This is a genomic window from Acidimicrobiales bacterium, assembly GCA_034521975.1.
Classification (GTDB): domain Bacteria; phylum Actinomycetota; class Acidimicrobiia; order Acidimicrobiales; family SKKL01; genus SKKL01.
The window spans coordinates 455,816-679,732 of record JAXHLR010000006.1; the positions used below are offsets into that span (position 1 = coordinate 455,816).

Annotated in this window: 238 protein-coding genes, 7 tRNA genes, 4 pseudogenes and 1 riboswitch (2 of these 250 only partly in view); of the genes and pseudogenes, 46 read left to right on the plus strand and 203 right to left on the minus strand. The window is 69.5% G+C overall.

Going from position 1 to position 223,917, the window contains the following annotated elements; genetic code table 11:
• The 3 genes in view from ald to U5K29_11600 are tightly spaced (each overlapping or abutting the next) and all read right to left on the minus strand, a layout consistent with a single transcriptional unit that may run on beyond the window.
• Positions 1–511, minus strand: the beginning of a protein-coding gene (gene ald / locus U5K29_11590) for an alanine dehydrogenase (GenBank protein ID MDZ7679183.1). It extends 617 nt beyond the left edge of the window; the window shows 511 of its 1,128 coding nt (coding positions 1–511); its start codon is at positions 509–511; its stop codon lies off the left edge, out of view.
• A complete protein-coding gene (locus U5K29_11595; protein MDZ7679184.1) occupies positions 508–1,437 on the minus strand; it encodes an HTTM domain-containing protein in 930 nt (309 codons plus the stop codon). The genes ald and U5K29_11595 overlap by 4 nt, the downstream gene beginning before the upstream one ends.
• A complete protein-coding gene (locus tag U5K29_11600; GenBank protein MDZ7679185.1) occupies positions 1,434–1,886 on the minus strand; it encodes a hypothetical protein in 453 nt (150 codons plus the stop codon). Before U5K29_11600 ends, U5K29_11595 begins: the two co-directional genes overlap by 4 nt.
• Before the next feature lie 35 nt (positions 1,887–1,921).
• Here U5K29_11600 and U5K29_11605 point away from each other — a divergent pair, with 35 nt between their 5' ends.
• On the plus strand, positions 1,922–3,136 hold the full coding sequence (locus U5K29_11605) for a hypothetical protein (GenBank protein MDZ7679186.1): 1,215 nt from the start codon (positions 1,922–1,924) through the stop codon (positions 3,134–3,136).
• Positions 3,133–3,708: a hypothetical protein gene (locus U5K29_11610; GenBank protein MDZ7679187.1), complete on the plus strand. Its 576-nt coding sequence runs from the start codon at positions 3,133–3,135 to the stop codon at positions 3,706–3,708. The genes U5K29_11605 and U5K29_11610 overlap by 4 nt, the downstream gene beginning before the upstream one ends.
• 13 nt (positions 3,709–3,721) lie before the next feature.
• Here the strand turns inward: U5K29_11610 and U5K29_11615 are convergent, their stop codons facing one another.
• The 16 genes from U5K29_11615 to U5K29_11690 form a co-directional block, all read right to left on the minus strand.
• The gene (locus U5K29_11615; protein ID MDZ7679188.1) at positions 3,722–4,000 is read right to left on the minus strand and encodes a DUF3499 family protein; all 279 of its coding nucleotides are present in this window, start codon (positions 3,998–4,000) and stop codon (positions 3,722–3,724) included.
• A 9-nt stretch (positions 4,001–4,009) separates the two neighbouring features.
• On the minus strand, positions 4,010–4,978 hold the full coding sequence (locus U5K29_11620; GenBank protein ID MDZ7679189.1) for a nucleoside hydrolase: 969 nt from the start codon (positions 4,976–4,978) through the stop codon (positions 4,010–4,012).
• Positions 4,975–5,352: a hypothetical protein gene (locus U5K29_11625; GenBank protein MDZ7679190.1), complete on the minus strand. Its 378-nt coding sequence runs from the start codon at positions 5,350–5,352 to the stop codon at positions 4,975–4,977. The genes U5K29_11620 and U5K29_11625 overlap by 4 nt, the downstream gene beginning before the upstream one ends.
• Positions 5,353–5,539: 187 nt before the next feature.
• Positions 5,540–6,241, minus strand: a complete 702-nt coding sequence (locus U5K29_11630; GenBank protein ID MDZ7679191.1) for a hypothetical protein — start codon at positions 6,239–6,241, stop codon at positions 5,540–5,542.
• A gap of 66 nt (positions 6,242–6,307) precedes the next feature.
• Positions 6,308–9,169 carry an aminomethyl-transferring glycine dehydrogenase gene (gene gcvP / locus U5K29_11635; GenBank protein ID MDZ7679192.1) on the minus strand — a complete coding sequence of 954 codons (2,862 nt, stop codon included), beginning with the start codon at positions 9,167–9,169 and terminating at the stop codon, positions 6,308–6,310.
• Positions 9,166–10,326: a glycine cleavage system aminomethyltransferase GcvT gene (gcvT, locus tag U5K29_11640; GenBank protein ID MDZ7679193.1), complete on the minus strand. Its 1,161-nt coding sequence runs from the start codon at positions 10,324–10,326 to the stop codon at positions 9,166–9,168. The genes gcvP and gcvT overlap by 4 nt, the downstream gene beginning before the upstream one ends.
• Positions 10,327–10,484: 158 nt before the next feature.
• A riboswitch (glycine riboswitch) is annotated at positions 10,485–10,579 on the minus strand.
• 62 nt (positions 10,580–10,641) lie between these two features.
• The gene (locus U5K29_11645; GenBank protein MDZ7679194.1) at positions 10,642–11,841 is read right to left on the minus strand and encodes a D-alanyl-D-alanine carboxypeptidase family protein; all 1,200 of its coding nucleotides are present in this window, start codon (positions 11,839–11,841) and stop codon (positions 10,642–10,644) included.
• 102 nt (positions 11,842–11,943) lie between these two features.
• On the minus strand, positions 11,944–12,594 hold the full coding sequence (msrA, locus tag U5K29_11650; protein ID MDZ7679195.1) for a peptide-methionine (S)-S-oxide reductase MsrA: 651 nt from the start codon (positions 12,592–12,594) through the stop codon (positions 11,944–11,946).
• Between the two features lie 200 nt (positions 12,595–12,794).
• Complete coding sequence (locus U5K29_11655; GenBank protein ID MDZ7679196.1) at positions 12,795–12,944, minus strand: hypothetical protein; 150 nt, start codon at positions 12,942–12,944, stop codon at positions 12,795–12,797.
• A 50-nt stretch (positions 12,945–12,994) separates the two neighbouring features.
• Positions 12,995–13,906 (minus strand): SDR family oxidoreductase, encoded by a 912-nt coding sequence (locus U5K29_11660; GenBank protein MDZ7679197.1) that lies wholly within the window; start codon positions 13,904–13,906, stop codon positions 12,995–12,997.
• The gene (locus U5K29_11665; protein MDZ7679198.1) at positions 13,903–15,504 is read right to left on the minus strand and encodes an AMP-binding protein; all 1,602 of its coding nucleotides are present in this window, start codon (positions 15,502–15,504) and stop codon (positions 13,903–13,905) included. Before U5K29_11665 ends, U5K29_11660 begins: the two co-directional genes overlap by 4 nt.
• A 3-nt stretch (positions 15,505–15,507) precedes the next feature.
• Entirely contained in the window at positions 15,508–15,909 is a 402-nt protein-coding gene (locus U5K29_11670; protein MDZ7679199.1) for an OB-fold domain-containing protein, read from the minus strand.
• A 5-nt stretch (positions 15,910–15,914) separates the two neighbouring features.
• Positions 15,915–17,132: an acetyl-CoA acetyltransferase gene (locus tag U5K29_11675; GenBank protein ID MDZ7679200.1), complete on the minus strand. Its 1,218-nt coding sequence runs from the start codon at positions 17,130–17,132 to the stop codon at positions 15,915–15,917.
• Positions 17,133–17,301: 169 nt separating this feature from the next.
• Positions 17,302–18,588 carry a LemA family protein gene (locus U5K29_11680; protein MDZ7679201.1) on the minus strand — a complete coding sequence of 429 codons (1,287 nt, stop codon included), beginning with the start codon at positions 18,586–18,588 and terminating at the stop codon, positions 17,302–17,304.
• Positions 18,588–20,303: an enoyl-CoA hydratase gene (locus U5K29_11685; protein ID MDZ7679202.1), complete on the minus strand. Its 1,716-nt coding sequence runs from the start codon at positions 20,301–20,303 to the stop codon at positions 18,588–18,590. Before U5K29_11685 ends, U5K29_11680 begins: the two co-directional genes overlap by 1 nt.
• A 47-nt stretch (positions 20,304–20,350) precedes the next feature.
• On the minus strand, positions 20,351–21,181 hold the full coding sequence (locus U5K29_11690; protein MDZ7679203.1) for an SDR family oxidoreductase: 831 nt from the start codon (positions 21,179–21,181) through the stop codon (positions 20,351–20,353).
• A gap of 91 nt (positions 21,182–21,272) precedes the next feature.
• Between U5K29_11690 and U5K29_11695 the strand changes: the two genes are divergently transcribed.
• Both U5K29_11695 and U5K29_11700 read left to right on the plus strand, forming a co-directional pair.
• On the plus strand, positions 21,273–22,772 hold the full coding sequence (locus U5K29_11695; GenBank protein MDZ7679204.1) for an AMP-binding protein: 1,500 nt from the start codon (positions 21,273–21,275) through the stop codon (positions 22,770–22,772).
• A 180-nt stretch (positions 22,773–22,952) separates the two neighbouring features.
• A complete protein-coding gene (locus tag U5K29_11700; protein ID MDZ7679205.1) occupies positions 22,953–23,573 on the plus strand; it encodes a class I SAM-dependent methyltransferase in 621 nt (206 codons plus the stop codon).
• A gap of 43 nt (positions 23,574–23,616) precedes the next feature.
• Here the strand turns inward: U5K29_11700 and U5K29_11705 are convergent, their stop codons facing one another.
• A complete protein-coding gene (locus U5K29_11705) occupies positions 23,617–23,955 on the minus strand; it encodes a type II toxin-antitoxin system PemK/MazF family toxin (protein ID MDZ7679206.1) in 339 nt (112 codons plus the stop codon).
• Positions 23,942–24,178: a hypothetical protein gene (locus U5K29_11710; GenBank protein MDZ7679207.1), complete on the minus strand. Its 237-nt coding sequence runs from the start codon at positions 24,176–24,178 to the stop codon at positions 23,942–23,944. Before U5K29_11710 ends, U5K29_11705 begins: the two co-directional genes overlap by 14 nt.
• A gap of 406 nt (positions 24,179–24,584) precedes the next feature.
• On the opposite strand from U5K29_11710, the gene U5K29_11715 reads away from it, so the two are divergent.
• Entirely contained in the window at positions 24,585–24,956 is a 372-nt protein-coding gene (locus U5K29_11715) for a GNAT family N-acetyltransferase (GenBank protein MDZ7679208.1), read from the plus strand.
• Positions 24,957–24,966: 10 nt separating this feature from the next.
• Here the strand turns inward: U5K29_11715 and U5K29_11720 are convergent, their stop codons facing one another.
• Complete coding sequence (locus U5K29_11720; GenBank protein ID MDZ7679209.1) at positions 24,967–26,550, minus strand: sensor domain-containing diguanylate cyclase; 1,584 nt, start codon at positions 26,548–26,550, stop codon at positions 24,967–24,969.
• 130 nt (positions 26,551–26,680) lie between these two features.
• Here U5K29_11720 and U5K29_11725 point away from each other — a divergent pair, with 130 nt between their 5' ends.
• The 3 genes from U5K29_11725 to U5K29_11735 all read left to right on the plus strand — a co-directional run bounded on the left by U5K29_11725 (position 26,681) and on the right by U5K29_11735 (position 28,778).
• Complete coding sequence (locus tag U5K29_11725; protein MDZ7679210.1) at positions 26,681–27,322, plus strand: lysoplasmalogenase; 642 nt, start codon at positions 26,681–26,683, stop codon at positions 27,320–27,322.
• Between the two features lie 74 nt (positions 27,323–27,396).
• Positions 27,397–28,359 carry a carboxylesterase family protein gene (locus U5K29_11730; protein MDZ7679211.1) on the plus strand — a complete coding sequence of 321 codons (963 nt, stop codon included), beginning with the start codon at positions 27,397–27,399 and terminating at the stop codon, positions 28,357–28,359.
• Complete coding sequence (locus U5K29_11735; GenBank protein MDZ7679212.1) at positions 28,290–28,778, plus strand: carboxylesterase family protein; 489 nt, start codon at positions 28,290–28,292, stop codon at positions 28,776–28,778. The genes U5K29_11730 and U5K29_11735 overlap by 70 nt, the downstream gene beginning before the upstream one ends.
• 36 nt (positions 28,779–28,814) lie before the next feature.
• Here the strand turns inward: U5K29_11735 and tsaD are convergent, their stop codons facing one another.
• The 46 genes and pseudogenes from tsaD to U5K29_11965 all read right to left on the minus strand — a co-directional run bounded on the left by tsaD (position 28,815) and on the right by U5K29_11965 (position 59,320).
• Positions 28,815–29,822: a tRNA (adenosine(37)-N6)-threonylcarbamoyltransferase complex transferase subunit TsaD gene (tsaD, locus tag U5K29_11740; GenBank protein MDZ7679213.1), complete on the minus strand. Its 1,008-nt coding sequence runs from the start codon at positions 29,820–29,822 to the stop codon at positions 28,815–28,817.
• Positions 29,819–30,427: a ribosomal protein S18-alanine N-acetyltransferase gene (gene rimI / locus U5K29_11745; protein MDZ7679214.1), complete on the minus strand. Its 609-nt coding sequence runs from the start codon at positions 30,425–30,427 to the stop codon at positions 29,819–29,821. Before rimI ends, tsaD begins: the two co-directional genes overlap by 4 nt.
• On the minus strand, positions 30,424–31,122 hold the full coding sequence (tsaB, locus tag U5K29_11750) for a tRNA (adenosine(37)-N6)-threonylcarbamoyltransferase complex dimerization subunit type 1 TsaB (GenBank protein ID MDZ7679215.1): 699 nt from the start codon (positions 31,120–31,122) through the stop codon (positions 30,424–30,426). The genes rimI and tsaB overlap by 4 nt, the downstream gene beginning before the upstream one ends.
• The gene (gene tsaE, locus U5K29_11755) at positions 31,122–31,631 is read right to left on the minus strand and encodes a tRNA (adenosine(37)-N6)-threonylcarbamoyltransferase complex ATPase subunit type 1 TsaE (GenBank protein ID MDZ7679216.1); all 510 of its coding nucleotides are present in this window, start codon (positions 31,629–31,631) and stop codon (positions 31,122–31,124) included. The genes tsaB and tsaE overlap by 1 nt, the downstream gene beginning before the upstream one ends.
• Before the next feature lie 92 nt (positions 31,632–31,723).
• Positions 31,724–32,605, minus strand: a complete 882-nt coding sequence (locus U5K29_11760) for a P1 family peptidase (GenBank protein MDZ7679217.1) — start codon at positions 32,603–32,605, stop codon at positions 31,724–31,726.
• 5 nt (positions 32,606–32,610) lie between these two features.
• Positions 32,611–33,720, minus strand: coding sequence for an alanine racemase (alr, locus tag U5K29_11765; GenBank protein ID MDZ7679218.1), 1,110 nt, complete (start codon positions 33,718–33,720; stop codon positions 32,611–32,613).
• 2 nt (positions 33,721–33,722) lie between these two features.
• Complete coding sequence (locus tag U5K29_11770) at positions 33,723–34,184, minus strand: CBS domain-containing protein (protein MDZ7679219.1); 462 nt, start codon at positions 34,182–34,184, stop codon at positions 33,723–33,725.
• Between the two features lies 1 nt (position 34,185).
• Entirely contained in the window at positions 34,186–35,547 is a 1,362-nt protein-coding gene (locus U5K29_11775) for an NAD(P)H-hydrate dehydratase (protein ID MDZ7679220.1), read from the minus strand.
• A complete protein-coding gene (locus U5K29_11780; GenBank protein MDZ7679221.1) occupies positions 35,544–35,939 on the minus strand; it encodes a CbiX/SirB N-terminal domain-containing protein in 396 nt (131 codons plus the stop codon). The genes U5K29_11775 and U5K29_11780 overlap by 4 nt, the downstream gene beginning before the upstream one ends.
• Before the next feature lie 10 nt (positions 35,940–35,949).
• Positions 35,950–36,318: a holo-ACP synthase gene (locus U5K29_11785; protein MDZ7679222.1), complete on the minus strand. Its 369-nt coding sequence runs from the start codon at positions 36,316–36,318 to the stop codon at positions 35,950–35,952.
• Positions 36,319–36,328: 10 nt separating this feature from the next.
• Positions 36,329–39,712, minus strand: coding sequence for an SIS domain-containing protein (locus U5K29_11790; GenBank protein ID MDZ7679223.1), 3,384 nt, complete (start codon positions 39,710–39,712; stop codon positions 36,329–36,331).
• A gap of 105 nt (positions 39,713–39,817) precedes the next feature.
• Positions 39,818–41,188 (minus strand): phosphoglucosamine mutase, encoded by a 1,371-nt coding sequence (glmM, locus tag U5K29_11795; protein MDZ7679224.1) that lies wholly within the window; start codon positions 41,186–41,188, stop codon positions 39,818–39,820.
• 64 nt (positions 41,189–41,252) lie between these two features.
• Positions 41,253–41,645, minus strand: a complete 393-nt coding sequence (gene rpsI, locus U5K29_11800; GenBank protein ID MDZ7679225.1) for a 30S ribosomal protein S9 — start codon at positions 41,643–41,645, stop codon at positions 41,253–41,255.
• A gap of 25 nt (positions 41,646–41,670) precedes the next feature.
• The gene (gene rplM, locus U5K29_11805; protein MDZ7679226.1) at positions 41,671–42,120 is read right to left on the minus strand and encodes a 50S ribosomal protein L13; all 450 of its coding nucleotides are present in this window, start codon (positions 42,118–42,120) and stop codon (positions 41,671–41,673) included.
• A 103-nt stretch (positions 42,121–42,223) separates the two neighbouring features.
• The gene (gene truA / locus U5K29_11810) at positions 42,224–43,087 is read right to left on the minus strand and encodes a tRNA pseudouridine(38-40) synthase TruA (GenBank protein MDZ7679227.1); all 864 of its coding nucleotides are present in this window, start codon (positions 43,085–43,087) and stop codon (positions 42,224–42,226) included.
• Positions 43,088–43,102: 15 nt separating this feature from the next.
• Positions 43,103–43,456: a 50S ribosomal protein L17 gene (gene rplQ, locus U5K29_11815; GenBank protein MDZ7679228.1), complete on the minus strand. Its 354-nt coding sequence runs from the start codon at positions 43,454–43,456 to the stop codon at positions 43,103–43,105.
• Positions 43,457–43,461: 5 nt separating this feature from the next.
• A complete protein-coding gene (locus tag U5K29_11820) occupies positions 43,462–44,400 on the minus strand; it encodes a DNA-directed RNA polymerase subunit alpha (GenBank protein MDZ7679229.1) in 939 nt (312 codons plus the stop codon).
• A gap of 42 nt (positions 44,401–44,442) precedes the next feature.
• A complete protein-coding gene (gene rpsD, locus U5K29_11825) occupies positions 44,443–45,060 on the minus strand; it encodes a 30S ribosomal protein S4 (GenBank protein ID MDZ7679230.1) in 618 nt (205 codons plus the stop codon).
• Between the two features lies 1 nt (position 45,061).
• On the minus strand, positions 45,062–45,460 hold the full coding sequence (gene rpsK / locus U5K29_11830; protein MDZ7679231.1) for a 30S ribosomal protein S11: 399 nt from the start codon (positions 45,458–45,460) through the stop codon (positions 45,062–45,064).
• Between the two features lie 41 nt (positions 45,461–45,501).
• The gene (gene rpsM / locus U5K29_11835) at positions 45,502–45,879 is read right to left on the minus strand and encodes a 30S ribosomal protein S13 (GenBank protein ID MDZ7679232.1); all 378 of its coding nucleotides are present in this window, start codon (positions 45,877–45,879) and stop codon (positions 45,502–45,504) included.
• Between the two features lie 4 nt (positions 45,880–45,883).
• A complete protein-coding gene (rpmJ, locus tag U5K29_11840) occupies positions 45,884–45,997 on the minus strand; it encodes a 50S ribosomal protein L36 (protein MDZ7679233.1) in 114 nt (37 codons plus the stop codon).
• A 61-nt stretch (positions 45,998–46,058) separates the two neighbouring features.
• Positions 46,059–46,283 carry a translation initiation factor IF-1 gene (gene infA / locus U5K29_11845; protein ID MDZ7679234.1) on the minus strand — a complete coding sequence of 75 codons (225 nt, stop codon included), beginning with the start codon at positions 46,281–46,283 and terminating at the stop codon, positions 46,059–46,061.
• Between the two features lie 177 nt (positions 46,284–46,460).
• Entirely contained in the window at positions 46,461–47,234 is a 774-nt protein-coding gene (gene map, locus U5K29_11850; protein ID MDZ7679235.1) for a type I methionyl aminopeptidase, read from the minus strand.
• On the minus strand, positions 47,231–47,803 hold the full coding sequence (locus U5K29_11855) for an adenylate kinase (GenBank protein MDZ7679236.1): 573 nt from the start codon (positions 47,801–47,803) through the stop codon (positions 47,231–47,233). The genes map and U5K29_11855 overlap by 4 nt, the downstream gene beginning before the upstream one ends.
• Entirely contained in the window at positions 47,800–49,095 is a 1,296-nt protein-coding gene (secY, locus tag U5K29_11860; GenBank protein ID MDZ7679237.1) for a preprotein translocase subunit SecY, read from the minus strand. The genes U5K29_11855 and secY overlap by 4 nt, the downstream gene beginning before the upstream one ends.
• An 81-nt stretch (positions 49,096–49,176) precedes the next feature.
• On the minus strand, positions 49,177–49,665 hold the full coding sequence (gene rplO / locus U5K29_11865) for a 50S ribosomal protein L15 (protein MDZ7679238.1): 489 nt from the start codon (positions 49,663–49,665) through the stop codon (positions 49,177–49,179).
• A 4-nt stretch (positions 49,666–49,669) separates the two neighbouring features.
• Positions 49,670–49,852, minus strand: a complete 183-nt coding sequence (rpmD, locus tag U5K29_11870; protein MDZ7679239.1) for a 50S ribosomal protein L30 — start codon at positions 49,850–49,852, stop codon at positions 49,670–49,672.
• Positions 49,852–50,427: a 30S ribosomal protein S5 gene (gene rpsE, locus U5K29_11875; protein ID MDZ7679240.1), complete on the minus strand. Its 576-nt coding sequence runs from the start codon at positions 50,425–50,427 to the stop codon at positions 49,852–49,854. The genes rpmD and rpsE overlap by 1 nt, the downstream gene beginning before the upstream one ends.
• Positions 50,427–50,792, minus strand: coding sequence for a 50S ribosomal protein L18 (gene rplR, locus U5K29_11880; protein ID MDZ7679241.1), 366 nt, complete (start codon positions 50,790–50,792; stop codon positions 50,427–50,429). The genes rpsE and rplR overlap by 1 nt, the downstream gene beginning before the upstream one ends.
• A 27-nt stretch (positions 50,793–50,819) precedes the next feature.
• Positions 50,820–51,359: a 50S ribosomal protein L6 gene (rplF, locus tag U5K29_11885; GenBank protein MDZ7679242.1), complete on the minus strand. Its 540-nt coding sequence runs from the start codon at positions 51,357–51,359 to the stop codon at positions 50,820–50,822.
• Between the two features lie 11 nt (positions 51,360–51,370).
• The gene (gene rpsH / locus U5K29_11890) at positions 51,371–51,775 is read right to left on the minus strand and encodes a 30S ribosomal protein S8 (protein MDZ7679243.1); all 405 of its coding nucleotides are present in this window, start codon (positions 51,773–51,775) and stop codon (positions 51,371–51,373) included.
• 13 nt (positions 51,776–51,788) lie between these two features.
• Entirely contained in the window at positions 51,789–51,974 is a 186-nt protein-coding gene (locus tag U5K29_11895) for a type Z 30S ribosomal protein S14 (GenBank protein ID MDZ7679244.1), read from the minus strand.
• Positions 51,974–52,525: a 50S ribosomal protein L5 gene (rplE, locus tag U5K29_11900; protein MDZ7679245.1), complete on the minus strand. Its 552-nt coding sequence runs from the start codon at positions 52,523–52,525 to the stop codon at positions 51,974–51,976. The genes U5K29_11895 and rplE overlap by 1 nt, the downstream gene beginning before the upstream one ends.
• A gap of 20 nt (positions 52,526–52,545) precedes the next feature.
• On the minus strand, positions 52,546–52,854 hold the full coding sequence (gene rplX, locus U5K29_11905) for a 50S ribosomal protein L24 (GenBank protein MDZ7679246.1): 309 nt from the start codon (positions 52,852–52,854) through the stop codon (positions 52,546–52,548).
• A gap of 11 nt (positions 52,855–52,865) precedes the next feature.
• Positions 52,866–53,234 (minus strand): 50S ribosomal protein L14, encoded by a 369-nt coding sequence (rplN, locus tag U5K29_11910; protein ID MDZ7679247.1) that lies wholly within the window; start codon positions 53,232–53,234, stop codon positions 52,866–52,868.
• Positions 53,231–53,518, minus strand: a complete 288-nt coding sequence (rpsQ, locus tag U5K29_11915) for a 30S ribosomal protein S17 (protein MDZ7679248.1) — start codon at positions 53,516–53,518, stop codon at positions 53,231–53,233. Before rpsQ ends, rplN begins: the two co-directional genes overlap by 4 nt.
• The gene (gene rpmC / locus U5K29_11920) at positions 53,518–53,745 is read right to left on the minus strand and encodes a 50S ribosomal protein L29 (GenBank protein ID MDZ7679249.1); all 228 of its coding nucleotides are present in this window, start codon (positions 53,743–53,745) and stop codon (positions 53,518–53,520) included. Before rpmC ends, rpsQ begins: the two co-directional genes overlap by 1 nt.
• Entirely contained in the window at positions 53,745–54,161 is a 417-nt protein-coding gene (gene rplP / locus U5K29_11925) for a 50S ribosomal protein L16 (GenBank protein ID MDZ7679250.1), read from the minus strand. Before rplP ends, rpmC begins: the two co-directional genes overlap by 1 nt.
• Before the next feature lie 292 nt (positions 54,162–54,453).
• Positions 54,454–55,083 (minus strand): annotated as a pseudogene (gene rpsC / locus U5K29_11930) (30S ribosomal protein S3).
• Positions 55,084–55,376: 293 nt separating this feature from the next.
• Positions 55,377–55,751 (minus strand): annotated as a pseudogene (gene rplV, locus U5K29_11935) (50S ribosomal protein L22).
• Positions 55,748–56,026, minus strand: coding sequence for a 30S ribosomal protein S19 (gene rpsS, locus U5K29_11940; protein ID MDZ7679251.1), 279 nt, complete (start codon positions 56,024–56,026; stop codon positions 55,748–55,750). The pseudogene rplV and the gene rpsS overlap by 4 nt, the downstream one beginning before the upstream one ends.
• 6 nt (positions 56,027–56,032) lie before the next feature.
• Entirely contained in the window at positions 56,033–56,869 is an 837-nt protein-coding gene (rplB, locus tag U5K29_11945; protein ID MDZ7679252.1) for a 50S ribosomal protein L2, read from the minus strand.
• 11 nt (positions 56,870–56,880) lie between these two features.
• A complete protein-coding gene (rplW, locus tag U5K29_11950; protein MDZ7679253.1) occupies positions 56,881–57,171 on the minus strand; it encodes a 50S ribosomal protein L23 in 291 nt (96 codons plus the stop codon).
• Entirely contained in the window at positions 57,168–57,809 is a 642-nt protein-coding gene (rplD, locus tag U5K29_11955; GenBank protein MDZ7679254.1) for a 50S ribosomal protein L4, read from the minus strand. The genes rplW and rplD overlap by 4 nt, the downstream gene beginning before the upstream one ends.
• Positions 57,809–58,450 (minus strand): 50S ribosomal protein L3, encoded by a 642-nt coding sequence (gene rplC, locus U5K29_11960; GenBank protein MDZ7679255.1) that lies wholly within the window; start codon positions 58,448–58,450, stop codon positions 57,809–57,811. Before rplC ends, rplD begins: the two co-directional genes overlap by 1 nt.
• A gap of 270 nt (positions 58,451–58,720) precedes the next feature.
• On the minus strand, positions 58,721–59,320 hold the full coding sequence (locus U5K29_11965; GenBank protein ID MDZ7679256.1) for a pentapeptide repeat-containing protein: 600 nt from the start codon (positions 59,318–59,320) through the stop codon (positions 58,721–58,723).
• 57 nt (positions 59,321–59,377) lie between these two features.
• On the opposite strand from U5K29_11965, the gene U5K29_11970 reads away from it, so the two are divergent.
• Positions 59,378–59,641, plus strand: a complete 264-nt coding sequence (locus tag U5K29_11970; protein ID MDZ7679257.1) for a hypothetical protein — start codon at positions 59,378–59,380, stop codon at positions 59,639–59,641.
• Here the strand turns inward: U5K29_11970 and rpsJ are convergent.
• From rpsJ to U5K29_12070, 20 genes are all read right to left on the minus strand, one after another.
• Complete coding sequence (gene rpsJ, locus U5K29_11975) at positions 59,622–59,942, minus strand: 30S ribosomal protein S10 (protein MDZ7679258.1); 321 nt, start codon at positions 59,940–59,942, stop codon at positions 59,622–59,624. The genes U5K29_11970 and rpsJ overlap by 20 nt on opposite strands.
• 9 nt (positions 59,943–59,951) lie before the next feature.
• Complete coding sequence (tuf, locus tag U5K29_11980) at positions 59,952–61,142, minus strand: elongation factor Tu (GenBank protein ID MDZ7679259.1); 1,191 nt, start codon at positions 61,140–61,142, stop codon at positions 59,952–59,954.
• Between the two features lie 65 nt (positions 61,143–61,207).
• Positions 61,208–63,292, minus strand: coding sequence for an elongation factor G (gene fusA / locus U5K29_11985; GenBank protein ID MDZ7679260.1), 2,085 nt, complete (start codon positions 63,290–63,292; stop codon positions 61,208–61,210).
• A gap of 123 nt (positions 63,293–63,415) precedes the next feature.
• Positions 63,416–63,886, minus strand: a complete 471-nt coding sequence (gene rpsG / locus U5K29_11990) for a 30S ribosomal protein S7 (protein ID MDZ7679261.1) — start codon at positions 63,884–63,886, stop codon at positions 63,416–63,418.
• Between the two features lies 1 nt (position 63,887).
• Positions 63,888–64,259, minus strand: coding sequence for a 30S ribosomal protein S12 (gene rpsL / locus U5K29_11995; protein MDZ7679262.1), 372 nt, complete (start codon positions 64,257–64,259; stop codon positions 63,888–63,890).
• A 136-nt stretch (positions 64,260–64,395) separates the two neighbouring features.
• The gene (locus tag U5K29_12000; GenBank protein MDZ7679263.1) at positions 64,396–68,331 is read right to left on the minus strand and encodes a DNA-directed RNA polymerase subunit beta'; all 3,936 of its coding nucleotides are present in this window, start codon (positions 68,329–68,331) and stop codon (positions 64,396–64,398) included.
• 10 nt (positions 68,332–68,341) lie between these two features.
• Entirely contained in the window at positions 68,342–71,944 is a 3,603-nt protein-coding gene (locus tag U5K29_12005) for a DNA-directed RNA polymerase subunit beta (GenBank protein MDZ7679264.1), read from the minus strand.
• Positions 71,945–72,310: 366 nt separating this feature from the next.
• Entirely contained in the window at positions 72,311–72,694 is a 384-nt protein-coding gene (rplL, locus tag U5K29_12010; GenBank protein ID MDZ7679265.1) for a 50S ribosomal protein L7/L12, read from the minus strand.
• Between the two features lies 1 nt (position 72,695).
• The gene (rplJ, locus tag U5K29_12015) at positions 72,696–73,418 is read right to left on the minus strand and encodes a 50S ribosomal protein L10 (GenBank protein MDZ7679266.1); all 723 of its coding nucleotides are present in this window, start codon (positions 73,416–73,418) and stop codon (positions 72,696–72,698) included.
• A gap of 293 nt (positions 73,419–73,711) precedes the next feature.
• Entirely contained in the window at positions 73,712–74,419 is a 708-nt protein-coding gene (gene rplA, locus U5K29_12020; GenBank protein ID MDZ7679267.1) for a 50S ribosomal protein L1, read from the minus strand.
• A gap of 71 nt (positions 74,420–74,490) precedes the next feature.
• Positions 74,491–74,919 (minus strand): 50S ribosomal protein L11, encoded by a 429-nt coding sequence (gene rplK / locus U5K29_12025; protein ID MDZ7679268.1) that lies wholly within the window; start codon positions 74,917–74,919, stop codon positions 74,491–74,493.
• A gap of 139 nt (positions 74,920–75,058) precedes the next feature.
• The gene (gene nusG / locus U5K29_12030; protein ID MDZ7679269.1) at positions 75,059–75,646 is read right to left on the minus strand and encodes a transcription termination/antitermination protein NusG; all 588 of its coding nucleotides are present in this window, start codon (positions 75,644–75,646) and stop codon (positions 75,059–75,061) included.
• A 197-nt stretch (positions 75,647–75,843) separates the two neighbouring features.
• Positions 75,844–76,149 (minus strand): preprotein translocase subunit SecE, encoded by a 306-nt coding sequence (secE, locus tag U5K29_12035; GenBank protein ID MDZ7679270.1) that lies wholly within the window; start codon positions 76,147–76,149, stop codon positions 75,844–75,846.
• 67 nt (positions 76,150–76,216) lie between these two features.
• Positions 76,217–76,289, minus strand: a tRNA-Trp gene (locus tag U5K29_12040).
• A gap of 94 nt (positions 76,290–76,383) precedes the next feature.
• Positions 76,384–76,719 carry a hypothetical protein gene (locus U5K29_12045; GenBank protein ID MDZ7679271.1) on the minus strand — a complete coding sequence of 112 codons (336 nt, stop codon included), beginning with the start codon at positions 76,717–76,719 and terminating at the stop codon, positions 76,384–76,386.
• Between the two features lie 4 nt (positions 76,720–76,723).
• Positions 76,724–77,257 (minus strand): RNA polymerase sigma factor, encoded by a 534-nt coding sequence (locus U5K29_12050; protein MDZ7679272.1) that lies wholly within the window; start codon positions 77,255–77,257, stop codon positions 76,724–76,726.
• A 217-nt stretch (positions 77,258–77,474) separates the two neighbouring features.
• The gene (gene rpmG / locus U5K29_12055; GenBank protein ID MDZ7679273.1) at positions 77,475–77,639 is read right to left on the minus strand and encodes a 50S ribosomal protein L33; all 165 of its coding nucleotides are present in this window, start codon (positions 77,637–77,639) and stop codon (positions 77,475–77,477) included.
• Between the two features lie 38 nt (positions 77,640–77,677).
• Complete coding sequence (gene tuf / locus U5K29_12060; GenBank protein MDZ7679274.1) at positions 77,678–78,868, minus strand: elongation factor Tu; 1,191 nt, start codon at positions 78,866–78,868, stop codon at positions 77,678–77,680.
• A gap of 79 nt (positions 78,869–78,947) precedes the next feature.
• Positions 78,948–79,024: transfer RNA gene (locus U5K29_12065), tRNA-Met, on the minus strand.
• Positions 79,025–79,063: 39 nt separating this feature from the next.
• Positions 79,064–79,139 (minus strand) — tRNA-Thr (locus tag U5K29_12070).
• 184 nt (positions 79,140–79,323) lie between these two features.
• Between U5K29_12070 and U5K29_12075 the strand changes: the two genes are divergently transcribed.
• The 3 genes from U5K29_12075 to U5K29_12085 all read left to right on the plus strand — a co-directional run bounded on the left by U5K29_12075 (position 79,324) and on the right by U5K29_12085 (position 82,335).
• On the plus strand, positions 79,324–80,673 hold the full coding sequence (locus U5K29_12075) for a hypothetical protein (GenBank protein ID MDZ7679275.1): 1,350 nt from the start codon (positions 79,324–79,326) through the stop codon (positions 80,671–80,673).
• A gap of 32 nt (positions 80,674–80,705) precedes the next feature.
• Positions 80,706–81,194 (plus strand): N-acetyltransferase family protein, encoded by a 489-nt coding sequence (locus tag U5K29_12080; protein ID MDZ7679276.1) that lies wholly within the window; start codon positions 80,706–80,708, stop codon positions 81,192–81,194.
• A 193-nt stretch (positions 81,195–81,387) separates the two neighbouring features.
• Positions 81,388–82,335, plus strand: a complete 948-nt coding sequence (locus tag U5K29_12085; GenBank protein MDZ7679277.1) for a type IV toxin-antitoxin system AbiEi family antitoxin domain-containing protein — start codon at positions 81,388–81,390, stop codon at positions 82,333–82,335.
• Positions 82,336–82,501: 166 nt separating this feature from the next.
• Here the strand turns inward: U5K29_12085 and U5K29_12090 are convergent.
• Positions 82,502–82,586 (minus strand) — tRNA-Tyr (locus tag U5K29_12090).
• Between the two features lie 97 nt (positions 82,587–82,683).
• Between U5K29_12090 and U5K29_12095 the strand changes: the two genes are divergently transcribed.
• Together U5K29_12095 and U5K29_12100 are read left to right on the plus strand one after the other, a co-directional pair.
• Complete coding sequence (locus U5K29_12095; GenBank protein MDZ7679278.1) at positions 82,684–83,172, plus strand: YajQ family cyclic di-GMP-binding protein; 489 nt, start codon at positions 82,684–82,686, stop codon at positions 83,170–83,172.
• Positions 83,173–83,179: 7 nt separating this feature from the next.
• Entirely contained in the window at positions 83,180–83,818 is a 639-nt protein-coding gene (locus tag U5K29_12100) for a methyltransferase domain-containing protein (GenBank protein MDZ7679279.1), read from the plus strand.
• Here U5K29_12100 and U5K29_12105 read toward each other — a convergent pair.
• From U5K29_12105 to ndhC (U5K29_12170), 14 genes are all read right to left on the minus strand, one after another.
• Complete coding sequence (locus U5K29_12105) at positions 83,809–84,291, minus strand: hypothetical protein (protein MDZ7679280.1); 483 nt, start codon at positions 84,289–84,291, stop codon at positions 83,809–83,811. The two genes, U5K29_12100 and U5K29_12105, sit on opposite strands and share 10 nt — an antisense overlap.
• 50 nt (positions 84,292–84,341) lie before the next feature.
• The gene (gene acs / locus U5K29_12110) at positions 84,342–86,300 is read right to left on the minus strand and encodes an acetate--CoA ligase (protein MDZ7679281.1); all 1,959 of its coding nucleotides are present in this window, start codon (positions 86,298–86,300) and stop codon (positions 84,342–84,344) included.
• An 87-nt stretch (positions 86,301–86,387) separates the two neighbouring features.
• A complete protein-coding gene (locus U5K29_12115; GenBank protein MDZ7679282.1) occupies positions 86,388–87,527 on the minus strand; it encodes an SAM-dependent methyltransferase in 1,140 nt (379 codons plus the stop codon).
• Between the two features lie 14 nt (positions 87,528–87,541).
• On the minus strand, positions 87,542–89,056 hold the full coding sequence (locus tag U5K29_12120) for an NADH-quinone oxidoreductase subunit N (GenBank protein ID MDZ7679283.1): 1,515 nt from the start codon (positions 89,054–89,056) through the stop codon (positions 87,542–87,544).
• A 4-nt stretch (positions 89,057–89,060) separates the two neighbouring features.
• Positions 89,061–90,620, minus strand: a complete 1,560-nt coding sequence (locus U5K29_12125) for an NADH-quinone oxidoreductase subunit M (GenBank protein ID MDZ7679284.1) — start codon at positions 90,618–90,620, stop codon at positions 89,061–89,063.
• A gap of 30 nt (positions 90,621–90,650) precedes the next feature.
• On the minus strand, positions 90,651–92,684 hold the full coding sequence (gene nuoL / locus U5K29_12130) for an NADH-quinone oxidoreductase subunit L (GenBank protein ID MDZ7679285.1): 2,034 nt from the start codon (positions 92,682–92,684) through the stop codon (positions 90,651–90,653).
• Complete coding sequence (gene nuoK / locus U5K29_12135) at positions 92,684–92,983, minus strand: NADH-quinone oxidoreductase subunit NuoK (GenBank protein ID MDZ7679286.1); 300 nt, start codon at positions 92,981–92,983, stop codon at positions 92,684–92,686. Before nuoK (U5K29_12135) ends, nuoL (U5K29_12130) begins: the two co-directional genes overlap by 1 nt.
• 4 nt (positions 92,984–92,987) lie before the next feature.
• The gene (locus U5K29_12140; protein MDZ7679287.1) at positions 92,988–93,506 is read right to left on the minus strand and encodes an NADH-quinone oxidoreductase subunit J; all 519 of its coding nucleotides are present in this window, start codon (positions 93,504–93,506) and stop codon (positions 92,988–92,990) included.
• Positions 93,507–94,034 carry an NADH-quinone oxidoreductase subunit I gene (locus tag U5K29_12145; GenBank protein ID MDZ7679288.1) on the minus strand — a complete coding sequence of 176 codons (528 nt, stop codon included), beginning with the start codon at positions 94,032–94,034 and terminating at the stop codon, positions 93,507–93,509. It lies immediately after the preceding gene.
• On the minus strand, positions 94,035–95,081 hold the full coding sequence (locus U5K29_12150) for a complex I subunit 1 family protein (GenBank protein ID MDZ7679289.1): 1,047 nt from the start codon (positions 95,079–95,081) through the stop codon (positions 94,035–94,037).
• Complete coding sequence (locus U5K29_12155; protein ID MDZ7679290.1) at positions 95,078–96,250, minus strand: NADH-quinone oxidoreductase subunit D 1; 1,173 nt, start codon at positions 96,248–96,250, stop codon at positions 95,078–95,080. The genes U5K29_12150 and U5K29_12155 overlap by 4 nt, the downstream gene beginning before the upstream one ends.
• A gap of 2 nt (positions 96,251–96,252) precedes the next feature.
• Complete coding sequence (locus U5K29_12160; protein MDZ7679291.1) at positions 96,253–96,990, minus strand: NADH-quinone oxidoreductase subunit C; 738 nt, start codon at positions 96,988–96,990, stop codon at positions 96,253–96,255.
• Positions 96,968–97,468 (minus strand): NADH-quinone oxidoreductase subunit B family protein, encoded by a 501-nt coding sequence (locus tag U5K29_12165; GenBank protein ID MDZ7679292.1) that lies wholly within the window; start codon positions 97,466–97,468, stop codon positions 96,968–96,970. The genes U5K29_12160 and U5K29_12165 overlap by 23 nt, the downstream gene beginning before the upstream one ends.
• Complete coding sequence (gene ndhC / locus U5K29_12170) at positions 97,459–97,824, minus strand: NADH-quinone oxidoreductase subunit A (GenBank protein ID MDZ7679293.1); 366 nt, start codon at positions 97,822–97,824, stop codon at positions 97,459–97,461. Before ndhC (U5K29_12170) ends, U5K29_12165 begins: the two co-directional genes overlap by 10 nt.
• Positions 97,825–97,938: 114 nt before the next feature.
• Here ndhC (U5K29_12170) and U5K29_12175 point away from each other — a divergent pair, with 114 nt between their 5' ends.
• The 4 genes from U5K29_12175 to U5K29_12190 all read left to right on the plus strand — a co-directional run bounded on the left by U5K29_12175 (position 97,939) and on the right by U5K29_12190 (position 102,852).
• A complete protein-coding gene (locus tag U5K29_12175; GenBank protein MDZ7679294.1) occupies positions 97,939–98,583 on the plus strand; it encodes a hypothetical protein in 645 nt (214 codons plus the stop codon).
• Between the two features lie 242 nt (positions 98,584–98,825).
• Positions 98,826–99,719 carry a hypothetical protein gene (locus U5K29_12180; GenBank protein ID MDZ7679295.1) on the plus strand — a complete coding sequence of 298 codons (894 nt, stop codon included), beginning with the start codon at positions 98,826–98,828 and terminating at the stop codon, positions 99,717–99,719.
• Positions 99,677–102,550, plus strand: coding sequence for an RHS repeat-associated core domain-containing protein (locus tag U5K29_12185; GenBank protein ID MDZ7679296.1), 2,874 nt, complete (start codon positions 99,677–99,679; stop codon positions 102,548–102,550). The genes U5K29_12180 and U5K29_12185 overlap by 43 nt, the downstream gene beginning before the upstream one ends.
• A complete protein-coding gene (locus U5K29_12190) occupies positions 102,550–102,852 on the plus strand; it encodes a hypothetical protein (protein MDZ7679297.1) in 303 nt (100 codons plus the stop codon). Before U5K29_12185 ends, U5K29_12190 begins: the two co-directional genes overlap by 1 nt.
• Positions 102,853–103,471: 619 nt before the next feature.
• Here the strand turns inward: U5K29_12190 and U5K29_12195 are convergent.
• From U5K29_12195 to U5K29_12300, 22 genes are read right to left on the minus strand one after another with little or no spacing between them, the layout of a single operon-like run.
• On the minus strand, positions 103,472–104,266 hold the full coding sequence (locus U5K29_12195) for an alpha/beta hydrolase (protein ID MDZ7679298.1): 795 nt from the start codon (positions 104,264–104,266) through the stop codon (positions 103,472–103,474).
• Positions 104,267–104,303: 37 nt separating this feature from the next.
• Positions 104,304–105,869 carry an NADH-quinone oxidoreductase subunit N gene (locus tag U5K29_12200; protein MDZ7679299.1) on the minus strand — a complete coding sequence of 522 codons (1,566 nt, stop codon included), beginning with the start codon at positions 105,867–105,869 and terminating at the stop codon, positions 104,304–104,306.
• Entirely contained in the window at positions 105,866–107,476 is a 1,611-nt protein-coding gene (locus U5K29_12205) for an NADH-quinone oxidoreductase subunit M (protein MDZ7679300.1), read from the minus strand. The genes U5K29_12200 and U5K29_12205 overlap by 4 nt, the downstream gene beginning before the upstream one ends.
• A 9-nt stretch (positions 107,477–107,485) precedes the next feature.
• A complete protein-coding gene (gene nuoL / locus U5K29_12210) occupies positions 107,486–109,471 on the minus strand; it encodes an NADH-quinone oxidoreductase subunit L (protein ID MDZ7679301.1) in 1,986 nt (661 codons plus the stop codon).
• A gap of 9 nt (positions 109,472–109,480) precedes the next feature.
• Positions 109,481–109,786 carry an NADH-quinone oxidoreductase subunit NuoK gene (gene nuoK / locus U5K29_12215; protein MDZ7679302.1) on the minus strand — a complete coding sequence of 102 codons (306 nt, stop codon included), beginning with the start codon at positions 109,784–109,786 and terminating at the stop codon, positions 109,481–109,483.
• The gene (locus U5K29_12220; GenBank protein ID MDZ7679303.1) at positions 109,786–110,355 is read right to left on the minus strand and encodes an NADH-quinone oxidoreductase subunit J; all 570 of its coding nucleotides are present in this window, start codon (positions 110,353–110,355) and stop codon (positions 109,786–109,788) included. The genes nuoK (U5K29_12215) and U5K29_12220 overlap by 1 nt, the downstream gene beginning before the upstream one ends.
• On the minus strand, positions 110,355–111,035 hold the full coding sequence (nuoI, locus tag U5K29_12225; GenBank protein ID MDZ7679304.1) for an NADH-quinone oxidoreductase subunit NuoI: 681 nt from the start codon (positions 111,033–111,035) through the stop codon (positions 110,355–110,357). The genes U5K29_12220 and nuoI overlap by 1 nt, the downstream gene beginning before the upstream one ends.
• A 1-nt stretch (position 111,036) precedes the next feature.
• Positions 111,037–112,245, minus strand: a complete 1,209-nt coding sequence (gene nuoH, locus U5K29_12230) for an NADH-quinone oxidoreductase subunit NuoH (protein ID MDZ7679305.1) — start codon at positions 112,243–112,245, stop codon at positions 111,037–111,039.
• On the minus strand, positions 112,245–115,028 hold the full coding sequence (gene nuoG, locus U5K29_12235) for an NADH-quinone oxidoreductase subunit NuoG (protein MDZ7679306.1): 2,784 nt from the start codon (positions 115,026–115,028) through the stop codon (positions 112,245–112,247). The genes nuoH and nuoG overlap by 1 nt, the downstream gene beginning before the upstream one ends.
• Positions 115,025–116,458: an NADH-ubiquinone oxidoreductase-F iron-sulfur binding region domain-containing protein gene (locus tag U5K29_12240; protein ID MDZ7679307.1), complete on the minus strand. Its 1,434-nt coding sequence runs from the start codon at positions 116,456–116,458 to the stop codon at positions 115,025–115,027. The genes nuoG and U5K29_12240 overlap by 4 nt, the downstream gene beginning before the upstream one ends.
• On the minus strand, positions 116,455–117,075 hold the full coding sequence (locus U5K29_12245) for an NAD(P)H-dependent oxidoreductase subunit E (GenBank protein MDZ7679308.1): 621 nt from the start codon (positions 117,073–117,075) through the stop codon (positions 116,455–116,457). Before U5K29_12245 ends, U5K29_12240 begins: the two co-directional genes overlap by 4 nt.
• Positions 117,075–118,418 carry an NADH-quinone oxidoreductase subunit D gene (locus U5K29_12250; GenBank protein ID MDZ7679309.1) on the minus strand — a complete coding sequence of 448 codons (1,344 nt, stop codon included), beginning with the start codon at positions 118,416–118,418 and terminating at the stop codon, positions 117,075–117,077. The genes U5K29_12245 and U5K29_12250 overlap by 1 nt, the downstream gene beginning before the upstream one ends.
• Before the next feature lie 14 nt (positions 118,419–118,432).
• Positions 118,433–118,987 (minus strand): NADH-quinone oxidoreductase subunit C, encoded by a 555-nt coding sequence (locus U5K29_12255; protein ID MDZ7679310.1) that lies wholly within the window; start codon positions 118,985–118,987, stop codon positions 118,433–118,435.
• Between the two features lie 3 nt (positions 118,988–118,990).
• Complete coding sequence (locus U5K29_12260; GenBank protein ID MDZ7679311.1) at positions 118,991–119,593, minus strand: NADH-quinone oxidoreductase subunit B family protein; 603 nt, start codon at positions 119,591–119,593, stop codon at positions 118,991–118,993.
• Entirely contained in the window at positions 119,593–120,048 is a 456-nt protein-coding gene (gene ndhC / locus U5K29_12265; GenBank protein ID MDZ7679312.1) for an NADH-quinone oxidoreductase subunit A, read from the minus strand. The genes U5K29_12260 and ndhC (U5K29_12265) overlap by 1 nt, the downstream gene beginning before the upstream one ends.
• The gene (locus U5K29_12270) at positions 120,048–120,857 is read right to left on the minus strand and encodes a hypothetical protein (GenBank protein MDZ7679313.1); all 810 of its coding nucleotides are present in this window, start codon (positions 120,855–120,857) and stop codon (positions 120,048–120,050) included. Before U5K29_12270 ends, ndhC (U5K29_12265) begins: the two co-directional genes overlap by 1 nt.
• Positions 120,858–121,922 carry a c-type cytochrome gene (locus U5K29_12275; GenBank protein ID MDZ7679314.1) on the minus strand — a complete coding sequence of 355 codons (1,065 nt, stop codon included), beginning with the start codon at positions 121,920–121,922 and terminating at the stop codon, positions 120,858–120,860.
• Between the two features lie 18 nt (positions 121,923–121,940).
• Positions 121,941–122,798, minus strand: a complete 858-nt coding sequence (locus tag U5K29_12280; protein MDZ7679315.1) for a Rieske 2Fe-2S domain-containing protein — start codon at positions 122,796–122,798, stop codon at positions 121,941–121,943.
• A gap of 55 nt (positions 122,799–122,853) precedes the next feature.
• Positions 122,854–123,660, minus strand: a complete 807-nt coding sequence (locus U5K29_12285) for a menaquinol-cytochrome c reductase cytochrome b subunit (protein MDZ7679316.1) — start codon at positions 123,658–123,660, stop codon at positions 122,854–122,856.
• Positions 123,661–123,676: 16 nt separating this feature from the next.
• Positions 123,677–124,426: a selenite/tellurite reduction operon b-type cytochrome ExtP gene (extP, locus tag U5K29_12290; protein ID MDZ7679317.1), complete on the minus strand. Its 750-nt coding sequence runs from the start codon at positions 124,424–124,426 to the stop codon at positions 123,677–123,679.
• Positions 124,427–124,475: 49 nt separating this feature from the next.
• Positions 124,476–124,892: a 4Fe-4S binding protein gene (locus tag U5K29_12295; protein MDZ7679318.1), complete on the minus strand. Its 417-nt coding sequence runs from the start codon at positions 124,890–124,892 to the stop codon at positions 124,476–124,478.
• Between the two features lie 2 nt (positions 124,893–124,894).
• A complete protein-coding gene (locus U5K29_12300) occupies positions 124,895–125,317 on the minus strand; it encodes a hypothetical protein (protein MDZ7679319.1) in 423 nt (140 codons plus the stop codon).
• A 231-nt stretch (positions 125,318–125,548) separates the two neighbouring features.
• On the opposite strand from U5K29_12300, the gene U5K29_12305 reads away from it, so the two are divergent.
• Positions 125,549–126,280, plus strand: coding sequence for a cytochrome c (locus tag U5K29_12305; protein ID MDZ7679320.1), 732 nt, complete (start codon positions 125,549–125,551; stop codon positions 126,278–126,280).
• 6 nt (positions 126,281–126,286) lie between these two features.
• Here U5K29_12305 and hemL read toward each other — a convergent pair whose 3' ends face one another.
• The 8 genes from hemL to U5K29_12345 form a co-directional block, all read right to left on the minus strand.
• Positions 126,287–127,555 (minus strand): glutamate-1-semialdehyde 2,1-aminomutase, encoded by a 1,269-nt coding sequence (hemL, locus tag U5K29_12310; GenBank protein ID MDZ7679321.1) that lies wholly within the window; start codon positions 127,553–127,555, stop codon positions 126,287–126,289.
• Between the two features lie 28 nt (positions 127,556–127,583).
• Entirely contained in the window at positions 127,584–128,564 is a 981-nt protein-coding gene (gene hemB, locus U5K29_12315) for a porphobilinogen synthase (protein ID MDZ7679322.1), read from the minus strand.
• A 141-nt stretch (positions 128,565–128,705) separates the two neighbouring features.
• A complete protein-coding gene (locus U5K29_12320; GenBank protein MDZ7679323.1) occupies positions 128,706–129,365 on the minus strand; it encodes an HAD-IA family hydrolase in 660 nt (219 codons plus the stop codon).
• A gap of 2 nt (positions 129,366–129,367) precedes the next feature.
• On the minus strand, positions 129,368–130,129 hold the full coding sequence (locus U5K29_12325) for a uroporphyrinogen-III synthase (GenBank protein MDZ7679324.1): 762 nt from the start codon (positions 130,127–130,129) through the stop codon (positions 129,368–129,370).
• 10 nt (positions 130,130–130,139) lie between these two features.
• A complete protein-coding gene (gene hemC, locus U5K29_12330) occupies positions 130,140–131,039 on the minus strand; it encodes a hydroxymethylbilane synthase (GenBank protein MDZ7679325.1) in 900 nt (299 codons plus the stop codon).
• Positions 131,040–131,050: 11 nt separating this feature from the next.
• On the minus strand, positions 131,051–132,310 hold the full coding sequence (locus tag U5K29_12335) for a glutamyl-tRNA reductase (GenBank protein MDZ7679326.1): 1,260 nt from the start codon (positions 132,308–132,310) through the stop codon (positions 131,051–131,053).
• Positions 132,311–132,436: 126 nt separating this feature from the next.
• Positions 132,437–133,111, minus strand: coding sequence for a redox-sensing transcriptional repressor Rex (locus tag U5K29_12340; GenBank protein ID MDZ7679327.1), 675 nt, complete (start codon positions 133,109–133,111; stop codon positions 132,437–132,439).
• An 86-nt stretch (positions 133,112–133,197) separates the two neighbouring features.
• Entirely contained in the window at positions 133,198–134,691 is a 1,494-nt protein-coding gene (locus U5K29_12345) for a long-chain fatty acid--CoA ligase (protein MDZ7679328.1), read from the minus strand.
• Positions 134,692–134,760: 69 nt separating this feature from the next.
• Between U5K29_12345 and U5K29_12350 the strand changes: the two genes are divergently transcribed.
• Complete coding sequence (locus U5K29_12350; GenBank protein ID MDZ7679329.1) at positions 134,761–135,756, plus strand: ABC transporter ATP-binding protein; 996 nt, start codon at positions 134,761–134,763, stop codon at positions 135,754–135,756.
• Positions 135,753–136,625 (plus strand): ABC transporter permease subunit, encoded by an 873-nt coding sequence (locus U5K29_12355; GenBank protein ID MDZ7679330.1) that lies wholly within the window; start codon positions 135,753–135,755, stop codon positions 136,623–136,625. The genes U5K29_12350 and U5K29_12355 overlap by 4 nt, the downstream gene beginning before the upstream one ends.
• A 99-nt stretch (positions 136,626–136,724) precedes the next feature.
• On the opposite strand, the gene U5K29_12360 is transcribed toward U5K29_12355, so the two are convergent.
• The 10 genes from U5K29_12360 to U5K29_12405 form a co-directional block, all read right to left on the minus strand.
• A complete protein-coding gene (locus U5K29_12360; GenBank protein MDZ7679331.1) occupies positions 136,725–137,603 on the minus strand; it encodes an SAM-dependent chlorinase/fluorinase in 879 nt (292 codons plus the stop codon).
• Positions 137,604–137,657: 54 nt separating this feature from the next.
• A complete protein-coding gene (gene proC, locus U5K29_12365; GenBank protein MDZ7679332.1) occupies positions 137,658–138,452 on the minus strand; it encodes a pyrroline-5-carboxylate reductase in 795 nt (264 codons plus the stop codon).
• A gap of 10 nt (positions 138,453–138,462) precedes the next feature.
• Positions 138,463–139,629 carry an MFS transporter gene (locus tag U5K29_12370; GenBank protein MDZ7679333.1) on the minus strand — a complete coding sequence of 389 codons (1,167 nt, stop codon included), beginning with the start codon at positions 139,627–139,629 and terminating at the stop codon, positions 138,463–138,465.
• Positions 139,630–139,778: 149 nt separating this feature from the next.
• Positions 139,779–140,261, minus strand: coding sequence for a YbjN domain-containing protein (locus tag U5K29_12375; GenBank protein ID MDZ7679334.1), 483 nt, complete (start codon positions 140,259–140,261; stop codon positions 139,779–139,781).
• Between the two features lie 27 nt (positions 140,262–140,288).
• Positions 140,289–141,503, minus strand: a complete 1,215-nt coding sequence (locus tag U5K29_12380) for a glycosyltransferase (protein ID MDZ7679335.1) — start codon at positions 141,501–141,503, stop codon at positions 140,289–140,291.
• A 14-nt stretch (positions 141,504–141,517) separates the two neighbouring features.
• Positions 141,518–141,955, minus strand: coding sequence for a helix-turn-helix transcriptional regulator (locus U5K29_12385; protein ID MDZ7679336.1), 438 nt, complete (start codon positions 141,953–141,955; stop codon positions 141,518–141,520).
• A 55-nt stretch (positions 141,956–142,010) separates the two neighbouring features.
• A complete protein-coding gene (locus U5K29_12390) occupies positions 142,011–142,544 on the minus strand; it encodes a hypothetical protein (GenBank protein ID MDZ7679337.1) in 534 nt (177 codons plus the stop codon).
• Positions 142,545–142,600: 56 nt separating this feature from the next.
• Positions 142,601–143,317, minus strand: a complete 717-nt coding sequence (locus tag U5K29_12395) for a hypothetical protein (protein MDZ7679338.1) — start codon at positions 143,315–143,317, stop codon at positions 142,601–142,603.
• Between the two features lie 329 nt (positions 143,318–143,646).
• Positions 143,647–143,883: a MoaD/ThiS family protein gene (locus tag U5K29_12400; GenBank protein MDZ7679339.1), complete on the minus strand. Its 237-nt coding sequence runs from the start codon at positions 143,881–143,883 to the stop codon at positions 143,647–143,649.
• Positions 143,884–143,925: 42 nt separating this feature from the next.
• On the minus strand, positions 143,926–144,456 hold the full coding sequence (locus U5K29_12405; GenBank protein MDZ7679340.1) for a GNAT family protein: 531 nt from the start codon (positions 144,454–144,456) through the stop codon (positions 143,926–143,928).
• Positions 144,457–144,504: 48 nt separating this feature from the next.
• Between U5K29_12405 and U5K29_12410 the strand changes: the two genes are divergently transcribed.
• The 4 genes from U5K29_12410 (at position 144,505) to U5K29_12425 (ending at position 149,553) form a co-directional block, all read left to right on the plus strand.
• The gene (locus U5K29_12410) at positions 144,505–145,095 is read left to right on the plus strand and encodes a histidine phosphatase family protein (protein MDZ7679341.1); all 591 of its coding nucleotides are present in this window, start codon (positions 144,505–144,507) and stop codon (positions 145,093–145,095) included.
• A 47-nt stretch (positions 145,096–145,142) separates the two neighbouring features.
• The gene (locus tag U5K29_12415) at positions 145,143–146,432 is read left to right on the plus strand and encodes an alkyl sulfatase dimerization domain-containing protein (GenBank protein ID MDZ7679342.1); all 1,290 of its coding nucleotides are present in this window, start codon (positions 145,143–145,145) and stop codon (positions 146,430–146,432) included.
• Between the two features lie 28 nt (positions 146,433–146,460).
• Positions 146,461–149,004, plus strand: coding sequence for a DUF3516 domain-containing protein (locus tag U5K29_12420; GenBank protein MDZ7679343.1), 2,544 nt, complete (start codon positions 146,461–146,463; stop codon positions 149,002–149,004).
• A gap of 156 nt (positions 149,005–149,160) precedes the next feature.
• Positions 149,161–149,553 (plus strand): DUF2237 domain-containing protein, encoded by a 393-nt coding sequence (locus tag U5K29_12425; GenBank protein ID MDZ7679344.1) that lies wholly within the window; start codon positions 149,161–149,163, stop codon positions 149,551–149,553.
• Between the two features lie 39 nt (positions 149,554–149,592).
• Here the strand turns inward: U5K29_12425 and U5K29_12430 are convergent, their stop codons facing one another.
• The 3 genes from U5K29_12430 to U5K29_12440 all read right to left on the minus strand — a co-directional run bounded on the left by U5K29_12430 (position 149,593) and on the right by U5K29_12440 (position 153,470).
• On the minus strand, positions 149,593–151,500 hold the full coding sequence (locus U5K29_12430; GenBank protein ID MDZ7679345.1) for an alkyl sulfatase dimerization domain-containing protein: 1,908 nt from the start codon (positions 151,498–151,500) through the stop codon (positions 149,593–149,595).
• Positions 151,497–152,435 (minus strand): TIGR03621 family F420-dependent LLM class oxidoreductase, encoded by a 939-nt coding sequence (locus U5K29_12435; GenBank protein MDZ7679346.1) that lies wholly within the window; start codon positions 152,433–152,435, stop codon positions 151,497–151,499. Before U5K29_12435 ends, U5K29_12430 begins: the two co-directional genes overlap by 4 nt.
• A gap of 126 nt (positions 152,436–152,561) precedes the next feature.
• Positions 152,562–153,470, minus strand: coding sequence for a Gmad2 immunoglobulin-like domain-containing protein (locus U5K29_12440; protein ID MDZ7679347.1), 909 nt, complete (start codon positions 153,468–153,470; stop codon positions 152,562–152,564).
• 62 nt (positions 153,471–153,532) lie between these two features.
• Here U5K29_12440 and U5K29_12445 point away from each other — a divergent pair, with 62 nt between their 5' ends.
• On the plus strand, positions 153,533–154,318 hold the full coding sequence (locus U5K29_12445) for an SDR family NAD(P)-dependent oxidoreductase (protein MDZ7679348.1): 786 nt from the start codon (positions 153,533–153,535) through the stop codon (positions 154,316–154,318).
• 19 nt (positions 154,319–154,337) lie between these two features.
• Here U5K29_12445 and U5K29_12450 read toward each other — a convergent pair whose 3' ends face one another.
• A complete protein-coding gene (locus tag U5K29_12450; protein MDZ7679349.1) occupies positions 154,338–154,805 on the minus strand; it encodes a PPOX class F420-dependent oxidoreductase in 468 nt (155 codons plus the stop codon).
• Positions 154,806–154,957: 152 nt separating this feature from the next.
• Between U5K29_12450 and U5K29_12455 the strand changes: the two are divergent.
• Positions 154,958–155,377: pseudogene (locus U5K29_12455) on the plus strand (HupE/UreJ family protein).
• A gap of 25 nt (positions 155,378–155,402) precedes the next feature.
• On the opposite strand, the gene U5K29_12460 reads toward U5K29_12455, so the two are convergent.
• On the minus strand, positions 155,403–156,776 hold the full coding sequence (locus U5K29_12460; GenBank protein ID MDZ7679350.1) for a WS/DGAT domain-containing protein: 1,374 nt from the start codon (positions 156,774–156,776) through the stop codon (positions 155,403–155,405).
• 140 nt (positions 156,777–156,916) lie between these two features.
• Here U5K29_12460 and U5K29_12465 point away from each other — a divergent pair, with 140 nt between their 5' ends.
• The 3 genes from U5K29_12465 to U5K29_12475 all read left to right on the plus strand — a co-directional run bounded on the left by U5K29_12465 (position 156,917) and on the right by U5K29_12475 (position 158,548).
• Positions 156,917–157,120, plus strand: coding sequence for a hypothetical protein (locus U5K29_12465; GenBank protein ID MDZ7679351.1), 204 nt, complete (start codon positions 156,917–156,919; stop codon positions 157,118–157,120).
• 95 nt (positions 157,121–157,215) lie between these two features.
• Entirely contained in the window at positions 157,216–158,463 is a 1,248-nt protein-coding gene (locus U5K29_12470; protein ID MDZ7679352.1) for an alpha-hydroxy acid oxidase, read from the plus strand.
• A 9-nt stretch (positions 158,464–158,472) separates the two neighbouring features.
• Positions 158,473–158,548 (plus strand) — tRNA-Lys (locus U5K29_12475).
• A 5-nt stretch (positions 158,549–158,553) separates the two neighbouring features.
• On the opposite strand, the gene U5K29_12480 is transcribed toward U5K29_12475, so the two are convergent.
• The 3 genes from U5K29_12480 to U5K29_12490 all read right to left on the minus strand — a co-directional run bounded on the left by U5K29_12480 (position 158,554) and on the right by U5K29_12490 (position 162,364).
• The gene (locus tag U5K29_12480; protein MDZ7679353.1) at positions 158,554–159,798 is read right to left on the minus strand and encodes an aminotransferase class V-fold PLP-dependent enzyme; all 1,245 of its coding nucleotides are present in this window, start codon (positions 159,796–159,798) and stop codon (positions 158,554–158,556) included.
• Positions 159,799–159,822: 24 nt separating this feature from the next.
• Positions 159,823–161,277, minus strand: coding sequence for an aconitase family protein (locus U5K29_12485; GenBank protein MDZ7679354.1), 1,455 nt, complete (start codon positions 161,275–161,277; stop codon positions 159,823–159,825).
• A 76-nt stretch (positions 161,278–161,353) separates the two neighbouring features.
• Positions 161,354–162,364, minus strand: a complete 1,011-nt coding sequence (locus U5K29_12490; protein ID MDZ7679355.1) for a PHB depolymerase family esterase — start codon at positions 162,362–162,364, stop codon at positions 161,354–161,356.
• A gap of 101 nt (positions 162,365–162,465) precedes the next feature.
• On the opposite strand from U5K29_12490, the gene U5K29_12495 reads away from it, so the two are divergent.
• Entirely contained in the window at positions 162,466–163,383 is a 918-nt protein-coding gene (locus U5K29_12495) for a septum formation family protein (protein MDZ7679356.1), read from the plus strand.
• A 67-nt stretch (positions 163,384–163,450) separates the two neighbouring features.
• Positions 163,451–163,759, plus strand: a complete 309-nt coding sequence (locus U5K29_12500; protein ID MDZ7679357.1) for an isoamylase early set domain-containing protein — start codon at positions 163,451–163,453, stop codon at positions 163,757–163,759.
• A 6-nt stretch (positions 163,760–163,765) separates the two neighbouring features.
• Here U5K29_12500 and U5K29_12505 read toward each other — a convergent pair whose 3' ends face one another.
• Complete coding sequence (locus tag U5K29_12505; GenBank protein MDZ7679358.1) at positions 163,766–164,956, minus strand: M20 family metallopeptidase; 1,191 nt, start codon at positions 164,954–164,956, stop codon at positions 163,766–163,768.
• Between the two features lie 41 nt (positions 164,957–164,997).
• A complete protein-coding gene (locus U5K29_12510; GenBank protein ID MDZ7679359.1) occupies positions 164,998–165,768 on the minus strand; it encodes a DUF4097 family beta strand repeat-containing protein in 771 nt (256 codons plus the stop codon).
• Positions 165,769–165,866: 98 nt separating this feature from the next.
• Between U5K29_12510 and U5K29_12515 the strand changes: the two genes are divergently transcribed.
• Positions 165,867–166,115 carry a hypothetical protein gene (locus U5K29_12515; protein MDZ7679360.1) on the plus strand — a complete coding sequence of 83 codons (249 nt, stop codon included), beginning with the start codon at positions 165,867–165,869 and terminating at the stop codon, positions 166,113–166,115.
• On the opposite strand, the gene cysC is transcribed toward U5K29_12515, so the two are convergent.
• On the minus strand, positions 166,112–166,777 hold the full coding sequence (gene cysC / locus U5K29_12520) for an adenylyl-sulfate kinase (GenBank protein MDZ7679361.1): 666 nt from the start codon (positions 166,775–166,777) through the stop codon (positions 166,112–166,114). The genes U5K29_12515 and cysC overlap by 4 nt on opposite strands.
• Before the next feature lie 2 nt (positions 166,778–166,779).
• Positions 166,780–167,718 (minus strand): alpha/beta hydrolase, encoded by a 939-nt coding sequence (locus U5K29_12525; GenBank protein ID MDZ7679362.1) that lies wholly within the window; start codon positions 167,716–167,718, stop codon positions 166,780–166,782.
• 115 nt (positions 167,719–167,833) lie between these two features.
• On the opposite strand from U5K29_12525, the gene U5K29_12530 reads away from it, so the two are divergent.
• Positions 167,834–168,541 carry a helix-turn-helix domain-containing protein gene (locus U5K29_12530; GenBank protein ID MDZ7679363.1) on the plus strand — a complete coding sequence of 236 codons (708 nt, stop codon included), beginning with the start codon at positions 167,834–167,836 and terminating at the stop codon, positions 168,539–168,541.
• On the opposite strand, the gene U5K29_12535 is transcribed toward U5K29_12530, so the two are convergent.
• The 4 genes from U5K29_12535 to U5K29_12550 all read right to left on the minus strand — a co-directional run bounded on the left by U5K29_12535 (position 168,530) and on the right by U5K29_12550 (position 172,371).
• The gene (locus tag U5K29_12535; GenBank protein MDZ7679364.1) at positions 168,530–169,072 is read right to left on the minus strand and encodes a DUF4031 domain-containing protein; all 543 of its coding nucleotides are present in this window, start codon (positions 169,070–169,072) and stop codon (positions 168,530–168,532) included. The genes U5K29_12530 and U5K29_12535 overlap by 12 nt on opposite strands.
• A gap of 6 nt (positions 169,073–169,078) precedes the next feature.
• Positions 169,079–169,279 carry a hypothetical protein gene (locus U5K29_12540; protein ID MDZ7679365.1) on the minus strand — a complete coding sequence of 67 codons (201 nt, stop codon included), beginning with the start codon at positions 169,277–169,279 and terminating at the stop codon, positions 169,079–169,081.
• Positions 169,280–169,288: 9 nt separating this feature from the next.
• Positions 169,289–170,293, minus strand: a complete 1,005-nt coding sequence (locus U5K29_12545; GenBank protein ID MDZ7679366.1) for a serine protease — start codon at positions 170,291–170,293, stop codon at positions 169,289–169,291.
• Between the two features lie 302 nt (positions 170,294–170,595).
• Positions 170,596–172,371: an SLC13 family permease gene (locus U5K29_12550; GenBank protein MDZ7679367.1), complete on the minus strand. Its 1,776-nt coding sequence runs from the start codon at positions 172,369–172,371 to the stop codon at positions 170,596–170,598.
• Between the two features lie 147 nt (positions 172,372–172,518).
• Here U5K29_12550 and U5K29_12555 point away from each other — a divergent pair, with 147 nt between their 5' ends.
• Positions 172,519–174,237: an amidohydrolase family protein gene (locus tag U5K29_12555; GenBank protein ID MDZ7679368.1), complete on the plus strand. Its 1,719-nt coding sequence runs from the start codon at positions 172,519–172,521 to the stop codon at positions 174,235–174,237.
• A gap of 8 nt (positions 174,238–174,245) precedes the next feature.
• Here the strand turns inward: U5K29_12555 and U5K29_12560 are convergent, their stop codons facing one another.
• The 8 genes from U5K29_12560 to thrC form a co-directional block, all read right to left on the minus strand.
• The gene (locus U5K29_12560; GenBank protein ID MDZ7679369.1) at positions 174,246–175,415 is read right to left on the minus strand and encodes a hypothetical protein; all 1,170 of its coding nucleotides are present in this window, start codon (positions 175,413–175,415) and stop codon (positions 174,246–174,248) included.
• The gene (locus U5K29_12565) at positions 175,408–175,773 is read right to left on the minus strand and encodes a hypothetical protein (protein ID MDZ7679370.1); all 366 of its coding nucleotides are present in this window, start codon (positions 175,771–175,773) and stop codon (positions 175,408–175,410) included. The genes U5K29_12560 and U5K29_12565 overlap by 8 nt, the downstream gene beginning before the upstream one ends.
• 44 nt (positions 175,774–175,817) lie before the next feature.
• Positions 175,818–176,171 (minus strand): arsenate reductase (glutaredoxin), encoded by a 354-nt coding sequence (gene arsC / locus U5K29_12570; protein ID MDZ7679371.1) that lies wholly within the window; start codon positions 176,169–176,171, stop codon positions 175,818–175,820.
• A gap of 26 nt (positions 176,172–176,197) precedes the next feature.
• The gene (locus tag U5K29_12575) at positions 176,198–177,199 is read right to left on the minus strand and encodes a hypothetical protein (protein ID MDZ7679372.1); all 1,002 of its coding nucleotides are present in this window, start codon (positions 177,197–177,199) and stop codon (positions 176,198–176,200) included.
• Positions 177,196–177,723 carry a sigma-70 family RNA polymerase sigma factor gene (locus U5K29_12580; protein MDZ7679373.1) on the minus strand — a complete coding sequence of 176 codons (528 nt, stop codon included), beginning with the start codon at positions 177,721–177,723 and terminating at the stop codon, positions 177,196–177,198. The genes U5K29_12575 and U5K29_12580 overlap by 4 nt, the downstream gene beginning before the upstream one ends.
• Before the next feature lie 68 nt (positions 177,724–177,791).
• Positions 177,792–179,402 carry a chaperonin GroEL gene (gene groL / locus U5K29_12585; GenBank protein ID MDZ7679374.1) on the minus strand — a complete coding sequence of 537 codons (1,611 nt, stop codon included), beginning with the start codon at positions 179,400–179,402 and terminating at the stop codon, positions 177,792–177,794.
• Between the two features lie 159 nt (positions 179,403–179,561).
• On the minus strand, positions 179,562–179,837 hold the full coding sequence (locus U5K29_12590; protein MDZ7679375.1) for a ubiquitin-like small modifier protein 1: 276 nt from the start codon (positions 179,835–179,837) through the stop codon (positions 179,562–179,564).
• A gap of 28 nt (positions 179,838–179,865) precedes the next feature.
• Positions 179,866–181,143, minus strand: coding sequence for a threonine synthase (gene thrC, locus U5K29_12595; GenBank protein ID MDZ7679376.1), 1,278 nt, complete (start codon positions 181,141–181,143; stop codon positions 179,866–179,868).
• Positions 181,144–181,236: 93 nt separating this feature from the next.
• Between thrC and U5K29_12600 the strand changes: the two genes are divergently transcribed.
• The 3 genes from U5K29_12600 (at position 181,237) to U5K29_12610 (ending at position 182,770) form a co-directional block, all read left to right on the plus strand.
• A complete protein-coding gene (locus U5K29_12600; GenBank protein ID MDZ7679377.1) occupies positions 181,237–182,181 on the plus strand; it encodes a glucosyl-3-phosphoglycerate synthase in 945 nt (314 codons plus the stop codon).
• Positions 182,182–182,265: 84 nt separating this feature from the next.
• On the plus strand, positions 182,266–182,460 hold the full coding sequence (locus U5K29_12605) for a hypothetical protein (protein ID MDZ7679378.1): 195 nt from the start codon (positions 182,266–182,268) through the stop codon (positions 182,458–182,460).
• 106 nt (positions 182,461–182,566) lie between these two features.
• Positions 182,567–182,770, plus strand: a complete 204-nt coding sequence (locus U5K29_12610; protein ID MDZ7679379.1) for a hypothetical protein — start codon at positions 182,567–182,569, stop codon at positions 182,768–182,770.
• 1 nt (position 182,771) lies between these two features.
• Here U5K29_12610 and U5K29_12615 read toward each other — a convergent pair whose 3' ends face one another.
• The 3 genes from U5K29_12615 to U5K29_12625 are packed head-to-tail and all read right to left on the minus strand — an operon-like array spanning position 182,772 to position 184,686.
• Positions 182,772–183,764 (minus strand): glycerate kinase, encoded by a 993-nt coding sequence (locus tag U5K29_12615; GenBank protein ID MDZ7679380.1) that lies wholly within the window; start codon positions 183,762–183,764, stop codon positions 182,772–182,774.
• Between the two features lie 44 nt (positions 183,765–183,808).
• Positions 183,809–184,429: a LytR C-terminal domain-containing protein gene (locus U5K29_12620; protein MDZ7679381.1), complete on the minus strand. Its 621-nt coding sequence runs from the start codon at positions 184,427–184,429 to the stop codon at positions 183,809–183,811.
• Positions 184,429–184,686: a DUF3263 domain-containing protein gene (locus U5K29_12625; GenBank protein ID MDZ7679382.1), complete on the minus strand. Its 258-nt coding sequence runs from the start codon at positions 184,684–184,686 to the stop codon at positions 184,429–184,431. Before U5K29_12625 ends, U5K29_12620 begins: the two co-directional genes overlap by 1 nt.
• A gap of 105 nt (positions 184,687–184,791) precedes the next feature.
• Between U5K29_12625 and U5K29_12630 the strand changes: the two genes are divergently transcribed.
• The 3 genes from U5K29_12630 (at position 184,792) to U5K29_12640 (ending at position 186,587) form a co-directional block, all read left to right on the plus strand.
• Positions 184,792–184,865, plus strand: a tRNA-Thr gene (locus tag U5K29_12630).
• A 58-nt stretch (positions 184,866–184,923) separates the two neighbouring features.
• Positions 184,924–185,640 (plus strand): hypothetical protein, encoded by a 717-nt coding sequence (locus U5K29_12635; GenBank protein MDZ7679383.1) that lies wholly within the window; start codon positions 184,924–184,926, stop codon positions 185,638–185,640.
• Complete coding sequence (locus tag U5K29_12640) at positions 185,637–186,587, plus strand: hypothetical protein (protein MDZ7679384.1); 951 nt, start codon at positions 185,637–185,639, stop codon at positions 186,585–186,587. The genes U5K29_12635 and U5K29_12640 overlap by 4 nt, the downstream gene beginning before the upstream one ends.
• Before the next feature lie 79 nt (positions 186,588–186,666).
• On the opposite strand, the gene U5K29_12645 is transcribed toward U5K29_12640, so the two are convergent.
• Complete coding sequence (locus U5K29_12645; protein MDZ7679385.1) at positions 186,667–188,073, minus strand: multicopper oxidase domain-containing protein; 1,407 nt, start codon at positions 188,071–188,073, stop codon at positions 186,667–186,669.
• Between the two features lie 227 nt (positions 188,074–188,300).
• On the opposite strand from U5K29_12645, the gene U5K29_12650 reads away from it, so the two are divergent.
• Positions 188,301–188,939 (plus strand): hypothetical protein, encoded by a 639-nt coding sequence (locus U5K29_12650; protein MDZ7679386.1) that lies wholly within the window; start codon positions 188,301–188,303, stop codon positions 188,937–188,939.
• A gap of 135 nt (positions 188,940–189,074) precedes the next feature.
• Positions 189,075–191,345 carry a xanthine dehydrogenase family protein molybdopterin-binding subunit gene (locus U5K29_12655; protein MDZ7679387.1) on the plus strand — a complete coding sequence of 757 codons (2,271 nt, stop codon included), beginning with the start codon at positions 189,075–189,077 and terminating at the stop codon, positions 191,343–191,345.
• Positions 191,346–191,352: 7 nt separating this feature from the next.
• On the opposite strand, the gene rlmB is transcribed toward U5K29_12655, so the two are convergent.
• Positions 191,353–192,288 carry a 23S rRNA (guanosine(2251)-2'-O)-methyltransferase RlmB gene (rlmB, locus tag U5K29_12660; GenBank protein ID MDZ7679388.1) on the minus strand — a complete coding sequence of 312 codons (936 nt, stop codon included), beginning with the start codon at positions 192,286–192,288 and terminating at the stop codon, positions 191,353–191,355.
• The gene (gene ispF / locus U5K29_12665; GenBank protein MDZ7679389.1) at positions 192,289–192,774 is read right to left on the minus strand and encodes a 2-C-methyl-D-erythritol 2,4-cyclodiphosphate synthase; all 486 of its coding nucleotides are present in this window, start codon (positions 192,772–192,774) and stop codon (positions 192,289–192,291) included.
• A gap of 76 nt (positions 192,775–192,850) precedes the next feature.
• Here ispF and U5K29_12670 point away from each other — a divergent pair, with 76 nt between their 5' ends.
• Positions 192,851–193,510, plus strand: a complete 660-nt coding sequence (locus U5K29_12670; GenBank protein MDZ7679390.1) for a Crp/Fnr family transcriptional regulator — start codon at positions 192,851–192,853, stop codon at positions 193,508–193,510.
• Positions 193,511–193,565: 55 nt separating this feature from the next.
• Positions 193,566–194,045, plus strand: a complete 480-nt coding sequence (locus tag U5K29_12675; GenBank protein ID MDZ7679391.1) for a MarR family transcriptional regulator — start codon at positions 193,566–193,568, stop codon at positions 194,043–194,045.
• Positions 194,046–194,050: 5 nt separating this feature from the next.
• Here the strand turns inward: U5K29_12675 and disA are convergent, their stop codons facing one another.
• The 5 genes from disA to U5K29_12700 all read right to left on the minus strand — a co-directional run bounded on the left by disA (position 194,051) and on the right by U5K29_12700 (position 201,265).
• A complete protein-coding gene (disA, locus tag U5K29_12680; protein MDZ7679392.1) occupies positions 194,051–195,124 on the minus strand; it encodes a DNA integrity scanning diadenylate cyclase DisA in 1,074 nt (357 codons plus the stop codon).
• A gap of 9 nt (positions 195,125–195,133) precedes the next feature.
• Positions 195,134–196,513 (minus strand): DNA repair protein RadA, encoded by a 1,380-nt coding sequence (gene radA, locus U5K29_12685; protein MDZ7679393.1) that lies wholly within the window; start codon positions 196,511–196,513, stop codon positions 195,134–195,136.
• 60 nt (positions 196,514–196,573) lie between these two features.
• Positions 196,574–196,942: a hypothetical protein gene (locus U5K29_12690; GenBank protein ID MDZ7679394.1), complete on the minus strand. Its 369-nt coding sequence runs from the start codon at positions 196,940–196,942 to the stop codon at positions 196,574–196,576.
• A 109-nt stretch (positions 196,943–197,051) separates the two neighbouring features.
• Positions 197,052–198,626, minus strand: coding sequence for a hypothetical protein (locus U5K29_12695; GenBank protein ID MDZ7679395.1), 1,575 nt, complete (start codon positions 198,624–198,626; stop codon positions 197,052–197,054).
• Between the two features lie 107 nt (positions 198,627–198,733).
• Positions 198,734–201,265, minus strand: a complete 2,532-nt coding sequence (locus U5K29_12700) for an ATP-dependent Clp protease ATP-binding subunit (protein MDZ7679396.1) — start codon at positions 201,263–201,265, stop codon at positions 198,734–198,736.
• 137 nt (positions 201,266–201,402) lie between these two features.
• Here U5K29_12700 and U5K29_12705 point away from each other — a divergent pair, with 137 nt between their 5' ends.
• Positions 201,403–202,491 carry a polyprenyl synthetase family protein gene (locus U5K29_12705; protein ID MDZ7679397.1) on the plus strand — a complete coding sequence of 363 codons (1,089 nt, stop codon included), beginning with the start codon at positions 201,403–201,405 and terminating at the stop codon, positions 202,489–202,491.
• A gap of 557 nt (positions 202,492–203,048) precedes the next feature.
• Here U5K29_12705 and lysS read toward each other — a convergent pair.
• From lysS to topA, 25 genes and pseudogenes are all read right to left on the minus strand, one after another.
• Positions 203,049–204,479, minus strand: coding sequence for a lysine--tRNA ligase (lysS, locus tag U5K29_12710; GenBank protein ID MDZ7679398.1), 1,431 nt, complete (start codon positions 204,477–204,479; stop codon positions 203,049–203,051).
• Positions 204,479–205,276 carry a type III pantothenate kinase gene (locus U5K29_12715; protein MDZ7679399.1) on the minus strand — a complete coding sequence of 266 codons (798 nt, stop codon included), beginning with the start codon at positions 205,274–205,276 and terminating at the stop codon, positions 204,479–204,481. The genes lysS and U5K29_12715 overlap by 1 nt, the downstream gene beginning before the upstream one ends.
• Positions 205,276–206,148: a carboxylating nicotinate-nucleotide diphosphorylase gene (gene nadC / locus U5K29_12720; protein ID MDZ7679400.1), complete on the minus strand. Its 873-nt coding sequence runs from the start codon at positions 206,146–206,148 to the stop codon at positions 205,276–205,278. The genes U5K29_12715 and nadC overlap by 1 nt, the downstream gene beginning before the upstream one ends.
• A gap of 52 nt (positions 206,149–206,200) precedes the next feature.
• The gene (nadB, locus tag U5K29_12725) at positions 206,201–207,793 is read right to left on the minus strand and encodes an L-aspartate oxidase (GenBank protein MDZ7679401.1); all 1,593 of its coding nucleotides are present in this window, start codon (positions 207,791–207,793) and stop codon (positions 206,201–206,203) included.
• On the minus strand, positions 207,790–208,662 hold the full coding sequence (gene panC, locus U5K29_12730; protein ID MDZ7679402.1) for a pantoate--beta-alanine ligase: 873 nt from the start codon (positions 208,660–208,662) through the stop codon (positions 207,790–207,792). Before panC ends, nadB begins: the two co-directional genes overlap by 4 nt.
• Positions 208,662–209,432, minus strand: coding sequence for a DUF2520 domain-containing protein (locus U5K29_12735; GenBank protein ID MDZ7679403.1), 771 nt, complete (start codon positions 209,430–209,432; stop codon positions 208,662–208,664). Before U5K29_12735 ends, panC begins: the two co-directional genes overlap by 1 nt.
• A 90-nt stretch (positions 209,433–209,522) precedes the next feature.
• Positions 209,523–209,975, minus strand: coding sequence for a 2-amino-4-hydroxy-6-hydroxymethyldihydropteridine diphosphokinase (folK, locus tag U5K29_12740; protein ID MDZ7679404.1), 453 nt, complete (start codon positions 209,973–209,975; stop codon positions 209,523–209,525).
• 3 nt (positions 209,976–209,978) lie between these two features.
• Positions 209,979–210,356, minus strand: a complete 378-nt coding sequence (gene folB, locus U5K29_12745; GenBank protein MDZ7679405.1) for a dihydroneopterin aldolase — start codon at positions 210,354–210,356, stop codon at positions 209,979–209,981.
• Positions 210,353–210,871 (minus strand): hypothetical protein, encoded by a 519-nt coding sequence (locus U5K29_12750; protein ID MDZ7679406.1) that lies wholly within the window; start codon positions 210,869–210,871, stop codon positions 210,353–210,355. Before U5K29_12750 ends, folB begins: the two co-directional genes overlap by 4 nt.
• Positions 210,872–210,902: 31 nt before the next feature.
• Positions 210,903–211,754: a dihydropteroate synthase gene (gene folP, locus U5K29_12755; GenBank protein ID MDZ7679407.1), complete on the minus strand. Its 852-nt coding sequence runs from the start codon at positions 211,752–211,754 to the stop codon at positions 210,903–210,905.
• Positions 211,751–212,407 (minus strand): HAD hydrolase-like protein, encoded by a 657-nt coding sequence (locus U5K29_12760; protein ID MDZ7679408.1) that lies wholly within the window; start codon positions 212,405–212,407, stop codon positions 211,751–211,753. The genes folP and U5K29_12760 overlap by 4 nt, the downstream gene beginning before the upstream one ends.
• The gene (gene ftsH / locus U5K29_12765) at positions 212,407–214,254 is read right to left on the minus strand and encodes an ATP-dependent zinc metalloprotease FtsH (protein ID MDZ7679409.1); all 1,848 of its coding nucleotides are present in this window, start codon (positions 214,252–214,254) and stop codon (positions 212,407–212,409) included. Before ftsH ends, U5K29_12760 begins: the two co-directional genes overlap by 1 nt.
• A 55-nt stretch (positions 214,255–214,309) precedes the next feature.
• Positions 214,310–214,882 carry a hypoxanthine phosphoribosyltransferase gene (gene hpt, locus U5K29_12770; GenBank protein MDZ7679410.1) on the minus strand — a complete coding sequence of 191 codons (573 nt, stop codon included), beginning with the start codon at positions 214,880–214,882 and terminating at the stop codon, positions 214,310–214,312.
• A 12-nt stretch (positions 214,883–214,894) separates the two neighbouring features.
• The gene (gene tilS, locus U5K29_12775) at positions 214,895–215,788 is read right to left on the minus strand and encodes a tRNA lysidine(34) synthetase TilS (protein MDZ7679411.1); all 894 of its coding nucleotides are present in this window, start codon (positions 215,786–215,788) and stop codon (positions 214,895–214,897) included.
• 15 nt (positions 215,789–215,803) lie between these two features.
• Positions 215,804–216,892, minus strand: coding sequence for a zinc-dependent metalloprotease (locus U5K29_12780; GenBank protein ID MDZ7679412.1), 1,089 nt, complete (start codon positions 216,890–216,892; stop codon positions 215,804–215,806).
• A 2-nt stretch (positions 216,893–216,894) separates the two neighbouring features.
• Complete coding sequence (locus U5K29_12785) at positions 216,895–217,026, minus strand: hypothetical protein (protein ID MDZ7679413.1); 132 nt, start codon at positions 217,024–217,026, stop codon at positions 216,895–216,897.
• 76 nt (positions 217,027–217,102) lie between these two features.
• Positions 217,103–217,366: a mycothiol system anti-sigma-R factor gene (gene rsrA, locus U5K29_12790; GenBank protein MDZ7679414.1), complete on the minus strand. Its 264-nt coding sequence runs from the start codon at positions 217,364–217,366 to the stop codon at positions 217,103–217,105.
• 13 nt (positions 217,367–217,379) lie between these two features.
• On the minus strand, positions 217,380–217,985 hold the full coding sequence (locus tag U5K29_12795) for a sigma-70 family RNA polymerase sigma factor (GenBank protein MDZ7679415.1): 606 nt from the start codon (positions 217,983–217,985) through the stop codon (positions 217,380–217,382).
• Between the two features lie 123 nt (positions 217,986–218,108).
• Positions 218,109–218,181 (minus strand) — tRNA-Thr (locus U5K29_12800).
• 81 nt (positions 218,182–218,262) lie between these two features.
• Entirely contained in the window at positions 218,263–219,345 is a 1,083-nt protein-coding gene (locus U5K29_12805; GenBank protein MDZ7679416.1) for a hypothetical protein, read from the minus strand.
• Positions 219,342–219,971: a dTMP kinase gene (tmk, locus tag U5K29_12810; protein ID MDZ7679417.1), complete on the minus strand. Its 630-nt coding sequence runs from the start codon at positions 219,969–219,971 to the stop codon at positions 219,342–219,344. The genes U5K29_12805 and tmk overlap by 4 nt, the downstream gene beginning before the upstream one ends.
• A complete protein-coding gene (locus tag U5K29_12815; protein ID MDZ7679418.1) occupies positions 219,964–221,475 on the minus strand; it encodes an MFS transporter in 1,512 nt (503 codons plus the stop codon). The genes tmk and U5K29_12815 overlap by 8 nt, the downstream gene beginning before the upstream one ends.
• Positions 221,476–221,534: 59 nt before the next feature.
• Positions 221,535–221,870: a topoisomerase C-terminal repeat-containing protein gene (locus U5K29_12820; GenBank protein MDZ7679419.1), complete on the minus strand. Its 336-nt coding sequence runs from the start codon at positions 221,868–221,870 to the stop codon at positions 221,535–221,537.
• A 66-nt stretch (positions 221,871–221,936) separates the two neighbouring features.
• Positions 221,937–222,038, minus strand: a pseudogene (locus U5K29_12825) (topoisomerase C-terminal repeat-containing protein).
• A protein-coding gene (gene topA / locus U5K29_12830) for a type I DNA topoisomerase (GenBank protein MDZ7679420.1) crosses the window boundary here: on the minus strand, positions 222,028–223,917 show its 3' portion. Its footprint extends 333 nt past the window's final position; the window shows 1,890 of its 2,223 coding nt (coding positions 334–2,223); its start codon lies off the right edge, out of view; the stop codon is at positions 222,028–222,030. Before topA ends, U5K29_12825 begins: the two are co-directional and overlap by 11 nt.

Genomic DNA, 223,917 nt, shown 5'->3' on the forward strand with positions numbered 1-223,917 from the left:
CGGGCCGGACGCCTGGCACCCCGCCGAGGAGCACCCCCCGACCACCGTGGTGTCGCTCGAGGTGATGGGCTCCGATCTGGACCGACATCCGACCGGCCACCTCGCTCATGGGTGCGAGCAGCGGCAGTGCGCCGGAGCCCAGTTGCACGGTCTCGTAGGCGAAGCCGGTGACCCGACGTTCGATGAGGGCATCGGCCACGTCCGGATAGGCAGCCAGGTGGAGGTAGGTGAAGAGGGTGAGTCCCGGTCGGAGGTGCCGCACCTCCTCGGGCTGGGGTTCCTTCACCTTGCAGACCAGGTCGGCCCGCTCCCACACCTCGTCGGTTCCGACCACCTCGGCCCCAGCGGCCCGGTACTCCTCGTCGCCGATGCTCGATCCGTCGCCTGCGCCGCTCTCGACGACCACGGACAACCCGACCGAGGTCGCCTCGCGCACCCCGTCCGGAGTCATCGCCACCCGGTTCTCCTCGATCTTGACCTCGCGGGGAACACCGATCGTGCGCGTCGTCATCGCGCCAGGATCCCACGGCCAACGCTCCGGGCGCGCCACCGCGCGGGGATCGACTCGACGGCCACGAAGCAGGCGAACCCGACCCCGAGCAGCTGGTAGGGAAACAGGATCCCCATGACCGCGAGCACGCCGAGATGGAAGACCCAGGCGGCGACGACCCACGCCATCCGCACACGCCCTCCGAGGAGCGCGACTGGGGCCAGGAGCTCCACGGCGAGGCTCAGCGCCGCCATCGGCGCGAACACCCAGGCGTGGCGCAGCGCCACGATCCCGATGGGCGACCCGCGGTCGCCCACCAGCTCCTTCCGCAAGGCGTCGTGGGCGACCAGGTTCCGGAGAGCGTCCCCATCGGCCCACCCGACACCCGATGCCCGCAGCTTCGCCCAACCGGCCAACACGTAGGCGACGACGACCACCACGACCATCAGCTGGGCGGGCCAGCCGTAGCGGGTGCTCGGCGCCGGTGGCGACACCCCGCCTGAGCGGCCGCGTCGCCGGTTGTCGAGCGACCACGCGTCCGACGCCGGCGCGACCGCCAGGATCCCCAGGTGCAGTACCAGCAGGTTCTCGGTGTGGAACACCTGGCCCCAGGAGTTGCGGTAGCTCAGCACCAGCAGCACCCCCAGCGCGAACACGGGGCCACTCACCCGCCACCGCCAACCGGCAACCGACGCCATCCCGGCAGCGAGGGTCGTGGCGAGCACGATGATGGCCACCGGCGGCGATACCGGCCCGGCGAGGAGGACCAGCGGCCCGACCGGGTCGAACCGGCCGGGCGCGGCGTCAGACAGCCGAGCGATGTCGACCAGGTGCGGGAACCGAACGACCAGGTAGGCGAGGGCGAAACCGGTGACGAGCACTCGGAGGGTCGCGAGTCGCTCGGGTACGGCCACGGTGAGGAGCCCTCCCGGAGTCGCCAGGCTCACCGGGGCTCCACCGGACATGTGGTGTGCAGGACGATCCGAAGGGGTTCAGCCGAGCCGGCCAGGGTGGCGGACGCGTCGTGGGTCTCGGTGACGACCTCGATCGCAACCACCCGCTCGGAGGAGACCGATGCGCCGGACGACGCGGCCACCCTCGACGCCACCTCCTCGCACCACCGGTCGGTGTCCTCCTCCGCGACCGCGATTCTGGCGGTGCGGACGGCGAGGATCGCCTCGTCGGCCCCGGCCAGCAGATACGGCGACAGCCGGACCCGGCCACCGGCGTCGGTGACACCGACCGCGGTCGTGACCGAGGTGACCGAACCCCGGTCGAAGGCGAACATCGGGTAGGTCGACAGGGGGAACCCATCGCGAGGCGGGTCGATGACCGCCGGGGCGACCATCGCGGCGACGAGGACCGCGGCGAGCGCTCGTGGACCCCAGCGGTTCATGAGCCGAGGTTAGACAGACGCCTAGGGTCATGGTCATGTCTCCCCCACGCGTGCATCACCGCCTGCTCGGTGCCCTGGCGTCGTGGGCGGTGCTGGCGACGGTCGTGCGGGTGGTGGTCGCCCTGCCCGAGCACTGTCCGGTGGTGAGCGCCGACACGCTCATGGACGGCGCGGTCGCCGCGGTCGAGTGGCTGGACCGCAACCAGCTCGACGATGGTCGGTGGCTGTACCGCTACGACGCGAACAACGACGAGGTCATCGACGACTACAACACCGTCCGTCACGCGGGGGTGGTCATGTCGCTGTACCAGGCGGCCGGCTTCGAGATCGACGGCGCTCTGGAGCTGGCCGACGCGGGGACCGAGTATGCGCTCGACCACCTGGTACGCCACGACGACTGGGCCGCCTTCGAGCCGTCCTCCAACCGGGTCACCACCGGCGCCTCGGCACTGCTGGTCGCCGGCCTCGCCGAACGACGCCTGCACACTGGCGATGACCGCTACGACGATGCGATGCGCGACCTGAGCCGGTTCCTCGTCGCCCACGTCGAGCCGTCGGGGGCGGTGGTCGAGTCCTGGGATCGCCGTCGCCGGGAACCCCGCCATGGGCTGCACTCGCCCTTCTTCACCGGTGAGGTCTACTGGGCACTGGCGTCGATGCACCTCCTCTTCCCCGACGAGGGCTGGGACGAACCCGCGCTCCGTGTCGGGAGCTACATCGCCACCGAGCGGGACGAGGCCGAAGGTTGGTGGCCTGAGCTCCCCGACCACTGGGCGGCGTACGGGATGTGGGTGGTGACGAGATGGCCCGACCGTCCCGACCCCGACCGACCCTTGCCCGATGTCCAGGTGCCCTATGTCGAGCGCCAGGCCGGGCTCGGATCGATCCAGACCCGCTACGAGTCCCAACGGGTCGACACCTGGCCCCGCTATCTCCTGCGAGGTCGCCGCACCCTCGGGGCCGGGCTCGGCACGGTGGGAGAGCAGCTGATCGGGCTCTGGCAGGTGGCGACCAGCGACGAACGTCTCGATCACCTGGCCGACCCGATCGCCGAGCGGGCGCGCTGTGTGGCGGGGATGCTGGCCGATCGCCAGGTCAGCCCCGAGGAGGCGAAGGACTACCCTCGCCCCGATCTGGCACGCGGCGCGTGGTTCCAGTTCGGGTTCACCCAGATGGACGACCAGCAACACGCGCTGTCGGCGCTGTTGCTCACCCTCTCAATCGTCGACGCCGAGGAGACACGCCCGTGAACGGACCTGGCTGGCTGGCCGCCGTGGCCATCGTGACCACCGTCAATCCTGAGCGGGTCGCCAGGGTGGCCGGAGGCCTGGCCATGACCTCGCGGCCCACCGGTGGCCCACCAGCACGGGTGGCGGCGCTCGGTGCGGGGATCGCCGCGACGTTGTTCGTGGTGCTGGCAGCGATCGCATCCCCCCTGCTCGAGGCCATCGACGTGAGCGCTCCGACGGCGATGGTGGCGGTCGGACTGGTCCTCATGGGCACCGGGGTCAAGGACCTCTTCGTCGGCCCACCGACGGCGGAGCCGGCGATGGACGCCTGGAAGGCTGCGCTGGTGCCGGTCGCTGTCCCCGCCGTGGCCCGGCCTCAGGTCGGCTTGCTGGCCGTGGCCGCCGGCGCGAGCTATGGGATGGCACCGGTCGTCGCCGGGTCGGTGGCGATGGTGATCGGCGTGGGTGCGGCGACCGCGGTCGGCGGTGCCGGTGTACGAGGCCGCCTCATGCGGTGGCTCGGGCTCGTCGGGCTGGTGGTCACCGTCGTGGCTGGAGCGACCTTCGCGGTGGAAGGCGTGTTCTCGGTGTGACCCGGGTGGGTGATCAGCTGGCCTTGGCAGCCCGGAACGCCCGGGCCAGCATGGGGCTCGCAGGGTCGACCGCGCTGAGCGACACGCGCGGCTCGGGTTGGGTGCGCTCGTCGGTCAGGGTCCAGCCGGCGGGCACGCTGAGCCGATCGGCATGGGTGTCGCAGAGATCGTGACCGATCGCACGCCGGTCGTCGGCGAGGTCACCGATCCAGGCCGCCAACTGCGACGGCGCGTACGCGAAGGTCGCAGTCGCTGGTTCGGTACAACCCGGTCGTGAGCACACCCGTGACATGGGCCCACGCTAGCGACCCGGGGGTCCCGAACGGGGGATGGCAGACCGATCGACGAGGTGACGCCACACCAGGTCGAGGACACCGGGCGCATCGACCCCGGTGGCCACCGCGATGGGTGGTGGCGCATCGACCTCGCCGGCCGGTCTGGTGGCACCCGCTTCGTGTCCTTCGGCCACGACCCGCACCCGGTGGTGCTCGGTGCAGAAGAGATCCGGTCGCAGCAGGTAGGCGATGGTCGCCACGTCGTGGCACTGGATCCCGTCGACTCGTTCGGCGGCGACGTGATACCGGTGATAGAGCTGGGACGTGCGGGCGACGAGCCGCGCGGCGGGCGTGTCGACCTCGGCCAGACGGTCGAGCCAGTCGCGGTCGGCGAGCAGCTGACGGGTCACATCCAATCCGATCAGGGTGAGCGGGAGGCCGGCGGCCAGGACGCGGGCGGCGGCATGTGGGTCGCTGTGCAGGTTGGCCTCGGCCGCCGCGGTGACGTTCCCACCGCAGTTCCATGCTCCCCCCATCACCACCACTTGGCGGACCGAGTCCGCCAAGCCAGGGGCATGGTCGAGCGCGATGGCCAGGTTGGTGAGCGGCCCGATGGCGACGATGGTGACCTCACCGGGGTTGGACGTCACGGTGTCGGCCAGGAGCTCGGCGGCGGGACGACCGGGTGCGGATCGCCTCGATGGCCCTGGTAGGTCCGTGTCGCCAAGGCCGTCGTCACCGTGGACCTTCGTCGCCTCAGCACCGCGAGATCGCACGAGGGGACGCTCGGCACCGGGAACGACCGGGATGCCCGGCACGCCCAGCGTGTCGAGGATGCGCTGGGCGTTCGCGGTGGTGACGTCGAGACGGTGGTTGCCATAGGAGGTGGTGAGGGCGAGCACCTCGATCTCGGGGGCTGCGAGCGCGACGGCGATGGCCATGGCGTCGTCGATGCCGGGGTCGGTGTCGACGACGACCCGGTGGGCGACGGTCACGAGCCGGGAAGGGCCCGTGCCGAGCCTCCCGAGTCCCCTCCGGCGGAGGACTGGCGCGCCGCAGCTTCTCGAGCCGCGCCCTGAGGGGTGGTGGCACCGCTGGCCGAGTCGCGGCTCGCCTCTTCCCGCCGGACGTTTCGCTCGGCTTCGGCCGGGAGCGGGACGGGGGTCTGAAGACCGACGAGGTCGAAGGGGCCGGCGGTGAAGCTACGGGTGTTGGCCTTGTCGATCAGGTTGACGGTGCCGTCGGCGAGGGCCTTGACCTCGTGGACGCGGAACCAGCCGTCGTGTCGCGAGGCATCCTTGGCCACGACGTCGCCAACCTTGATGTCGCGAGCGCGCATCTGGACGATGTGAACGTGCCATCGTGGCATCGCCAGCTCACCTCCCCGGCGGGGTCGACGTGTGGATCCTCTCCAATCGGCAGGACTCCCCAGGACCGTAGCGGCCCTACTGCCGCCACCGCTCGCCCCATCCTCCCCGCCCCCCACCTTCCCACCCCTGCCCCGCGCCACTCGGGGTCGATTCGACGTCGATTCGACCCCGAGTGGTGGGTGAGTGTCAGAGGGGGTTGGGAGGATGGGGAGGCCTCGACAGCCGGGCTGATGGCGTCCTTGAGATCTCGGGTCCCCGGGAGTACCCACCATGTCCGAGCCGACCGCTCACCAGCTCAACGGGTTGCTCAGCCAACAGAACCTGTTCATCAGGATGGCCAGCGGTCTCGATCGTCGCACCCGGTTGCAGTTGCAGATCGCCTGCGAGGAGCGACTCGCCGCCATCCGCTCGATCGACGACCAACTCGACCATCTCGCCACGAAGCGGCGCCAGCTCGTCAGCGAGCTGAGCCAGGCCCGCGACGACCTGTGGCCCGTCATCCCCTGGAAGAAGGGCCGACGCCCTCCAGACTTCGACGAGGATCCGCTCCCGCCCGTGGTCGAAGAACCGATCTGGCTCTTCGGGCGCACCCTGCGGTCGGTCTGCATCACCATCTTGCACCGCCACGGCGAGCTCCCGCTGCGCGACCTTCACGCGCTCCTCCATCACTACGGATTCGCCCTCGTCACCAAGTACCCGGTCCGAGTGCTCAGCGACGCCATGGGCTACGAGTGCGAACAGGGCCGAGCCGTGCGGGTGCGTCGAGGCGTCTACCGCGCCGCAGCGGGGTACCGTCCGCGACCGGGCCGGTTCGGTGCCGAGCCGCTCGGACCGCGACCCCAGCCAGCGCCACCTACCGCCAGCGACCCTGAACCCGTCACCGCCCACCCGACCTGGTCAGCCCCCGACGAGCACCCTCCGGGCCCGTCGACCGGTACCGAGGACGGGACTGGCTCAGGTGCCGTAGGCCTCGATCGGCGGACAGGCACACATCACGTTGCGGTCGCCGTAGGCCTGGTCGATCCGACTCACCGGCGACCAGTACTTCGACCGGGGATCCACGCCGGGGGGCAGCGCACCCAATGCTCTGGGGTACCCACGCTCCCACCCGTCGACGAGCAACACCTCGGCGGTGTGGGGGGCGTGGACGAGCGGGTTGTCCGTCCGCTCCCACTCGCCGTGACGAACCCGGTCGATCTCGCCTGCGATCGCGATCATCGCCTCACAGAAGCGATCGAGCTCGGCCAGGTGCTCGGATTCGGTGGGCTCGATCATCAACGTGCCGGCCACCGGGAACGACATGGTGGGTGCGTGAAAGCCGTAGTCGATCAGGCGCTTGGCGATGTCGTCCACACTCACCCCAGCTTCGTCGCGAGCAGGGCGCGTGTCGATGATGCACTCGTGGGCCACGTACCCGCCCGGACCCTGGTAGAGCACCGGGTAGTGGGTCTCCAGACGCTTGGCCACATAGTTCGCAGCGGCGATTGCCACCTCGGTCGCACGCGTCAGCCCCTCGGCACCCATCATGCGGACATACATCCACGAGATGGGCAAGATCCCCGCGGACCCCCAGGGAGCCGACGCCACCGGGCCGACGCCATGGTCGCCGCTCCCGTGTGGGCCGGCCTCGGGTACCACTCCGTGGCCAGGGAGGAACGGCTCCAGGTGAGAACGGACGCCGATCGGCCCGACACCGGGTCCCCCTCCTCCGTGGGGGATGCAGAAGGTCTTGTGGAGGTTCAGGTGCGAGACGTCGGCCCCGAACCGACCCGGTCGGGCCAGGCCCACCAATGCGTTGAGGTTGGCTCCATCGAGATACACCTGTCCGCCGTGATCATGGATCAGTTCACAGATCTCGACGATCGCCTCCTCATAGACGCCATGGGTCGACGGGTAGGTCACCATCAACGCCGCCAGGCGATCACCGACCTCGGCCAGCGTGGCCCGCAGGTCGCCAACGTCGATGTTCCCCTGGTCGTCACAGGCGACGACCGCGACCTCCATGCCGGCAAGCACCGCGCTCGCCGCGTTGGTCCCGTGGGCCGACGAGGGGATCACGCACACCGTTCGCTGCTCGTCGCCCCTGCTGCGGTGATAGGCCCGGATCGCCAGCAGGCCCGCGTACTCGCCTTGCGAGCCGGCATTGGGCTGCATCGACACCGCGTCGTATCCGGTGATCTCGGCCAGCCAGCCCTCGAGGTCGGCGATGATCCGCCGGTACCCCTCCACCTGGTCGAGCGGCGCGAAGGGGTGGATCTCGGCCAGCTCGGGCCAGGTGATCGGCACCATCTCGGCCGTGGCGTTGAGCTTCATCGTGCACGACCCCAACGGGATCGAGGTTCGGTCCAAGGCCAGATCCCGGTCGGCCAGACGCCGCAGATAGCGCAGCATCGCGGTCTCGGATCGGTGGCGATGGAACACCGGATGGTCGAGGAACTCCGAGTGCCGCTCGAGCTCGGCGGGGATCGAGCGTTGCTGGCCAGCTGTCGGAGAGGCGCCGGTCGTATCGTGGCCCGCGGCACCCGCCACCAGCTTCACCAGGGTGGCGACCAGATCATCGGTCGAGGTCTCGTCCACGGTGATGCCCACTCGGTCGGCGTCCAGGCGCCGAAGGTTGATGCGCTCCGCATCGGCCGCGCCCATCACCGCGTCGGCCTGGCCGGGCACCACCGCCACCACCGTGTCGAAGAACGATGCGTGCGCCGTGGACACGCCGGCTGCCCCCAGCCCCTCGGACAAGTCGATGGCCAACCGGTTCACCCCGCGGGCGATCTCACGCAGCCCATCAGGTCCGTGGTAGACGGCGTAGCATCCGGCGATCACCGCCAGCAGCACCTGGGCGGTGCAGATGTTGCTGGTGGCCCGCTCCCGCCGGATGTGCTGCTCGCGAGTCTGCAAGGTGAGACGCAGGGCGGTGCCACCGTCGGCATCGACCGACACCCCGACCAAGCGACCCGGCAGCGACCGGGCGAAGTCGGACCGGGTGGCGATGAACCCGGCGTGGGGCCCGCCGAACGCCATCGGGACCCCGAAGCGCTGAGACGAACCCACCACCACGTCTGCACCCTGCTCACCTGGTGGCACCATCAGGCACAGTGCCAACAGATCGGTTGCGACCACCGCCAAGCCCCCCGCATCGTGCACCGCAGCGATGTCGGGGGCCAGGTCACGAACACGACCGTCGGTGGCCGGGTTCTGGATGAACGCACCGAACAGATCGGCCTCGGGAAGGTCGACGACGGGGTCGCCGATGACCAGTTCGATGCCGAGAGGCTCGGCCCTGGTCTTCACCACGTCGATGGTCTGGGGATGGGCCGTCGAATCGACGAAAAACCGATCCGAATCGGTCTTGCTCACCCTCCGGCACATCGTCATCGCCTCGGCGGCGGCTGTGCCCTCGTCGAGCAGCGACGCGTTGGCCAGCTCCATCCCGGTCAGGTCGGCCACCATCGTCTGGAAGTTCAGGAGCGCTTCGAGCCGACCCTGTGAGATCTCGGGCTGGTACGGCGTGTAGCTCGTGTACCACGCCGGGTTCTCGAGCACGTTGCGCTGGATGACCCCGGGAGTGATCGTGCCCACATAGCCCATCCCGATCAGCGAAGTGCGTCGTTCGTTGCGATCGGCCAGTGCTCGCAGCTCGGCCAATGCCTCCGCCTCGGACACCGCCTCCGGCAGCACGAGCGAGCCGGCGTCGCGGATGGCGCGGGGCATGGCTGCGTCGATCAGCTGATCGATCGAGTCGACACCGATCGTCTCCAGCATCACGTGGAGCTCGTCGTGGTCGGGGCCGAGATGGCGGTCGGCGAAGGTGGTCATCGGCCCTCCTGAAAGATCTGTGCCGAGCTGGGACGGTGGTAGCGGCGGGTGACGAAGGGCAACTCGGTGACCACCATCGAGAGCTCCTTGCCCCGTTCGACCGCCACGAGCTCCATGTCGGGTCGGGCCAGCGGTGGCGGAACGTATCCCATGGCGATCGGACCGCCGAAGGTGGGGCCGTAGCCGCCGCTGGTGATCCGGCCGACCACATCGCCGGTCGTCGGGTCCGCCACGTCGGCTCCCGCCCGCACCGGCCTGCGCCCATCGATGCAGAAGCCGACCCGCAGCCTGGGCGGCATGTCGTCGAGCTGCGCGTGCACCACATCGGCACCGGGGAATCCACCTTCGGACCGCCGCCTCCCGGCGATGGTCCAGGTGAGGCCGGCCTCAACAGGGGTCGTCGTCTCGTCGAGGTCGTTGCCATAGAGACACAGCCCGGCTTCGAGTCGAAGCGAGTCACGAGCCGCGAGCCCCGCGAGCTCCACGCCGCCTCGGCCCGCCAGCAAGGCACGAGCGACAGCGGTTGCCTCGTCGCCCGGCACGTGCAGCTCGAGTCCGTCCTCGCCGGTGTAACCAGAACGGCTCACCCGGCAGTCGACCCCGGCCACCTCGAACACCCCGATGTCCATGAACCCGAGCGCCTCGACCCCCGGAGCCAGGGCGGCGACCGCTCGCACCGCCTCGGGGCCCTGTACGGCCAGCAAGGCCAGGTCGGATCGCTCGATCACCTCGATGCCGTCCGGCTCGAGCGATGATCGCAGCACCTCGAGGTCGATCTCGCGCCGGGAGGCGTTGAGGACCAGGGTGAGGTAGTCGCCGGTGGCGGCGATCATGAGATCATCGACCACGCCGCCCGACGCGTTGGTGATCATGGTGTAGCGCTGCCTGCCGGGTGACAGCCCCACCACGTCGGCCGGCACCAGCGACTCGAGCGCGGTGGCGGCATCGCCGAGGGATGCTCCGTGCACCTCGACCACCGCCATGTGGCTGACATCGAACAGCGACGCCGCCTCGCGGGTGTGGAAGTGCTCGGCCACCGGGCCCGGGTCGTAGCGCACCGGCAGGTTCCATCCGGCGAAGTCGACCATTCGGCCGTTGCGCTCGCGGTGCAGGTCGAACAGCGGGGTCCGGCGCAGTGACACTGGCGGATCGCTCATGGCGAAGGTCCTCTCGACGGGCTCGGGATGATCCGGCACGGTGCCGGGCTTCCCCCTCTGTCACGGGACCTGAGAGCTTCGCTACCGACCGGGGCCGGTCGCTTTCACCGTCGGTGAGCCCGACCGGTGCTGCTGGCTGGGCTGCTTTCCAGAGTTGCCCCACCCCCACGGTCCTGGTGCCTGAGAGATTCCGGGGAGGTTGCTCCTTCGGCGCCCCGACCCATCGGGCCGGGGACTCTCCCGTGGTGGTGCATCGGCGCCGCCCACCCTAGCCGAGGCCGCCACCTCGACCGATGCGCAGGTCACGCCGGCGGCTCAGCCGCCGGTGGTCGACCAGTGCCAGGGCTCGGACGGAAGGTTGCGGAAGCCGTACTGGGCGGCGTTGGCCGCCAGCCACTGGAACCCGGCATGGCCCCGGGAGGTGATCGACCGCCCGTTGGCCACGAAGTCGATGGCGAGACCCCGCTCGTGCAACGAGCTGCCCGGCCGGGCCGTGGGGGGACGGCAGCGGCTGGGCGACATCTCATAGACCGCGTAGTTCGAGCTTCCGCAGTGCGCGCGCCGCAGCGAGATCTGCTGCGCGCTGTCCCGGTAGCCCCCACCGGTGAGGGTGATGCCGTCGGCCGCCGCCGCCTCCAGCATGGCGCCGAGCTGACCGGCGATCTGGGCGTTGACCGTGATGCCTCCGACCCTCACCAGCTCGATCGACCCGTGGCCGGGTACGTTGGCCGGGCCCCGCCGAGCCGACGCCCTCTCGAGCGCCGCCTGGAGCTCGGCCTGGCGCCGACGTTCGCGCTCGGCCAGCTCGGTGGTGATGGCATCCTCGGCTTCATCGAGGCGTCGCTGTTCCTGGAGCATCTCGTCGAGTCGCATCTGTGCCTGAGCGGCAACGGCAGCCTGGTCGTCACGGGCCTCGGCCACCGAGCCGAGCCGACGCTCGACCTCGGCGCGAGCCTCTTCGGCGCGTTGCTTGGCCGTCTCGGCGGTCTGGGTCTGGATCTCTCGGTCTTCGACTGCGGCCCGGTACCGCTCGAGCACATCGGCCTGGTTCGAGGCGCTCATCTCCAGCAGGGCCTGACGCTCGGGCGCGGTGCTGAGATCGCCGGTGAGCACGATGGTGAGGTTGTCCTGCTCGGGCGGGCTCACGTAGGCGTCGACGGCCATGCGCGCCATCGTGTCGCGCAACTCCTCGACCCGGGCCTGGGCAGCAGCCTCGGCCTCCTGTGCCTCGGCCACCCGCTCCTCGGCCGCGGCCACCGCCCGCTGGGCATCTTCGAGGTGGGCCTCCTCGGCCCGGACGTTGGCCTCGAGCGCGCCCAGCGCGTCGAGCACCTCGTCGGTCTCGGCCTCGGCGACGTCGACCTCGGCCGCAGCGGCCGCTTGCTCCTCGCGGAGTCGCTCGCGCTCGGCCCGGAGATCGTCGTCGGACTGCGCCTCGGCCGCGACCGAAGAGGCCAACATGAGCCCGGCCAACACCAGCGCCACCCATCGACGTGCTCGTGTCCGGCTGACCATGCCCCTCCTGTGAGGCGTCACCTTGCGCCCAGCGGTTCCGTCATCAAACCGTAACGAACCTAGCAGGTTCGGCGCTGGGGGCGGGATCCGGCCCCGACGTCGTCAGTCGCTGGAGGCCAGACCAGCGGGGCACGACACCCCGGTTCCACCCAGGCCGCAGTAGCCGAACGGGTTCTTGTCGAGGTACTGCTGGTGGAACGGCTCGGCGTAGTAGAACCGCCCCGCCCGGGCGATCTCGGTGGTGATCGAGCCGTAGCCGGCGGCGGCCAGCTCCCGTGCGAACCCGTCGCGGCTCGCTTCGGCCACCGCTCGTTGCGCCTCGTCGGCCCAGTAGATGCCCGACCGGTACTGGGTGCCGACGTCGTTTCCCTGGCGCATGCCCTGGGTCGGGTCGTGGGCCTCCCAGAACGTCCGCAGGATCGACTCGTAGCTGATGATCTCGGGATCGAAGACCACCAGCACCGCCTCGGTGTGGCCGGTGCGCCCCGAGCACACCTCCTCGTAGGTGGGATTGGGCGTGTGTCCCCCGGCGTAGCCGACGGCGGTGGTGTACACGCCCGGCAACTGCCAGAACACCCGCTCGGCACCCCAGAAGCAGCCCATGGCGACGACCGCCTGCTCGCTCCCCTCGGGGAACGGCGGCACCAGCGGTGTCCCGAGCACGGTGTGGCGCTCGGGCACCGGCATCGGCTCGTCGCGGCCGGCCAGGGCATCCTCGGGGGACGGGATCTCCAGGGACTTGTGACCGAACACGGGGCGCCTCCTCGGATGGACTCTCGCCACCAGGGTAGAGGCGGACCGGCCGAGTGAAGTCGGTCGGGTCCAGGGCGTCGGGATCCCACCAGATCTCGGTCACGTCGTCGGCTCCGCCAGGTGCACCCCTTGGAAGAAGCGTCCCCAGTGGTCGTACTGGCGGGCGAAGCCGCGCACGTCGAGCCCGGTGAGTCCCGACATCACCCACTCGGGGCGGTACTCCTGGCGACATCGAACTCGATCCCCCGCTCCACCAGCTCCTGCACGAACGCGTTGGTCACGACGACCACGACCACCGCTGGCCAGTACCGACGAAGCATCGACGCCGCTGCGGGATCACCCTCGCCCATGTTGCTTGCCCCCTTGGTGGCCGGTCCCAGGTCACCTCATCGGCGATCGCTCAGCGCTCCCTCGGTGGGGGGAGCGCCGTGCCCGCCTCCTCGACCAGCTTGGGCACCACATCGGTCAGCTCGGCGGGCTCCCAGCGAGCTTCCTTGTCCTCGCCCGGGCCACGCTGCCAGCCGATGGCGACGTTCACCCGACCGCCACCGACGATGAACACCTGTCCGGAGATGCCGGTGGCCTCGGTCGAACCCAACCAGGTCACCAGGGGCGCCACGTTGTCGGGTGAGCGGGGGTCCCACTCGCCTTCGCCGGCGGCGGCCATCCGGCCGCCACCCAGGTTCTCGGTCATGCGGGTGCGCGCGCCCGGAGCGATGGCGTTCACCCTCACCCCGTAACGAGCGAGCTCCTTGGCGGCGATGATCGACAGACTGGCGATGCCGGACTTGGCCGCGCCGTAGTTGCCCTGCCCGGGGTTGGCGAAGAGCCCGGAGGTGGACGAGGTGTTGATGACACTGGCATCGAAGGTCTCGCCCGCCTTGGCCTTCTCCCGCCAGTAGGCAGCAGCCCAGCGCATGGGCGAGAACGTGCCTTTGAGGTGGACCGCGATCACCGCGTCCCACTCCTCCTCGGTCATGTTGAACAGCATGCGATCCCGGAGGATGCCGGCGTTGTTCACGAGGATGTCGAGGCTGCCGTAGGTCTCGATCGCCAGGTTGACCATGCGCTGGGCGCCCTCCCAGTCGGCGACGCTGTCGGTGTTGGCCACCGCCTCGCCTCCCAGGGCAGCGATCTCGTCGACCACCTGCTGGGCGGGACCGACGTCGGATCCGCTGCCGTCGACCGCGCCACCGATGTCGTTGACCACCACCTTCGCGCCCTGCCGGGCCAGCTCGAGGGCGTGACCCCGGCCGATGCCCCGCCCCGCTCCGGTGACGATGGCCACCCGTCCGTCGCAGATCCCGCTCATGTGCTCGTCTCCTGTCGGTCGGCCGCAGCCGTTCGGTACTCGTCTCGAAGCATTCGCTTGTAGAGCTTGCCATTGTCGTGGCGGGGCAGCTCAGGGCGGAAGTCGACCTGGCGGGGGCACTTGAAGTGCGCCAGGTTGGCCCGGCAGTGCTCGACCAGCTCGGTGGCGAGCGCATCGCTTGGCTCGATCCCCGGCTGGGGTTCGATGACGGCCACCACCCGCTCGCCCCACTCGGGGTCGGGAACACCGATCACCGCGGCGTCGCCGACCGACGGGTGCCCGAGCAGCACCTCCTCGACCTCGGCCGGATAGACGTTCACCCCGCCCGAGATGATGAGGTTGGCGCTGCGGTCGGTGAGGAACAGGTAGCCGTCCTCGTCCAGGTAGCCGACATCGCCCAGGGTGTAGTGGTCCCCCCGGTAGCTGCTCTCGGTCTTGGCCTCGTCCTTGAAGTAGCTGAACCGGGCGGCGGGCGCCTTCAGGTACACAGTGCCGATCTCGCCGGGAGCGCAGTCGTTGCCGTCCGCGTCGAGGATGCGGACGTGGTCGTCGGTGGGTGGCTTTCCGACGGTGCCGGGCTTGGTGAGCCACTCCTCGCTGCTGACCGCCGTGCCCGCTCCTTCGGTGGCGGCGTAGTACTCGTGGATGATCGGGCCCACCCAGTCGATCATCGCCTTCTTCGCGCTCACCGGACACGGCGCCGCGCCGTGGATGATGTAGTGCAACGACGAGATGTCGTAGCGCTCCCTGGTCTCGGCGGGGAGCGAGAGCAACCGGTGGAACATGGTGGGGACCATGTGGGTGTGGGTGATCCGGTGGGCCTCGATGAGCCGGAGGGTCTCCTCACCGCCCCATCCGTCCATGAGCACCACACCCGCTCCCGACATCAGTGGGACCGTGAGTGAGAACGCCAGGGGCGCGGCGTGGTAGAGCGGTCCGGTGCACAGGTGCACCGACTCCCCCGCCCGGTAGGCGGCGGTCGCCGCGGTGGTGGCCGTGGTGCGGGCCTGGGCGGCCCGGTCGCGGTTGACCCCTTTGGGCCGGCCGGTGGTGCCCGAGGTGTAGAGCATGTTGCCCCCCGGCACGGGATCGTCGATGTCGGTGCCGTCCTCGGCCGCGATCGTGGTGTCGTAGTCGTCGAAGCCGTCGATGTCGCCACCGACCGCGAGCAACACGGTGGCATCCGGCGCCTGACGGGCCACCTCCGTTGCGGTCTCGGCGAACCGCGCGTCGGCGACGAGGGCCTTGGCCTCGCAATCTCTGAGGATGTACGCGGCCTCGTCGGCGGTGAGGTGCCAGTTGATGGGAGTGAGGCGGATGCCGCTGCGCTGGGCCGCTGCCACCACCTCGGGGAACTCCGGCCGGTTGGCACACATCAGCGCAGCGCCGTCGCCGGCTTGGAGCCCACGGGCCCGCAGCACCCGCGCGAGCCGGTTGGCGTTGGCGTTCAGCTCGGCGAAGGAGCGGTCGCCGTGCTCGGAGACGATGGCCGCGATGTCGGGCTGGCGTTCCGCCCAGTAGGCGAGGGCCATTCCCGACCCGATCGCCGCCATGAACCGCTCACGCTCGGGGTTCGGGGCATCAGCGGTGTCGGTCATCAGCTAGACCTCCTGGTCGACCGGGGTGAACATGGGGAGCTTGCGGCCGTCGGACAGGTCGTGCCAGGTCACCCGCACGGCCATGCCACAGACGACGTCGTCGGGGTGGCAGCCGACCACGTTGCTCATGATCCGCACGCCTTCGGGCAGGTCGATGAGCGCCACGGCGTAGGGGCCGTCGTCGGGATCGCGCCCGGGGCCGGTCTTGTGCTGGACGCTCACGGCATAGACGGTTCCGTCGCCGCTGGCCTCGCGCCACTCGACACCGGGTTCGAGGGTGTCGGGGGCGACCTCACGGGGATACCAGAACGGTGTGCCGGTGGCGGTGCTGTAGGGGAGCATCAACCGCTCGTCGCGGGTGGCGTCCCAGAACGGCGTGCCGTGGTCGCTCTCGGGTGGCTCCATCAGCTTCACAGGGTTGCCTCCGTTCCGAGGACGAGCGTTCCCATCGTGGACAGCAGGCCACCCGAGCCGTGGGCGACCGCGACCGCGGGATCGTCGAGCTGACGCGGCCCGAGCTCGCCGCGGAGCTGGCGGACCGCCTCGACGATGAGGAACATGCCGTACATGCCGGGATGGGTGTAGGACAGCCCGCCGCCGTTGGTGTTCATGGCGAGTCGCCCGCCGCCGGGGCCGAGTTTGCCGTCCTCGACGAAGGCGCCGCCTTCGCCCTTGGCACAGAACCCGAGATCCTCGAGGTGTAGCAGCGCGGTGATGGTGAACGAGTCGTATCCCATCAACAGATCGACGTCGTCGGGTTTCATGCCGGCCATGGCGAAGGCGTTGGGACCCGAGATCGCACCTGCGGTGGTGGTGAGGTCGGGCATCTGGCTGATCATCGAGTGGTCGCCGCAGCTGGCCGCCCCGAGCAGGTAGACCGGCGGCTTGGCGAGGTCGGCGGCCCGCTCGGCCGAGACCATGACGAAGGCCCCAGCCCCGTCGGTGACCAGGCAGCAGTCGAGCAGGTGCAGCGGCGATGCCTGCATGGGCGAGTCGAGCACGTCGTCGATGGTGATCGGGTCCTGGAACCGGGCGCTGGGATTCATCGACGCCCACCGCCGGGTGTCGACCGCGATCTGGGCGAGCTGTTCGGAGGTGGTGCCGAACTCGTACATGTGACGGCTGGCGGCCAAGGCGTAGGCCCCCATGGGGGTGCGCAACCCGTAGGGCAGCTCCCACTCGGCGCCGGGGTTCGGCCCGCCCATGCCCCCGGGAGGGCCACCACGACCGGCGCTGCCACCGCGGTCGGCTCCACCGGCGGCCATGCGCTGGCGCATCCGTTCGCGGGCACCCCTCGGCGTCGACGCGTACACCCCGATGACCACCTCGCACAGGCCGGCGGCGATGGCCGCGGCCGCGTGCTCGACGTGGAGCTCGTAGCTCGATCCACCGACCTGGGTGCCGTCGAGATAGCGGGGGTGGATCCCCAGGTACTCGGCGAGGCCGGCGGGTGCGCCGGCGCAGGCGATGCCGTCGACGTCGTCGACGGTCAGCCCGGCGTCGTCGAGCGCGGCCTTGACCATCCTGGCTTCGAGCGCCCGGCCGTGGTCGTCGAGCACACCCGTCGGTGACGCTGCGTCACAGACGCCCACGATGGCGGCGGCCCCGCGCAGGGTCCGGTCGTTCACGGTGTTGGTCCCCCCTAGCTTGTCCCCCCTGGGTGCCTGAGCGCACCGTTCAGGCGTGGCGCCCACACTAGGACATCGGAGCCGTCAGGCACGAAACGCCACCTCGAGGGGGCGATGCCGACATGGCACCATCATCGCCGGGTCGAGCAGCGATCGCACCGCAGGCCCATCAGGATGCGGTGAAGGCGTGCTCCACGGAGGGGACGGTCCGCTCGAAGCCACGGGCGGCGATGAGGTCGCGGTGTGCGACCGGTACCCGCGAGGCGACCAGCGAACCCGGGAACCGCTGCTGGCGATCGCGGAGGATGGTCAGCGAGTCGTTGTAGAACCCGCGGCTGGCGGCGATGCGGTCCTCGGTGTCGGCCAGCTCGCGCCGGAGTCGGGCGAACGACTGGTCGGCGGTGAGCTCGGGTGCGTCCTCGGCAACCGCGAGGATCGTTCGCAGGGCCCGGGTCTGGGCCTCGGCCTCGTCGCTCAGCGCCTCGGCTTCGTCGCCGGGATCGGCCTCCGCCGACGCGATGCGGGCCTCGGTCACCCCCACGACGCTGCGCTGCTCGTGGGCCGCGTGGGCAGCGACGCAGTTCGACAGCGCGGGGATCAGGTCGTGGCGCCGTCGAAGCTGGACGTCGACGAGGCTCCACGCACGCTCGGCGCCCTGGGCGACCAGGCGGAGGCGGTTGTAGGTCGTGATGACCCAGGCGATGACGAGCAGAACGAACCCGGCGACCAGACCAGGCACCCAGGCGACCGGGTCGGTGGGAGCGTCGGGCCGGACCAGCGTGGCGACCCCGATGGCCATGGCCGTCATGGCGACGAGCACGGTTACCGCCACCCCGATGGTCAGCCACCGGACGTGGGACTCCTCGCTGCGGGTGGAGACCATCACCTTGTTCGAAAGGACCGGGACCAAGCGCTCCTCGTCGAGCACGCACTCCCCCACGACGAACAGATCGTCGCCGTAGCCGACCACGTTCTCGGTCTCGCGGTAGCGTCCGGTGGCACCCGACCCAGCCGAGAGGATCCGGCCGAGGATGCCACTGGCCTCCTGGCTGCGGAAGATCTCGGAGTGGACCTGCCGGGGCACCACGCTCGCGTCGCGGAGACGGACCGCAGCGGCGCCGGTGTCGTCCACGACCTCGAACTCGTCGAGTCCGTCCTCGCGGGTCTCGATGGTGTGCCACTGCGTGTAGGTCTCGGTACGGGTCCGACCTTTGCTGTCGGTGACCGTGCGGGTGTGGCGGCGCTCCTCCTCCAGGGTGTACTCCCACCACACCGATGCGGTGCCGGTGCGGCGACTGGTCAGTGCCCTGGCGGTCCATGCCCGACCCTTCACCAGGTTGAGGCCGGCGAACAGGGCCGCCGCGGGCGTGGTCGCACGGTCGGCGTACTTGCGACGTCGGCGGTCCAGCAGCCACGCGACGATCGCCGCCACCGCGGCAACACCCAGCGCGATCATCAACGGCCCCGGAACTCGGGAGCGCGCTTCTCGGCGAAGGCGGCCTGGCCCTCCTTGTAGTCCTCGGACCGGAAGCAGGCCTCGACCATGGCGTGCACCCGGTCGAGGTCGCGGCGGCCGGGTTCGCGCTGGGCCTCGCGGATGCCGACCTTGCAGGCAGCGACGGTGAGTGGCGCGTTGGCACAGATGGCTGCGGCCAGGTCCATGACCTCGTCGCGCAGCCGGTCGACGGGCACGACCCGGTTGACCAGGCCCATGTGGTGCGCTTCGTCGGCGTTGTAGCGCCGGGCCGAGAACAGCAGCTCGGCGGTGTTGGGCGCCCCGATGAGGCGGACCAGCGGTTCGATGCTCCAGTACTGGTAGCCGAGCCCGAGTCGGGCGGCGGGGACGGCGAACCAGGCGTCGTCGGCCGCGATGCGGATGTCGGCGTTGAGCGAGGTCACCAGCCCGCCACCGATGCAGTAGCCACGAATCATGGCGATGATCGGCTTCTCGAGCGCCTGCCATGCCCGGCCCGCCTCGGCGAAGGTCTCGTCGTAGGCGGCACGGGCCTCGGGGGAGGTGCGCTGGTCGCCGAACTCGGAGATGTCTGCCCCGGACACGAAGGCCTTGTCGCCCGCGCCGGTCAGCACCACGACCCGCACCTCGGCGGTGCCCTGGAGCCACCGGAGGAGCCCGGGCAGGGCGTGGCGCATCTCCGCCGACAGGGCGTTGTGCTTGGCCGGGTTGTTGAAGGTGACCGTGGCGACACCGTCGTCGACCTCGCAGAGGAGCATGTCGGTGCCGGTGTCGTGGGTGGTGCTCATTCGGTCGGGGCTCCTTCGAGGTGGTCGCGGGCGAGGCCGAGCTCGGCGAGGATCTCGTCGGTGTGCTCGCCGGGGTCTGGGGTGTGGCGGCGAACGGTACGCCCCTGGCCGTCGGGGCCGGTCATGGTCACCGGGTGGCGGACCAGGTCGAGCCGACCGAGGCCAGGATGGTCGACCGGCGCGGTCATGGCCAGGTGCTGCACCTGAGGGTCGGCGAAGGTCTGGTCGATGGTGTAGACCGGGCCCGGCGGGCACGCCGGCGTCGGCGAAGGCGTCGACCCACTCGGCGGTGGCGCGGGTGCGGAGTCGGTCGGCGATGATCCCGTTCAGCTCGCCCCGGTGCTCGTGGCGCTTCGCCGCCGAGTCGAAGCGCTCGTCGTCGACCAGCTCGGGGCGTCCGATCGTCTCGCAGAACCGGGTCCAGAGTCGGCCCGACGGACCGGCCACGTTGAGGTGTCCGTCGGCGGTCTCGAAGCACCCCATCGGCATCATCGTCGGGTGGTGGTTGCCCTCCTGGGCGGGCACCTCGCCGTCGATGGTCCAGCGGGCGGCCTGGAAGTCCATGACCACCCGCCGGTTGCGGGCGTGGACGGTGTCCCAGCCGAAGCCGAGCCGAGCCTTGACCCCGGGGCGCATGTTCTCCACGAGCACATCCGCGGTGTCGACCAAGCGCATCAGCACGTCGTAGCCCGCGTCGGACTTGAGGTCGAGGGCGATCGAGCGCTTGTTGCGGTGACCGTTCTGCTCGTCCGAACCCCGCCGCGGCCCGCCGGCACCCACCTGAGCGCCGGTGGGCGCGTCGACGCGAACGACGTCGGCTCCCCAGTCGGCGAGCTGGCGGACGCAGGTGGGTCCGGCCCTGGCCACCGTGAGGTCGATCACCCGGATGTCGTCGAGCGGCAATCCCACGGGCGACCCCGTTCTCCTCTTCTGCTTCCTGACCCTGGCCGGCCCGCCTACGCCTGGGGGATGCCGCGGCTGGCGTTGATCTGGCCGCCGTCGGTCGTGATCACCTCGCCGACGGTGTAGGCCCCGGCTCGCGAGCTGAGAAAGACCACCAGTCCGGTGATGTCCTCGGGGGTGCCGACCCGGCCACGCGGGTTGCCGCGACCGATGAGGTCCCAGTCGGTGCCCTCGACGTCGCCGCCGGTGCCGACGCCGGTCGACAGCATCCAGGTGGGGTATGGGCCCGGGGCGATGGCGTTGACGTTGACGTTGCGGCCCGTGAGGTGTGCGGCGAGGTGGCGGGTGAGGTGGTGCACCGCGGCCTTGGACGTGCTGTAGGAGAAGGTGTCCCAGGCGGGAGCGGTGAGCCCGTCGACCGAGCCGATGTTGATGACCCGGGACGGATCATCGGATGTGGCGTTCTTCTCGAGCATCGGCAGGAGGCGCTGGGTGAGGAAGAACACGCCCTTGACGTTGGTGTCCATGACCTTGTCCCAGCCGTTCTCGGGGAACTCGTCGAGGGTGGCACCCCACGACGCACCTGCGTTGTTGACGAGGATGTCGATGGTGTCGGTCTGCTCCTTCAGCGCCGCGGTGAGCCCGTCGATGCCCTCGAGCTTGGACAGGTCTGCCGGGATCGACACGCAGGTGCCGCCGTACTCGTTCTGCAGGCGTTCGGCGGTGGCGTTGCACACGTCGGCCTTGCGTGAGCTGATGTAGACGGTCACCCCGTTGGCGAGGAGCCCGGCGGCGATCATCTCACCGATCCCGCGCGAGCCCCCGGTGACGAGGGCGGTCTTGCCGGCGATGTTGAACAGCTCATCGATCTTGAGATTGGCCATGGGCCGACACTACGGCACCGGATCGTACGACCGCACGAGCCATGGTCGGCGGGTGGCCTTCTCCTCGCCCCAGGGCGGCCATGATGGGGAGATGGCCGAGCCGACACACTGGTCCCGCCACCTTCCCGACGGCGTCGACCCGGCGTCGGTCGACCTGCTCGCCCGGGTCAGCCTGCCCGCCGCGTGGGTGGCGAACTGGCGGGCGGCATCCGACCGGGCGGTGCTGCGCGACGTCGACGGCACGTGGACGACGGCAGGCGAGTTGCTGGGCCGTACCGAGGAGGTTGCCGGGAGGTTGGCAGCAGCCGGGCTGGTGCCAGGCGACCGGGTGCTGATCTCGGGCTCGTCGTCGGTGGCGCTGGTCGTCGCCCATTGCGCCGCGCTGCGGATGGGCCTGATCGTCGTTCCCGTGAACTCGGCCTACTCCGAGCGCGAGGTCGGGGCGATCGTGGGCGACGCGCGACCGCGGGGGGCGCTGGTCGACCGTCCCGAGATGCAGATGTGGATGGGCGAGCTCGGCGTCGAGGTGGTCACCGGGGTCGACGTCGACCTGCCCGAGGGACCCCCACCGGTGCTCGACGCCGTCGCCTCGAGCGACCCGGCGCTGCTCCCCTACACCTCGGGCACGACCGGACGCCCGAAGGGGGCGCTGCTGTCACATGGCAACCTGCTGGCCAGCGCCGAGGCGATCCTGATCGCGTGGCGTTGGACTGCCGACGACCGGCTGATCCTCTGCCTGCCGCTGTTCCACATGCACGGTCTCGGCGTTGGCATCCACGGCACCCTCCTCGCCGGGGCCTCGGCGCTCCTCGAGGAGCGATTCGACGTCGAATCGGTGCTGGGCGCCGCCGAATCGGCGGGGGCGACCATGTTCTTCGGGGTGCCGACGATGTACACCCGCCTGGCCGAGGCCGATGGCGCCGAGCGGCTCGGCAACCTGCGCCTGTGCGTATCGGGGTCGGCGCCGCTCAGCCCCGAGATGCATCGCCGCATCGAGGAGCGGTGCGGCCAGCGGATCCTCGAGCGATACGGCATGACCGAGACGGTGATGCTGGTGTCGAACCCCTACGACGGCGAGCGGCGGGCGGGGGCGGTCGGGTTCCCGTTCCCCGGGGTCGAGCTGCGCCGTGCCCCCGGAACCCACGAGATCGAGGTGCGGGGGCCCAACGTGTTCGCCGGCTACTTCGAGCGAGTCGACGCCACCGCCGAGTCGTTCACCGACGACGGGTGGTTCCGCACCGGCGACATCGGGGCGGTCGATGACGACGGCTACGTGTCGATCGTGGGGCGAGCCAAGGAGCTGATCATCTCGGGTGGCTACAACATCTACCCGCGCGAGATCGAGGACCTGTTGCGGGCCCAGCCGGGCGTGATCGACGCCGCGGTGGTCGGCACACCGTCGGAGGAGTGGGGAGAGGTGGTGACCGCCTACCTCGAGGGACCGGCCGACCTCGATGTCGACGCGGTGGTGTCGGCCGCGGCGGCCGAGCTCGCCCCCTACAAGAAGCCCCGCATCGTCCACCGGGTCGACGCCCTCCCCCGCAACGCCATGGGCAAGGTCGTCCGCGCCGACCTGACCGCTCCCTCCTGACCCACTCGCCCGCCGAAACTGCGCGGATCCGTCGCGCTGAGCGCGACGGATCCGCGCAAGAACATCGGCGGCATCACGACTCGGAGGCCGCTACAGGTCGAGGCGACCTCCACGATCTCGGTCTTGGGTCGCAGGGGCGTCCTAGGGTGCAGCCATGACCGCCCACGGGCACTCGGCGTGATGGACGAATCGCCCGACGCCGGGATGGTCGAGCGCGACCTTGCCGACTACTACGACCAGGAGGCGGCCGATCGGGCCGAACGCGAGCTGGGCGGGCGCCGCATCGAGGCCCGCACCCGTTTTCTCGCGATCCTGTCACCGTCGTTCAGTCTCCTCGAGGTCGGACCGGGAGCCGGGCGCGACTCGGGCGCGTTCGTCGAAGCGGGTATCGGCGTGGTCGGGGTCGACCTCTCCCACGAGCAGTCCCGCCACGCCTCCATGTCGGGGGCACGGCCGGTGGTGGCGACCGTCCGACGGATGCCCTTCGCCGACGGCACCTTCGACGCCCTCTGGACCATGAGCACGTTGATGCACGTGCCCGACTCGGCGATCGAGCTCGCCCTCGCCGAGCTGCGGCGGGTCCTGTCCCCCGGCGCCCTCGCCGCCATCGGCGTCTGGGGCGGCCCCGACATCGAAGGAGCGGGCGACAAGGACACCTACGACCCTCCCCGCCTGTTCAGCCGTCGCTCCGATGCCAGGTGGGAGACGCTGCTCGCCGCACTCGGCACGGTGGAGCAGTTCGAGAACTGGCATCCCGACACCGACGACTTCTGGTACCAGTTCGCCATCGTTCGCCGCTGACCGACCGCCGGCGTCGAGCCGCACCCGGTGGTTGTCGAGCAGGTCAGTGGTTGAGCAGGGTCCGCACGATGCGGGAGACCTCCCTGCTGGCTCCGCCATCGACCACGCCCAGCTGGTGGAGGAGTCGCCGCCGGTTGATCGACCGGAGCAGCTCGCACTGAACGTAGCTGACCGCGTCGAGCCCGGTGGCTGTGTCGGGCTCGACCTCGACGTGGAGCGAGAGGCCACGAGGCGTCGACGAGAGCGGGCACACGATGACGAACGGGAAGTTCGCACCGAAGGTGGCGGGTGGGCCCAGCACCATCGCCGGTCGGTGGTGGGCGGGCTTGCCCGGGAACGGATCGCCGAAGTCGACGAGCCACAGGTCGTCAGGTGACGCCATCGCGCACGTCGGTGCCCTCGGCCTCGGCGAGGTAGGCCGCCCACGCGTCCGGATCCTCTCGAAGCGCTGTCATCTCCGCGACCACCCTGGTCGCGAACTGCTGACGGCGCAGCGCCTCAGCTGCGTCGCGGACGGTGTCCATCAGCGTGGAGCCACGGGCGGCGCTCATCTCGAGCAACTGGGCATGGGTCTTGGCGTCGACCCTGATCGTCGTGCTTGCCACGACCTCAGTCTACATCCTGTCGACCAGAAATCTACGTGCCCGGGTCACCTCGACTGGCGCCAACCGGCGTCGGATTCGCTACTTGGAGCACACCGCTGCGTCCTTCGGCACCGCAACCCAGTGGATCTTCGCTGTGGACACCCAGGACGCCGAGTACGTGGCCCACGTCGATTGCGACCTGGGGAGCCCCGAGGTGCTCCCACCTGGTGTGAGGCCGACCGCCGGTGAGCCCTCCTGTTGGCGATCTCGTGCCGGGGTTCCGGTCGCTTCCTCGGCGAAGCGCTCCTCGGCCTCCACCACCATCGTCGCAGCATCGCGCGTCGGCCCCGCCCCTGACACCACGACACCATCGGTGTCTGGTCGAACTCGGTTGACACTCGCGTCGACGCGCCAACACAGTGCCTCGATGCGCCTCCCGGATGTACCCATCGAGACAGAGCGCCTGGTGCTGCGTCCGTGGGAGGACGACGACATGCCCGTCGGCAGCACCGGGCTGCACGACCGCAAGGGCCCCGGCGGCCTCGAGATCGGCTACTGGATCCACGTCGACCATGTCCGCAAGGGGTTCGCCTCCGAAGCGGTCGCTGCGCTCGCCGACGCCGCGCTCACGCTCGCTGACATCGAGCGCGTCTACATCTGCCACGACGCGGAGAACCACGCGAGCGCCGGCGTGCCCGCGAGCGTGGGCTTCGTGCGTCGGGCCGATCGGTCCGCACCGGTGAAGGCGCCGTCGGAGACCGGGACGCAGTGGGTGTGGGAGCTCCGCCGCCCGGGCTGACTCTCTCTCCCTACACCGCCTCGACGACCCGGTCGCGGCCAGCCCGCTTCGCCTCGTACATCGCGGCGTCGGCCCGCCGGATGAGGTCCTCGTCGGTCTCGGCGTGATCAGGCATGGCGGCGACACCCACCGAGATGGTGATGCCACGTCCGCCCAGCGCGTTGGAAAGCTCCAGCGCCGACACCGCCTCGCGCCACACCTCGGCGCGTTGTCGTGCCACCTCGGGTGGCACGCCCGGCAGGAGCACGACGAACTCATCTCCCCCGTAGCGACACACCGCATCCTCGTCGCGCACCTGACCGGTCAGCAGCAACGCCACCTCGCCCAGGACCCGATCGCCCGCCTCGTGACCGAGGGCATCGTTGACGGACTTGAAGTGGTCGACGTCGACGATGGCGAGCGAGATCGACTCACCGCTGCGCGTGCACCGTCGCGCCTCGCGCCGAAGGGTCTCGCCGAGGTAGCGACGGTTGAACAGGCCGGTGAGCGGATCGCGCACCGTCTGCTCCCGGAGGTGTTCCTGCAGCTCCTCGATCTCGGCCATGCGCTGCTGCAACGCCTCGTTGGCGGCGCGCAGGCGCTCCTCAGCCTCCCGCCGGGTCTCCACCTCGTGCTGGGTCTGGGCGAAGGCACTGGCGTTGCTCAGCGCGATCGCCGCATAGATGGCGAAGGACTGGGCGAGGCGGGCGTGCTCTTCGGTGTAGAAGTCGACCTGGTAGGAGTCGAGGGTGAACATGCCCAGGCACTCGTTGCCGAGCACGAGCGGCACGCCCATCCAGCCTCGGACGCCCGACATCTCGTGCTCGACGGCAGGGAAGTCCTGATACGGGTGATCGCCCTGGATGTCGTCGATGATGACCGGCTCGACGCGACGGACCACCTCGGCGTTGGGGTTGGCCGAACCGGTGATTGCGAACCCCATGCCACCGAAGGTGGTCCAGTCGATCCCGACCCCGGCGACGATCACGGCCTGGTCGCCGCGCAGCTCCTGGACCGAGGCGGTGTCGTAGGGGACAACGCGTCGCAGCTCCTTCAGGATGGCCGGGAGGACCTCATCCACCTTCAGGGTCGAGGTCACCACCTGCCCTGCCCGGATGAGGCCCTGTTCCTGCTCGAGCGCGGCACGCTCGGCCTCCAGCGCCGAGGCGTGCGTGCAGGCCACCGCCACGATCTCGGCGAACACCTCGACCAACCCGGCGAGGTGTTCGGCCGCCGCTCCGGCGGCCGTCGGCACGACGACGCCGAGCGACCCGATCGAGCGGTCGGCGATGCTCACCGGTTGGGCGACCACGGTCCCCTTCGCTCCCCACGGTGCGGCATCGAGCGCAATCGGCTCCCCCCGCCGCACCATGGCGTCGAGGTCGACAGGCGCGCCTTGCTCCCAGATCCCCCTGCCGACCTGCAGCGGTGGATCGCCACGACCTCCCAGGGTCACGCTGAGATGGCCGTGACCTGCCCCGCACCCCGCGGTCAGCTGGACGAGGATGTCCCCGAGGATCTCGCGTGTCGGGCGATCGGTCCCCAGCAGCGACACCGCCGCCTTGAGATGCCAACTCTCGGAATCTGGGCGATGAAGCCCGTCCTCAGGGATCAACCCCGTCCTCCTCGGCTGCTGCTGCGACGATATCCGCCCGAGGACCGGGTGCGCCCGCTCAGGTGAGCATCCACACCGCGTCGCGAGAACACGCGGCGGAGTGGGACGGACGTGCCAAGATCGACCCCGCATGACCACCACCGCCTGGGTCCTCGCCGGGGCCGCCGCCCTGTTCGCCGCCACCGACTGGATGGGCGTTGCCACCAGCCGCAGGGCGCTGCGGCGCCTCGCCAAACCGGCAACGCTCACACTGTTGGTCGGCGTGGCGGTCACCCTCGATCCCGTCGACCCCACCATCCGTGCCTGGATGGTGGTGGGTCTGTGCTTCTCGCTGGTCGGCGACGTGGCCCTGATGCTGCCCGAGCGCTGGTTCGTCGTGGGCCTGGGAGCGTTCCTCCTCGGACACGTCGCCTATGTGGTCGCCATGGTGCTCGCCCCCACCTCGGCACCCGGGCTGGCGATCGGTGCCCTGTTGGTGGCGGTGGCCGGTGCGCTCGTGGGGCGTCGCATCGTGGCCGCGGTGCGGACAGGACAGCACCCCGAGCTCGGCGCACCGGTGATCGCCTACATCCTCGTGATCTCGGCCATGGTGATCGCCGCCCTCGGCACCACCGCCACCGCGGCCATCATCGGGGCCCTGTTGTTCTACGCCTCCGACGCCACCCTGGCCTGGAACCGCTTCGTGGAGCCCCTCCGGCACGGACCGCTGGCGGTGATGATCACCTACCACCTGGGCCAAGCGGGGCTGGTCGCCTGGTTGGTCACCGGCTGAGGAGGTCGAGGGTCGTCCAGCCCCGACCGGCGCGCCATGATGGAGCCGACGAGCACGCAACGGGGGGACAACACATGGAAGACGAGGCCGGCGCGGTACCGATCGCATCCGCGACCTCGGGAGCGGTGCGGGGCACCGACGAGGGCATCGCGGTGTTCAAGGGGATCCCCTACGGCACCGCGGAGCGCTTCATGGCGCCGACCCCTCCGAAGCCCTGGAGCGGCACGCGCGACGCGCTCGGGTTCGGGAACCGCTCGCCACAGGCCGACGACGTTGGCGCCGCGCTCGGCGGGCCCGCCGATCCCGCTCCGATGTCGGAAGACTGCCTGGCGCTGAACGTCTGGACGCCGGGTCTCGACGCCGGGAGACGGCCGGTCATGGTGTGGTTCCACGGCGGCGGCTTCAGCTCGCTGTCGGGCTCGTCGCCCATGTACGACGGAGTCAGCCTCTGCCAGCGGGGCGACGTGGTGGTCGTGACGCTCAATCACCGGCTCAACCTGTTCGGGTTCTGCTACCTGGCCGAGCTGGGAGGTGAGCGCTTCGCCGATTCGGGCAATGCGGGCATGCTCGACCTCGTGCTGGCGCTGCGCTGGGTGCGCGACAACATCGCAACCTTCGGCGGTGACCCCGACAACGTGACCGTGTTCGGCGAATCGGGGGGTGGCGCCAAGGTCAGCGTGCTGATGGGCATGCCCGAGGCCGAGGGCCTGTTCCATCGGGCCATCGTGCAGAGCGGCGTGCACCTCCACGCCCAGAGCCCCGAACAGGCCACCGCCAACGCCACCAAGCTGATGGAGCAGCTCGACCTCGCGCCCGACCAGGTCGACCAGCTCACGACGATGCCGTTCGAACACCTCACCGAGGCACTTGCCCGCCTCGCGCCCCGCACCTGGGGTGAGGTGGCGTTCAACCCCGTGGCCGATGGTGTGAACCTCCCCCGCTCCCCGTGGCTCCCCGACGCCCCCGAGTGCTCGGCCCAGGTCCCGATGATCATCTCGTCGACCCGCACCGAGACCACTCGGAGCTGTTCTGGCTGATCACCAGCGACATCTACTCGCGCATGCCCGGCTGGACCCAGGCCGACCGCAAGGCCGATCAGGGTGGGGCACCCGTATGGGTGTGCGAGGTGCACTGGGACTCACCGGTGCAGGGCGGCAAGTGGGGGGCGCCTCACACCGTCGACATCCCGCTGGTGTTCGACAACGTCGCCAAGGTGAAGTCCTTCGCCAAGGACACACCGGAGGCTCGCGAGGTGGCGGCGCAGATGTCGCAGGCTTGGATCGCGTTCGCCCGCGCCGGCGACCCCAACCACGCCGGCATCCCCGACCGGCCGTCCTACCGAACCGGCCAGCCGGTGACGATGCTCTTCGACCTGCCGCCTCGCGTCGAAGCGGGTTGGCGAGCCGCCGAGCGCGAGGTTCTCGCCCCGCTTCCCCTCCGGCAGACGAACCGCTGACGAGCCGGGGCCCTGGGGGAGCGGGGCCGATCGGGATCAGTCGACGACGGGCAGGCGCAGGTTCGGCGCGGCGCCCAGGTCGAGCGGGGAGGGTCCGTCGACCTTGAGGCGGTACCACCCGGTGGCCGCGACCATGGCCGCGTTGTCGGTGCACATCGACCGGCTCGGCACATAGGCCTGGAACCCGTCGTCCACGCACGCCGACAGCAGCCGCTCCCGCAGCTGCGAGTTGGCGGCGACACCACCGCCGAGGCCGAGGCTCTTGGCCCCCACGTCGTGGCCCGCTCGCTGCACCTTGGCGACCAAGGTGTCGACCATCGCCGCCTGGAAGGAGGCGGCGATGTCGGCGGTGGGGGTGTCGGGGTGCTTGCGCACGTGGTTGACCACCGCGGTCTTGATGCCGCTGAACGAGAAGTCGTAGCCGTTGTCGATCATCGGACGGGTGAACGCCACCGCTTCGGGATCGCCCTCCATGGCGAGCGAATCGATCGCGGGACCACCCGGATAACCGAGCCCCAGGAAACGGGCGACCTTGTCGAAGGCCTCGCCTGCCGCATCGTCGAGCGTCTCGCCGAGCACGTGGTAGCGCCCGTGGTCCTCCCAGTGCACCAACATCGTGTGACCGCCCGACACCATCAACACCACCGAGGGCAGCTCGAGATCGGGCTCCTCGAGGAACGCCGCATGCAAGTGGGCCTCGAGGTGGTTGACCGCCACGAACGGCACGTCCCACACCAGGGCGAGCGACTTCGCCGTGCTGACCCCGACCAGCAGCGCGCCGACCAGGCCCGGTCCGTAGGTGGCCGCAACGGCATCGAGCTCGTCGGGTTCGAGACCGGCAGACAGCATCGCCTCGGCCACCACGGGGGTGAGCAGCTCGACGTGGGCGCGGCTGGCGATCTCGGGCACGACTCCACCGAAGCGGGCGTGCAGGTCGACCTGGCTGGACACCACCGACGACAGCACCTCGCGTCCGTCGACCACGACTGCCGCCGCGGTCTCGTCGCAGGAGGTCTCGATCCCGAGCACCACCGAACCGTTCACCGACGTGTACCTCCCTGCGAGCCCGGGTGCGGGGTCCGCACCTGATCGACCAGCGGCGCACCGACGAGCGCGGCTTCGATGCGATCGAGGCGTTCGCGTTGCTCCGGCGCGTCGAGGTGATGGGCCCACATGATGGTGGCGTCCTCCCCGGTCTCGGCGTAGTAGCCGGCTCGCACCCCCGCCTCGTGGAAACCGAAGCGCCGATAGAGACGCTGGGCGGGGTCGTTGGTGGCGCGCACCTCGAGGGTCATCGAGGCGAGCCCGCGATCGATCGCAGCGCGCACCAGCACCAGCATGAGCCGGGTCCCGACACCATGACGATGCCAGGCCGGGTCGACCGCGACGGTGGTGACGTGGCCCTCGCCGGCCACCACGGTGAAGCCGCCGTGTCCGACGACCTCGCGTCCGACCCGGGCCACGACATAGACCCGTCGGTGCTCGGCCTGGTTCAACTCACCGTGGTAGAGGCCCATGCTCCAGGGCCGCGGGTACACCTGCTGATCGATTCGCATCACCGCCCGCAGGTGGCGGCGCCGCATGGGCACGACCTTGACCACACGGGTGGCGGAGACCGGGGTGGGGACATCGGCCCGGTCGAGGCTCACGCGCTGTCCCTCGTCGTCCAGTTGATCTCGGCATCGGGTGGACGCAGGTACAAGGGCTGCAACTCCCACGGGTTCACCCACTCCTCGCGTAGCGCCTGGGCGTGCGCGAGCTGCACCAGCGATCGCGCCGAGGGGTAGGCGACGTCGCTGCTGGCCAGCTCGACCTTGCTGAGACCCGAGAACATATCCTGATACCGCAGCGGCCCGTCTCCCACGAGGAGGCACTCCTCGCCCCGTGCGATGATCTCCGACGCCAGATCGTCCGGCGAGCCGAGCTCGGGATCGCCGAGGCGCTGCACCCCGCCGGGCACCTGCCGGTAGAACGCGTAGTAGAGCTCGCCCCGGCGCGCGTCGAGCGATGACACGATCAACCGGCTCGAGAAGCGGACCGCGAAGGCCACCAGGTCGAGACTGTTCACCCCGATCATCGGCACCCGCAGCCCGTGGGCCAGCGCCTTGGCCGACGCGATGCCGACCCGGAGCCCGGTGAAGAGTCCAGGACCGAGGTCGACCGCCACCACGCTGATCTCGGACAGTTCGATCCGGGCCTGACGCCGAATGAAGTCGATCGCCGGTGTGAGGGTCTCGGCGTGACGCTTGCCCCGCGACGAGTGGGCCGAGGCGAGCACCCCCTCGTGGCCACCGATGGCGCACCCCACCTGCTGGGTGGCGGTGTCGATGCCGAGGATGAGCATCAGTGGGCTCCGGCGTCGGTGTCGGACTCGACGAGCCACGGTTGCAGCGCGGTGGCCAACGCTCGTTGACGGGCCGCCCACCGGCTGCCGACCAGGCGCATCTCGATCATGCGGTCGTCGTCGCTGTCGCCCAGCGTGATCCGCAGCTCGAGGAGGTCGGGTGGCAGTGCCGGCAGGATGGCGTCGCCCCACTCGATGAGGGTGACGGCCTCGTCGTCGTCGAGCAACTCGGCCAGACCCACGTCGTGGATCTCGGCGGTGGCGTCGAAGCGGTAGACATCGAGGTGGTTCAGGCGCAACCGGCCCTCGTACTGGCGGGCGAGGGTGAAGGTGGGGCTGGTGATCTGGTCGTCGATCCCGAGACCGAGGCCGAACCCTTGGGCGAAGGCGGTCTTGCCCGCCCCGAGGTCGCCGGCCAGCACGATCAGGTCACCACCTTGGGTCAGCTGGGCGAGCGCGCCGGCAACTGCCCTGGTCGCGTCGACGGAGTCGGTGCGGAGGGCGAGCATCACCACGCGGGCGCCTCGGTGGCGCGAAGAGCGGATCGGTCGGTCGCCAACACGCTGAGATCCTACCGGCATCTCCGCGACGTCCAGCCAGGTCAGCGCTCCAGCAACGACCGGATCGCATCGGCGACCACCGTGGTCGCGAGCTGGCGCACCGCTTGCGGATTGACCTCGACCAGTCCGGTGGCGGCCACGACCATCGCATCGCCGTCGGATTGTGAGTGGGCGGGACGCATCGACCGGGCCAGGCCGTCGTGTGCCCCTTGGGCGGCGAGATGGCACGACACCTTGTCGAGACGGGCGTTGGTGGCCACCACGCCAATGGTGGTGTTCGCCAGCCCGCCAGGAGGACCACCAGCGGCGTCGCCGAGCCAACCTGCGACCTCCAGCTCGGCCGGCTCCACACCCGGTGCTGTACCGTCATCGGGGGAGCCGAGGGCGTTGACCGCCACGAGCGACGCCACCACGAGGTCACCGTGGCGACGAGCGGCGCCGCACAACCCGCCGGGCGCGGAGCCGTCCCACCCCTGCCACTTGCCGAACGTCGCGCCGGTGCCCGCTCCGACCGCACCCATGGCGACCTCGCCCTGGGTCGCGACGTCGCACGCCTGGCTGCCCGCGTCGGCGTCGGGACGCACCGACCCGTCGCCGACCATCAGGTCGAACAGGCCCATGGAGACGACGATCGGTACCGGTCCGGCCGGGGTCGGGAACCCTCGCCCTCGCTGCTCGAGCCATGTCATCACGCCATCGGCCGCGGCCAGGCCGAAGGCCGAGCCACCGGTGAGCACAACAGCGTCGAGCCGGTCGACCAGGCGTCCCGGCTCCAGCAGGGCGAACTCGCGGGTGGCGGGGGCACCACCTCGCACCTCCCCCGAGGCGACGGTGCCGGGTGGGAACAGCGCCACAGTGCAACCGGTGCGGGCCTCGGGTGCGGTCCAGTGCCCGACTGCGACCCCATCGATGCCGGTGATCATCGGGCTCAGCACCCCGTCCAGCGACGCTCGACCCTGGGGCCGACGCCGCACACGACCTCGTAGCCGATCGTGTCGAGCCGGCCCGCCACCGCCTCGGCGGTGATGCGCTCAGGGCCCTGGCTCCCGATGAGGACGGCCTCGTCACCCGCCGCCACCTCGACGTCGCCACAGTCGACCATGAGCTGATCCATGGTGATGGTGCCCACGATCGGACACCGATGGCCACCGAGCAGCACCTCGCCGCCCAGACGATGGAGGTCGCGCCGGACACCGTCGGCGTAGCCGATGGCGACGGTGGCGACCACGGTCGGGACGTCGAAGCGATGACGCAGCCCGTAGGACAGGGCGTCGCCCGCCGGCACGACCTTGACCTGGGTGACCCGGGCCGACAGCGACATCGCGGGATGCAACGGTGCGTGGCCGGCCAGCTCGGGCGACGGCGAGATGCCGTAGATGGCGATGCCGCACCGAACCAGGTCGAACCGCGACGCGGGATGGGCGATGGCGCCGGCCGAGTTGGCGGCATGGCGCAACCGGGGTGAGATCCCCGCCGCTTCCAGCTGCTCGAGCGCACCCTGGTACCGATCGAGCTGCACGGCGGTGAAGTCGTGGTCGGGCTCGTCGGCCACGGCCAGGTGGGTCCAGAGCGCCTCGAGTTCGAGGCCGGGGGCATCGATCACACGCTGGGCGAGCGGGACCACCGCACTCGGATCGACGCCGACGCGGTGCATGCCGGTGTCGACCTTCAGGTGGACACCGACCGGGCGGGCCTGCGACGCGGCCGCGGCTGCGGCCCGGACGCCCGGCTCGCTGAACAGGGTCACCTGCAGCCCCAGGTCGGCGGCGTGGGAGAGCAGGTTCGGGTCGGGTTCGGACAGGACCAGGATGGGGACCTCGAGCCCACCGGCTCGCAGCGCTTCCCCCTCCCCGACGTGGGCCACCGCCAACCAGGTGGCACCGGCATCGACCGCGGCGCGCGCGACGGGCACCGCGCCGTGGCCGTAGCCGTCGGCCTTGACCACCGCGCACACCTCGGCGGGCGCGACCATCTCGACGAGGGCCGCCACGTTGCCCTTGACGGCGTCGAGATCGATCGTTGCCCAGGCGCTGGCCATGGTCAGCGGTCGGAGAGCATGCCCCGGAGGACGTCGACCCGCGACACGATGCCGACCAGGCGTCCCGAGTCGACCACGGGGAGTCTCGAGACCCGTTCGTCGTGCATGATCGTCGCCGCATCCTCGACGGTGGCGTCGGCCTCGACAGTGATCGCCGGGTGGGACATGACGTCGTCGACCTTGGAGCCGAGCGCCTTGTCCAGGTCGTCGTCGAAGTGCCGGGACTTGATCTCGAACGAAGCACCGAGGATCGCCACCACGGTGGGAAAGTGCAGACGGCTCTGCTTGACGATCAGGTCGCCGGTGGTGATCACGCCCACGACCGCGCCGTCGTCGTCGACGACGGGGGCGCCGTCGACCCCGTGGTCGACGAGCGCGTGCATCGCCTCGCTGACGTCGTCCGCGGCCCGAAAGGACAACACGTCGGTGGTCATGACGTCGCGAACGACAAGGTTGGCGGGCATGTCACTCCTGGATCAGTCGGTCGAACACGGCGGGCAGGCGGTCGGGGAGGTCGCCGGCCACCAGCCCGTGAGCAGAGCCTAGGGCGCCGGCCAGGCCGTGCAGGTGCGCACCGACCGCGGCGGCGGTGAACGGCTCGACGCCCGAGGCCATGAGCGCGCCGATCACCCCGGCGAGCACGTCGCCGGTGCCGGCGGTGGCCAGCCGGGCGTCGCCGCTGGCGCTGGCCAGCACCTCACCGTCGGGATGGGCCACGAGGGTCACGGGACCCTTGAGCGCCACGATGGCACCGGTGGCCGTGGCGAGGGAGCGGGCCGACTCGAAGCGGTCGGCACCGGGACGCCCGCCGGCGAGGCGTGCGAACTCGCCGTCGTGAGGGGTGAGCACGGTGGCGGCGGTGCGGCGTGTGAGCACCGACGCCGGATCGTTGCCGAGCGCGGCGAGCCCGTCCCCGTCGACCAGGACCGGAACCGGTGCCTCGGCGACGACCCGGGCCGCCTCGGCGAGGGTGACCTCGCTGCGCCCGAGTCCGGGGCCGACGACCAGCGCGGAGAAGCGTTCGAGATCGTCGAGCACCCGAACCGCCCAGCCGCGGTCGGCGAGCTCGATGCCGACCGCCTCGACCGGCCGACCGGGGTCGTCGCCGACACCAGGCGAGGAGAGTCGCACGTAGCCGGCACCGGTGCGCTGTGCTCCGCGAGCGGTGAGGTGTGCGGCCCCGGTCATACCCGGCGAGCCGGCGATGACCCACACGGCGTGCTTCCACTTGTGGGCGGTGGGTGCCCGCGGCGGAAGGACCCGGGCGACATCGTCGTCGGTGAGCAACCAGGCCCGGGCCGAGCTGGTGTCGAGCCCGATGTCGGCGACCTCGGTGGGCCCCGCCCACGATCGGCCCGGTTCCAGCACCAGTCCCGGCTTGAGCGCGGCGAAGGTGATCGTCCGGTCGGCGACGAGCACCCCGTCGCCGACCTCGCCGGTGAGCCCGTCGAGCCCAGAGGGGAGGTCGACCGCCAGGACGGGGATCTCCGGGTCGACCGCGGGGGCGACGAAGCCCGGTCGGGCCCCGGTGCCGAGCACCGCATCGACGACCAGGTCGACACCGTCGAGGTGGTCGGGAAGCTCGTCCAGGTCGTGGACCTGCACCCGCACTCCCCGCCGCTCCAGGCGTCGGGCAGCGTCGCGGCCGTCGGCGCCGTTGTTGCCCGGACCGGCCAGCACCGCCACCCGACGGCCGTACCCCCCGCCGAGCATGGCCAGCGCGACCGTTGCGGTGGCCGCACCCGCCCGACCGATCAGGACCTCGACCGGCTCGGGTGCGGCGGCGTCGACCTCGCCCATCTCGGCAGGCGTGACGATGGGGATCATCGCTCGTCACCGCCACCGGCTGTTGCTCCCCTCGCCCGATCGATCGCGAGGTCGACCAGGCGATCGTCGATCCCCAGGTGGTCGGCCAGGACGATCTCCACCCCGTGATGGCGGTCGCCGGCGTCGTCCAGGATCTGGGGGAGATCGCGAAGGGTGTGGTTGCCGACGTGGAGGAAGTACGGCACCAACACGACGGTCGTCGCACCCGATGCCACCGCCTCGTCGATCGCATCGGGGATCGACGGCTCAGTGATCTCGAGGTAGGCCGGGCGGATCGCGGCTTCCTCACCCACCCGGTCGGCGATCGCCGCACAGATCTGGCCGTGGGCCTCGACCAGGGCAGGGTTCCGGCTGCCGTGCGCGATCACCAGCCAGACGGTCGTGGCCGTCACGATCCCACCCTCACAGCGCGATCGCGGTGGCCTGGGCCATCAGCTCGGTGTGGGACAGCGACAACCGCCACTCGTGGACACCGCGATCGGAGGCCAGCTCGTGGGCCCGACCGTGCAGCTGCAGCGCCGGCTGCCCGGATTCCTCGTCGCGTGTGACCTCGATGCTGCGGAGCTCCATCGCCCCCAGCCCGACACCGAGGGCTTTCATCACCGCCTCCTTGGCTGCGAACCGGACGGCGAGCCGCGGGGCGGGATCCTGCTGGCGGTGGGCGTAGGCACGCTCGGCCTCGGTGAACAGCCGGTCGACCATGGAGGGGGTGCGCGCGATCACCTCGCGGAACCGCGGCACCTCGACCAGGTCGATCCCGAGGCCGATCACTCGCAGCTCCTCATCGGTCTGAACGCCACCTGTCGGCCAGCGTCTGGATCGGTGCGGTGAGCAGGTCGAGCACCGACACCTCGGCGAGCACGTCGTCGCGGAACACGGGCTCGGTCTCCATCACGGCGTTGCGCAGGGCCGGATAGCGCCCCCGGTAGGCCGACATCACCGTACGGGCGCTGGTGGCCGGCAGGTGCTCGGCCAACCGGACGTGCAACAGGGTCACGCCCGTGGCCACGTTTCCCTTCACCTCCGGCACGAGGACCGTGATCCGTCCGTCGGACCGCCCGAGGTTGACGAACACCTCACGCTCGCGCGCGACCTGGTGCTTGGTGCCGCGCAGCACCGGATCGCGCTCGGTGCGCGAGGGGATGTCGGCCGCGATGCCGCCCTTGTCGAGCACCGTCGCGGTGACGAGATCATCGTCGCTGTCGAGGCGACCCTCGATCGCGTACCGCGTGTACCCGGCGACCTCGACGACGGCCGGATCGAGCCCCGCGAGAGTTCGGAGGGTCTTGTAGCTGAGCCGGTCGCGGCCGGTGCCGGCGTCGAGGACCGCCCGCACGAGCGGCACCTCGAGCAGCGACTCGTCGGAGCGGGAGATGCCGACGGTGACGGTCTTGGCCTGGTGCTTGATGGCATCGACCGGTCGGGTGAGCTCCTCGATCGCCCGGGTCAGCGCGTCGGTCAGGTCCTCGATCACCACCCCTGGAGCCCCGACCTTGCCGTGCTCGAGCTCGAAGGCTTCCAGGGGCACCATGCCGAGCGCGAAGCGGAGCAGGCTCGACAGCCGCACCGCCGTGCTGGATTCGAGGTGACCGTTGTAGTCGCCGGCGCGGAGGCCGTCGAAGTACTGCTGGGCGTTGACGCCGATCGCGGAGCGGAGCTCGGTGAGCACCTCCTCGGCGTCTCGTCCGGGCGCCACCGAAGCCTCGATGCTGGCCCGGATCTCGCGCAGCGGTAGCGCCTGGGCGTCGATCGCCAGCGCGGCCTCGTATCCGAAGAGGTGACCGGCCATGGCCGACAACACGAACCCGAGCTCCGGGTGCACCGCGGGGACCGGGATGACCTCGTAGGCCGCGCTGTAGCGAGCCTCGCCCTCGGACGCGATGACGATCGGGGTTGCCTTGTGCGCCCGATAGATCGACACCTCCTTGGCGACGTCGTTCGCGGTCGACCCGCTGAGACCGGCGGCGCACACCAGCACCATCGGTTCGGCCGACAGGTCGATGTGCTTCTTGTCCTCGGTGGCGTCCCAGGAGATCGACTTGTAGCAGAGCTCGGACAGCTTGATCCGCAGCTCGCGGGCGGCGATGAGGTTGTTGCCGTTGCCGACGATGGCCCACGAGCGCCGACTCGGTGCGAAGCGTCGGGCGGCGCGGGCGATGATGTCGCGCTGGGCCAGCGTGGCCTCCATGGCCGTCGGCAGGTCACGGAGCGCGGACAGCAGCTCCTGTCGGGACCGGCCGTCGGAGCCGAACCCCGCCGCGTCGACGATGGCGAAGGCCAGGAGGAACCCGGCGGCGACCTGCGCGTAGAAGGCCTTGGTGGAGGCGACGCTCATCTCGATGTCGCGTCCGTCGGAGGTGTACAGGACGCCGTCGGACTTGTCGGTGAGATCGCTGCCACGGCGGTTGACGATCGAGATCACCCGCGCCCCACGCCCCCGCACCAGGTCGACGGTTCGATTGGTGTCGGTGGTGGTGCCCGACTGGCTGATCGCCACGACGAGGGTGTCGGACATGTCGGGTCGCAGCCCGAACCCCGACAGCTCGGTGGCGGGCAGGGCCTCGATGCGCAACGACGAGTCCGAGGCGAGCGAACCAAGCGCGGTGGCCATGCTCTGACCGGCGACTGCTGCTGTGCCCTGGCCGATCACCACCACCCGGCTGATCCGACCCGCGGCCAGATCGTCGCGTACCGATTGGGGGACGCTGGACGGGCCCAGGTGGACGCCGAGGCGCCCATCCTCTCCCACCAGGAGCTTGCCCCGGAGCGTGGTCCGGAACGAGGTGGGTGCTTCGGTGAGCTCCTTGAGCAGGAAGTGCGGGTGATCGCCACGGTCGATGTCGCGCGTGGTGATGGACGGGCGGGCCAGATCCTCGGCACCCACCGGCAAGGGGGTGCCGTCGTATGCCCACCGCTGGATCGCCTCGAGGGTGCCGGCGCCGCCACGATCGAGCACGACGATCTGGCCGCGGGTCGCCACCGCGTTGTCGAGATCGGCAGGCGTGTCGCCGTCGAGGCGCAGGTAGCGGTCGGCGTGCTCGACCACCCCGTAGGGCTCGCTGGCCACCACGTAGGCGTCGTCGGTCAACCCGACATAGAGGGCCTGTCCACTTCCGCGCAGGGCAAGGCACAACCGGTCGGTGTCGGTGGTGGTGCTCGCGGCGACCGCGACCGAACCGTCGAGCGCCGCCACGGTCGACCGGAAGGCGTCCCCGAGCTCGGCCCCCGAGCGCAGGTGACGAGCCAGCAGGACGGGGATGACCTTGGCGTCGGTGGTGATCTCGGGGGCGATGTGGAGCCCTTCGTCGGCCTTGAGGTCCGCGTAGTTGTCGACATCGCCGTTGAGGACCGCGGTGGCGAGGTCGGCCCCCTGGTCCCCGATCTCGAGCGAGTCGAGCGGGTGGGCGTTCGACTGGGAGATGATCCCCACGCTGGCCCAGCGAGTGTGACCCAGGACCAGCACCTCGGACTCGTCGGAGGTCACCGCCAGGCGCAGCAGCTCGTCGGAGCGCAGGGCATCGCGCAGCTCCCGGGTGTTGTCGCCCAGCTGGCCGATCTCGGCCGCGGCCTTGTAGACGAAGGTCACCGTGTCGGGTCCGACGCGGACCGCGCCCGAGCGGAACAGCTCGTCGGAGTCCCGGGCTCCGAGCAGTGACCGCACGGCGGGATCGTCGAAATCGAGACCGTGGCCGGCAACCACGACCTGGAGACCGGCCGAGTCACGGCCCCGCACCTCGAGACGGTCGAGCGCGGACAACGCCTGCTGGATCGCCCAATAGGCACGAGTGGCTCCCATCGAGGACACCGAGGCCGCCAGATCGAGGATCTCGACCGCCGACCGGACGCGGTCGCGGCGAAGCGACCACGCCGCGTCCTTGACCCGAACCACTGCCTGGTTGAACGCCTCGAGCCGGTCACCAGCAACGATCTCACCGGCGTCGAGCCGGGTGTCGAGGGTGGCGAAGGCCTCGAGCATCTGGTCGAGGGTGTCGGTCAGCGATGCCCGCAGCCCGGGATCGGAGAGCAGCAAGCGGGCCCCGACCGGTCCGCGCAGGAGACGATCGGCATCCTCGAGGTCCTCGGCGGCAACGAGGAGATCATCGAGCATCGAGGTGTCGGCTGCTCGTGCAAGCGCGGCGGCGGCGCGCGCTACCGGAGCTGCCACCAGACCGGCCTCGGGTACCGCTCGCTGCGGTCTGCGCCCGAGCACGGCGATGATTCCACACATGCTGGATCTCCTGTTGTGGGCCGGCCCGCTCCAGGGAGCAGTCTAGGTCCCGGAGACCGCCAGCTTGCTCGCAGCCTGCTCGACGGATGCCACCAGCTCCGCCGCCGCGGCGCTCGCTGCCGATTCGTCCTCGGCCTCGACCATCACCCGCACCAGCGGTTCGGTCCCACTGGGGCGCACGAGCACGCGCCCCCGCTCGCCCAGGTCACGCTCGACCCTGTCGACCACATCGGACATCTCGCCGATCACCGCCGCGGGCCGGGTGGCGACCCGAACGTTCTGCAACACCTGGGGGAAGCGGGTCATCGCCGTGGCGGCAAGCTCGCTGAGCGGCCGTCCGGCCCGAGAGACCAGATCGAGCAACTGGACGGAGGTGAGCAGACCGTCACCGGTGCTGGCCAGATCCCGGAAGATGATGTGACCCGATTGCTCCCCTCCCAACTGCCAGCCGCCGCGCTCGAGTGCTTCGAGGACGTAGCGGTCGCCGACCTGGGTCTCGACCACCCCGATGCCGCGCTCGGCCATGGCCAGGCGGAACCCGAGGTTGGTCATCACGGTGACGACCACGGTGTCGTCGGCGAGCACACCTCGTTGGTGACGATCGATGGCGCACAGGGCGATGATCTGGTCTCCGTCGACGAGGGCGCCCGCGTCGTCGACGGCCAGGACACGGTCGGCGTCGCCGTCGAAGGCAAGCCCGAGGTCGGCGCCGTGGGCGACCACCGCGGCCTGGAGATCCTCGGGATGGGTGGAGCCGCAATCGTGGTTGATGTTGCGACCATCGGGTCGATCGTGGAGGACCTCGACGGTGGCTCCGAGGCGTCGGAGCACCGGCGGTGCGTGCTCGGAGGCTGCACCGTTCGCGCAGTCGACGACGACGTTGATGCCCTCGAGCCGGCGCCCCTCGATCGAGGCGTCGAGCGAATCGGCCCACCGACCGACCGCGCCGACCGCCGGCCGGATCGACCCCACCTTGGTCCCGACGGGAGGGGAAGCGTCAGCGGGCTCACCGAGCAGGATACGGTCGAGCTCGGTCTCGAGACGTTCCTCGTCACCCGCCCCGAGCTTGATTCCCCCGGCGCCGAAGAGCTTGACCCCATTGTCGGCATAGGGGTTGTGGGAGGCGGAGATGACCGCTCCGGGTACCCCGTCGTTGGCACAGACCCATGCCACCGCCGGCGTGGGAACCACCCCGAGCACCTCGACGTCGACCCCCTCGGCGGCCAAGCCAGCCGCCAGCGAGGCCTCGATCAACGGGCCGGACCGGCGGGTGTCACGACCCACGACCACCGTGCCGACACGAGCGGCATCGAGGACGCGCGCCGCTGCCCGCCCGAAGGCGAGCACGAGTTCGGGAGTGAGCTCGGTGTTGGCCACACCGCGCACTCCGTCGGTTCCGAAGCGAAGCGTCATCGATGCCCCCGGCACGCTGGCGTAGCGTCGCCGGCGCCCCGTGGTGGCGCCGGTCGTGCGGTGTTCAGCGCTTGGAGTACTGCGGAGCCTTGCGCGACTTCTTGAGGCCGTACTTCTTGGATTCCTTCTTGCGAGCGTCGCGAGTGAGGAACCCGGCCTTCTTGAGCAGGGGGCGAAGCTCGTCGTCGAGCTCGACCAGTGCCCGGGAGATCCCCATGCGCATCGCACCCGCCTGGCCCGACGGGCCACCGCCGTGGAGCGTGGCGTCGACGTCGTAGACCTCGGCGGTCTCGGTCAGCTTCAACGGCTCGGTGAAGATCATGCGGTGGGTCTCGGTCGGGAAGTACTCCTCGACCGGATGACCGTTGGCGGTGATGACACCGGTGCCGGGACGCAGGCGCACACGTGCGACGGCCTGCTTGCGGCGACCGGTGGTCTGGACGAGGGGTGCTGGCATGTCGAGAGGACCTCTTGGTGCTGGATCAGCTGGCGCGGCGTGCGCCGTCGATGACGAGGGGCTGAGGGTTCTGGGCGGCGTGGGGATGGGTCGGTCCGGCGTAGACCTTGAGCTTCTTGAGCATCTGGCGGCCGAGGCGGGTCTTGGGCAACATGCCGCGGACGGTGCGACGAACCGCGTCCTCGGGCTTGCGCTTGAGCGCTTCGCCATAGCTGACCGACTTGATCCCGCCCGGGTAGCCGCTGTGGCGCCAGACCTGCTTGCGGTCGGCCTTGTTGGAGGTGAGGACGACCTTGTCGGCGTTGACGATGATGACGTGGTCGCCGGTGTCGACGTGCGGGGCGAAGGTCGGCTTGTGCTTGCCGCGCAGGATGCGGGCGACCTCGGTGGCGAGGCGGCCGAGCACCAGGCCCTCGGCGTCGACGACGTGCCAGGTGCGCTCGATGTCGGTTGGGCGGGGGGTGAACGTAGGCACGCGTGCTGTCCTGTTCGGTGGTGATCGACTGGCGAACGGTGGCGACCCGATCGACGAATCGGGGCGCCAGGTGTAGGACCCGGCGCGGGGCCAACGGGAAACTCTAGGGCGCACCGCCCAGGAAGGGCAAGTGCGGGTGGTCATCGTATCGGACCTGCCACAGAACCAGACCGTGGGGCGGCGCGAGCCGCCCGGCGGCGAGCGAACGATCGCGCCCGCGCAGCACCGCGCCGATCTCGCCGACGCTGCGGCGCCCGAGCCCGACCTCGACCATGAACCCCACGATGCTGCGCACCATCTGGTGACAGAACGCGTTGGCCTCGATCTGGAGGCGGAGCTGTCCGTCGCCGAGATCGGCCCAATCTGCGGCGACGATCCGGCGGCGCAGGTCGGCCTCGGCACCGTCGGTGCGTTTGGGGCGACGGCAGAACGAGGTGAAGTCGTGGGTTCCGAGGAACGGGTCGCACGCCAGCCGCAACACGGCCAGGTCGAGCGGTCGGTCCACGTGCCAGGCGCGGTCGGCCAGGAACGGGTCGGGCACCGACCGGCTGAGCACCGTGTAGCGGTAGACACGAGCCGTCGCCGAGAAGCGGGCGTCGAGATCGTCGTCGACGACCTCGACCGCGCGGACGGCGATGGAGGGCCGCAGCATCTTGTTGAGCGAGGTCCGCAGGGCGTGCGGATCGAGACCCTCGGATCTGGCGTCGAAGGTCACCACGTTCCCCCAGGCGTGCACCCCCTTGTCGGTGCGCCCGGCCACGGTGAGCTCGACCGGGTGTCCGAGCACCCCCGCGGTCGCCTCGGCCAGCGCGCCGCCGACGGTACGCACCCCCGCGTTGACGGCGAACCCGTGGAACGCGCCGCCGTGGTAGGCGACCACCATGGCGACGCGGCTGGTGGGACCCAGCTCGGCGGCCGGCTGTCCCGCGTCCTGTTCGAACAGGGTTGGAGCCTCGGGTCCGCTCATGCCCGACGGCGCGGACTAGACGAGCTCGATGCGCGCCTGGGGTGCGTTGTCGCCGGGGCGCGGCCCGAGCTTGAGGATGCGGGTGTAGCCGCCAGGGCGGTCGAGGTATCGAGGACCGATCTCGTCGAAGAGCTTGGCCGCCATCTCCTCGTCACCCAGGTAGGCGACGACGTGGCGGCGGTTGTGGATGCCGCCCTTCTTGGCCTTGGTGATCATCTTCTCGGCGACGGGGCGCATGGCCTTGGCCTTGGCCTCGGTGGTGACGATCGACTCGGCGGCGACCAGCGATGCCACCAGGTTGGCCATCATCAGGCGCTGGTGGGAGGAGCTGCCGCCGAAGCGGCGGGACTTTCGGGGAGTGGCCGGCATTGTGATCAGTCCTTGCCGCGGAGCGACAGGCCCCGCTCATCGAGCTTGGCGGTGACTTCGTCCAGCGACTTCTGGCCGAAGTTGGTGATGGCCAGCAGATCGTCCTCGGACTTGAGCAGGAGCTCGCCGACCGAGTTGACCTGGGCCCGCTTGAGGCAGTTGCGGGGACGCTCGGACAAGTCGAGGTCCTCGATGGGCAGGTCGAGGTCGGGCGACCCCGAACCCGCGGTGGCGACCTCGCCCAGCTCGAGTCCCTGGGGCTCCTCGCTCATCTCCTCGACGAGCTGCACCAGCGACCGCAGGGTGGATCCGGCCGACGCCAGTGCTTCGCGGGCGGTGAGCGATCCGTCGGTCTCGATGTCGAGGACCAATCGGTCGTACTCGGTCGACTGCTCGACCCGGGTGGGTTCGACGTCGAAGGTGACCCGACGCACCGGCGAGAAGATGGAGTCGATGGGGATGACACCGATGGTCGACGACGTCTTGTTGCGCTCGGCGGTGACATAGCCACGGCCGCGCTCGACGGTGATGTCGATGGCCAGGCGACCCTTGTCGCTGGCGGTGGCGATCACCAGGTCGGAGTTGAGGATCTCGACGTCGGCGCTGGTCTCGATGGAACCGGCGGTGATCTCGCCCGGACCACGGGCGTCGAGGCGGAGGGTCAGTGGCTCGTCGCTGTGGACCAGCATCACCAGGTCCTTGAGGTTCAAGATGACGTCGGTGACGTCCTCGGTGATGCCGGGGATCGTGTCGAACTCGTGCAGCGCATCGTCGAAGCGCACCTGGGTGACGGCTGCGCCGGGGATCGAGGAGAGCAACGTGCGGCGCAGCGAGTTGCCGATGGTGTACCCGAAGCCGGGCTCGAGGGGGCCGATGGCGAACAGCGCGCGCGGCGTGTCGCCATCGCCGAGGGCCTCGACCGTGGGTCGCTGGATGACGAGCATGGAGATACCTCTCGCGGGCGGGATGGCGGGCCTGGTGTGGGACTACTTGCTGTAGAGCTCGACGATGAGTGCTTCGCGCACCGGGACGTCGATGTGCTCGCGCAGCGGGAGTTCGCGGACGGTGACCTGGAACCCACCGTCGCCGGCGTCGAGCCACGGCGGCGGCGTGCGTGACAGCACGTCGATGTTCCAGGTGATGGTGATCATCTCGCGGGACTTGTCCGCCAGCTCGATGACGTCGCCCTTGCGGACGCGATAGCTGGGGATGTCGACCCGCTTGCCGTTGACCTTGACGTGGCCGTGATTCACGAACTGGCGGGCCTGGGGCCTGGTGGCCGCCCAGCCGGCCCGGTAGGTGACGTTGTCGAGTCGCAACTCGAGGTACCGGAGCATGTTCTCACCGGTGACGCCTTCCTTGCGGTTGGCTTCCTCGTAGAGGTTGCGGAACTGGCGCTCGGTGAGGCCGTAGGAGAAGCGGGCCTTCTGCTTCTCCTGCAGCTGCATGAGGTACTCGGAAGCGTTGCCCCGACGGCGGGTCCGGCCGTGGTCGCCCGGCGGGTAGGGGCGCTTCTCCATCGCCTTGTTCTCGCCCTGGGTTCCCCAGAGGTTGGTTCCCAACCGGCGGGAGACGCGAGCCTTGGGACCGGTGTAGCGCGACATGTCAGACCCTCCGACGCTTGGGGGGACGGCAACCGTTGTGGGGCACCGGGGTCACGTCCTTGATGCCGGTGACCTCGATGCCGGTGTTCTGGATGGACCGGATGGCGGTCTCGCGACCCGAGCCGGGGCCCTTGACCACGACGTCGACCTTGCGGACCCCGTGCTCCATGGCCCGGCGGGCGCACTGCTCGGCGGCCATCTGGGCGGCGTAGGGGGTGGACTTCTTCGAGCCCTTGAACCCCACGTTGCCGGCCGAGGCCCAGGCGAGGGTGTTCCCGTCCTGGTCGCTGATCGACACGATGGTGTTGTTGAACGAGCTCTTGATGTGGGCCACCCCGTAGGTGACGTTCTTGCGCTCGCGCTTGCGGGGGCGGCGACCCCCGGGCTTTGGCTTCGCCATCGTTCAGTGCTCCGTGGGGGTGTACAGCGAGGTGGTCGAGTTCACTTGCGAACCTTCTTCTTGCCCGCGATGGTCTTCTTCGGACCCTTGCGGGTACGGGCGTTGGTGTGGGTGCGCTGGCCCCGCACGGGCATGCCCTTGCGGTGGCGCAGACCCTGGTAGCAGCCGATCTCCATCTTGCGCTTGATGTCCTGGGAGACATCGCGCCGCAGATCGCCTTCGACCTTGAGGTTGGCCTCGATCCAGTTGCGGATCTTGGCGACCTCTTCGTCGGTGAGATCGCGCACGCGGGTGCTCTGGTCGATGCCGACCGCGTCGCAGATCTGGGCGGCGGTGGTGGGACCGACACCGAAGATGTAGGTCAGCGAGACGACGAGTCGCTTCTCGCGGGGGATGTCGACGCCGGAGATTCGTGCCATTGGCTCAGCCTTGCCTCTGCTTGTGGCGGGGATTGGTACAGATGACCTGGACGCGACCGTGCCGGCGGATCACCTTGCACTTCTCGCAGATCTTCTTGACGCTGGGTCGTACCTTCATCGGAGGGCTTTCTGTGTCCGGACGCCTGGGCGCCGGGGCGGGCCGCCGCGGGGGCGGGAGGTCACTTGTAGCGGTAGGTGATCCGACCGCGGGAGAGGTCGTAGGGGGTCAGCTCCACCTGGACGCGATCTCCGGGGAGGATGCGGATGTAGTGCATGCGCATCTTGCCGGAGATGTGGGCGAGCACGTTGTGGCCGTTCTCGAGCTCGACGCGAAACATGGCGTTGGGCAACGGCTCGATGACCGTTCCCTCGAGGACGATCGCGTCTTCCTTGGGCTTGGGCAGGACTGACCTCCAGGTCGTTCCAACTACTGGGTGCACCGGCTACGGTGCGAGGTGTGAGCGGCGCGAAACCACCGCGGCCGCATGGCCGAAGTGTTACGTTAGCGCGCCACGCTGGCCGGGCCAACTCGGCGGCGTGATCACGGCCGTGCTCCTCTGTATACGTTCTCCAGGCCCCATCTAGCGGAACGAGCTGGAGGTGAGGATCTCGGGCCCGTCGTCGCCGGTGGCGATGGTGTGCTCGGCGTGGGCGCAGAGGGCGCCGTCGGCGGTGACCACGGTCCACGCGTCCGCGAGCAGCATGGTCTCGGGCGTGGCCGCGTTGAGCATCGGCTCGACCGCGAACACGTTGCCGACCTCGATCTTGAGCCCCTTGCCGGGCGACCCGTAGTTGGGGACATCGGGTCGCTCGTGCATGGCCCGCCCGATGCCGTGCCCCACGTACTCGCGCACCACCGAGAACCCTGCCGACTCGATCACGCGCTGCACCGCGTGTCCGAGATCGCCCAGGCGACGCCCCGCGTGGAGCTCGGCGATGCCGGCCCGCAACGACGCCTCGGCGGTCTCGATGAGTCGCACGGCCTCCGGCGAGATCTCACCGACGCCGGCGGTGAAGGCGGCGTCGCCGTGCCAGCCGTCGACCACGGCGCCGCAGTCGATCGACACGATGTCGCCCTCGTCGAGCACCCTGGGGCCGGGGATCCCGTGGACGAGCACCTCGTTGGGCGACGCGCAGATCACCCCGGGGAACGGAGGGTGTCCGTACCCGAGGAAGTTCGACGTGGCTCCTCGCCGTTCGAGCACGTCGCGCCCGATGCGGTCGAGGGCGGCGGTGGTGATGCCTGGTCGCAGTGCGTCGCGGATGCGCTCGTGCATCTCGGCCACGACCCGGCCGGCGCGCCGCATGGCGGCAATGTCCGCAGGCGAGCGGCGGACAGCGCCGCCTCGGATCAGGACTGCTCCCGCACCGCGTCGATGGCCTCGACCAAGCGGGAGAAGACCTCATCCATGGTGCCGAATCCGTCGACGTGGACCAACAGCTCACGCTCCTCGTAGAAGGCGACGAGCGGCTGGGTCGCGCGCTCGTAGAGCTCGAGACGGCGGTCGATGGCCTCGTCGGTGTCGTCGTCGCGCCCACGGGCCTTCATGCGGGCCCTGACCTCGTCGAGCGGCACGTCGATGTTGACGACGGCGTCGAGGCCTTCGGGCGCGGTGAGCTCGGCCAGTGCCTCGGCTTGGGCCACGGTGCGGGGGAACCCGTCGAGCAGGAACCCGCTGGCGCGGGCGTCGTCCTTGGTGAGTCGCTCCTCGACGACGCCGACCATGACGTCGTCGGGGACCAGGTCGCCCCGGTCCATGATCTCCTTGGCCTTCCGGCCGAACTCGGTACCCTCGGCCACCGCCGCCCGCAGCATGTCGCCGGTGGAGATGTGAGGTGCCCCGTAGTGCTCGGCCAGACGGACCGCCTGGGTCCCCTTGCCGGCACCCTGGCGTCCCAACAGGACGAGTCGAACTCCGCTCACTTCAAGAACCCCTCGTAGTTGCGCATCATCAGCTGGCTGTCGATCTGCTTCATGGTCTCGAGCGAGACACCGACCGCGATCAGCAGCGAGATGCCACCGAAGGCGAACTGGGCCTGGTCGCCGGGCAGGATGTTGGCCAGCAGGATGTCGGGCACCAGGGCCACGATGGCGATGAAGATGGCACCGGGCAGCACGATCCGCGACAGGATCTTGCCGAGGTGACGCTCGGTCTGGGGGCCGGGCCGGATGCCGGGGATGAACCCGCCCTGCTTGCGCAACGTGTCGGCCTGCTTGGCCGGGTCGAAGGTGATCGAGGTGTAGAAGTAGGCGAAGCCGATGATCATCAGACCGAAGATGACCACATAGAAGATGTTGTCGGGCTGGATGAGGTTGTTCTCGACCCAGCGTTGGACCGAGGCGCCCCACCCCGACGAGGGCAGCACCTGCGCGCCCATGATCGGCAGGTACAGCACCGAGCTGGCGAAGATGACGGGGATGACACCCGACTGGTTCAGCTTGAGCGGGATGTAGGTGTTCTGGCCGCCGTACTGGCGCCGACCGACCACTCGCTTGGCGAACTGGACGGGGATGCGTCGCTGGCCCTGCTCGACGAACACGATCGCGGCCAGGATCAGGATGAGAATGGCGATGACCATCAACAGCATGGCGTTGCCGGCCTCGGCACGGATCTGCTCACCTTGGGCGGGGAAGCTGCTGACCACCGAGGCGAAGATGATCAGCGACATGCCGTTGCCGATGCCGCGCTGGCTGATCAGCTCGCCCATCCACATGATCAGCGCGGTGCCCGCGGTCATGGTGAAGACGATGAGCATGACCCGCGGGATGCTCCAGTTGGGCAACAGGTTGAGATTGTCGCCGGGGATGAACCCACCACCGCCGCTGGAGAAGATGAAGGTGAAGCTCGTGGACTGCAGGACCGCGATGCCGATGGTCAGATAGCGGGTCCACTGGGTGATCTTGCGTTGACCGATCGCCCCCTGCTGCTGCCACTGCTCGAGGCGGGGGATCACCACGGTGAGCACCTGCATGATGATCGACGCGGTGATGTAGGGCATGATCCCCAGCGCGAACACCGCGAAGTTGGTGAGCGCGCCACCGGAGAAGAGCCCGAGCAGCGCCAGCACGCCACCGCCGCTGCTGGCCTGGTCGCGCAGGATCTGGAGCTGGTCGAGGTCGATGCCGGGCACCGGGACGAACGCACCGAAGCGGTAGATGGCGATGATCGCGAGCGTGAAGAGGATCTTGTTGCGAAGGTCGGGGACCTTGAACATGTTCCTCATGGTGGAGAGCACGGGCGGTTCCTCGGCGTTGACTCGTCAGGCGGCGGATCGTTGTCGGTGACAGCGGGGACGTCAGCGGTTGGTGAGGGCGTTGCCCTTCGCTGGAGGCCGACCGTTGCCGAACGGCAACGGCAGCAGCTCCACCGTACCCCCTGCCGCGGTGATGGCTTCCTCGGCCGACTTGGACACGGCGTGGGCCTTGACCGTGACCGCACGGGTCAGCTCGCCGCGGCCGAGCACCTTGATGAGTGCCTTCTTGCCGGCCAGTCCCTTGGACCGCAGCGACTCGGGCGTGACCTCGTCGAGCCCCGAGTCCTCGATGGTGTCGAGGTTGACGGGGTGGTACTCGACCCGGAACGGGTTGTTGAACCCCTTGAGCTTGGGAAGCCGCATGTGCAGGGGGTTCTGCCCGCCCTCGAACCCGGCGGGCATCGTGCCGCGAGCCTTCTGGCCCTTGGTGCCGCGGCCGGCGGTCTTGCCGCCCTTGCCGGCGATGCCGCGCCCGACGCGCTTGCGGCGCTGGTTGGAGCCGTCGGCAGGCTTGAGATCGTGGATCTTCATGGTGTTACTCAGTCTCCTCGACGGTGACGAGGTGTGGCACGCGATCGAGCATGCCGCGGATCTCTGGGCGATCGGGCAAGGTGTTGGACTTGCCGATGCGGCCGAGGCCGAGGGCCCGCAGCGTCCCGCGCTGCTTGGGCTTGACCCCGATGGACGAACGGGTCTGGGTGACGACGAGCTCGGTCATCACGCCACCTCGTCGGGCTCGGGCGCCGGGCCGCGCTCGCTCTCGCGATAGGCCTGCAGCAGTCCGGTCGGGGTGAACTCCTCGGGGTCGAGCCCTCGGAGACGGGCGATCTCGTCGGGACGCTTGAGGTCGCGCAGTCCGGCGATGGTGGCCCGTGCCACGTTGATGTGGTTCGACGAGCCCAGCGACTTGCACAGCACGTCGTGGATGCCGGCCTCTTCCAGGATGGCGCGGGCGGCACCGCCGGCGATGACACCGGTACCGGGAGCCGCGGGCTTGAGCATCACCCGCCCTGCGCCGAGTCGGCCGACCACCGAATGGGTGATGGTCGAGCCGGCCAGCGGCACGTGGAACAGGTTCTTGCGAGCCTCGTCGGTGCCCTTCTGGATGGCGAGAGGCACCTCCTTGGCCTTGCCGTAGCCGAGACCGACCCGGCCGGCGCCGTCACCGATCACCACCAGCGCGGTGAACGAGAACCGGCGACCACCCCGGACGACCTTGGCCACCCGGTTGATGTCGATGACTCGGGACTCTCGGAGCTGCGCGTCGCTCGTTGCCGTTCGGTTGGTGGCCATCAGAACTCCAGTCCGGCGTCACGTGCCGCGTCGGCGAGGGCGGCGATCCGCCCGTGGTACATGAATCCGCCGCGGTCGAACACGACCCGTTCCACCCCGGCGGACTTGGCTCGTTCGGCCACGAGGGCGCCCACCTTGGTGGCGGCCTCGACGGTGCCGGTGGACCCCGACCGAAGGTCGGGTTCGTGGGTGGAGGCGGCAGCCAGGGTCCGGCCCGACCGGTCGTCGATGACCTGGGCCACCACGTGACGGTTGGACCGGAACACGGCCAGGCGAGGACGCTCGGGGGTGCCGAGGACCTTCTTGCGGACCCGGCGGTGACGCCGGACCCGTGCTGCTCGCTTCTGCTTGGCGCTGTCGCTCATCTCGTCCTTCTCAGTTCTTCCGAGGCGCTACTTGGCGGTCTTGCCGGCCTTGCGCAACACCCGCTCGCCGGCGTAGCGAACACCCTTGCCCTTGTAGGGCTCGGGCTTGCGCACAGCGCGGATGTTGGCGGCAACCTGGCCGACGACCTGCTTGTCGATGCCGATGACGCCGATGCTGGTCGGGGTGGGGACCTCGAAGGTGATCCCGTCGGGCGCCTCGATGGTGACCGCATGGCTGTAGCCGAGGGCCAGCTCGAGGGAGTCGGACCCTTTGGCCGTGGCACGGTAGCCGACGCCGACGATCTCGAGATCCTTGCGGAACCCGTCGGTGACCCCGGTGACCATGTTCGCCACCAGTGCCCGGCTGAGCCCGTGCAGGCCACGGGTGCGGCGCTCTTCGTCGGTCCGCTCGACCAGGAGGGTGTCGTCCTCTTGGCGCAGGGTGATCGACTCGGGGAGCTCGTGGGACAGGGTGCCCTTCGGTCCGGTGACGGTGACCGAGGTGCCGTCGATGCTGATGTCGACACCGTTGGGCACCGGGATGGGGAATGTTCCTACTCGGGACATGGGAGGCTCCGTTACCAGACGAAGCAGAGGATCTCGCCGCCCATGCGACGCTTGCGCGCCTCACGGTCGGTCATGAGCCCCTGGCTCGTGGAGACGACGGCGACACCGAGGCCGCCGAGGACACGGGGGATGCTGTCGGACTTGGTGTAGACCCGCAGCCCCGGCTTGGACACCCGCTTGATGCCGGAGATGGTCCGGGCCCGCTCGGGTGAGTACTTCATCTTCACGGTGAGGATGCGGCCGGGCCGGTCAGGGTTGTCGGCGGTCGAGAAGTTCTCGATGTAGCCCTCCTTCTGGAGGAGCTCGGCGAGGGCTTCCTTCACCTTGGACGATGGCATGGACACGTCGTCGTGCATCGCCGTGTTGGCGTTGCGCAGACGGGTGAGCATGTCGGCGATGGGGTCGGTCATGGTCATCGGACGTCCCTCCTCACCAGCTGGCCTTCTTGAGCCCGGGGATCTCCCCGGCGTGTGCGAGCTCGCGCAGACACACCCGGCAGAGGCCGAACTTGCGGTACACCGAGCGCGGACGGCCGCACCGGCGGCAGCGCGTGTAGCCCCGCACCTTGAACTTGGGCGTGCGCTGCGACTTGTTGATGAGCGCCTTCTTGGCCATTACTGCTGCCCTTCGGATCGGAACGGGAAGCCGAGAGCAGCGAGCAGGGCGCGCCCGTCGGCATCGGTGGTGGCGGTGGTGACGATGGTGATGTCCATGCCCCGGGCGACGTCGACCTTGTCGTAGTCGATCTCGGGAAAGATGAGCTGCTCGGTGACGCCGAAGGTGTAGTTGCCCCGGCCGTCGAATGACGTGGGCGACAACCCGCGAAAGTCGCGGATACGGGGGATCGAGATGCTGATGAGGCGATCGAGGAACTCCCACTTGCGGTCTCCCCGGAGGGTGACCTTGGTGCCGATGGCGTTGCCCTCTCGCAGCTTGAACCCGGCGATGGACTTCTTGGCCCTGGTGACCACCGGCTTCTGGCCGGCGATGATGGTGAGGTCCTCGACGGCACCGTCGAGGAGACGGGCCTGGTTCACCGCATCGCCGACGCCCATGTTGATCGAGATCTTGTCGACCTTCGGGACCTGCATGACGTTGCCGAGCTCGAGATCGGACTTGAGCTGGTCGCGGATGGTGTCGTAGTACCTCGCCTTGAGGCGGGGCATCTGGGTTGTCGCAGTGGCCATCACAGCTCGGCTCCGGTGCGCTTGCAGATACGGACCTTGTTGCCCTTGGCGTCGAAGGTGTACCCGACGCGGGTGGCCTTGCCGTCCTTGGGGCTGATCACTGCGACGTTGGACACCGAGATCGGCATGTCCTTGTCGATGATCCCGCCCTGCATGGTGGAACGGGTCGGCTTCTGGTGCTTCTTGGCGACGTTGACGCCGTCGACGATGACCTTGCCCTCGTTCGGCAGCGCCCGGGAGACCACGCCTTCTTTGCCGCGGTCCTTGCCCGACAGCACGACGACGCGATCGCCCTTGCGGACCTTCATGGCTGCCATGGTCAGATCACCTCCGGCGCGAGCGAGACGATCCGCATGAATCGCTTCTCGCGCAGCTCGCGGCCCACAGGGCCGAAGATGCGGGTGCCACGCGGCTGCTGTGCATCGTTGATGAGCACGGCCGCGTTCTCGTCGAATCGGATGTAGGAGCCGTCGGGACGACGGCGTTCCTTCTTGGTGCGCACGACGACGCACTTGACGACATCGCCGCTCTTGACCGCGGCGCCGGGCAAGGCGTCCTTCACGGTGGCGACGAACACGTCGCCGATGCCGGCATAGCGTCGGCGGGAGCCGCCGAGCACCTTGATGCACAGCACCTCCTTGGCGCCACTGTTGTCGGCCACCCGCAGGCGGCTCTCTTGCTGGATCACTTGGCACGCTCCAGGACTTCGACGACCCGCCAGCGCTTGGACTTCGACAGCGGGCGGGTCTCCTGCACACGGACGCGGTCGCCGACGTTGAGGTCGTTGGTCTCGTCGTGGACGTAGAGCTTGGTGTTCTGCTGGACGGTCTTGCCGTAGCGGGGGTGCCGGACCCGGTCGATGACCGAGACCACCGCGGTCTTGTCCATCGCGTTGGAGGTGACCAGACCGTCGCGCACCTTGCGGCGGTTGGGACGGCTCGGGGCCTCGGGGGTGGGGGTGGTGTCGGCCATCAGGCCATCTCCTCCTGGGCGAGCGCCTCGGCGGCGGCGATCTCACGGGCACGCAACTCGGTGTTGACCCGAGCGATGTCTCGTTTGACCTGGCGAAGGCGGGCGTAGTTGTCGAGCTGTCCGGTGACGTTCTGGAAGCGCAGGTTGAACAGCTCCTGCTTGTGCTCTCCCAGCCGTTCGAGCAGGTCGCGGTCGGACAGGTCGGCCAGTGCGGACCTCTTGGCCATCAGAACCCCTCCTGACGCTCGACGAAGCGGGCCCTGATCGGCAGCTTCTGGATGGCGCGCTCGATAGCGGCCCGGGCGACCTGGGGATCGTGGTAGGACAGCTCGAACATGATGCGTCCGGGCTTGACCACGGCGACCCATCGTTCCGGGTTGCCCTTCCCCGACCCCATGCGGGTCTCGGCCGGCTTCTCGGTGACCGGCTTGTCGGGGAAGATGTTGATCCAGACCTTGCCACCTCGTTTGATGTGGCGGGTCATGGCGATACGGGCAGCCTCGATCTGGCGGGCGGTGATCCACCCCGGCTCGAGGGCCTGGATGCCGTAGTCGCCGAAGGAGACCGAGGTGGCGCCCTTGGCGGTGCCGGTCATCCGGCCCCGGTGGTGCTTGCGGTGCTTGACCTTCTTGGGCATCAACATGTCAGTCACCATCTCCGGGACGGAAGTGGGGGGTCTCGTGGTGCTCGCGCACCGAGCGCTCGATCTCTTCCTCTTCGGCCAGCAGGCGTTCGAAGTCGGGATCGGCCTCTTTGACCAACGGCGCCGGTTCCTCGGCCTCGGTGGGCTCCTCGGCGGGGGCCGGCTGCTCGTCGGCGCCCTTGCGGCGGGCCGCGGCAGAGGACACCACCTTGCGGGGCCGGGCGTCGCCGGCGGTGTCGCCGACGGCCATGGCGGCTTCCTTGGCGATCTTGTCCTCGGCGGTCATCTTGTAGGGCAGGATGTCGCCCTTGTAGATCCAGACCTTGACGCCGATGCGACCGTAGGTGGTCTTGGCCTCGCGGAAGCCGTAGTCGATGTCGGCACGAAGCGTGTGCAACGGGACCCGACCTTCGCGATACCACTCGGTGCGGGCCATCTCGGACCCGCCGAGGCGGCCCGAGCACTGCACCCGGATGCCGAGAGCGCCCGCCTTCTGGGCGTTCTGGACCGCACGCTTCATGGCCCGGCGGAACGCCACCCGGCCGGCGAGCTGGTCGGCGACGCCCTGGGCGATCAGGGCCGCGTCGAGCTCGGGCTGCTTGATCTCTTGGATGTTGAGCTGGATCTTGTTGTTGCCGGTGATCTTGGCCAGGCCAGCGCGGAGGCGGTCGGCCTCGCTGCCACGGCGACCGATGACGATGCCGGGACGAGCGGTGTGGACGTCGACACGGAGCTTGTCGCGGGTGCGCTCGATCTCGATCCGGCTGATGGCCGCGTGGGGAAGCTGGGTCATCAGGTAGTCGCGGATCTCCCAGTCCTCGATGAGGAAGTCGGAGTACTCGTCGCGGTTGGCGAACCAGCGGGACTTCCAGTCGGTGGTGACACCGAGGCGGAAGCCGTAGGGATTGACCTTGTGGCCCATTACTTGTCCTTCTCCTCGGCCTCGTCGGCATCGGCCTCGTCGTCGGTCTCGGCGGCGGCCTCGGCCTCGATCGCCAGCTCGTCGTCGTCGATCCCGGCGTCGTCGTCGTGATCATGGTCGTGCTCGGCGGCGGATTCGGCCTTGGCCTGGCGGCTCTTGGCCACCCGGCGGCGGCGGGCCTCGGCCGCGTCCTGGGCTGCGCCCTGGGCGCGGGCGGCACCCTGGCCGCTTCGAGCTTCGCGGGCGGCCTCTTCGCGGGCCCGGATGCGGGCCAGCTCGTCGGCGGGAAGGCGGCTCACGATGACGGTGATGTGACAGGTGCGCTTGTTGATGCGCGTGGCGCGGCCGCGAGCACGGGGCCGCCAGCGCTTGAGGGTCGGACCCTCGTCGGCGTAGCAGGCCGACACGAACAGCTCGTCGGCGGGGATGTCGTCGTTGTGCTCGGCGTTGGCGATCGCCGAGTCGAGCACCTTGCGGATGACCGCGGCGGCTTCGCGCTCGGTGAAGGCGAGGATCTCGTCGGCCTCGCCGATGGTCTTGCCGCGGATGTGGTCGAGGACCACCCGGACCTTGGAGGCCGACATGCGGGCGTACTTGTGCTGGGCCCGGGTGCCGGAACGCTCGTTGGTCTTTCGACTCGCGTCGCGGGCGAGGGTGGTGGGGCTCATCGACGACCACCTCGCTCCTGGCCGGCGTGGAAGCGGAAGCTGCGGCTCGGTGCGAACTCGCCGAGCTTGTGACCCACCATCGACTCGGTGACATAGACCGGCACGTGCTTGCGGCCGTCGTGCACCGCGATCGTGTGTCCCACCATGTCGGGCAGGATCGTGGAACGGCGCGACCAGGTCTTGATGACCTTCTTCTCGCCCTTCTCGTTGAGGTCGTCGACCTTCTTCAACAGATGGTCGTCGACGAAGGGGCCCTTCTTCAGGCTGCGCGGCATGTCCTGCTACCTCCGGGAGCCGCGGGTACGCCGGCGGCGAACGATGAGCTTCTGGGATGGCTTGTTGGTGTCACGGGTACGACCTTCGGGCTTGCCCCACGGCGACACGGGATGGCGTCCACCGGAGGTCTTGCCCTCGCCGCCACCGTGGGGATGGTCGACCGGGTTCATGACCACACCGCGGGTCTGGGGGCGAACACCCTTCCAGCGGTTGCGTCCGGCCTTGCCGATCTTGATCAGCTCGTGTTCGGCGTTGCCGACCTCGCCGATGGTGGCCCGACAGTCGATCGGGACCCGGCGCATCTCGCTGCTCGGCAGGCGCAGGGTGGCGAAGTCGCCCTCCTTGGCCACGAGCTGCACGCTCGAACCGGCACTGCGGGACAGGCGCCCGCCCTGTCCGGGCTTGATCTCGACGTTGTGGACGGTGGTGCCGACCGGGATGTAGCGCATCGGGAGGGCGTTGCCGGCCTTGAGCTCGGAGCCCTGGCCGTTCTGGAGCATCTCACCGATGCGGACGCCCTTGGGGGCCAGGATGTAGCGCTTGTCTCCATCGAGGTAGTGCAACAGCGCGATGCGGCAGGTGCGGTTCGGGTCGTACTCGATCGACGCGACCTTGGCCGGGACGCCGTCCTTGTTCCGCTTGAAGTCGATGGCACGGTACTGCTGCTTGTGGCCACCGCCGCGGTGACGGGCGGTCTTGCGGCCGTAGCTGTTGCGACCACCGGTGCGGGGCTTGGGGTTGACGAGCGACTTCTCGGGCTCGGTCCTGGTGAGCTCGGAGAAGTCCGAGCCGGTCTGGAACCGACGGCCCGGGCTCGTGGGCTTGCGCTTGCGGAGTGCCATGGCGGTGCTTCCTAGGTCTCGAACAGGTCGATGACGTCGCCCTCGGCGAGGGAGACGACCGCCCGCTTGGTGTCGGTCTTGGAGCCAAAGGTGAGGGCACGTCGGTTGCGCTGACGCTTGCCCTTGCGGTTGAGGGTGTTCACCCGGGTGACCTTCACGTCGAAGAGCGCTTCGACGGCGTCACGGATCTCGGGCTTGGAGGCCCCAGGGTGGACCTTGAAGGTGTAGACGTTGTGCTCGAGCAGCGAGTAGGACTTCTCGCTGACGATCGGTTCGATGACGACGTCGCGTGGGTCTTTCACTGGTCGTCCTCGCTCGGGGTCGCGGGGGTGGTCGTGGGCAGCGTGTCGGTGGTGAAGACGACCCAGTCGCTGCACAGCACGTCGTAGGCGTTGAGCTCAGCGGCCTCGAGCAGGTGGACGTGGCCGAGGTTGCGGAAGCTCCTCCAGACGATCTCGTCATCGGGGCCGAGGACCACGAGGACCCGGCCGGCGACACCGATGGCGTCGAGAGCGGCCTTGGCACCCTTGGTGCTCGGGGCGTCGAGGCCCCAGTCGTCGACCACCACGACCTTGTCGTCGGCGGCCCGATCGGACAGCGCCGACCGGAGAGCCAGCTTGATCATCTTCTTGGGGGTGCGCTGGGCGTAGCTACGGGGCTTGGGGCCCAGCGCCACACCGCCGCCGCGCCACTGCGGCGACCGGGTGGAGCCCTGGCGGGACCGGCCGGTTCCCTTCTGGCGCCACGGCTTGGCCCCACCACCGCGCACCTCGGCGCGGGTCTTGGTGCTCTGGGTTCCTGCCCGGCGGGCGGCGAGCTGGGCGGTGACGACCTGGTGCATGACCGCGACGTTGGGCTCGATGCCGAAGATCTCGTCGGCCAGCTCGGCCTTCTTGGTCGTCTTGGCGCCGCTCGGGTTCTTGAGGGTGACCGTTGCCATCACTTGCCAGCCTTCACTGCGTCGCGGATGAGGACGAGGCCGCCGCGGGGGCCGGGAACCGACCCACGAACGAGCAGGAGGCCCCGCTCGGCGTCGGCGTCGACCACGGTGAGGTTGAGGGTGGTGACCTTCTCGGCGCCCATGCGACCGGCCATCTTCTTGCCCTTGAAGACCCGGGCGGGCGTGGCGCAGGCACCGACGGCTCCGGGCATGCGGTGCACGCGGTGGGCGCCGTGGGAGGCCCGCTGGCCCGAGAAGTTGTGGCGCTTCATGACCCCGGCGAAGCCCTTGCCCTTGCTGACGGCGGTGACGTCGATGAGCTCGCCTTTGGCGACCACGTCGACTGCGATCTCCTGGCCGACTTCGTACTCGCTGACGTCGTCGAGGCGAAGTTCGACGAGGCGCTCGCCGGGGTCGACGCCGGCCTTGTCGTAGTGACCGGTGGTGGGCGAGTTGAGCTTGCGGGCGTCGCGGTGTCCGAAGGTGACCTGCAACGCGCTGTAGCCGTCGGTGTCGGGGCGTTTGATCTGCACCACTCGGCAGGGCGCGACCTTGACCACGGTGACCGGGACGACGCGGTTCTCGTCATCCCAGACCTGGGTCATGCCGACCTTCTCGCCGACGATTGCCTTGTTCGCCATTGCGGCTGTGTCCTTCTCTGTGGTTGTCCCGACGGATGCCTCGCAGGCAGCGCCGTCGGCTCTTCACGCGAACGCTCCGCCCGGGCGGACCCGGCGGAGCGCCAGTTGGGTTGTGCCGTGCGGTACCCGCGACGGGCCTTCACGGACGTCGATTGGTTGGGAGTTCCGGACTCGTGCCAGGCACTGGTCAACAGGCCCCGGCACACGGAGCCGCCATCATAGCGAGCCGCGGCGCGTGTGCCAAGCCCGGCTGAGCTCGCCGCGTCGGGATCAGCCGATGATCAGGCCCATCGCCCCGGCCAGCTGGTGGAGTTGGCGCTCATCGATCCGAACCCCGCGCAGGTCGAGCGTGTGCAGGTCGGTGCCGTCGATCAGGGCACCCCGAAGGTCGGCTCCACCCACCGAGGCCCGGCTCAGGACCGCCCCGGTCAGACGAGCGTGGCGGAGGTCGGCTCCCCGCAGGTCCGAGTTCGCCAGATAGGCCCCTTCGAGCTTCACCTCACGAAGATCCATGCCCGCCAGCGGGGCGGCCGGGAAGTTCACCCAGGACCAGTCGCCGCCGGCGATCTGGAGTCCCTCGAGGCTGGCACCGAGGAAGTCGGTGCCAGCCAGGCGGCACTGCCAGAACGAGGCCGAGCGGAGGTCGGCGGCCCGCAGGCTGGCGGACACGAACGACGTCTCGTCGTGGCGCGAGCCGGCCAGGTCGGCCCCCGAGAGGTCGCAGTCGATGAACGAGCACCGCCGGGTACGGAGCCCACCGAGGTCGGCGTGGACGAACCGGCAGCGTTCGAAGGTGCAATCGACCCACTCCAGGGAGTCGGGCTCGGCGATGTCCGCTTCGGTGAAGACCTCGTGGGACCAGGCGGACATGGGGCCATCGTAGGAAAATACCTGTGCCGGTGACGCCGCCCGGGCCATGATGCCCGCATGGAGCACCTCACCACCTCCCAGCTCGGCGCTGCCCTCGACCACGTTCGAGCTGCGCCCGCCTCGGTCGGCACCCTCGAGATGATCGCCTGTCGCCCCGCGGTGGACCAGCGCAGGGTGCTCGACTCGGCGATCCTCGACCTCGAAGCGGGCTTGGTCGGCGACCAGCTCTACCTCGATCTCGACCTCAGCGTGGCCGACCTCCCCGCCGGGTCTCGTGCACTGCTGGCGACCTGCTCGGGCGCTAGGCCTGCTGGATCTTGATCTCGATGTCGACACCGGCAGGGAGCTCGAGGCGCTGCAACGAGTCGACGGTCTTGGGCGACGGCTCGATGATGTCGAGCAGACGCTTGTGGATCCGCATCTCGAAGTGCTCGCGGGAGTCCTTGTCCTTGTGCGGCGAACGGATCACCGTGTAGCGGTGCTTCTCTGTGGGAAGCGGGATCGGGCCCCGGATGGTGGCCTGGGTACGGAGCACCGTCTCGACGATCTTGCGCGTCGATTGGTCGATGATCTCGTGGTCGTAGGCCTTGAGCCTGATGCGGATCTTCTGGTCGTTCGCCATCGTCAGCCTCTACTTGATGATCTTGGTGACGCGGCCGGCGCCCACGGTACGTCCACCCTCACGGATCGCGAACCGCAACCCCTCATCCATCGCGATCGGAGCGATCAACTCGACCTTCATCGTCGTGTTGTCACCCGGCATGCACATCTCGGTCCCCTCCGGCAACTCGATGTGACCAGTCACATCGGTGGTCCGGAAATAGAACTGAGGCCGATAGTTCGAAAAGAACGGCTTGTGACGACCACCCTCATCCTTGGTCAACACATACACCTGACCCTCGAAATCGGTGTGAGGCGTGATACTGCCCGGCTTGGCCAACACCTGGCCACGCTCGACATCCTCACGCTTGGTCCCCCGCAACAAGATCCCCGCGTTGTCACCCGCACGCCCCTCATCCAGGCTCTTGCGGAACATCTCCACCCCAGTACAGACCGTCTTGACCGTCGGCTTGATCCCCACGATCTCGATCTCATCACCGGTGTGGACCACACCCGTCTCGATACGGCCCGTCACCACCGTGCCACGACCCGTGATCGTGAACACATCCTCGATCGGCATCAAGAACGGCTTATCGGTATCACGATCAGGCTCAGGCACAAACGAATCGACCGCATCCATCAACTCCTGCACCTGCACCGTCGACCCATCATCGCCCTCGAGGGCCTTGAGCGCCGACACCTTCACCACCGGCGTGTCATCACCCGGGAACTCGTACTCGGTCAACAACTCCCGAACCTCGAGCTCGACCAGATCCAACAACTCCTCATCATCGACCATGTCGACCTTGTTCAACGCCACCACGATCGCCGGCACACCCACCTGACGCGCCAACAACACATGCTCACGGGTCTGAGGCATCGGACCATCCGCCGCCGACACCACCAGAATCGCCCCATCCACCTGAGCAGCACCGGTGATCATGTTCTTGATGTAATCCGCGTGCCCCGGCATGTCCACATGCGCGTAATGCCGATTATCGGTCGAATACTCCACATGCGCGATGTTGATCGTGATCCCCCGCTCACGCTCCTCAGGCGCCTTGTCGATGTTCGCGAACTCGGTGAACGAGTTGTGCGACGGATCCTTGGCCGCCATCACCTTGGTGATCGCCGCCGTCAACGTCGTCTTCCCATGATCGATGTGACCCATCGTCCCGATGTTCACATGCGGCTTCGAACGATCAAACTTCTCTTTCGCCATCGGATTTCCCTGGAGACCTTTCTGAAAACGTGCCTGGAGGAGGGTACGGGGGGATGTGTGCGGAACTACTCGCCGCGAACTCGAGCGACGATCTCTTCCTGGACCGTCTGGGGCATCTGCTGGTACGAGTCGAACTGCATCGTGTACTGGGCCCGGCCCTGGGTCCGTGAACGCAGGTCGGTAGCGTAGCCGAACATCTCCGACAGCGGGACCTCGGCGGTGATGACCTGGCTGGTGCCGCGCTGCTCGGTGCCGGCCAACTTGCCCCGGCGAGCCGAGAGGTCGCCCATGACGTCGCCGAGGTAGTCCTCGGGAGTGACGACCTCGACCTTCATGATCGGTTCGAGCAGCACCGGCTTGGCCTTGCGGGCAGCTTCCTTGAACGCCATGACCCCGGCGATCTTGAACGCCATCTCCGAGGAGTCGACGTCGTGGTACTTGCCGTCGGTGAGGGTGACGCGGACGTCGACGGTGGGGTACCCGGCGAGGACACCCGCACTCAGCGACTCCTGGATGCCGGCGTCGACCGAAGGGATGTACTCCTTCGGGATGCGGCCACCGGTGATCTTGTCGATGAACTCATAGCCACCACCGGGCCCGGTGGGTTCCATGGTGATCTCGACCTCGGCGAACTGCCCGGACCCACCAGTCTGCTTCTTGTGGGTGTAGGTCGACTTCTCGACGGTGTTGACGATGGTCTCGCGATAGGCGACCTGGGGCTTGCCGACGGTGGCGTCGACGTTGAACTCGCGCAACATGCGGTCGACCAGCACCTCGAGGTGGAGCTCGCCCATGCCCGAGATGACGGTCTGGCCGGTCTCCTCGTCGGTGCGCACCTGGAAGGTGGGGTCCTCTTCGGAGAGCGAGAACAGCGCCTTGGCCAGCTTGTCCTGGTCGGCCTTGGTCTTGGGCTCGACCGCGACGTGAATGACCGGCTCGGGGAACTCGAGCTGCTCGAGCACGATCGGGTGGCCGGGGTCGCACAAGGTGTCGCCGGTGCGGGTGTCCTTGAACCCGATTCCGGCCACGATGTGGCCGGCGAACACGGCGTCTTTGTCCTCGCGGTCGTTGGCGTGCATCTCGACGATACGGCCCACGCGCTCCTTCTTGCCGGTGCGGGCGTTGAGCACGGTCTCGCCCTTCTCGAGCTTGCCCGAGTACACCCGGAAGTAGGTGAGCTTGCCGTGGGGGTCGGCCACGATCTTGAACGCCAGGGCCGAGAACGGCTCGTCGTCAGAGGCCTTGCGCTGGAGGTGCTCGTCACCTTTGAGGTTGATGCCCTCGATGGGCGGGAGATCGAGTGGCGATGGGAGATAGTCGACGACGGCGTCGAGCAGTGGCTGGACGCCCTTGTTCTTGAACGCCGACCCGTTCATCACCGGCACGAACTCGTTGGCGATGGTGCCGGACCGGATGGCCCGACGCAGGTCGGCGGCGGTGATCGCCTCGTCTCCGACGAACTTCTCGAGGATCTCCTCGTCGAACTGGGAGACCACGTCGATGAGCTTCTGTCGCCACTCCTCGGCCTCGTCGACCAGCTCGGAGGGGATGTCGACGATGTCCCACTTGGCACCGAGCTCTTCGTCGTGCCACACGAGGGCTTGCATCTCGAGCAGGTCGATGACGCCCCTGTAGTGGCCCTCGGCACCGATCGGGAGCTGCACCACCGCGGTGGTGGCATCGAGGCGGTCGCGAATGCTCTCCTCGGCCGCGTAGAAGTCGGCCCCCATGCGGTCCATCTTGTTGATGAAGCAGATGCGGGGCACGCCGTACTTGTTGGCCTGGCGCCACACCGTCTCGGTCTGGGGCTCGACACCGGCGACACCGTCGAACACGGCGACGGCGCCGTCGAGCACCCGCAGCGAACGCTCGACCTCGACGGTGAAGTCGACGTGGCCCGGCGTGTCGATGATGTTGATCCGGGTGTCGTTCCACATGGCGGTGGTGGCCGCCGAGGTGATGGTGATGCCCCGCTCCTGCTCCTGGACCATCCAGTCCATGGTCGCCGCGCCGTCGTGCACCTCGCCGATCTTGTAGCCGCGACCGGTGTAGTACAGGATCCGCTCGGTGGTGGTGGTCTTGCCCGCGTCGATGTGGGCCATGATGCCGATGTTGCGGGTCTTGTCGAGGGAGTGAGTTCGCGTCGTCATGGTGAGGGCTCTCTGCTCGGGCGGAGGCGGGTGGCGGAGTGGAAGGGAGGTACCGTCAGCAGCGTCGCGGCACGATCGGACGAACCGGGCCGAGCAACCGGCGGTGGCCGGGCCGGTCGCCGTCTACCAGCGGTAGTGGGCGAAGGCCTTGTTGGCTTCGGCCATCTTGTGGAGATCTTCTCGACGCTTGACCGCCGCACCGACGCCGTTGGAAGCGTCGAGGATCTCGGCGGCCAGACGCTCGGCCATGCTGCGTTCGCGACGCTGGCGGGAGTAGCCGACGATCCAGCGGATGGCGAGGGTGTTGGCCCGACGGGGACGCACCTCGACCGGCACCTGGTAGGTGGCACCACCGACCCGGCGGCTGCGGACCTCGAGCTGGGGCTTGATGTTGTCGATCGCCCGCTTGAGGGCGGCCAGCGGCTCTGCGCCGGTCTTCTCCTCGACGATGGCCAACGCGTCGTAGACGATCCGCTCGGCCCGTGAGCGCTTGCCGCGCTGGAGGACCTTGTTCACGATCTGGGTGACCAGCACCGACCGGTAGATGGGATCGGGCATGAGCTCGCGGCGGGGGGCGGGACCCTTTCTGGGCATCTCAGTTGTCCTTCTTCGCGCCGTAGCGACTACGGGCCTGTTTGCGGTCGCGGACCCCGGAGGTGTCGAGGGTCCCGCGCACGATCTTGTAGCGAACACCGGGGAGGTCGCGCACCCGACCTCCGCGGATCAACACGATCGAGTGCTCCTGGAGGTTGTGGCCCTCGCCGGGGATGTAGGCGGTGACCTCGATCCCGGTGCTGAGGCGCACGCGGGCAACCTTGCGCAGGGCTGAGTTGGGCTTCTTCGGGGTGGAGGTGTAGACGCGGGTGCAGACGCCGCGCCGCTGGGGCGCGCCCTTCAGCGCTGGTGTCTTGCCCTTCTCGGGCTTGGACTGGCGGCCCTTGCGGACCAGCTGCTGGATGGTGGGCACAGATGAACCTCTCGAAGCTCCTCGGACAGGGCCACGGCGCGACGGGGCGCCTTGGGCCGACTGTCCATCTTAGGGGGGTGGGGGAAAAGGTGGCAAACCCCGGCAGCCGCAGCCACCAGGGATGCCAAGGGCGGTGCTAGCTGGCCGGCTCGTCGATCGACGGCAACGAGATGACGTCGGCCCCTTCGCCTTCGAGCGCCTCGGCACCTTCGGCCAGCCACTCGGCGAGGTCTTGCTCCTCGCCGTCGGAGGAGTAGTACTCCATCGGCTGGTAGTCCGGAGCATTGGTCTCGATGTCGCGGTAGAGCGGGAGCCCGGTGCCGGCAGGGATCAGCTTGCCGATGATGATGTTCTCCTTGAGCCCGAGCAGCGAGTCGGAACGCGACTCGATGGCGGCCTCGGTGAGGACACGGGTGGTCTCCTGGAACGACGCCGCCGACAGCCACGAGTCGGTGGCAAGGGACGCCTTGGTGATGCCCATGAGCTCGGGACGGCCCTCCGCCGCCACCTTGCCCTCCTGCACCAGCATGCGGTTGGTGTCGGCGTAGGACTTCTGGTCGACCCGCTCGCCCGGCAGAAAGCCCGACTCACCCGGCTCCTGCACCGCGACCCGCCGGGTCATCTGACGCACGATCAGCTCGATGTGCTTGTCGGCGATCGACACGCCCTGGTCGCGGTAGACCTTCTGGACCTCTTCGACGAGGTAGAGCTGGGTGTCGCGCACGCCCTTGATCTCGAGCAGCTCCTTGGGATCTCGGGGACCCTCGACGAGGGCGTCGCCGGCCTCGATCGTGTCGCCCTCCTTGACCTCGAGCCGAGCCAGGTTGGGGATGAGGTAGCTGTCCTCGGTCCCGTCGTCACCGACGATGGTGACGGTCCGACCCCTGCCTTCGTCGTCGGCGATGCGGACCACGCCCGAGATGCGGGCGAGGGTTGCCTTGCCCTTGGGGCTGCGAGCCTCGAACAGCTCGACCACACGAGGCAGACCACCGGCGATGTCGCCGCCGGCGGCGATGCCGCCGGTGTGGAAGGTCCGCATGGTGAGCTGGGTGCCCGGCTCGCCGATGGACTGAGCGGCGATGACACCGACCGCCTCACCGAGCTCGATGGTCTTGCCGGTGGCCAGCGATCGGCCGTAGCAGAGCGCACACACCCCGAACTCGGCCCGGCAGGTGAGCACCGACCGCAGCCGCACCCGAGTGACCTCGGGATCGTCGCGGATGAGGTCGAGCTCCTCGTCGCCGATCTCGGTGTCGGTGGGGACCACGGTGCCATCGGACAGGGTGACGTCGGCCGCGAGGGTGCGACCGAACATCCGGGTCTCGAGATAGTTCCGCTTGTTGGCGGTGTCCGCCTCGACGTTGTCGAGCCAGACGCCCCGGATCGGCTCACCCTCGACCGCGCAGTCGCGCTCGCGGATGATCAGTTCCTGGGCGACATCGACCAGCCGGCGGGTGAGGTACCCCGAGTCGGCGGTACGCAGCGCGGTGTCGACCAGACCCTTGCGTGCACCAGGCGTGGCGATGAAGTACTCGAGCATCGCCAGGCCCTCGCGGAAGTTGCTCTTGATGGGACGGGGGATCATGTCACCACGGGGGTTGGCCACCAGGCCACGCATGCCTGCGATCTGGCGGACCTGGACCATGTTCCCCCGGGCACCGGACCCGACCATCATGTCGATGGGGTTGAAGTGCTCGGCCTTGAGTCCGACCTCCATCGCGGTGCGGACCTGGTCGGTGGCGTCGTTCCAGATCTCGACCTCCTTCTGGCGGCGCTCTCCGTCGGTGATGATGCCCCGGCGGAACTGGGTCTCGATCTTGTCGGCCTCGGCCTCGTGGTACTCGAGGATCGCCGCCTTCTCGACCGGGGTCTTGACGTCGTCGATCGACACGGTCAGACCCGACTTGGCGGCGTAGTGGAAGCAGGCGTCCTTGATGGCGTCGAGGCTCGTGGCCACCGCGGCCTTGGGGTAGTCGTTGGCCAACCGGTCGACGATCTCGCCGACCTGCTTCTTGCGCATCGTCTCGTTGACGAAGCCGAAGTCGTCGGGAAGCATCTTGTTGAACAGCACCCGACCGACGGTGGTGGTGAGGTAGGTGCGGGTGCCGTCTTCGGCGATGACGGCGACGGCAGGATCACGCCACTGGATCTCGGCGTGGATCGACACCTCGCCGGCTTCGTAGGCCCGCTCGAGCTCGTGCAGGTTGCGGAACACCTGACCCTCACCGGTGGCGCCCTCGACCTTCTCGGTGAGGTAGTAGGCACCGATGATCATGTCCTGGCTCGGCGTGACCAGGGTCCGGCCGTGAGCCGGCGACAACACGTTGTTGGCCGACAGCATGAGCACGCGAGCCTCGGCCTGGGCTTCGGCCGACAGCGGCAGGTGGACCGCCATCTGGTCGCCGTCGAAGTCGGCGTTGAACGCGGTGCAGACCAGTGGATGGATCTGGATGGCCTTGCCCTCGACCAGCACCGGCTCGAAGGCCTGGATGCCGAGGCGGTGGAGCGTGGGCGCCCGGTTGAGCATCACCGGATGCTCCTGGATGACGTCCTCGAGGACGTCCCACACCTGCGAACGGCGCCGCTCGACCATGCGCTTGGCCGACTTGATGTTCTGGGCCAGCTCCTGGTCGACGAGCTTCTTCATGACGAAGGGCTTGAACAGCTCGAGCGCCATCAGCTTGGGCAGCCCGCACTGGTGCAGGCGCAGGGTGGGGCCGACCACGATGACCGAACGGCCCGAGTAGTCGACCCGCTTGCCGAGCAGGTTCTGGCGGAACCGGCCCTGCTTGCCCTTCAACATGTCGGACAGCGACTTGAGCGGGCGGTTGCCGGGACCGGTGACCGGGCGACCGCGACGTCCGTTGTCGAACAGGGCGTCGACCGCTTCCTGCAGCATGCGCTTCTCGTTGTTCACGATGATCTCGGGAGCACCGAGGTCGAGCAGGCGCTTGAGGCGGTTGTTGCGGTTGATGACCCGCCGGTACAGGTCGTTGAGATCGGAGGTGGCGAAGCGACCACCGTCGAGCTGGACCATGGGGCGCAGCTCGGGCGGGATGACCGGCACGACGTCGAGGATCATGGCCTTGGGGTCGTTGACCCGGCGGCCCTGGTCGTCGCGACGGTTGAACGCGGTGACGATCTTGAGGCGCTTGATGGCCTTCTGCTTGCGCTGGGCCGACAGCGGACGCTGACCATCCTGAGGATCGATGGCGGCGCGGAGCTTGATCTCCTCTTCGTCGAAGTCGATGCGGTCGATGAGCGACTTGATGATCTCGGCACCCATGCCGCCCTCGAAGTACTCGCCGTAGCGGTCCGCCAGCTCGCGCCACAGCATCTCGTCCTCGATGATCTTGCGAGCGAAGAGGTCCTTGAACTCGTCGAAGGCCCGCTGGACCATCTCGAGCTCGAGGTCGTAGCGCTCGCGGACCGCTGCCATCTCCTTGTCGGCGGCGCGCTGGCGCGCCTTCAGGTCGGCTTCCTTGGCGCCCTCGGACTCGAGCTGGGCGATCTCGCCCTCGAGGGCTTCGCCGATGCGGGCCAGCTCCAGTTCGCGCTCGCGCTCGATCGCTTCGCGCTCGCCGACGAGCTCGGCCTCGAGGTTGGGGAGGTCCTCGTGGCGGCGGTCCTCGTCGACCCAGGTGACCAGGTTGGCGGCGAAGTAGATGACCTTCTCGAGCTGCTTGGCCTTGAGCTCCTCACGAGGCGTGGTGCCCATGAGCAGGTACGCCAGCCACGAGCGGGTGCCCCGCAGGTACCAGATGTGACACGCGGGCGCCGCCAGCTCGATGTGGCCCATGCGCTCGCGCCGGACCTTGGAGCGGGTGACCTCGACACCGCAGCGCTCGCAGATGATCCCCTTGAAGCGCACTCGCTTGTACTTGCCGCAGTAGCACTCCCAGTCCTTGGTGGGACCGAAGATCTTCTCGCAGAACAAGCCGTCCTTCTCGGGCTTGAGCGTGCGGTAGTTGATGGTCTCGGGCTTCTTGACCTCACCGTTGGACCAGGTGCGGATCGAGTCCGCGGTGGCGAGTCCGATCCGAAGCTGGTCGAAGTTGTTGACATCGAGCATGTGTGTCTCCTCAGCCCCGCTCGGCCTGACGGCGGGCGTCTTCTTCGTCGCTGCCGCGCTCGGGGCGGGACAGGTCGATGCCCAGCTCCTCGGCGGTGCGGAAGATGTCTTCGTCGAGCTCGCGCATCTCGATCTCTTCGCCGGTGGTCGACAAGACCTCGACGTTGAGACACAGCGCCTGCATCTCCTTGATGAGAACTTTGAAGCTCTCGGGGATGCCCGGCTCGGGGATGTTCTCGCCCTTGACGATGGCCTCATAGACCTTCACCCGGCCGAGGACATCGTCGGACTTGATGGTGAGCAGCTCCTGGAGGCAGTACGCGGCGCCGTAGGCCTCGAGGGCCCACACCTCCATCTCGCCGAAGCGCTGGCCACCGAACTGGGCCTTACCGCCGAGGGGCTGCTGGGTGATCATCGAGTACGGGCCGGTCGAACGAGCGTGGATCTTGTCGTCGACCAGGTGGGCCAGCTTGATGATGTACATGAAGCCCACGGTGATGGGGTTGTCGAAGGCCTCTCCGGTACGGCCGTCATAGAGCATGGCCTTGCCGTCGGTGCCGATCAGACGACCGCCGTCGCCGTAGCGCTCGTCGGTGGACTCGGGGTGCAGCGCAGCGAAGATCTTCTGGATCGTCGGATGCTTGCCCGCGTCCACCTCCTCGTCGTACTTGGCGCCGTCGAACACCGGCGTGGCGACCAGCGTCGACGGTGGCGTGTTGGTGCGGGTCTTGTTCTCGGTGCCCCGCACCGGCTCCTCGCCGACGTCGATCTTGCCGTCGCCGGACAGGTCCCAGCCCCAGCGGGCGGCGTAGCCGAGGTGGGCTTCGAGCACCTGACCCACGTTCATGCGGGATGGCACGCCGAGGGGGTTGAGCAGGATGTCGACCGGGGTGCCGTCGGCCATGAAGGGCATGTCCTCGACCGGCAGGATGCGGGAGATGACGCCCTTGTTGCCGTGGCGCCCCGCGAGCTTGTCGCCGACGCTGATCTTGCGCTTCTGGGCGACATAGACCCGAACGAGCTGGTTGACCCCGGGGGGCAGCTCGTCGCCGTCGTCGCGGTTGAAGACCTTGACGTCGATGACCTTTCCGGTCTCGCCGTGGGGCACCTTGAGCGAGGTGTCGCGCACCTCACGGGCCTTCTCGCCGAAGATGGCGCGCAGCAGACGCTCTTCGGGGGTGAGCTCGGTCTCGCCCTTGGGGGTGACCTTGCCGACCAGCACGTCGCCGGCGTTGACCTCGGCACCGATGCGGATGATGCCACGCTCGTCGAGATCGGCCAGGATCTCGTCGGAGAGGTTCGGGATGTCGCGGGTGATCTCCTCGGGACCGAGCTTGGTGTCGCGAGCATCGATCTCGTGCTCGTGGATGTGGATCGATGTCAGCACGTCGTCGCGCACCAGGCGCTCGGAGAGGATGATGGCGTCCTCGAAGTTGTAGCCCTCCCACGACATGAAGGCCACGAGGAGGTTCTTGCCGAGCGCCAGCTCGCCGTGCTCGGTCGAGGGACCATCGGCGAGCAGGTCGCCCTTCTTCACCTTGTCGCCGAGGGCGACCCGGGGCCTTTGGCTGATGCAGGTGTCCTGGTTGGAGCGCTCGAACTTGAGCATGCGGTGGATCTTCTTGCGACCGCCCTTGTAGTCGACGGTGATGGCCTTGCCGTCGACCTCGACCACCGAGCCGTCGTCCTCGGCCAGGACCATGTCACCGGCGTCACGGGCCGCGATGCCCTCGATGCCGGTGCCGATGTAGGGCGCCTCGGCCTTGACGAGCGGGACCGCCTGGCGCTGCATGTTCGCCCCCATGAGGGCGCGGTTGGCGTCGTCGTGTTCGAGGAAGGGGATGAGCGCCGCCGCGACCGACACGATCTGCTTGGGCGAGACGTCCATGAGCTGGACCTCTTCGGGCGCGACCGACGAGATCTCGGTGGTGGCACCGAAGAAGACGTCGCGCTCGAGCTGCAGCTTGAGCTCGCCGAGGGTCGCCGCCTGTGGTGAACGGCGCACCAGCACCCGCTCGTTGCGGAAGGTGCCGTCGGGGTTGAGGGGAGCGTTGGCCTGTGCGACCACGTACTCCTCTTCCTCGTCGGCCGCGAGGTAGACGACCTCGTCGGTGACCTTGCCGTTGACCACCTTGCGGTACGGCGATTCGATGAAGCCGAAGGCGTTCACCCGCGCATAGGAGCTGAGCGCTCCGATGAGCCCGATGTTGGGGCCCTCCGGGGTCTCGATCGGGCACATGCGGCCGTAGTGGCTGAAGTGGACGTCGCGGACCTCGAAGCCGGCACGCTCGCGGGACAGGCCACCAGGGCCGAGCGCCGAGAGGCGGCGGCGGTGGGTGAGCCCCGACAGGGGGTTCACCTGGTCCATGAACTGGGAGAGCTGGCTGGTGCCGAAGAACTCCTTGATCGACGCGACCACCGGGCGGATGTTGATCAGCGTCTGGGGTGTGATGGCCTCGACGTCCTGGGTGGTCATGCGCTCGCGCACCACCCGCTCCATGCGGGACAGACCGATGCGGACCTGGTTCTGGATGAGCTCGCCGACCGAGCGGATCCGCCGGTTGGCGAAGTGGTCCTGGTCGTCGAGTCGGTAGCCCGGCTCGGCGTTGACCAGGTTCAGCAGATAGGTCGTGGTGGCGAGGATCTCGGCCGGGGTGAGCACCGACTGGTCGGGCTCGGGCCGCTCGAGGGTGAGGCCGAACAGCTGCTCGATCTTGTCGAGCTCGGAGCCGAGTTTGCGGTTGAGCTTGTAGCGGCCGACCCGCGACAGGTCGTAGCGACGGCTCTCGAAGAAGGCGTTCTTGAAGTAGGCGCGGGCCGACTCGACCGAAGGGGGCTCGCCGGGACGGGCCCGCTTGTAGATCTCGACCAGGGACTCGTCCTGGGTGGGAGCCAGCTCGCGGTCCTTCTCCCACTGACCCTCGAGGAAGTCGAAGTGGCGGACGTAGTTGTCGAGGAACCCGGGGTGGCTCTCCTCGTCGAAGCCCAGCGCACGGAGCAGCGTGAACAGGCTGAGACGACGTTTGCGGGCGACGCGGGTGCCGGCGGTGACGTCCTTGCCCGGCTTCTGCTCGACGTCGAACTCGATCCACTCGCCGCGGTAGGGGTGGATGGTACCGGTGACCAGCTGGTGCTTGGTCAGGTTCCGCAGGCGGAACCGCTCACCGGGCTGGAAGATGACGCCCGGCGAGCGAACCAGCTGGGACACCACCACCCGCTCGGTGCCGTTGATCACGAAGGTGCCCTTGTCGGTCATCATGGGGAAGTCGCCCATGAAGACCGTCTGCTCCTTGATCTCGCCGGTGGAGGAGTTCATGAATCGGGCGCGCACGAAGATCGGCGCGCTGTAGGTCATGTCCTTCTCTTTGCACTCGTCGACCGAGAACTTCGGCGGTGGCCGCAGGTCCTCATCGTCGGGGTCGAACTCGAGCTCAAGCTGCAGGGCTTCGGTGAAGTCCTTGATCGGGCTGATGTCGGCGAAGGTCTCGGCGAGCCCGTGGTTCAGGAACCACTCGAAGGACGAACGCTGGATGGCGATGAGGTCCGGCAGTTCGAGAACCTCGTCGAGGTTCGCGAACGAGTACCGGGCCCGGGCGGTGGAGCGGGAGGACAAGGACGACTCCTCAGGCGGGGTGAGGCGCAGGCGGGAACGCCGAGCAGGGGCGCGAATGGCTCACCGCGAGAAAACGGGGAGCAGGCAGGCGTGCACGGCAACCAGTGATCCTATCGAGGACACACGCCAACGGTCAACCCGCGCCGAATCGAGGTCGGGGCGGAGCCGGATGAGACCCGAGGATTCAGGGCCTAGTGCAATTCCCGTGGAGGGTAAAGCCCACTGCTGCGAGGGTCAAGCCTTCCGCAGTTGCGATTGTGTGTCGAGTCCCGGCCAGCAGCGTGGATCGATCGGGCGCGCACCCGCCCGACCACGAAGGGCCGGGCGGGTGGGCTGACCGAGGCGACCCGATGGGTCGCGGCGTGACTACTTGAGCTCGACGGTGCCGCCGGCGGCCTCGAGGGCCTCCTTGGCCTTGTCGGCATCTTCCTTCGACGCCTTCTCGAGGATGGGCTTGGGAGCGTTGTCGACCAGATCCTTGGCTTCCTTCAGGCCCAGGTTGGTCAGTGTCCGGACCTCCTTGATCACCTGGATCTTCTTGTCGCCGGCCTCGGTGAGGACGACGTCGAACTCGTCCTGCTCCTCGGCGGCTTCGCCGTCTCCGCCGCCGGCCGGAGCGCCGGCAGCAGCGACGGCCACCGGTGCGGCCGCGCTGACACCGAAGCGCTCCTCGAACTCGGTGAGCAGTTCGCTCAGCTCGAGGACGGTCATGTTGGAGATCGTGTCGAGGATCTCTTCCTTGGTTGCCATTTCAGTTCTCCTCAGGAGTCTCGTCGGCCTCGGCGGCCGCGTCGGTGCCTGGCTCGGGGGCCTCGGCGGTGTCGGTCGGTGCGTCGGTCTCGGCGGTTGCAGCCGGGGCGTCGGCGGTGTCGGTCGGTGCGTCGGTCTCGGCGGTTGCAGCCGGGGCCTCGGCGGTGTCGGTCGGTGCGCCGGAAGCGCCACCCTGTTCGATCAGTGCCGCGAGGCCGTAGGCGAAGTTGCGCGGCAGGGCTTGGAGCAGCCCGGCGAACTGGACCATCGGTGCCGCCAGTCCCCCGGCGAGGCGGGCCAGCAGCTCTTCTCGGGGAGCGATCTCGGCCAGTGCCTTGGCATCGTCCGCGGAGAGGATCGCCTCGCCGAGCAGTCCGCCCTTGACCACCAGGTTGGGGTTGGTGCGGCCGAAGTCGCGCAGCGCCTTGGCCACGGTCACCGCGTCGCCTGGTGAGCCATCGGGGTTGGTCGTGACGAAGGCCATCGCGGTCGGCCCGGTGAGCAGGTCCTCGATGTCGAGGTCCAGCTCGCGGACGGCGAAGCCCACCAGCGAGTTCTTGTAGATCTTGTAGTCGCCACCGGCGGCACGCAGCGCCCGGCGCAGCTGGGAGATCGCCGAGACGTTGAGACCGCGGTACTCGGTGAGCAGCACCGCATCGGACTCGGTGAGCCGGGTCTTGACCTCGTCGACCACCGCGACCTTCTCGGGTCGTGGGTTCTCCATCTGCACCTCCTTTCTTTCCTGTCGGGGCCGGAACCGGCCGGTCGGTGTCGCTGCTCCGCTCGGAAACGGCGACGGGGCGCTCGCTGCAGACATGCGCGGGCGCCCCGTGGTTGGAGGTGTCCGCCTCATCGGGCGGGCCCTGGGGCCCTTTCAGTGCTGGGGCCCGAGGGCCTGTGCACACCGGAGGTCTACGGCGAGTCGAGATTCGGTTGTGCGGCCCGTTCGTGCTGGGCCGGTACAGGCGGGTCAGGGTAGCCGATGTCGACCGTGGCGGGCGAACCGCGGGCCGGGGCTCAGGCCGCGACCTCGTCGGGCTTGAGACGGCCCGGATCGACCTTGATGCCTGGGCCCATCGTGGTGGCGACGGTGATCTTGCGGAAGTAGCGGCCCTTGGACGACGCCGGCTTGGCACGGTTCAACTCGTCGGTGACCGCGTTGAGGTTGGCCATCAGGGCGTCCGCGTCGAACGAGACCTTGCCGATGGGCACGTGAACGTTGCCGCGGCGATCGGTTCGATACTCGACCTTGCCGCCCTTGAACTCCTCGACCGCCTTGGCGACATCGGTGGTGACCGTGCCGGTCTTGGGGTTTGGCATCAGGCCCCGCGGACCGAGCACACGGCCGAGCTTGCCGACCTGGGGCATCAGATCGGGAGTGGCGATGGCCACGTCGAAGTCGAGCATGCCTCCCTCGACCTGCTCGGCGAGGTCGTCGGCACCGACGTGATCGGCACCGGCCTCGCGGGCGGCGACGGCCGCATCGCCCTGGGCGAACACGGCGACGCGAACGTCCGTGCCGGTGCCCGACGGCAACGCCACGGTGCCGCGCACCATCTGCTCTGCCTTGCGAGGGTCGACGCCGAGCCGGATCGCCAGCTCGACGGTCTCGTCGAACGCAGCGCTCGCAAGCTGCTTGGCCAGGTCGATGGCCTCGGCCGCCGAGTGTTGACGGTCGCGGTCGAAACGCCTGGCTGCGTCGGTGTACTTCTTGCCTTTCGCCATGCTGGCTCCCTCAGGATCGTGGCGGCTGGGCGAGGTCCTCCCGGCGCGCACTCGGATGTGAAGCCGAGGGCTCAGCCCTCGACGGTGATGCCCATCGACCGGGCGGTGCCGGCGATCTGGAGCTTCGCGGCCTCGAGATCGTTGGCGGTGAGGTCGGGCAGCTTGGTCTCGGCGATCTCGGTGAGCTGGGCGTCGGTGATCGTGCCAACGCCTTCCTTGCCCGGAACCTGCGCGCCCTTCTCGACCCCGGCAGCCTCTCGCAACAGCACCGGCGTGGGCGGGGTCTTGGTGATGAAGGTGAACGACCGATCCTCGAACACGGTGATCTCGACCGGGATGATCGTGCCCCGCTGGGCCTCGGTCTGGGCGTTGTAGTCCTTGCAGAAGTCCATGATGGCCACGCCGTGGGGACCGAGCGCGGTACCGACCGGAGGCGCGGGCGTTGCCCCGCCGGCGGGGATCTGGATCTTGACGACCGCGAGAACCTTCTTCTTGGCCACGGGGGACTTCCTCTACCTGGGACGGGGCCGCCTGATGACGGCACGCAACGACAACCCCCCGGGATCGGGGGACGGACAAGTCTGCCGTAGGACCCGCTCGCCTGGCAACCCGGCGACCGGGCGACCAAGGCGTGGGCGGCTACAGCTTGGCGATCTGGGAGAACTCCAGCTCGACGGGGGTCTCACGACCGAAGATGTTGACCAGCACCTTGACCTTGAGCTGGTCCTCGTTGATCTCGACGACCTCGCCGGAGAAGTCGGCGAAGGGGCCTTCCTTGACCCGGACGGTCTCGCCCATCTCGTACTCGAGGCGGGGCTTGCCCCGCTTGGGCGCGGCTTCCTCGCCCTCGACCTTCACGGCGAGGAACGACTCGACGTCGCGGCGAGGAAGCGGCGAGGGCTTGGCGCCCTGCCCGACGAACCCGGTGACGCCCGGCGTGTTGCGGATCACGTACCAGGCGTCGTCGTCCATCTCGCAGCGCACCAGGAGATACCCCGGGAACATCTTCTTCTGGACCACGACCTTCTTGCCGCTTTTGACCTCGACGACGTCCTCCATGGGGATGACGACCTCGTGGATGCGATCCTCCAGGTTCATCGACGTCGCCCGGGCTTCGAGGTTCTGCTTGACCTTCTTCTCGTACCCCGACTGGGTGTGGACGACATACCAACGCCCGGGCCGGTCATAGGGGCTCTCCGCCGGCGGCTGGGAAGCCTCCTCGAGCAGATCCTCGGCGTCGGTCGCGGCGTCGTCGCCGGCCGGGTCCGGGGAGCCCGCGTCCTCGGCGGTTGCTGCGGCCTCCTGCGGGACGGCGGACTCCGCGGCGCTGTCGTCGCCGGAGATGGCGGCTGCGCCACCCTCGTCGTCGGTGGGCACATCGTCGGTGGGCACGTCGCTCATCTGCTCGTTCGTGTCGTTGATGCTCATCGTTCGATGACCCAGAAGATGGACTCGCCGAAGGCGTAGTCGAGCAGGGCGATCATGGTGGTCATCACGATGAGGGTGATGAGCACGATGATCGAGAAACGCACGACCTCCTCGCGGGTGGGCCATGCCACCTTGCGCAGCTCGCCCCGCACCTCTCGGGTGAACTGGACCGGCGAGGTCCGAGGTTCCTTGGGGCTGCGGCCGGGGCGCGGCTGATTCTTGGGCTGGGCGATCGGCGCGCCGTCGGCGCCGACCTGACCCTGCTTCTGCATCATCCGCTTCTGTTCTCGGTTCATCGCCATGACGGGGACCTGTTCTCGTGGGAGTCAACGGCACGACCGCCAAGGCGTCGACGGAGGCCGCATCAAGCAGGGCAGGAGGGAATCGAACCCCCAACCTTCGGTTTTGGAGACCGATGCTCTGCCAATTGAGCTACTGCCCTAGGGGGTGATCAGGACAGGTTAGCACTGCGTCCCGCCACCCCATCCAGCCGGCACCCGAAGCGACCGGCTCGACCGGTAGGGGCACCCCTCGGGTCAGGAGGCCTTGCGGTGCCTGGTCGCGACCACCAGGGCGCCCGCGGCACCTGCGGCCGTCGCCGCCGCCAGGCTCCCCAGATACACCGCACGCCGTCCCGACAGCATGAGTCGGATGGCGTGGCGTTCGCCCGCCTCCTCGAGGGTGGCGAGCACCTCGGGGAGCAGGCCCGGTGCCGGCTCGAGCACCTCGGTGCGCATCAGCCGCATCGCTCGCAGGATCCGGCGGTAGTGCACCAGATCGGCCTGGCAGCGCAAGCACTGCTCGACGTGGCGACGGCCACGCTCCTCGAGGATCGCCGATCCGTCTGCCACCCCCGCGAGCTCGTCGGCCACCTGCTCACACCGCATTGGCCGCTTCCTCGGATCGGGCCGCGGTGTGGGCGGGATAGAGCGCTTCGCGCAGGCGGCGCCGGGCACGATGGAGCCGCACCTTGGCCGCGGTCTCGGAGATGGCGAGCTCGGCGGCGATGGCGTCGTGGGGAAGGTCGTAGATGTCGCGGAGCACGACCACGGCCCTCAACCTCGGCGGAAGCTGATCGATCGCAGCCCGCAATCGGCCGCGCAACGCCTCGTTCTCGGCTCGGTGCTGGGGATCGATCTCGGGGCGCTCGTCCGGCCACGGAGCATCGTCGTCCAACTCGTCGTGGCGGTGCTTGGTCCGGCGACCGAGATGGGTCGAGGCGCAGTTCGCGGTGATGCGGTAGAGCCAGGTGCTGAACTGGGCATCGCCGCGGAAGTTCCTCAGTCCACGGTAGGCCCGCAGGTAGGTTTCCTGGACCACGTCGCGTGCGTCCTCCTCGTCCCCGGTGAGCCGATAGGCAAGCGTGTACGTGTCGGCGTTGGTCGCCTCGACCAGCGCCTCGAACGCCACGTGGTCTCCCGAGCGGGCCCGATCGACCAACGACGTGATCAGCGCTGGTTCGTAGGGTTCGGACCTCGCCCGATGGCCCACTGTTACATGAGGGTCTCGCGGCATCAGGCTCCAGGGGTGATCGGTGTCACTCTACGATCGTCGTTCAGGGGGCGAAGCGCAAGAAACGCCCGCCACCGGTGGCAGCGGGCGTCCCAGGAGTGCAGAGCGCGTCGGCTCAGCGGGTCTCCTTGTGCAGCGTGTGGGCGCGATCCCAACGGCAGTACTTCTTCATCTCGATGCGCTCACGCTGGTTCGTCTTGTTCTTGGTGGTGATGTAGTTGCGGCGCTTGCACTCCTGGCACTCCAGGGTCACGTGCACTCGCTTGTCACTGCCGGCCATGTCGGCCTCCTCGGTTGTCGTCGCACCGCCGGCGCGGGCTACTTGATGATCTTGGTGACGCGGCCGGCGCCCACGGTACGTCCACCCTCACGGATCGCGAACCGCAACCCCTCATCCATCGCGATCGGAGCGATCAACTCGACCTTCATCGTCGTGTTGTCACCCGGCATGCACATCTCGGTCCCCTCCGGCAACTCGATGTGACCAGTCACATCAGTGGTCCGGAAATAGAACTGAGGCCGATAGTTCGAAAAGAACGGCTTGTGACGACCACCCTCATCCTTGGTCAACACATACACCTGACCCTCGAAATCGGTGTGAGGCGTGATACTGCCCGGCTTGGCCAACACCTGACCACGCTCGACATCCTCACGCTTGGTCCCCCGCAACAAGATCCCCGCGTTGTCACCCGCACGCCCCTCATCCAGGCTCTTGCGGAACATCTCCACCCCAGTACAGACCGTCTTGACCGTCGGCTTGATCCCCACGATCTCGATCTCATCACCGGTGTGGACCACACCCGTCTCGATACGGCCCGTCACCACCGTGCCACGACCCGTGATCGTGAACACATCCTCGATCGGCATCAAGAACGGCTTATCGGTATCACGATCAGGCTCAGGCACAAACGAATCGACCGCATCCATCAACTCCTGCACCTGCACCGTCGACCCATCATCGCCCTCGAGGGCCTTGAGCGCCGACACCTTCACCACCGGCGTGTCATCACCCGGGAACTCGTACTCGGTCAACAACTCCCGAACCTCGAGCTCGACCAGATCCAACAACTCCTCATCATCGACCATGTCGACCTTGTTCAACGCCACCACGATCGCCGGCACACCCACCTGACGCGCCAACAACACATGCTCACGGGTCTGAGGCATCGGACCATCCGCCGCCGACACCACCAGAATCGCCCCATCCACCTGAGCAGCACCGGTGATCATGTTCTTGATGTAATCCGCGTGCCCCGGCATGTCCACATGCGCGTAATGCCGATTATCGGTCGAATACTCCACATGCGCGATGTTGATCGTGATCCCCCGCTCACGCTCCTCAGGCGCCTTGTCGATGTTCGCGAACTCGGTGAACGAGTTGTGCGACGGATCCTTGGCCGCCATCACCTTGGTGATCGCCGCCGTCAACGTCGTCTTCCCATGATCGATGTGACCCATCGTCCCGATGTTCACATGCGGCTTCGAACGATCAAACTTCTCTTTCGCCATCGGGCTTCTCTCCGTTGGTGGACGGTGGACGCGGTTGGTGCGCCGACCGGAGCCAGCGCGGTGGTGATCTGATGCTGGTTGGTAGCGGCGGTCGGACTCGAACCGACGACCCCTCGATTATGAGCCGAGTGCTCTTACCGACTGAGCTACGCCGCCTCGACCAGGGTCGCTCACCTTGCGGTGCCCGGCCCTGGTTGGAGCCCCCTGACAGAATCGAACTGTCGACCTTTTCCTTACCATGGAAACGCTCTGCCGACTGAGCTAAGGGGGCGGTGACCGGGGACGAGCCCGGCAACCGGCCCGTCATTCTGCCACGGGCGAGCCCGCTTGCCCAACCCGGATCCGGCCGCCGCGCCACCGGCGGCGACCGCTCTCGAGCGATGGGCCCCCGGCTAGGTCGATCGGACTGATTCGATCGGCTCAAGTTCCTCCCCTCCCCGGCCGATGTTGAGAGCGTGAGGTACGAACGACTCGTCATCGATGCAGGGCAGGACCAGACCTTCGCCCTCGACTTCCATCCCCGACTCACGGTGATCACCGGGGTCGGCCGGGCCGAACGGGACGGTCTGATGTCGGAGTTGGTGGGCACGCTCTCGGACAACCGCGCCGGTGGTCACCTCGAAGTGACCGACGACCGGGGTCGCCACCTCGCGGTGTTCCGCCCCCACGGCGCGCGTCACCTGGTGGTCGACATCGACGCCGGCACCGACGTGAGCGCCGCGTACCGCACGCCCGAGGGCTCCATCGACCTGCTCGCCGTCGAGGGCCTCGACCAGCAGACCGCCAAGCGCCGCATGCGGGTGACCGCCCAGGACCTCACCACTCGCACCCAGAGCGCCGAGCTCATCCGTCGACTGGCCGCCTGCGACCAGGCCCTCATCTGGAAGATCGCCGAGCGGCTCCAGTCGACCGAAGCCACGCTCCACAAGATGGCCGAGGATGCCGGCACCGCCCCCGAGGACCTCGAGCTGGTCGACTCGGTCGAGCGCCGCCACCAGGAGTACGAGGCCGCGCAGGCTCGCCACGAGCGGGTGCGCAAGCTCACCTTCTATCTCGCTGCCGCCAGCGCCATGGCCGCCCTCCCGCTCGGCTACCTGATCACCCCCGTGGCCGCGCTGGGCGCGCTCGTGCCCGCCGTGCTCATCCTCGCCACCTCGCTGTTGTTCTGGCGGAAGCTCACCAACGCCCGCAAGGCCGAGGAGGATGCCCTCGAACGGGCCGGCGCCTCCTCGTACCTCGGCTTTCACCTCCAGCGGGTCAACAGCCTGCTGTCGAGCGACCAGAGCCGCCGCGAGCTGAGCGAGGCCGCCGAGGCCCATCGCGACGCGGTCGACGCCTGGCAGAAGCAGGCCGGTGACGTGCCCGTGGCCTGGGCGCTCGACCACCGTGAGGACATCGTCTCTGCCGCCCGCGTCCGCGTCCGTGCCGAGAACCCCGCCTCCGAGATCGAGGTCGAGGATCTCGGTTCGGTCCTCGCCGAGGAGCTGGTGGTCCGCCTCGCCGAAGCCCGCCGGATCGGCCAGACCGGTGAGAGCTTCCCGCTCGTGCTCGACGACCCGTTCGTCAACTTCGACTCGTCGGTCAAGCCGGCGTTGCTCGAGCTGCTCGTCGAGTCCTCGCACCGTCAACAGGTCCTCCTGTTGACCGAGGATCCCGACGTGGCGGCCTGGGCCCGACTCGAGGCCATCACCGGTGCCCTCTCGGTCGTGGAGCCGTCGGCGGCCGAAGCGACAACCGAGGCCGAGTCCGAGGCCGAGGCCGAGGCCGGCAAGCCGCTCCCCGAGTCCAGCCGCATCGTCATCTGACCGTTGCGGCGAGCTGCGCCTAGGGTCGGGCCGTGCGCGTCCGCCTTGCCTCGCCCGACGACAGCGAGGCCATCCGAGAGATCTACAACACCGAGGTCCTGACCTCGACCGCGACCTTCGACCTGGTGCCCCGCTCACCGTCGGAGCAGCAGGCCTGGTTGCAGGCTCGATCGGGAGTTCATGCGGTGATGATCGCCGAGGCTGAGTCCGGCGCGGTCATCGGGTTCGGCTCGCTGTCGCCCTACCGCGAACGTCCGGCCTACAGCACCACGGTCGAGGACTCGGTGTATGTGCACCGCGACCACCAGGGCGAGGGCGTGGGACGTGCAGTGCTGGGCGAGTTGGTCGACCTGGCCTCGATGCACGGCTTCCACACCGTCATGGCCAGGATCGTGTCGGGGCACGAGGCCTCGATCGCCCTGCACGCCACGCTCGGGTTCGAGCAGGTGGGCACCGAGCGCGAGATCGGCCGCAAGTTCGGTCGCTGGCTCGACGTCGTGGTCATGCAGCGCATGCTCTGAACTCTTCCTTGCTCGCATGGGCGTCGGACTGGTCACCAGGGGTGCACCTTCGACGCCCATGCGATCGGTGGTCGGGCGAGTTCATGCCCCACTCCCCTCGCCGGTCGCCACGCCGCCCTTCCTCCCTGGATCGAGCTCCGGTAGCCTCCACACCGAGCGCTTCCCCCTCAGCACCTCGCACGAGGGGGAACCCATGCCCACCGACAAGCGCTCGCGACTCGACCGGTGGCTCGCCACCCACCACGGTGTCGTCTCCCGGTCCACCCTGGTCGACCTCGGCTTCACAACAGGAGCCATTCGCCACCTCATCGCCACCGAGGGCTGGGAGACCGTGTACCGCGGCGTCTACCGGTCGCCTGCGCATCCGGTCACCAGGGTCCAGGCGCTCTCCGCCATCTGCCAGTACAGCGAGGTCGCAGTGATCGGCCTGACAACTGCAGGCCAGGAGCTCGGGCTCCGGAAGATGTCCGACCGACGGATCCACGTGTTGGTTCCCCACGGATCCGGGCTCAGCCTTCCCGGTGTCGAGGTGCACCGCTGTCGCCAGATCGACCCGATCGACATCGCGCTCCCGCGCCGCGATGGCGTCCGCCTCACCAGCCCTCCTCGGACGATCTTCGATGCGAGCGCTCTGCTGGATGTCGCGGCGATCGAGAGCGTCATCGAGCAGGTCCTGCTCGAGGGTCGCTGCAGCGTCAACATGCTCGTTCGCACGGGAGAGCGGCTCCACCACCCAACGCGGCCGGGAGCCTCGACGTTTCAGCGGGCCGTGCTCGGACGACCCGCCTGGCGAGGTGCGGCGCGGAGCGATCTCGAGGTGCGGTTCCGTCAGGCCGTCGAGCGCCACGGTCTGCCCTCTCCGGCCGTGAACACACACATCGAGGTGGCGCCAGGCGAGTGGTACGAGATGGACACGTCGTGGCCCGAGTGGAAGGTGATCGGCGAGATCGACCATCCGTTCTGGCACAACGGCGCCAGCGAGACCCTTCGAGACCGCCAGCGCGATCGCAGGCTGGCGGCCCTCGGGTGGCTCACTGCCCGGTTCGACCAGTGGGACCTCGACCACGGACTCGACCAGGCGCTGGTCGAGCTCGCAGCGATCCTGGTCGACCGAGGCTGGGCGGGCTCGATCGCGGCATGACAACGACCGTCCGGGAATCCGCGAGATGACGAGCGTGGGCGTCGGAGGTGCAGTCCTGGCGACGCCGCCGACGCCCATGGGGCGGACGAGAGCCAGAGCCGGCGGCAGCGAGGGTTGGGGGCGGCGCGGGAGCGAGGGCGCCTGTGGAGGCGCCCCTGCTCGCCGCTGGTGGGCCGGGGAGGATTCGAACCTCCGAAGGCTGAGCCGACGGGTTTACAGCCCGCTCCCTTTGGCCACTCGGGCACCGACCCAACGAGGCGCTGATCCTAGCGCCTCTCCCACGCGGTCCCCAAGGTGGCCACCGACGAGGCGTGAAGCAGGCGCGCGGCGGCCGCTACGGTGGCCGCCATGCCCACCTTCGACGTTGTCTCCGAGGTCGACCAGCAAGAGATCCGCAACGCGGTCGACCAGGCCAGCCGCGAGGTCGCCAACCGGTTCGACTTCAAGAACACGAACACATCGCTCGAGCTCGAGGACGCCTCGATCGTCCTGCGCAGCGTCACCGAGGACCGGCTCGCGGCGCTGCGTCAGGTGCTCGAGGAGAAGCTGGTGAAGCGCAAGGTGTCGCTCAAGGTGCTCGACTACGGCAAGGTCGAGGAGGCCTCCGGGGGCACCGCCCGCCAGGAGGTCAAGCTGGTCGCCGGCATCTCCTCGGACAAGGCCAAGGAGCTGAACAAGTTCATCAAGGGCCTCGGCCTCAAGGGTGTGCAGTCCCAGACCCAGGGCGAACAGCTCCGGGTGACCTCGAAGAAGCGCGACGATCTGCAGACGGTCATCGCGGCGCTGAAGGAAGAGGACTTCGGCATCCCGCTGCAGTACATCAACTTCCGGGACTGACAGCACCGTGACCGACCCCTACGAGGGGTTTCCGCCGGGGTTCTTCGAACGCGAGGACGAGTCGGGCGACGAGGTCTTCTACGAGCCGGCGCGCATGGTCACCCACATCGATCAACGAGCGACCGCCGCCGTCGGCGAGATCTACCGCGAGCTCGCCATCACCGGACAGGTGCTCGACCTCATGGGCTCATGGGTGTCGCACTTCGCCGACCCGCCCACCGAGCTCACGGTGCTGGGCATGAACGAGCTCGAGCTCGCCAACAACCCCGTGGCCGAGAACCGGGTGATCCACGACCTCAACCGCTCCCCCACCCTTCCATTTCCCGACGAGCGCTTCGACCACGTCGTGTGCTGCGCGTCGGTCGACTACCTCACGTGGCCGGTCGAGGTGTTCGCCGAGGTGAACCGGGTGCTTCGCCCGGCCGGGGTGTTCGTGTGCACGTTCTCCAACCGCTGCTTTCCCACGAAGGCCATCCGCGGTTGGCTCCACAGCCCCGACGACCTGCACGTCGAGATCGTGGCCGAGTACTTCCGGCGCAGCGGGGGCTGGGCGACGTTGAACGCCCAGCAGTTCCTCGACGACGAGGCCGGCGACCCGCTGTGGGGCGTGTGGGCGACCAAGGGCGAGCCCCTGGATCAGTCGTAGTACCCGGAGTGGATGTAGACGCAGGGGACGCCTTCGGTGTGGAGCATGTCGACGTTGCGCCGGTCGTCCTCGAAGGCCAATCGGAGGTCGAACCCGTAGTCGCGCAGCTCGCCGACGCTTCGGCGCTTGAACGCCGTCGACGCCTGGTAGTCGCCGTACTCGCGCATGATGAGCAGGTCCCACCGCAGCTTGTAGTGGTCGAGCCAGCCGAGCGTCTGTGGTTGGACCGAGATGGGCCGCGCCGTGAGCAGGATGATCGTCAGCGCGTCGTCGATGACGTCGAGCAGCCGGGCGACCTCGTCGATGACGTCGTCGTCTCCGCAGGCGGCGAAGAAGGCGTCCCAGTCCCGACGCGGCGCTTCGAGGAAGTGCTGGCGCTGGGCGGCGTCGGACAGCACGCCGTCGAGGTCGAACACGACCGCCTCGCCCGGATCGATCGGTTCGTCGCGCCACTTCCACGTGAGGGGGTTCATCGATGCATCACCGTGGCGGCAGCCTACCGAGCAGGCGAGGCGACCCTGGCCTACTCCTCGGTGGAGGAGGCCTCGGAGGCGCGGGTGGTGATCTCGTCGAACACGCCGGGGTCGGCCAGGGTGGTGGTGTCGCCCAGGTCGCGCCCCTCGGCCACGTCGCGCAGGAGGCGGCGCATGATCTTGCCGCTGCGGGTCTTGGGCAGGTCCGGCACCAGGATCACCGTCTTCGGCCGGGCGATCGCACCGATCTGGGTGGCGACGTGCTGGCGGAGCTCCTCGCCGAGATCGTCGGTGACCTCGACATCGCCGCGGGCGATGGCGTAGGCGATGATCGCCTGACCGCTGGTGGGATCGTTGGCCCCGACGACCGCGGCCTCGGCCACCGAGGGGTGTGAGACCAGGGCGGATTCGACCTCGGCGGTGGAGATGCGGTGACCCGAGATGTTCATCACGTCGTCGACCCGGCCGAGCAGCCACAGGTAGCCGTCGTCGTCGATCTTGGCGCCATCGCCGGCGAAGTAGCGGCCCTCGAACCGCGACCAGTAGGTGTCGTAGTAGCGCTCGGGATCGCCCCAGATGCCCCGCAGCATCCCGGGCCATGGGCGGGTGAGGGTGAGGTAGCCGCCGCCCCGCTCGATGGGGTTGCCGGCGTCGTCAACCACCTCGACCCCGACGCCGGGGATGGGGAAGGTGGCCGAGCCGGGCTTGGTGGTGGTGACGCCAGGCAGCGGGGTGATCATGTGGCCGCCGGTCTCGGTCTGCCACCAGGTGTCGACGATGGGGCAACGCTCGCCGCCGATGTGGGTGTGGTACCACATCCAGGCCTCGGGGTTGATGGGCTCGCCCACGGTGCCGAGGACCCGCAGCGACGACAGGTCGTGCTTCTCGGGCTCCTCGGCTCCCCACTTCATGAAGGTGCGGATGGCGGTCGGGGCGGTGTAGAGCTGGGTGACGCCGTAGCGCTCGACGATGGACCACAAGCGGTCACGGCCGGGCGTGTCGGGGGTGCCCTCGTACATGACCTGGGTGGCGCCGTTGGCGAGGGGGCCGTAGACGATGTAGCTGTGTCCGGTGACCCAGCCGACGTCGGCCGCACACCAGAACACGTCGGTGTCGGGCTTGAGGTCGAACACCACCTTGTGGGTGTAGGCCACCTGGGTGAGGTAACCGCCGCTGGTGTGCATGATGCCCTTGGGCTTGGCGGTGGTGCCCGAGGTGTAGAGCAGGTAGAGCAGCTGCTCGGAGTCCATGGGCGCGGCCGGACAGGTGGGGTCGGCGTCGGCCACGAGCTCGTGCCACCAGTGGTCGCGGCCAGGCTCCATGTGGATCTCGGTGTCGCAGCGGTTCACCACCACCACGTGCTCGACCGACGGCGTACTGGCCAGCGCGAGGTCGACGTTGGGCTTGAGCATCGACGGTGCGCCCCGGCGGTAGCCGGCGTCGGCGGTGACCACGACGGTGCACTCGGCGTCGTTGACCCGGTCGATGATCGAGTCGGGCGAGAACCCGCCGAAGATGACCGAGTGGGCGGCGCCGATGCGGGCACAGGCCAGCATGGCGACGGGCAGCTCGGGGATCATTGGCATGTAGATGGCAACCCGGTCGTCCTTCTCGACTCCGAGACCCTTCAGCACGTTGGCGAAGCGCTGGACCTGGTCGAGAAGATCGGCGTAGGTGATGGTGCGGGTGTCGCCGGGCTCGCCCTCCCAGTGGAACGCCACCCTGTCGCCCTTACCGGCGTCGACGTGGCGGTCGACGCAGTTCTCGGCGACGTTGAGGGTGCCGCCGACGAACCACTTGGCGAACGGGAGATCCCACTCGAGGACCGTGTCGAAGTCGGCGTGCCAAGTGAGCAGTTCGCGGGCCTGGCGGGCCCAGAACGCCTCGGGGTCGGCGTCGGCCTCGTCATAGACCGCCGGATCGTTGACCACAGCCTCGGCAGCGAAGTCCGGCGGTGGTGGGAAGGTGCGGTCCTCGACCTGGTAGTCCTCGATCGTCGGCTCGGCCATGTCGACGGCCCCTCCTGGCTCGCGTCCGGTGTCACCGCCGAGCCTACCCATCCGGGCGCGTCGGGATTCAGAGGCCGGGTGGTGATCTCAGCCCCGGACCCACTCGGCGACACGGAACGCGCCGAGGCCGCCGGGGTCGAGGAGGGCATCGGCCTCGGTGATGCGGCTGCGACCGCGGACGGCCGCCAGGTCGCCTACCGGCGCCCGCTCCTCCCAGATGCGGCGCCCTTCGGCGACCAGCTCGTCGATGCCGTGGGCGTGGAGGAACTCGCCCTGGCGCCGGACCGAGGTGGGTTCGCCCGCCGCCCAGGCGAGCTGGTCGATGCAGACCTCGACAGTGATGTCGGCGGTGCCGACGGTGTCGAGGGGATCGCCGGCGCGGTCGTGGCCACGGTAGGTGCGGAGCCACTCGTGCATCGGCCGGCGGGCGAGCTCGCTGGTGGTGTCGACGGCGTAGTCGATCGCGACCAACCTGCCGGCGGAGAGCAGCGCCAGCGCATCGCGCACCCAGTCACCCGCCTGGCGCTGCCAGGGGATCGTGGCGCCCACCGTGGCGTCGGGGGCGAAGCGCCGCGCCGCAGCGGCGGCGGGTTCGGCGGCCGGGACGACGTGGTGCACCAGCTGCCCACCACCGGACTCGTCGTCGACCCCGATGCGGATCTCGCCCCAACCGTCGTCGGTCCGGATCAGCAGGTCGACCGCCAGGTTGTCGAGCAGCTCGTTGGCCAGGACCACGCCAACGACCTCGGTGGCAGGCATCTCGGCCAGCGAAACGACGACCGGACCGTCACCGGCCCCGGGGACCCCGAGCGATGTGGCCGGCGGGGCCAACGGCAGGTGGTCGCCGTGCCGCTCACGCAGCACCGGCGACCGCTCGACCAGGACGTAGTGCAGCGCCGCCGCGCACCGGGGTGAGGCGCCCAGGACGGCGAGGGCGAGGGTGCCGGAACCCGCGCCGGCGTCGACGACCACGAAGGGATCGGGATGGCCGAGCTCGTCCCACCACGTGTCGAGCGCCCGGGCGAGGACCGCCCCGAACAGCGGGCCGATCTCGGGGGAGGTGAGGAAGTCGCCCCGTCGGCCGGCCGAGCCTCCGGTGGCGGTGAAGAACCCGTGGTCGGGGTCGTACAGCGCGGCGTCCATCACCGTCGAGAACCGCAGCGGTCCGTGCCGGTGGATGCGGTCGACCAGGTGCTGGTGCAGGAGGAACGGGGCCGGATCGCTCACCGGGCGCCCTCCTACTATCCGCCGAGCGCGATCAGGTTGGCCCCGGCAAGCTCGCCGACCAGGCCCGGCAGCACCCCGGTGACGATGGTGGCCAGGACCGTGATGGTGAGCGCCGCGGCCAGCGAGAACGGCACCCGGATGGGGGTGGTGTCGCCGTCGGGGACGGGGTCCATGAACATGAGCCGGGCGATGTTGGCGTAGTAGAAGGCCGCGATCACCGAGTTGACGGCGATGGCGATGGCCAGCGAGTACCCGAACCACCCACCGTCGGACACGGTGGCCTGGATGACGGCCAGCTTGGCGTACCAGCCTCCCATGGGTGGGATTCCGGTGAGCGAGAACAAGAAGATGATCATCGCGACCGACAGTCCAGGGGCGTAGGTGAAGAGCCCGCCGTAGCTGGACACCTCGCCCGAGCGGGTCTTGCGGGCCACCGCGTGGATGACCGCGAAGGCGCCGAGGTTCATGGCCGCGTAGATGATGAGGTAGGTGACCACCGCCGACAGCGCCTGCTGGCCGACCTCGGGCGAGGTTCCGGCCACCGCCAGCGCGGCGAGCATGTAGCCCGCCTGGGCGACGCCGGAGTAGGCGAACAGGCGCACGATGTTGGTCTGGCGCAGGGCGATGAGGTTGCCGACGGTCATCGACGCGACGGCCAGCACCCACAGCAGCGGGCCGTAGACGTCGCTGCGGTCGTAGAAGCCGACGAGCACCAGCTGGATGAGGGCGACGAACCCGGCGGTCTTGGAGGCGACGGCGAGGAACGCAGTGACGGGGGTGGGCGCGCCCTGGTAGGTGTCGGGTGCCCAGACGTGGAACGGCACCGCCGAGACCTTGAACGCGAACCCGACGATGACGAACACCACCCCGAGGGTGATGATGGGCACCGATCCGTCCATGGATCCGACCGCGGCCCCGATGTCGGCCAGCTTGGTGCTGCCGCTGACGCCGTAGAGCAGCGACATGCCATAGAGCAGCACGGCCGAGGCGAAGACCCCCATGAGGAAGTACTTCATGCCCGCCTCGTTGCTCTCGAGCGAGCGCTTGCGCCACGAGGCCATCATGTAGACCGGCAGCGACAGCAGCTCGAGGGCGATGAACATCGTGACCAGATCCCGTGCCGACGCCATGAGCACCATGCCCATGAGCGACGCCGCCAGCAGGCCGTAGTACTCGTTCTCCCAGTAGTCGCCCTCGGCGATGTAGTTGGTGGACAGCAGCACGACCACGTAGCCGGAGACGAGGAACAGGGCCTTCATCACCAGGGCGAACTCGTCGACCACGAAGGCGCCGTCCCACAGCACCCGCTCGGTGCCGTCGGCGGCGAGGGTCAAGATGGGGATGAGGGTGACGAGCAGGCCGACACCGGCGAGGGCCGGCATGTACTTGCGGCCCTTCTCGAGCCAGAGGACGTCGACGAGGGTGAGGATGGCCCCAACGGCCAGGAAGGTCAGCTCGGGCGCGACGGCATGCCAGTCGATGAAGGGCCGGGCGAACTCGCCGACCATGGTGGGATCGATGCCGTCCATCAGCTCAGCTTCCCGCCGCAGCGACGAGCTCGCTGACCAGGCCGACAGCGGGGTCGGTCATGTCGAACACCAGGTTGGGGTAGACGCCGAGGACCAGGATGAGCGCCAGCATCGGCAACCAGGCGATCCACTCGGGCGCCTCGACGTCGTGGATGTTCGGGTCATCGGCGAACTCGTCGGAGGGCGTCCCGAACGAGGTGCGCTGGTAGAGCCACAGCAGGTAGCCGGCGGCGAAGACCGTGCCGATGGCAGCGATCACCATGTAGACCCGGAACAACTCGACCGATAGGCCCCCGGCGGGGTTGTAGGCCGAGAGGATGACCGGGAACTCGCCCCAGAACCCGGCCAGGCCGGGCAGGCCCAGCGACGCCATCGTGGTGAAGCCGAGGATCCAACCCATGCGGGGAGCGGAGATGAGCAGTCCGCCGAGACGCTTGATCTCGAGGGTGTGGTAGCGCTCCTTCACCGACCCGGCGACGAAGAACAACATGCCGGTGATGAGCCCGTGGGCCACCATGCCGAAGATGGCGGCGTTCATGCCGAAGTCGGTCAGGGTGGCGATGCCGAGCATGGTGAAGCCCATGTGGGCGACCGATGAGAACGCGATGAGGCGCTTCATGTCGGTCTGGGCCAGACAGCAGAGCGCGCCGTAGATGATGCCGATGACCGCGAGGGCACCGATGAAGGGTGCCCACTCGATCGCGGCTTCGGGCAGGATCGGGATGGCGATGCGGATGAAGCCGTAGGTGCCGAGCTTCAGCAGCACCGCGGCCAGGATGACCGAGCCGACGGTGGGGGCCTGGGTGTGGGCGTCGGGCAGCCAGGTGTGGAACGGGAACATCGGTACCTTGATCCCGAAGCCGAGGAACATGCCGCCGAAGATCCACAGCTGGGCGGTGATGCCGATGGCGCTCGCGGCCTCGGGGAGCGCCCGCATGTCGAAGGTGTTGGCGACCCCGGCTGCGGTGGCCGAGCCGTCGCCCAGGAAGAACAGGGCGAGGAAGCTGACCAGCATCAGCGCCGACCCGAACAGGGTGTAGAGGAAGAACTTGATGGCCGCGTACTGGCGGGCCTCGCCACCCCACACCCCGATGAGGAAGTACATCGGCAACAACACGACCTCGAAGAACACGAAGAACAAGATGAGGTCCTGGGCGAGGAAGGTGCCGATCATGCCGGTCTGCAGGACCAGGATGAGGATGAGGAACGCCTTGGGGTTGCGTGGCTCGGGGAAGTGGTTCCAGGAGTAGATGACACACAGCGGCACGATCAGCATCGTGAGCAGCATGAGCGGCATGGAGATGCCGTCGAGGCCGAGGATGTAGCGGCTGTTGATGATGTCGATCCAGCTGTGGTCGACGAGGAACTGCAGCTCGCCCGCGTTGTCGAAGTCGAACTCGGCGACGAGGAGCACGCCGACGACGGCCACCGCCAAGGTGGTCACCAGCGCGACCATCTTGTGCAGCTGCTCCTCGGCCTTGGGGATGAGGGCCATGATCGCCGCGCCCGCGAGGGGCAGGAAGATGGCGAGGGTGAGGCCCCAGTCAGCGAGGAATTCGGTCATGGTGGTTCCTTGGGCTCCTGGTCCTACGAGCTAGACGATGACGACGAGCACACCGGCCATCACGGTGGCGGCGGCGAAGAAGAGTGTGGAGTACTGGCGGATCTTGCCGGTCTGGATGTGGCGCAGCCCCTCGCCGGCCTCGCCCGAGGCGGTGCCGGCGAGGTTGACGGCGCCGTCGACCACCTTCTGGTCGATCTGGGTGTAGACGGCGCGCCCGGCTTGGGCCGAGCGTTCGCCGGCGAAGTTGACCGCGCCGTCGATGACCTTGGCGTTGACCCAGTTGGAGGCCCGGGCGATGGGGCCCTTGACGGTGCCGACGATGATGGTCGTGTAGAGGGTGTCGAGGTAGTACTTGTTCTCGAGCAGCTTGTAGCCCGAGGCGGCCAGGGCGTTGCGCTCGGTGACGCCGTGCCAGCGGCCCTGGAACCAGTAGGCGTAGGAGAGCCCGACACCGGCGGCGGCGATGAGGGTGGCGATGAGGGCGAACCCCCACTGGAACTCGGGGTGTGAGATGTCGGGGAAGTAGCCGGCGACGGGCTCGACGTAGTGCTCGAACCGGTAGGCGAGGCTGTCGGGCACGATCTTGCTGGGCAGGTTGGCGAAGCCGGCGACCGCGGCGAGACCGGCCAGGATCCACAGCGGCACGGTGATGGTCTTGGGCGACTCGTGGGGGGTGCCGTGGCCCCGGTACTCGCCGAAGAAGGTGAGATAGACCATGCGGGTGGTGTAGGCGGCGGTGAGGAACGCGGTGAGCATGCCCATGGCCAGGATGATCGGGTACCCGTTGCCGCCACCACCGAGCTGGGAGGCACCGGCGAGGATCTCGTCCTTGGACCAGAACCCGGCCAGCGGGGGCAGTCCGGCGAGGGCGATGGAGCCGATGATGAAGGTCTTGTAGGTGTGGGGCATGTACTTCCGCAGCCCACCCATGTCCGAGATCATGTCGAAGCTGTGATGACAGGCGTGGCTGACCGAACCGGCGCCGAGGAACAGGCAGGCCTTGAAGAAGGCGTGGGTGAAGAGGTGGAACAGCGCCGCGGTCCATGCGCCGACACCGAGGGCCAGGACCATGTAGCCGAGCTGGCTGATGGTGGAGTAGGCCAGCACCTTCTTGATGTCGCGCTGCACGAACGCCAGCGAGGCGCCCACCAGGGTGGTGACACCACCGATGAGGGCCAGCAGGTTGATGTTGGCCACCGGGATGGACATGCCCTCCCAGAACACCCCGTACATGCGCCCGACCAGGAACACACCGGCCACGACCATGGTGGCGGCGTGGATGAGCGCCGAGACCGGGGTGGGTCCGGCCATGGCGTCGGGCAGCCAGGTGTGCAGGAAGAACTGGCCGGACTTGGACATCACCGCGGCGATCAGCGCCACCGAGGCGACCAGCAGCGACAGGTGGCTGATCGACCCCTCGTTGGCCAGGGTGTTGATCTCGATGATGTTGAAGGTGCCGCCGGCGGCGAAGAACAGGATCGTCACCCCGACGAGGAGTCCGATGTCGCCGACGCGGTTGGTGATGAAGGCCTTCAGGGCGGCGTCGGAGTTGTCCTTCTCCTCCCACCAGTGACCGATCAGCGCGAACGAGCAGACCCCGACCAGCTCCCACGCCACGATGAGCTGCAAGGTGTTCTCGGCGATGACCAGCATCATCATCGAGGCGGTGAACAGGCTGAGGAAGGCGAAGAAGTGGGTGTAGCGCCGGTCGCCTTTGACGTACTCGGTGGAGTACACGTGCACCAGCAGCGAGACCAGCCCCACCACGAACAGCATCATCACCGACAGCCCGTCGACCATCGTGCCGACGGTGAACTCGACGCCGCCGCTCTGCCACCAGGTCCATGCCTGGGTGACCGCTTCGGCGCCGTGGTCGCTGCTGTCGACGTGGTCGATCCAGGAGAAGCCGGCCAGCACCGCGAGCACGAAGGAGGCGCCGACGGCGACGATGCCGATCTCGGAGCCCTTCAGGGGCATCCGCTTGCCGAAGAAGAGGATCAGGAAGAACGACGCGGCCGGGATGGCGGGGATGATCCAGGCGTTCTCGAGGAAGAACATCAGCATCAGCCCTTCATCAGGTCGAGTTCGTTGAGGTCGATGCTGCGGCGGTTGCGATAGATGAGGATCACCAGGGCGAGACCCACACCGACCTCAGCAGCAGCGACGGCGACGATGAACAGGGCGAACACGTGACCCGAGATGGTCCCGGTGATGACGCCGAAGGCGACCAGGTTGATGTTCACCGCGTTGAGGATGAGCTCGATGGACATGAGGACCAGCACGCCGTTCTTGCGGGCGAGCACGCCGTAGACGCCGATGCAGAACAGCAGCGATGACAGCAGCAGGAAGTTGGTGAGCAGCATCGCTTCAATCCCTCCTTGCCAGCACGATGGCGCCGATGAGGGCGGCGAGCAGCAATACCGACGTGGCCTCGAACGGCACCAGGTAGGTGGAGAAGATCGAGTCGGAGACGACGGCGACGGACTGGTAGCGCTCCTCGGGGAGGGTGACGTCCTGCCACTGGTCGAACACGGCGAAGGTCATCAGCGCGAACAGCACCACGGCCACGAGCCCACCGGCGAGTCGTTGGGCGGGCTCGTTGTCGACCTCGGCGTCGTGGCCGAGGCGGGCGCGGGTGAGCATCACGCCGAACAGGAGCAGCACCACGATCGCTCCCACATAGACCAGCACCTGGGTGGCGGCGATGAACTCGGCGCCGAGGACGATGAACTGGGCGGCCACCCCGAGCAGCACGACGACCAGGTACAACGCGGCGTGCACGACGTTCTTGGTGGTGACGACCCGGAGCGCCGCCACCACCATGGGGATGGCGATGGCGTAGAACGCGATGTTCTGCGCGACGTTGTCACCCCAGACGGCATCCATCTAGCGCGACACCTGCTTGGGTTCGAAGGGCGTGGGCTCGTAGGCCGGCACCTTCTTGGCCTTGGCTTCGGAGCCGGCTTCGTATGGTTCGAATTCGGGGACGGTGGTCATCCAGTGTCCGAGCATGGTCTTGTCGTGGAGCAGGTCGGCGATGTGGGGCTCGGAGTACTCGAACTCCGGGCTCCAGAACAGCGCGTCGAACGGGCAGACCTCGACGCAGATCCCGCAGTACATGCAGAGAGCGAAGTCGATGTCGAAGCGGTCGAGCGCGTTCTTCTGGCGGGGCTTGCCCCCCTCACGGCGGGGCGGGGCCAGATACTTGTGCCCTTCGATGTAGATGCACCAATCGGGGCACTCGCGGGCGCAGAGCATGCAGGCCGTGCAGTTCTCCTCGTGGAGGGCGATGACGCCCCGCGCGCGGGGCGGAGGCGCTTCCTTCTCGTGGGGGTACTGCACGGTGACCGCGGGCTTGAGCATGGTCTTGAACGTGATGCCGAGACCCTTGACGACACCCGGGAGGAGTCCCATCTACACCACCACCTTCAACACGCCGGTCGCCACGATGTTGACCAGGGACAACGGGATGAGCACCTTCCACGCGAGAGCTTGCAGCTGGTCCTCACGGAACCGGGGGTAGGTGAACCGGAACCAGAAGATGAGGAACGAGACGAACATGATCTTGGCGAACATGGCGATGGGCCCGATCACGTTCAAGGCGTTGGAGTCGAGGTCGAACCCGGGGACCCACCACCCTCCGAGGAAGAGCACCGACGCCAGGCCGGCGAAGGCGAAGGCGGTGCCGAACTCGGCGAGGAAGAAGGTGAGGAAGCGGAAGCCGGTGTACTCGACCTGGTAGCCGCCCAGGATCTCGGACTCGGCGACGGGCATGTCGAACGGGGTCTGGGTGAGCTCGGCCTGGATGGCGACCATGAAGATGGCGAACCCTACGAGCTGGGTGAGGATGAAGGGGTTGCCGATGGCTCCCCACCCGAAGATCTCGCCGGTGGCCTGAGCGGCGACGATGCCCTGCAGGTTGAGGGTGCCCGCCTGGATGACCACCCCCACCACGGCCAGTACGAGGGGCAGCTCGTAGGCGATGAGCTGGCCGGCCGAGCGCAGACCGCCGATGAGCGAGTACTTGTTGGCCGACGACCACCCCGCCATGAGGACCCCGATGACCGAGATCGACGAGACGCCGAGGGCGAGGAAGATGCCGGTGTCGACGGGCTCGCCGATGAGGTCGGGGCCGGCGGGGATGAGGACATAGATCAGCATCGTCGAGATGAGCACGACGATCGGCGCGGCGGCGAACACCCACTTGTCGGCCCGTGCCGGGAAGATGTCCTCCTTCTGGAGGAACTTGAGGCCGTCGCCGACGAGCTGGAGCACGCCGTGGGGCCCCGAGTCCATCGGCCCGAGCCGGCTCTGCATGTGGCTCATCATCTTGAGCAGGAAGACATAGCCGAGCAACAGCGCGGCCACCGGGACCAGCAGGGCGACGACACCGACCTTGATGGCGGTCTCCTGCCAGTACGCGAGTTCGATGGCGAGTGCTCCGAGCGCGGGATCGATCACCGGTCGATGTCTCCGAGGATGAAGTAGAGGCTGGCCATGATGGTGATGATGTCGGGCACGAACACGCCCTTGAGGACCCAGGGCAGGATCGAGATGTTGCTGAACGACGCCGACCGGATCTTGACCCGGAACGGCACCAGGTCGCCCTTGGAGACGATGTAGTAGCCCATCTCGCCGAGCGGGTTCTCGGTGGAGACCCAGGCCTCGCCCTCGGGGACCTTGATGATGCGGGGGACCTTGGCCATGATCGGGCCCGACGGGAGCCCGTCGAGTAGCTGATCGACGATGAGGGTCGACTCGCGGACCTCTTGGAGGCGGACCCAGAAGCGGGCGAACGAGTCGCCGTCGGGATGGGTCCAGACCTTCCAGTCGACCTGGTCCCAAGCGAGGCCGACCGGCTGGTCGCGACGCAGGTCCCAGTCGACGCCGCTGGCACGGATGTTGGCGCCCGACAGGCCGTAGGACAGGCCGATGTCGGCGGGGATGACCCCGATGCCTCGGGTGCGGCGCTCGAAGATCTCGTTGCCGGCCACCAGGTTCTCGAGCAGGTCGCAGAACTCGCGGAGCTTGGCCATCGCGGTCTTGGTCTCGTCGATCCATCCCTTGGGGAGATCGTCCTTGAGGCCACCGATGCGGTCGAAGTTGGGGTGGAAGCGCCCGCCGGTGGCGGACTCGATCTGGTTGAGCACGAACTCGCGGTCGCGGAACGCGTAGAACGCCGGGGTCATCGCTCCGATCTGCAGGGCCATGTCGCCGAGGAACAGCGAGATGTTGCCGATGCGGCTGAGCTCGAACAGCACCGTGCGGATCCACTGGGCCCGCGGTGGCGCCTCGACCTCCATGAGCCGCTCGGCGGCGAGGATGAACGGCACCTCGTTGGCGAAGCTCCCGAGCCAGTCGATCCGGTTGACCAGGGTGGTGACCTGGGGATAGGTGCGGACCTCGGTGAGCTTCTCGTAGCCGCGGTGCATGTAGCCCATGACCGGGTCGGCGGCCACCACCTGCTCGCCGTCGAGCTTGGCGACGAGGCGCAGCGTGCCGTGGGTGGCGGGGTGCTGTGGACCCATGTTGAGGGTCATGCCCTCTGTCTCGAGCTCGACGTTGACGCGGGCGTCGGATGCCTGGGCGGCGATGTAGGCGAGCTGGCGGCGTTCGGAGATGGCGGCCATGGTCAGGACTCCTCTCCGCCCGAGTCGTCGGAGCTGTCGTCGTCATCGCCGCCGGTGTCGGGCAGCGGCTCGACGTCGACGATGCCGGGCCACGGCTTGATCTGGCGGGACAGCAGCGGAAAGTCCTTGCGGAGGGGATGGCCCTCGAAGTCGACGGGCAGGTAGATGTTGCGCAGACCCGGATGGCCCGCGAATCCGATGCCGAACATCTCCCAGGCTTCGCGCTCGTGCCAGTCGGCTCCGGGGTAGGTGCCGGTCCAGGTCTCGATGGTGAGGTCGTCGTCGGCGACGTCGGCCTTGAGGGTGAAGCCGATGGTGCGACGGGTGGAGTACACCCTGGCCAGGACCTGGAACCGGGTGTCGCCGCCGCAGACACCGTGCTCGAGGGGGCCGGGTTCGCCGGTGTCGGAGGCGTCGGACTCGTCGAGGTCGACCGCAGCGTCCATCGAGCGGCCATAGGGCGACGGCATCCAGTCGATGGCCGAGAGGAAGCTGAAGTAGTCGAACCCGAGCGCCCGGCGCAGACCCGCCGCGGTGTCGGCCCAGGCCTCGTTGGCGATGCGGACCCACAGGTCGTGGCCCGGGTCGATGTGGCTGTCGACGACGCCGTCACCGACGCGGTCGACCAGCTCGGCGAGCAACGCCTCGCGGACCTCGTCGGTTTCGACGACCTCGTCTTCTGCTTCGGTGGTGTCGTCGGTGTCTGGTGCATCCGTGTCAGCTGAGGACAATCGGCTCACCCTTCCAGCGTGCGGCGATGTCTTCGCGGCCGATGCGCTCCTGCAGGACCACGATGCCCTCGAGCAGTGCCTCGGGGCGAGGTGGGCAGCCGGGGACGTACACGTCGACCGGGATGATCTGGTCGACGCCCTTGGTCACCGAGTAGGAGTCCCAGTATGGCCCACCGCAGTTGGCGCACGAGCCCATGGAGATGACGTACTTGGGGTCGGGCATCTGCTCGTAGAGGCGCAGCACCGAAGGCGCCATCTTGTCGGTGACCGTGCCGGCGATGATGATGAGGTCGGCCTGGCGGGGGCTCGCGGGGAAGGGGATGACGCCGAGGCGCATGATGTCATAGCGCGGCGATGCGACGGCCGCGCCCATCTCGATGGCGCAGCACGCCAGACCCCACTGGAACATCCACAGCGAATAGCGGCGGCTGAGGTTGAGGAGGCTGGTGAGCGGCTTGGGGAGCTTTCCGCTCTCGACTAGACCCATCTGAGTACCTTCTTGCGCCATGCATAGAGCAGGCCGAGTGCGAGGATGAAGATGAAGATTGCCATCTCGACGAGGCCGAACACGCCGTAGGTCTCGAGTCGGGTGGCCCAGGGGAAGATGAACACGGCTTCTACGTCGAAGAGCACGAACAGCAGGGCGAAGATGTAGTAGCGGACCTGGGTTTGGGTCCACTCCTCGCCGACGGGGTCTGCGCCGCTCTCGTAGGTGAGGTACTTCTGCGGTTGGGCGCGGGTGGGGCGGAGCAGACGTCCTGCACCGAGGATGATCCCGATCAACACCACGGCGAGGCCGCCGAAGATGGCGATGGTCAGGTAGCTCCGGAGGAATTCCGACACGGCGCGTGAGCCTAGTGAAGGCGCTCACGAAGGGCCAAACAGGCCCCGGCGTGCCCGGTAGTGACGGTGGTCACCCTCGCTAGACTGGGGCTCCCACGACGCCGAGGCGGGTCCATGGCCCCACGTAGCGACCTCTGTGAGTCCGACGAGATCGATCGGCCGCTGCCGGCGTCCGGCCAGATCCACTCGGCGCGACGTCGGCGCTGGCCGTTCGCCACTCCCCTGGTGGGCGCGCTCATCGTCATCGTGATCTTCGTCGCGGCACCTGGATTCCTGGCGGCACCCGGGTTCGGACCCCCGCCCTCCGGACAGGAGGCCGAGCCGGCGCACCGGGAGCCGAGCGCCTGGGAGTCGGTCTCTGCCACCGCGTCTCGGTGGTCGCCCCGCTACGGAGCCCCCGTGGTGGTGTCACCCAACGGGGGGCTCCACGACCGGTATCGCGTGCTCGTGTCCGGCTGGGAGCTCGGCATCGGTGCGCGCGTGGCCTTCCACGTGTGCGGTGCGGGGATCCTCGATGCTCGACACGAGCCGGCACGCCACTGCGACCACGGCGGTCCCGTCTCGGTCGCCACCACCTCGGACGAAGGTGCCTACCGCACGAGGCTGCGAGTCCCCAGGTTCCTGCATCTCAACCGCGGCCGGCTCGTGGACTGCGCCCTCCCTCCCGACCACGGGCACCGCTCCCGGTGCGTGCTGTTGGCTCGGAACCTGGGGACGGGCGAGATGGCGCTGGCCGACCTTCACTTCCGGTCTCGGTGACCACCGCGGGCCCGACGTCGCGGCCAGTGGTCGCTTGACGCTTGGTCCCGTCGACCCTACGGTTTCCGGGCCACGGCGACGGTGAGGGGGTCAGAAGGTGGCGGGAGCGGCGGACCGGTTGGTGACCGCGGTCGGTGGTGTTGATCCCGACAGTGGGGAGGTGGGCGCTCGGGACCCCGAGACCGGGCTGTTCTCGCCCATACTCGAAGTCGGCAACCTCACCGGTGGGGGAGCTGTGCGCAGTGGTCGTCGCCCCGGGCACCGCCGATGAGGTGCGCACCGAGTACCGCTACGACCCGGCTGGCCGGTTGCAGTCGACCACGACGGCTGCTTCAACTCCCCTTGCCGCCACCACGACGTACTCCTATGACGCCGCGGGGCGTCTCATCTCCGAAGCGGGCCCCCCGGTGGGGGTCGATCCGTCCCATCACCCCGTCGAGTACCTCTACGACGACGCGGGCCGGTTGGTGTGTCTGTCGGACGAATCGAACCCCACTCCCGCGGCGGATTGTGATCCCACCACCGGGTCGTGGTTCTACACCTACGACGAGGCCGGTCGGGTCGAGACGGTGCGCGACCCCGAGGGCGTGATCACCTTGACCGAGCACATCTCGGTCGGCGAGCGGCGGGTGACCGCGGCCCACGGCACCCCCGACGCCGCCACGACGACCTACCTCTACGGCCGGTTGAGTCGCCTGACGACGGAGATCTCGCCCGAGGGCCTGGAGACGCACTTCGGCTACGACGCCGATGGCAACCGCACCACAACGGTGCTGGGTCCTGATCCCGCCGACGAGTCCCGCACCACCACCTCGGTGTTCGACAAGATGGGCCGGGTGGTCGAACAGCTCGGTCCGGTGGGAGCCGTCGACGCCGACGGGGCTGCCGTGCGGTCGCGGTCGACCACGATCTACGACAAGGCCGGTCGGCTGATCGAGACGACCGAGGGAGCGGGTGAGGACATGACCCGCACCTGGTTCCGCTATGACGATGCCGGTCGGTTGCGGTTCGAGATCGTCGACTCGATGGCGACGAGGCCTACCACGACCCGACCTCGGTCGATCCGGCCGAACGGGACCCGGCGGATCGGGTGGTGGAGCACACCTACACCGCGGCGGGGCGGCTCCATCAGATGATCGAGGCGCCGACAGGGGTGGAGGTCTTCGACTGGGTCGATGGCGACCAGTCGGCCAAGCGGGTCACGGCCTATGACTATGACGATGCGGGACGGCTCGTGTCGGTGACCGATCCCGACGGGGGTGTGTCGAGGTCGACCTTCGACGAGGCGGGTCGGGTGGTGCGTGCCGACTCGGCGGGCGACTCCTATGTGCGGTGGGAGCTCGACGCGGCCGGCCGTCCCGTCGCGGAGTACACGCCGTCTCCGACGGGGGTGGGCGAGTCGGTCGAGACCTGGGAGTATGACGCGATGGATCGGGTCGTGGAGCACGCGGAGCCGCACGACCCCGCCGAGTCGGCGTCGGCGCCTCGGTCGACGTTCGGGTATCACCCCAGCGGTCGGTTGGCGTGGGTGCGCGATCCGCGCCAGGACGAGTGGAGTGATCGAGTCGAGGTGTCGTTCGACTACGACGCCCGGGGCAATCTCGTGTCGCAGCGGGCGTGGTCCAACGACGACGCGTCGGATCCTGACGTGTGGTCCGAGGTGGTGGAGACTTGGGCGTGGGATCTCGATGACCGGCTGGTGGCTCACACCCGGCCCGGGGGTGGCACCACCGGCTACGGGTATGCCCCGGCGACGGGGTGGTTGTCCACGCTCACCCATCCCTCAGGGCGCGTGGAGTCCCGCCAGCACTGGCCGGGCGGTTCGGTCCGTGAGCAGCGTTGGTCGGCCCCTGGTGTGGACGAGGACGTGGTGGTCGAGCGTTGGTATGACAGCCTCGGCCGCCAGACCCAGGTCGCTGATCCGACTGGGGACACCAGCTATGGGTGGAATCGCAACGGTGCGCTGGTCGAGGTTGTGGGCCCACAGGAGCACACCACGTTCGGCTATGACCAGCACGGTCATCGCATCCGGGTGGGCTATCCGTGGGGCTTCGACGCGCACTACGACCTCGATTCGTTGGGCCGCCCCGTGGCGTTGACCCAAGACGGGATCGAGCGTGCCGGGTGGGACTACGACGCCGATGGTCGGGTGACCGCCGAGACGATCGGGCCCGACGGCGACGGTGGCACCGCGAGCTGGGTGTTTCCCGACAACGGTGCGCATCGACCACTGGAGTACCGCCAGCAGCTGGCGGAGAACCCGCTGCGGGTCTATGAGCTCGGGTGGGATCACGCGGGACGCCTGGTCGAACAGGACCGCAACGGCACCGTCGAGACCTTCGCCTATGACCCCGCTGGTCAGCTGATCGAACGCCAACGCGGCGGGGAGCAGTGGTCCTGGACCTACAACACCCGGGGTCTGATCACCCACAGCGCGTCGAGCACCGACGCCGGCGATGAGGCCCGCCACACCAACTTCGATGCCGACGGCCAACCCGTCGATGGGACCAGCTACTGGACCAACGGGTGGGTGGTACCCACCAGTTTCGACCACGATCCCGACGGGCGCCTGGTCGAGGCCCGGTTGGCGTCGACCCCGGTGTTCGCCGCGGACTACGACCCCCGTGGCCTACCCACCGAGGTCACCACCCACTGGGATGGTGAGGCCCGCACCACCGAGCGGGTCTATGACGGTGACCGCTACCTGGTGAGCCTCGACCCCGGCGACGGCACCAAACCGGTCGCGTGGGACCGCTCCCGGGCGGCTGGGCCGGTGCTGGCCACCCAACAGTGGGGCGACCGCGACGGCCTGGTGTCCTATCTCCAGGGGCCCACCGGGGCGGTCGGGGTCCACTACGGACCGGTCTGGCTCGGCGGGGTCAACCGAGACCCCAACGCCAGCAACCTCAACCACTACTTCTTGGACGGCTACGACCCCTGGGGCAACCCCGAAGGCACCGTCGCACCAGCCCGGTTCGGGCTCGGCTACCGCGGCGAGCTCACCATCGACGGCGTGATCCATCTCCGCAACCGCGACTACCACCCCGGCCTCCACACCTTCACCAGCCCCGACCCCCTCGACGGCGTGCCCGGCACCCCCACCGTCGCCAACCGCTACCACTACGCCAACAACAACCCCCACAGCCAGATCGACCCATTGGGCCTCCGCCCCGACGACGCGTCACTGGCCGGGATCGCAGTGGGCCAGCCCGACTGGTACTGGGAACTGCTCGCCTCCCAGAACGCGATGTGGAACCAGTGGGCCGACTCGGTCGCCCCCATCGAGTTCACGCCCTGGAACCCGGCGACATCGATGAACCTCGGCTCGGTGCCAGAACCCGCCTCCTCACCAAGCCGCTGTGGACCGCTCGCGTTCGCGTGCGCATTCGGCAGCGGTGTGTGGGACACCGCACGAGGCACCGGTGAACTGGTGTGGGGACTCGGCCAAGACCACACCGAGTGCACCATCGCGATGTGGACCGGCGGCACCTGCCGACCCGACACCACCACGGCGTTGGTCGACGGAGTTGTGAACTTCAGCCCCAGCGACACCTGGAACGACTGCGCAGCCGACGGGTGGTACTGCGCCGGCACCTTCGCCCCGGTTGGCGGGGCGGGCGCAGCAGCCATCCGAAGAGCCACTCGCGCCGCTCCCAACAATCCCGCGTCGAGAACCCCAAGCGCGGCACGGATTGGCGACGACGTCACAGCCGCAGCTGATGACGCGTTCACCCACGGATACAGCTATCACCCGCGGATTCGGGCTCGAGGGCTCCAAGACCCGGTCAGTCACAACTTCCCCTACTCGTATGACGATGTCATCCTCAGATCCACACCGGTGCGGCAGGCGGACGGGTCGCTGCTCTACCGGACACCTGGGTCCATCAACGGGAAGGATGGCTTCTTCGAGATCGCGCTCAACCCCGATACAGGCACGATCTTCCACAGGACGTTCGTGGGGGGCTGATGCGGTATCTGACTCTTGCCGCCGACTACACGCAGTCCGCGCTTCGCGACGACTTCGTTGGAACCGTGGTTCCCGAGGAGGTCGGGCTGACCGAGAACCTCGGCGATCGCATCCGCGACTGGAACGCAAGATACAAAGCCATCATTCCGCTTGACGAGGCCGAGCGTGGGTCGAGCCCGACGGCGGAACTGATCGACGCGCTTGACACAGAGGGACTTCTACTCGCCCGCGCGATCGAAGCGCAGATGTCCGACGCGAAGGTTCGATACTTCAGCGAAGGGCGCCTTCGGTACGTCCCATGATTCGGTCAGCAATTCGCCTTTGGCACCAGCTTCTACGCGGGATCAGCTTAGCCCTGGTCGTCCTGGTAGCAGCTGGCGGGTGGGCATTCGGCTCGTTCTCAGTGGCACCAGCTGCCGCCAGTCCGAGGGTCGGCATGGCCTCGTTTCATGACAACGCTGGCTCGGTCTCCACCTACGACTACCCGCGATGACTTCGCGCGCCTTCCGCCTGTCCCTTCCGACGTGGAGGGCGAGATCGTGGGGCGCCCAAACACCATCAGCGACCCTGATCTCACCCTTCCCGTCGAGATGGCACCAACGCCGGCCGACGCCGAACGATGCCTGGTCAAGATCAACGCCGGCGACCCGGCGCGGTCGCGACCTCTCATCCGACTCCAGTCGCAATCCGAGCCAACCGCCTCATCCCCTATCGAAGGGCTCCACGTCGACACCTTCAACCAAGACCGGGGCCCGCAGCCATCCAGGCGGCGATGGTCCACGCTCAGTTCGAGAACCCGGTCGCCACATCCTCGATCGCGGTGGCTGCAACCGGACGGTCCACCCCTCGGGTCAATCAGACGCTCGATGCGGACCTCATCGGCACTCGACGACTCAGATCCCGACGAGGTCGGCCACCTGATCAGGTCGCGGCCGAGCCGCACTCGGCCTCGAAGTCGGCGAGGCGGACCAGGAAGCGTTCGGGGTCGACCAGGTGCGGATAGTGGCCGTGCCCGTCCCAGAGCTCGACCTGGGCCTGTGGGATGAGACCGGTGAGCCACCTGGCGTAGTCGTCGCCGGGATCGTTGCCGAAGATCGACAGGTGGGGCACGGTGACGCCGGGAGCGACCATGGCGGCCAAACCGTCGAGGTCCTCGTCGGAGGTCGAGAAGGTGAGCTCCCACACGCCGAGGACCACCTCGGGTCGGGCCGTTTCGCGATTGGCGGCGAGTCGGGAGCGGAGCGAGTCGGGCACCAGCGGGCCGTCGAGGTGACGGAACAGGGCGTCCAGCGCGGCGTGGAACCCGCTGCCCCGCAGCTGGTGTTCGAGCTGGCGGATCGTGGCGGCCGAGTCCGAGAACCGCAGGGTCTGGTCGATGGTCACCACGCCCCGGGTCGACGCTCCCGCGGCATAGGCGGTGGCGACCACCGCGCCGAGCGAGTGACCCACCACCAGCGGCGTGTCGACCCCGCTGGCATCGACCACGGCCTCGACGTCGTGAGCCATGCCGAGGGGTGAGTAGTCGTCGCTGTCACCGGACCGTCCGTGCCCCCGCAGGTCGAGGCGCACCACGGTGTGATCGACGGTGAGTCGCTCGTCGATCGGGCTCCAGTCGAGCGACGAGTCGGTGATGCCATGGACGAGCACGACCGGCGGGCCGCTCCCACTGACGTCGTAGTGGATGTCGACGTCGTCGGTGGTGGTGGCGACCGGCATGGGACGAGCCTGACAGGTCGCTGAACGACGCGCCCGGCTAGAACGCCACCAGGACCGGGGTGGCGTCGCGGAGCAGGTCGAGCAACAGGTTGGGCAGCACGCCCACCACCAGGGTGACGGCGATGGCGGCGACGAGCGCGACCGCTGCGGTGCCCGGGATCGCGACCCGTGGACCCTCGACCTCTTCGCCTTCGTCGCCGGAGAGGTACATCGACACGATGATCTTGAGGTAGAGCACCGCAGCGATGACCGAGGCCAACATGGCAGCCAGGGCCAGCCAGTAGCTGCGGGCGTCGACCGCGGCGCCGATCACGTAGAACTTGGCGAAGAACCCCGAGGTGGCGGGGACTCCCGCCTGCGAGAGCAGGAACACGGTGAACGCCAGCGCCAGCACCGGCCGGCTGCGCGACAGCCCACGGAAGTCGTCGAGCGACGACGCGGCATCGCCCCGGCGGGTGACCAGGCCGACGACGCCGAAGCTGCCCATGACCATGAAGGAGTAGGCGACCAGGTAGAACAGCATCGCCTCGACGCCCTGGGCGGTAGCGGCCTGGATGCCGACGAGCAGGAAGCCGGCATGGCTGATCGACGAGTAGGCGAGCATGCGCCTCACGTCGGTCTGCACCACTGCGAGCACCGCTCCGACCACCAGGCTCAACACGGCGAGGACGTAGATGACCGGCTGCCAGTCGACCGAGTGCGTGCCCAGGGCGAGGTACAGGACCCGCACGATCGCGGCGAAGGCTCCGACCTTGACCGCGGCGGCCATGAACGCGGTCACCGGTGTGGGCGCGCCCTGGTAGACGTCGGGGGTCCACGAGTGGAACGGCACCGCGGCCACCTTGAACCCGAAGCCGACGAGCAGCAGGGCCATGCCGACCATGAGCAGGCCGTCGGTCAACAGGATCTGGCTGCTGAGGAACGACGCGATCTCGACCAGGTTGGTGGAGCCGGTTGCTCCGTAGACCATGGCGATGCCGTAGAGGAAGAACGCCGAGGCGAACGCACCGAGGATGAAGTACTTGAACCCGGCTTCTTGGGCTTCGGCCCGCTTGCGGTGCATCGAGGCCATCACATACACCGCGATGGACAGCGCCTCGAGGCCGAGGAACATGACGATCAGGTCGTTGGCCGATGCCATGATCGCCCCGCCGGAGGCGGACAGGAGCATGAGCACATACATCTCGGGCCCGTCGATCTCCTCGCGGCGCACATAGCCGTGCAGCAGCAGCGCGCCGAGGATGACCGACGCCGCGATGAGGCCGGTGGCGACCACGGTGAAGCCGTCGACGCCGATGGCTCCGGCCACGACGCTGAGCGGACCACGGTCGGGGTCCTGCACCCGCTGCCAGACCGGCACGCACGCCGCCAGCGACGCCGCCCCGATCAGGACGGTGACCGCGGTGATGGCGCCGGGCCGCTTCATGAACGGGATGAGGCTGGCGACGGTGAGGACCACGATGGCCCCACCGGCGAGGATCAGCAGCGGCAGCAACGCCGACCACACGATCTCGGGGGTCTCGAGGGGCACAGGAGCGACATCGTCGAGCTGGGCGAGCACGCCGCTGAGGCCCGAGCCGATCTGGGTGGCGACGGCGGTCACTGGCCCACCTCCTCACCGTCGACGGGGTCACCGTCGTGACCACCGGCCCCGGAGAGGTCGCCCGGGTCGGCCAGCACGGTGCCGACCGGCTCGCTGAAGCGGGGGACCTCGGTCTCGATGTGGGTGACGAGCGCGTCGACCGACGGCTCCATGCGCTCGAGCACCGGCTTGGGATAGATGCCCATGAACACGATGAGCGCGACGAGGGGCAACAGCACGAGGCCCTCGGACCAGCGCAGGTCTTCGAGGTCCTCGTTGTCGGGATCGGGGTCGCCGTGGAACACCCGTTGGTAGGCCCACAACAGGTAGATGGCGGCGAAGATCACCCCGGCGGCGGCGATCACCGCCCACCAGCGGTTGGACGCGAATGCGCCCAGCAGGATCAGGAACTCGCCGACGAAGCCGTTGAGTCCGGGCACACCGATCGAGGACAGCATCACGAGGGTGAAGGCGGCGGCCATGACCGGCGCGGCCTTCTGGAGTCCCATGAGCTCGGAGATCTGGCGGGTGTGGCGACGCTCGTAGATCCACCCGACGAGGATGAACAGCGCACCGGTCGAGATGCCGTGGTTGACCATCTGGAGCACACCGCCCTGGATGCCCTGGGTGTTGAGCGCGAACACACCGAGGATGATGAACCCGAGGTGGGCGACCGAGGAGTAGGCGACGAGGCGCTTGAGGTCGCGCTGCATGGTGGCGACGAACGCGCCGTAGAGGATGCCGACCACACCGAGGGTGACGAAGGCGGGGGCGAAGTAGACGACGGCTTCGGGGAACATGAACAGCCCGAGCCGGACGAAGCCGTAGGTGCCGAGCTTCAACATGACCGCGGCCAGGATGACCGAGCCGGCGGTGGGGGCCTCGGTGTGGGCGTCGGGCAGCCAGGTGTGCACCGGGAAGATCGGCACCTTGATCGCGAAGGCGATGGCGAAGGCGAGGAAGATCCAGCGGGCCGTCTCGGTGGCGATGGCCTGGGATTGGGCGAGGGTGACGATGTCGAAGGTGACGCCCATGTCGGTGGCCTGGGCGTTGAGCAGCACCAGCGAGAGGATGCCGACCAGCATGAACGCCGATCCGAACATGGTGTAGAGGAAGAACTTCATGGCCGCGTAGACCCGCTGGCCGTGACCCCACCCGCCGATGAGGAAGTACATCGGTACGAGCACGATCTCGAAGAACACGAAGAACAGGAACAGGTCGAGGGCGAGGAACACACCCATCGACCCCGCCTGGAGCACGAGGATCCACGCGTAGTACGGCTTGGGATCGTGTCCCGGTGACGAGGCCAGCAGCGCGATCGGGAAGATCACCCCGGTGAGCATCACCAGGAACAGCGAGATCCCGTCGACGCCGAGCGACCAGGAGATGCCGAAGCTCTCGATCCACGACTGCTGGGTGACGAACTGGAACCCGGCCTCGGCGGTGTCGAACGAGATGAGGATGTAGGCCGACAACGCGGCGGTGGCGACCGACGCCAGTACAGCGACCTGGCGGAGCGATTCGGACCTGCGCCCGGGCATCAGCGCCACGACGAGGGCACCGATGATCGGCACGACGACCAGCGAGGTGAGCATGGGGAACGGTTGGGCAGCGGCGAGTGTGGTCATGGTGGGCATCTACAGGCTCGCTCTCGTGAGGAACCACGCCGCGAGGAGCACGGCGCCGAGGCCGATCCCCAGGGCGTAGCTTCGGACGAGACCGGTCTGGACGGTGCGCAGGGCGGTACCTCCGACCCGTACGCTGGTGGCGACCCCGTTGACGGCGCCGTCGATGATGGTGCGATCGAACCAGGTCGCGGCGTTGAACACGCCCCGACCGGGGCCGTCGACCAGCCGGGCGAAGGTGGAATCGATCCACCAGCCCTCGGCAAAGGCCCGCTGTTCGAACGGTTCTGCCTTGGCCCGGCGTTGCAGGTAGACCGCCGCGGCGACGGCGATACCGACCAGCGCCAACGCGACCGAGAGCACGGCGACGAGCCACTTGGTGCCGGTGTCGACCGAGAGCACCGCCTCGTTGCCGAACAGCGACGGCTCGAGGAAGTGGCCGAAGAAGTGCAGGTCCTTGGCGAAGGGAAGGTTCAGGCCACCGGCGACCAGCGCCGGTATGGCCAGCAGGACCAGGGGCAGGGTCATGGTCCACGGCGACTCGTGAGGGGCGAAGTCGGCCGGGAGCGCGTGGTCGGCGGCCTCGTCGCTCTCGTCGCTCTCGGCGGTCGCGTCGCCCTCGGAGGCGTCGCCGCCGGGTACGCCGGGTACGACGTCGGGCTCGTGCCAGCGGGGCTCACCGAAGAAGACCATGAACACCTGGCGGCTCATGTAGAAGGCGGTGAGCAGTGCAGCGATGCTGCCGACCGCCCAGATGGCCATGTTGTCGTTCCAGGCATAGAGCAGGATCTCGTCTTTCGACCAGAACCCCGAGAACGGCGGAACGCCGGCGATGGCCAGCCAGCCGACGATGAAGGTGGAGGCGGTGATCGGCAGGAACCTGGCCAGCCCACCCATGCGGCGCATGTCCTGTTCCTCGTGCATGGCGTGGATGACCGAGCCGGATCCGAGGAAGAGCAGGGCCTTGAAGAAGGCGTGGGTGATGACGTGGAACACCGCGGCCACATAGGCCCCCGAGCCGATGGCGAAGAACATGAACCCGAGCTGGCTGACCGTGGAGTAGGCCAGCACCTTCTTGATGTCGTTCTGGGCCACGGCGATGGTCGCCGCCACCAGCGCAGTGATCACCCCCACCCAGGCGATGATGTCGGGGGCCCACTCGTAGGCGCTGGCGATCACGGGGTTGATCCGGACCAGGAGGTAGACGCCGGCGGTGACCATGGTGGCGGCGTGGATGAGCGCGGAGACCGGCGTGGGGCCCGCCATGGCGTCGGGGAGCCACACGAACAGCGGCAGCTGGGCCGACTTGCCGATGGCGCCGACGAGCAGCAGGAGCACGATGCCGGTCGCGGTGACCGCGGCCAGCTCGCCACTGATGGAGGACCCGAGCAGGTCGGCATAGGACAGCGACCCGATGGTGACGAAGGTGAGGAACATGGCGACCATGAACCCCCAGTCGCCGATCCGGTTGGTGACGAAGGCCTTCTTGCCCGCCGAGGCGTTGTTGGAGTCGGTGAACCAGAACGAGATGAGCAGGTAGGAGCAGGTGCCGACGCCCTCCCATCCGAGGAAGGTGAGCAACAGGTTGTCGCCCAGCACCAGCACCAGCATGGAGAAGGCGAACAGGTTGAGGTAGATGAAGTACTTGGAGAAGTTGGGGTCGCCGTGCATGTACCCGATGGAGTACAGGTGGATGAGGGTGGCGACGCCGGTGATGAACAGGGCGAAGCTGATCGACAGCGGGTCGACCAGGAACCCGGCGTCGACGCTGAGGTTCCCCGAGGGCACCCACTCGAACAGCGTCTGGGTGAAGAAGCGGTCGTCGCCGGGACGGTCGAGCAGACCGACGAACACCACCGCCGTGGCGGCGAACGAGCCGAGCATCGCCAGGGTGGCGATCCACCCCGCGGCGGGTTCGCCCAACCTCCGTCCGAACAGGACCAGGGTCAGGAAGCCGGCGAGGGGCAGGGCAGGGATGAGCCAGACGAGATCGAGCATGGTGAAAGGTCAGCCTTTGAGGAGCGCGAGGTCGTCAGCAGTGGCATGGGGCCGACGGCGCATGATGGCCACGATGATGGCGAGCCCGACCACGACCTCGGCGGCCGCGACGACGAGCACGAAGAACACGACGGTCTGACCGTCGACGTCGCCCAGCATTCGAGCGAAGGTGACGAAGCTGAGGTTGACCGCGTTGAGCATGAGCTCGACGCACATGAACATCACGATCGGGTTGCGTCGCACGAGCAACCCGACGCCGCCGATGGTGAACACCATCGCGGCGAGCACGAGGTACCAGGTGCCGGTCACCTCCATCAGGCGGTCTCCTTCCCTGCGTCGTCGGCCGCCCCGGGCTCGTCGGCCGCGGGGCCCTCGGACTTGCGGACCAGGACGACCGCGCCGACGACCGCGATGGTGAGCAACAAGGCGGTGGCCTCCAGCGCGAAGACGTGGGTGGTGAACAGGCTGCGTCCGAGCGAGACCACATCGGGCGCCGACCCGGTGGCGGGGTCGAGGGTCCCCCGCACACCCGTGACGGCGTCGGACCCCGACGAGAGCGCGATGAGCACCATGGCGAGGAACACCCCGCCCCCGGCGAGCGCGGCAGGGCGCTGACCGGCGATGGGCTCGATGCTCAGGTCCTCGGCGGTGTCGACGCCGAGCAGCATGAGCACGAACAGGAACAGCACGACGATCGCGCCCGCGTAGACGATCACCTGCACCGCGGCGAGAAAGTGGGCCTCGTGGGCGACGAAGAGCACCGCGATGCCGAAGAGGGTGCCGATGAGGCTGAGCACCGCCCGGGTGGTGTTGGCGCTGAGGACCACACCGGCCGCGCCGGCGAGGATGACGGCGGCGCCGATCAGAAAGACCAGGGTCTCCATCAGTGCCCCCCGTGGGACGGGTCGTGGCCATCGTGGTCGGCGCCCGCCGACTCTGCCTCTGCCGCCTCGGCAGATGCCGCCTGGGCCTCGGCCTCGGCTGGTTGGCCGCCTTCGGCCGGGCGCACCCCGTAGCCGAGCTCGCCCGACCAGGCGACCCTGCCGAGGTAGTCGGCGTCGCCCGACGGCGAGGTGGCCCGCACCCAGGCCGAGGTGTGCTCGTCCTCGCCTGGACGCCAGTCCTCCCAGGGAAGGTGCCGGGGCAGGCCGTCGTCGTCGACGAGCAGCTCGTCCTTGGTGTAGATGGCGTCGCTGCGGTTGGTGAAGCTGAACTCGAACAGCTTGGTCTCGGTGATCGCCTCGGTGGGGCAGGCCTCGACGCACAGGTCGCAGTGGATGCACCGCAGGTAGTTGATCTCGTAGATGAAGCCGTAGCGCTCCCCCGGCGAGGTGGGATCGGCCGGATCGTTGTCGGCGCCGCGCACGTAGATGCAGCGGGCCGGACACACCCCGGCGCACAGCTCGCACCCGATGCACTTCTCCATGCCGTCCTCGTAGCGGTTGAGGACGTGGCGACCGTGGAGCCGCTCGGGCTTGGAGGACTTCTCCTTCGGGTACGGGGTGGTGACCCGGTCCTCGAAGAGCTTCTTCAAGGTGATGCGGAAGCCGTCGAGATAGCCCATGTCAGCTCACCTCCTCGGCGAGACGTTCCTTGCTGGCGCCCGCGAGCGCGGCCGCCATGAGCCCGGCGGCGGCGATGAGCACGGCCATGCAGATCGCCACGACGACCCCGGCGTTCCACCCCTGGTCGTCGCCGACCCGGATGGTGGCCAGGAGCAGCAGCCATCCCAGCGACAGCGGGATCAGGATCTTCCACCCGAGGCTCATCAGCTGGTCGTAGCGGAACCGGGGCACGGTGGCGCGGGCCCACACCGCGGCGAACAGGAACACGAGCACCTTGAGGAAGAACCACACGATCGGCAGCACCGGGTGCAAGAAGCCGGGGCCGAAGACCGGGCCGGTCGGGCCGCCGAGGAAGAGGGTGGCCATGATCGCCGACATGGTGATGAGGTTCATGTACTCGGCCAGGTAGAAGTGACCGAACCGGATCGAGCTGTACTCGGTGTGGAAGCCGCCGACCAGCTCCTGTTCGGCTTCGACCAGATCGAACGGTGCCCGGTTCAGCTCGGCGGTGGCGGCGATGAGGAAGATGACGAAGGGCACGACGCCGGTGAGCAGCAGGTTCCAGCTCGGGACGAACCCGAAGAACCCCTCGCCGGCCTGGTTGGCGACGATGTCGTGGGTGGACAGGCTGCCCGTGACGATGATGACCGAGACCAGCGACAGGCCCAGCGCGGCCTCGTAGGAGATGGCCTGGGCACTGGCCCGGACCGAGCCGAGCAGCGGGTACTTCGACCCCGATGACCACCCGGCCAGCATCATGCCGTACACGCCGATCGACGACATGGCCAGCAGCACGAGGATCCCGATCGGCGGGTCGGCGAGCTGCAGATAGGTGTCGCGACCGAACCAGCTGACCACGCCGCCCTGGTCCTGGAAGTCGCCACCGAGGGGCACGATCCCGAACGCGACGAAGGCGGGAACGAGGGCGAGGAACGGGGCGAGAGCGAAGACCCAGCGGTCTGAACGGTCGGGGATGAGGTCTTCTTTGAAGATGAGCTTGATGCCGTCGGCAAGGGTCTGCAGCAGGCCCCACGGACCGGCCTGGTTGGGACCGACCCGGTTCTGGAGGTCGCCGATCACCTTGCGCTCGAACCAGATCATCAACACGACCGCGAGGATCATGACCGTGAAGACCACGAGGGCCTTGACCGCGACGATGAGGACCTCCTCGAGCCCGACACCGGAGCTGAGCAGCGGATCACCCCACATCAGGGCACCTCGATCCGCACGTCGATGGATGCACTCGTGACGTCGAGCAGGTCGGTGATGCGGGCGCCCTGGTTGATCAGCACGACTGCCCGACCACGGGGCACCGACGAATCGGTGTCGAGGGGCAGGACCACCGCACCCGACGGCGACGTCAGCCTGACCTCGTCGCCTGCGGGCACACCGACCTTCTCGAAGTCGACGGGGTGCAGCACCACGCGCGCGCCGGGCCCGAGCTCGGCCAGCGACGGCGAGTTGGCCAGCAGCGTTCCCTGGTCGTAGAGCTTGCGGCGGGTCACGAGACGCAGAGCGTAGGCGTCGACGGGTCCGGGCTCGCCCACCGATTCGGGGGCGACGAAGCTCATCGGCTTGGGCCGTCCGGCCACCGTCGCCGCCGAGGGGTCCCCGGATGCTTCGTCGGCTGTGGGGTCGGTGTCGTCGTCGGGATCGGTGGACTCGTCTTCGACGTCGGCGGCCACCTCCTCGACCGCGTCGGCGGCGGTCTCGGCGGGGTCGACCGCGTCGTCGGTGGCGGGTGCGTCGGTGGGTGCGTCGGGATCGGCCGGTGGCTGGTCGGGGTCGGCGGCGGTCTCGTCGTCGCTCGCACCCGCACCGACCGCTTCGGTGCTGCGGCTCAGGGTGACCGACGACTCTGCCGGGGGCGCGAGCACGCCGTCGGCGTTGGCGGGCTGGGCCAGCACCGACCCGGTGAGGCCCGCGTGCGCGGGCGAGAGGCGCTCGATCTCGGACCAGATGTCGTCGACCGACTCGAAGCCGAGGTCGGTGCCCAACCGATCGGCGAGCTCGACGGCGATGGTCCAGTCGGAGCGGGCGGTTCCGGGCGGGGTCACCCGCTTGGCCACCCGGCTGACCCGCCCCTCGAGGTTGGTGGTGGTGCCGTCGCACTCGGCGAACCCGGCGACCGGGAGCACGACGTCGGCCTTGGCGACCGACTCGGTGACGAAGCGGTCGAGGGCGATGACGGTGCGGGCGCCGGCCAGGGCACGCGCGGCCAGGTCGGCGTCGGGGAAGTCGACGATGGGGTCGGCTCCCAGCAGCACCAGGGTGTCGATGTGGCCGTCGGCGGCCGCAGTGAGAATGCCGGTGGCGTCGAAACCGGGTCCGGCCGGCACGCCCGACCAGTGCTGGGCGTACCAGTCGCGACCCTCGTCGAGGGCGACGCGGCCGGGCAGCAGGCCGGGGGCCATGCCCATGTCGAGCGCGCCGAACACGTTGCTGCGCCGCAACGCAGGCAGGAAGCGGGCCTCGGGCAGTGCGTCGTGGAGCACGGCGGCAGCGTCGACGGTGAGGTCGGCGGACTCGGCCAGCGAGCCCCGGCCGAGCACGATCGTGAGCGGATCGCCGTGGCGCAACAGATCGGCCACCGCGGCGAGATCGGCAGGGTCGACCCCGCCGACGGCCTTGGCGGTGTCGCCGTCGAGGATCGCCCGCACCACCGCGGCGGTGTGCCCCGGCGTGGGGTGGATCGATGCTGTGGTGTGACGGGTGAGCCCGGTGTCGGTGGGCGTGATCTCGACCAGGGTGGCGTCGTCGAACACCGCGGCGTGGCGAAGCCGCAGGTAGAGCACCGGCAGCTCTTCTTTGAGGTCGGGGCCGAGGATCAGGACGGTGCCGCCCTTGCTGGCAGCCTGGTCGATGGTGGCACGGGGCATGCCGAGCACGACCTCGGCCGGGAGGCCGTCTCCGAGCTGGGCGTCGACGTGGTCGGTGCCGAGCACGCCCTTGGCGAACTTGGTCCAGGCGTAGGCGTCCTCGTTGGTGAGACGAGAACCGCCGAGCACCGCGATCGAACCGGCACCCGCACCGTCGAGCGACCGGCGCAGCACGTCGGTGGTGGTGCCGAGCGCTTCGGCCCAGGTCGCAGGGGCGAGCTCGCCGGCGTCGCCACGCACCAGCGGGGCGGAGAGTCGGTCGTCGTGGTGGACGTTCTCGAAGTTGAAGCGCCCGGCGTCGCACAGCCAGCCCCAGTTGACCGGGTCGGCGTCGACGCCGTTGTAGCGGAGCACCCGGTTGCGGGACGTGTCGATGTTGATGCGACACCCGACCGAACAGCTCTGACAGGTGGATTCGGCCTGTTCGAGGTCCCAGGGTCGGGCCTTGAACCGGTACGGGGTGGCCGTGAGCGCCCCCACGGGACAGATCTGGACGGTGTTGCCCGAGAAGTACGAGGCGAACGGTTCGTCGGGGAAGGTGTTGACCTGGGTCTCGTTGGCGCGATCGACGAAGTGGATGAGCGGGTCGCCCGCCACCTCGTCGGCGAAGCGGGTGCAGCGGTCGCAGAGGATGCAACGTTCGCGGTCGAGGTAGACGAGGTCGCTGATCGGGATGGGCTTCTCGAAGTTGCGCTTCTGCTCGACGAAGCGGCTCTCACCCGGCCCGTGTGAATACGCCTGGTCCTGCAGCGGGCACTCGCCGCCCTTGTCGCACACCGGGCAGTCGAGCGGGTGGTTGATGAGCAGGTGCTCGAGCACACCTTCCTGGACCTGCTTGGACAGCTCGGATTCGGTGTCGACGGCCATGTTGTCGGACACGGTGAGCATGCACGACGGCTGCAGCTGCATGCCCCGACCGGTGTCGACCTCGATGATGCACTGACGGCACTTGCCGACCGGGGTCATGCGCGGGTGGTAGCAGAACCGGGGGATGTAGACGCCGTGGCGCTCGCAGGCGTCGATCAGCTGCTCGCCGAGGCGAGCCCTGACCTCCTTGCCGTTGATCGTGAGCGACACCGTCTCCTCGGCGGCTCGGCGCGACACGTCGGTCATGAGCCACCTCCGGCGGGGTTGGATGCGACGGTGACCGGGATGGGCCGGGGACCGTCGCCGTTGGCGGCCACCCTGGCCTCGAACTCCTCGGGGAACAGGGTGAGCGCGGAGTTCACCGGCACGTAGGCGGAGGGGCCGATGGGACAGATCGTGGTCATCTTGTAGGGGAAGGGGTTGGCGTCGAGCCCGAGGCGCTCGGACGAGGCGTGGGGGAAGGCGCCGGGGGCGATCGTCGATCCCGCCTCGACCAGCATCTGCAGGTCGCGACGGGTGCCGTGACCGTCGACGATGCGGCGGAGGATGTTCTCGAGCCAGGTCGCGCCCTCGCGACAGGGGGTGCACTGGCCGCAGGACTCGTGGGCGTAGAAGCGGCAGAGGGTGAGCGCGGCGGCGGGGACGTCGGTCGTGTCGTCCATGACCATGATCGCCCCCGAGCCCAGCATCGACCCGGCGGCGCCGACGGGCTTGGCTTCGAAGGGGAGGTCGAGCTGGTCCTCGGTGAACCACGGGGCGGATCCACCGCCGGGGACGAAGGCCTTCAGGTCGTTCCCGTCGCGGATGCCGCCCGCGAAGTCGTCGCCGAAGATGACGTCGCGGAAGGTGGTGGTGCCGTTGACGATCTCGAACACCCCGGGCCGGGCGACGTGGCCGGAGACGGCGAGCATGCGGGTGCCGGGCGAGGTCTCGGAGCCGATGGCGGTGTAGGCCTCGATCCCGTTGCGCATCAACCACGGCAGGTTCGACAGCGTCTCGACGTTGTTGACGATGGTGGGCTTGCCGTAGAGGCCGATGGCGGCCGGGAAGTACGGCGGCTTGAGGCGGGGTTCGCCGCGGCCTCCCTCGAGGCTCTCGATGAGGGCGGTCTCCTCGCCGACGACGTAGGCACCGGCTCCCCAGTGCAGGACGACGTCGACCGAGAAGTCGGTGCCGAGGATGTTGGTGCCGACGTAGCCGGCGGCGTAGGCCTCGTTGAGCGCGGTGGCGACCCGCTCCTGGGCGAGGGGCATCTCGCCCCGGATGTAGAGGAACACCTGGGACAGGCCCATGGCGTAGGCGCAGATGAGGCTGCCCTCGATGAGCTGGTGCGGGTCGCGCTCCATGAGGAGGCGGTCCTTGTAGGTGCCCGGCTCGGACTCGTCGCCGTTGACGACGAGGTACCGGGGCGTGACCCCGTCGGGCATGAGGCCCCACTTGATGCCGGCGGGGAACCCGGCGCCGCCACGGCCGAGCACGGTGGCACCGCGGACGTCGTCGTGGACCTCGTTGGGCGCCTTGGCCACCGCGGCCTTGAGGCCCTCGTAGCCGCTGGTGGCCTCGTAGCGGGCCAGGGTGAACGAGTCCTCGTAACCGAAGCGCTCGGTGACGACCTGGGGACGGTCGCCGGCCACGAAGCCGACCGCCCACGGATAGGTGGTGCCGGTGGTGGTCATGAGGATGCCTCCTCGGGGGCGGGCATCCACAGCGGTTCACCGTCGACGTCTTCGGGGGCGACGGGGCGCACCCACCGGTCGGCGGGGATCTGCTGGCGGACCCGGGCGAGGCTGCCGTGGGGCGGGATCTCGTCGGCGAGGGTTCCGGCTCGCAGGTCGGCGATGAGCTGGTCGAGCTCGTCGGGGGTGACCCGGTAGCGGAACCGGTAGTTGACCTGCAGGCAGGGAGCTTCGGTGCAGGCGGCCTGGCACTCGGCCTGTTCGAGGGTGATCAGGCCGTCGTCGGTGGTGCCGCCGACCCGGACGCCGAGGGTCTCCTCGGCCCGGTCGATCAGTTCGCCCGCTCCGAGCAGCGCGCACGACATCGTGCCGCAGATGTTGACCACGTAGCGCCCCACCGGATGGAACTTGAACATCTCGTAGAAGGTGGCCGTGCCATAGACCTGGGCGGGGGTGACATCGACCAGCTCGGCGATGTGGACCATGGCGTCCTCGGTGACGTAGCCGTTCTGCTCCTGGGACAGGTGCAGCAGGGGGATGAGCGCCGACCGCTTGCGCGGATAGCGGGAGATGATCTGGTTGGCGAGCGCGACGTTGGCGTCGGTGAGACGAGCCATCAGCGGTCGACCTCGCCGAGGATGGGGTCGACCGAGGAGATGTTGGCCACCGCGTCGGCGATGAGGCCCCCCTGCATCAGGTGGGGAAGGGTCTGGAGGTTCACGAACGACGGTCCTCTGATGTGCATGCGCATGGGTTGGGCCGAGCCATCGGACACGATGTAGCACCCGAGCTCGCCTCGTGGCGATTCGACGGCGGCATAGACCTCGCCCTCGGGGACCTTGAAGCCCTCGGTGAAGATCTTGAAGTGGTGGATGAGCGCTTCCATCGACTCGTCGATGCGGGCCCGCGGCGGCGGGGTGACCTTCTTGTCCTGCACGCGGTAGTCGCCGGTGGGCATCGCCTCGAGGATCTGGGCGACGATGCGGAGCGATTCGCGGATCTCGTGCAGGCGGATGGCATAACGGTCGAAGCAGTCACCGTAGGTGCCGACGATGACGTCGAAGTCGACCTGGTCGTAGGCGAGGTACGGCTCGTCGCGGCGCAGGTCCCAGGCGTAGCCGGTGGAGCGCAGCAGCGGTCCGGTGGTGCCGAGCGCGAGCGCCTCGTCGCTGGTGATCACGCCGACGCCCTGGAGGCGGTTGCGCCAGATCGGCTGGCCGGTGAGCAACACGTCGTACTCGTCGAGGCGGGGCGGGATCATGTCGAGCAGACGCAGGACGTCGTCGCGCCAGCCATCGGGAAGATCGGCAGCGACACCGCCGGGTCGGATGTAGTTGTGGTTCATCCGCAGTCCGGTGACCTTCTCGAAGAACCGCAGGACCTCTTCGCGCTCGCGCCACCCGTAGAGCATCATCGAGACCGCGCCGAGGTCCATGCCGTTGGTGGCCATGAACAGCAGGTGCGACGACACGCGGTTGAGCTCACACATGAGCATGCGGATCCAGGTGGCCCGCTCGGGGACCTCGATGCCGAGCAGCTTCTCGGTGGCGAGCGAGAACACCAGCTCGTTGAACAGCGGCGAGGCGTAGTCCATGCGGGTGGTGTTGGTGGGCCCCTGCAGGTAGGTGAGGTCCTCGCCGGTCTTCTCCATGCCGGTGTGCAGGTAGCCGATGACCGGCTTGGTGCGCAGCACCGTCTCGCCTTGGAGCTCGACCATGAGCCGCAGCACGCCGTGGGTGCTGGGGTGCTGGGGACCCATGTTGAGGATCATGGTGTCCTCGCCCGAGCCGCCGGCGTCCTCGAAGGCGCGGGCCTCGGCCTCGGACATGCGCAGGTAGGCGCCTTGGTCCCACATGCGTGAGATGGCGCGGGCGCGTGACGCGACCCTGGCCTCGACCTGGTCGGCGGCGGGGTCTGGCGCGGTCTCGGAGGTGTCTGGGGTGGGTTCGGTGGTGGTCATGGGCTCGTCGGTGGTCAGCGCTGCGCGGGTGCGCCCTTGAACTGGACCGGGATGCGACCCTGGTCGTAGTCGCGGCGCAGGGGGTGGCCTTCCCAGGTCTCGGGCATCAGGATGCGGGAGGGATCGGGGTGCCCGTCGAAGGTGATGCCGAACATGTCGGAGACCTCGCGCTCGAGCGCCTCGGTCCCCGGGTGCAGCTCGAAGAGCGAGTCGATCGTGGGGTCGTCGGCGGGCACCTGCACCCGGATGCGGACGCGTTGGCGCTCGAAGTGGTTGATGAGTCCGACCACGATCTCGAACCGTTCGGGTTCGGTGCCCTCGGGGAGATCGGCGCGGCCGGGATGGCCGAGGTAGTCGGCGGCGGTGAGGTCGACGCACTGCAGGTAGCCCTCGTCGACCAGGGTCCGGACCAGGTCGAGGTACTGCTCGCGGGAGGGGTGCAGGACCGTCTCGCCGCGGGGGCGGGTGACCGCAGCCCCGTGGAGCTGTTCGGGCTGGGGGGTCTCGGTCTCCTCGTGCTCGGTTTCACGAGCGTCGTCGGTCTCGTCGACCGGTGCATCGTCGGCCATCGGTCAGACCTTCTCGGTGGGGGCGATCGGGACGGTGACCATCGAGTCGGTGGTCTGGCCGTCGCGCTGTTCGACGGTGATCTCGGCGCCGGCTCCGCTGCCGGCCCGGCGGCGGAGCAGCTCGCCGGTCTCGATGTTGTGGTGCAGGGTCAAGATGGCGTGCATGAGGGTCTGGGGGCCGGGTGGACACCCGGGTGCGTAGACGTCGACCGGCACCACCTGGTCGACACCCTGGACGATGGCGTAGTTGTTGAACATGCCGCCGCTCGACGCGCAGACCCCCATGGAGATGACCCACTTGGGTTCCATCATCTGGTCGTAGATCTGGCGCAGCACCGGGGCCATCTTCTGGGACACACGGCCGGCGACGATCATGACGTCGGCCTGCCGTGGCGATGCCCGGAAGACCTCCATGCCGTAGCGGGCGAGGTCGTAGTGCGGCCCCCCGGTGGCCATCATCTCGATCGCGCAGCAGGCCAGGCCGAACTGGGCGGGCCACGAGCTGCGGGCGCGGGACCAGCGCACGACGTCTTCGAGCTTGCCGGTGATGAAGTTGTGCTCGAGCCCACCGAAGCCCTCGGTGAGGAAGCCGCCCGCCTTGGGCATCAGACCACCTCCTGCTCGCGTCCGTCGAGTCCTACCCTACGGATCGTGTTGCCGGCGGTGCGACCCGGGTCGACGACCTCGCTCTGGCGGTCGCGCTGGGACGGACCCCAATCGAGCGCGCCCTTGCTCAACAGGTAGACGAACGACTCGAACACGGCGAAGGCGAAGATGGCGACGGCCACCAGACCGAACAGACCGAGCTCACGGAACATGGTGGCGAAGGGGTACAAGAAGATGATCTCGATGTCGAAGATCACGAAGATCATGGCGATCAGGTAGAACCGCACCGGGAAGCGCTCGGGGGTGTCGCGCTGGGGCACGATCCCGCTCTCGTAGGGGGAGGTCTTGATCGAGTCGGGACGCGGCGGGTTGACCAGCCGCGACATGGCGACGTTGATCAGACCGAACAACACCGCCAGCGCGGCGATGACCACGAGCGGGAGGTACTGCCCCACTACGCCGAAACCTCCGCCGACTCGGCTCGGGCCCGGTTCTCGGCCTCGAGCTTGTCGCGCCGGTGCAGCGCGTTGGCGAGGATGCCGAACAGGACGAAGGAGAAGAACGTGAACGCGGCCGGGGTGAAGCGCAGGTTGCCGAGGTCGCGGATGAGGACCAGCGCGACCATGGGTGCGTCCTCGTCGGGCTGGGGGATCGGGGGCGGTTCACCGGGCACCGGCGGGCCGGGATCGATGGTCTCTTGCACGAACACCACCGCGTAGTGCGGGGGATGGGTGAGCTGCAAGGTGGTGGCGATGCGGTTGGTGACCCGGTCGATCGTGGCGTCGTTGTCGGGTTCGGGCTTGCCACCGGTCTCGTACATCTCGTGGATGAAGATGCGGTCCTGGCTGTCGAACGGCGGCGGCGAGCCTTGCTGGGTCAACGCCTCGAGGGTGGTCGCCTGCAACTCGCCGAAGTCGGGGGTGCCCTCTTCGATGGGCTCCCACTCCGACAGGGCCGGGTCGTCGGCGACCACGTCGGTCTCGGCGGCGGCGAGATCCTCGAAGTTGACCTCGAGCGGGCTCCACTGAGGCTCCTCGCCGACCCAGCCGATGCCGTAGGCGGTCCAGACGATGCCCATGATCCCGCACCACCCGAACAGCCCGGTGAGGGCGAGGAGCAGGCCGGTGCGGGCACCGTTGTTGGTCGCGAGCAGCAGATAGACCGAACCGCACAGCACGGTGAAGCCGATGAGCACCGCGAGCGCGCCGCGGATCTCGGGCTCCCAGGAGATCGCCGCGAAGGTGAGATCGAACAGTTCGGTCACTTACAGCCCCCGCTCGTACTCGATGACGGCCTGGATCTGCTCTTCGGTGAGCATCTGCCCGAAGCCGGGCATCCTGCCCGACCCCTGGCCGCCGACGCCGTAGCCGACGCCGTCCTCTGACCCGGAGAACACGAACTCGTAGTGGTTCTCCTCGGAGGGGAACCGGCTCAGGGTGGCTCCATCGCGCAGCGAGAACCCGACGGTGCCGCCACCTCCGGGTTCGAGGGGCTCACCGTAGGCCCAGCCCTGGGTGTGGCACCGGCCGCAGCTGTAGGCGCCACCGGCGAAGCCGCTGTTGAGACCCAGGTTGAACACCGCCTCACCGACGCTGTCGAACTCGCCCTCGTCGATCGAGCGTTCGATCTCGGCGGTGGCCGCGGCCTTCGCCTCCTCCTCGTCGACGGCGACGAAGTAGAGGTAGTCGATCAGGTTGTCGATCTGCTGGCTGGTGAGCGCACCACCGCCCGGCGCGCCGAACGCCTGCATGGGCGTGCCCGGACGTCCGTAGTTGAGGACGTACTCGATCTCTTCGCGGCTGTACCGCAGCGTGACGGTGTCGAGGGCCGGTGCCTTCCACGGGACCTGGGCCACGAAGTCGCCGGCCGAGTCCAACAGGATGTGATCACGGAACCCACCCTGGACACCGCCGTGGCAGTCGCCGCAGCCGTACTGGAGGAAGAGCCCCTCGCCGCGACCGGCGAAGATCCCCATGTCGTCGGGATCGTCGGGGTCGCCCTCGTAGGCGATCTCGGCGCCGGTCTGACGACCGGGCTCGGCCAGCCAGTACAGGGGCAGACCGACCGCGATGATGGCGATGAGGACCAGTGCCAGCCCGAGGACGCGGTCGAGGACCCTGCCTTCGAGCTCGGCGTCGTCGTAGTAGGGCTTTCGGTTGGGTGCCAGTTCGAGCTCGGCACCGAGCTCGGGGCGAGCCTTGCGGGTGTTGAACCAGAACGCCGCCACCCCGGCGATGGTCAGGAGCGCGACGATGACCATGCCGATGGTGCGTTGGGTGCTCGCCAGGACCGATAGGTCGGCCAACGATGCCGCGACGGGATCGATCACGTTCGAGGTCTCCATGGATCAGTGACCCGCCGCATCGGAGACGCAGTTGGGACCCTCGGCCTCCTGGCCGGTGGTGTTGGTTCCCTTGGGCGGACCGGGGATGATGGTTCCGGTGTCGACGATGAAGTTGTTGCGGTCGTCGACCTCCATGACGAAGCGATCCATGCCCCGAGGGGCGGGACCGGCCTTGTACTCGCCCACCCGGTTGTACTGCGACCCGTGGCAGCCGCACTCGAACCACTGCGAGGGAACGCACTCGGGCACTCGGCACCCCAGGTGGGGACAGGTCTGCCACAGAGCGATGAGCCCCGCCTGCATCCCGGCCAGCTCGGGGGCGCTGTAGACCTGCTCAGCCTGGGGGACGGCCTCGGAGGGGTACTCGGTGACCCACATGCGACCCTCGGGCACGTAGAAGAAGCCGCTGCCGTCGCGGACGTTCTGCTTGACCTCGTCGACGTTGCCCAGGTTGATCGACGCGCCGAAGCCCTCGGTCTCGCCCGGCCAGAGGAAGGTGACCACCGCCGTGCCGAAGCCGGTGATGCCGAGCCCCATGAAGGCGACGATGCTGCGGTTGAAGAACTGGCGGCGGCTGACTCCGACCAGTTCGGGGTCGGGCGGGGTCCACTCGACCGGCGCGGCGGGCTCGGCCGGCTCGATCTCCTTCGACGGCTCCTGCTTGGCCGCGGCCTCGTAGCTGCGGCCGCCTTCGGGCGTCTGGTCCTCGAGCGGCGCCGGCTTCTTGCGGTCTCGCGCACGGGTCTCGCGCGACAGCTCGCCCACGGCGAGGTCGGTGTCGCGGCGGCGGGCCGACGCGATGACGCCGACACCGGCCAGCACGACCAGCGCAACGATGGCGATGACGATGACGGGACTCATCGCAATCCTCTCCTGGGTGGCCCGATGGGCCGGTTGGGGGTGACGACAACAGACATCACAGCTCGAAGAACAGCCCTTCGGACCACGGGAACACGAAGTTGTAGCCCGGTCCCCGGAAGAACGAGCTGACGATGGTGAGGACCGCCCAGAACATCAAGAACATGGTGAACAGCGAGACCGCGAACTTGCGGTCTTCGGGCTTGGAGCTCGAGTTCTGGTCGATGTAGGGGGCGAGGATCAGCATGAAGATGCCGATGCCGGGGATGGTCACGCCTGCGACCATCGGGTGGAACATGGTGAGCAGTTCCTGCAGGCCGAGGAAGTACCACGGGGCCTTCGACGGGTTCGGCGTCTCGTTGAGGTTGGCCAGGGCCAGCAGCGGGGCGTTCACGAAGATCGAGAAGATCAACAAGAACGCGGTGACGGCCAACGCGGCGACGAACTCGACCGCCAGCAGGTGCGGCCAGGTGTGGACCTTGTCGACCGGGGTGGCCCTGACGTCTTGGATCGACCCGGACTTGACCACCGTGAGCAGGCGCTGGGTGTGCCCCCCGGGACCGGTGGCGGTGGGTTGGGGTGCGGTGGCGACACCACCACCGGCGGGCGCGGCGGCCACCGCGGTGCCCGCACCGGCGCCTGCCTCGGCGCCACCACCGCCGGCGCGCTCCTTGGCGGCCTTGGACCGCTCGAGCAGGTGGGCGGGGATGCGGCTCTCGGCCTCGGAGGGCGCAGCCGCCTCGCCACCGCCGGCGGGCGCGGGCGCGGCCTGGTCGCCACCGGCGTCGCCGCCGGCCGTTTTGGCTTCGGCCTTCTTGCGGGCTTCCTCGGCCCGCTTGCGGAGATGTTCTGGGATCTCGGTCATGGTGTCTCTCGCGGGCCTACAGCGGGCCCGAGATGCCTCCGTCCTTGCGAACTCGCCAGAAGTGGATGGCCAGGAAGATGACCAGCACGAAGGGCAACATCAGCACGTGGAGCACGTACCACCGGATGAGGGTGTCGCTGCCGATCTCGGCTCCGCCGAGCAGCACGAACCGGACCTGGTCGCCGAACACGGGTGTGTAGCCCATCATGTTGGTGCCCACCGTCACCGCCCACAGTGAAAGCTGGTCCCAGGGGAGCAGGTAGCCGGTGAACGACAGCAACAGGGTGAGGGTGAGCAGGATGACCCCGATCACCCAGTTGAACTCGCGGGGCGGCTTGTAGGCGCCGTGGTAGAAGACCCGGGCCATGTGCAAGAACACCGACAGCACCATGAGGTGCGCCCCCCATCGGTGCATGTTGCGCACCAGCAGCCCGAAGGTGATCGAGGTCTGCAGGGCGAACATGTCGTCCCAGGCCGCGGCGGCGGTGGGGCGGTAGAAGAACATCAAGAAGATGCCGGTGACCGTGAGGAGGATGAACAAGAAGAAGCTCAACCCACCCAGGCACAGGGTGTAGCTGACCTTCACCGCGTGGCGCTTCGTCTTCACCGGGTGAAGGTGGTACAGCACGCTGTTCATGATCACGTAGGACCGGTTCCGGGGGCTGTCGGAATAGCCCTTCCGGAAGATCGATCCGGGTCTGAAGATCGAGTTCCACGCTTGTGAGCCCTGGACCCGATCGCCCAGATCGCTCAACTTGTCCTGCATCGACGTCGCCACTGTTGGGGCTTACTCCCTCACTCGTTCGGTGCCCATCTCAGCCGAGCCTCATCCCGTAGCCGTAGCCGTGGGTGTTGGTGCGCTGGTGGGCGTCGCCGTTGGGATCTGGATCGCCAATACGTCCGAGGATGATCACGCCGGTGGGACACCGGTCGACGCAGAGCGCGCAGCGGGTGCAGACGTCGTCGTCGATGGTGAAGATGACGTGGTCGCTCGGGTCGGTGCCGGGAAGCTCGGTGCCGATGGCCTCGTCGATGGCCTCGGGCTGCACCATGTGGATGCACTTCCACGGGCAGATGTCGACACAGCCCTCGCACATGATGCACTCGGACTGGTCGATGTGGATGAACTGCTTGGGCTTGACCGCAGCCGAGAGCCAGGCCGCGTCGACCTCCTGGAGGACGTAGTCGTCGCGGAACTCGGGCATCGGGGGGTTGGCATCGGTGCGGGCCATGATCAGTTGCTCCTCACGAGCGGGCGTCCATACGACGAGGTCGGGACCTCGGGGGCCTTCTCCTTGCCACGGCCCTGCCAGACCATCCACAGCGCCACGTTGGCCGTGAGGATCACGCCGTAGATCACGACCGCGACGAGGTCGCGCAGGTGCACGTAGTTGACATCGAAGGGCAGGGCGTCGATCACGCCCCCCGGCCCGTGCACCATCTTGTCGGACCGCCAGCCCCACTCGCTGTCGGCCAGCAGCAGCCATTGGTTGGGCACCACGCCGTAGGCCCAGAAGAGGAGGAAGAACACGAAGACCGCGGCCGCCATGGCTTCGCCCCAGGTGAGCGGGGTGCCGACCGGCCGGCGCTTGCGAAATGGGATGATCGCAGCGGCCAGGACCAGGGCGATCAGGCTCGAGGCCACGAAGGCAACCACTGGCAGACACCTCCTCGTGAATCCACTCACGACCCTACCCGCGAGGAAGGGCCAACTCCGATCAGGGCACCTGAGGGTTTAGCACGATCGCTTCGGCGCGAGCACATCGACCGGTCCCCCGCGACACCTGGCTCCCTCCCGCTTGGCCGCAGCACCACACCGTTGCCTAGAGTGGCCCCGACTGGCCCACGCTCCGTGCCGGGCCGGGACCGATCGTCAGCGGAGGACGTGTTGACCGAGATCCCCGAGCACCTGCTTCAGCGCTCCCGTGAACGTCGGGCCGCGCTCGGCCTTGGCGGCGGTGACGCCGGCGAGGCCCCGGCATCGCCGGCGTCGGAGTCCTCCGGGACCGAGGTCAGCCCGGCTGCCCAACCGGCGACCCCCGCGCCGGCCGCACCGGCCGAGCCCGAGCCCAAGGAGCCCGAACCGGTCCCCCCCTACGTCGAAGCCTCGCTGCGGCGCCCCCGCATCCCCATCTGGGCGGTACCGGTGCTGGCCGGGCTCATCTTCTGGGCGCCCATCTACGTCGGGACCCTCTCTGCCCCTGAGGCGGCAGGCCCCGTCCAGGCCGGCGGCGAGGTCTACGCGGTGAACTGCTCGGCGTGCCACGGCGCCGCCGGCGGCGGTGGCGTCGGCCGCCAGCTCAGCGGAGGCGAGGTGCTGGCCACGTTCCCCGACTGGCAGAGCCACGCCGACTACGTCCTGCAGGGCTCCGATGCCTTCCAGGGCGAGGTGATCGGTGACCCCGACCGCGAGGGCGGCGCCCACGTCGCCGGCGAGTTCGGCATCATGCCCGGCTGGGCCGACACCCTCAGCGACGTCGAGCTGCTCGAGGTGGTCCTCTACGAGCGGGTCACCCACGGAGGTGCCGACGAGGCCAGCGACGACATCGTCGAGCTGACCGAGGCCCTCGAAGCGGTCGAAGGCGGCGAAGCGCTCGATCTCGCCGCCGGCGAAGGCTGAGGACCCTCAGCCGCCCAGCTCTGCGGCCGCCTCGGCGGCAGCGTCGACCGTGCGGTCGATGTCGGCGTCGGTGTGGGCCAGACTCGGGAACAGTGCCTCATAGGGTCCCGGAGCCAGGGCGACGCCGCGGTCGAGCATGGCGGCGAAGAAGCGGCGGTAGACCCCGGTGCCTCCGCTGATCTGGGCACTCGGGAAGTCGGTCACCGGGGTGTCGCCGAAGAAGAGCCCCACGAGGGGACCGACCCGGGGAACCTGCACCGCCACTCCTGCCGAGCCGATGGCCGCAGCCAGCCCGTCGGCCAGGCGGGCGGCGATCGAGTCGAGCTGGAGGTAGGCGCCGGCGTCGAGCTCGGCGAGGGCGGCCAGCCCGGCGGCGGTGGCCAGCGGGTTCCCCGACAGCGTTCCCGCCTGGTAGACGGGTCCGAGCGGCGACAGGTGGGCCATCAGCTCGCGGGATGCGCCGAAGGCCCCGACCGGGAGCCCGCCCCCGATCACCTTGCCGAACGCCCACAGGTCCGGGGTCACCCCGAACCGCTCGGTGGCCCCTCCGACGCCGAGCCGGAACCCGGTGATGACCTCGTCGAACATCAGCAGCGCGCCCGCATCGTCGCAGGCGGTCCGCAGCCCCTCGAGGAAGCCGGGCGCGGGCGGGACGAGCCCCATGTTGGCCGCGACCGGTTCGACGACGACGACCGCCACGTCGGATCGGATCTCGGGCACCACGTTGTAGGGGGCGACGATCGTGTCGGCCACCGCTCCCTCGGTGACACCGGCCGAGTCGGAGGTCGCGTCCTCGGCGACGCTGCTGCCGCCGGCCACCAGCAGCGAGTCCATGTGTCCGTGGTAGTTGCCCGCGAACTTGAGGATGCGTGGACGTCCGGTGGCACCGCGGGCGAGCCGAATGGCCGACATGGTGGCCTCGGTCCCGCTCGACACCAGGCGCACCATCTCCAGGCCCGGGACCCGGCCCACCAGCTCCTCGGCCATGAGCACCTCGCGCTCGGTGGGAGCACCGAAGGTGGTGCCGCTGAGCGCGGCCTCGCGGACCGCCTCGACGACCGCGGGATGGGCGTGGCCGAGGATCGACGCCCCGTAGCTCTGCACGTAGTCGCAGTAGCGGTTGCCCTCGACGTCCCAGACGTGGGCACCGCTGCCTCCGGCGACGAAGTAGGGGGTGCCGCCCACCGACCGGAACGCCCGGACCGGCGAGTTGACCCCGCCCGGGATCACCGCCTGGGCGCGTGCGAACAGCGAGTCGTTGGTCGGTCCGGTCATGACCGCGCTCCCCTCACGACAAGGCCCCTCACGACAAGGCCTCGGCCAGGTCGCGTGCGAAGTAGGTGAGGATGAGATCGGCGCCGGCCCGCTTGATGGCGGTGATCTGTTCGACCGCCACCGCATCGCCGTCGATCCATCCGTTGGCCGCGGCCGCCTTCACCATCGAGTACTCGCCCGACACGTGGTAGGCGGCGATGGGGAGGTCGAGCTCGGCCCGCGCCCGCACGATGACGTCGAGGTAGCTGAGCGCGGGCTTGACCATGACGATGTCGGCCCCCTCGTCGACGTCCTCGCGGATCTCCTGGATGGCCTCACGGGCGTTGTGCCAGTCCTGCTGGTAGCCCGTGCGATCGCCGCCCCCGGCGATGGTGACGTCGACGGCCTCGCGGAACGGGCCATAGAGACCCGAGGCGTACTTGGCGGCATAGGCCATGATGGCGACCTGTTCGAACGACTGGTCGTCGAGCGCGTCGCGGATGGCCATGACCTGTCCGTCCATCATCCCGCTCGGGGCGACGATGTCGGCCCCCGCGTCGGCCTGGGCCACCGCCGTCTCGGCGTAGATCTCGAGGGTGGCGTCGTTGTCGACCTCGCCGGTGACGGTGACCACTCCGCAGTGGCCGTGGTCGGTGTACTCGTCGACGCACAGGTCCGAGATGAGCACCATGTCGGAGCCGACCTCGTCACGCAGGTCGCGTAGCGCCAGCTGCACGATGCCCTGGGGGTCGAACGCGCCGCTTCCCCGCGCGTCCTTGACCGCGGGGATGCCGAAGAGGATGACGGCGGGGACGCCGAGGTCCCGAAGCTCGGCGACCTCCTTGCGGAGCGACTCGCGCGTGTGCTGCACGATGCCCGGCAACGAACCGATGGGCTGGGGTTCGGTGATGTCCTCGCGCACGAACAGCGGTGCGATGAGGTCGTCGGGTGCCAACCGCGTCTCGGCCACCATGCGGCGAAGCGCCGGGGTGCGGCGGAGACGGCGGAGACGGCGCTGGGGAAAGCTCACGACTCCGATCCTACGGGCCCGGGTTCACCGCTCCCCACCCGCTTCTTCCATCGGCCAGAGGCAAATCGCGCGGATCTGTCGCGCTGGGTGAGACAGATCCGCGCAATTTCGTGGGTGGGTGTCCTGAGGCTGATGGCCAACTCAGCCGAAGCGGCGCTGGAGGTCGGCGAGGGTGAGGCTGGCCATCGAGTCGACAACCAGATCGGCCGCCGAGAAGTCGCCCGGGGCGGTGATGCGGTTCGGCACCGCCACACAGGCCAGGCCGGCCGCCTTGGCGGCAGCGATCCCATGGGGCGAGTCCTCGATCGCGACGGCGGCACCGGCCTCGACACCGGTCGCATCGAGGGCGGCCAGGTACACATCGGGCGCAGGCTTGGCCCGGCCATCGACGACGTCTCGGCCGCACAGTGCGTCGAATCGCCCGTGCAGGCCGAGTCGGGTGAGGTGCATGTCCAACCAGCGGGTCATCGACGACGAGGCGACCGCCAGCCGCAGCCCCTCGGCGTGGGCCGCGTCGATCAGCTCGGCCACCCCCGGAAGTGGTTGGAGCGCGTCGACGTACTCGTGGTGGCGTCGAACCGACAGCTCGTTGAGCGAGTCGTGGTCGAGCGGTGTTCCGACCAACGCCTCGAGTCGCTGCGACCAGTCCCCTCCCCCGACGGTGCCGACGATGGAACGCCACCACTCGAGATCGAGCTCGTGCCCGTGATCGGAGTAGATCCCCGCGATCGCCTGGTAGACGGACCACTCGGTGTCGAGGATGAGCCCGTCGAAGTCGAAGACGATGGCCTGCAGGGCCACGGTCAGGTCTCCGTCGCGGCGCAGTGGGCGACGATGGCCTCGACGAGGCCGGCGATGGTGTGCGGGTCCGCCACCACGTCGACATCGAGACCCTGCGACCGAGCCGCGGCGGCGGTGACGGGGCCGATGCAGGCCACCGCTCGTGGCGGGGGGTCCAGGCCGACCCCGGCGACGTAGCCAGAGACCGTCGAGGCCGAGGTGAAGGTCACGATGTCGGCGGCGACCGCGGCTCGCGCCTGGACAGGGTCGACCGGTGGGTGGACCGTCCGGTAGGCCTCGACCCGGTCGACCAGCCAGCCGGCGGCCTCGAGCCCCTCACCCAGCACCGGTCGGGCACCGGCAGCCTGGGCCAGCAGCACCCGTCCACCGCCGGGTGGTGGCGCGGGGAACACCTCGAGCAAGCCCTCGGCCACGAACCGGTCCGGCACGAGGTCCGGAGCGAACCCGCGGGTGGCCATGGCCTCGGCCGTGCCGGGACCGATGACCGCCAGGTGGGTCTCTGCTGCGACCAGGGCCTGCGGGGTGACCGCGGACGCCACCCGGTCGGCACCGTTGGTCGAGGTGACGACCAGCCAGTCGTAGCGGTCGAGGCCGGCCAGCGACGCTCGCAGCGCGGCATCCCCGTCGGCGGCGTCGACCACGGCGATGGTGGGCATGACCACCACCTCGGCGCCGAGCCCGCGGAGGGCCTCGACCAGCGATGATGCCTGGTCGGTGGCGCGGGTGACGGCCACGGTCGTTGCGGCGAGCGGAGGCCTCTCCACCGCCGTCAGCCTATTGCCCACCCGCCAGCAGCTCGGCTCCGCCACGCTCGTCGAGGAGGCGCCGGGCCGCCGAGCGGGCCGCAGCCACCCCGTTGCGCGACTCGACCCGCTCGCGCAGCACCGTGAAGCCGTCGAAGGACGCGAGGAGCGAGTCGACGCGAACCGCGTCGTCGCCCACCAGGGTTGCGTGGGCGCCGGCGGGCAGGTCGCAGTCGCCCCCCAGCTCAGCGAGGAATCCCCGTTCGGCCTCGACCAGGCGCCGGGTGGCAACGTGATCGACCTGGCCGAGCAGGGTGATGAGGTCGTAGGCGTCGTCGCGACACTCGACGGCGAGGGCGCCCTGTCCCACCTGGGGGACCATGACCTCGGGATCGAGCAGTTGGGTGATGTGTTCGTCGAGACCCAGGCGCTGCAACGCCGCGGCGGCGACGATGATGGCGTCGAATCCCGCGGCCTTCTCGAGCCGGGTGGTCATGTTGCCCCGCAGGTTGGAGAACTCCAGCCCCTTGCGCAGGTGGGCGAGCTGGGCGCGGCGCCGGATCGAGCCGGTGGCCACCTTCGCTCCGGGGCGCAGCTCGTCGAGGGTGGCGCCCACCAGCGCGTCGCGGGGGTCGCCACGCTCGGGGATGGCGGCGAGCGCGAGCGAGGGGTGGGTCACCGACGGCAGGTCCTTGGCCGAGTGCACCGCGATGTCGGCACGCCCGTCGAGCACCGCGGCCTGCACCTCCTTGACGAACACGCCCTTGCCTCCCATGGCGGAGATGGGCACGTCCTGGCGCCGGTCGGCGGTGGTCTCGACGATGACCTCCTCGACGGTCACCTCCGGGTCGACCGCCTCGATGAGCGCGGCGACGTGCTCGGTCTGCCAGCGGGCCAGGGTGCTGCCGCGGGTGGCGGCACGGATCAACATCGACGCCGCGCTCAGAGGTCGAACAGGTCGCGGAGCGCCTCGGCCAGGCGATCGCCGCGCGGGGTGCCGGCGGCGTCCTTCAGCCGCACCGTGGGGTCGTGGAACACCTTGGCGAGCACGCCGCGGGTCAGCGCCTCGATGGTCTCGCGGTCTCGTTCGTCGAGGTGGGCGAGCCGGCTGCGGTAGCGGTCGAGCTCGTGCTGGCGGACCGACTCGGCACGGGTGCGCAGCTCGGAGATGAGCGGGGCGGCTTCGCGAGCCGATCGGGTGTCGAGGAACCGGGTGAGCTCGTCCTCGACGATGGCCCGGACGGCGACGACCTCGGCCTGGCGGCCACGCATCCCTGCCTCGGCGAAGCGTCGCAGGTCGTTCATGTCGAGCAAGGTGACGCCATCGAGCTCGGCGGCAGCCGGATCGACGTCGCGGGGGACGGCGATGTCGACGATGAGCATCGGGCGGTCGGGGCGGGCCGCCATGGTGGCGGCGAGGTCGCCGTGCTCGACCATGAGCGACGAGGCCCCGGTGGAGGTGAGCAGCAGGTCGATCCCGGCGAGGGCATCGGAAAGGTCGGACAGACGCACCGCCCGCCCGCCGACGCGGTCGGCCACCTCGACGGCGCGCTCCCAGGTGCGGTTGGCGACCATCACCTCGCCGGCACCGGCGCCCAGCAGCGACGTGGCCATGCCCTCGCCCATCTCGCCGGCGCCGAGCACCATCACCTTGCGTCCGTCGAGGGCGCCGAGCCGGTCGACGGCCATGGCCACCGCGGCCTGGGAGATGGACGTGGTGTGGTGGCTGATCGTGGTCTCGGTGCGGGCCCGCTTGCCGGTCTCGACCGCGTGACGGAACAACAGGTTGAGCGCCGTCCCGCTGGTGCCTTCGGTCTGGGCGAGCTCCCATGCGCCCTTGACCTGGCCGAGGATCTCGCTCTCGCCGAGCACGGCGGAGTCGAGTCCGGCCGCGACCGCGAAGAGGTGGCGGACCGCGTCGGCGTCGTAGTGGGCGTAGAGGTGGTCGGAGAACTCCTCGGGAGCGAGGTAGGCGACATCGGCGAGGGCCTCGCGGATGTCGCCGTAGGCGCCGTGGAAGCGCTCGGCCACCGCGTAGATCTCCATCCGGTTACAGGTGGAGAGCACGACCGCCTCGCTGAGGTGATCGCGGCTGCAGAGGCCGGCCAGGACCTTGGGGACGCGGCCGGCGTCGACGGTCATGCGTTCGAGCAGCTCGAGCGGGACCGTGCGGTGGTTCAGGCCAATGGCGACGACGGACACCCGGTGGCGCTCCTTGGAGTCGGGCTGGGGGCAGGCTCCAGCTTCCCGCGTTCCATCGTACAGTCGCCAGTCAGCTGCGCCAGATGAGCAGTCGCAGCCACACGCGCCGTTCCTGCCGCCCCGGTCTCAGCGGTCGAGCGCGGCGTCGGGGCCCACCGCCGAGGGCCCGTCGGCACGCCGGCGGTAGAAGCTCAGGATCTGGAGCTCGACAGCCAGGTCGACCTTGCGGACCGACACCGTCGGTTCGAGCGAGAGCACGCTGGGCGAGAAGTTGAGGATGGAGCCGACACCGGCGTCCACCATGCGCTCGGCGACGCCCTGTGCCGCCGCGGCGGGTGTGGCGATCACCCCGATCGTGATCCCTTTGGAGTCGACCAGGTCGCCCAGCTCGTCGAGGTGGTGGACCGTGACCCCGGCGATCGATGTGCCGACCTTGGCCGCATCGACGTCGACCAGCGCGCCGACCGGGAAGCCTCGATCGGTGAACCCGCCGTAGTTGGCCAGCGCCTGTCCGAGGTTTCCGACCCCGGCGATGACGACCGGCCAGTCCTGGGTGAGCCCCAGCTCGCGACTCATCTGGAACAGGAGGAACTCGACGTCGTAGCCCACCCCACGGGTCCCGTAGGAGCCCAGGTAGGAGAGGTCCTTGCGCACCTTGGCCGCGTTCACTCCCGCCAGTTCGGCCAACCGCTCCGACGAGACCGTCGGCGTCCGCTCCTCGGCCATCTCCACGAGGCACCGCAGATAGATCGGGAGCCGAGCCACGGTTGCCTCGGGGATCCGACGCTCCTGCTCGCTCATGCGAGGAAGCTACCGTTCGGGTGCGTTGGTTCACAAAGTCACACACGGCGGGGCACTCGACGCGGAGCGACCGCGGCGGCGGTCGGTCAGGCCAGGGTCCGGCGCAGGATCTTGCCTCCGAGCCCGCGTGGGATCTCGTCGACGAACCGGATCTTCGACGGGCACTTGTAGCGGGCCAACCGATCGCCGAGGAAGGCGATGATGTCGTCCTCCTCGCACTCGGTACCGGGTTCGACCACGACATAGGCCTTGACCGCTTCGCCGGTGTGGGGGTGATCGACACCCACCACGGCGGCCTCGGCGACACCGGGATGCTCGACCAGGGCCTCCTCGACCTCGGCGGGATAGACGTTGAAGCCCGACACGATGATGAGGTCCTTGGCCCGATCGACGATGAACAGGTAGCCGTCGTCGTCGATCACCGCCAGATCGCCCGTGTGGAGCCAACCGTCGGCGTCGAGCACCGACGCGGTGGCGTCGGGGTCCTTCCAGTAGCCGCCGAACACGTTGGGCCCACGGACCCAGATCTCGCCGGCGTCACCCACGAAGGCGTCGTCGCCCTCGGCGTCGACGAGTCGCATCTCGACACCGGGCAACGGACGCCCGATGGAGCCCACCGGTGCGCCCGTGCCGACCGAGTAGGCCACGACCGGCGACGCCTCGGTGAGTCCGTACCCTTCATAGACCCGGAGTCCGAATCGGTCGAGCATCCGTTCGGCGACCTCGACCGAGAGCTTGGAGGCGCCCGACACCGCGAGGCGGACGGTGGCGAAGGCGTCGCGGGGCAGGTCGGGCGTGTGGGCAAAGGCCGCCCACATGGTGGGTGGGCCGGTGATCGCGGTGACCTCGTGGTCGGTGATCGACTCGACCGCGGTCGTGGGATCGAACCGCTCGACCAGCACCACGGTGGCTCCCACCGACAGTGCCGGGGTGAGCACCACGTTGAGTCCGAAAATGTGGAACAGAGGGAGGATGCCATAGGTGGTGTCGTCGGCCCGGCGGGCGATCGACTCGACGGCCTGCACCTGGTCGATGTTGGCCATCAGGTTGCCGTGGGTGAGCATGGCCGCGCGCGGGGCACCGGCGGTGCCGCTGGTGAAGATGAGCACGGCGAGGTCATCGGGCTCGCGCTCGATCACGGGGGCCGGGTCGTTGGCGACCAACGCGCTGAAGGCGGTTGCCCCGGCAACGTCGCCGGGTCGAGCAGCGACCAGGTGCTCGACGGTGGGGATCCGGCTGGACTCGATGCCGGCCACGACCCGGCCGGCGGTCGGCCCGACCAGGACCGCCCGGGCACCGACCGTGTCGATCTCGCGGGCGAGCTCGAGCGCGGGGCTGAGCGGGTTGAGCGGCACCACGACCAAGCCCGCGCCCAGCGCGGCAAAAAACGTTTCGACGAAGTAGCGGTTGTTGGCACAGATGATGGCGATCCGGTCGCCCGGTTCGAGACCCATGGCCGACAACCCACCCCGGATCGCTCCGACGTGCCCACCCAGGTCGCCGTAGGTGATGCTGGTGCCGTGGCTCACCAGGGCGACCTTGTCGTCCGGGTGCCGGTCGGTGATCGATGCCAGGTTCACGTGTCCCCCATCGAAGGCAGTCGTCGAGTGTCGACGGACGATCGACAGTTCAGCACAGAGACTCACGGCGTGACGGCTCGCGCCGACCGGGACCTGGTGGAACCGGCCATCGCGACCCACCAGCTGACCCGCCGGTTCCCGAGCGGTATCGCCCTCGATGGGCTCGATCTGGAGGTCTACCCGGGGGAGGTGCTGGCCCTGCTGGGACCCAACGGTGCCGGAAAGACGACCACGATCCGGCTGCTCAACGGCGTGCTCACCCCGAGCGAGGGGTCGGCGACGGTACTGGGGCTCGACCCGACCCGGCACGGCCACGAGCTGCGGCGACGCACCGGAGTCCTCACCGAGAACGCCGGACTCGACGACCGCCTGACCGCCCGCGAGAACCTGGAGGCGACCGCCCGCATCCGTGGCTTCTCCGCCGCGGCCGCCCGGCGACGGACCGACGAGCTCCTCGAGCGGTTCACCATGGCCGACCGGGCCGACGTCGCGGTCCAGGGCGCGTCGACGGGACAGCGCAAGCGGCTCGCCCTCATCCGCGCGCTGTTGCACGAACCGGAGGTCTTGTTCCTCGACGAACCCACCTCCGGGCTCGACCCTGCCGCCACCCGCGACGTCGTCGACCTGATCGGCACCCTGGCATCGGAGCACGGGAGGACCATCATCTTGAGCACCCACTTCCTCGGCGAAGCAGGGCGGCTGGCCGACCGGATGGCGGTGCTCAACCGCGGATGTCTGCGGATCGCGGGCAGACCGGCCGAGATCGCCGAGGCGATGTGGCACGGGCTTCCGGTCGAGCTCGATCTCGCCGCACCGGCACCGCGACCGACACTCGACACGATCGCCTCGGTCGACGGCGTGATCGAAGCTCGAGCCAGCGCCACGGGCGCGCGGGCGGTCGTCGACGACCGCGAGGTCCTTCCCCGCGTCGTGGTGGCACTGGTCGCGGCCGGGGTGCCGGTCTATGGCAGCACCGCCCGACCGCCGACCCTCGAAGACATCTACTTCGCCATCGAGGAGCAGATCGCGGCCGAGGAGGGCCGTCCGGTGGGGAGCGCGCCGTGAGCCCGGTCCGCAGCCCGAACAACACTCCGATGGCACCTCCGGTGGGCCCCGAGCCCGTCCCCACCGGGCGGGACTGGAACGCGATCGCGGCGATCATCCGCAAGGATCTGACGGCGGTCCGGCGGTCGAAGGCGGTCATGATCCCGATGCTTGCGGTACCCACCTTGTTGCTCGTGATCCTGCCGTTGCTGATCGGTCTGGCCGCGCGAGGCCAAGACGCCGACCTGACCAACTTCCTCGCGTCGATGCCCTCGGGACTGGCCGCACCCATCCAGAACCTGCCCCCGGGCGAGCAGCTGATCGTGCTGGTGAACGGCTATCTCCTCGCCCCGCTGTTCCTCATCGTGCCGCTCATGGTCTCGGCGGTGCTCGCCGCCGACGCCTTCGCCGGGGAGAAGGAGCGCCGCACCCTCGAGACGCTGTTGCACCTGCCCATCCAGAACCGCGACCTGTTCCTCGCCAAGCTGCTCGGCGCGTTCATCCCCGCGGTGCTCGTGTCGTGGGTGGGGTTCGTGCTGTTCTGCGTGGTCGCCAACACCGTGGCCTGGCCGGTCATGCATCGTGTTTTCGTTCCCACCCGCTTGTGGGTCGTGATGATCCTGTGGGTGGCACCAGCCGTGGCGACCCTCGGACTGGGGGTGATGGTGCGCGTCTCGATCCGCGCCGGCTCCACCCAGGAAGCCAACCAGCTGGGTGGTGCCGTGGTGCTGCCGCTGATCTTCCTGGCGGTCGGTCAGTCGACCGGACTGCTGCTGCTCGACCTGCCCATCGCCGTGGCGATCGGTGCCGTGATCTGGGTGCTGGCACTGGCACTCACCGCCCGGGGAGCCCGCAAGTTCACCCGCGACCAGCTCGCGGCCCGGATCTGATCCGGCACCCCGCTCAGCGAGCGAGGAAGAACAGCTGGAGCACCGATGCACCCAGCAACGCCAGCAACAACAAGGCGAGGGTGATGACGGTGCCCTTCCTCATGACCGGTCCTTGGTCCGCAGCGTGACCGCCTGGTGCAACCCGGCGTCAGGATCGCGTCGCGGCTCGCCGTCGAGGGGGGACAGCGCGACCTCGTCGCCGGAGGTGACGCTCAGCTCATCGGCCGCCGAAGCCTGGTTGGCGACCACGGCGAGCAGACCATAGGAGTCGATGAGCAAGCCGACCTCGCCCGTGCGCAGCTCGGCGTAGGAGTCGACCCGGCTGGCCGAGCGGCGGCGCCCCCCGATGTCCAGGGCGACGACGTCGCCGAACTCGGCGATCTCGTCGGGATCGACGTTGAGCTGCACGTTGCCGAACTGGTCGATCCAGAGCGCCTCGGCGGACAGCACGTCGCCGTCGAGCTGGGTGACCGGGATCATGGTGGGGCGCAACCCGTTCGGGTCGACCTCGGTGCCCACCTCGTCGATGGGGACGCCGGTGCACAGGTGGGCCGCGACCGGAGCGAACACGTCGCGACCGTCGAAGGTCGCGCCGGGTGCGGGCAGGTGGTAGGCGGGGTTGTCCAGCGCGAACGCTCGGGTGGCCCCACCGACCATGGCCACCGCGGGGGCGAGCAGGCCGTTGTCGGGCCCGACGAGCACCGAGTCTCCGTCGCCGACCTCGACCGCGATCGCTCGCCGGTCGGTGCCGACACCGGGGTCGACCACGGCGACCACCACGCCGGGGGCGAGGTACTGGGCGGCCCGGGCGAGGGTGAGCGCCCCGGCCCGGACGTCGTGGGGCGGTACCTGGTGGGTGATGTCGATCACCCGGACCTCGGGGCTGATCGAGCGCACGACCGAGTGCACCACGCCGACGAACTCGTCGACGGTGCCGTAGTCGGAGAGGAACGAGATGGTGTCGTAGCGGAGTTCCATCGCAGCGCTGACGCTACCGCTTCGCCGACCTGACGCCGACATCACGAGGCTGGTTCAGCGGGAGTCTCGCCCCATCTCGCGGGCCCGCTCGGCCGCGGCCACGACGGCGTCGGCGAAGGCGGCCCGCACTCCCGCGGACTCGAGGGCCTTGAGGCCCGCCGCGGTCGTCCCACCCGGGGAGGTGACCGCGGCCCGCAGGGCCTCGGGACCGTCGTCGGAGCTGGTGAGGAGGGTGGCCGATCCCAGGAGGGTCTGGCCGACCAGGGTGGCAGCGGTGTCGCGGGGCAGACCAACGAAGACCCCTGCCTCGGTGAGGGCCTCGGCGACGAGGAACACATAGGCCGGTCCCGATCCCGAGAGCCCCGTGACCGCGTCGAGCTGCGACTCGGTCACCCGGACCACGATGCCCACCGCGCCGAGGACCGACTCCGCCCAGTCGAGGTCGTCGTCGGTGGCCGCGTCGCCTCCGGCGATGGCCGACGCACCGGCACCGACCAGCGCCGGGGTGTTGGGCATGGCCCGCACCACGGGCACGCCGTCGCCGGCCGCGGTCTGGAGCTGGTGGAGGGTCACACCGGCGGCAATGCTCAGGATCCGGCCCGCTCCTCGGGCCACCGCGGCACCGACCGCGTCGGGCACGTCGCCCGGCTTGACCGCCACGACCGCGCCCGACGCGTCGAGCGGCTCGGAGGTGACCGTGACGTCGGGGAAGCGCTCGGCGAGCTGATCGCGCCGGGCCGGGAGCGCTTCGACGACCGCGAGGTCGCCCGGTGACCAGCCACCCGCGATCAGCCCTCCGAGGAGCGCTTCACCCATGCGGCCACCACCGACGATCTCGAGCACGTGCATGGCCTCGACCCTACCGGTCGTCGACCGGCACCGCCGGTGGTGGGGGCGGGAGCTGCACGACCAGCGCGGCGATGACCACCATGGCCGCCAGTCCCCCTCCCAGCAGGAACGTCGAGCCGGTGCCGACGGCGGTGACCGCGACACCGGCCAGGAGCGGACCGACCGTCTGGCCCGACCGGATGGCGCTCACCTGGAGCGACAGCACCGCCCCGCGACTCGTCTCGCTCGCCGACCCGGCAACGACGTCGGTCAGGGTGGGGAGGAGCAGGCCCTCGCCCAACCCGAACACGACACCGGCGGGCACCAGCAGCAGCAGCGTGCCCGCCAGACCGACCACCGGAAAGGCCAGCGCGAAGAGCACGAAGGCGGCGATCACGACGGCGCGGGAGCTGCGGCGGGAGCGGATCCACCCGAGGACCAGCGCCCCGGTGGTGGCACCCAGGGCGGGCAGCGCCATGACCAGCCCACGCTCGCCGGCCGAGAGCCCGAAGGAGCGAGCGAGGTGGAGCGGAAGGACGGTGAGCATCAACCCGAAGATCATGATGAAGGTGACGAAGGTCAACGACAGCGGCGTCAGTACCCGGACCGACCGGGCGATCCGCGCCGCGGCCCGCACCTGGGCACCGATGCTGGTCGAACGATCGGTCGGCCCGTGGTCGAGGCGGGCCATGACCACCAGCGCGGTGATCAGGGCCAGGGGATAGGGCGCGAAGGCCCACCGCCAGCTCCCGAGGTCGGTCAGCGTGCCGCCGACAGCGGGGAGCACGGCGAGCGACACGGTCAGCACCGCCGAGTTGTAGCCGAAGTGCCGTGCCCGTTCGACGCCGCTCCACGTGTCGCTGATGAGCGCGTTGGCCAGGTTGATGAGACCGGCCGAGCCGACCCCTTGACCCAAGCGGGCGAGGACCAACCATCCGAAGCCGGGAGCGAACGCTCCCAGCGCTCCGAAGCAGCCGAAGGCGACGAGGCACGGCACCAGCACCCGACGGCGGCCGTAGCGATCGGCGAGGACCCCCACCAGCGGGGCGATCGCGATGCCCGGCACGCTGGCGGAGGCGACCAGCACCCCGGCGCTTCCGTCGTCGAGACCGAAGTCCTCGAGGATGTTGGGGATCGCCGGGTAGAGCAGCGTGTTGGCGAGGATGCCGGTGACGGTGATCGATCCGATCAGCAGCATGGTCGGTGCCCGCCGGCGATGTGAGGACCGCGGGCGACCCGGGGGGCCGGTGTGGTTCATCCGCACTTCCCCGATCGGATGCACCGCCCCGGCTCCCCGGGCACGAGACACACCGTATCATGGAAATACATGAGATGCAATGAAGTTGCTCAGTCGGAGAACCGGGAGGCGAACCCGATCCGCAAGGCCGGCCGGAAGCACTGCTCGACCGTCGCGTAGAGGAGCCCGAGGATGTGATCGAGCGCGGCGTGATCGACGGTGTGCACCGGAATGGCACCCTTCAGGAACACCGCTTCCTCGATCCCGATGCAGAAGGCGGCGCCGACGATCTTGTCGTTGCGCACGAGCAGGTGCTCGAAGAGCGCGCCCTGGTTCTCCTCGGGCGCGGGCATCACGTAGGTCTCGTAGTGAAGCATCCGCTGGCGCAAGGTCAACCAGATGGCGAAGGTGTCCTTCTCCTCGCCGAGCACCCGGATGTACCAGCGCCCCTCCCCCGGCTCACCCCGCTCGACCGCGACCACCACCGGGTTCTCGTTGCGCTCGGACTCGGCCCAGGCGTCGATGGTGGCCGCCACCGCCGCGAGCGTCTCGGGACTGGGAGGCTGATCGTCGTCGGGGATCAGATCGGACATGGACCGGACCCTACCCGGCCACCCGGATCAGACAGCGCAGTCGATCGGTACCCGGGTCGACAGGTCGGCGTAGATCCGCCGGAGACGGCCGGCGGTGGTCGACCAGGTGTAGCGGCGCGCATCGTCGGCCGCACGGGCGGCCATCGACGCCGCCAGCTCGGGATCACCCAGGATCGTCCGAGCACGATCGGCATAGGCCTCGGGATCGCGGGAGTCGACCAGGAACCCGGTGGTCTCGTGGGCCACGAGGGTGCGCAACCCGCCGACGGCGGCGGCCACAACCGGGGTGCCACACGCAGCAGACTCCAGCGCCACCAGACCGAACGACTCGGACCGGCTCGGCACCAAGGTGAGATCCGCCGCCCGGTAGTAGGTGCTCAGCAGGTGGTGGGGCTGGGGCTCGACCAGCCTGACCTGGTCGATGACCCCGAGGTCGGTGGCCATGGCCCGCACCCGCTCGAGCTCGGCGAACCCTTCCGAGCCGCTCGGTCCACCGACGGCGACCAGCACCGCCGACGGGTCTCGGAGAGCGGCCAGGGCCTGGACCGCCACGTCGAGGCCCTTGAGGGGCTGCACCCGACCGACGAAGAGCAGCACGGGGTGGTCACCGAGTCGGAGGGCGGCACGAGCGCCCCGCCGGTCGCCGGGCGAGAAGAACGCATGGTCGACACCGGGTGGCACGATCTCGATGCGGCCCGGGTCGGCCCCGTAGAGCTCGCGCAGCTGCTCGGCCTCGTTCGGACTGTTGGCCAGGATGGCATCCGAACAGCCGATGACCGACGACTCGGCGTCGACCCGCCGCTGTGGCTCGGGGTCGCCGGTGTCGGCCTTCACCCGGGCAAGGGTGTGGAAGGTGGCGACCAGCGGCAGCCCGAGCGTGTGCTTGATGGTGTGCCCGGCGACCCCGGACAACCAGTAGTTGGCGTGCAGCGCGTCGACGGGCTCGGCGCCCAACAGGTGCTCGATGACCCCGTCGGCGAAGGTGTCGACGACCTCGGGCAACGCCTCCTTGGCCAGATCGGGCGGACCGGCGTCGATGTGGACCACCGAGAACCCGGGTTCGACCTCGACGACCGGTGCCAGCTCCTCGGACCACCGACGCACATACACCCGGCAGGCGATGCCGGCCTGGGCGAGCGAGGAGACCAGCTCCCGGACATAGACGTTCATCCCCCCGGAGTCGCCGATCCCGGGTTGGGCCAGGGGCGAGGTGTGAAGGGACAACACGGCGAGGGTGCGCACGGCAGGTCTCAACGTCACGAGTCGCCCGAAGATTCCCCGATGCCGCCTCCGCTGTCCGCCGGCCCGTCCGCCTCGGCGTCTGGCACCGGCTCGGGGCGCAGCCCGTTGGCCGCCTGGAACGAACGGTAGATGTGGGCGAGGGTCTGTCGCTGGTCGTCGGTGAGGGTCGGGTCGCGGGAGATGGCTCCCACCAGGTCGTCCTCGGAGCCGACCCGCTCGTCGAGGATCCCGGCCCGCACGAACAGCGTCTCGGCCGAGATCTCCAGCGCCTTGGCGATCTGTTGCAGGATCTCCGCTGACGGGCGGCGCAGGCCACGCTCGATCTGGCTCAGGTAGGGGTTCGACACTCCTGCCTGGTCGGCGAGCTTGCGCAGTGAGAGCTGTCCGAGCCGGCGCTGGTCGCGGATGAACTCGCCGACCTCACGCCAGCGCTGCTCGAGGGCATCGGTCACGCTTCCAGCCTAGGTGCGCCTGCGCGTCGTCGTGCTCGCGGCCGCGAGCAGATGCTCACTGCAGCAAGGCGTCGACGCTGGCCTCGCCCGAGCGGTAGCGGCGCGTGATCTCGGCCTGGAGCTGGTCGATCTGGGCGTGGAGGCGGCGGCGGACCCCCGACACCTCCTGCTCGAGCCCCTCCATGCGATCGACCGCCTCGACCAGCTCGGCGTCGGGGATCTGGTTCAGCTCGCTCAGGCGACGGGGGCTGATGATCCCGTCGACCAGATCGGTGAGCTCGTCGTCGATGGCGGGAAGTCGCAGGTCGCGAGGGGCCTGGCCCATGCCGGGGGCACGCGAGTGCTCCGCCAGTATCGCCGGCAACCGGGCGAGGAGCTCGTCCATGTCGCCGGGGGCGTCACCCGAGTGGCGGCGGGACAGCTCGGTGCCGAGGAGGTCGAGGCGAACCTGGATGACACGCCGCAGGTACGAGACCGACTCCTCACGCTGCTGGCACGCCGCGCGTCGCCGCCGCACCTCGGCCAGATCGAGCGCGGTGAGATCCTCGACGAAGGCGGGTTCGAGCAAGCGGTCGAGTTCGGGGTGCATGCCGTCCTCCTGGGCGCACCGATGGTCACCGGCGGCACCATCGAGGGTAGTGGCGTTCAGATTCCGACGCCGCTCCACAACAGGACCAGCCACGCCGGGCCGGTGACGAGATAGGAGTCGAGGCGTCGCAGCGCGGGTGCCGGAGCACCGGCTCGAGGAAGGATCGCCGAGGCGAGGATCTGGCCCACCGGCGCGCTGGCTGCCGCGACCATGGCGTAGAGCCAGAGCCCGGCCGCATGGAACGGTGGCGGCTGCACGACCGCGGCCGCGCCGGTCACCACGATCACCGCCAGCAACCCCGAGAACGGCCCTTCGACGACGTTGGTCGCCCCGGAGCCGATCAGGTAGTCGCCGGACTCGTAGGCGGAGAGCATCAGAATCAGCATCACCGCCGCCCCGATGTCGAAGCGGTAGAGGACCACGACCGACGCGGCCGCCAAGCCAACGAACACCGAGGACCGCAGCGCCGCCCCGGCGTCGACGAGGGGATCGGTACGGCGCGGCTGGCGCGAGCTGGCGGCGAAGACGGCGACGAGGGCACCGACGATGATCGTCGCGCCGGCCAAGGCAACCCCCGCAGCGGCCGCGAGCGGGATCGCCCCACCGATGAGCGCGGCGATGGCCAGCTGGGGCCGTTGCCACTTGGTGCGAAGGGCCTTGGCGGTCTGGGCGGCGGCCAGCGCCGCGATGGCGCCGACCAGGACGGCCAGGGCGAACAATCCGAGGTAGACCGCGATGACGGCCGCCACGAACCAGGCAAGCCCGAGGCGCACGCGCGGGCCGTCGATGTCATAGACGATGCCGTACCGGGAGCTCGCCAGGCGCTGAAGCCGGTACGACTCCCCGTCGCTCGCTGCCGATTCGAGGCGTTCGGCCTGCTCTCCCTTTGTCGGCGACCGCCCCTTCGCCGAGGACCGCGTTGCCCTGTCCGGCGGTGCAGCCCGGCGGGTGGAGGTCGTGGCCGTCTTCGCCCTCTTCGACCGCGAGCGGCCGGGTTCGGCTCCCTCGGTGCCTCGATCGGTGGAACCGATGGGCACGGCCTTGCCCGGCACCCGGGACCTACCGGAAGTGCGGGCGCCGTCGCGTCTGGGTCTCGGCCCCACTAGCCCCCCGACACCGGCGGGAGCACCGCGATCTCGTCCTGGTCCGACACCGCTGATCCGAGATCCGCGGTGTCGCCGTTCAGCCACACGTTGGACCCGGAGAGCACCTCGGCGAAGTGGTCACCGAACACCCGGCGGGCCTCGTCGAGGACCTCGGCGACGGTGGACCCGGCCAGCTCGGACCGGCCGGTGCCGGCAGCCTCACGGGCAGACGCGAAGAGTCGGACGATCGCCACGGCCCGAAGTGTAGAGGAGCGATCGCGACCGCCCCAGGAGGGTCAGGAGGCAGGGAGCTCCTCCGCCAGGAGATCGAGCAGCAGGTTGTCGCCCCACGTCCCGTCGGCCCTCCGCTCGTACCGCCGCATGACGCCGACCTCGCGAAAGCCGATCGAGGTGTAGACGCCGATCGCCCGTTCGTTGGCAACCGGTGGGTCGATGACGATCCGGTGGTGCCCCCGGTCGTCGGCGAGGTGGCGCACGAGGGTGATGATGGCGTCGCGCCCCAGTCCCCGGCCGTGGTGGTCCGGGTCGACGAAGAGATCGAGACCGGCGTGGCGGTAGTCGGGGTCGTCCTGCTCGTAGTACTGGATGAACCCGACGAGTCGTCCAGCGTCGTCGCCGTCCAGCGGTTCGATGCCGAAGGACCCTCCGTCGCCCACGGCTACCAGTTCGTCGGCGACGCGCTCGCGGTCGTACCCCTCCCACCACCGTGCGACATCGGGGTGGGCCAGGATGCGGGTGAGCTCGTCGATGTCGTCCTCGGTCACGGGCCGCAGGCGGACCAGTCGGCCACTCAAGCTGGAGGGCATGCCGCCAGTCTCGCCCATCGGGGCACCCCGCGTATACCGTCCCACCTCATGACCGAGTTCCTCCTCGTCCGGCACGGCCAATCCACGTGGAACGCCGCCGGGAAGTGGCAGGGCCAGGCCGACCCGCCCCTGTCGGCCCTGGGGCGCCTCCAGGCCGAGCACGCAGGCCGATCGGTCGGGTTCGTCGACGTCATCGTGACCTCTGACCTCGAGCGGGCGCACCACACGGGGCTGATCATCGGCGAGGCGATCGGGGTCGGTCCGGTGGTGGTCGAGCCGGCACTTCGCGAGCGCGACGCCGGCGAGTGGTCCGGGAAGACCCGCGACCAGATCGAGGTCGAGTGGCCGGGATACCTCACCGCCGGCGACCGTCCTCCCGGGTGGGAACCCCAGGACCAGCTCATGGAGCGCGCCCTCGACACGCTGCACCGTCTCGAGACGAAGCACCCGGACGCCGAGGTACTGGTGATCACCCATGGGGGCGTGGTGTACGCCATCGAAGAGCACCACGGCGAACCGTGGTCCCGAATCGGCAACCTGGAGGCTCGACGGCTGCGGGTCGAACAAGGAACGACCACCTTGGGCGACCGCCTCGAGCTGATCGACCACGACGAGATCACCGTCCCCGACCAGCTCTGACCGCCCCCGGTGCCTACCATCGACCGCACGACTCGAGGGGGAACATGATGCCTGATCTGTTGGGGCTGTCTGCTCACATCATCGACGGAGGGGTGGCCGACGAACCCGTCAACCGGGTGACCCAGGAGCTCTCCGAGATCACCGACGGGATCTCGCTCGTCGAGTCGTTCTCCCACGTGGTCGCGGTCCGAACCGACGATGGACTGATCTGCTTCGACACGAGCGGCGCCCGGACCGGACCCGCGGTCGTCGACGCGCTGCGAGCCTGGACCGACGATCCGCTCCACACCCTCGTCTACACCCATGGACACGTGGACCACGTGGGGGGCAGTGGGGCCTTCGTGGCCGACGCCCACGAGCGTGGTGCGGGAGCCCCCGACGTGCTCGGCCACGAGAACGTGCTCGCCCGCATGGACCGCTACGACCTCACCAACGGCTACAACGTGACCATCAACGCCCGTCAGTTCGGTGGTCGCCGGGGTGCGGGTGCGCTGGGCCTCGGTGACCAAGCCCGGTTCCTCGCCGAGGACGTGGCCCGACCGTCGACCACCGTTGGCGATGCTCTCAACATCCGGATCGGCGGTATCGACATCGAGCTCCGCCACGCCAAGGGCGAGACCGACGACCATCTCTGGGCGTGGCTGCCCCAGCACCGCGCCATCTGCTCGGGCGACTTCTTGATCTGGAACTTCCCCAACGCCGGCAACCCCCAGAAGGTGCAGCGATACCCGCTCGAGTGGGCGCGGGCGCTGCGCGACATGATCGCCGTCGAGCCCGAGCTGCTGCTGCCCGCGCACGGACTCCCCATCGCCGGGAGGGAACGGATCGCGATGGTGCTCGACGACGTGGCCACCGCCCTCGAAGCGCTGGTGTCGGACACGCTGGCGCTGATGAACGAGGGCGCCACCCTCGACCACATCGTGAACACGGTGACGGTCGACCCGGACCTGTTGGCCAAGCCCTACCTGCGACCGCTCTACGACGAGCCCGAGTTCGTCGTCCGCAACATCTGGCGGCTCTACGGGGGCTGGTACGACGGCAATCCGTCACGGCTCAAACCGGCTCCCGACGCGGTGTTCGCCACCGAGGTCGCGTCGCTGGTCGGCGGCGTGGAACCGTTGGTCGACCGGGCCCGCGCCCTGGCCGACGCAGGCGATCTTCGCCTCGCGTGCCAGCTGGTGGAGCTGGCGACCCAGGCCGCCCCCGACGATCTCGACGCCCACGGGGCCAGGGCCGAGATCTACCAGGCACGGCGGCGGGCGGAGTCGTCGCTCATGGCCAAGGGCATCTACGGCTGGGCCGCGCGCCAGTCCCGCGAGCGGGCGGGCGGCGCCTGAGCGCCCGAGCGGCCATCATCGGGGGGAGATGACCTCCACGCTGGCCGACCACATCCCCGCCCCCGGCTCGGGAACCGATCCCGACGACCTGCTCGACGCCTTCACCTCCTGGGTGGGGACGCGTGGCATGACGCTGTACCCCGCCCAGGAGGAGGCGATCCTCGAGATCTACGCCGGGTCGAACGTCATCCTGGCCACCCCGACCGGGTCCGGGAAGTCGTTGGTGGCCCTCGCCGCCCACGCCGCCGCGCTCGCCGACGGCCGCCGCACCTTCTACACGGCTCCGATCAAGGCGCTGGTGTCGGAGAAGTTCTTCGACCTCTGCCGCGAGCTGGGGCGCGAGCACGTGGGGATGATGACCGGCGACGCCGCGGTGAACCCCAACGCCCCGGTCATCTGCGCCACCGCGGAGATCCTCGCCAATCTGGCGCTGCGCGAGGGCGAGGCCACCGACGTGGGTCAGGTGGTGATGGACGAGTTCCACTTCTACGCCGAGCCCGACCGTGGCTGGGCGTGGCAGGTGCCGCTGCTCACCCTCCCCCACACCCAGTTCGTGCTGATGTCGGCCACCCTGGGCGACACCAGGCGGTTCCAGACCGACCTGAGCCGGCGCACCGGCCGGTCCACGGTCGAGGTCGCACACACCGACCGGCCGGTACCACTGCACTACGAGTACAAGCGCACGGCCATGCACGACATCGTCGACGAGCTCCTCGAGCGAGACCTGACCCCCGCCTATGTCGTGCACTTCACCCAGGCCTCGGCGGTCGAGCGGGCCCAGGCGCTGATGAGCATCAACCTGTGCTCGCGAGAGGAGAAGGATGCCATCTCCGAAGCGCTCGGCGGGTTCCGCTTCGGGCCGGGGTTCGGCAAGTCGCTCAACCGCTACCTCCGCCATGGCATCGGGGTTCACCACGCGGGGATGCTCCCCAAGTACCGGCGCCTGGTCGAGCGCCTGGCCCAGGACGGCCACCTCAAGGTGATCTGTGGCACCGACACCTTGGGCGTTGGGATCAACGTGCCCATCCGCACGGTGCTGTTCACCCAGCTCTGCAAGTACGACGGCGTCAGCACCCGGCTCCTGACCGCCCGGGAGTTCCACCAGATCGCCGGTCGGGCCGGTCGGGCCGGTTACGACACCGCGGGCATGGTCTGGGCCCAGGCACCCGACCACGTGATCGAGAACGACAAGGCGCTGGCCAAGGTGGGCGACGACCCCAAGAAGAAGCGCAAGGTCGTGCGCAAGAAGCCGCCCACCCGCGGGTTCGTGCCGTGGAGCGAGGACACCTTCGACAAGCTGATCGCCGCGCCACCCGAGGTGCTGACCTCGAGCTTCAAGGTCAGCCACTCGATGCTGCTCAACGTGCTGGACCGTCCAGGCGATGGGTGCGGGGCGATGCGCGAGCTGCTGGTCGACAACCACGAGCCCCGGCCGGCACAGCGTCACCACATCCGCCGGGCGATCTCGATGTACCGGTCGATGCTCGGGTCGGGGGTGGTCGAGGTCCTCGACGAGCCCGACGACGAGGAACGTGTGGTGCGGGTCACCGTCGAGCTGCAGGCCGACTTCGCGCTCAACCAGCCGTTGTCGCCGTTCGTGCTCGAGGCCGTTCCGCTGCTCGACCGCGAGGCCGGCACCTACCCGCTCGACGTGCTGTCGCTGGTCGAGGCCGTGCTGGAGAACCCCGGGGTGATCCTGGCCGCGCAGCTCGACAAGCTTCGGGGCGAGCTGGTCGCCCGCCTCAAGTCCGAGGGGGTCGAGTACGACCAGCGGATGGAGGAGCTCGACAAGCTCGAGTACCCGAAGCCGCTGCGGGACTTCACCTACGACCTGTTCAACGCCTATGCCACCCGGCACCCGTGGGTGGCCGACCACAACATCAACCCCAAATCGGTGGCTCGCGAGCTCTACGAGCGGGCGATGACCTTTCACGACTACGTCGCCCACTACGGCCTGGCCCGCAGCGAGGGGCTCCTCCTCCGCTACCTGTCCGACACCTACAAGGGGCTGGTGCAGAACGTGCCCGAGGAGGCCAAGACCGACGAGGTCTACGACCTCACCGAGTGGCTGGGCGAGATGGTCCGCCAGGTCGACTCGAGCCTGCTCGAGGAGTGGGAAGCCCTCCAGCACCCCGAGGATCTCGACGAGGCCGCGGCCGCGCCGGTTCCGACCGAGCGGGTGGGCGCGGCCCGCGACGTGGTCACCGCCAACGACCGGGCGTTCCGGGTCATGGTGCGCAACGAGTCGTTCCGCTGGGTCGAGCTGCTGGCCCGCCGGGCCTACGGCGAGCTGGTGGAACGGGACGCCTCGGGCGAGTGGCGGTTGGAGTCGGTGGCCGAGGCGATGGCGCCGTACTGGGCCGAGCACGACTCGATCGGCATCGGTCCCGGTGCCCGCTCGGGCGAGCGGTTCCACCTCGCGCCGACAGGACGGACCTGGGAGGTGCGCCAGGTGCTCGACGACCCCGCCGGCGACGGCGACTGGGCGATCGTCGCCACCGTCGACCTCGATGCCAGCGACGAGGAGGGCGTGCCGGTCATGTCTCTCGTCGGCATCGAACAGCTCGGCTGATCCAACACTCGGATTCTGTGAAGACTTTCCAACCGCATGGGTTGGAAAGTCTTCACAGAACGCGGCGGTTCACGATTCGGCGACATGTCTCACCCCCCGATCGGCACCAGGCGGTCGCGGTTGGCGTTTGGGCGGTCGCGCGGCGATCCTGGCGCGATGGCCGAACGAAACGTCCTCGGTGGCGAGATCGAAGAGTGCGGCACCGACCCGCTCACCGGGTTCTTCCGCGACGGGTGCTGCAACACCGGGCCCGAAGATATGGGGAGCCACACCATCTGTGCGGTCGTCAGCGAGGAGTTCCTCGCTCATCAACGCAGCATCGGCAACGACCTGTCGACACCGATGCCGCAGTACCACTTCGCCGGGCTCAAGCCTGGCGACCGGTGGTGTGTCACGGCGGCCAACTGGCTCCGTGCCCACGAGGCGGGCGTCGCCGCGCCCGTGGTGCTCGCGTCGACCAACGAAGCCGTCCTCGGGCTCATCCCGTTGGACGTGCTCGAGCAGTACGCGGTCGACGTTCCCCCCGACCTGAGCGCGCTCGAGGACTGATCCCGCCGTCGGGGTCCCCGGCAGCGAGCGCGCGGCCGATCAGGGCGTGACGATGGGGAACCAGGCGGCGAATCGATCGAGGTGGTCGAACAGCTCGACGAGCGCATCGACGTCGCCCTCGATGGTGGCCGAACCAGCGGCGACCTGATCGGGAAAGGTGGTCGTCCCCGCCAGGATCTGGGCGAGGAGCGCTCGCGAGATGGTGACTGTCGCCGCGGCATCGGCCGCGTGGCGACCGGCAACGTGGTGCAGTGCACCGTTCTCCAGCCCCAGGATGTGATCCTCGCCGAGATCGGTGAACCGCCAGTTGACGAGGATGCGCTTGCCCGCAGCAGCCGGCCCGTTCAGCCGCACACCGAGCGCGTCGAAGATCTGCTCGACGCTGAGCGCCGCGAGCAACCCACCGCCTGCCCGCCCCTCGCCCGAGGGTGGCGGCCCCTCGGCCCGCAGTTCCTGTGCGCCGGTGAGGTAGAAGTTGCGCCACGGCCCCGACTCGGCCTGATAGCCCAGCTGTTCGAGCGCGTCGGCCTGGAGCGACCGGGCGGCCCGGTTCTCGGGATCGGCGAACACCACGTGGTTCACCAGCTCGGCCACCCACCGGTACTCGCCCGCGTCGAACGCCGACCGGCCGGCGGCGATGACCGCGTCGGCGCCGCCCATCAGCTCGACGTAGCGGCGTCCCGTCTCGGTCGGGGGCAGCGTGTGCAGGTTGGCGGGGTTGGCGTCGAACCAGCCCAGGTAGCGCTGGTACACCGCCTTCACGTTGTGGTTGATCGTGCCGTAGTAGCCGCGGGCGTGGAACTCGTCGGCGAGCTCGGGTGGGAGCGAATCGAGCTCCTCGGCGATCTCGACGGCGGTGAGCCCGTGGTTGGCCAGGCGCATGGTCTGGTCGTGCAGCCAGCGGTAGAGGTCGCGCTGCTGGGTGAGGAACCGGCGCACCTCGTCGACGCCCCACCGGGGCCAGTGGTGGCTGGCGAAGCACACGTCGGCATCGGCGGCGAACAGCTCGATGGCCTCGGCGATGTACTTGCTCCATGCCAAGGCGTCTCGCACCTGGGCGCCACGGGGCGTGTACACGTTGTGCATGGTGGCGGTGCAGTTCTCGGCCATGCAGAGGAGCCGTAGGTCGGGGAACAGGAAGTTCATCTCGGCGGGGGCTTCGGTACCCGGCGTGTACTGGAACACCAGGCGCACACCGTCGAGCACGAGCTCGGTGCCCGTCTCGGCGATCTCCTCGGTGGGAGCGATGAGCCCGACGGTGCCCTTCGGCGTGGTCTTTCCGAGCCCGGCATCGACGTGTCCGGTCGGGCTGACCGGCAACAACCCGCCGTACATGTACTGGGCGCGTCGCGACATGGCCGGTCCGGCGATCACGTTCTCGCTGACCGCCTCGGCCATGAAGCCGGTCGGAGCGATGATGCGAACCCGACCAGCCACCACGTCGTCCTCGTCGACCACCCCGTGCACCCCTCCGAAGTGGTCGACGTGGCTGTGGGTGTAGATGACCGCGACGACCGGGCGAGCGCCGAGGTGCTCGTCGGCCAGCGCCAGGCAGGCGGCCGCGGTCTCCGCCGTGGTGAGCGGGTCGATCACGATCCAGCCGGTGTCGCCGGCGACGAAGGTGACGTTGGAGAGGTCGTACCCGCGGGCCTGCCACACGCCGGGCACGACCTCGAACAGACCGTGGATCGAGTTGAGCTTCGCCTGACGCCACAGGCTGGGGTTGACGGTGTCGGGCGCAGCGCCGGCATCGCGCACGAAGTCGTGGGCCGAGGTGTCCCACGCCGCACGCCCGTCGGCGCGGTCGATGCGGCCGGTGGGATGTGTTGCAACCAGTCCCCTGGTGGCCAGCTCGTGATCGGTCGTGTCCTCCAGCGGCAACGACGCCGCAGCCGCCGCGTTGGCGAGGCGGGTGGCCTCGCTGGCCGGCTGGGGGGCGGCGCTCACGTACCTGCCAGCCGGGCGACCACCGGAGCCATCGCTTCCCACGCTCCGCCGGACACGACGATGTAGCTGAAGCCGAGCTCCTCGCGCCGTTGCACGAGGGTCTCACAGATCTGGTCGACCGAGCCCACGAGGATGTGGGGCAGGTCGTAGCCCCCGGTCAGGTCGACGCCGAAGCCAGGAGCCACCTGTTCCATCAGCTTGTCCGGGTCATCGGTGACAGCAGCGAAGAACACGGTCACCGACAACTCGAGGTCGTCGAACCGGTCGCCTGCCGCCTCCTTCATCCACTCCACCTTCTGGCGGGTGGCATCGCCGGTGCCGGTGACGAGCGCTTCGGGCCCCACCGCGCCCGAGGACAGGTCGAAGTTCACGCTGACGATGTCGGCCTCTCGGGCGGCGACACCGAGCATGCGCTTGGCCCCGGCTCCGATCATGATCGGCGGGCCACCGACCTGGACCGGCAGCGGATGGCCGGTGTGGTCGGTGATCGTGTAGTGCTCGCCGTCGAACGAGAACGGCTCGCCGGAGAAGCAACCTCGGATCACCGACAGGCCTTCGAGCATGCGGTCGATGCGGACGCCGGGCCGGTCGTAGTCGATGCCCGACTGCTCGTAGTCGGTGCGCATCCAGCCGGCGCCGATCCCCAGCTCGACCCGTCCCCCGGAGAGCACGTCGAGGCTGGCCATCTCCTTGGCCAGAACCAGGGGGTGGCGGTAGTCGTTGTCGAACACCAGGGCCCCGACACGCAGCTCGGTGGTGGCCTCGGCTGCGGCGGTGAGCGCGCTGATCGGGGCGAGCTGGCGGTCGAAGTGGTCGGGCATCAACAGCGTGGAGTAGCCCAGGTCCTCGACCTTGCGGGCCTGGTCCTGCCAGCTGCTGCCCTCCGGCGCGTCGCCGATCTGTGCCGCGAAGCGAAACGGTCGATGGCCTGCCATGAACACCCCCTGGGGTCGACTGGCCCCGAGTCTCGCCCCCGGGAACCGAACAGTCCAGCACGCGCCCCGCGCGCTCGCCTGCCCGGAACCCAGGAGTGGATCTGGATCGCCGGTGGACGGGTGGTGTCAGCCGACGGTGAGGGGGACCTCGGTGATGCCGACGCGCGAACCATCCCGGGCCGACAGGTCATAGGCCAACAAGACGATCGACTCCGGCGTGTCGTCGGGGAGCTCGAGGGTCTCGTCGAAGTCGCCGGGGGTGCCCGTCCCCGACGTGGCCATGGCGTAGGTCTCCTCGACCACCACATCGCCGTCGCTGTCGACGATCTCGAAGTACAGGGCGGCCTCGAAGGTGTTCGACCGGCCGGTCACCCGAATCGAGTCGCGCACCTCCTCACCGGGGCGCGGGGTCTCGATGAGGATGGCGGGGGTGAGGTGGTAGATGTCGCCCTCGAACTCGAAGTCGGCACGGGTGAGCGGATCGGCGATCATGAGCCCTTCGCCACCGAGCGTCTCCGCCGGTTCGCCGTCGAGATGAATGACGACCTCATCGACCGAGGGGAACTGGCTGGTGGTGAACACCACCTGGGCCAGCCGGGCGCTCATCGACAGGGTGCCACCACCGGACTCGAACTCGCCGGAGAGATCGACCGTGGCCTGGTTGTCGACGATGTCGACCCCCAGCAGCTCTGTGCCGTCGGGGATCTCGGTGTGGAGCCCGAGCGCCTCATCGTCGCCGTTGGGGCCGGCGAGGAGGGCCTCGAGGGCTTCGGCGGCCACGCCCAGCCCCTCGGCCTGGCGCACGTAGCCGACCTTCAGCTCCTCCCCGTCGAAGAAGTAGACCGACACCGGCGTGGTCTCCACCTCGGTGGTGGTGGTCTCCGCCTCGGTCGTGGTGGTGGTGGGATCGGCGCCCGTCGCGGTGGTGTCGGGCGCGGCGTCGTCGTCGTTACCGCACGCGCCGGCGATCACGACCAGGACCGCGACCACCGCCAGCCGGAGCATCAAGCGCTGCATCACCGGTGTTCTTCCCATGGGGGCAGTCTCCCAGAACGCGGACCCGAGCACGGCGCGGTTTGTGTCGGTACGCTCGCCCGATGGAACTGCGGGGCAAGCGAGTACTGGTCACCGGGGCATCGCGAGGCATCGGGGCCGCCTTGGCTCGACGCTTCGCGGTCGAGGGGGCGCAGCTGGCGCTGGTCGCCAGGTCGGCTCCGGCCCTCGAGGCCCTGGCCGACGAGCTCGGGGGCGACGCCTACGTGGCCGACCTCGCCAACGCCGAGGAGCGACGTTCGGTGTGGGATCGGATCATCACCGACGGCCCGGTCGATGTGCTGGTCAACAACGCCGCAATCGATGCGCCGAGCCCCATCGTCGGTTCGGACGGCAACACCAACGACCGGATCCTCGCACTCAACCTCAACGCTCCGATCGACCTGTGCCGCCTGGCGCTGCCCGGGATGCTCGCCAGCGACGGTGGACACATCGTGAACATGTCATCGATGGCCTCGGTTGCACCGATGCCGGGCTACTCCGTGTACTCGGCCTCCAAGGCGGGCCTGTCGCACTTCACCGCAGGGTTGCGCAGCGATCTCCGGGGGCGCCCGATCGACACCACCCTGGTGGAGGTCGGGCCGGTCAGCACCAGCGACATGTCCGACAACATGCGGGGCCTTCCCTCCTCGGGCCGAGCCCTGCGGCGTCTCGAACAGCTGCAGTTGATCATCGATGTCGACGTGCCGACCGTGGTGGACGCGACCGTCGAGGCCGTGATCCGGGGGCGTCGCCATGTACGCCTCCCACGCCGAGCCGCCGCCTTCTCGACCGCAGTCGAGCTTCCTCGCCGGTTCGTCGAGCTCGCCCTGACCGGAGTCAGGGTCTGATCCAGCCGAGGCAGGACGCTCAGCCGTCGGCCAGCTCGGGTGGGAACCCACCGGTGGCGATGGGGCCCCACCGGTCGATCGTGATCCGGATGAGGCACTTGCCTTGCTCGAGCATGGCCTCGCGGTACTCGTCCCAGTCGGGGTGCTCCCCGGAGATCGACCGGTAGTAGTCGACGAGCGGTTCGACGGCGTCGGGGAGGTCGATCACCTCGGCGGTACCGTCGACCTGGACCCATGGCCCGTTCCACTCGTCGGAGACGACACAGACCGACACCTGGGGACGGGCACGGAGGTTGACCACCTTGGCCCGCGCCGGATAGGTCGAGACGACCAGGCGTCCCTCGGCGTCGACACCGCCGGTGACCGGTGACATCTGCGGGCGGCCGTCGGCCCGGGTGGTGGACAGCATCAGGCGGTGGCGGGGGCGGAGAAACTCGAGCAGACCGGCACGGTCGACACGGGTGTTGGTCGCGATCTTGCGGGGCATGTGTCCCAGTCTGCCCGGCAGCGCGCCGCGTCGCGGGAACGGCGGGCGGCCCAGCCGTGTAGTTGGTTGAATGGCTCCCACCAGGCTCAACCCGTGGAAGGTTCCCATGTCTGCTCGAAGCACCGCGTCCCTTCGTCGCACCGTCCGTCGCAGTGCCACCGCTCTCGGGCTGCTCCTGCTCGCCGGTCTCGTCGCCGCCGGCCTTCGTGGGTGCCATGGTCGCCGGTGGGACCATCGGCTTCGCCGGCACCGAGCTCGGTGGGGTCGAGACCATCATCGCCGCGTCGGTCCTGATCGGTGGACTGGTGCTGCTGGCGGCCAGGCACGCCCCGCTCGGCTGGTAACTGCTGCCCATGGTGGCCATCGCCGGCGCCGCCCACGGCAACGCCCACGGTCTCGAGGCACCAGCCGCCGCGGCACCGGTCGCCTACGTGGTCGCGTTCGTGCTCGCCACCTCGATCCTGCACGCGGCCGGAGCGATCGCCGGTGTCGCCATGCGCCGCTTCGACCTCGGCCGGGTCGTCGGTGGCGTGGTGCTGGCCGCCTTTGGGCTCACCCTCGTCGCCACCTGATCGAGGTGCTCGGCCTGCCGGTCGGTCAGGCCGTGCGACTGGCGAGCACGAACCGGTCGAGGTCGGCCAGCTCGTGGTCGATGGCCGCGAGCAACCGGTCGAGGTCGGTGACCACACCCTCGTCGACCTGCACCCCGAACCGGAGCTGGTCGCCATAGGTGACGATGCTGAGGCCGACACCGATCGACCCGGACGTGGGCACCCACAGCATGAAGTCCTGCACCGGCACCCCACCGAGGCTGATCGGAGCCCGCGGGCCGATGATGTTGGTGATGATCGCGGTGCACTTGCCGGTGAAGAGCTCCATCCACGCCTTGGCCATGCCACGAGCGGGGACGGCACCGACCATGGCCATGCCCCCTCGCACCACTTCGCCCTCGGGCGACGCCTTGATCTTGGCCATTCGGCGTCGGATGTGGTCCAGCCGGGCCCGCGGGTCGGCGATGCCGACGGGCAGGTTGATGAACACCAGGCCGAGCTGGTTGCCCAGTGCCGGATCGAGCGGCGCGTCGAGGTCGCGGAGGTTGAACGGGATCGTCACCCCCACCCGGTAGGGGATCGAACCGTGCTGCTCGAAGTAGCGGTGGAGGGCTCCGGCGAAGATGGCCAGGGCCACATCGTTGACCGTCGCACCGGTGGCTTCGGCGACCAGCTTCACGCCGTCGAGGTCAACGGCGTTCGACCACCCCAGTTGCTTGGCTCCCGTCAGGGGTGCCCGCATCGCGTTCTTCTGGTCGGCGAGCATCGCCAGCTTGCGGTACACCTTCAGGTTGGCACGCGCCTCGCCGGCGGCATCGAGCAGTCGTGCCGGGTTGGCGAACACCGCGAGCCCGTCGGGTACGGCGAGCCCGGGTTGGCCAGCGCTGCGACCCTGGTCGGTGGCGTCCACCGGCATCTGCCCGCGGTGGGAAACCTCGGTGCCGGGAGGATCGGCCATGGCCAGCAGCACCTGGACCAGCGCCAGACCGTCGGCCATCGAGTGATGACTGCGGAGCAACATCGCGGACCGACCATCAGCGCCGTCGATGAGCTGCAACTTCCAACGGGGGCGCTCGGGATCGAGCAGGGTGGCGACCTCGGGACCGAGGTGGCTCCGCAACGAGGCCTCGAAGTCGTCGCCACCGAGCTGGACCCGCTCGACGTGGCGATCGAGCGAAAAGGCGGGATCGTCCTCCCAGTGCGGCCCACCGAGGTTGCCGAGCGTGGGCGGTTCCTGGGTCACGCGCTGGCGGAAGCGTGGGAAGACCCCGACGACACGGTCGACGAACCGCTCGACGACCCGCGTCCAGTCGGGGCGGCCGCCGAGGATGACCAGGGTGTTGACCACCATCGGATTGTCGACGCCGTCCATGTGCAGCCACGTCGCGTCGTCGAGGGACACCCGCTGCTTGGTCGCCACCGCTGCACCTCCCGGCCGCCATCGTGCGATGGCACCACGCTACCCGTGTTCGGCTGCGACAGGCCCCTCGTTCGGGGGCTCACCAGGCTGCAACACGATCGTCACGTTTGGGCCACTCCGGGCCGGGTAGCCGTCACGACATGAAGACTTACGTCTGTCCCGAGTTCGCCGCCACCGGCATCGAGCTGCAGATCATCGAGCTGGAGGCCCAGCGGGAGGCAGCATCCGAGCAGGGCTGGGCCGACGAAGCTTCCGGCTACGACGACGAGATCGCGCAGCTGTGGAGCCGCCTCGCCGAGCTGGCCGACCATCTGCCCGAGTCGAACGCCCCCGCTGCGGCCTGAGCCCGTCGAGCCTCCCGCTGCCCGGTTCCACTGTTTCGGGCAGCGGGACCGCGCGACCTCGAGTCGGGTGCACGCGGGCACGGTAGGTTCGAGCCGTGCTGCGCGACATGGTCGAGACCATCAGATCGGTGGCCCGCTTCGCCCCGGTCGAATCAGATCCCACCACCCGGCGCCTGAACCGGGCCGCATCGGTCACCGATCTGCGCCGCGCCGCGCGCCGCCGCCTGCCGCGGGGCATCTTCGACTACCTCGACGGTGGTGCCGAGGACGAACGCACCCTGGCCGCGAACACCGGCGACTTCGCGTCGGTGGGCCTCCGTCCCCGCGTGCTGCGCGACGTGAGCTCCGTCGACACCTCGAGCACCCTGCTGGGGCGATCGCTGCCGCTGCCGCTGGTCCTGGCACCGACCGGCTTCACCCGGATCGCCGACCCCGAGGGAGAACTGGCGGTGGCGAGGGCGGCAGCGCGCGCCCGGCTGCCCTACACGCTGTCGACGCTGGCAACCCGCTCGATCGAAGAGGTCGCGAGCACCAGCGCTGGACCGCTGTGGTTCCAGGTCTATGTCTGGCGTGACCGTGGGCTGGTCACCGAACTGCTGTCCCGTGCTGCCGACAGCGGCTACGAGGCCATCGTCCTCACCGTCGACACCGCCGTGCCCGGGCGGCGCGAGCGCGACGTGCGCCGAGGGTTCTCCCTGCCCCCCAAGATCGGGCCGGGCACCCTCGTCGACGGCGCCCTCCACCCAAGCTGGACGTGGAGCTTCGTGCGCTCCGAGCCGATCACCTTTGCCAACGTGGCCGGACAGGGGGTCGGCGACGGGTCGACGGCGGTGAGCCTGGCCGACTACATCGCGTCGCAGTTCGACCCCACCCTGTCGTGGGCCGACCTCGACTGGCTGCGGTCGGCGTGGAGCGGGCCGATCGTGATCAAGGGGATCCAGAGCGTCGCCGACGCCACGCTCGCCACCGAGGCCGGGATCGACGCCATCGCCCTGTCCAACCACGGCGGACGCCAGCTCGACACCGCACCGAGCCCGATCAGCCTGGTCGCGCCGGTGGTCGATGCCGTCGGCGACCGGGTCGAGGTCATCTGCGACGGTGGCGTACGCCGCGGCAGCGACATCGTGAAGGCCCTCGCCCTCGGCGCGGACGCCTGCACGATCGGGCGCGCCTACCTCTGGGGCCTGGCTGCCGCGGGCGAACGCGGCGTCGACCACGTGCTCGACCTGCTGGCCGACGACGTCGCCCGGACCATGGCCCTGCTCGGTGTCACCTCGATCGACGAGCTCGGTCCCGACCTCGTCACCGCTCCTACCGGCCCGGTCGCGGGCGACGCCAAGTAGCCTGTCGCCGGGCCGCTAGCTCATCGGGTAGAGCAGGGGACTTTTAATCCCAAGGTGCCGGGTTCGAGCCCCGGGCGGCCTACCACCCAATCAGTCCAGCGTGCCGTAGGCGCCGGCCTCGCCCTCGGCGGGCCGCGACGCCGATCGCACCGCCTCGCCTGCTGCGGCGACCGCCTCGGCGAAAGGGCCGACCGTGTGCTCGTGTCCGGCGTGCACGGTGCAGTGCAGCGAGTCGGGTGGACCCTGACGGTCGCAGTACCAACCGCTTCGACCCAGTTCGTCGGCGACGGCGAAGGTGTCGACATCGGTGAAGCGGAAGGCGATGAGCGTGGTGGGGGTGTCGCCGAGCACCTCGACGCCGGGGATTGCCTCCAGCCGGCGTCGCAGCGACAACGTGGAGCGCCGGGCGATGTCGGTCAGGTGCAGGTATCCGTCGTCGCCCACGTGTTGCATGACCGCCCAGGCGGCGGCGATCGGGCCTCCGCTCTTGGTGCCCAGAACCCCGGAGCTGCCATAGAGACCACCGGTCCAGTTGTCGGTGACGAAGCCCTGGTAGCTGCGCAGGGTCTTGTCGCGATGGATGATCACCGACGCGCCCTTGGCCGTGTAGCCGTACTTGTGCAGATCGATCGACATCGACGTCACGCCCGGCACCGCGAAGTCGAAGGAGGGGATGTCCTCACCCAGGCGGCGCAGGAACGGCAGGGTGACCCCGCCCATGCAGGCGTCGACGTGGCAGTTGATGCCCCGATCCGCAGCCAGGGCGGCGAGATCCTCGATGGGGTCGATCACCCCCTGGGGGTACTGCGGGGCGGAGCCGACCACCATCACCGTGTCGGGGGTGATCGCCGCCTCCATGGCCGCGACGTCGGCGCGGAAGTCGTCGCCCACGGGCACCCGCACCGACCGCACCCCGAAGTAGTGCGCCCCCTTCTCGAACGCGGCATGGGCCGACACCGGCAGCACCATCTCGGGTTCGGTCGTCCCCCACTCGGATCGCCCCCGCTCTCGGGCGGCCTTGACCGCCATGAGGATGCTCTCGGTACCACCGGTGGTCATGAACCCCGCGGCGTCGTCCCCGCCGTTGAGCCAGCCCGCCACCGCGGCCACCACCTCGGACTGCATCCGCCGCACGCTGGGGAAGGCCGCCAGGTTCAGTGCGTTGGCGGACAGGTAGCGATCGTTGGCCGCCCGGGCCACCCGGTAGATCTCCTCGGTGGCGAAGTACGCCAAGCTGAAGACTCGGCCACCGTGCCAGTCGACGTCGTCGGCGGCCATCTCGTCGAGCTCGGCCAACACCTCGTCTGCGGGTCGACCCTGCTTGGGGAGCTGCATCGACCGAGTCTGCCAGGCTGGTGGTCAATCGGCGACAGAAGACGGCGGGCTGAGGCGACCGATGAGCGCGCTCGCCGCGGCCGATGCCGGGCTCATGATGTGCACACGGGCACCCGGTCCGACCAGCGCACGCACCGGACGGTTCGCGGTGGAGGCCAACCGTGCGCCCGGTGCCACCGCGTCGCCGTTGGTGCCGATGCACAGCGAACAGCCCGGGTCGCGCCATTCGAACCCTGCGTCGAGAAAGATGCGGTGCAACCCTTCGGCCTCGGCCTGGCGCTTGACCGGCCACGAACCGGGCACCACCCAGGCCGGCACCTGCGCCCGTCCGCCCCGTGCGACCGCGGCCGCGGCCCGGATGTCTTCGACCCGGGCGTTGGCGCACGAGCCGATGAAGACCTGGTCGATCTCGATCTGGTCGATGGGGGTGCCGGGTTGGAGGTCCTGGTCGATCAGCGCCCGCCGGTCACGCTCGGCCGGCTCGCCGCCGCGGGGCATGGGTACCGCCCCGTCGAGTGGTGCCACCTGGTCGATGTGGGTCCCCCAGGTGGTGTGGGGTCGCACCTCCTCGGCGAGGAGACCGAGATCGGCATCGAAGTCGGCGCCGGGGTCGGTCCCGAGCGATTCCCATTCGGCGACCGCTCGGTCCCAGGCGGCACCGGTCGGGGCGAAGGGCCGGCCGGCCAGGTACTGCTCGGTCAACCGGTCGGGGGCGATCACGACCGCGGTGGCGCCGGCTTCGACCGCGAGGTTGCACAGCGTCATCCTGGCTTCGACCGACAGCCGGCGAACCACCGGGCCGACGAGCTCGAGGAAGCGTCCGGCCACCGCACCGGAGCCGACGCGGCCGAGTAGCCACAGCGCCAGATCCTTGCCGGTGGCGTCGCTGGTCAGCGAGCCGGGCACGCTCACCCGCACCACACCCGGCCATGGACGCCGAACCGTGCCGGTCTCCACCACCTCGGCCACCTCGGCATCGGAGATCACCAGCGCCAGCCCGCCCAGACCGCCCAGGGTCGAGACGTGGGCGTCGGCCCCGACCACGAGGTTCCCGGGAAGCACCATGCCCTGCTCGGCGGCGACCACGTTGACGATCCCGCCGCGATGGTCACCGGGGCCGAACAACGGGAGGCCCACCGCGTCGCTGGTGCGCTCGAGACGTTCGACCGCGGACATGAGCTGGGCACCCTGACGCGGACCACCATCGGAGGGGATGGTGGGGAACTGCTGGTCGGAGCAGGCGATGATGCGATCCGGTTCGGAGACGCGCCACGCACCATGGTGGGCACGGCCCACCAGCCCCACCTGGTGCTCGTGCAACAGGATCCGGTCGACGGACAGGTGGTGGAACGCTGGTTCGTCGTCCGCGGCCGGGGAGGCGGCCAGGTGGGAAGCCCAGATCTTGTCGACCAGGGTGGTGGGGGTGGGCGGTGCCGCATCCGTCCGCCCGACGCGACGTCGTGGAGGCATCCGAGACATCACTGCCGAGGCTACCGGTGAGAAACCTCTGGCCCACGTGGCGGGAGCGTGGCGTGTGATCAGCGGGGGCTGTTGATCAGTTGGCGTCGAAGAAGTCGAGGATCAGGGTCGTGGCATCGATCTCGGCCGGTGCGAGCGGGTCGTCGGCCCGCGGCCATGCGTGGCCACCGCCGATGAGGCTGTAGAGCACCACGTCGATGCCGGCGTCGCACCCATCCCAGTCGCGGCGGACGACCACGCCCGAGACCGAGCTGGAGCGGGGGTCCGCGTCGCAGCCGCCGACCTCGGCCCAGGCGTCGAAGGTCTCCTCGACCGGTGGCATCCAGATGTCGGGACGTCGCAGCAGTGGTCCACCCAGGTAGGGCACGATCGAGTCGGCGGTGCCGTGGATGCCGAGCACCGACACCGGCCCCGATGGGCACACGATGGGGAACCGGTGCGCGGCGACCGCCCCGATGGCGCGGAACCGTCCCCCGGCGTGGCACGCGAGCACGTTGGTCATCGTCGAGCCGTTGGAAAACCCGGCGGCATAGACACGATCGAGGTCGACACAGGTCGCCGATCCGATCCAGTCGACGAGCGACGCCAGGTATCCGGGGTCGTCGGGGTAGATGCCGGGGAACAGCTCCCACACCTGCAACGGCACCTCGTCGCTGGGCGGCATGCCCTCGGGGATCAGCACCACATAGCCCCGTTCGGCGGCGGGGGTCGAGAAGGGAAGGAACGCGTCGTGACTCGCGGCGCTGGCGGCCGACCCGTGCAGGCTGAACACGACCGGCGGCGGGCCGGTGACGGCCACCTGTGGTTCCGGCAGGTGCACGATCACCTGACGGTCGACCTCCAACCACCTCCGGGTGTGCACACCGGCGTCGATCGACGTTGCGGTCCGACACGCCGGCGACGGACGCCCTGCACGCACGGTGGGGACGGATGGATCACGGGACGGGGGCGGCGCCTCGACCGGCGGGGTCTGGGCGTGCACCGGCGTGTTGGGATCGTCGTCGGGCCCACAGGCGACCACCGACGACAATCCGAGGACGATGCACAGCAGTCCCCCACCGCTGCGCATCGAGCGCCGACGGATCACGCCAGGATCCTATCTGTCCGGCGTCGATGCCGACCGCGAGCCTGAGGCGGTCCGCATCGGGGTAGGTTCGATGGGATGCTGACGACTTCGAGGAGCTGGCGGTGAGCGACGTACCGCAGGGCCCCGGGTGGTGGCGCGCCTCCGACGGGCTGTACTACCCACCCGAGGCACGGTCCGGTTCGAGACGTGACGGCCCCGGCGGCCAGGACGGCGACCAACCACCCCGAGACGACTCCGACCCCACCGCCCAGGGTGAGGACGACGACTCCGAGGAACCAGATGCCGAGGCATCCGGTGACCAGATGCCCGCCGACGAAGGGGCGGGAGACCAGCCGGTCGTCGAGGACGCGACCCCACCGGTGGTGTCCGACGGTGCGGGGGGCGACGGCTGGGTCCGCGAACCCGATGATGGGACCGACCGCGCCACATCTCGCCGGCGGCGGCGCTGGGTGGTACCGGTGCTGGTGCTCATCGTGTTGTTGGTCGCCGTCGCCGCCGCGGTGGGCGCCTGGTTCCTGCTCGACCTCGGCGAGGACGACGACGACGCCGGTGCCCCATCCACCACCGAGACGGCCGATGGCACCGACCCCACCACCACCGTCGAGGACACCACGACCACCACCGAGGACGACGGCGAGGTCTCGGCGTTCGACCTGGGCGCCGGCGACTGCTTCGACACCACCGATGTCGACTCCGGTGAGGGCCTCGTCGTCACGACCGTGATGCTGGTCGACTGCGCCGAACCCCACCGTGCCGAGGTGTTCGGGGTCGAGCGGCTCGCAACACCCCTCGGAGAACCGTTCCCCGGCGCCGAGGCGCGCGACGAGGACAGCCAGGCGCTGTGCGAGCCCGGGTTCGAGCAGTACGTGGGCGTGCCGCTCGCCGAATCCGAGTTGGTGCTGCTGTGGCTGGCGCCGACCGAGGAGTCCTGGGCCGACGACGACCGCGAGGTGGCGTGTGCGGTGGCCGCACCCGACGAGCAGCTGCTCACCGAGTCGGTCGAGGGATCACAGCGCTGAGCTGAGCCCGACTGAGCCGGCGCCGCTACATTGCCGGGACGACCTGGGGAGACGAAGGGAAGCGATCGTGGTGCACAAGCGCTACTTCAACTCGATCGACGCGGTAGAGCTCACCTTCGAGCTCGACCGTCCCGACGCTGCCGAGGCCGCGGTCGCGGTCGACGCCCTCGGCTGGGTCGCGGTGCCCATGCGCCGGTACCCGCGAGGATCCGGACCCCTCAAGGCCAAGCTCCGGCTCCCACGCGACGGCGACATCGAGTTCCGCTACCTGGTCGACGGATCCGAGTGGTGCAACGATCCGCATGCCGACGGCACGCGGGCGAACGGTCTGGGTGGCGAGAACAGCGTGCTGGTCACCGCGACCGGCGGTGGCTGACCAGCTTCAGTCACCAGCCCAGGCGAGCAGGGCGAAGGCCATGGCAACGTGCATCGCCGCGCCGGTGGTCATGGCGTGGTCGTCCATGCGCATCAGGTTGGAGTGACAGGCAGCCGCCTGGCGGGGATCGGCCACGTCGGGAGGGCACACCCCGAGGAAGGCCATCGCACCGGGGATGCGCTTCAGGATCATCGACCAGTCCTCGGCCCCCATCAGGGGAGCCGGCGACTCGACGGCGCGTCCGCCGCGCACCACCTCGCCACCGACCTCGAGGGCGAGCTCGGCGATCCCCGCGTGGTTCACGGTCACCGGGTACTGGGGGACCACCTCGACCTCGGCGGCCATTCCGTGCGCCGAGGCGATCCCCTCCGCCAGTCGCACCAGATCGGCGTGCACGCCCGCCCTGGTCGCCTCCGACACGGTGCGGATCGTGCCCGAGAGCTCGGCGGTCTCGGGGATGACGTTGGTGGTCGTTCCCGCCTGGATCCTGGCGATGGTGACCACGGCCGGGGCGAACACGTCGACGCGGCGGGTGACCATCGTCTGGATGGCACCGACGATCTCGCAGGCGACCGGCACCGGGTCGGCGGTGAAGTGCGGGGTCGAGGCATGACCGCCACGACCCCGAACGGTGATGAACAGCTCGTCGGCCGAGGCCATGAACGGCCCGGGTCGGGTCATGATCCATCCCGACGGCAGGTTGGGGGTGACGTGGATCGCGAAGCCGGCGTCGACGCCGTCGAGCACGCCGTCGTCGATCATGTGCTGGGCGCCGCCGAACCCCTCCTCGCCGGGCTGGAACATGAACCGCACCCGACCCTGGAGCTCGTCACGTCGGGCGACCAGCTGCCGGACGGCGGCGACCAGCATCGACACGTGGGCATCGTGGCCGCAGGCGTGCATGGCACCGGACACCTCGCTGGCATGGTCGAGACCGGTGTCCTCGGGCATGGGAAGGGCGTCCATGTCGGCTCGCAGCAGCACCGTGGGGCCCGGGTGGGCACCGTCGAGCGTGGCGACGACCGAGGTGCAGGTCGATCCCGTCTCGATCCGGAGCGGAAGCCCATCGAGCTCGGCGAGCACGGCCGCCTGGGTGCCGGGCAGCTGCAGACCCAGCTCGGGCCGACGGTGCAGGCGGTGCCGCAGCTCGACCATCTCCGGCAGAGCCGAGACCATGTCGTCATGAATCGTGCTCATCGGACCGGCCACCGCGCCGACCGTAGCCCGCCAGGGGCCGCTCAGCGTGGGACACGGGGTGGTGGGTCGATCACAACCGACCCACCACCGCTGCGGACCCTGATCGTCCGCTCGGCGAACTCCTCGGTCTCGACCCTCGTCTCGACCTCTCCGCCATCGGCGCTGACGGTCACCTCGTATGGGGCCTCGGGCAGGATCAGCTCGACGTCACCTCCGCTGGTGGCGACGTCGACCCGGCTGGGAGCGTCGGTGAACCACGCCTGCACGTCTCCTCCGTGGGTGTCGACGACCAGCTCGTCGCTGGCGAGGTCCGTGGCCTCGACCCGGCCGTTGGAGGTGATGATGCGCACCCAACCGTCCAGACCCTCGGCGGTGACCGTTCCGGCGTCGGTGCGCACGTCGACCCGCACCCCTTCAGGCACCTCGATCCGGTGAGCGACCGAGCAGGTCGCCAATGGGACCAGGACGCGGGGACAGGTTGCGTGAATGCGGGCGGTGGACTCGTCGACGGCCGCCACCAGGTCGGGGGGCCGGAGGCGCCAGGCCGAGGTGCGCTGCACCGTCACATCACCACTCGAACCCTCCACGAGCTCGATGTCTCCGCTGGCCACCTGCAGGTCGATGCGGTCGACCGGTCCCGCCAGCGTGACCGAGCTGAACTCCCGGCGGTCGAGCAGGCGGGCGGCTCCGAGTCCGACGGCGCCGAGGATGACGACCACGACGAGCGCGGCGATCACCTTCAGCCAGCGTGGCCACCGCTGGGCCCGGCGGCGCGCCCTCGGCAGCGTCCGCGAGCTGTTGAGATCGGTCATGGGTTGGGCCATCCTCGACTACTTCCTCGTCGCTCCCGAGGGAGCCATGGTAGGTCCGGGCAGGAGGTCACCCCGGCCAGGCCACTAACCTGGCCACGGTGAACGACGCTGCCCCTGTGCTCGCATCCGAGCTGGTTCCCTGGTGGTTCGCAGCGGCGTTCTGGCTGGCACTCGCCGCGCTGGTCGCGATGGCCGTTCGCGACGTGCGCCGGATGGGTGGCCCACGAACCGTGCTGTCCAGGGTCCGCCGAGCAGCCCAGCGCCGCGCGGTGGGCGACGCTCCCGAGGCGGGCGCGACCACTGCGGACGAGGGCCACTCGTCGGGAACAGACGACCGAGCCGACTAGTGCCGATCGGTCGCAGATCCGTCGGCACGGGGGACGACGCCCAGCTCGCAGAGCAGGTCGACCACCGCAGCGGCCTGCTCGGCAGGCGTGCCCGTCGACACCTCGAGCTCGGGAGTGGTGGGGGGCTCCCAGGGGTCGTCGAGTCCGGTCAGTCCCGAGATCTCGCCCGCTCTGGCCTTGGCGTAGAGCCCCTTGGGGTCGCGCCGCTCGCACTCGTCGAGCGGCGTGGCCACGTGCACCTCGACGAAGGGGAGTCCGGCGGCGTCGTGCCGGGCCCGCACCCGGTCGCGATCGTTGCGGTAGGGGCTGACCAACGGGGCGAGTGCGACCACTCCGGCATCGGCGAGCACCAGCGCGACCTCGCCCACGCGCCGCACGTTCTCGGCTCGGTCCTCGGCGCTGAAGCCGAGCCCGGCGTTGAGGCCGTGGCGCAGGTTGTCGCCGTCGAGCACGTAGGCGGGGATGCCCTTCCCCACCAGGCGTGACTCCACCTCGAACGCGAGGGTGGACTTCCCCGATCCGGACAAGCCGGTGAGCCACACGGTCGCACCCGTCACGCCCAGTTGGCGCTGCCGGTCGGCCCGATCGATGGCCCCGGCGTGCCAGGTGACCTCGGGGTGCGGATCTCGGTGCCCGGTACCGCCTGGCCGGCCGGTCGCCATCGTCACCCCAGCGCCGTGCGCAACGCGGCCGCGGACTCCGAGAGCGCACGTGCGCCGGCGTCGAGGAACGGGGCGAGTTGGAACATGGCGTGCACGGTGTCGGGGTAGTCCGAGTGCACGACCTCGACCCCCGCGGAGCGGAGGGTGTCGGCATAGACGGATCCCTCGTCACGCAACGGGTCGAACCCGGCGGTGATCACCAGGGCCGGCGGTAGGTCGCGATGGTCCTCGGCCAGCAGCGGCGACACCCGCCAATCGTGGCCGAGTGCGGGATCCGGCCGGTAGCTGGCGGAGAAGAGCTCCATGTGCTCCAAGGTGAGCACATGGCCGGTGCCGTTCTCGCGGCGCGACGGGTAGCGGTCGGTCGCCTCCTCACGGAGGTCGACGGCGGGGTACACCAGCAGCTGGAAGTCGAGCGCCGGCCCGCCATGGTCGCGGGCCATCAGGGCGAGTACCGCCGCCAGGTTTCCTCCGCCGCTGTCACCACCGACCGCGAGTCGGTCGGGTCGGCCACCGATCTCCGCGCCATGATCGGCCACCCAGGTCAGTGCCGCCCACGCGTCGTCGAGCGCGGCGGGGAAGGGGTGCTCGGGAGCCAGCCGGTAGTCGACCGACACCACCACCACCGATGCCTCCTCGCAGAGGGTCCGGCAGGGATGATCGTGGGTGTCGAGGTCTCCGATGGTCCAGCCGCCGCCGTGCAGGTACACCAGCACGCCGAAGGGTCCATCCCCCGACGGCGAGTACACCCGCACGGGAACCTCACCTGCCGGTCCGGGGATCGTCCGGTCGGTGGTAGCGACCGGTGGGCCGGGCGGCACCATGTCGGCCAGGGCTGCGTACTCCCGGCGAAGGGTCGCGACCTCGAGCGGTGGGCGCTCTTCGGGAGCCGCGGTTGCCATCATCTCGAGCAGCTGCTGTTCCTGCGGGCCGACCGGCATCGACGCTCCTCCTGTCCACGACCACCGGCACCCTAGCGAAACCTCCACCTCACCAGCCGACCACCGACGGTGGGCGAGCTACACCGCGAGGTGCCGATGTGGCTAGCGTGGGCATGTGACCGCTGCCGCAGAAGTCGCCGATGGCGACGCCGCCCGCCGGCCCGTGCTCAGCCGCGACGAGATCATCGACGCCGCGCTCGAGCTGATCCGGCACCAAGGCATCAGCGCGGTCACCATGCGCCGCCTGGCCGATGAGATCGGTGTCACCCCGATGGCGCTCTACCACCACATCCCGAGCAAGAAGCAGTTGCTCGACATAGCGGTGGACCGCGTCGGCGAGCACGTCCACATCGCCCACGACGGACGGCCCTGGATCGACCAGATGCGCGACTACGCCATGGGCTGGCGAGCCGAGCTGCACCGGTTCCCCGGGGTGGCCGGCTACCTGTTGCGCCAGGAAGCTCCGCCCTCGATGACCTGGCGGGTGATCGACGATGCCGTGAGCCTGCTGGTCGAGTCCGGGTTCGACGAGCGCTCCGCGGCCCGCGCCTACGCGGCCCTCGCCAGCTACGTGCTGGCGCGCTGTGATCAGGAAGAGATCATGGCCCGCCACGCCCGCGACAACGCGCCGTGGTCCGAAGAGCGCATCCGGAAGCTGCTGATCGACGCCCACGACAACGTCGACCACGGACGCATCTCGGGATACCTCCAGGAGCTGTCCCACGATGACCACTTCAGCTACACCCTCGAGCGCCTGCTGGTCGGCATCGACGCCGACCGGGGTGATACCGACGATCGCCCGGGCAGGACCTCAGACGACTGAGCGCCATTCGGCGTAGGTTCCTCGCTCCCCACGGGAGCGATGCAAGGTCGTGGTGCGGTCCACGGACACCAGGCCGGCTTCGATGGCGACCTGAGCGGAGGTCGAGACCACCAGCACCGATTCGGCCGAACGCTGAGCTCTGGCCACCTCGACCGGTGCACTCCCCGTCGCGAACCGCCGGATCACCGCACCCACCGTGTCGTCGACCGCCTCGGGCAGTGGATCGTGACGAGGCGAGGTGACGCGGCGTCTCCACCGCCACTGCCACGGATCCATCGGCCCACGGCGCCGCAGTCCCGCGTCGCGCAGGGCCACGACGACCTCACGCCCGCTGACCGGACGCGCCCCCGCACCGATCGCCTGCCGTCGCAGTTCGGTGTGGATGTCGTAGTGGTCTCCCTGGAAGGCCAGGTACGGCACACCCAAGCGGTGGGCGAAGTCGTGGAGCTCGTCGGGATCGGAATCGGACACGAGGTGGGCCCACCGGCGGCCCCGCCACTCCCAGATGGCCTCATCGACCAGGATGGCCATCGGCGATCAACGCCCCGAGGCCGCAGGTGCGGTGGTCGGCGGCGCGGTGGTCGGCGGTGCGGTGGTCGGCGCGGACCGCACGCCGGTGGCCGCCACGTCCATGGCGTCGGCGAGGGGGTCCGAGGGGGTCTCGGGGTCGTGGTCGCCGTCAGCGCCGCACCCCGCGCCCAGGATCGCCCGTGCGGCGAGCGCCAGGTGCCGTCTCACCTCGCTCGTTCACCCCCTCTCATAGATCTCGATGCACCAGCCGGCGGGCTCGTTGCGTCCGCCACAGGTGTCACCGAACCTCTCGTACCCGGATTCGGGCGGAGCCAGCCACCACAGATCGTCGCACGCCTGGAAGTCCCCGCCCTCGCACTGCTCCCACAGCTCGTCGAGCATCGGATGGTCGCCATAGGTGTCGGCATCGCTGGACCAGGTGTCGGGCTCGTCGGGACCCTGCTGCGGAATGCCTCCGTCCAGCGCGCCACAGTCGACGACCGGCTCCTCGGGAGCGGCCACGAACCCGTCGATCAACTCCCCCAACAGGTCGTAGGTGAAGACCAGCGGCACCAGTTGGAACCCCTCGAGGTTGGGTGCCATCTCGGTGACGACCCCGATGACCCTGCCCTGGCTGTCGAGCGCGGGCCCGCCACTGTTGCCACGGTCGATCGCGGCATCGGTGCGGACGGCCTCGCGCCGCCCGGTGCGGGCCTGAAACGACAGGATCGATCCGGGGGTGGCAGTGAAGTCGGTGGCGGGGACGGGGTAGCCGAGCGCGAGCAAGCGCTGTCCTTCCCGCAGCTCGTCGGCGGGTGCCCACTCGAGCCAGAGCTCCACAGGATCGTCCGCCCGGATCACCGCCAGATCGGGACGTTGCGACCAGCCGATGACGGTGCCGGACATTCTGGTGCCGGTACGGCTCACGAGACTGGGCCGGGTGGTGTTCGAGACCACATGGTGGTTGGTGACGAGGTGGTGCTCGTCGATCGCGAACGCGGTACCGGTCCAGACCTCGTCGCACCCGAAGGCCTCGACGCGCCAGACAGCATCACCGAACTCGGATGCAAGCTCCTCGGCGCTGTAGGAGAGGCGTTGCGGGGCGGTGGTCGTCGTCGTGGACGCCTCGATGGTGGTCGTGGTGGGCGTCGCCACCTCGGTCGGACCATCGGACGCGAGGCGCATCCCGACGACGGTCCCAGCAGCCAGTGCCACCAGCACCAGCGCCCCGACCGCGAGCACGGTGAGACGCGGTCTCGACCCGCCGTTGGGCGGGCCCGAAGAGCCCGGACCGAGCGGCGGCGACGGTGGTGGCGGTGGTGGCGGCGGCGAGGGTGGTGGGGGCGGCGTTCGCGGCGGAGGCGGCACCCGCGGCGGAGGCGGGATCCGCGGGGGAGGTGGGACCCGTGGGGGAGGCGGGATCCCGGGCGGTGGGTCCTGGGAAGGTGGTGGCTGATCGGTCATCGTGGGCCGCTGGGTCGAGGGGAGCCGTCACCACAGTGCACCACGTGCACCGTGTCGGTGTCAGCCGGGTCCATCGGACCTCATCCGGTCAAGGGGAACACCACCGGCACCACGACGGCGGTGGTCACGAACACCACGAGGGTGAGCGGGATGCCGAGACGAGTGAAGTCCGAGAACCGATAGCCGCCGATGCTCCACACCATCGTGTTGGTCTGGTACCCGATCGGGCTGAGGAACGAGCACGACGCCATGATCAGCACGCCGACCGCGAGCCCACGAAGGTCGACCCCGGTCTGGGCGGCGGTCACCGCCGCGACCGGGAACATGAGCGCAGCGGCGGCGTTGTTGGTGAGCAGCTCGGTGAGCACGAGCGTGGCTGCCATCACCGCCACGAGCACGCCGACGGCCCCGAACGGCTCGCCGAGGTCGACCAGCCGGGTGGCGAACTGCTCCGCCAGCCCGCTCGATGCCGCGGCCCCACCCAGTCCGAAGCTGAACGCCACCAGGGCGATCACGTTGAAGTTGACGGCGCGGCGGGCCTCGGTGGGTGACATGACTCCCAGCACGACCAGGGAGAGGGCTCCCGCCAGCGACGCCGTCGTGAGGTCGACCAGACCGGTCCCGGTCGTGAGGATCAGCGCGACGACCACGGCCTGGACGATTCGCCCGCCGGGACGGCGGATCGGGGCGGTGGCCTCCATCGGCGCCACCACCAAGAAGTCGGGCAGGTCGCGGGTACGGGCCCGGAACCCGTCCTCGGCCACCACCACGAGCACGTCGCCACCGTGCAACCGGACGTCGCCGAGCTTGCCACCCACCCGTTCGCCGGCGCGGTGGATGGCGATGACCACCGCGCCGTGGCGATCCTGGAACTCCAGTTCCTTGAGCGTGTGCCCCGACAGCGGACCGGAGCCGGCGACGACGACCTCGAACATGTGACTGCGGTCGGTGCCGGCGGGGTCGACCAGCTGCTCGTGGGTGGTGACCAGGCCCGACACCTCCTTCAGGTCGTGCATCCGTTCGATGCTGCCGGCGAAGATCAGGTGGTCGCCCGCCTCGAGCACCTCGGTGCCGGCGACCGGGGAGATGATCTCGCCGAGGCGCTCGATCTCGATCAGGGTGACCCCCTCGATCTCGGCGAGTCCGGACTCGGCCACAGCCGCTCCCCTGATCGGCCCTCCGGCAGTCACCACCATGTCGATCGTGTACTCCCTGGACGGGAGCTCTTCGCCAGGTGTGGTGCGCACCCGCAACAGCACGGGGCTGGCCAGGACCAGGACCCCCGCTCCGACCACGGCCACCGGGAGCCCCACCGGGGTGATCGTGAACACGCCGAACGGTTCGAGGCCGGCACTGCCGAGGAAGTCGCTGATGATGAGGTTGGTCGAGGTGCCGATCAGGGTGATCACCCCGCCGAGCACCGCCGCGAACGACAACGGCATCAGCACCCGCGACGCGCTGACACCGTTGCGACGGGCCCACTGCTCGATGTTCGGGATCATCAGCGCGACCAGAGGGGTGTTGGGTACGAACCCAGAACCGGTGGCGGCGACGCGGACGACTCTGAGCACCGCCCGACGCTCGGACCCGGGCCGCTTCCTGCCCAGGAGCACCGCCAACGCCCGGGAGAGCGCGCCGGTCTGTTCAGCCGCGCCGGCGATGACATACAGCGCCGCCACCGTGATGGGAGCGGCGCTCGAGAACCCACCGAAGGCCTCGGTGAAGTCCATCACGCCGACCACGTGCAGAGAGACCACCGCAACACCGACACACACCGCGGGCGCGACGCGCTCGGTGAGCAGCACTCCCACCATGATCGCGATGACCCCGAGGGTCACCCATGCTTCCCAGGCCATGCGCGGTGGCGACTCCAGCACGAAGAACGGACGTGGCCGACCAGTGTGGCCTATTTCTGAGTGGAACGGTCAAGATTCGCCGGACTCTCCTCGAACCACTACGTCGCACCAGCGGTAACGTGGCCGGAACCGCACCAAGGGGGCACCATGGCAACGTTCGATCTCGTGGTCCGCGCCGGCACCGTCATCGACGGCACCGGCTCGCCGGCGCGCACCGCCGACGTCGCGGTCCGCGACGGCGTGGTGGTCGAGGTCGGGAAGGTCAGCGGCCGGGGAGCGAGGGAGGTCGACGCCGACGGAGCGCTCGTCACACCGGGCTTCGTCGACATCCACGCCCACTACGACGGGCAAGCCACGTGGTCGCCCACCCTCGATCCATCGTCGTGGCACGGGGTCACCACCTCGGTGTTCGGCAACTGCGGAGTCGGGTTCGCCCCGGTCCACGACCGCGACCACGACCAGCTCATCTCGCTCATGGAGGGGGTCGAGGACATCCCTGGTGCAGCACTGCACGAGGGTCTGAGCTGGGATTGGCACACCATGGCCGAGTTCCTCGATGCCCTCGACCACCCCCACGACATCGACTTCGCTGCCCAGGTTCCCCACGGTGCGCTGCGCCTCCACGTCATGGGCGAACGGGGAGCGGCCCGCGAACCCGCCACCGCCGACGACATCGCCCAGATGGCGGGGCTCGCTCGCGAGGGGGTCGAGGCCGGAGCGCTGGGATTCACCACGTCGCGGACGCTCAACCACCGCACCAGCACCGGTGACCCGACTCCCACCCTCACCGCCAGTACCGACGAGCTGGTCGGCATCGCCCGTGGCCTCGGCGACGCCGGTCTGGGGGTCCTCCAGCTCGTGTCGGACTTCGGTGACCCCGACGCCGAGTTCGAGATGCTGCGGGCCATGGTCGCCGAGAGCGGGCGTCCCTTGTCCATCTCGGTGGCCCAGAGCCCGGTCGCTCCCGAGCAGTGGCGCACGCTGCTCGATCTGGTCACCGACGCCAACCAGCAGGGCCTCCCCATGACCGCCCAGGTGGCCGTGCGACCGGTCGGCCTGCTGTTCGGTCTCGACTGCACCCTGCACCCCTTCGTCACCAATCCCGTGTTCCGCGAGCTGAAGGGCCGTCCGGCATCCGACCAGGCGCGGGCGATGGCCGACGAGAGCTTCCGGATCCGGGTGCTCGAAGCCGAGGCGACCGGCGATCGCGGCAAGCTCGGTGGGCGGCTGATCAACCGATTCGCCACCATGTGGGAGCTCACCGATCCTCCGGTGTACGAGCCCGACCCGGCCGACTCGATCGAAGCCCGAGCCGCCCGCCTGGGCGTCGCCCCCGCGGAGCTGGCCTACGACCTGCTCCGCCGAGACGACGGCCGGGCGTTCCTCTACCTGCCGTTCCTCAACTACGCAGACGGGAACCTCGACGCCGTCGGCGAGATGCTGGCCCACCCGCATTCGGTGCCGGGGCTGGCCGACGGCGGTGCGCACGTCGGCACGATCTGCGATGCCAGCTTCCCCACCACGCTGCTCAGCTGGTGGGGCCGCGACCGCCCGTCCGGACGCCTCGACCTCGAGTTCCTGGTGCAGCGCCACTGCCGCGACACCGCCCGCACCGTCGGGTTGCTCGACCGTGGCGTCCTGGCACCCGGCTACCGCGCCGACATCAACGTGATCGACCACGAGCGTCTTCGGGTCCTGTCGCCCGAGGCCGTGCACGACCTGCCCGCCGGGGGGCGCCGCCTCCTCCAGCGGGCCGAGGGGTACGTGCACACGTTCGTGGCCGGCACCGAGATCCTGGCTGGCGACAAGCCCACCGGTGAGCTGCCCGGCCGCCTCGTACGGGGCGCCCAACCCGCCCCCGCCTGACCGCACGCTCAGTGGGGCTGGCCGATCTCCCCGACTCCGGCGATGAGGCGGCGGGCCCTGGCCACCCTGCGGCCGGAGAGCTCGACCGAAGAGCGGGCGTCGCGCACCGCGGCCCGGCCCAGGGCGAAGGTCAGCGTGGCCGGAACCTTGATCAGGTTCATGCCGCTGGCCCAACCCACCAGCTGCGACACCCCGGCGGTGGTGACCACGTCCTTGGCCTGCTGCCAGGTGGAGGTGGCGATGTCGGTCCCGGGCTCGGCGGTGGTGGCCGCCCGGGTGGTGGCCCGGCCGCCGACGAGGAGCAGGGCGAGCACGGGAACGGCCTCGAGCAGCGCGTCGGCGCTGCTCTCGGCACCGGTTGCGTCGAGCACATCGGCGAGCTGGGCGTGCAAGGCCGAGGTGTCGGAACCGATGTCGACGACCACCACTCCCTCGGCGTCGACGGGCCATGGGTCGCCCGGGCGGGCCACGGTGATCCCCTCGGTGCCGGACAGGCCGTCGGCGGCATCGCTGGTGGTGTACACGATGCTCACCCCGGGGCGCGACGCCAGATGGTCGATCACCTCGGTGGCGTCGCTGGTGATGGCGACGTCGGCGCGCCCGATGGTGTGGCCGCCGGATCCGAGGAGCTCGATGTCCCACGCCCCGTGCTCGGCGAAGGCGATCGAATCGGTCGTTCCCGGCGGAGCGGCGAGGATCCCCGCCGCCAGCAGCTCGTCGACGACCTGCTCACCCCGAACCGACTGGAGGAGCGCGCCGAGCTCGACGGTGCGGTCCGACAGGGCGAACGCGGCCTGTTCGCCCGCAACCGATGCGGTCGCCGCCGCATCGAAGGAGGCGGGGAGGCGGCGGCGACCCGCAACCTCGACCAGCGCGGCGTTGACCGATGCCGCCCAGGCAACCACGCGCTCCCACGCAGTGAGCCCGGCGTCGTCCCCGCCGTCCCCGCCGCTCGTGTCGGCCTCCGGTGGAGCGTCGTTCGGCGGATCGACGGCGGGTGCCGGCGCCAGATCGAGCAGGCGTCGTTCGAGGGCGCCGAGCCGGTCGGCGGCCTCGACCAGATGCTCGCGAAGGGTCTCCACCGCGTCGGAGGTGGAGTCGACCCACTCGAGATCGTCGGCGGTGAGCTCGCCGCGGACCCGGCCCACGAAGGTGTTCAGACCGGGGTGCTCAGCCATCGGACCGGGTCTGCTCGCGTTGCATCGACTCGAGGGTGGCTTCGAGGGCGGCGATCTGGGCGGCCTGGGCGGCGATCACCTCCGACGCTTCGGCCAGTGCACGATCGACCTCCTCGCGGTACTCGCCGAGGGTGAGGCTGGCAGCGGCCCGGCCGACGCCCCGGTTGACGGTGGTCCCGACGGACACGGTGGTGTCCCTGAGCCTGCGGCCGCCGGCCTGACCCGCCCGCACGACGCGCCCGACGACGTCGGGCCGATCGGCTGCGGTGCTGGCCGTGTGCGAGGCCAGCGCCGCGCCCGCCTGGAGGCTCTGACGTAGCCGGGTGACCGGTGAGGGATCGTCGGTTGATTCGCTCACTTCGGGACCTCCTGAGTGGTGGGACCAGTGGCGACAGCGGCGCCTCAGTCGTCGAGCAGGTCGAGGATGTCCTCGGGTGGGCGGCCGAGCACGGCCCGATCACCCTTGATCGCGACGGGGCGCTCCATCAGACGAGGATGCTCGACGAGCAGGTCGACGACCGACGCCGGGTCGGTGTAGTCGGATGCGTCGAGCCCCAGTTCCTTGAAGTATGGGTCCGTGCGCACCAGGCGGGACGGGTCGTCGAGCTGGCCGGCGATGAGCTCGAGGGTGGCGCGGTCGGGCGGAGTGTCGAGATACCGGACGATCTCGGGTTCGACGCCGCGCTCGGCCAACAGATCGAGGGCCTGGCGGGACTTGGAGCACTTCGGGTTGTGGAGCAGTCGCAGATCGCTCATGAGAGCGATGGTAGGCCGCGGTCCGGTCAGGGCGCTCCACCGAAGAGGGCACGTAGCTCGTCCCAGGTGGTCGGCTCGAGACTCTCGGCGATGCGGAGGAGCTCGTCCTCGGGAAGGTCCCCTTCCACCACCACTGACCATCCGGTCCGGTCGGTCCAGGCCAGCGCCAGGTGGGGTGCCTGGTCGACCTGGTCGATGAGCTGGGCCTCCTCGCCTCGCACCTCCGATGCAGTCACCTCGGGACACGGGGCCGAGATCCTCTCGCACTCCGAGCGCTCCCACGCGATGAGGAAGGACAAGAGGTCGAGTTCGGGGCTCAGCCCAACCAACAGGATCCCGCCGTCGCCGTCGACATAGTGGAGGAGGCCGGCTTCGGAATCGTCAGAGGGGATCGAGCGCCACCCATCGGGAGGGACGCCGATCTCATGGCCGGACATGTCCCGAGCGAGGTCGGTCAGGTCCTCGACGCCGAGGTCGTAGGTGGCGAGAGTGATCATCCTGCCGTCCTCCACCCACATGAGCTGCCGCCCACCCGAGCCCTCCCATGCCACGCCCTCTAGGTCGGGGCCAAGCGTGACCCGCTGCTCGTCATCACCCTGGAGGGGCTCGTCCGCCGGGACGACCTGCACCTGCACCAGCTCGTCCTCGAACGGATCGTCGACCTCGGACCGCACCAACCCGTAGGCCTCGAATCGGTCGAACTCGTCGTGGCCCGGCGGGGTGACCTCGAACAGCTCGTAGCCGTCGGGAAGGTAGGTCGGGGCGAGGGGTGGGAGGACCGAGCCGGCGCCGTCGTCGGTGGCCACCGGGACACCATCGTCGCCGTTCCCGAGGACGGCGATGGCTGCCGCTCCGAGGGCCAGCACGACCACCACCGCTGCAGCGGCGAACAGCAACGATCCTCGGGACGAGCGACGGTCGACCGGCTCGAACGCCGGGACCGCTGCGAACTCGCCCAGCGCCGACACACCAGCGGCACGGCCCATCTGGTCGACGTGTTCGAGCGAGCGGGGATCGGGATCGGTCATCTGGTCACCTCCTCATGGGGACCGAGCCGTTCGGCCAGGGTCGACCTGCCGCGATGGAGGTGGACCTTCACCGTGCTCTCGGCGCAGTCGAGCACTGCGGCGATGTCGCCCACCGACCGATCCTCCAGGTAGTGGAGGGCGACGGCCTGGGCTTGGCGGGTGGGGAGCCGACGCACCTCGGCCCAGAAGTGCTCGTGCTCGGCCGGCAACACGGTGCGCTGGTCGCCGCCCCGATCAGGACCGGCAGCGAGCCTCAGCCGTGCCCGTTTCTCGCGGTCCCGGCGGCGCAACACCGAGATCGCCGCGTTTGACGCCACCCGACGCACCCAGGCATCCGGGCGATCGAGTCGTGAGACCCGCTGCCAGTCCCGGTAGACGGCGGTGAAGGCGTCCTGGGCCAACTCCTCGGCAACCGGTCTGCTCCCGCACAGGGTGTAGGCGAGCGCGGCGACCGGGGCCCAGTGGGCCACATAGAACGAATCGAAGTCCGCCGGCACCTCGAGGGTGTCGTCGCTCTCGCTCATCTGCATCACCCTGTCTGACGCCACAGGGCGATGCCAGGTTTACCGACCGGTCGAGCACCTCGCGGGGACTAGAAGTCCTCCATGCCGCCCGACCCGCGGGCCTTGTTCGGCAGATCGGTGATGACGGCCTCGGTGGTGAGGAACAGCGCGGCGATCGACGCCGCGTTCTGCAGCCCCGAGCGGGTGACCTTGGCGGCATCGATGATGCCCGCCTTCTGCAGGTCCTCGTAGGCGCCGGTGGCGGCGTTGAGGCCCTCGTGGCCGGACATGTGCCGCACCCGTTCGATCACCACGCCACCTTCCAGACCGGCGTTGACCGCGATCTGCTTCAGCGGGCCCTCGAGGGAGTGGGCGACGATGCGGGCGCCGGTGGCCTCGTCGGGGCCCATGGTCTCGGCCGCTGCCAGCACCGCGGCCTGTGACCGCAGCAGCGTGACGCCTCCGCCGGCCACCACACCTTCCTCGATGGCCGCCTTGGTGGTGCTCACCGCATCTTCGATGCGGTGCTTCTTCTCCTTGAGCTCGACCTCGGTGGCGGCACCGACCTTGAGCACGGCGACACCGCCGGAGAGCTTCGCCAAGCGCTCCTGGAGCTTCTCGCGGTCGTAGTCGGAGTCGGTGCGGTCGATCTCGGCCTTGAGCTGGGCGATCCGGCCGGCCACGTCGTCGGAGGAGCCGCCACCCTCGATGATGGTGGTCTCATCCTTGGTGACGACGACCTTCCGGGCGGAGCCGAGCAGATCGAGGGTGGTGTTCTCGAGCTTGAGGCCGACCTCCTCGGAGATCACCTGCCCGCCGGTGAGGACCGCCATGTCGGCGAGCATCGCCTTGCGACGGTCGCCGAAGCCGGGGGCCTTCACCGACACCGAGGTGAAGGTGCCACGGATCTTGTTGACCACCAGCGTCGCCAGCGCCTCGCCCTCGACGTCATCGGCGATGACGAGGAGCGGCTTGCCGCCTTCCATCACCTTCTCGAGCACCGGGACCATGTCGCGGATGTTGCTGATCTTCCCGCTGACGAACAGGAGGTAGGGATCGTCGAGGACCGCTTCCATCCGGTCGGGGTCGGTGGCGAAGTACGGCGAGATGTAGCCCTTGTCGAACCGCATGCCCTCGGTGAACTCGAGATCGAGCCCGAAGGTCTGGGACTCCTCGACGGTGATGACCCCGTCCTTGCCCACCTTGTCGATGGCATCGGCGATCAGGTCACCGATGCTGGCGTCGGCGGCGGAGATCCCCGCGACCTGAGCGATCTGGGACTTGTCGTCGACCTCGACGGCCAGCTCGTGGATCGAGGCGACCGCCACCTCGACCGCCGCTTCGATCCCCCGCTTGATCGACATGGCGTTGGCGCCGGCGGCCACGTTGCGCAGCCCTTCGTGCACCATCGACCACGCCAGGACGGTGGCGGTGGTGGTGCCGTCGCCGGCGACGTCGTCGGTCTTCTTCGCGACCTCGCGCACCAGGTCTGCACCCATGGCCTCGAACGGATCCGCGAGCTCGATCTCGTTGGCGATGGAGACGCCGTCGTTGGTGATGGTGGGTGCACCCCACTTCTTGGCGAGCACGACGTTGCGGCCCTTGGGACCGAGGGTGACCCGCACCGCATCGGCCAGCTGGTTCATCCCCGCTTCGAGTCTGCGGCGGGCGTCCTCGTCGAACGCGATCTGCTTGGCCATGGTGGTCCTCCGTTGCGGTGCCCTCACCGGGCGGCGGCCGGATCTCCGGCGCGCTAGCACTCTAGTGCCTAGAGTGCTAACTCAAGCACCAACCCCGGGCGCGCGCAAGCCCCAGCCCACAGGTTCGCTGGTCGTCTCGATTGCGGTGGCGACCGATGCTCAGCCGCCGGCGACGGCAGGGATGATCGACACCGTCTCGCCGTCGGGGACCGGGGTGTCGAGCCCATCGAGGAACCGGACGTCGTCGTCGGCGACGAACACGTTCACGAACCGCCGGATCTGGCCGCCGTCGTCGAGCAGCCGTTCCTTGAACCCCGGGTGGGCGGACTCGAGCGAGTCGAGCACGGCCGAGAGGGTCTCACCCTCGACGCTGACCTCGGACGCGCCGGCGGTCAGGGTGCGCAGCGTGGTCGGGACACGGACGGTGACGCTCATGGGTGGGGATCCTCGCTCAGGGATTCGGTCATCGCAACAAGTGGTCGGGCAGCACCTCGGTGAGTGCGGCCACCGAGGCGTCGATCGTACCGGCGAGACCGCGGCCCGGCACCACCTCGGCCGATGCGCCCGTGGAATCGACCGACCTCGATGGCGGCGCGGCACCCGAGAGCACGGCGACGACCATCTCGTCGCGGTTGACGGTGCCGGCAGCCACCAGCGCCGCCAGTCCCGCGATGACCACGCCGCCCGCAGGTTCGACCGCCACGCCGGTGGTGGAGCGCACCAGTTCGGCCGCGTCGAGGATCGCGTCCTCGTCGACGGCCTGGACCGACCCACCGGTGGAGCGGGCGGCGGCCAGCACGGCGTGGCCGTCCGGAGGGTCACCCATGGCGAGTGACGCCGCGACGGTCTCAGGATGGGCGAGGGGTGTGACCACGTCGGCTCCCGAGGCGAAGGCCCGGGCGACCGGCGCGCATCCGGCTGGTTGCAGGGCGGTGAGCCGCGGCGGGACACCGCTGACCAGCCCGCTCTGGGCGAGGTGGGCCATCGACTCGTGCAGGGCGCGGGCCAGGGCGCCCGAGGCCACTGGTGCCGCCACGCGATCGGGCATCCGCCAGCCCGACTGCTCGACGATCTCCCACCCCGTGGTTCGAGCTCCCAGCTCGTACCACGGCCTCAGGGTGACGTTGACCCAGGCCCACCGGTCGAGGTCACCGGCGGCTTCGGCAGCCAGACGACTCGCGGCGTCGTAGCCGCCGCGCACCGCAACGACCGTGGCCCCCAGCGATGCGAGCTCGGCGATGGTCGAGTCGTCGAGGTGCTCGGGAACGAGAACGATCGCTGCCATGCCCCGCCGAGAAGCAGCAGCAGCGGTGGCTCGGGCGAGGTTCCCGGTGGAGGAGCATGCCACCGCACGCGATCCGGTGGCGGCTCCGCGAGCCACCGCAACCTCGACCACGCGGTCCTTGAACGACCCGGTCGGGTTCGCCGTCTCGTCTTTGATCCAGAGGTCGTCGAGCCCGATGGCTCGGCCCAGGTCCGGGGCCCGCACCAGCGGGGTCCACCCGGCCGAGACGCCGCCGAGGTCGAGCCCGCGTGGCAGGAGCGCCCCGTATCGGGCGAGGGAGGCGGGCCCGGCCTCGATGAGGGCGCTCACCTCGCCGGAGGGACGACCGGGGTCCGCCAGCACGACCTCGACCGGACCGAAGCACCGATCGCAGTACTGGGGACCGGTCGCGGAAGCCTCGGCACCGCACTCGCGGCATCGCAACCGGGGTTCCGACACGTCGGCGGTGCTGGTCATCCCGCCATGGTCGACCACCCGGCTCGGACCGGCAACCCGGGCGGCGGGACCGCTCGCCTTGCTACCGGCACGGCCGTCGATGACCATGGCTTGGTGTCTCCCGAGTCGATCCGGTCCTTTCACCACCAGGAGTTCGAGATCGACCGCTTGGTCTCGGCCAAGGCCGGGCGGATGGTCGCGGTGTGCATCCCCGCCCGCAACGAGGAGGCGACCATCGCCACGATCGTCGGGACCATCCACCGCGACCTCGTGGTGGACCATCCCCTGGTCGACGAGCTGGTCGTGGTCGACGATCAGTCCACCGACGAGACAGCGGTGGTCGCCGCTCAGGCCGGGGCACGGGTGGTGTCGACCAGCGACCTGCTCCCCCACCTGGCGAAGGGGCCCGGAAAGGGCCAAGCGCTCTGGAAATCGTTGTACGCCACGAGCTCGGAGCTGATCGTGTGGTGCGACGGTGACATCACCGACTTCGACCGCCGGTTCGTGACCGGCATCGTCGGTCCGCTCCTCGAGCATCCCGACATCGGCTTCGTCAAGGGCTACTACGACCGCCCCATCGATTCCGACCGAGCCGGAGGTGGAAGGGTCACCGAGCTCCTGGCCCGACCGCTCATCAGCGTCTTGTTCCCTCACCTCTCCCAGCTCATCCAACCCCTGGCCGGCGAGTACGGGGGTCGGCGCGCCCTGCTCGAGCAGCTCCCGTTCGCCAGCGGCTACGGGGTCGAACTGGGCCTGCTGGTCGACATCGCCGCCCGCTTCGGCGACGACTGCATCGCCCAGGTCGACCTCGGCCAGCGTCGGCATCGCAACCGCGGGCTCGATGAGCTGGGGCCCCAGGCCGCTGCCATCCTGCACACCGCGCTGCGTCGCGTCGCCCCCGACCTCGTCGGGTCACCGCGACCGCTGGTGCGGCCCGGTGTCGAGGCCGTCGACATCGAGGTGGACGAGCACCCTCCGATGGTCACCGTGTCCGACTACACCCGTCGTTTCGGGCTCGGCGAACCGCCCGCGGGTGAAATCGCTCAAGCGAGCGAGTGAACACGCCGATCACTCTGGGTGACGCTCGACACTCCCGCCGGGAGACCGAGACTGCGGAAGGAGGGTTCGGTGAACGTCTCAGCAGTGGCTGACATCGCAGGCAACACCGACCGGCCCGAACGGCAGGCAACCCGATTGGCCGAGCTGGTGCTTCACCTCACCGACTGCTCGGCCGACGACGCGCTGCGCGCGGTGAGCGACCCGCCCATGGTCTCGAGGCTCGACAACGACGCGACCCTGGCACGAGTGGCCACGGCCATCGTGTCGCTCCGCCGCTGATACGGCACGGCCGCCTCGACCAGCGACGGATCACCGGTGCGGTGCTGCGTCGGACCAGTGTCGCTCCCACTAGGATGGACACCGTCGACAGAGGCTGGAGGTCCGCGTGGAGAAGCCCGTCCGTACCGACGACGACAGCCGTCTCCCGCTGTCGGCGACCATCGCCATCGGTGGGCTCGCGGTCTTCGGGGCGATCACGCTCGTCTCGTGGGTGTTCGGCGCGCTCATCGGCATCGTCAAGTTCGTCCTCGCCGGGGTGGTGATCGTGGCGCTGCTCAGCTGGCTGACCGGGCGCCGGATCGACCGCTGACTCAACCGAGACGGTCACCGACCACCTCGGCGATGCAGTCGAGCGGATCCGACATCGATCGTTCGTGGCCGAAGCGGTCCTCCAACGACACCACCTCGAGCCCGTGGCCCAGCCGGGCATCCACACCGTCATAGACCGCTCCGACGATGGCCAGCACCGGGACCCCGAACGACGCCGCCATCTGTGCCACCCCACCAACGACCTTGCCGTCGAAGGACTGCTCGTCCAGGAAACCCTCGCCGGTGATGACCAGATCGGCGCCCTCGATGTGCTCGTCGAGCGCCGCCTCGTCGGCCACCAGATCGAAGCCAGGGACCACGGTGGCGCCGATGGCAGCCAGACCACCGGCCAGGCCGCCGGCAGCGCCACCGCCGACCAGGTCGGACACATCGACACCGTGCTCCTCGAGGTAGACCTGCACCAGCCGCTCGAGGCGGCGGCGCAACAGCTCGACCTGGCTCGGTGTCGCTCCCTTCTGGGGGGCGAACTCCTCGGCCGCATCCACGAACCGGGTCCGCACGTCGCAGGCCACCACCAGCTCGACCCCGCGCAGGCGAGGGAACGGATGGATGGCACGCAGCGCACCGAGTCCACCATCGGTGGTGGCCGAACCCCCGACCCCCACCAGGATGCGACGGGCACCGGCGTCGAGGGCGGACGAGATCAGCTCGCCGGTGCCGGTGGTGGACGCGCTGACCGGGTCGTTGTGCTCAGCGCCTCCGACCACGTCGAGCCCCGACGCGGCCGCCATCTCGATCACCGCCTGGGAACGGCTCAACCGCCACCCGGCCTGGATGGGATCGCCCAGCGGCCCCGCCACCAGGGTGGAGCGGTTGGCCCCACCGAGCACCTCCAGCGTGCCCTCGCCGCCGTCGGCCATCGGCACCTCGTCGCAGGTCCACCCCTTGGCCGCGGCACCTGTCGCGACGGCGCGAGCCACGTCGGACGCGGTGGCGGTGCCCTTGAACTTGTCGGGTGCGGCGACGACTCGCATCGCCCAATGGTGACTCACCCGGCCGGCAACGGTGTGTCGCCGGGCTAGCCCTCGCCCTGGGCGATGCCGATCCGCTCGTCCTCGCCGAGCAGGATGAGGATCTGGGTGTCGCCCATCTCCGTCGCTGCCGGAGCAGGGATCGGGAGCGGGGCGACGATCTCGTCGGTGACGCCGAGCTCGCCGGCGACTTCGAGCGCCTCGGCCCGCCACCCTTCCTCGTAGTAGATGGCGGTCTCGGCGACACGGTCGGGAGCGTTGTCGGGGGAGCGCAGGATGTAGTTGAGCGCCAGCAGGTGGTCTCGCACCCGTCCCGCGGCACCGTTCACCCCGGAGCCGTTGCGGACATAGATGCCGGTGTCCTCGGGTGGGCGAGCCTGGGGCAACGCCTCGCCCGGTTCTGTGGTCTCGGTTCCGTCGTCGGTGGTGATGCCCGGATCCGCGTCGCCGTCACCGTTCTCGTCGCCGGTCTCGTCGCCGGTGTCGGGATCGCCGTCGCCGCTGGGTGCGGTGGTGGCGGTGGGATCGGTCTCGACCAGCCCGCCCTCCTCGCTGAACCCCCACGCCAGCAGCGCGACGCCGATGAGGACCGACACGACGATGAGACCCCCGCCGCGCAGCGCCGCGTTGGCCGGCGGTCGCCCACCTGACGACCGGCGGGCAGCCATCAGCCCTGGGTCCCGCTGGCGGAGCGGTCGTGGAGGCGTTCGCGCCGACGGCGGTCGCGGATGCGCCGCAGGCGGCGTACCAGCAACTGGTCGTGATCGAGCGCGTCGGGATCGTCGAGGAGCTCGCTCAGGACCTGGTAGTAGCGGGTGGCCGAGAGCTCGAACCGCTCGAGGATCGCCGTGTCCTTGGGCCCCGGTTCGGACCACCAGGAGCGCTCGAAGTCCAAGATGGCGCGGTCGCGGTCGGTGAGAGGCATCGGAAGCAGACTGCCCCGGACCGGACCCAGATGCAAGGACCCCCGCTCGATCGTGCGGGCCACGACGGCAGCGACCGGTACGCTCCTGCGGGGCAGCAGGCACCCGCCCGAGTAGCTCAGTCGGTCAGAGCAGGCGCCTTGTAAGCGTCAGGTCGTGGGTTCGAATCCCACCTCGGGCTCCTTCCGAGACCACCGATCGGTTCGCCTCCCTCGGCGCCGACGCGGCAAGATCTACCGATGCAGATCACGATCCCGAGTCGCTTCCAGGGCCCCCCGACCATGGGCCACGGCGGCTACGTGGCGGGACTGTTCGCCAACCGCACTCCGGGTGCGGTCCAGATCACCCTCCGCCAGCCCACGCCGCTCGATCAGCCACTCGAGCTCACCGACCTCGGCGACGACCGCTGGGCGCTGATGAGCGGACCAGAGGTGATCGCCGAGTCCGAGCCGCGGGAGCTGAGCCTCGAGGTCCCTCCGCCACCGACGCTCGATGCGGCGCGAGCGGCCGAAGCCGGCTCTCCTGCCTTCTATGACGAGCGTGGGGTGCACCCCACCTGCTTTGGATGCGGCAACCGCCGCGAGCCCGGCGATGGGCTCCGCATCTTCGTCGGACCCACCGAGGCGGCCGGTCCTCGCCAGTTGGCCGGCGTGTGGCATCCGGGACCGGCCTTTGCCGAGGCCGACCGCACGGTGAGCACCCAGATTGTGCTCGCGGCGCTCGACTGTCCCGGCGCGTTCGCGTTCATCGCCGACGACACGCGGGCGGGCCTGCTCGGACGGATCGTGTTCGAGCAGTACGGCGTGGTGCGGTCCGACGCCGACCACATCGTCACCGGTTGGCAAGAAGGTGAGGACGGACGCAAGCTGTTCGCGGGCACCGCCCTGTTCTCGGCCGAGGGCGTCCTCCTGGCTGCGGCCAGAGCCACCTGGTTCCAGATGACCGTCGTGGGATGATGCGCCCCACCGGCGGGCGGCACCGACCGGTGCTCGCCCTGGTGTTGACGACAGCCCTGCTCGCCGTGGGGTCCTGCGCCGCTGACAGCGACACCGACGGCAACGGGACCTCGGATCCCACCACCTCGATCGATGCGGCCGATGGGGACGGCGCCGACCCAGACGGTGCCGACGGCGTCCCCGGCGTGGCCGACGACTGTGCACCCGCCGACGACGCCAGGGTCGAGGTGACCCCGTCGTGGCCGGGGCCGAGGTTGCGGGCGACCACCGGCGGGCCCCCTCTGCAAATCGACCTCACCGAGGTCATCACCGCCGACTGCATCGTCCTCGCCGACACCTACTCGGCCGCGCTCGACATCGCGACACCCGCGCTGGGCTCGGTCACCCACGAGGCAGGGTTCGTCGTCACCTTCGAGTCGGCACCACCGCCGCCGGATCCCGACGCCCCCGATGCCCCCTGGTGGGGCGAGGACCGAGTTCGGGCGTGCGTCCCCATCGACGACGGCCGCCTGAGCTGCAGCAACATCGACATCGACGTCGTGCGGTCCGATGTCGCCGAGCTGGCCGAAGGGTTCGACACCGACACGCTTCCGAAGATGCTCTCTCCGCTGTCACGAGCCGAACCCAGCGATGGTGGTGCCGCACCAGCAGACGTCGCCCGGCTCCAGGATGCACTGGCTGCGGAGTGGGCACTGGGGCTGGTCGCTGCGGCGCTGGAGAGCCCGCAGACACCGCCGGCACTCGTGGACGCGTGCGACGACACCGCGACCGACCTCGACACGCTGCGCGAGCGAGGACGCCAGCTGATCGATCGGCATTCGGCGCTGTCGGACCTCGGGGGTCTCGAACTGGGCGTGGCCATGGGAACCGAACCCGACCCGACCCTGTCCGCTCAGGCCAACGTGGTGCTGGCCGAGGCGGGCGACTGGGTCGACTGCCGACTCTGAACCGTCGCCGCCTGGGGCCTGCCCGCCGACGGTCGGTGGGTGGGGAACCCCGTCCCACCCACCGACCGAGGTTGGGGGATCAGTTGACGATCAGCGCGGTGACCATGCCGAACATCCCCTCTTCGCGCTCCACATGGGTGAGGATGTGGCAGTGCCAGACCCACACCCCGGGATCGGTGGCCTGAACCAGGATCGAGTACCGCTCGCCGGGAGCGACGTTGATCGTGTCCATCCAGTACGGCGACTCGAGGGGCACGCCGTCCTTGGCCACCACCAGCTGCCGGAACCCGTGCATGTGCATCGGATGGACCTGGAGTCCCTCGTTCAGGTAGTGGACGAGCATCCAGTCGTCCTGCTCGAGCTCGACCGGCGCGGTCGCCGGGAACGACTTGCCGTTGAGCGAGTAGCCGATGACGCCGGCGTCGTTGAGCACCATCGGGAGCTCGAGTGCGAGCTCGAGATCCTCGGGGATGGTCACGTCGTTGATGGTCCGCCCCCGCGGCAGCTCCACGTCACCGACGGTGAAGACGCCGAACATCCCGTTTGGCACCGACACCTGGCTGTGGGCGTGCGCGTGGTACATCCCGATCATCGGCTCCTCGACGGTGAACTCGTAGGTGTAGGTCTCGCCGGAGCGCACCAGTTCCTGGGTGAAGGGGGCCACACCGTCCATCTCGTTGGGGACGGTGATCCCGTGCCAGTGGATGTCGGTGCCGAGCGGCGTGTCGTTGGTGAGGATGAACCGGGCGGTGTCACCGACCTCGAGGTCGATCCACGGCGCCGGCACCTGGCCGTTGTAGGTCCAGGCATCGACGAACTTGCCCGGCTCGACCTCCCACTCGGTGATCTCGGCGGTGAGCTCGAACACCTTCGTCCCGTCGTCCTCCACGCTCACCGGCTCGAGCTTCTGGTTGCCCGCACCCTCGGTCTCGGCGGGGAAGGCCGACATCGAGTCCATCATGATCTGATCGAGCTCGGCTGCCTCTTCAGGGGTCATCTCGGCGCCGTGGGAGCCGTGACCAACGGCGACATCCTCGGTGGGTGCGGTTGCTGATTCGCTGATGGTGATCTCGGTGACCATGCCCGAGGACTCGTGGCCGGGAACGGTACAGAGCAGCTCGTAGGTCCCGGCGGGCAGGCTGGAGAGGTCGAGCGTCGCCGTCTCGCCGGACGCGATCAGTGGGGTGGCGAGGTCGGTGCCCCGCACGGACACGTCGTGGTCGACGTTGCCGGTGTTGGTGACATCGAGCGTCGCCCCCACGGGGACCTCGGCGGGGACGGTGATGGCGAACTCGCTCAGCTGCGCGCTCACGTGGACCGCCTCACCGCCACCACCGGATGCGGCTGCGGCCGCGGTGGTGGAGTCGTCGTCGGTGATCGACACGATCACCACGGCCAGGGCGGCCAGGGCGAATCCGGTGATGCCGGCCAGCGCGGCGAAAATCGAGAACGCGTTGACGCGCTCGCGAGACGAAGGGACTGCCACGGGGTTCTCCTCGATGCTCGGGGTTCGATGGGGTATCGGGACATCGTCCCCGGCGGAGCACCGTCGCTGACAGGGCAACCAGTCCTGCCCGCGAGGGACTTTGGTCCCAACGACGAGGGCCCTGTTCCCCTGCTCGGGGGCGATCGGTTGGACGAGCATCGACACGTGTCACATAGCCCGGGGGGGACCGACCGGGCCGACCGGATCACGAATCAGGGAGGCGCGACATGCGCGTGCTCGTCGTCGAAGGAGAACCCGGAGCAGGTACGGACGCGGTGGCGGCACTGATCGCCGCTGGTCACGACATCACAAGCTGCCACGACGAGGGATCGACGTTCCCGTGTCACGGTCTGGCCGGTGGCAGCGGATGCCCACTCGAGGAGGACGGGCCGGTGGACGTGGCGCTGTTGGTCCGCGGCACCCCGAACACCGAGCCGACCCCCACCGAGGACGGTCTTCGCTGCGCCCTGCGGCGCCACGTTCCACTGGCCATCGTCGGCGCGCTCGACGGCAACCCCTACCAGCGGTTCGCCGCGGCCACCTCCACCGCGGTCGGTGACTCGGTCGCGACAACCGAGCAGGCAGCGAACAGCCCGTTGGCCGCGCACGCCGGTGTCGCCCGGGCAGCCCTGCAGACGATGCTCCGGAGCGAAGGGCTCGACGAGTCCAACGCCGATGCCGTCGTGACCCGCAACGGTTCGGCGCTGTGGGTCCTGCTACGCCCCGGGTTGGCGCTCGACCCGATGCTGGTCGAGGTGGCATCGGTCCGGGTGCTCGCCGCGGTCCGTGCCCACGACCGTGCGGCGTCGATCATCGACGTGTCGGTCGCCGACGACGACACCGCCCCCGCTCGCGCCCCCACCTGATGGGGAGGACCGGGTCCCGTGAGACCCGGTCCTGAGCCACAGACGCACCAGAGCGGCGTTCTCGTCGGCCATCCCCCCACCGTTGGCGGGTAGGATGCGACTCGATCGCCAGCCTCCCGGGAGAGTCCCACACACATGAGCATCCTTGGCAACCGCGTACTCCGGACCGAGGACCCGAAGTTCTTGACCACCGGTGGCACCTATGTCGCCGACGTCGAGCTGCCCGACGGTGCCGCCCACGTGGTGTTCGTCCGGGCCACGATGGCCCACGCCGAGCTCACCTCCGTCGACATCGATGAGGCCAGGACCATGCCCGGCGTCATCGACGTGGTGACCGGGGCCGACATCGACGTCGACCCCATGGCCCCGGCGATGGGACTGATCAACTCGGCCATGGGTCAGCCGCTCCTCGCCACCGGCCGGGTCCGCCACGTGGGCGAACCGGTGGCGGCAGTCGTCGCCGAATCGGTCGCCCAGGGCCTCGACGCGGCCGAGATGGTGTTGGTCGACTACGAGCCGCTCGACGCGTTGATCGACCCCGAAGCCTCCCTCGACGAACACCAGCTGCTGTTCCCCGACGCCGAGACCAACGTGGCGGTCGACCTCGAGCGACGCAAGCTGGTGGCCGACTTCGCCGAATGCGAGGTCACCGTCAGCCGGCGCATCCTCAACCAGCGCGTTGCCCCGGTGCCGATCGAGCCACGGGTCGCCGCCTCGTACTGGACCGACGACGACAAGCTCGTCCACTACGCCAGCTCGCAGGGCGCCCACCCGGTCCGCGACACCCTCTGCTCGGTGCTCGGACTCGACCAGGACCGGGTGCGGGTCATCTCCCCCGACGTCGGTGGTGGGTTCGGGGCGAAGGGCCGCACCTACACCGAGGAGGTGCTGGTGGCCTGGCTCAGCCGGCGCACCGGACGGCCCTTGCTGTGGGCGGAGACCCGCTCGGAGAACCTCGTCGGCATGGGCCATGGTCGGGCCCAGATCCAAGACGTCGAGATCGGCGGTCGCCGTGACGGCACCATCACCGCCTACCGGCTGCGGGTCGTCCAGGATGCCGGGGCATACCCGAGCATGGGGGCCGTGCTGCCGTTCATGACCCGGACCATGCTCACCGGCGTCTACGACATCACCAACGCCGAGTTCAGCTCCAAATCGGTGGTCACCAACACCACCGCCACCGCCGCGTACCGGGGTGCGGGACGACCCGAGGCGGCCGCCGCCATCGAACGCGCCGTCGACCTGTTCGCCGCCGAGATCGGCATGGATCCCGCCGAGGTCCGGTTCCGGAACGTGCTCAGCCCCGACATGTTCCCCCACACCACCGCCACCAAGACCCAGTACGACTCGGGCGACTACGCCACCGCCTTGTCCAAGGTGCTCGATGCCGCCGGCTACGACCAGCTCCGCGCCGAGCAGCGGGCACGTCGCGAGCACGGCGACCGGGTCCAGCTCGGCATCGGCATCTCGGTGTACGTCGAGATCACCGGCGGCGGCGGAGGCGGCGAGTACGGCTCGGTCGAGCTGTTGCCCGACGGCAAGGTGCTGGCCAAGACCGGATCCTCGCCCTATGGACAAGGTCACCACACGGCTTGGGCGATGCTGGTCGCCGACCGGCTCGGTCTCGACATCGACGACGTCACCGTCGTGCACGGCGACACCGACGAGATCCCGACGGGCAGCGTCACCGGTGGCTCACGATCGGTCCAGATCGCCGGCTCGTCCATCCACGAGGCTGCCGGTCGCCTGTCCGACCTGGCACGCGAGAAGGCCGCCGACCTGCTCGAGGCCTCGGTCGACGACGTGGTGCACGACACCGCCGAACGTCGTTTCCACGTGGCGGGCACCCCGGCCCGGTCGGTGACCTGGTCCGAGGTGGCCGAAGCCGCCTCGGACGACGTCAACCCGCTGGTCGGCATCTCCGAGTTCTCCCAGGGTGGGGCGACGTTCCCCTTTGGCGCCCATCTGGCAGTGGTCGAGGTCGACACCGAGACCGGCAAGGCCGAGCTGCGCCGCATCGTCGCCTGCGACGATGCCGGGACCATCCTCAACCCGATGTTGGCCGACGGTCAGGTCCACGGCGGCCTGGCCCAAGGGGCGGCCCAGGCTCTGCTCGAGGAGGTCCGCTACGACGAGGACGGCAACCCGCTGACCGCGAGCCTGGCCGACTACGCCATCGTCACCGCCACCGAGCTCCCCATGTTCGAGCGCATCCAGATGGAGACCCCCACCCACCTCAACCCGCTCGGGGCCAAGGGCATCGGCGAGTCGGGAACCATCGGGGCCACGCCGGCGGTGCAGAACGCGGTGTGCGACGCGGTGGCCCACCTGGGTGTCAGCCACATCGACATGCCCTGCACCCCGGAGAAGGTCTGGCAGGCCATCCAGGACGCCACCGGCGCCTGACCGCCGCTCAGCTGCGCTGGCGAACCACCTCGAAGCAGGCGACGGCCCCGGCGGCGGCCACGTTGAGCGAGTTGAGCCGACCGCGGAGGGGGATGGCGGCCACGGCGTCGCAGCGTTGGCGGACCAGACGGCTCAGTCCCCGCCCCTCGGCGCCCAGCACCAGACACACCGGTTGGGTGAGATCGAGCGCGTCGAGGCGGGTGTCGCCGGCTTCGTCCAGGCCGACGACCCACACACCGGCGTGGGCCATCTCGGTCACCGCCTTCGGCAACCCTGCGACCAGACCCAGCGAGAGGTGTTCGACCGCGCCGGCCGCGGCCTTGGTGACGGTGGGGGTCACGTGGACCGCCCGATGGCGTGGCAGCACCACCCCGGTGACCCCGGCGCACTCGGCGGTGCGCAGCAGCGCACCGAGGTTGCCGGGGTCGGTCACGCCGTCGAGCGCGATGAGGAAGGGCACGGTGCCGTCGTCAGGGGAGACGAGCGAGTCGAGGTCGTGCTCGACGAGGGGTGCCGCCTCGGCCAGCACCCCCTGAGCTGCCTCGGTCCGTGCGAGGGCGTCGAACTTCGACCGGCTGATCTCACGGACCGGCACCTTGAGCTCGTGGGCCAGTTCGACGATGTCGTCGACGATGTCGGCCGGGTCCATGCCCGCCGACAAGACGACCTCACGCGTGCGCCGGTGCCCGGCCAACAGGAGCTCGCGGACCGCTTGGCGGCCTTCGACCCGCTCGCCACCGAGGCCGCGTGGCTTGGACCGTCGCGCTGGTTCGCCAGCTCCCTTGGCCGTCGACGACCGGCGGGGCCCGGGCTTGGGCGCCCCACCCTGGGTCCGCTGGTCGCGTCGCTGCCCCTTGCCGGCGCCAGCGCCGCGACCACCACCGCCACCGGCGGGACGACCCGGGCGATCCGGGCGGCCCGGCTTCGCTCGCTTGCGTGCCACTCAGTGCTCCTCACGTCGTTGGATGAGCGCCACCGCGTGGCACTCGATGCCCTCGTTGCGTCCGATCGGACCGAGGCCCTCCCCGCGCGTGGCCTTGACCGTCACGGGTGCGCCGACCGCGTCGGACAACCGGCGCTGCATCTCCTGGCGCCGGGGTGCGACCTTCGGCGCCTCGAGCACCACGGTGCAGTCGATGTTCACGACCCGCCACCCGGCCTCGGACACCCGCTGGGCGGCGATCTCGAGCAGTTCGATGCTGTCGGCGCCCTCGAGAGACGGATCGGTGTCGGGGAAGTTCGAACCGACGTCTCCCAACCCGGCCCCACCGAGGATCGCATCGGCGCACGCATGCGCGATCGGGTCGGCGTCGCTGTGTCCGACCAGACCGGGGACACCGTCGAAGGCGACGCCACCGAGCACCAGGACGCGGGCAGGATCGCCGCTCAGCGGGTGTATGTCATAGCCCTGACCGACCCGGATCTGCACGCCGCAAGGTTGCCACGCCCGGACCGGTCGCCGTGCAACGCTGCTCGCGGTCGCCGCGCTCGGTACGCTCCCTGTCATGATTGACATCGAACTGCTCGGTTCGGTCGAGATGCTGGCCAAGCTGACCGAAGACGAGCTCAACCGCCTCAGCGGCACCGCCGAGGTCCGCGAGCTGCGCCGGGGAGACACGCTCTTCGTCGAAGGTGACGCCTCGACCGAGCTGTTCGTCGTCTCCACGGGCCGCATCGCCATCGCCAAGCGTTCCGGCGATGGGCGTGAATCGCTCATCGCGCTCATGGAGCACGGAGACCTCTTCGGTGAGATGCCCTTGTTCGACAGCCAGGGACGCTCCGCCGACGCCCGGGCGCTGGAACCCTCCGGCGTCATCGCCATCCCCTACACCGGGCTGCGAGAGATCTACGAGTCCCGCCCCGACCTGTTGTGGGGTGTCGCCGAGATGCTCACCCAGCGTCTGCGCATCCTCGACGAAGCCCTGGCCGACACCATGTTCCTCGACGTGACCGGCCGCACCGCCAAACGGCTGCTGGAACTGGCCGGCGACGCCCAGGAGTTCTCGCTCCCCATCACCCAGGAGGAGCTCGCCGGCATGGTGGGTGCCTCACGGGAGCGGGTCAACAAGGCAATCGCCTCGTTCATCCGGCTGGGGTGGATCGAACAGCACGAGCGTCGGTACCAGATCCTCGACCGCGAACAGCTCGAGCGCCGCGCGATCTGAACTCTGGCCGGGCCGGCGCGATCCTCGCGACCAGCGCTGACTAGCCTGATACACCGTGTCCGAGACCCGTTGGCTCAACCCCGACGAGCAGCTCCCCTGGAGGCGAACCATCGCCGCGGCGATCCTGCTGGTCGACGCCCTCGACCGCGATCTGCGCTCAGCGCACGACCTCACCCTGGCCGACTACGAGATCCTCGTCCACCTCTCCGAGGCCGAGGACCAGCAGCTGCGGATGGCCGAGCTCGCCGACGCCGCCCTGGTCTCGCGCAGTCGCCTCACTCACCGGGTGAACCGGCTGGGCGATCGTGGCCTGGTCGCCCGCGAGGCGTGTCCCACCGACAAGCGAGGTACCTTCGCCGTGCTCACGCCCGAGGGGAGGGCCGTGCTCGAGCGGGCGGCACCCACCCACGTCGACAGCGTGCGGGCACACCTGATCGACCGGCTCGATCCCGACGACTTCGTGACGCTCGGCGTCATGCTCTCGAAGATCGCGGCCCCGTTGCTGTCGGGTTCGCCTCCCGCCTGGGACATCTGAGCAGGTCAGGAGTAGCGCTCGAGGATCGAGGTCTCGGCCAGGCGGGAGAGCCCTTCCTTGATGGCTCTGGCCCGAGTGGTGCCGACGCCGTCGACCTCCTCGAGGTCGCTGATGGTGGCTCGCATGATCTTCTGCAGATCGCCGAACTGGGCGACGATGCTGTCGACCACCGACTCCGGTAGGCGCGGGATCTTGGACAGGAGCCGGTAGCCCCGCGGCGTGACGCTGTGGTCGAGGTCGAGCGAGTCGTCCGGGGTGTGCAGCATCTCGGCCACCACCTTGAGGTCGAGGAGGTCCTCGGTGCCATAGCCGGCGAGGGTGTCCATGGCCTCGCTGAGCTGCCACCCGTGACCGGCATGGAAGTAGTCGCGAACCACGGCTCGGCCGTCCTCGTAGACGCCGCCGAGGAGCTCTTCGAGCTGGAGCATGATGAGTCGTCCGTCGACGCCGAGCTCGATGATGTCGGTCTCGATCTCCTCGGCGATGCGGCGAACCATCTCGGTGCGCTGCAGCACGCTGACGACGTCTCGGAGGGTGACCAGATCCTCGACCTCGAGCGCCGACAGCGACGCCGACACGGAGTCGAGCCGGGAGCGGTACCGCTCGAGGGTCTGCAGGGCCTGGTTGGCGCGACCCAACAGGCGGGCGGTGGGTTCGAGCGGATGCTTCTCGTCATTGACGTAGACGGCGATGACCGCCATGTCCTCCGACACCGAGATGACGGGCACGTCGATCGATCGGGCCACCCGCTCGGCGGTACGGTGACGGGTACCGGTCTCGGAGGTGGGGACGTTGGGGTTGGGGACCAGGTGCACGTTGGCGCGAGCGATGCGGGACGCATCGCGGGCCAAGATGATGGCGCCGTCCATCTTGGCCAGCTCTGACAGGCGCTGTGGGCTGAACGCCGCGTCGAGGAGGAACCCGCCCGAGCAGATGTTGAGCACCTCGGGACCGTCGCCGACGACGATCAACGCTCCCTTGCCGGCTTGCAGGATCCGGTCGAGCCCTTCGCGCAGCGGCTTTCCTGGCGCGATCGCCCGCAATGCATCGAGCATGGGGGTGCTACGGCGGGCAAGCACGTGACCACTCTACTCAGTCAGGACAACTGGCTCGGGAGTGATCGCTGTTGCCCGCTCGACCGCGACCGCCACCGTCGGGGCGCGCACGAGGTGGATCCCCGCCGGTCCGTCGGGCGCGGAGTCGGGCACCAGGGCGCGGGAGAACCCCAGACGGGCGGCCTCGGCCAGGCGTCGACCGGTCTGGGCGACCTGGCGCAACTCGCCACCAAGCCCGACCTCGCCGAGCACGACCAGGTCCGATGGCACGGGTCGGTCGAGTTGGGCCGATGCCACGGCGAGTGCCAGCGCCAGGTCGGCGCCGGGTTCGACGATCCGAACCCCTCCCACCGCAAGCGCGTAGACGTCGGTGCGGGCGAGTGGCACGCCCACACGCTGTTCGAGCACGGCGAGCAGGAACGCGAGCCGTCCCGGGTCGAGCCCCTGAGCCGAGCGGCGGGGTGACCCCGGCGCATCGCCGGTGACCAACGCCTGCAGTTCGACGAGCAGGGGGCGGTGGCCTTCGATGGTGGGCACCACCACCGAACCTGCAACCCCTGGTCGGCGGTCGGCCAGGAAGAGGCGACTGGGGTCGGGCAGCCCCATGAGTCCGCCCTCGGTCATCTCGAACAGCCCGAGCTCGTCGGTGGAGCCGAACCGGTGCTTGACCGCCCGCAGCAGCCGGAGGGCATGGTGACGTTCGCCGGTGAAGGACAGCACCGTGTCGACCAGGTGCTCGAGCACCCGTGGCCCGGCCAGCTCGCCCTCCTTGGTCACGTGGCCCACCAGCACCACCGCCACCCCGCGTTGCTTGGCCTCTCGGACGAGGTGGATGGCGCACTCGCGGATCTGGGTGGCCGAGCCGGCGCTCGAACCGACCCCGGGATCGGCAAGGGTCTGGATGGAGTCGACCACCACCACCGAGGGGCCGACCTCACCGATGTGACGCACCACCTCGTCGAGGCGGGTCTCGGCGACGAACCACAAGGTGGGTTGCAGAGCGCCGAGGCGCTCGGCGCGCAACCGCACCTGCTGCGCGGCCTCCTCGCCCGAGACGTAGAGCACCCGCTCGGCCCGGTCGGCCATCGAGGCCAGGGCCTGCAGCACCAACGTGGACTTGCCGATGCCGGGCTCGCCGCCGATCAAGGTGACCGAACCCGGCACCAGTCCACCCGACAGCACGCGGTCGAGCTCGTCGACGCCGGTGGGCTGGGCGCTCCACTCGGCAGCGTCGACCTCGCCGAGGGGTTGGGCCCGAGAGCGCTCGCCGGCGATCACCGGGCCGGTGGGTCGTGCGGCCGGGCTCGTCTCGACCAGCGCGTTCCACGCCCCGCAGGTGGGACACCGCCCTGCCCACTGCGGCGCCTCTCCCGCGCACTCCTCACACCGGTACACCGTTCTGGATCGTGCCATGGGGTGACGATACGCACCCGCGCCGACAGTGAGCGGTGGAGGAGGGCTCGAGCAGCGATCTCAGCCGGCGCGGCGCCGGCGCCGGCCGAACAGGTACGCCCGTCGCTGCGACGGGCGCTCGCGCCCCGAATGGGCGCGCAGGTCGATGGCCGGCGGTGTCGAGTCGCCGGCCAAGTCGATCACGACACCCTCGTCGGGATCGACCGGATCGACCGCGACCACCCAATCGTGGTCGTTGGCGAGCAGGACCCGCGATCCGACCAGCGAGCCGGCAGGGGTCGACGGGGCCGGCACGAGACGCTCGTCGCCGTCGTCGGTCTGCACGAGCATCGAACTGCCGGCGCAGCACTGCACGACCGCGGACCGGTACCGGCTCGGGACTGCGGGGTCGAGCGCATCGGTGGACGCGCGGGACGGATGCCAGGACATGTCACTCCTCGCCCACCCGCTCCGAGGCGACAAGCTAGAAGGTGGCGGTGGTCGAGTGGTGGATGGGCCCCGGCTCCGGCACCAGGGGCCGGGTGTGGCGCGGGCCGGCTCAGTTCGCCAGCAGGTCGGCGAAGCCTCGGATGATGCTGTGCCCCGGCGCTTCGGTGGCCCGCCCGGTCGGGCTGAACCAGGCGGTGCCGAACCCGAGGGAGTGGGCTGCCTCCAGCACCCGCAACCGGTCGTCGATCAGTAGGCACGATGCCGGGTCGACCGAGGCCATGCGCCGCAACGCCTCGAAGATCGCCGGCTCGGGAGTGCGGGCCCCAACGGTGCCGCTGACCACCCACGGGTCGATCAGCTCGCCCAGGACCAGACTGCGACGGAGGTGGCCGATCCAGGCGGTCGGCCCGTCACCCAGGTAGGCGACGCGGTAGCCGCGGTCGCGGGCCCGCACGACGAACTCGCGCAGACCGGGGGCGAGCTGGTACTGCCCGAGCATCTCCTCGTCCAGCCCGGCGGGGTCGCCCTCGGCGCCGATGGCGACCCAGAGCTCGGCGCTGGACATCCGGCCCAGCTCGGCCTGGGCGTAGTGCTCGGCGATCCGGGGGTACTCGAGCATCGAGCCGTGCGCCCGGGCGAAGGCCACCAGGTCATCGACGGGGTCGCGTACACCGAAGGCCACGCCGGGGCCCCCGATGACCACCAGTTCGAGGGGCGGAGGTGTGCTCGGCTCCGACCCGGCGCCCTCGGGCTCGGCGTCCTCGGCCGGGCTGGGCGGCACCGGGGTGTCGTCGGGGTCGCCCGAGGGAGCAGCTGCGGGCCCGGCGATGGGTCGTGGGGTGGACGCCGCCCGCCGGGCATCCCGGCGCCTGCGGCGACGGCGACGCCACGACACCAGCGCCCACGCGATGAGGATGAGCACGAACAGCACGGCGAACCCGACCGCCGCCGCGGCGAGCACGACCGACTGCACGCGCGAGGTCTCCGAGGTGGCGAGCACCGGCACCGGGTCCGAGGCGGCCAGCGTGGTCTCCCACCCCGACGACGCATCATCGGACTCGACCTGCTGGAGCTCGCCGGGCAGCTCGACCTCGAGGCCGAGGGCCACCAGCTCGCCGACCGGGGTCCCCAGCTCGGTCTCGAGCGCCGCCAGGTCGACCCCGAACGGTGAGCCGTCGAGGGCGGCCGCCACTGCCGGGTCGGCGAAGGCATCGACGCCGACCGATCCGTCGAGCACGCCCTCGAAGCGGAACTCCGAGGCCGCGAACCGCCGGTCGACACGCAAGCCGAGCTGGCCGTAGGGACCGTCGGGGCCGCTGATCTCCTCCAGCACGTCGGCCAGCTCGCCGGGACTCCCGAACGGCTTCTCGCCAGTCAGGGTGACGCTGCCGTCGTCTCCTTCGGCCACCTCGCCGAGGGTCCAGCCGGCCTCCTCCAGGTCATCGAGACGCAGCTGCTCGAGCCCCTCCAACCGGTCGATCACCTCCCGGTCGAGCCACACGTCGACCTGCACGGTCCCGGTCCCTGGCTCGTCGTCGACCACCACGCTCACCGTCACCTCGGCCTGGCACCCCGCGGCCAGCACGATCACGAGCGCGAGCAGCGGGACGAGGAGGCGGCGGGCGAGGAGGCGGCGGATGGGAAGGCGGGGCGCGCGGAGGTGACGGGCCGAGGCGGAGGGCATGGTGGCGATGACCATAGAACAGGGCGGGGCAGGCTCCCGACCACGTCGCCGAACGCGATGGTGGCCCCACCGCAGCGGGGCCACCATCGGTCAGCGTCGGGTGACGGTCAGGAGTCGGTGGGACCGGCCTCGGCCAGCTCGGGCTGGGGTGGCTCGAACCCCTCGACGGCGTTGAACACGATCGTCTCGGGCTCGTCGGGGGTCTCGGGGTCGACCCCGACATCGACGATGATCGTCTCTCCCGCCCGGTACTGCTTCCACAGCAACCGTTCGGAGAGCGGATCCTCGATGAGCCGCTGGATGGCCCGGCGCAGTGGCCGTGCGCCCAGGGTGGCGTCATAGCCCCGCTCGGCCAGGTGCACCTTGGCTTCGTGGGTGAGCTCGAGGCCGATGCCCTGTGCTTCCAGCTGGCTGCGGAGGCGCCGGATCATGAGGTCGACGACCTTGGTGACCTCGGCCCTGGTGAGCTCGTGGAACACGATCGTGTCGTCGATGCGGTTCAGGAACTCGGGCCGGAAGTGCTGCTTCAGCGCGTCGTTGACCTTTTCCTTCATGCGCTCGTAGGTGACGGCCTCGTCGTTCTTGGTGAAGCCGAGCGTGGACTTGCGCAGATCGGCGGTGCCCAGGTTGGAGGTCATGATCAGCACGGTGTTGCGGAAGTCGACCGACCGACCCTGGGAGTCGGTGAGGCGACCCTCCTCGAGGATCTGCAACAGGGTGTTGAACACGTCCTGATGGGCTTTTTCGACCTCGTCGAAGAGCACGACCGAGAACGGCTTGCGCCGCACCGCCTCGGTGAGCTGGCCGCCCTCCTCGTAGCCGACATAGCCCGGGGGCGAGCCGACGAGCCGGCTGACGGTGTGCTTCTCCATGTACTCGGACATGTCGAGGGCGATGAGCGCATCCTCGTCGCCGAACAGGAACTCGGCGAGGGTCTTGGCCAGCTCGGTCTTGCCCACGCCGGACGGGCCCAGGAAGATGAACGAGCCCGAGGGGCGCTTGGGGTCCTTGAGCCCGGCCCGGGTGCGGCGGATGGCCTGGGAGACGGCCTTGATGGCGTCCTCCTGGCCGACGACCCGCTTGTGCAGTTCGTCCTCCATGCGCAGGAGCTTGGCGGTCTCTTCCTCGGTGAGCTTGTAGACCGGGATGCCGGTCCAGATCGAGAGGACCTCGGCCACGGCCTCTTCGTCGACCTCGTCGAAGAGGTCGACGCCGGACTCCTTGATCTCGGCCTCCTTGGCCTCCTTCTGGCCCAGCAGCTCCTTCTCCTGGTCGCGCAGGGTTCCGGCGGCCTCGAAGTCCTGGGACTCGACGGCCTCCTTCTTCTGGCGCACGACCTCGGCGAGCTGGTTCTCGAGATCCTTGTAGTCGGGCGGGGTCTCCATGCGCTTGATGCGCAGGCGCGAACCGGCCTCGTCGATGAGGTCGATGGCCTTGTCGGGCAGGTGGCGGTCGGAGATGTAGCGATCGGCGAGGTTGGCCGCGGCCACCAGCGCCTGGTCGGTGATGGTGACCCGGTGGTGGGACTCGTAGCGGTCGCGCAGACCCTTCAGGATCTCGATCGTGTGGGCCACCGTGGGCTCGTCGACCTTGATGGGCTGGAAGCGCCGCTCGAGCGCGGCGTCCTTCTCGAGGTGCTTGCGGTACTCGTCGAGGGTGGTGGCGCCGATGGTCTGCAGCTCACCCCGGGCCAGCATCGGCTTGAGGATGCTGGCGGCATCGATCGCCCCCTCGGCCGCACCGGCACCCACGAGGGTGTGGAGCTCGTCGATGAAGAGGATGATGTCGCCTCGGGTCTTGATCTCCTTCAAGACCTTCTTGAGCCGCTCCTCGAAGTCGCCCCGGTAGCGGCTGCCCGCCACCAGCGCACCGAGATCGAGGGTGTAGAGCTGCTTGTTGTGCAGCGTCTCGGGGACGTCGTCTCGAGCGATCGACTGGGCCAAGCCCTCGACGATGGCGGTCTTGCCGACACCGGGCTCGCCGATGAGCACCGGGTTGTTCTTGGTGCGACGGCTGAGCACCTGCATGACCCGTTCGGCCTCGCGGGTGCGGCCGATGACCGGATCGAGCTTCTTCTCGCGGGCCATCTGGGTGAGGTTGCGCCCGAACTGGTCGAGCACGAGCGAGCCGGACTGGCTCTGCTCGCCCCCACCTCCGGCGGTGGCGCCGGCCTTCTCCGGACCGCCCTGGGCGCCGGGGCCCGAGTAGCCCGACAGCAGCTGGATGACCTGCTGACGCACCCGCGACAGGTCGGCGCCGAGCTTGACCAGCACCTGGGCGGCAACGCCCTCGCCCTCGCGGATGAGCCCCAGGAGGATGTGCTCGGTGCCGATGTAGTTGTGACCGAGCTGGAGCGCCTCGCGCAGCGAGAGCTCGAGGACCTTCTTGGCCCGAGGGGTGAAGGGGATGTGGCCCGACGGCGAGGAGCCGCCCTGGCCGATGATCTCCTCGACCTGGCTGCGCACGGCCTCGAGGCTGATGCCGAGCGACTCGAGCGCCTTGGCGGCCACGCCCTCGCCCTCGTGGATCAGGCCCAGGAGGATGTGCTCGGTGCCGATGTAGTTGTGGTTGAGCAGGCGCGCTTCTTCCTGCGCCAGCACCACGACCCGGCGTGCACGGTCTGTGAATCTCTCGAACAAGGAACTGCCTCCCACGGAGCGGGGGATCGTTCTTCGAGTGTAACCCCCACCCGTGCATTCACACGTCGGCAGAGCCGTCGGTTCCCTGAGGGCCTGCGAGTTACGTCACAGAGGCGTTTTCCCCTAGCCTCCACGGCGTGCCGGCCGCTCCCTTGCACCGCCATCCCGTTCTCGAAGCCGACCTGACCAGGGTCGAAGAGACCTTGCGCGGCTCGGTCGTCACCGACGACGAGTTCCTCACCGAGGTCGCCAGCCACCTGATCGAAGCCGGGGGCAAGCGGGTGCGGCCCCTGTTCTCGGTGGCCTGCTCGGCGGTGACCGCCGACACGCTGGCCAGGGCCACCGACGACGCCGTCCGGGGCGGGGTGTCGGTCGAGCTGGTTCACATCGGCTCGCTCTACCACGACGACGTGATGGACGACGCCACGACCCGTCGAACGGTGCAGAGCGTCAACGCCCGCTGGGGCAACCTCCGGGCCATCCTCGCCGGCGACTTCCTGCTGGCGAGGGCCTCGGAGATCGCCGCCTCGCTCGGCACCGATGTGGCCGGCCTGCTGGCTGCGACCATCGCCAAGCTGTGCGAGGGCCAGGTGCGTGAGCTGCAGACGATGTTCGACCCCACCCGCACCGAGGAGGCGTACCTCGCCTCGATCACCGGCAAGACCGCCTCGCTGTTCGCCGCCGCCTGCCGGATCGGCGCCATCGTCGGCGACCTCGAACGCTCCCAGATCGACTCGGTGACCACCTTCGGCCACCACTACGGGCTGGCGTTCCAGATGGTCGACGACGTGCTCGATGTGATCGCCACCGACGAGCAGCTCGGCAAGCCCGCGGGCAACGACCTGGTCGAGGGCGTGTACACGCTGCCGGTCATCCGCGCCATGGCCCTCCCCGGCGGCGACGAGCTGGGCGAGCTGTTGCGCCAGCCGCTGGCCACCACCAGCGCCGAGGCCATCGCCCGGGCCGCGGCCAGCAGCGACGGCGACCCACCGGCCGACCTCGTCGAACCGGTGCCACTGGGCGCCCCTGAGGTCGCCCGGGCTCGCGAGATCGCCCGGGCCAACGGCGGGGTCGACTCCGCTCTCGAATCCGCCCGCGACCAAGTGGGCGCGGCCGTGGCCGCGCTGGCTCCGTTCAACGGCTCCGAGGCGGCCACCGCGCTCGCCGGAGCCGCCGAGCACCTGTTGACCTCGGTCACCGACATCGCCGCCGCCAACCACCCCTGACGGCGCTGACCTCACCCCCCCCAATCGCGCTCGCCCCACCGCGTCAACCGCGCCCATGGGCGCGGCAAGCGCGCCCTGACAACGGTTCACGCGCCCATGGGCGCATGAACTGTTTCGGTCCGACCCCAAGGGCATGGAAGGAGTAGAACCGGCTGCCTCGCTTCCGTCGGCACCATCGCTGCATCCCAGTCCTACGGGCACCTGGCCAAGAGCGTCGTGTTCGGACTCGCGAGATTCGCTCCCAGCCGACACCTCGCAGCGGCGTCCCTCGCGATCGTCGGGGTGGCCGCTGGCACATGGCTCGACAGCAGACTCCGCGTCCCTCACACCAGGTGTCCGTCAGACCGGGGGATCTCCAGACGCGCGCGCCAACCCGCCAACGTCACAACCCCACCACTCGCCACCCCGGTCCCCCCGAACCTCACGCCCAGGCACCAGCCGCCCGAACTCCACGCCGACCAAAGACACCCTCGCGCCCCGCTCGCCACCGCGAGACTCCCACACAAGTTACCGGTCCGCAACCTTTTCCGGTGGCGACGACCGCGACCAGGGAGAACTCAGGTCTGTTCGGGGCGGAGCGTGGGGAAGAGGATGACGTCGCGGATGGTGGTGGTGTCGGTGAGCAGCATCACCAGACGGTCGATGCCGATGCCGAGCCCCCCGGTCGGAGGCAGCCCGAACTCGAGGGCCCGGATGAAGTCCTCGTCGAGCACCATCGCCTCGGCGTCGCCCGCCGCCTTCATCAACGCCTGGTCCTCCAACCGAGCCCGCTGCTCGTCGGGATCGACCAGCTCGGTGAAGGCGTTGCCCAGCTCACGGCCCGCCACGATCGGCTCGAACCGCTCGACCATGTCGGGCAGCTCGCGGTGGTCACGGGCCAGCGGGGAGACCTCCTTGGGGTAGTCGGTGACGAACACCGGCCCCCAGATCTCTGACTCGGTGGTCTTCTCGTAGATCTCCAGCACCAGCTTGCCGGGACCGTCGCCGTCCTTCCACGGGATGTCGTGCTCGTCGCAGATGGCACGCAGCTCGCCGACCGGCATGGTCACGTCGATATCGAGCCCGGAGTGCTCCTTCACCAACTCGACCAGGGTGGCCCGACGCCAGGGAGGCGTGAGATCGAGCTCGCGGCCGCCATAGGTCAACACCGTGGTGCCGCAGACCTCGGTGGCGAGGTGAGCGACGAGCTCCTCGGTGAGGGCCATCATGTCGGTGTAGTCGGCATAGGCCTGGTACAGCTCGAGCATCGTGAACTCGGGGTTGTGGCGGGTCGACAACCCCTCGTTGCGGAACACCCGACCGATCTCGAAGACCCGCTCCATGCCACCGACCACCAGCCGCTTGAGATACAGCTCGGGCGCGACCCGCAGGTAGAGGTCGAGATCGAGGGCGTTGTGGTGGGTGGTGAAGGGCCGCGCCAGCGCGCCACCGGGGATGAGGTGCAACAACGGGGTCTCGACCTCGACGAAGTCGCGGTCCTCGAGCCACCGCCTGGTGAGGCTCAGGATCCGGCTGCGGGTGCGCAACGCCTCGGCCTCGTCGGACACCCACAGGTCGACATAGCGTTGCCGGTACCGGATGTCGGGGTCGGACAGGCCGTGCCACTTGTCGGGGAACGAGCGGCGGGCCTCGGCCAGGATCACCCACTCGTCGACCCGGACCGACAGCTCGCCCCGGCGGGTGGTCATGACCACGCCCCGAACCCCGATCCAGTCGCCGAGGGAGAGATCGCAGAAGCCGTCGAAGTCGGGGGTGGTGGCGGCCACGCCGAAGAGCTGGATGCGGCCCGACCCATCCTGGAGGGTGCCGAAGGCGAGCTTGCCCTGAACCCTGCGCAGCATGAGCCGACCGGCGACGGTGACGACCGTGTCGGTCTCGGTGCCAGGCTCGAGGTCGCCCCACTTGGCGGCCACCTCGGCGGCGGTCGCGTCCGGTTCGAAGCGGTACGGGATGTCGGGGCGGGGGCTGGGTGCGTCGGGTTCGGTCATCACTCGGCGTTCTTGGCGTGGACGAGGCGGAGCCCGTGGAGGGTGATCCACGGTTCGATCTGGTCGATGGTGGCCGAATACGGGGCGATGAGCGAACCCAATCCGCCGGTGGCCACCACCCGGCACTCCCCGATCTCCTCCTCGATGCGGGTGACGAGGCCGTCGACCTGTCCCGCGAACCCGAAGATCGCTCCCGCCTGGATGGCCTCGACGGTGGTCCTGCCGATGACGCTTCGCGGCTCGATCAGCTCGACGGCGCGCAGGGCCGAGGCCCGCTGGAACAGCGCATCAAGGCTGATGTCGACGCCGGGAGCGATGGCGCCGCCGAGGTATTCGCCCTTGGACGAGATGACGTCGCAGGTGGTGGCGGTGCCGAAGTCGACCACCACCGTCGGACCGCCGTAGAGGTGCCAGGCGCCCACGGCGTTGGCGATGCGGTCGGCTCCGACCTCGCGCGGGTTGTCGGTGGAGATGGCGATGCCGGTGCGCACCCCTGGTTCGATCACCACGGGATCGACCTCGAAGTAGCGGGTGCTCATGTCGCGCAGCGCCGAGGTGATGCGGGGAACCCCCGAGGAGACGGCGATGCCCTGGATCGCCCAGGGATCCTTGGACAGGCGCGAGTCGAGGAAACTGCGGATGGCCACCGACAGTTCATCGGCGGTGCGCTCGGCGGTGGTGGCGATGCGCCAGTGGTCGAGCAGCCCTTCGGCCGCCGAGTTGGCCTCCGCCGCGTCGTCGCCGTCGTAGAGGCCGATGACGGTGGTGGTGTTGCCGACGTCGATGACGAGCAACATCAGGCGATCCCCTCTCCCTCGGGAGTGATGTCGAGTCCGATGTCGAGCACCGGCGCGGAGTTGGTGATGGCCCCCACCGAGATGCAGTCGGCGCCCACCTCCGCGAGTGCGGCGATCGTGTCGAGGGTGACCCCGCCGCTGATCTCGACCAGGACCCCGGGCCGCGCCGATCGGACCAGCTCGACCGCTCGGCGGGCGGTGTCGGGTGTCATGTTGTCGAGCAGCACCGCGGTGGCACCGGCGTCGACCGCGGCCGCGACCTGGTCGAGCCGGTCGCACTCGACCTGGACGGTACGGCCCGGCCACTGGGCCCGGGCACGTTCGACCGCGACGGCGATCGAGGTGCCGACCAGGTGGTTGTCCTTGAGCATCACCCACTCGGACAGGTTCCCCCGGTGGTTGGCGCACCCTCCGGCACGCACCGCCGCCTTCTGCAGCGCTCGGAGGCCGGGGATGGTCTTTCGGGTGTCCCACACCAGCGTGGTGCTGGATCCAGCGGCCTCGCGGTAGCGGGCCGCCATGGTGGCGACACCGGAGAGATGGCCGAGGAAGTTCAGGGCGGTGCGCTCGGCGGTCAGCATCGACGCCAACGGCCCGTCGATGCGACCGATGGTCGAGCCCGGCTCGACGTGGTCGCCGTCGCGGCGCGACCAGGTCACGGTGAGTGCCGGATCGACCTGGTGGCAGGTCTCGGCCACACAGGCGGTGCCGGAGACCAGCCCCGCCTCGCGGGCGACGAGCACCCCGCTGGCGGTCGTGGTGGGTGCGAGCAGCGCCGAGGTGATGTCGCCGAGGGGCGTGAGGTCTTCTGCCAGGGCGCGCCGGACCGCGTCGCGGACTGCCGGAACGGGGGGTTCGACGATCGGGTTCACAGGCGCACCAGCCTGCCCGGTCGACCGGATCGGTGGCGAGCCCGGTACCGGTTCACCGGTCACCGCCCCGACGCTGGATCACGTGCCGCACCCGCTGGTCGGCCGAGGGATCGGGGAAGTCGCTGCGGGTGTGGCACCCCCGGCTCTCGGTGCGGGCATCGGCCGCCGCGATCAGCGCGGTGGCGACATCGAGCAGGTTGCGCAGCTCCCAACCGGCGATGTCGCCGTGCTCGTCGACCGACACCTCGGCAGCCAGCGATCTGACGGTGGTGACGGCCTCGGCGAGCGAGGAGGTGTCGCGGACCACGCCCGCATTGCGGCTCATCACCTCCTGCAAGGTGGTCTTGAGGACCTGCGGATCGCCGTGCCCGGGACCGAACCGGAGGCCTGGATCATCGATGGCACGGCCCGCGATCGCCTCCCCGGCGTCGGCACCGGCCAGCGACCTCATCGCCCCGTCGGGCGACGGTCCGTCACGACCGGCTTCGATCGCCTCGACACAGCGGAACCCGAAGACCATGCCGTCGAGCAGCGAGTTCGAGGCCAGACGGTTGGCGCCGTGGACCCCGCTGCCGGCGGTCTCTCCCGCAGCCCACAACCCCGGCAGGCTGCTGGCCCCGTGGAGATCGGTCAGGATCCCACCGCAGTGGTAGTGGGCGGCCGGGGCGATGGGCAACAGGTCGGTGCTGGGGTCGAGCCCGGTGCGCTCGAGCGCGGCGGCGATGGTGGGAAAGCGGGCGGCGAAGTCCTGGAGGCCGCGGGCGTCGAGATAGCAGTGGTCGACCCCGAGGTCGAGCATCCGGCGCATCATCGCCCGCGAGACCTGGTCGCGGGGCAACAGCTCGTCGACGAACCGTTCGCCCGAGGTGTCGCGGATGAGGGCGCCGTGGCCCCGCAACGCCTCGGACAGCAGCGGGCGGGGCATCGCCGGATGGTGCAGGGCGGTGGGATGGAACTGCATGAACTCGAGATCGGCGACCGCCGCGCCGGCGCGCAGGGCCATGGCGATGCCGTCGCCGGTGGCCTCGGGCGGGTTGGTGGTCACCGAGTAGAGCTGACCCGACCCACCGGTGGCCAGCAGCACGTGTCGGGCGCGGATGGTGTGGAGCTTGCCCTGATCGTCGAGCGCGACGACCCCCCGGCACCGGCCGTCCTCGACGACCAGGTCGACGGCGAAGGTGTGCTCGTGCAACGCCGCGGCCGTGGCCCGCACCGCTTCGACCAGGGCCCGCTCCACCTCGATGCCGGTGGCCGCTCCCCCCGCGTGCAGGATCCGGGGTAGCGAGTGACCGCCCTCACGAGCCAAGAGGTAGCCGCCGTGCTCGTCGAGGTCGAACGCGGCGCCGAACCCGATCAGTTCGTTGACCCGGGCCGGACCCTCATCGACCAGGACCCGCACGGCATCGCTGTCGCACAGCCCCGCTCCCGCTGCCAGGGTGTCGGCCAGGTGCAGGTCGGTGGAGTCGGGGTCACCACCGAGGACCGCCGCCACTCCACCCTGGGCCCACCGGGTGGCCGACTGGGTGAGCTCACCCTTGGTGATGATGCCCACCCGCATGCCGTGGCTGCCCGCGGCCCGCACCGCAGCCGAGAGTCCGGCGACACCGCTGCCGAGCACCACGAGGTCGAGCTGCTGGTCGATCACGTGTCGCTCCCCGCGACGACCGCACCGACGTTGTCGATGAGCCGGGTCGAGCCGAGCCGGATCGCTCCCAGGAGCCGTACGGGTCGTGCGGCGACTGGTTCGAGCGGTCCGTGCGGTTCGAGAGCGACCGGATCGGCGACCTCGAGGTAGTCGAGCTCGGCCAGTGGCTCGGCCGCGACGACCTTCTGCATCGCCATCCGGACCTCGTCGGCGTGGGCGGCACCGGCTTCGACCAGCTCGGCTCCGGCGCACAGCGCCCGGTGGAGCACGGGAGCGGCGGCGCGCTGGTCGGTGTCGAGGTAGGCGTTGCGGCTCGACATGGCCAGACCATCGTCCTCGCGGACCGTCGGGCAGGCGACGACCTCGACCGGCATCGACAGGTCCGACACCATGCGCCGCACCACCGCGACCTGCTGGAAGTCCTTCTCGCCGAAGTAAGCCCGACACGGCCCCGAGATGGCGAACAGCTTGGCGACCACCGTGGCCACCCCGGCGAAGTGGGTGGGACGGCTGGCGCCCTCGAGCCGTTCGGACACACCGGACACCGACACGGTGGTGGCCACCGGCTGCGGATACATCTCGGCGGCCGACGGCACGAAGAGCACCCCGACACCCGACCCGGAGGCCAGCCCCCGGTCCCGGTCGAGGTCTCGGGGGTAGGCGTCGAGATCCTCGCTGGGGGCGAACTGCAGCGGGTTCACGAAGATCGAGGCCAGGACCACGTCGCACTCGGCCGCTGCCCGCTCCATGAGCGACAGGTGTCCGGCGTGGAGGTAGCCCATGGTGGGGACGAACCCGATGGTGCGACCCTCCCGCCGCTCACCGTCGAGCACCGCCCGCAACTCGGCGATCGTCGCCACCTCGCGCATCAGTGCCCACCTCCGGTGCGGCCGTTGGCATCGGCGACACCGTCCCGAACAGCGAGCAGGCGACCGGCTCGGGCGGCCATGGCCTCATAGGCCGGTCGCTCGGCAGGGTCGATCGCCGCCAGGTGCCGGTCGATGGTGGCCTGGTCGCCTCTGGCCACGGGTCCGGTGAGCGCCGCCCGCGGGCCCATCACCTCGACGTTGTCGATCGTGGTGCGAACCAGGTCGAGGTAGGCCTCGAGCGGGACTTCGGCAACGGCGGCGACCCGCTCCACCTGGGCGAGCAGCGCCACCAGGTGGTTGGAGGCGATGCAGGCGGCGGCGTGATAGCTGGCGCGGTGTTCGTCGGACACCTCGACCACCGTGCCCCCGAGGTCGGCGACGGCCCCACGCACCAGGCGGTCTCCCCCTGCGGTGTCGGCCGCCACGGCGAACCACGCGCCCTCCTGCAAGCGCCGGGCGCCGGTATCGGGACGCGGGATCGTCACCAGCGGGTGCATCGACGCGCGGTGGGGATGGATCCCGAGGACGTCGAGCCCCAGCGACCCGGCGAGATGGGCGACCACGGTGCCGGGAGCGGGGGTCATCTGGGCCGCGACCTCGGCGACCGAGGCATCGGGGGTGGCGATCACGCACAGGTCGACACCGATGGCGGCGGTGGCCAGATCGTCGCCTCGTCGGTAGGGCGGTTCGACCTCCCACCCCACGGCACCGAGGGCGAGCGCGAGCGCACTGCCCGCCCGTCCCGGTCCGATGATGCGCACGGTAGCCACGTGGTCCTCCGATCCAGCCCGCTGCGGTGCCGGTCGTCCCTTCGGAACGCTACCGGCCCGCGGCACCGACGAGCGAGGTCGTCGGCGGTCTCACCGGTCGTCCACCCGGTCGACGACGTCGGTCTCGTCGACCCGCCAGTCCAGCTCGGCCAGGTCCGGAGCCAGCTCGAGCAGCGGCACCTGGACGAAGCGCCGCTCGAGCATCCGGGGGTGAGGCACCTCCAGATCGGGCTCGTCGATCCGGACCCCGTCGATCCACACGATGTCGACATCGAGGGTGCGTGGCCCCCACCGCTCGACCCTGACCCGCTCGGCGGCAGCCTCGAGGCGGGCGCAGAGCCCGAGCAGTTCCCGGGCGTCGAGCGCGGTGTCGAGCTCGACCACCATGTTGAGGTACGGCCCTTGTGCCTCCGGCCCGCCGACCGGGGCGGTCTCATACACCGACGACGTCGCCACCAGATCCGGCATGGCGGTCACCGCCTCGCGGAGGCGAGCCCGCCGGTCGCCGAGGTTGGACCCGAGTGCCAGAAGTGCCCGGGCCACCGCTCAACCACCACGGGTGCGGGCGATGGTCACGCCCGCGGTGTCGAGATGGACCGGCACCGGTGGACGCAGCTTGCGGACCGTCACGGTGACCGCACGGACGTGCTGGGACGCGAGCACCGCGGTGGCGATGGCCTCGGCCAGACGTTCGAGCAGCACGAACCGGGTCTCGTCGACGATCGTGGAGACGACCTGGGCCAGGTCGCCGTAGTCGACGGTGTCGGCCAGATCGTCGGAGGCGCCGGCGGGCGCAAGGTCAGCCACCACGTCGAGATCGATCTCGAAGGGTTGGGCGCGCTCGCGCTCCTCGGGCAGCGCACCGCAGATGCCGACCGCCCGGATGCCCCGCAGCTCGATGCGGTCGGCTTCGGGACCGGTCACGTCTGCTCGGGACCGGGAATCCGACCCGCCACCGCGATCAGCTCGCGGCCGTCGGGGTCGAGCTGGCGCCCGGTGAGCTTCTCGATGGCGTTGATGGTGTCGGGACCGGTCTTGATCAGGCCGGTCCACAGCAGGTAGCCCGCCGCCACGCCACAGACACGGTCGCCGAGCTCCTCGCCGTGGACGAGCAGCTTGCCGCCGGAGGTGAGCAGCGAGCGCATCTGGGGGTAGAGCACGGTGAGCACTCGGGGCGCATCATCCTGGGCGGCGAACGGGCAGTGCACCCACTCGACCCCCAGCTCGTCGTAGTTGTGGAGGTTGTGGGCCGACGGGATCAGCGACACCACTCTCGTGAACCCCTGCTCGCGGACCCAGATGATCTCTTCCTGGCGACGGACCTTGCGGTGGTTGTGGCCGTACCCACCCGGTCGTTCGCTGATGGCGAGCTTGTCCTTGATGATCCACGAGAAGTGCCGTGGGGTGATGCCTTGTGCCCATTTGCCCTTCATGGCCATCGCGTGCGCTGTCTCCGTGTCGTGGGTGGCCTCAACCGGCGACCACCATGGCTGCATCTCGTGCCGGGCGCACATCGTGCACCCGTACCATCCTCGCACCCTTCGCGAGGCCCCAGGCCACCGTGGCCACGCTCGCCTCGATCCGGTCGTCGACCGGGACCGGTCCCTCGGCGGGGACACCGGGGTCGACGAGGGCGGCCTCGCGCAGGACCGCCCGTTGCGCCCGGGCCCAGCCGGCCCGGTCGGAGTCGGCGAGCGCCGCACCCAGGAACGCCTTTCGGCTGGTCCCCACCAGCACCGGAAAGCCGGTGGCGCACAGATGGTCGAGGTGGGCGAGCAGGGCCAGGTTGTGCTCGGCGGTCTTGGCGAACCCGATGCCGGGGTCGATCCAGACCTCGTCCACGCCCCCGCGACGCGCCGCCTCGGCCATCCTCGTCAGCTCGGCGGCGACCTCGGCGACGACGTCGTCGTAGTGGGCGAGCGATTGCATGGTGGCGGGTGTGCCGCGGCGGTGCATGGCCACCCACCCGACGCCGAGCTCGGCGGCGACCGGCGACAGCGAACCCGACACGTCGTTGATGAGCGTGGCCCCGGCAGCCACCGCCGCTCGGGCGACGTCGGGCTTGGTGGTGTCGATAGAGACCCGGATGTGGGGCGAGAGAGCCTCGATGACCGGCTGCACCCGTGCCAGCTCGGTGTCGCGGTCGACCTCCTCGGCGCCCGGTCGGGTCGACTCGCCGCCGACGTCGACCAGGTCTGCTCCCTCGGCGATCAGGGCCCTCCCGTGCTCGATCGCCGCGGCGTGGTCGAGATAGCGGCCCCCGTCGGAGAACGAGTCGGGGGTCACGTTGAGGATCCCCATGACGAGGGGGAGCTCGGTCATCGCCCGAGCGTACCGGCGAGCTCGACGGGCGTGTCGACGATGACGCTCGCCCCCGCCTCCTCCAGCTCGTTCCGGCTACCGAATCCCCAGGTGACGCCGACGGGGACGAGCCCGTGGTGGCGGGCAGCCTCGATGTCGTGGTGACGGTCGCCGATCATGACGCTCGACGCCCGGTCGAACGGCGACAGCGCCTCGATGGCACGACCGAGCGTGTCGACCTTGGGTTCTGGTGGGCTCAGCGGAGGCCCGGTGATCGTCTCGAAGTGCCGATCGAGGCCCAGGTGTTCGAGGATCGGTACCGCGTAGACCGACGCCTTCGAGGTGCACACGGCCAGCCGCTCTTCGCGCGCCAACTCGACCAGCAACTCGGGTATGCCGTCGTAGGCGACGGCCAGGTCGATCGAGGTCGGCAGGTAGCGGCTCCGGTAGGCCTCCACCAGGGGTTCGACCAGATCGTCGCTCTTGCCTCGCTCGGCGAGGATGCCGGCAACGGTGTCCTGCAGGGGTGGGCCGATGTAGCGCGCGATGTCGTGGCGGGAGATGGGCTCGAGCCCGAACTGGGCAAGTGCCGCGTTGTGGCAGGCGAGGATCGGCTCGGTCGAGTCGAGGATGCACCCGTCGAGGTCGAACACGACCACCCGTCGGTCGAGCATCAGTCCTCGGTGATGGGCACGGGTGCCGGCTCGGGAACGTCTGCGGCGGCAACGCCGGCGAAGATCTCGTTCAGCGCGGCGTCGTCGAGGGTCTCGTGCTCGACGAGCGCCTCGGCCAGGCGACCCAGCACGTCGAGCTGGGCGGTGAGGATCTCGGCGGCTTCGCGGTGCGCGTCGTCGAGCAGTCGGCGGATCTCGGTGTCGATGCTGGTGGCCAGTTCGTCGGAGTGGTCGGCCCGGTGGCCGCCGTCGAGACCGAGGAACACCTCGCGCTGGCCGTCCCCGGTGCGGCGGAGCCCGATCTGCTCGCTCATGCCGAGCTCGGTGACCATGGACCGGGCGATGGCGGTGGCCCGCTCGATGTCGTCGGCAGCACCGGTGGTGGGATCGCCGAAGACGAGCTCTTCGGCAGTACGACCCCCGAGGAGCATGGTCAGCTGATCGCGCAGCTCGGAGCGGGTGCGCAGATACTTGTCCTCGGTGGGCAGCGCCAGGGTCCAGCCCAGGGATCGGCCACGGGCCACGATGGACACCTTGTGGATCGGGTCGGTGTTGGGCAGTGAATGACCGACCAGCGCGTGTCCCGCCTCGTGGTAGGCGATGACCCGCTTCTCGGTGACCGACATGACGCGGCTCTTGCGTTCGGCTCCGGCCATGACCCGATCGACCGCAGCTTCGACCTCGGCCATGGTGATCAGCTCGTTGCCGCGCCGGGTGGTCAGCAGCGCGGCCTCGTTGACCAGGTTGGCCAGATCGGCACCGGTGAAGCCCGGAGTGCGGCGGGCGACCACCGTGGTGTCGACATCGGGGCCGAAGGGCTTGCCCTTGGCGTGGACGTCGAGGATCGCCCGGCGGCCGTCGAGGTCGGGCTGGTCGACCACGACCTGGCGGTCGAAGCGCCCCGGCCGCAACAGGGCGGGGTCGAGGATGTCGGGGCGATTGGTGGCGGCGATCATGATGACCCCGCTGCTCACGTCGAAGCCGTCCATCTCGACCAGGAGCTGGTTGAGGGTCTGCTCGCGCTCGTCGTGCCCGCCGCCGACCCCGGCACCACGGTGACGGCCCACCGCGTCGATCTCGTCGACGAAGATGATGGCCGGTGCCTGGGCCTTGGCCTTCTCGAACAGGTCGCGCACCCGGCTGGCGCCGACGCCGACGAACATCTCGACGAAGTCGGATCCCGAGATGGAGAAGAAGGGGACACCTGCTTCGCCGGCCACCGCTCGTGCCAGGAGGGTCTTGCCGGTGCCCGGTGGGCCCACCAGGAGCACGCCCTTGGGGATGGTGGCACCCATGGCCTTGAACCGCTCGGGTGCCTCGAGGAACTCCTTGATCTCCTGCAGATCCTCGACGGCCTCGTCGGCGCCGGCCACGTCGGCGAAGGTGACCGTGGCCTGGTCGGCGTCGAGTTGGCGGGCCTTGGATCGCCCGAAGCGCATCGCCCCGCCACCCGAGCGCATCGAGACGACGAGGTACAACAAGATGGCGGCGATGACCAGGACCGGGAAGACGGTGAGCGTGATCCGCAACCACAGCGGATCGCGCTGGGTGTCGGTCTCGAAGGTGACGTCGGCCTCGATGAGGCGGGTGGTGAGCTCGCCCTCGTACTCGCCCGGATAGGTGAGGCGGAACCGCTCACCGCCCGCGGTCTCGCCGGTGATCCGGTCGTCGCGGCTGTGGATGGTGACCGCGTCGACCTCACCGGCGAGCGCCAGGGCCTCGAACTCGATGAGGGTGAGCTCGTCGACATCGTCGCCACCGGTGTTCATGCGCACGAGGACCACGAGGGCGATGGCCAGCGCGACTGCGAGGACCAGGACCCGGCGACGTCGAAGGCGGGCGATCATGACGAGAGGGTACTGCCGGAGACCACCGCTGAGGGGGGCGACCGGGCGTGCAGGCTCAGTGATCGATGGGGCCGGCGTAGACCGCGATGTAGCGCAGGTTGCGGAACCGCTCGGCGGCATCGAGGCCGTAGCCGATGACGAACTGCTGGGGGATGACGAAGCCCACGTGGCGGACATCGACCTGCTCGAGGTCGGTGGAGTCGCGCACGAGCAGCGAGCAGACCTCGAGACTGGCCGGCTGGCGGGCCTGCAGTGTGCGGCGCAGATAGCTGAGGGTGAGTCCGCTGTCGATGATGTCCTCGACCAGGATCACGTCGCGACCCGACAGGTCGAGGTCGAGGTCCTTCACGATGCGCACCACCCCGCTGCTGCGGGTGGCCGAGCCGTAGGACGACACCGCCATGAAGTCGAACTCGACCGGCAGGTCGATCGCCCGCGCCAGATCGCTCATGAACATGAACGCACCCTTGAGCACCCCCACCAGCAGGGGTGTGCGACCGGCGTAGTCCTGGGTGATGGCGGCGCCGAGCTCGGCGATCCGTGCTTGGAGCTGGGCCTCGGTGACGAGGACCTCGCCGATGTAGGGATCGTCGGTGTCCGCCGTCGGCGAGTCGTCGTCAAGGGCCATCGGGCAGCGACACTAGCGGTGTTCGAGTCGCAGCCGCGAGTCGCTGCGTCTCACCTGCCACCCGCCGGTGACATCTGCCGCCTTGGCCGTCCCGGTGGCGACCTCGAGGACCCGCTGGACCGCAGCGGAGTCGACCGGGTGATCGAGTCCCGCAGCGTCGCTGACCCACCGGCGGATCGCCACCCTGGCCAGCGCCACCGGAGCCGAGGCGAGGGCACGTGCGTCGGTGGGGTCGAGCGGTGCCGCCTCGGCGGCGAGGTGGTCGACCGCGTCGCGCACCAGCTCGGCCTGGCGAGCGACGAGGGGGGCTACGTCGCGCCGGGCGATGTCGTCCAGCAGTGGGAGGGCCTCGTGGCGGATGCGGTTCCGGCGGTGGCGCGGGTCGGCGTTGCTGGGATCGACCAGCGGTTCGAGCCCCAGCTCGGTGCAGAGCTGCTCGGTCTCGTGCCGGCGGAGCCGGAGCAGGGGGCGGCCCTCGGCGCGCATGCCCGCCAACCCGTCGAGCGCCGCTCCCCGGATCAGGTTCAACAGCACGGTCTCGGCCTGATCGTCGGCGGTGTGACCCGTGAGCACCCCCGGTGGCAGGACCGCGTAGCGCGCCTGGCGGGCCCGGGCCTCGAAGTTGGGACCGGGCTCGACCGCGACCCGTCGGGAGTCGAAGGCGGCACCGAAGCGCGTGGCCGCCGCCGCAACGACCTGGGCCTCGGCGGCCGACCCCACTCGCGAGCCGTGGTCGACGTGCACCGCGGTGACCTCGCAGCCGGCGGCCACGGCGAGCACGAGCAGCGCGAGCGAATCGGCGCCGCCGGAGACCGCGCAGGTGACGGGGGTGGCCGCAGGAGGGAACCGGCAACGGGGAAGCAGCCGGGTGGCGACGGATGGGGCCGGCTCCGGCCGGATGGTCACGGCCTCGCCCAGCGGTCAGGCCGGTGCCAGTCCGGCACCCAACCGGCTCGACAGGCCCAACCGCTCGATCCAGAGGTCGGGGTCGCGGATCTCGTCCATCGACGGGAGGTTGTCGGGACCCTCCCACGCCCGGTCGAGCAGCTCGGGGCCGCCGGCGGCCTCGATGGCGGCGATGAACTGCTCGCCCTGCTCGTACTGGCTGAGCTTGGCCTCGAGCCCGAGCAGCCGCTGGATCAGCTTGGCGGGGCCGCGCAGCTGCTTGCGGCGGGACCGAAGGACCCGGCCGAAGCGGTCGGCGTTGGGGATGAGGTCGGCGCCGGCGCGGTCCATGGTGACATCGCCATGACCTTCGAGCAGGCTCATCAGACCGCTGAGGCGCTCGAGCACCTGACGTTGCTCGGGGCCGGCGAAGAGCATGGCGAGACCACCGTCGTCGAGCGGCTTCTTGCCCTCGCGGAGCGCCTCGGTGATGCGTCGCAGCGCCTCGACGAAGCGCTGCGGGTCGGGGTCGACCGAGTCGACGGTGGCTTCGACCAACGACAGGAAGTGCGGCCGCATCCACTCGATGCCGGTGAACTGGGCACGGTGGGTGACCTCGTGCAGGGCGAGCCACAGGCGGAACTCGCGGGGCGGGAACGCGAACCGCTTCTCGAGCGCCAAGATGTTGGGCCCGACGTAGTAGACGATGTCTTGGTCCTCGGGATCCTCGTCCTCGATGACCAACAGGTCGTACTGGCCGAGCACCCGGGTGGACATCCATCCGAGCAGCGCTCCGAGCTCGGCGCCGGCCACGCCGCGTGCCACCGGGGCGATCGGCCCCCGGCCCAGGCGCGGCCCGACCTTGTCGGTGAGGGGGCGAAGCAGCCGCTGGAAGGAGGCGACGTTGGCGTTGATCCAGCCCGGCCGGTCGGTGACCCGCGCCCGGGCCGATCCGGACAGCGACTGCAGCCCGGTGGCGTCGGCGACGAGCCGTTCGGCCTCGGCGGTGAACTCGGCGAAGTCGGGCTCGAGGGAGTCCCAGTGGTAGGAGTCGGCGAAGGGTTCCCGCCCGGCCACGCGCGTGGCGACGCTGGCGGCGAGCTGCCAGTCGACGGGACCGCTCACCGCTAGCGCCTCGGGTACCGGGGACGACTCACCTTGGCGAAGTATCCGACGATGGTCGCGATGAGCAACAAGATGGCGGGGATGGCGATGGCGACCCCGATCCAGTAGTGCCACGGGACGGCTGCGAGGATCATGAGGGCCATCCTAGGCGGGCATCGGGCGGTGGCTCACGTCGGGGTCGCGGCCAACGCGCCGGACCCGAGCGACAGATCAGCCCTCGGGTGCTTCCAGCGCCTCGGCCACCCGACGGCGCAGCGACTCGGGCACCTCGTCGTGGCACCGGCGGGCGATGACGATGCGCAGCTCGGCCTCGAAGTCGAAGGCCTCGAGGCAAGGGCTGCAGTCCTCGAGGTGACGGTGGATGGTGGAACGCTTCTCCTCGGTCAGCTCACCGTCGAGGAACGTGTACAGCTCGTGGATCGACTCGTCGCAGTCGCTCGTGCCGCTCGTGGCGTTGCAGTCACCAGATTCCATCTGAGCTCCTCGGTCAGCTGGGCTCGTCGCCAGCAGGTGTCGCGACCGTGGCCTCGACCCGGTCGGCGAGACCATGGGACACGGCGAACTCGTACAACGCCCGTTGGAGGCCTTTTCTTCCCCGGTGCAGCCGACTCATGACGGTGCCCACCGGTATGTCGAGGATCTCGGCGATCTCCTTGTAGGAGAAGCCCTCGACATCGGCGAGGATCACCGGTAGCCGGAAGTGCTCCGGCAGGTCCTCGATCGCCTGCTTCACCTCGGCCTCGCTGAACACGTCCATCAGCTCGTCTTCCGCGCTGCGGCCGATGGTTGCGGCCTCGAGCCCGCCGAGCCGACGGTACAGGTAGAGGTCTTCCACCTCTTCGAGATCCTGCTCGTCGGGGCGTCGTTGCTTGGCCCGGTAGATGTTGATGTAGGTGTTGGTGAGGATCCGGTAGAGCCACGCCCGCAGGTTGGTGCCCTCCTGGAACCCTCCGAAGCCCCGGTAGGCCTTGAGGTAGGTCTCCTGAACGAGATCTTCGGCGTCGGCGGGGTTGCGGGTCATGCGGAGCGCCGCGCTGTACAGCGAATCCATGTGCTGCATCGCCTGGTCGGCGAAGTCGGCCTGATCTGCCACGGTCCCAGGCTAGCGGCCGCGCACGTCACCCCACAGCAGGGCGTGGAACCGAGTGGTGCGGGTGAGAGCCCGGCCGCGATGGCGCTGACCGGCCTGCGTTCCCGTGGGTCACTGGTGGGTGAGAGCCCGAGAGGAGATTCGAACTCCTGACCTGCTCATTACGAGTGAGCTGCTCTGCCAACTGAGCTACCCGGGCGGGACGTGTCAGCGTAGCCGCGACGTCGCGCCGGTCCAGCAACAGATCGGGCGCCGTCCGAGCCGGCGGGCCGGGCCCGGATCAGCTGGTGAGACGCCCCAGGCGCACCATCAACGCCTGGAGCAGCAGCGACTCGTTGGGGTTGCGGTCGAGCGCCTCGGAGGCATCGACCAGGGCGCCGATGGCGTCCAGGGCCGGGGTGGCGTGCGCACCGTCGACGAGCTGTTCGCGGTAGCGCTCGGACAGCATCGTGAACCCGAAGCGCAGCTCGTCGGTGCGCAGGCGACGGATCTCACGCCGGTGCCGGGCCTCGAGCTCGCGACGTCCCGAGCCTCGCTCCCCGGTCACCGCCGTCCGTGCGGCCAGCTCGTCGAGCTCCTGACGGTGACGTGCGTCGAGCGGCTCCTGGGCGTCGTCGATCATCGCCGCGAGCTCGGCCGCGACGGTCGCCGCCACGGCACCGGTGCCGTCGAGACGGTCCGGTACCGCCACCCAGGCCTCGCGTCGAAGGCTCAACCGGGGGTCCCCCACCAGCAGGCGGGCCCGGTCCATGCTGCCCAACGCGCCGGCGGCAGCCGCCTGGGCCGCCTCGGCGGGCGCGCCTTCGGCGACCAGGGCCTCGGCGATCACCTCGCGGGCGACCCCGTGGAACTCCACCTTGACGCAGCGGGAGGCGATGGTCACCAGCTCGGGGGTGATCTCGTCGGCGACCACCACGAACACGGTGTGGGCCGGTGGTTCCTCGAGGGTCTTCAACAGCACGGGGGCGGCGTCGCGGACCAGGTGGAAGTCGAGGAGGACGAAGACGCTGTAGGGGGCTTCGACCGGCTTGAGCGCGGCACGTTGGGCGACCCAGCGCGCCGACCCCTCCTCGGGGTGCTCGCGGTCGCCGACGGGGATGGATGCCCCCCGCCGCTCGACCACGGTGAGGTCGGGGTGCTGCTCGGCGGCGGCGAGACGGCGATGGCGGTCGGCCTGGTCCGCTCCGGCGCCGGTGGCGAACAGCTCACCGGCGAAGACCCGGGCCGCCGCCCGCCGCCCGCTGCCGGCCGGGCCGACGAACAGGTACGCGTGGGCCGGGGTGTGCACCGAGGCGCTCAGCCGGGCGATGGCATCGTCTTGTCCGACGACCCGTCCCCATCCGGCGGTGTCGAGCCGGCTCATGGTCTCTCCTCCAGGCCGATCCGGTCGTCGACGGTGCGCCGCACCCGTTCGGCCACCTCGGCCACCGTGCCGCGACCATCCACGCGCGCCCACCGGTCGGGATCGGCCGCGGCCATGGTCTCGAACCCCTCGGCGACGAGCCGATGGAACTCCGCTCCGACACCCTCCATGCGGTCGAGGTGGCCCAGCCGCGCCTCGGCCACCTCGGCAGGAACGTCGAGCAACAGGATCAGGTCGGGCCACACGCCGTCGACGGCGAAGGCCGACAACGCCTCGACCTCCGCGAGGGGCAAGCCCCGCCCGAAGCTCTGGTAGGCGAACGACGATGGCGCGAACCGATCCGAGACGACCGGCCGGCCCGCGGCCAGCGCCGGCGCGATGACCTCGTGCACGTGCTGGGCCCGGTCGGCGGCGAACAGCAGCGCCTCGGCCCGATCGCACATGGCGGTGTCGGCGGGGTCGAGCAGCAACGAGCGCACGGTCTCTCCGAGGCGGGTGCCGCCCGGTTCGCGGGTGAGGACGGCACCGAGGCGGTCGGCGAGCAGTCGGGCCTGGGTGGACTTGCCCGATGCCTCACCACCCTCGAAGACGATGAAGTGTGCCCTCGGCGGTCGCTGCTCAGTCACCCGACTCCTCCCCTGATCCGACCCCGGCCGCACTGGAGGCCTCGTCGAGGGTCCGGCCGGCCGCCCGGAAGCTCCACGCCGACAAGAACCCGGCCGCCACGATGATGCCTCCTGCCAACCACAGCGTGAGCCGGACCCCCGGCAGGAAGAGCGAGGCACCGAGCACCTCGACCTCGCGATCGAACAACGACTCCGAGAGCGAGTCGAGCACCTGCGCGGTGAAGGGCCCGATGAGGAAGGCGACCAGGACACAGAGACGGACCAGGGTGAACAGCGCGCCGAAGGTGCGGCCACGCAGGTCGTCGTCGACGCTCTCGTGCAGGAGGGTGAACCCGAGGACATAGACCATCCCGGCACACAGTCCGAGCCCCGCCACGAACATCACCGCCGGCCCGGTGGTCGAGGTGGTGGCCGCTGCGATGAGGAAACCGCCGGCACCGATCACCGCGAACTGAAAGACCCGACTCTTGGGGAGCCGGCGTTGCAGCAGCGAGATGGCGAGCACGCCCGACGCCACGCCGACACCCAACCCGAAGGTCAACAGCCCGAACCCGGCCTCGCCCCGTCCGAGCACCTCGTTGGAGAACACCGCTCCCAGCGGCACCAGCATGCCGCCGCCGATCAGCCCGGTGGCCAACCCCAGGTTGACCGCTCGCACGGTGGGGTTCAGGAAGGCGAAGTTCCAACCCTCCTTCAGCTCGGCGAAGGCTGCTCCGAGCTCGACCCGCTTCGATCCGGCCTTGGCCCGGCGCGGTCGCTTGGGGATGGCCAGGGTGGAGACGATGAAGGCGGCCACGAGGAAGGTGAGGGCATCGGCGTAGAAGGCCAGACCTTCCTGGTTGAGCCGGAGCGCCTCGAGCCAACGGACGTCGCCGAACAGCTCCGAGACCCGCGAGAGGATGGCGAAGAGCCCCGCGCCGATCGGGAACGTGCCATAGGCGGCGACCAGCGACAGGGAGTTGGCCGAGGCCAGCCGGTCGGGTGGGACGAGGTTGGGAACGGTGGCTTCCTTCGCGGGGGCCCACAACAGCGTGAAGACCTCGAGCACGAACGACGCCAGCACCAGTCCCCAGATGCTGTCGACGAAGGGCAGGCCCGCGAGCACGGCGGCGCGACCGATGTCGCAGCCGATCATGAGCCGCTTGCGGTCGAGACGGTCGGCGAAGACACCGGCCACGGGGGCCAGGAAGAACCCGGGGCCGATGCGGGCCGCCAGCACCAGGCCGATGGCGACTCCTTCGGATCCGGCTCCGATGCGGGCCGCCAGCGCGGTGATGGCGATCAGCCCGAGCCAGTCTCCCGTCGCCGACACCACCTGGCCCAGCCAGAGCCGGAAGAACGCGTGCGAACCGAAGATCCGGACGTGGCGTCCGGGTTCCTCGAGATCGCTCGGAGCCGGGGCGACCTGGGTGGACGCACCGATGCCGATCTGGGTGTCCTCCTCGGCGGAGGTGCGGGGTTCCACCGGTGATGGGGTGATCCGAGTGGGAGAGGAGTCTTCCACGACGACACGCTACGGGATCGCGGCGGGCAGGCCTTGCACCGACCGGCCCCGCACGAGGGTCAGGAGCCAGCGGTGCCGGAACCGTCCGCGGGCCCCGGCGCCTTCTTCTTGGCCGGCGCCTTCTTCTTGGCCGGCGCCTTCTTCTTGGCCGGCGCCTTCTTCTTCGCCGGCGCCTTCTTCTTGGCGGGCGCCTTCTTCTTGGCGGGACCGGCATCGCGACGGATCTGGAGCAGCTCGGAGGCCCGTTCGTCGGTCACGTTCTCGACGGTGTCGCCCTTGCGCAGCGACGCGTTCGTCTCGCCATCGGTGACGTAGGGGCCGAACCGACCGTCCTTGACGACCATCGCCTTGCCGCTGACCGGGTCCTCGCCCAGCTCGCGCAACGGCGGCGCCACGCGCCGGCCGCGGCCCCGCTTGGGTTCGGCGAGCAGCTTGAGGCACTCGTCCAGGCCGATGGTGAACAGCTGGTCCTCGGAGTCGAGGCTGCGGCTGTCGTTGCCCTTCTTCAGGTAGGGCCCGTACCGCCCGTTCTGGACGGTGATCTCCTGGCCGTCAGCTCGGATCGGTCCCGACCACCCTGGGCAGGCTCAACAGCTCGAGGGCATCGTCGAGGGTCACCGACTCGAGCTGCATGTCCTGGAGCAGCGACTCGGTCTTGGGCTTGGTCTTGCTGGCGTCGTCGATCTCGCCCAGCTGGACGTAGGGGCCGAAACGACCCGACTTGGCGAACACCGGCAACCCCGACACGGGGTCGGTGCCCAGCTCGCGATCGCCCGATGGTGCCTCGACCAGCTCGATGGCCCGATCGATGGTGAGCTCGTCGGGGGCGATGTCGTCGCGGATGCTGGCGGTGTCCTCTCCACGCTGGAGGTACGGCCCGTAGCGGCCGACCCGGGCGACGACGGGCTGGCCGTCGGCATCGACCCCGATCGGGATGCTGTTGATGTCGCGGGCGTCGATATCGGCCAGTCGGTCCGACACCATCTCCTTGAGCCCTGGCACATCTTCCTCGCTCGTCCCGAAGTAGAAGGTGCTGAGCCACGGGATGGCGTCCATGTCACCACCGGCGATGCTGTCGAGGTCGTCCTCCATGCGGGCGGTGAAGGCGTAGTCGACCAGGTTGGGGAAGTGGCGTTCGAGCAGGGTGACCACCGAGAACGCGGTGAACGACGGGACCAGGGCGTTGCCCTTCTTCCAGACGTAGCCGCGGTCCTGGATGGTGCCCATGATCGACGCGTAGGTGGACGGACGGCCGACGCCAAGCTCTTCGAGTCGCCGGATGAGGGATGCTTCGTTGAAGCGAGACGGCGGCTGGGTCTGGTGACCGTCGGGACGCAGTTCGCGAGCCGTGGCCCGGTCGCCTTCGGCGAGCGCGGGAAGCTGCCGCTCCTGGGCATCGTCGCTGCCCTCGTCGGTGTCCTCGACATAGACCCGGCGGAACCCCTGATGGGTGATGACGGTGCCACTGGTGGAGAACTCGGCGTCGCGGCCGTCGGTGGCGGTCGCCCCGAGACGCACGGTCACGGTCTGGCCGGTGGCGTCGGTCATCTGCGAGGCGACCGTCCGATTCCAGATCATCTCGTAGGCCCGTGCCTCCATGGCGCCGACCTCACCGGCCACCTCACGGGGAGCCCGGAACTGGTCACCGGCGGGGCGGATGGCCTCGTGGGCCTCCTGGGCGTTCTTGACCTTCTTGGCGTAGCGCCGCGGCTCCTCGGGCAGGAACTCGGCGCCGAAACGGTCGACCACCTCGGAGCGGGCAGCGTCGAGCGCGGTCTCCGACAAGGTGGTGCTGTCGGTGCGCATGTAGGTGATGTAGCCCTGCTCGTAGAGGGTCTGGGCGGCCCGCATCGCCTGGGCCGACGAGAGACGCAGCTTGCGGCTGGCCTCCTGCTGGAAGGTGGAGGTCATGAACGGGGCGGCCGGACGGCGGCGGTAGGGGCGACTCTCGACCGATCGCACGGTGAAGTCGGAGTCGCCGAGGCCCTCGGCCAGGGAATGGGCCCCGGCTTCGTCGAGGGCCACGGCCTCGCCGGTGAGCGTGCCCGTGGAGTCGAAGTCCTTGCTGGTGGCGACGCGGGTGCCGTCGACCGCGACCAGCGTGGCGTCGAACGCCGGCGCGTCGTCGCCCGCCTCGGCTGCGGCGAAGGTGCCCTCGATGTCCCAGTAGGACGCGGCGACGAAGGCCATGCGCTCTCGTTCGCGTTCGACCACGACCCGGGTGGCGACGCTCTGCACCCGGCCGGCGGAGAGCTGGGGCATGACCTTCTTCCACAGCACCGGCGACACCTCGTAGCCGTAGAGCCGGTCGAGCAGGCGCCGGGCCTCCTGGGCGTCGACCAGACGTCGGTCGAGGTCGCGGGGTTCGGCGATGGCGTGCTGGATGGCGTCGGGGGTGATCTCGTGGAACACCATCCGCTTGACCGGAACCTGCGGGTTGAG

What these genes read in the sequence shown, in the direction of transcription:
- U5K29_11600 (MDZ7679185.1), bottom strand. Translation starts at nt 1,886, where the DNA reads ATGAACCGCTGGGGTCCACGAGCGCTCGCCGCGGTCCTCGTCGCCGCG.
- U5K29_11605 (MDZ7679186.1), top strand. Translation starts at nt 1,922, where the DNA reads ATGTCTCCCCCACGCGTGCATCACCGCCTGCTCGGTGCCCTGGCGTCG.
- U5K29_11615 (MDZ7679188.1), bottom strand. Translation starts at nt 4,000, where the DNA reads ATGTCACGGGTGTGCTCACGACCGGGTTGTACCGAACCAGCGACTGCG.
- U5K29_11625 (MDZ7679190.1), bottom strand. Translation starts at nt 5,352, where the DNA reads ATGCCACGATGGCACGTTCACATCGTCCAGATGCGCGCTCGCGACATC.
- gcvP (MDZ7679192.1), bottom strand. Translation starts at nt 9,169, where the DNA reads ATGACCACCTTCGCCGACCGCCATCTCGGCCCCGACCACGACGAGCTC.
- gcvT (MDZ7679193.1), bottom strand. Translation starts at nt 10,326, where the DNA reads ATGAGCGATCCGCCAGTGTCACTGCGCCGGACCCCGCTGTTCGACCTG.
- U5K29_11645 (MDZ7679194.1), bottom strand. Translation starts at nt 11,841, where the DNA reads ATGGTCAGCCGGACACGAGCACGTCGATGGGTGGCGCTGGTGTTGGCC.
- U5K29_11655 (MDZ7679196.1), bottom strand. Translation starts at nt 12,944, where the DNA reads ATGGGCGAGGGTGATCCCGCAGCGGCGTCGATGCTTCGTCGGTACTGG.
- U5K29_11660 (MDZ7679197.1), bottom strand. Translation starts at nt 13,906, where the DNA reads ATGAGCGGGATCTGCGACGGACGGGTGGCCATCGTCACCGGAGCGGGG.
- U5K29_11665 (MDZ7679198.1), bottom strand. Translation starts at nt 15,504, where the DNA reads ATGACCGACACCGCTGATGCCCCGAACCCCGAGCGTGAGCGGTTCATG.
- U5K29_11670 (MDZ7679199.1), bottom strand. Translation starts at nt 15,909, where the DNA reads ATGGAGCCACCCGAGAGCGACCACGGCACGCCGTTCTGGGACGCCACC.
- U5K29_11680 (MDZ7679201.1), bottom strand. Translation starts at nt 18,588, where the DNA reads ATGATCGCGCTGGGTGTTGCCGCGGTGGCGGCGATCGTCGCGTGGCTG.
- U5K29_11690 (MDZ7679203.1), bottom strand. Translation starts at nt 21,181, where the DNA reads ATGGCCAATCTCAAGATCGATGAGCTGTTCAACATCGCCGGCAAGACC.
- U5K29_11695 (MDZ7679204.1), top strand. Translation starts at nt 21,273, where the DNA reads ATGGCCGAGCCGACACACTGGTCCCGCCACCTTCCCGACGGCGTCGAC.
- U5K29_11700 (MDZ7679205.1), top strand. Translation starts at nt 22,953, where the DNA reads ATGGACGAATCGCCCGACGCCGGGATGGTCGAGCGCGACCTTGCCGAC.
- U5K29_11705 (MDZ7679206.1), bottom strand. Translation starts at nt 23,955, where the DNA reads ATGGCGTCACCTGACGACCTGTGGCTCGTCGACTTCGGCGATCCGTTC.
- U5K29_11715 (MDZ7679208.1), top strand. Translation starts at nt 24,585, where the DNA reads ATGCGCCTCCCGGATGTACCCATCGAGACAGAGCGCCTGGTGCTGCGT.
- U5K29_11725 (MDZ7679210.1), top strand. Translation starts at nt 26,681, where the DNA reads ATGACCACCACCGCCTGGGTCCTCGCCGGGGCCGCCGCCCTGTTCGCC.
- U5K29_11730 (MDZ7679211.1), top strand. Translation starts at nt 27,397, where the DNA reads ATGGAAGACGAGGCCGGCGCGGTACCGATCGCATCCGCGACCTCGGGA.
- tsaB (MDZ7679215.1), bottom strand. Translation starts at nt 31,122, where the DNA reads ATGCTCATCCTCGGCATCGACACCGCCACCCAGCAGGTGGGGTGCGCC.
- tsaE (MDZ7679216.1), bottom strand. Translation starts at nt 31,631, where the DNA reads ATGCTCGCCCTCCGCACCGACTCCGTCGACGCGACCAGGGCAGTTGCC.
- U5K29_11760 (MDZ7679217.1), bottom strand. Translation starts at nt 32,605, where the DNA reads ATGATCACCGGCATCGATGGGGTCGCAGTCGGGCACTGGACCGCACCC.
- alr (MDZ7679218.1), bottom strand. Translation starts at nt 33,720, where the DNA reads ATGGCCAGCGCCTGGGCAACGATCGATCTCGACGCCGTCAAGGGCAAC.
- U5K29_11770 (MDZ7679219.1), bottom strand. Translation starts at nt 34,184, where the DNA reads ATGCCCGCCAACCTTGTCGTTCGCGACGTCATGACCACCGACGTGTTG.
- U5K29_11775 (MDZ7679220.1), bottom strand. Translation starts at nt 35,547, where the DNA reads ATGATCCCCATCGTCACGCCTGCCGAGATGGGCGAGGTCGACGCCGCC.
- glmM (MDZ7679224.1), bottom strand. Translation starts at nt 41,188, where the DNA reads ATGACGCTTCGCTTCGGAACCGACGGAGTGCGCGGTGTGGCCAACACC.
- rpsI (MDZ7679225.1), bottom strand. Translation starts at nt 41,645, where the DNA reads ATGCCAGCACCCCTCGTCCAGACCACCGGTCGCCGCAAGCAGGCCGTC.
- truA (MDZ7679227.1), bottom strand. Translation starts at nt 43,087, where the DNA reads ATGAGCGGACCCGAGGCTCCAACCCTGTTCGAACAGGACGCGGGACAG.
- rplQ (MDZ7679228.1), bottom strand. Translation starts at nt 43,456, where the DNA reads ATGCCGGCCACTCCCCGAAAGTCCCGCCGCTTCGGCGGCAGCTCCTCC.
- U5K29_11820 (MDZ7679229.1), bottom strand. Translation starts at nt 44,400, where the DNA reads ATGCTCGTCATCCAGCGACCCACGGTCGAGGCCCTCGGCGATGGCGAC.
- rpsD (MDZ7679230.1), bottom strand. Translation starts at nt 45,060, where the DNA reads ATGTCGCGCTACACCGGTCCCAAGGCTCGCGTCTCCCGCCGGTTGGGA.
- rpsK (MDZ7679231.1), bottom strand. Translation starts at nt 45,460, where the DNA reads ATGGCGAAGCCAAAGCCCGGGGGTCGCCGCCCCCGCAAGCGCGAGCGC.
- rpsM (MDZ7679232.1), bottom strand. Translation starts at nt 45,879, where the DNA reads ATGGCACGAATCTCCGGCGTCGACATCCCCCGCGAGAAGCGACTCGTC.
- rpmJ (MDZ7679233.1), bottom strand. Translation starts at nt 45,997, where the DNA reads ATGAAGGTACGACCCAGCGTCAAGAAGATCTGCGAGAAGTGCAAGGTG.
- secY (MDZ7679237.1), bottom strand. Translation starts at nt 49,095, where the DNA reads ATGTTCAAGGTCCCCGACCTTCGCAACAAGATCCTCTTCACGCTCGCG.
- rplO (MDZ7679238.1), bottom strand. Translation starts at nt 49,665, where the DNA reads ATGAAGATCCACGATCTCAAGCCTGCCGACGGCTCCAACCAGCGCCGC.
- rpmD (MDZ7679239.1), bottom strand. Translation starts at nt 49,852, where the DNA reads ATGACCGAGCTCGTCGTCACCCAGACCCGTTCGTCCATCGGGGTCAAG.
- rpsE (MDZ7679240.1), bottom strand. Translation starts at nt 50,427, where the DNA reads ATGGCCACCAACCGAACGGCAACGAGCGACGCGCAGCTCCGAGAGTCC.
- rplR (MDZ7679241.1), bottom strand. Translation starts at nt 50,792, where the DNA reads ATGAGCGACAGCGCCAAGCAGAAGCGAGCAGCACGGGTCCGGCGTCAC.
- rplF (MDZ7679242.1), bottom strand. Translation starts at nt 51,359, where the DNA reads ATGTCCCGAGTAGGAACATTCCCCATCCCGGTGCCCAACGGTGTCGAC.
- rpsH (MDZ7679243.1), bottom strand. Translation starts at nt 51,775, where the DNA reads ATGACCATGACCGACCCCATCGCCGACATGCTCACCCGTCTGCGCAAC.
- U5K29_11895 (MDZ7679244.1), bottom strand. Translation starts at nt 51,974, where the DNA reads ATGGCCAAGAAGGCGCTCATCAACAAGTCGCAGCGCACGCCCAAGTTC.
- rplE (MDZ7679245.1), bottom strand. Translation starts at nt 52,525, where the DNA reads ATGCCCCGCCTCAAGGCGAGGTACTACGACACCATCCGCGACCAGCTC.
- rplX (MDZ7679246.1), bottom strand. Translation starts at nt 52,854, where the DNA reads ATGAAGGTCCGCAAGGGCGATCGCGTCGTCGTGCTGTCGGGCAAGGAC.
- rpsQ (MDZ7679248.1), bottom strand. Translation starts at nt 53,518, where the DNA reads ATGGCCGACACCACCCCCACCCCCGAGGCCCCGAGCCGTCCCAACCGC.
- rpmC (MDZ7679249.1), bottom strand. Translation starts at nt 53,745, where the DNA reads ATGGCCAAGAGGTCCGCACTGGCCGACCTGTCCGACCGCGACCTGCTC.
- rplP (MDZ7679250.1), bottom strand. Translation starts at nt 54,161, where the DNA reads ATGTTGATGCCCAAGAAGGTCAAGCACCGCAAGCACCACCGGGGCCGG.
- rpsS (MDZ7679251.1), bottom strand. Translation starts at nt 56,026, where the DNA reads ATGCCGCGCAGCCTGAAGAAGGGCCCCTTCGTCGACGACCATCTGTTG.
- rplB (MDZ7679252.1), bottom strand. Translation starts at nt 56,869, where the DNA reads ATGGCACTCCGCAAGCGCAAGCCCACGAGCCCGGGCCGTCGGTTCCAG.
- rplD (MDZ7679254.1), bottom strand. Translation starts at nt 57,809, where the DNA reads ATGGCAACGGTCACCCTCAAGAACCCGAGCGGCGCCAAGACGACCAAG.
- rplC (MDZ7679255.1), bottom strand. Translation starts at nt 58,450, where the DNA reads ATGGCGAACAAGGCAATCGTCGGCGAGAAGGTCGGCATGACCCAGGTC.
- U5K29_11965 (MDZ7679256.1), bottom strand. Translation starts at nt 59,320, where the DNA reads ATGTCCGCCTGGTCCCACGAGGTCTTCACCGAAGCGGACATCGCCGAG.
- U5K29_11970 (MDZ7679257.1), top strand. Translation starts at nt 59,378, where the DNA reads ATGGAGCACCTCACCACCTCCCAGCTCGGCGCTGCCCTCGACCACGTT.
- rpsJ (MDZ7679258.1), bottom strand. Translation starts at nt 59,942, where the DNA reads ATGGCGAACGACCAGAAGATCCGCATCAGGCTCAAGGCCTACGACCAC.
- tuf (MDZ7679259.1), bottom strand. Translation starts at nt 61,142, where the DNA reads ATGGCGAAAGAGAAGTTTGATCGTTCGAAGCCGCATGTGAACATCGGG.
- fusA (MDZ7679260.1), bottom strand. Translation starts at nt 63,292, where the DNA reads ATGACGACGCGAACTCACTCCCTCGACAAGACCCGCAACATCGGCATC.
- rpsG (MDZ7679261.1), bottom strand. Translation starts at nt 63,886, where the DNA reads ATGCCCAGAAAGGGTCCCGCCCCCCGCCGCGAGCTCATGCCCGATCCC.
- U5K29_12000 (MDZ7679263.1), bottom strand. Translation starts at nt 68,331, where the DNA reads ATGCTCGATGTCAACAACTTCGACCAGCTTCGGATCGGACTCGCCACC.
- rplL (MDZ7679265.1), bottom strand. Translation starts at nt 72,694, where the DNA reads ATGGCAACCAAGGAAGAGATCCTCGACACGATCTCCAACATGACCGTC.
- rplJ (MDZ7679266.1), bottom strand. Translation starts at nt 73,418, where the DNA reads ATGGAGAACCCACGACCCGAGAAGGTCGCGGTGGTCGACGAGGTCAAG.
- rplA (MDZ7679267.1), bottom strand. Translation starts at nt 74,419, where the DNA reads ATGGCGAAAGGCAAGAAGTACACCGACGCAGCCAGGCGTTTCGACCGC.
- secE (MDZ7679270.1), bottom strand. Translation starts at nt 76,149, where the DNA reads ATGGCGATGAACCGAGAACAGAAGCGGATGATGCAGAAGCAGGGTCAG.
- rpmG (MDZ7679273.1), bottom strand. Translation starts at nt 77,639, where the DNA reads ATGGCCGGCAGTGACAAGCGAGTGCACGTGACCCTGGAGTGCCAGGAG.
- tuf (MDZ7679274.1), bottom strand. Translation starts at nt 78,868, where the DNA reads ATGGCGAAAGAGAAGTTTGATCGTTCGAAGCCGCATGTGAACATCGGG.
- U5K29_12085 (MDZ7679277.1), top strand. Translation starts at nt 81,388, where the DNA reads ATGCCCACCGACAAGCGCTCGCGACTCGACCGGTGGCTCGCCACCCAC.
- U5K29_12095 (MDZ7679278.1), top strand. Translation starts at nt 82,684, where the DNA reads ATGCCCACCTTCGACGTTGTCTCCGAGGTCGACCAGCAAGAGATCCGC.
- U5K29_12105 (MDZ7679280.1), bottom strand. Translation starts at nt 84,291, where the DNA reads ATGAACCCCCTCACGTGGAAGTGGCGCGACGAACCGATCGATCCGGGC.
- acs (MDZ7679281.1), bottom strand. Translation starts at nt 86,300, where the DNA reads ATGGCCGAGCCGACGATCGAGGACTACCAGGTCGAGGACCGCACCTTC.
- U5K29_12120 (MDZ7679283.1), bottom strand. Translation starts at nt 89,056, where the DNA reads ATGGACGGCATCGATCCCACCATGGTCGGCGAGTTCGCCCGGCCCTTC.
- U5K29_12125 (MDZ7679284.1), bottom strand. Translation starts at nt 90,620, where the DNA reads ATGACCGAATTCCTCGCTGACTGGGGCCTCACCCTCGCCATCTTCCTG.
- nuoL (MDZ7679285.1), bottom strand. Translation starts at nt 92,684, where the DNA reads ATGCTGATGTTCTTCCTCGAGAACGCCTGGATCATCCCCGCCATCCCG.
- nuoK (MDZ7679286.1), bottom strand. Translation starts at nt 92,983, where the DNA reads ATGCTGCTCACCAACTTCCTGCTGCTGTCATCGCTGCTGTTCTGCATC.
- U5K29_12140 (MDZ7679287.1), bottom strand. Translation starts at nt 93,506, where the DNA reads ATGGATGCCGTCTGGGGTGACAACGTCGCGCAGAACATCGCGTTCTAC.
- U5K29_12145 (MDZ7679288.1), bottom strand. Translation starts at nt 94,034, where the DNA reads ATGGGACTCCTCCCGGGTGTCGTCAAGGGTCTCGGCATCACGTTCAAG.
- U5K29_12155 (MDZ7679290.1), bottom strand. Translation starts at nt 96,250, where the DNA reads ATGGCCGCCATCTCCGAACGCCGCCAGCTCGCCTACATCGCCGCCCAG.
- U5K29_12165 (MDZ7679292.1), bottom strand. Translation starts at nt 97,468, where the DNA reads ATGGGTCTAGTCGAGAGCGGAAAGCTCCCCAAGCCGCTCACCAGCCTC.
- U5K29_12175 (MDZ7679294.1), top strand. Translation starts at nt 97,939, where the DNA reads ATGGCCCCACGTAGCGACCTCTGTGAGTCCGACGAGATCGATCGGCCG.
- U5K29_12190 (MDZ7679297.1), top strand. Translation starts at nt 102,550, where the DNA reads ATGCGGTATCTGACTCTTGCCGCCGACTACACGCAGTCCGCGCTTCGC.
- U5K29_12195 (MDZ7679298.1), bottom strand. Translation starts at nt 104,266, where the DNA reads ATGCCGGTCGCCACCACCACCGACGACGTCGACATCCACTACGACGTC.
- U5K29_12205 (MDZ7679300.1), bottom strand. Translation starts at nt 107,476, where the DNA reads ATGACCACACTCGCCGCTGCCCAACCGTTCCCCATGCTCACCTCGCTG.
- nuoL (MDZ7679301.1), bottom strand. Translation starts at nt 109,471, where the DNA reads ATGCTCGATCTCGTCTGGCTCATCCCTGCCCTGCCCCTCGCCGGCTTC.
- nuoK (MDZ7679302.1), bottom strand. Translation starts at nt 109,786, where the DNA reads ATGGAGGTGACCGGCACCTGGTACCTCGTGCTCGCCGCGATGGTGTTC.
- U5K29_12220 (MDZ7679303.1), bottom strand. Translation starts at nt 110,355, where the DNA reads ATGGAGACCCTGGTCTTTCTGATCGGCGCCGCCGTCATCCTCGCCGGC.
- nuoI (MDZ7679304.1), bottom strand. Translation starts at nt 111,035, where the DNA reads ATGGGCTATCTCGACGGCTTCCGCATCACCTTGAAGAAGCTCTTCGAG.
- nuoH (MDZ7679305.1), bottom strand. Translation starts at nt 112,245, where the DNA reads ATGTGGGGTGATCCGCTGCTCAGCTCCGGTGTCGGGCTCGAGGAGGTC.
- nuoG (MDZ7679306.1), bottom strand. Translation starts at nt 115,028, where the DNA reads ATGACCGACGTGTCGCGCCGAGCCGCCGAGGAGACGGTGTCGCTCACG.
- U5K29_12240 (MDZ7679307.1), bottom strand. Translation starts at nt 116,458, where the DNA reads ATGACCACCACCGGCACCACCTATCCGTGGGCGGTCGGCTTCGTGGCC.
- U5K29_12245 (MDZ7679308.1), bottom strand. Translation starts at nt 117,075, where the DNA reads ATGGCTCGTCTCACCGACGCCAACGTCGCGCTCGCCAACCAGATCATC.
- U5K29_12250 (MDZ7679309.1), bottom strand. Translation starts at nt 118,418, where the DNA reads ATGACCACCACCGAACCCACCCCAGACACCTCCGAGACCGCGCCAGAC.
- U5K29_12255 (MDZ7679310.1), bottom strand. Translation starts at nt 118,987, where the DNA reads ATGGCCGACGATGCACCGGTCGACGAGACCGACGACGCTCGTGAAACC.
- U5K29_12260 (MDZ7679311.1), bottom strand. Translation starts at nt 119,593, where the DNA reads ATGCCCAAGGCGGGCGGCTTCCTCACCGAGGGCTTCGGTGGGCTCGAG.
- U5K29_12280 (MDZ7679315.1), bottom strand. Translation starts at nt 122,798, where the DNA reads ATGAGTCCCGTCATCGTCATCGCCATCGTTGCGCTGGTCGTGCTGGCC.
- U5K29_12285 (MDZ7679316.1), bottom strand. Translation starts at nt 123,660, where the DNA reads ATGACCGAGATCCCAGAACATCTCCGCAAGCGGGCCGAGGAAGCCCGC.
- extP (MDZ7679317.1), bottom strand. Translation starts at nt 124,426, where the DNA reads ATGCAGGACAAGTTGAGCGATCTGGGCGATCGGGTCCAGGGCTCACAA.
- U5K29_12295 (MDZ7679318.1), bottom strand. Translation starts at nt 124,892, where the DNA reads ATGGCCCGCACCGATGCCAACCCCCCGATGCCCGAGTTCCGCGACGAC.
- hemL (MDZ7679321.1), bottom strand. Translation starts at nt 127,555, where the DNA reads ATGACCGGACCGACCAACGACTCGCTGTTCGCACGCGCCCAGGCGGTG.
- hemC (MDZ7679325.1), bottom strand. Translation starts at nt 131,039, where the DNA reads ATGTTGATCCGTGCCGCCACCCGCGGCAGCACCCTGGCCCGCTGGCAG.
- U5K29_12340 (MDZ7679327.1), bottom strand. Translation starts at nt 133,111, where the DNA reads ATGAGCGAGCAGGAGCGTCGGATCCCCGAGGCAACCGTGGCTCGGCTC.
- U5K29_12360 (MDZ7679331.1), bottom strand. Translation starts at nt 137,603, where the DNA reads ATGGAACTCCGCTACGACACCATCTCGTTCCTCTCCGACTACGGCACC.
- proC (MDZ7679332.1), bottom strand. Translation starts at nt 138,452, where the DNA reads ATGCACGTGCTCGAGATCGTCGGTGGTGGCCGCATGGGTGAAGCGCTC.
- U5K29_12370 (MDZ7679333.1), bottom strand. Translation starts at nt 139,629, where the DNA reads ATGCTGCTGATCGGATCGATCACCGTCACCGGCATCCTCGCCAACACG.
- U5K29_12375 (MDZ7679334.1), bottom strand. Translation starts at nt 140,261, where the DNA reads ATGTCCGATCTGATCCCCGACGACGATCAGCCTCCCAGTCCCGAGACG.
- U5K29_12390 (MDZ7679337.1), bottom strand. Translation starts at nt 142,544, where the DNA reads ATGCACCCCGAACTCGACCGCTTGCTCGAACCCGCCTTCGTCGAGGAT.
- U5K29_12405 (MDZ7679340.1), bottom strand. Translation starts at nt 144,456, where the DNA reads ATGCCCTCCAGCTTGAGTGGCCGACTGGTCCGCCTGCGGCCCGTGACC.
- U5K29_12410 (MDZ7679341.1), top strand. Translation starts at nt 144,505, where the DNA reads ATGACCGAGTTCCTCCTCGTCCGGCACGGCCAATCCACGTGGAACGCC.
- U5K29_12415 (MDZ7679342.1), top strand. Translation starts at nt 145,143, where the DNA reads ATGCCTGATCTGTTGGGGCTGTCTGCTCACATCATCGACGGAGGGGTG.
- U5K29_12420 (MDZ7679343.1), top strand. Translation starts at nt 146,461, where the DNA reads ATGACCTCCACGCTGGCCGACCACATCCCCGCCCCCGGCTCGGGAACC.
- U5K29_12425 (MDZ7679344.1), top strand. Translation starts at nt 149,161, where the DNA reads ATGGCCGAACGAAACGTCCTCGGTGGCGAGATCGAAGAGTGCGGCACC.
- U5K29_12435 (MDZ7679346.1), bottom strand. Translation starts at nt 152,435, where the DNA reads ATGGCAGGCCATCGACCGTTTCGCTTCGCGGCACAGATCGGCGACGCG.
- U5K29_12440 (MDZ7679347.1), bottom strand. Translation starts at nt 153,470, where the DNA reads ATGGGAAGAACACCGGTGATGCAGCGCTTGATGCTCCGGCTGGCGGTG.
- U5K29_12445 (MDZ7679348.1), top strand. Translation starts at nt 153,533, where the DNA reads ATGGAACTGCGGGGCAAGCGAGTACTGGTCACCGGGGCATCGCGAGGC.
- U5K29_12450 (MDZ7679349.1), bottom strand. Translation starts at nt 154,805, where the DNA reads ATGCCCCGCAAGATCGCGACCAACACCCGTGTCGACCGTGCCGGTCTG.
- U5K29_12465 (MDZ7679351.1), top strand. Translation starts at nt 156,917, where the DNA reads ATGAAGACTTACGTCTGTCCCGAGTTCGCCGCCACCGGCATCGAGCTG.
- U5K29_12480 (MDZ7679353.1), bottom strand. Translation starts at nt 159,798, where the DNA reads ATGCAGCTCCCCAAGCAGGGTCGACCCGCAGACGAGGTGTTGGCCGAG.
- U5K29_12485 (MDZ7679354.1), bottom strand. Translation starts at nt 161,277, where the DNA reads ATGTCTCGGATGCCTCCACGACGTCGCGTCGGGCGGACGGATGCGGCA.
- U5K29_12505 (MDZ7679358.1), bottom strand. Translation starts at nt 164,956, where the DNA reads ATGAGCACGATTCATGACGACATGGTCTCGGCTCTGCCGGAGATGGTC.
- U5K29_12510 (MDZ7679359.1), bottom strand. Translation starts at nt 165,768, where the DNA reads ATGACCGATCTCAACAGCTCGCGGACGCTGCCGAGGGCGCGCCGCCGG.
- cysC (MDZ7679361.1), bottom strand. Translation starts at nt 166,777, where the DNA reads ATGGCGACCGGCCGGCCAGGCGGTACCGGGCACCGAGATCCGCACCCC.
- U5K29_12525 (MDZ7679362.1), bottom strand. Translation starts at nt 167,718, where the DNA reads ATGCCGGTCGGCCCGCAGGAACAGCAGCTGCTCGAGATGATGGCAACC.
- U5K29_12535 (MDZ7679364.1), bottom strand. Translation starts at nt 169,072, where the DNA reads ATGGCCATCCTGGTCGATGAGGCCATCTGGGAGTGGCGGGGCCGCCGG.
- U5K29_12550 (MDZ7679367.1), bottom strand. Translation starts at nt 172,371, where the DNA reads ATGGCCTGGGAAGCATGGGTGACCCTCGGGGTCATCGCGATCATGGTG.
- U5K29_12555 (MDZ7679368.1), top strand. Translation starts at nt 172,519, where the DNA reads ATGGCAACGTTCGATCTCGTGGTCCGCGCCGGCACCGTCATCGACGGC.
- U5K29_12560 (MDZ7679369.1), bottom strand. Translation starts at nt 175,415, where the DNA reads ATGGCTGAGCACCCCGGTCTGAACACCTTCGTGGGCCGGGTCCGCGGC.
- arsC (MDZ7679371.1), bottom strand. Translation starts at nt 176,171, where the DNA reads ATGAGCGATCTGCGACTGCTCCACAACCCGAAGTGCTCCAAGTCCCGC.
- U5K29_12575 (MDZ7679372.1), bottom strand. Translation starts at nt 177,199, where the DNA reads ATGACCGATCCCGATCCCCGCTCGCTCGAACACGTCGACCAGATGGGC.
- U5K29_12580 (MDZ7679373.1), bottom strand. Translation starts at nt 177,723, where the DNA reads ATGAGCGAGAGCGACGACACCCTCGAGGTGCCGGCGGACTTCGATTCG.
- groL (MDZ7679374.1), bottom strand. Translation starts at nt 179,402, where the DNA reads ATGGCCAAGCAGATCGCGTTCGACGAGGACGCCCGCCGCAGACTCGAA.
- U5K29_12590 (MDZ7679375.1), bottom strand. Translation starts at nt 179,837, where the DNA reads ATGAGCGTCACCGTCCGTGTCCCGACCACGCTGCGCACCCTGACCGCC.
- thrC (MDZ7679376.1), bottom strand. Translation starts at nt 181,143, where the DNA reads ATGACCAGCACCGCCGACGTGTCGGAACCCCGGTTGCGATGCCGCGAG.
- U5K29_12615 (MDZ7679380.1), bottom strand. Translation starts at nt 183,764, where the DNA reads ATGCGAGTCGTCGCCGCACCCGACAAGTTCAAGGGCACCGCCACCGCG.
- U5K29_12620 (MDZ7679381.1), bottom strand. Translation starts at nt 184,429, where the DNA reads ATGGCTGCCCGCCGGTCGTCAGGTGGGCGACCGCCGGCCAACGCGGCG.
- U5K29_12625 (MDZ7679382.1), bottom strand. Translation starts at nt 184,686, where the DNA reads ATGCCTCTCACCGACCGCGACCGCGCCATCTTGGACTTCGAGCGCTCC.
- U5K29_12635 (MDZ7679383.1), top strand. Translation starts at nt 184,924, where the DNA reads ATGCAGATCACGATCCCGAGTCGCTTCCAGGGCCCCCCGACCATGGGC.
- U5K29_12640 (MDZ7679384.1), top strand. Translation starts at nt 185,637, where the DNA reads ATGATGCGCCCCACCGGCGGGCGGCACCGACCGGTGCTCGCCCTGGTG.
- U5K29_12650 (MDZ7679386.1), top strand. Translation starts at nt 188,301, where the DNA reads ATGCGCGTGCTCGTCGTCGAAGGAGAACCCGGAGCAGGTACGGACGCG.
- U5K29_12655 (MDZ7679387.1), top strand. Translation starts at nt 189,075, where the DNA reads ATGAGCATCCTTGGCAACCGCGTACTCCGGACCGAGGACCCGAAGTTC.
- U5K29_12670 (MDZ7679390.1), top strand. Translation starts at nt 192,851, where the DNA reads ATGATTGACATCGAACTGCTCGGTTCGGTCGAGATGCTGGCCAAGCTG.
- radA (MDZ7679393.1), bottom strand. Translation starts at nt 196,513, where the DNA reads ATGGCACGATCCAGAACGGTGTACCGGTGTGAGGAGTGCGCGGGAGAG.
- U5K29_12690 (MDZ7679394.1), bottom strand. Translation starts at nt 196,942, where the DNA reads ATGTCCTGGCATCCGTCCCGCGCGTCCACCGATGCGCTCGACCCCGCA.
- U5K29_12695 (MDZ7679395.1), bottom strand. Translation starts at nt 198,626, where the DNA reads ATGCCCTCCGCCTCGGCCCGTCACCTCCGCGCGCCCCGCCTTCCCATC.
- lysS (MDZ7679398.1), bottom strand. Translation starts at nt 204,479, where the DNA reads ATGACCGAACCCGACGCACCCAGCCCCCGCCCCGACATCCCGTACCGC.
- U5K29_12715 (MDZ7679399.1), bottom strand. Translation starts at nt 205,276, where the DNA reads ATGTTGCTCGTCATCGACGTCGGCAACACCACCACCGTCATCGGCCTC.
- panC (MDZ7679402.1), bottom strand. Translation starts at nt 208,662, where the DNA reads ATGCGCGAGGTGGCGACGATCGCCGAGTTGCGGGCGGTGCTCGACGGT.
- U5K29_12750 (MDZ7679406.1), bottom strand. Translation starts at nt 210,871, where the DNA reads ATGGCCATGAAGGGCAAATGGGCACAAGGCATCACCCCACGGCACTTC.
- folP (MDZ7679407.1), bottom strand. Translation starts at nt 211,754, where the DNA reads ATGACCGAGCTCCCCCTCGTCATGGGGATCCTCAACGTGACCCCCGAC.
- U5K29_12760 (MDZ7679408.1), bottom strand. Translation starts at nt 212,407, where the DNA reads ATGCTCGACCGACGGGTGGTCGTGTTCGACCTCGACGGGTGCATCCTC.
- ftsH (MDZ7679409.1), bottom strand. Translation starts at nt 214,254, where the DNA reads ATGATCGCCCGCCTTCGACGTCGCCGGGTCCTGGTCCTCGCAGTCGCG.
- hpt (MDZ7679410.1), bottom strand. Translation starts at nt 214,882, where the DNA reads ATGGCCCTTGACGACGACTCGCCGACGGCGGACACCGACGATCCCTAC.
- U5K29_12785 (MDZ7679413.1), bottom strand. Translation starts at nt 217,026, where the DNA reads ATGATCCTCGCAGCCGTCCCGTGGCACTACTGGATCGGGGTCGCCATC.
- rsrA (MDZ7679414.1), bottom strand. Translation starts at nt 217,366, where the DNA reads ATGGAATCTGGTGACTGCAACGCCACGAGCGGCACGAGCGACTGCGAC.
- U5K29_12805 (MDZ7679416.1), bottom strand. Translation starts at nt 219,345, where the DNA reads ATGAGCCGGCTCGACACCGCCGGATGGGGACGGGTCGTCGGACAAGAC.